Annotated in this window: 187 protein-coding genes, 5 tRNA genes, 3 rRNA genes and 4 pseudogenes; 109 read left to right on the top strand and 90 right to left on the bottom strand. The window is 42.9% G+C overall.

What is annotated here, in order from left to right; translation table 11 throughout:
* Positions 1-371 precede the first annotated feature (371 nt).
* From DP114_RS32400 to DP114_RS32370, 7 genes are all read left to right on the top strand, one after another.
* Positions 372-1,538, top strand: a complete 1,167-nt coding sequence (locus DP114_RS32400; RefSeq protein WP_169263728.1) for an HhoA/HhoB/HtrA family serine endopeptidase — start codon at positions 372-374, stop codon at positions 1,536-1,538.
* A 357-nt stretch (positions 1,539-1,895) separates the two neighbouring features.
* Complete coding sequence (gene def / locus DP114_RS32395) at positions 1,896-2,429, top strand: peptide deformylase (RefSeq protein ID WP_171978072.1); 534 nt, start codon at positions 1,896-1,898, stop codon at positions 2,427-2,429.
* 94 nt (positions 2,430-2,523) lie between these two features.
* The gene (locus tag DP114_RS32390; protein ID WP_246162947.1) at positions 2,524-3,822 is read left to right on the top strand and encodes an HMA2 domain-containing protein; all 1,299 of its coding nucleotides are present in this window, start codon (positions 2,524-2,526) and stop codon (positions 3,820-3,822) included.
* Positions 3,782-4,909 (top strand): HMA2 domain-containing protein, encoded by a 1,128-nt coding sequence (locus tag DP114_RS32385; protein WP_172195371.1) that lies wholly within the window; start codon positions 3,782-3,784, stop codon positions 4,907-4,909. The genes DP114_RS32390 and DP114_RS32385 overlap by 41 nt, the downstream gene beginning before the upstream one ends.
* 131 nt (positions 4,910-5,040) lie before the next feature.
* Positions 5,041-7,314: a heavy metal translocating P-type ATPase gene (locus DP114_RS32380; protein WP_171978070.1), complete on the top strand. Its 2,274-nt coding sequence runs from the start codon at positions 5,041-5,043 to the stop codon at positions 7,312-7,314.
* Positions 7,315-7,381: 67 nt separating this feature from the next.
* Positions 7,382-7,690 carry a DUF5132 domain-containing protein gene (locus tag DP114_RS32375; RefSeq protein WP_169263666.1) on the top strand — a complete coding sequence of 103 codons (309 nt, stop codon included), beginning with the start codon at positions 7,382-7,384 and terminating at the stop codon, positions 7,688-7,690.
* A 118-nt stretch (positions 7,691-7,808) separates the two neighbouring features.
* The gene (locus DP114_RS32370; protein ID WP_246162945.1) at positions 7,809-8,387 is read left to right on the top strand and encodes an HMA2 domain-containing protein; all 579 of its coding nucleotides are present in this window, start codon (positions 7,809-7,811) and stop codon (positions 8,385-8,387) included.
* A 225-nt stretch (positions 8,388-8,612) separates the two neighbouring features.
* Here the strand turns inward: DP114_RS32370 and DP114_RS32365 are convergent, their stop codons facing one another.
* The 3 genes from DP114_RS32365 to DP114_RS32355 form a co-directional block, all read right to left on the bottom strand.
* A complete protein-coding gene (locus DP114_RS32365) occupies positions 8,613-11,534 on the bottom strand; it encodes a two-partner secretion domain-containing protein (protein ID WP_171978069.1) in 2,922 nt (973 codons plus the stop codon).
* Positions 11,535-11,892: 358 nt separating this feature from the next.
* Positions 11,893-12,672: a hypothetical protein gene (locus DP114_RS32360; RefSeq protein WP_171978068.1), complete on the bottom strand. Its 780-nt coding sequence runs from the start codon at positions 12,670-12,672 to the stop codon at positions 11,893-11,895.
* Between the two features lie 48 nt (positions 12,673-12,720).
* Positions 12,721-12,969, bottom strand: a complete 249-nt coding sequence (locus tag DP114_RS32355; RefSeq protein WP_169264779.1) for a hypothetical protein — start codon at positions 12,967-12,969, stop codon at positions 12,721-12,723.
* Positions 12,970-13,308: 339 nt separating this feature from the next.
* Between DP114_RS32355 and DP114_RS32350 the strand changes: the two genes are divergently transcribed.
* A complete protein-coding gene (locus DP114_RS32350) occupies positions 13,309-13,794 on the top strand; it encodes a hypothetical protein (protein ID WP_171978067.1) in 486 nt (161 codons plus the stop codon).
* 453 nt (positions 13,795-14,247) lie between these two features.
* Here the strand turns inward: DP114_RS32350 and DP114_RS32345 are convergent, their stop codons facing one another.
* Entirely contained in the window at positions 14,248-15,066 is an 819-nt protein-coding gene (locus DP114_RS32345; RefSeq protein ID WP_171978066.1) for an SDR family NAD(P)-dependent oxidoreductase, read from the bottom strand.
* Positions 15,067-15,723: 657 nt separating this feature from the next.
* On the opposite strand from DP114_RS32345, the gene dhaK reads away from it, so the two are divergent.
* From dhaK to DP114_RS32325, 4 genes are all read left to right on the top strand, one after another.
* Complete coding sequence (gene dhaK, locus DP114_RS32340; RefSeq protein ID WP_171978065.1) at positions 15,724-16,797, top strand: dihydroxyacetone kinase subunit DhaK; 1,074 nt, start codon at positions 15,724-15,726, stop codon at positions 16,795-16,797.
* Positions 16,798-16,800: 3 nt separating this feature from the next.
* Positions 16,801-17,439, top strand: a complete 639-nt coding sequence (dhaL, locus tag DP114_RS32335; protein WP_171978064.1) for a dihydroxyacetone kinase subunit DhaL — start codon at positions 16,801-16,803, stop codon at positions 17,437-17,439.
* A gap of 325 nt (positions 17,440-17,764) precedes the next feature.
* Positions 17,765-18,727: an exosortase-dependent surface protein XDP2 gene (locus DP114_RS32330; protein WP_246162943.1), complete on the top strand. Its 963-nt coding sequence runs from the start codon at positions 17,765-17,767 to the stop codon at positions 18,725-18,727.
* A gap of 231 nt (positions 18,728-18,958) precedes the next feature.
* Positions 18,959-20,542, top strand: coding sequence for an FAD-binding domain-containing protein (locus tag DP114_RS32325; protein ID WP_171978063.1), 1,584 nt, complete (start codon positions 18,959-18,961; stop codon positions 20,540-20,542).
* A 270-nt stretch (positions 20,543-20,812) separates the two neighbouring features.
* On the opposite strand, the gene DP114_RS32320 is transcribed toward DP114_RS32325, so the two are convergent.
* Positions 20,813-21,079, bottom strand: coding sequence for a hypothetical protein (locus DP114_RS32320; RefSeq protein ID WP_169264774.1), 267 nt, complete (start codon positions 21,077-21,079; stop codon positions 20,813-20,815).
* Between the two features lie 276 nt (positions 21,080-21,355).
* On the opposite strand from DP114_RS32320, the gene DP114_RS32315 reads away from it, so the two are divergent.
* Together DP114_RS32315 and DP114_RS32310 are read left to right on the top strand one after the other, a co-directional pair.
* Positions 21,356-21,601: an AbrB/MazE/SpoVT family DNA-binding domain-containing protein gene (locus DP114_RS32315; protein ID WP_171978062.1), complete on the top strand. Its 246-nt coding sequence runs from the start codon at positions 21,356-21,358 to the stop codon at positions 21,599-21,601.
* On the top strand, positions 21,598-21,999 hold the full coding sequence (locus tag DP114_RS32310; RefSeq protein ID WP_169264772.1) for a PIN domain-containing protein: 402 nt from the start codon (positions 21,598-21,600) through the stop codon (positions 21,997-21,999). Before DP114_RS32315 ends, DP114_RS32310 begins: the two co-directional genes overlap by 4 nt.
* A gap of 76 nt (positions 22,000-22,075) precedes the next feature.
* On the opposite strand, the gene DP114_RS32305 is transcribed toward DP114_RS32310, so the two are convergent.
* Positions 22,076-22,438 (bottom strand): type II toxin-antitoxin system PemK/MazF family toxin, encoded by a 363-nt coding sequence (locus DP114_RS32305; RefSeq protein ID WP_169264771.1) that lies wholly within the window; start codon positions 22,436-22,438, stop codon positions 22,076-22,078.
* Positions 22,435-22,710 carry a ribbon-helix-helix domain-containing protein gene (locus tag DP114_RS32300; protein WP_169264770.1) on the bottom strand — a complete coding sequence of 92 codons (276 nt, stop codon included), beginning with the start codon at positions 22,708-22,710 and terminating at the stop codon, positions 22,435-22,437. Before DP114_RS32300 ends, DP114_RS32305 begins: the two co-directional genes overlap by 4 nt.
* Positions 22,711-22,884: 174 nt before the next feature.
* Between DP114_RS32300 and DP114_RS32295 the strand changes: the two are divergent.
* The 5 genes and pseudogenes from DP114_RS32295 to vapC form a co-directional block, all read left to right on the top strand.
* Positions 22,885-25,094, top strand: a pseudogene (locus DP114_RS32295) (NACHT domain-containing protein); the annotation flags it as partial.
* A 550-nt stretch (positions 25,095-25,644) separates the two neighbouring features.
* Positions 25,645-27,156: a group II intron reverse transcriptase/maturase gene (locus DP114_RS32290; protein ID WP_171978061.1), complete on the top strand. Its 1,512-nt coding sequence runs from the start codon at positions 25,645-25,647 to the stop codon at positions 27,154-27,156.
* Positions 27,157-27,285: 129 nt separating this feature from the next.
* Complete coding sequence (locus tag DP114_RS32285) at positions 27,286-29,541, top strand: WD40 repeat domain-containing protein (RefSeq protein WP_171978060.1); 2,256 nt, start codon at positions 27,286-27,288, stop codon at positions 29,539-29,541.
* Between the two features lie 45 nt (positions 29,542-29,586).
* On the top strand, positions 29,587-29,850 hold the full coding sequence (locus DP114_RS35525) for an AbrB/MazE/SpoVT family DNA-binding domain-containing protein (RefSeq protein ID WP_246162941.1): 264 nt from the start codon (positions 29,587-29,589) through the stop codon (positions 29,848-29,850).
* Positions 29,847-30,248, top strand: a complete 402-nt coding sequence (vapC, locus tag DP114_RS32275) for a type II toxin-antitoxin system tRNA(fMet)-specific endonuclease VapC (RefSeq protein WP_169264768.1) — start codon at positions 29,847-29,849, stop codon at positions 30,246-30,248. The genes DP114_RS35525 and vapC overlap by 4 nt, the downstream gene beginning before the upstream one ends.
* Positions 30,249-30,390: 142 nt before the next feature.
* Here vapC and argS read toward each other — a convergent pair whose 3' ends face one another.
* Both argS and nadC read right to left on the bottom strand, forming a co-directional pair.
* Positions 30,391-32,151, bottom strand: a complete 1,761-nt coding sequence (argS, locus tag DP114_RS32270; protein ID WP_171978059.1) for an arginine--tRNA ligase — start codon at positions 32,149-32,151, stop codon at positions 30,391-30,393.
* 295 nt (positions 32,152-32,446) lie between these two features.
* On the bottom strand, positions 32,447-33,304 hold the full coding sequence (gene nadC / locus DP114_RS32265) for a carboxylating nicotinate-nucleotide diphosphorylase (protein ID WP_171978058.1): 858 nt from the start codon (positions 33,302-33,304) through the stop codon (positions 32,447-32,449).
* Positions 33,305-33,635: 331 nt separating this feature from the next.
* Between nadC and DP114_RS32260 the strand changes: the two genes are divergently transcribed.
* The 5 genes from DP114_RS32260 to rrf all read left to right on the top strand — a co-directional run bounded on the left by DP114_RS32260 (position 33,636) and on the right by rrf (position 38,889).
* Positions 33,636-35,126: ribosomal RNA gene (locus DP114_RS32260) — 16S ribosomal RNA — on the top strand.
* A gap of 158 nt (positions 35,127-35,284) precedes the next feature.
* A tRNA-Ile gene (locus DP114_RS32255) sits at positions 35,285-35,358 on the top strand.
* 84 nt (positions 35,359-35,442) lie between these two features.
* A tRNA-Ala gene (locus tag DP114_RS32250) sits at positions 35,443-35,515 on the top strand.
* Positions 35,516-35,789: 274 nt separating this feature from the next.
* Positions 35,790-38,676, top strand: a 23S ribosomal RNA gene (locus tag DP114_RS32245).
* A 95-nt stretch (positions 38,677-38,771) separates the two neighbouring features.
* Positions 38,772-38,889: ribosomal RNA gene (gene rrf / locus DP114_RS32240) — 5S ribosomal RNA — on the top strand.
* Together the 16S, 23S and 5S rRNA genes with 2 tRNA genes alongside form the textbook arrangement of a ribosomal RNA operon.
* A gap of 196 nt (positions 38,890-39,085) precedes the next feature.
* Here the strand turns inward: rrf and nadA are convergent.
* A complete protein-coding gene (nadA, locus tag DP114_RS32235) occupies positions 39,086-40,060 on the bottom strand; it encodes a quinolinate synthase NadA (RefSeq protein ID WP_169264765.1) in 975 nt (324 codons plus the stop codon).
* A gap of 493 nt (positions 40,061-40,553) precedes the next feature.
* On the opposite strand from nadA, the gene DP114_RS32230 reads away from it, so the two are divergent.
* From DP114_RS32230 to DP114_RS32220, 3 genes are all read left to right on the top strand, one after another.
* Positions 40,554-41,513: a TIGR04168 family protein gene (locus tag DP114_RS32230; protein WP_246162937.1), complete on the top strand. Its 960-nt coding sequence runs from the start codon at positions 40,554-40,556 to the stop codon at positions 41,511-41,513.
* A 76-nt stretch (positions 41,514-41,589) separates the two neighbouring features.
* Positions 41,590-41,674, top strand: a tRNA-Ser gene (locus DP114_RS32225).
* A gap of 122 nt (positions 41,675-41,796) precedes the next feature.
* A complete protein-coding gene (locus DP114_RS32220; RefSeq protein WP_171978057.1) occupies positions 41,797-42,792 on the top strand; it encodes a DNA cytosine methyltransferase in 996 nt (331 codons plus the stop codon).
* 9 nt (positions 42,793-42,801) lie between these two features.
* On the opposite strand, the gene DP114_RS32215 is transcribed toward DP114_RS32220, so the two are convergent.
* Positions 42,802-42,939 carry a hypothetical protein gene (locus DP114_RS32215; RefSeq protein WP_211178408.1) on the bottom strand — a complete coding sequence of 46 codons (138 nt, stop codon included), beginning with the start codon at positions 42,937-42,939 and terminating at the stop codon, positions 42,802-42,804.
* 248 nt (positions 42,940-43,187) lie between these two features.
* Between DP114_RS32215 and DP114_RS32210 the strand changes: the two genes are divergently transcribed.
* From DP114_RS32210 to DP114_RS32200, 3 genes are read left to right on the top strand one after another with little or no spacing between them, the layout of a single operon-like run.
* Positions 43,188-45,374: a DEAD/DEAH box helicase gene (locus DP114_RS32210; protein WP_169264763.1), complete on the top strand. Its 2,187-nt coding sequence runs from the start codon at positions 43,188-43,190 to the stop codon at positions 45,372-45,374.
* Between the two features lie 34 nt (positions 45,375-45,408).
* Entirely contained in the window at positions 45,409-45,657 is a 249-nt protein-coding gene (locus DP114_RS32205; RefSeq protein ID WP_172195369.1) for a hypothetical protein, read from the top strand.
* Between the two features lie 44 nt (positions 45,658-45,701).
* Positions 45,702-47,132 (top strand): serine hydrolase, encoded by a 1,431-nt coding sequence (locus DP114_RS32200; protein ID WP_171978056.1) that lies wholly within the window; start codon positions 45,702-45,704, stop codon positions 47,130-47,132.
* 250 nt (positions 47,133-47,382) lie between these two features.
* Here the strand turns inward: DP114_RS32200 and DP114_RS32195 are convergent, their stop codons facing one another.
* The gene (locus DP114_RS32195; protein WP_169264761.1) at positions 47,383-48,285 is read right to left on the bottom strand and encodes a S1 RNA-binding domain-containing protein; all 903 of its coding nucleotides are present in this window, start codon (positions 48,283-48,285) and stop codon (positions 47,383-47,385) included.
* 171 nt (positions 48,286-48,456) lie between these two features.
* A complete protein-coding gene (locus tag DP114_RS32190; RefSeq protein WP_169264760.1) occupies positions 48,457-49,194 on the bottom strand; it encodes a dienelactone hydrolase family protein in 738 nt (245 codons plus the stop codon).
* A 357-nt stretch (positions 49,195-49,551) separates the two neighbouring features.
* Between DP114_RS32190 and DP114_RS34575 the strand changes: the two genes are divergently transcribed.
* Both DP114_RS34575 and DP114_RS32185 read left to right on the top strand, forming a co-directional pair.
* Positions 49,552-49,716 (top strand): hypothetical protein, encoded by a 165-nt coding sequence (locus DP114_RS34575; RefSeq protein WP_216669953.1) that lies wholly within the window; start codon positions 49,552-49,554, stop codon positions 49,714-49,716.
* Between the two features lie 28 nt (positions 49,717-49,744).
* Positions 49,745-50,731: a GntR family transcriptional regulator gene (locus tag DP114_RS32185; RefSeq protein ID WP_171978055.1), complete on the top strand. Its 987-nt coding sequence runs from the start codon at positions 49,745-49,747 to the stop codon at positions 50,729-50,731.
* A gap of 35 nt (positions 50,732-50,766) precedes the next feature.
* On the opposite strand, the gene DP114_RS32180 is transcribed toward DP114_RS32185, so the two are convergent.
* The 4 genes from DP114_RS32180 to tig all read right to left on the bottom strand — a co-directional run bounded on the left by DP114_RS32180 (position 50,767) and on the right by tig (position 55,508).
* Entirely contained in the window at positions 50,767-51,669 is a 903-nt protein-coding gene (locus tag DP114_RS32180; protein ID WP_169264758.1) for an alpha/beta fold hydrolase, read from the bottom strand.
* 62 nt (positions 51,670-51,731) lie between these two features.
* On the bottom strand, positions 51,732-53,072 hold the full coding sequence (gene clpX / locus DP114_RS32175) for an ATP-dependent protease ATP-binding subunit ClpX (protein ID WP_169264757.1): 1,341 nt from the start codon (positions 53,070-53,072) through the stop codon (positions 51,732-51,734).
* A 9-nt stretch (positions 53,073-53,081) separates the two neighbouring features.
* Entirely contained in the window at positions 53,082-53,777 is a 696-nt protein-coding gene (gene clpP, locus DP114_RS32170) for an ATP-dependent Clp endopeptidase proteolytic subunit ClpP (RefSeq protein ID WP_171978054.1), read from the bottom strand.
* 270 nt (positions 53,778-54,047) lie between these two features.
* The gene (gene tig, locus DP114_RS32165; RefSeq protein WP_169264755.1) at positions 54,048-55,508 is read right to left on the bottom strand and encodes a trigger factor; all 1,461 of its coding nucleotides are present in this window, start codon (positions 55,506-55,508) and stop codon (positions 54,048-54,050) included.
* A gap of 722 nt (positions 55,509-56,230) precedes the next feature.
* Here tig and DP114_RS32160 point away from each other — a divergent pair.
* The 4 genes from DP114_RS32160 (at position 56,231) to DP114_RS32145 (ending at position 60,793) form a co-directional block, all read left to right on the top strand.
* Complete coding sequence (locus DP114_RS32160) at positions 56,231-57,271, top strand: aspartate-semialdehyde dehydrogenase (protein WP_169264754.1); 1,041 nt, start codon at positions 56,231-56,233, stop codon at positions 57,269-57,271.
* Positions 57,272-57,521: 250 nt separating this feature from the next.
* Positions 57,522-58,406, top strand: coding sequence for a 4-hydroxy-tetrahydrodipicolinate synthase (gene dapA, locus DP114_RS32155; RefSeq protein WP_171978053.1), 885 nt, complete (start codon positions 57,522-57,524; stop codon positions 58,404-58,406).
* A gap of 294 nt (positions 58,407-58,700) precedes the next feature.
* Positions 58,701-60,473, top strand: a complete 1,773-nt coding sequence (locus DP114_RS32150) for a ribonuclease J (RefSeq protein WP_169264752.1) — start codon at positions 58,701-58,703, stop codon at positions 60,471-60,473.
* Between the two features lie 95 nt (positions 60,474-60,568).
* Positions 60,569-60,793 carry a hypothetical protein gene (locus tag DP114_RS32145; RefSeq protein WP_169264751.1) on the top strand — a complete coding sequence of 75 codons (225 nt, stop codon included), beginning with the start codon at positions 60,569-60,571 and terminating at the stop codon, positions 60,791-60,793.
* Between the two features lie 28 nt (positions 60,794-60,821).
* Here DP114_RS32145 and DP114_RS32140 read toward each other — a convergent pair whose 3' ends face one another.
* Complete coding sequence (locus DP114_RS32140) at positions 60,822-62,018, bottom strand: anion transporter (RefSeq protein WP_169264782.1); 1,197 nt, start codon at positions 62,016-62,018, stop codon at positions 60,822-60,824.
* A 513-nt stretch (positions 62,019-62,531) separates the two neighbouring features.
* Between DP114_RS32140 and DP114_RS35915 the strand changes: the two genes are divergently transcribed.
* Together DP114_RS35915 and DP114_RS32135 are read left to right on the top strand one after the other, a co-directional pair.
* Positions 62,532-62,666, top strand: a complete 135-nt coding sequence (locus DP114_RS35915; RefSeq protein WP_256379305.1) for a hypothetical protein — start codon at positions 62,532-62,534, stop codon at positions 62,664-62,666.
* A gap of 11 nt (positions 62,667-62,677) precedes the next feature.
* Entirely contained in the window at positions 62,678-63,052 is a 375-nt protein-coding gene (locus DP114_RS32135; protein WP_169264750.1) for a Mo-dependent nitrogenase C-terminal domain-containing protein, read from the top strand.
* A 95-nt stretch (positions 63,053-63,147) separates the two neighbouring features.
* Here the strand turns inward: DP114_RS32135 and DP114_RS32130 are convergent, their stop codons facing one another.
* A complete protein-coding gene (locus DP114_RS32130; protein WP_171978052.1) occupies positions 63,148-64,884 on the bottom strand; it encodes a caspase family protein in 1,737 nt (578 codons plus the stop codon).
* Between the two features lie 302 nt (positions 64,885-65,186).
* Between DP114_RS32130 and rpmF the strand changes: the two genes are divergently transcribed.
* Positions 65,187-65,363, top strand: coding sequence for a 50S ribosomal protein L32 (rpmF, locus tag DP114_RS32125; protein ID WP_169264748.1), 177 nt, complete (start codon positions 65,187-65,189; stop codon positions 65,361-65,363).
* 162 nt (positions 65,364-65,525) lie between these two features.
* Complete coding sequence (locus tag DP114_RS32120; RefSeq protein WP_169264747.1) at positions 65,526-66,119, top strand: sulfite oxidase-like oxidoreductase; 594 nt, start codon at positions 65,526-65,528, stop codon at positions 66,117-66,119.
* 354 nt (positions 66,120-66,473) lie between these two features.
* Here the strand turns inward: DP114_RS32120 and DP114_RS32115 are convergent, their stop codons facing one another.
* The 4 genes from DP114_RS32115 to DP114_RS32100 form a co-directional block, all read right to left on the bottom strand.
* Positions 66,474-67,175 carry a 2'-5' RNA ligase family protein gene (locus tag DP114_RS32115; protein ID WP_171978051.1) on the bottom strand — a complete coding sequence of 234 codons (702 nt, stop codon included), beginning with the start codon at positions 67,173-67,175 and terminating at the stop codon, positions 66,474-66,476.
* 79 nt (positions 67,176-67,254) lie between these two features.
* Entirely contained in the window at positions 67,255-68,634 is a 1,380-nt protein-coding gene (locus DP114_RS32110) for an aldehyde dehydrogenase (protein ID WP_171978050.1), read from the bottom strand.
* Positions 68,635-68,852: 218 nt separating this feature from the next.
* Complete coding sequence (locus DP114_RS32105) at positions 68,853-69,950, bottom strand: ATP-binding response regulator (RefSeq protein ID WP_171978049.1); 1,098 nt, start codon at positions 69,948-69,950, stop codon at positions 68,853-68,855.
* 87 nt (positions 69,951-70,037) lie between these two features.
* Positions 70,038-70,244 (bottom strand): hypothetical protein, encoded by a 207-nt coding sequence (locus DP114_RS32100; protein ID WP_169264042.1) that lies wholly within the window; start codon positions 70,242-70,244, stop codon positions 70,038-70,040.
* A 288-nt stretch (positions 70,245-70,532) separates the two neighbouring features.
* Here DP114_RS32100 and DP114_RS32095 point away from each other — a divergent pair, with 288 nt between their 5' ends.
* A complete protein-coding gene (locus DP114_RS32095; RefSeq protein WP_171978048.1) occupies positions 70,533-72,137 on the top strand; it encodes an NACHT domain-containing protein in 1,605 nt (534 codons plus the stop codon).
* Here the strand turns inward: DP114_RS32095 and DP114_RS32090 are convergent.
* From DP114_RS32090 to DP114_RS32070, 6 genes are all read right to left on the bottom strand, one after another.
* Complete coding sequence (locus tag DP114_RS32090) at positions 72,118-73,626, bottom strand: ABC transporter permease subunit (RefSeq protein WP_171978047.1); 1,509 nt, start codon at positions 73,624-73,626, stop codon at positions 72,118-72,120. The two genes, DP114_RS32095 and DP114_RS32090, sit on opposite strands and share 20 nt — an antisense overlap.
* A gap of 156 nt (positions 73,627-73,782) precedes the next feature.
* On the bottom strand, positions 73,783-74,526 hold the full coding sequence (locus tag DP114_RS32085; RefSeq protein ID WP_171978046.1) for a class I SAM-dependent methyltransferase: 744 nt from the start codon (positions 74,524-74,526) through the stop codon (positions 73,783-73,785).
* Between the two features lie 89 nt (positions 74,527-74,615).
* Positions 74,616-74,741 (bottom strand): hypothetical protein, encoded by a 126-nt coding sequence (locus tag DP114_RS35910; RefSeq protein WP_256379304.1) that lies wholly within the window; start codon positions 74,739-74,741, stop codon positions 74,616-74,618.
* Between the two features lie 859 nt (positions 74,742-75,600).
* Entirely contained in the window at positions 75,601-76,302 is a 702-nt protein-coding gene (locus DP114_RS32080; RefSeq protein WP_171978045.1) for a class I SAM-dependent methyltransferase, read from the bottom strand.
* Positions 76,303-76,309: 7 nt separating this feature from the next.
* Positions 76,310-77,698 carry a DUF3370 domain-containing protein gene (locus tag DP114_RS32075; protein ID WP_171978044.1) on the bottom strand — a complete coding sequence of 463 codons (1,389 nt, stop codon included), beginning with the start codon at positions 77,696-77,698 and terminating at the stop codon, positions 76,310-76,312.
* Positions 77,699-77,738: 40 nt separating this feature from the next.
* Positions 77,739-78,251 carry a C15 family peptidase gene (locus DP114_RS32070; protein ID WP_169264048.1) on the bottom strand — a complete coding sequence of 171 codons (513 nt, stop codon included), beginning with the start codon at positions 78,249-78,251 and terminating at the stop codon, positions 77,739-77,741.
* A gap of 59 nt (positions 78,252-78,310) precedes the next feature.
* Between DP114_RS32070 and hisH the strand changes: the two genes are divergently transcribed.
* Positions 78,311-78,946, top strand: a complete 636-nt coding sequence (gene hisH / locus DP114_RS32065) for an imidazole glycerol phosphate synthase subunit HisH (RefSeq protein ID WP_171978043.1) — start codon at positions 78,311-78,313, stop codon at positions 78,944-78,946.
* Positions 78,947-79,138: 192 nt separating this feature from the next.
* Complete coding sequence (gene rsmD / locus DP114_RS32060; protein ID WP_171978042.1) at positions 79,139-79,684, top strand: 16S rRNA (guanine(966)-N(2))-methyltransferase RsmD; 546 nt, start codon at positions 79,139-79,141, stop codon at positions 79,682-79,684.
* 134 nt (positions 79,685-79,818) lie between these two features.
* On the opposite strand, the gene petG is transcribed toward rsmD, so the two are convergent.
* Positions 79,819-79,932 (bottom strand): cytochrome b6-f complex subunit V, encoded by a 114-nt coding sequence (petG, locus tag DP114_RS32055; RefSeq protein WP_048871568.1) that lies wholly within the window; start codon positions 79,930-79,932, stop codon positions 79,819-79,821.
* Positions 79,933-80,283: 351 nt separating this feature from the next.
* Between petG and DP114_RS32050 the strand changes: the two genes are divergently transcribed.
* Complete coding sequence (locus DP114_RS32050; protein ID WP_169264052.1) at positions 80,284-80,658, top strand: c-type cytochrome; 375 nt, start codon at positions 80,284-80,286, stop codon at positions 80,656-80,658.
* 736 nt (positions 80,659-81,394) lie between these two features.
* Positions 81,395-82,873, top strand: coding sequence for a CoA-acylating methylmalonate-semialdehyde dehydrogenase (locus DP114_RS32045; RefSeq protein WP_171978041.1), 1,479 nt, complete (start codon positions 81,395-81,397; stop codon positions 82,871-82,873).
* Here the strand turns inward: DP114_RS32045 and DP114_RS32040 are convergent.
* Positions 82,864-83,145 carry a DUF2087 domain-containing protein gene (locus tag DP114_RS32040; protein WP_169264054.1) on the bottom strand — a complete coding sequence of 94 codons (282 nt, stop codon included), beginning with the start codon at positions 83,143-83,145 and terminating at the stop codon, positions 82,864-82,866. The two genes, DP114_RS32045 and DP114_RS32040, sit on opposite strands and share 10 nt — an antisense overlap.
* 269 nt (positions 83,146-83,414) lie before the next feature.
* Between DP114_RS32040 and DP114_RS32035 the strand changes: the two genes are divergently transcribed.
* The 6 genes from DP114_RS32035 to DP114_RS32010 all read left to right on the top strand — a co-directional run bounded on the left by DP114_RS32035 (position 83,415) and on the right by DP114_RS32010 (position 92,245).
* Positions 83,415-83,846, top strand: a complete 432-nt coding sequence (locus DP114_RS32035; protein WP_211178342.1) for a hypothetical protein — start codon at positions 83,415-83,417, stop codon at positions 83,844-83,846.
* 644 nt (positions 83,847-84,490) lie between these two features.
* Positions 84,491-86,884, top strand: coding sequence for a WD40 repeat domain-containing protein (locus DP114_RS32030; RefSeq protein ID WP_171978040.1), 2,394 nt, complete (start codon positions 84,491-84,493; stop codon positions 86,882-86,884).
* 134 nt (positions 86,885-87,018) lie between these two features.
* Entirely contained in the window at positions 87,019-87,996 is a 978-nt protein-coding gene (locus DP114_RS32025) for a helix-turn-helix transcriptional regulator (protein WP_318284301.1), read from the top strand.
* A 123-nt stretch (positions 87,997-88,119) separates the two neighbouring features.
* Positions 88,120-90,801, top strand: a complete 2,682-nt coding sequence (locus DP114_RS32020) for a TonB-dependent siderophore receptor (protein ID WP_246162934.1) — start codon at positions 88,120-88,122, stop codon at positions 90,799-90,801.
* Between the two features lie 165 nt (positions 90,802-90,966).
* Positions 90,967-91,674 carry an O-methyltransferase gene (locus DP114_RS32015; protein WP_171978038.1) on the top strand — a complete coding sequence of 236 codons (708 nt, stop codon included), beginning with the start codon at positions 90,967-90,969 and terminating at the stop codon, positions 91,672-91,674.
* Positions 91,661-92,245, top strand: coding sequence for a PepSY domain-containing protein (locus DP114_RS32010; RefSeq protein ID WP_246162932.1), 585 nt, complete (start codon positions 91,661-91,663; stop codon positions 92,243-92,245). Before DP114_RS32015 ends, DP114_RS32010 begins: the two co-directional genes overlap by 14 nt.
* A 150-nt stretch (positions 92,246-92,395) precedes the next feature.
* Here DP114_RS32010 and DP114_RS32005 read toward each other — a convergent pair whose 3' ends face one another.
* Positions 92,396-94,081 carry an NAD(P)H-quinone oxidoreductase subunit 4 gene (locus DP114_RS32005; protein ID WP_171978037.1) on the bottom strand — a complete coding sequence of 562 codons (1,686 nt, stop codon included), beginning with the start codon at positions 94,079-94,081 and terminating at the stop codon, positions 92,396-92,398.
* Between the two features lie 224 nt (positions 94,082-94,305).
* Between DP114_RS32005 and DP114_RS36465 the strand changes: the two genes are divergently transcribed.
* Complete coding sequence (locus tag DP114_RS36465; RefSeq protein WP_169264089.1) at positions 94,306-94,389, top strand: VENN motif pre-toxin domain-containing protein; 84 nt, start codon at positions 94,306-94,308, stop codon at positions 94,387-94,389.
* 22 nt (positions 94,390-94,411) lie between these two features.
* Here DP114_RS36465 and ptsP read toward each other — a convergent pair whose 3' ends face one another.
* The gene (ptsP, locus tag DP114_RS31995; RefSeq protein WP_171978036.1) at positions 94,412-96,982 is read right to left on the bottom strand and encodes a phosphoenolpyruvate--protein phosphotransferase; all 2,571 of its coding nucleotides are present in this window, start codon (positions 96,980-96,982) and stop codon (positions 94,412-94,414) included.
* Positions 96,983-97,107: 125 nt separating this feature from the next.
* Positions 97,108-98,652: a FecR domain-containing protein gene (locus DP114_RS31990; protein ID WP_172195367.1), complete on the bottom strand. Its 1,545-nt coding sequence runs from the start codon at positions 98,650-98,652 to the stop codon at positions 97,108-97,110.
* Between the two features lie 900 nt (positions 98,653-99,552).
* Between DP114_RS31990 and DP114_RS34570 the strand changes: the two genes are divergently transcribed.
* Positions 99,553-100,809: a hypothetical protein gene (locus DP114_RS34570; RefSeq protein WP_211178343.1), complete on the top strand. Its 1,257-nt coding sequence runs from the start codon at positions 99,553-99,555 to the stop codon at positions 100,807-100,809.
* Positions 100,810-100,951: 142 nt separating this feature from the next.
* Here the strand turns inward: DP114_RS34570 and DP114_RS31980 are convergent, their stop codons facing one another.
* Positions 100,952-101,770 carry a sulfurtransferase gene (locus DP114_RS31980; RefSeq protein ID WP_171978366.1) on the bottom strand — a complete coding sequence of 273 codons (819 nt, stop codon included), beginning with the start codon at positions 101,768-101,770 and terminating at the stop codon, positions 100,952-100,954.
* Between the two features lie 97 nt (positions 101,771-101,867).
* Between DP114_RS31980 and DP114_RS31975 the strand changes: the two genes are divergently transcribed.
* The 3 genes from DP114_RS31975 to glmU all read left to right on the top strand — a co-directional run bounded on the left by DP114_RS31975 (position 101,868) and on the right by glmU (position 106,033).
* Positions 101,868-102,803 (top strand): tRNA (5-methylaminomethyl-2-thiouridine)(34)-methyltransferase MnmD, encoded by a 936-nt coding sequence (locus tag DP114_RS31975; RefSeq protein WP_169264090.1) that lies wholly within the window; start codon positions 101,868-101,870, stop codon positions 102,801-102,803.
* A 611-nt stretch (positions 102,804-103,414) separates the two neighbouring features.
* Positions 103,415-104,473, top strand: a complete 1,059-nt coding sequence (locus DP114_RS31970) for a response regulator (protein WP_246162930.1) — start codon at positions 103,415-103,417, stop codon at positions 104,471-104,473.
* A 186-nt stretch (positions 104,474-104,659) separates the two neighbouring features.
* Positions 104,660-106,033: a bifunctional UDP-N-acetylglucosamine diphosphorylase/glucosamine-1-phosphate N-acetyltransferase GlmU gene (gene glmU / locus DP114_RS31965; protein WP_169264061.1), complete on the top strand. Its 1,374-nt coding sequence runs from the start codon at positions 104,660-104,662 to the stop codon at positions 106,031-106,033.
* 20 nt (positions 106,034-106,053) lie between these two features.
* On the opposite strand, the gene DP114_RS31960 is transcribed toward glmU, so the two are convergent.
* On the bottom strand, positions 106,054-107,022 hold the full coding sequence (locus tag DP114_RS31960) for an isoaspartyl peptidase/L-asparaginase (RefSeq protein WP_169264062.1): 969 nt from the start codon (positions 107,020-107,022) through the stop codon (positions 106,054-106,056).
* Positions 107,023-107,052: 30 nt separating this feature from the next.
* Positions 107,053-107,220 carry a DUF2256 domain-containing protein gene (locus tag DP114_RS31955; protein ID WP_169264063.1) on the bottom strand — a complete coding sequence of 56 codons (168 nt, stop codon included), beginning with the start codon at positions 107,218-107,220 and terminating at the stop codon, positions 107,053-107,055.
* Positions 107,221-107,468: 248 nt separating this feature from the next.
* Between DP114_RS31955 and DP114_RS31950 the strand changes: the two genes are divergently transcribed.
* A complete protein-coding gene (locus tag DP114_RS31950) occupies positions 107,469-108,611 on the top strand; it encodes a quinone-dependent dihydroorotate dehydrogenase (protein ID WP_169264064.1) in 1,143 nt (380 codons plus the stop codon).
* 189 nt (positions 108,612-108,800) lie between these two features.
* Here DP114_RS31950 and DP114_RS31945 read toward each other — a convergent pair whose 3' ends face one another.
* Complete coding sequence (locus DP114_RS31945) at positions 108,801-109,535, bottom strand: hypothetical protein (RefSeq protein ID WP_169264065.1); 735 nt, start codon at positions 109,533-109,535, stop codon at positions 108,801-108,803.
* A gap of 590 nt (positions 109,536-110,125) precedes the next feature.
* On the opposite strand from DP114_RS31945, the gene DP114_RS31940 reads away from it, so the two are divergent.
* From DP114_RS31940 to DP114_RS31920, 5 genes are all read left to right on the top strand, one after another.
* Positions 110,126-110,247, top strand: a tRNA-OTHER gene (locus tag DP114_RS31940).
* 37 nt (positions 110,248-110,284) lie between these two features.
* Positions 110,285-111,886: a TROVE domain-containing protein gene (locus DP114_RS31935; RefSeq protein WP_171978034.1), complete on the top strand. Its 1,602-nt coding sequence runs from the start codon at positions 110,285-110,287 to the stop codon at positions 111,884-111,886.
* A 139-nt stretch (positions 111,887-112,025) separates the two neighbouring features.
* Positions 112,026-112,445: a XisH family protein gene (locus tag DP114_RS31930; protein ID WP_169264067.1), complete on the top strand. Its 420-nt coding sequence runs from the start codon at positions 112,026-112,028 to the stop codon at positions 112,443-112,445.
* Positions 112,433-112,768: a XisI protein gene (locus DP114_RS31925; RefSeq protein ID WP_169264068.1), complete on the top strand. Its 336-nt coding sequence runs from the start codon at positions 112,433-112,435 to the stop codon at positions 112,766-112,768. Before DP114_RS31930 ends, DP114_RS31925 begins: the two co-directional genes overlap by 13 nt.
* Before the next feature lie 260 nt (positions 112,769-113,028).
* Positions 113,029-113,634: a methyltransferase domain-containing protein gene (locus DP114_RS31920; protein WP_171978033.1), complete on the top strand. Its 606-nt coding sequence runs from the start codon at positions 113,029-113,031 to the stop codon at positions 113,632-113,634.
* 48 nt (positions 113,635-113,682) lie between these two features.
* On the opposite strand, the gene DP114_RS31915 is transcribed toward DP114_RS31920, so the two are convergent.
* Positions 113,683-114,201, bottom strand: a complete 519-nt coding sequence (locus tag DP114_RS31915; protein WP_171978032.1) for a GNAT family N-acetyltransferase — start codon at positions 114,199-114,201, stop codon at positions 113,683-113,685.
* Between the two features lie 147 nt (positions 114,202-114,348).
* Here DP114_RS31915 and DP114_RS31910 point away from each other — a divergent pair, with 147 nt between their 5' ends.
* The 5 genes and pseudogenes from DP114_RS31910 to DP114_RS31890 form a co-directional block, all read left to right on the top strand.
* Positions 114,349-116,454, top strand: coding sequence for a cation:proton antiporter domain-containing protein (locus DP114_RS31910; RefSeq protein WP_171978031.1), 2,106 nt, complete (start codon positions 114,349-114,351; stop codon positions 116,452-116,454).
* A 119-nt stretch (positions 116,455-116,573) separates the two neighbouring features.
* On the top strand, positions 116,574-117,923 hold the full coding sequence (gene gorA, locus DP114_RS31905; RefSeq protein WP_171978365.1) for a glutathione-disulfide reductase: 1,350 nt from the start codon (positions 116,574-116,576) through the stop codon (positions 117,921-117,923).
* A gap of 255 nt (positions 117,924-118,178) precedes the next feature.
* Positions 118,179-119,558, top strand: a complete 1,380-nt coding sequence (gene gor / locus DP114_RS31900) for a glutathione-disulfide reductase (RefSeq protein ID WP_171978030.1) — start codon at positions 118,179-118,181, stop codon at positions 119,556-119,558.
* Positions 119,559-119,601: 43 nt separating this feature from the next.
* Positions 119,602-120,243, top strand: a complete 642-nt coding sequence (locus tag DP114_RS31895) for a YqiA/YcfP family alpha/beta fold hydrolase (protein WP_171978364.1) — start codon at positions 119,602-119,604, stop codon at positions 120,241-120,243.
* Between the two features lie 67 nt (positions 120,244-120,310).
* Positions 120,311-120,592, top strand: a pseudogene (locus DP114_RS31890) (hypothetical protein); the annotation flags it as partial.
* A 590-nt stretch (positions 120,593-121,182) separates the two neighbouring features.
* Here the strand turns inward: DP114_RS31890 and DP114_RS31885 are convergent.
* Together DP114_RS31885 and DP114_RS31880 are read right to left on the bottom strand one after the other, a co-directional pair.
* Entirely contained in the window at positions 121,183-121,737 is a 555-nt protein-coding gene (locus tag DP114_RS31885; RefSeq protein WP_169264075.1) for a hypothetical protein, read from the bottom strand.
* Positions 121,738-122,875: 1,138 nt separating this feature from the next.
* Positions 122,876-123,511, bottom strand: a complete 636-nt coding sequence (locus DP114_RS31880; RefSeq protein ID WP_246162928.1) for a GNAT family N-acetyltransferase — start codon at positions 123,509-123,511, stop codon at positions 122,876-122,878.
* A 394-nt stretch (positions 123,512-123,905) separates the two neighbouring features.
* On the opposite strand from DP114_RS31880, the gene DP114_RS31875 reads away from it, so the two are divergent.
* Entirely contained in the window at positions 123,906-125,207 is a 1,302-nt protein-coding gene (locus DP114_RS31875; protein WP_171978029.1) for a hypothetical protein, read from the top strand.
* A 54-nt stretch (positions 125,208-125,261) separates the two neighbouring features.
* Positions 125,262-125,332: transfer RNA gene (locus DP114_RS31870), tRNA-Gly, on the top strand.
* A gap of 90 nt (positions 125,333-125,422) precedes the next feature.
* On the opposite strand, the gene pstB is transcribed toward DP114_RS31870, so the two are convergent.
* The 4 genes from pstB to pstS form a co-directional block, all read right to left on the bottom strand.
* Entirely contained in the window at positions 125,423-126,229 is an 807-nt protein-coding gene (pstB, locus tag DP114_RS31865) for a phosphate ABC transporter ATP-binding protein PstB (protein ID WP_169264077.1), read from the bottom strand.
* A 50-nt stretch (positions 126,230-126,279) separates the two neighbouring features.
* Complete coding sequence (pstA, locus tag DP114_RS31860) at positions 126,280-127,173, bottom strand: phosphate ABC transporter permease PstA (protein WP_169264078.1); 894 nt, start codon at positions 127,171-127,173, stop codon at positions 126,280-126,282.
* Between the two features lie 19 nt (positions 127,174-127,192).
* On the bottom strand, positions 127,193-128,137 hold the full coding sequence (pstC, locus tag DP114_RS31855; RefSeq protein WP_169264079.1) for a phosphate ABC transporter permease subunit PstC: 945 nt from the start codon (positions 128,135-128,137) through the stop codon (positions 127,193-127,195).
* Positions 128,138-128,314: 177 nt separating this feature from the next.
* Positions 128,315-129,499, bottom strand: a complete 1,185-nt coding sequence (gene pstS / locus DP114_RS31850) for a phosphate ABC transporter substrate-binding protein PstS (RefSeq protein WP_169264080.1) — start codon at positions 129,497-129,499, stop codon at positions 128,315-128,317.
* 420 nt (positions 129,500-129,919) lie between these two features.
* Here pstS and DP114_RS31845 point away from each other — a divergent pair, with 420 nt between their 5' ends.
* A complete protein-coding gene (locus tag DP114_RS31845) occupies positions 129,920-130,507 on the top strand; it encodes a biotin transporter BioY (RefSeq protein WP_169264081.1) in 588 nt (195 codons plus the stop codon).
* Positions 130,508-130,704: 197 nt separating this feature from the next.
* Positions 130,705-131,172, top strand: coding sequence for a signal peptidase II (lspA, locus tag DP114_RS31840; protein WP_169264092.1), 468 nt, complete (start codon positions 130,705-130,707; stop codon positions 131,170-131,172).
* A 151-nt stretch (positions 131,173-131,323) separates the two neighbouring features.
* Here lspA and DP114_RS31835 read toward each other — a convergent pair whose 3' ends face one another.
* Positions 131,324-131,977, bottom strand: a complete 654-nt coding sequence (locus DP114_RS31835) for a hypothetical protein (protein WP_171978028.1) — start codon at positions 131,975-131,977, stop codon at positions 131,324-131,326.
* Positions 131,978-132,426: 449 nt separating this feature from the next.
* On the opposite strand from DP114_RS31835, the gene DP114_RS31830 reads away from it, so the two are divergent.
* Positions 132,427-134,697: a transglycosylase domain-containing protein gene (locus DP114_RS31830; RefSeq protein ID WP_169264083.1), complete on the top strand. Its 2,271-nt coding sequence runs from the start codon at positions 132,427-132,429 to the stop codon at positions 134,695-134,697.
* 52 nt (positions 134,698-134,749) lie between these two features.
* On the opposite strand, the gene DP114_RS31825 is transcribed toward DP114_RS31830, so the two are convergent.
* Positions 134,750-136,243, bottom strand: coding sequence for a DUF4335 domain-containing protein (locus tag DP114_RS31825; protein WP_171978027.1), 1,494 nt, complete (start codon positions 136,241-136,243; stop codon positions 134,750-134,752).
* The gene (locus DP114_RS31820; protein ID WP_169264085.1) at positions 136,240-136,866 is read right to left on the bottom strand and encodes a DUF3038 domain-containing protein; all 627 of its coding nucleotides are present in this window, start codon (positions 136,864-136,866) and stop codon (positions 136,240-136,242) included. The genes DP114_RS31825 and DP114_RS31820 overlap by 4 nt, the downstream gene beginning before the upstream one ends.
* 386 nt (positions 136,867-137,252) lie before the next feature.
* Here DP114_RS31820 and DP114_RS31815 point away from each other — a divergent pair, with 386 nt between their 5' ends.
* From DP114_RS31815 to DP114_RS31805, 3 genes are all read left to right on the top strand, one after another.
* Positions 137,253-137,771, top strand: coding sequence for an adenine phosphoribosyltransferase (locus tag DP114_RS31815; RefSeq protein ID WP_169264086.1), 519 nt, complete (start codon positions 137,253-137,255; stop codon positions 137,769-137,771).
* A gap of 458 nt (positions 137,772-138,229) precedes the next feature.
* Complete coding sequence (locus DP114_RS31810; protein WP_169266440.1) at positions 138,230-139,276, top strand: ABC transporter permease; 1,047 nt, start codon at positions 138,230-138,232, stop codon at positions 139,274-139,276.
* A 96-nt stretch (positions 139,277-139,372) separates the two neighbouring features.
* Positions 139,373-139,654 carry a hypothetical protein gene (locus DP114_RS31805; RefSeq protein ID WP_169266439.1) on the top strand — a complete coding sequence of 94 codons (282 nt, stop codon included), beginning with the start codon at positions 139,373-139,375 and terminating at the stop codon, positions 139,652-139,654.
* Between the two features lie 120 nt (positions 139,655-139,774).
* On the opposite strand, the gene DP114_RS31800 is transcribed toward DP114_RS31805, so the two are convergent.
* From DP114_RS31800 to DP114_RS31785, 4 genes are all read right to left on the bottom strand, one after another.
* Positions 139,775-141,409, bottom strand: coding sequence for a tetratricopeptide repeat protein (locus tag DP114_RS31800; RefSeq protein WP_171978026.1), 1,635 nt, complete (start codon positions 141,407-141,409; stop codon positions 139,775-139,777).
* Positions 141,410-141,628: 219 nt separating this feature from the next.
* Positions 141,629-143,125, bottom strand: a complete 1,497-nt coding sequence (gene purF, locus DP114_RS31795; protein WP_169266437.1) for an amidophosphoribosyltransferase — start codon at positions 143,123-143,125, stop codon at positions 141,629-141,631.
* A gap of 147 nt (positions 143,126-143,272) precedes the next feature.
* Positions 143,273-145,639, bottom strand: a complete 2,367-nt coding sequence (purL, locus tag DP114_RS31790; protein WP_171978025.1) for a phosphoribosylformylglycinamidine synthase subunit PurL — start codon at positions 145,637-145,639, stop codon at positions 143,273-143,275.
* Between the two features lie 1,591 nt (positions 145,640-147,230).
* Positions 147,231-147,716: an allophycocyanin subunit alpha-B gene (locus DP114_RS31785; protein WP_169266435.1), complete on the bottom strand. Its 486-nt coding sequence runs from the start codon at positions 147,714-147,716 to the stop codon at positions 147,231-147,233.
* Between the two features lie 217 nt (positions 147,717-147,933).
* Between DP114_RS31785 and rlmD the strand changes: the two genes are divergently transcribed.
* Together rlmD and DP114_RS31775 are read left to right on the top strand one after the other, a co-directional pair.
* Complete coding sequence (gene rlmD / locus DP114_RS31780) at positions 147,934-149,331, top strand: 23S rRNA (uracil(1939)-C(5))-methyltransferase RlmD (RefSeq protein ID WP_169266434.1); 1,398 nt, start codon at positions 147,934-147,936, stop codon at positions 149,329-149,331.
* A gap of 395 nt (positions 149,332-149,726) precedes the next feature.
* A complete protein-coding gene (locus tag DP114_RS31775; protein WP_171978024.1) occupies positions 149,727-150,182 on the top strand; it encodes an ATP-binding protein in 456 nt (151 codons plus the stop codon).
* 337 nt (positions 150,183-150,519) lie between these two features.
* Here DP114_RS31775 and DP114_RS31770 read toward each other — a convergent pair whose 3' ends face one another.
* Positions 150,520-150,804: a DUF6439 family protein gene (locus DP114_RS31770; RefSeq protein ID WP_169266444.1), complete on the bottom strand. Its 285-nt coding sequence runs from the start codon at positions 150,802-150,804 to the stop codon at positions 150,520-150,522.
* Between the two features lie 310 nt (positions 150,805-151,114).
* Here DP114_RS31770 and DP114_RS31765 point away from each other — a divergent pair, with 310 nt between their 5' ends.
* Both DP114_RS31765 and asnS read left to right on the top strand, forming a co-directional pair.
* On the top strand, positions 151,115-151,480 hold the full coding sequence (locus DP114_RS31765; protein WP_169266432.1) for a sll0565 family protein: 366 nt from the start codon (positions 151,115-151,117) through the stop codon (positions 151,478-151,480).
* Position 151,481: 1 nt separating this feature from the next.
* Positions 151,482-152,873 (top strand): asparagine--tRNA ligase, encoded by a 1,392-nt coding sequence (gene asnS / locus DP114_RS31760; RefSeq protein ID WP_171978023.1) that lies wholly within the window; start codon positions 151,482-151,484, stop codon positions 152,871-152,873.
* Positions 152,874-153,082: 209 nt separating this feature from the next.
* Here the strand turns inward: asnS and DP114_RS31755 are convergent, their stop codons facing one another.
* The 3 genes from DP114_RS31755 to DP114_RS31745 form a co-directional block, all read right to left on the bottom strand.
* Positions 153,083-153,931, bottom strand: coding sequence for a class I SAM-dependent methyltransferase (locus tag DP114_RS31755; protein ID WP_171978022.1), 849 nt, complete (start codon positions 153,929-153,931; stop codon positions 153,083-153,085).
* Positions 153,932-154,085: 154 nt separating this feature from the next.
* Positions 154,086-154,574, bottom strand: a complete 489-nt coding sequence (locus DP114_RS31750) for a GNAT family N-acetyltransferase (protein WP_171978021.1) — start codon at positions 154,572-154,574, stop codon at positions 154,086-154,088.
* A gap of 28 nt (positions 154,575-154,602) precedes the next feature.
* Positions 154,603-155,934: a Na+/H+ antiporter NhaC family protein gene (locus DP114_RS31745; RefSeq protein WP_169266428.1), complete on the bottom strand. Its 1,332-nt coding sequence runs from the start codon at positions 155,932-155,934 to the stop codon at positions 154,603-154,605.
* A 137-nt stretch (positions 155,935-156,071) separates the two neighbouring features.
* Between DP114_RS31745 and DP114_RS31740 the strand changes: the two genes are divergently transcribed.
* Positions 156,072-156,977, top strand: a complete 906-nt coding sequence (locus DP114_RS31740) for a LysR family transcriptional regulator (RefSeq protein ID WP_246162925.1) — start codon at positions 156,072-156,074, stop codon at positions 156,975-156,977.
* 116 nt (positions 156,978-157,093) lie between these two features.
* Here DP114_RS31740 and DP114_RS31735 read toward each other — a convergent pair whose 3' ends face one another.
* The gene (locus DP114_RS31735; protein ID WP_171978020.1) at positions 157,094-158,116 is read right to left on the bottom strand and encodes a cation diffusion facilitator family transporter; all 1,023 of its coding nucleotides are present in this window, start codon (positions 158,114-158,116) and stop codon (positions 157,094-157,096) included.
* 43 nt (positions 158,117-158,159) lie between these two features.
* Between DP114_RS31735 and DP114_RS31730 the strand changes: the two genes are divergently transcribed.
* Positions 158,160-158,318 (top strand): hypothetical protein, encoded by a 159-nt coding sequence (locus tag DP114_RS31730; RefSeq protein ID WP_171978019.1) that lies wholly within the window; start codon positions 158,160-158,162, stop codon positions 158,316-158,318.
* A gap of 85 nt (positions 158,319-158,403) precedes the next feature.
* Here the strand turns inward: DP114_RS31730 and DP114_RS31725 are convergent, their stop codons facing one another.
* Together DP114_RS31725 and DP114_RS31720 are read right to left on the bottom strand one after the other, a co-directional pair.
* Complete coding sequence (locus tag DP114_RS31725; protein WP_171978018.1) at positions 158,404-160,401, bottom strand: alkaline phosphatase; 1,998 nt, start codon at positions 160,399-160,401, stop codon at positions 158,404-158,406.
* An 80-nt stretch (positions 160,402-160,481) separates the two neighbouring features.
* A complete protein-coding gene (locus DP114_RS31720) occupies positions 160,482-160,706 on the bottom strand; it encodes a hypothetical protein (protein ID WP_169266425.1) in 225 nt (74 codons plus the stop codon).
* 1,237 nt (positions 160,707-161,943) lie between these two features.
* Between DP114_RS31720 and DP114_RS31715 the strand changes: the two genes are divergently transcribed.
* Complete coding sequence (locus tag DP114_RS31715) at positions 161,944-162,252, top strand: NIL domain-containing protein (protein ID WP_169266424.1); 309 nt, start codon at positions 161,944-161,946, stop codon at positions 162,250-162,252.
* Between the two features lie 463 nt (positions 162,253-162,715).
* On the opposite strand, the gene DP114_RS31710 is transcribed toward DP114_RS31715, so the two are convergent.
* Positions 162,716-163,363 carry a response regulator transcription factor gene (locus DP114_RS31710; RefSeq protein ID WP_169266442.1) on the bottom strand — a complete coding sequence of 216 codons (648 nt, stop codon included), beginning with the start codon at positions 163,361-163,363 and terminating at the stop codon, positions 162,716-162,718.
* A gap of 1,077 nt (positions 163,364-164,440) precedes the next feature.
* Here DP114_RS31710 and groES point away from each other — a divergent pair.
* Together groES and groL are read left to right on the top strand one after the other, a co-directional pair.
* On the top strand, positions 164,441-164,752 hold the full coding sequence (groES, locus tag DP114_RS31705) for a co-chaperone GroES (protein WP_169266423.1): 312 nt from the start codon (positions 164,441-164,443) through the stop codon (positions 164,750-164,752).
* A gap of 103 nt (positions 164,753-164,855) precedes the next feature.
* The gene (gene groL / locus DP114_RS31700) at positions 164,856-166,496 is read left to right on the top strand and encodes a chaperonin GroEL (RefSeq protein ID WP_169266422.1); all 1,641 of its coding nucleotides are present in this window, start codon (positions 164,856-164,858) and stop codon (positions 166,494-166,496) included.
* Positions 166,497-166,873: 377 nt separating this feature from the next.
* Here the strand turns inward: groL and DP114_RS31695 are convergent, their stop codons facing one another.
* The 6 genes from DP114_RS31695 to DP114_RS31670 all read right to left on the bottom strand — a co-directional run bounded on the left by DP114_RS31695 (position 166,874) and on the right by DP114_RS31670 (position 169,140).
* A complete protein-coding gene (locus DP114_RS31695; RefSeq protein ID WP_169266421.1) occupies positions 166,874-166,993 on the bottom strand; it encodes a photosystem II reaction center protein J in 120 nt (39 codons plus the stop codon).
* 75 nt (positions 166,994-167,068) lie between these two features.
* A complete protein-coding gene (locus DP114_RS31690; RefSeq protein ID WP_211178552.1) occupies positions 167,069-167,188 on the bottom strand; it encodes a photosystem II reaction center protein L in 120 nt (39 codons plus the stop codon).
* Positions 167,189-167,197: 9 nt separating this feature from the next.
* Positions 167,198-167,335: a cytochrome b559 subunit beta gene (gene psbF / locus DP114_RS31685; RefSeq protein ID WP_169266420.1), complete on the bottom strand. Its 138-nt coding sequence runs from the start codon at positions 167,333-167,335 to the stop codon at positions 167,198-167,200.
* A 9-nt stretch (positions 167,336-167,344) separates the two neighbouring features.
* Complete coding sequence (psbE, locus tag DP114_RS31680) at positions 167,345-167,596, bottom strand: cytochrome b559 subunit alpha (protein ID WP_169266419.1); 252 nt, start codon at positions 167,594-167,596, stop codon at positions 167,345-167,347.
* A gap of 96 nt (positions 167,597-167,692) precedes the next feature.
* Complete coding sequence (locus tag DP114_RS31675) at positions 167,693-168,715, bottom strand: photosynthesis system II assembly factor Ycf48 (protein WP_171978017.1); 1,023 nt, start codon at positions 168,713-168,715, stop codon at positions 167,693-167,695.
* Between the two features lie 89 nt (positions 168,716-168,804).
* Complete coding sequence (locus DP114_RS31670; RefSeq protein ID WP_169266417.1) at positions 168,805-169,140, bottom strand: rubredoxin; 336 nt, start codon at positions 169,138-169,140, stop codon at positions 168,805-168,807.
* 171 nt (positions 169,141-169,311) lie between these two features.
* Here DP114_RS31670 and DP114_RS35905 point away from each other — a divergent pair, with 171 nt between their 5' ends.
* The 5 genes and pseudogenes from DP114_RS35905 to DP114_RS31650 all read left to right on the top strand — a co-directional run bounded on the left by DP114_RS35905 (position 169,312) and on the right by DP114_RS31650 (position 172,439).
* Entirely contained in the window at positions 169,312-169,443 is a 132-nt protein-coding gene (locus DP114_RS35905) for a hypothetical protein (RefSeq protein ID WP_256379301.1), read from the top strand.
* 124 nt (positions 169,444-169,567) lie between these two features.
* Positions 169,568-169,930: a photosynthetic/respiratory NAD(P)H-quinone oxidoreductase subunit C gene (gene ndhC, locus DP114_RS31665; protein ID WP_169266416.1), complete on the top strand. Its 363-nt coding sequence runs from the start codon at positions 169,568-169,570 to the stop codon at positions 169,928-169,930.
* Entirely contained in the window at positions 169,921-170,655 is a 735-nt protein-coding gene (locus DP114_RS31660; protein WP_171978016.1) for an NADH dehydrogenase subunit K, read from the top strand. Before ndhC ends, DP114_RS31660 begins: the two co-directional genes overlap by 10 nt.
* 142 nt (positions 170,656-170,797) lie before the next feature.
* Positions 170,798-171,316 (top strand): annotated as a pseudogene (locus tag DP114_RS31655) (NAD(P)H-quinone oxidoreductase subunit J); the annotation flags it as partial.
* Between the two features lie 295 nt (positions 171,317-171,611).
* Complete coding sequence (locus tag DP114_RS31650) at positions 171,612-172,439, top strand: Rpn family recombination-promoting nuclease/putative transposase (protein ID WP_171978015.1); 828 nt, start codon at positions 171,612-171,614, stop codon at positions 172,437-172,439.
* Between the two features lie 101 nt (positions 172,440-172,540).
* Here DP114_RS31650 and DP114_RS31645 read toward each other — a convergent pair whose 3' ends face one another.
* The 4 genes from DP114_RS31645 to DP114_RS31630 form a co-directional block, all read right to left on the bottom strand.
* Positions 172,541-172,753 (bottom strand): hypothetical protein, encoded by a 213-nt coding sequence (locus DP114_RS31645; protein ID WP_169266412.1) that lies wholly within the window; start codon positions 172,751-172,753, stop codon positions 172,541-172,543.
* A gap of 18 nt (positions 172,754-172,771) precedes the next feature.
* On the bottom strand, positions 172,772-173,017 hold the full coding sequence (locus DP114_RS31640) for a hypothetical protein (protein WP_171978014.1): 246 nt from the start codon (positions 173,015-173,017) through the stop codon (positions 172,772-172,774).
* Positions 173,018-173,237: 220 nt separating this feature from the next.
* Complete coding sequence (locus tag DP114_RS31635) at positions 173,238-173,405, bottom strand: hypothetical protein (RefSeq protein ID WP_171978013.1); 168 nt, start codon at positions 173,403-173,405, stop codon at positions 173,238-173,240.
* Positions 173,406-173,718: 313 nt separating this feature from the next.
* Positions 173,719-174,663, bottom strand: a complete 945-nt coding sequence (locus DP114_RS31630; protein WP_171978012.1) for a tetratricopeptide repeat protein — start codon at positions 174,661-174,663, stop codon at positions 173,719-173,721.
* Positions 174,664-174,940: 277 nt separating this feature from the next.
* Between DP114_RS31630 and DP114_RS31625 the strand changes: the two genes are divergently transcribed.
* From DP114_RS31625 to DP114_RS31615, 3 genes are all read left to right on the top strand, one after another.
* A complete protein-coding gene (locus tag DP114_RS31625; RefSeq protein ID WP_171978011.1) occupies positions 174,941-176,974 on the top strand; it encodes an elongation factor G in 2,034 nt (677 codons plus the stop codon).
* 575 nt (positions 176,975-177,549) lie between these two features.
* Positions 177,550-178,623, top strand: a complete 1,074-nt coding sequence (locus tag DP114_RS31620) for a CHAT domain-containing protein (RefSeq protein WP_171978010.1) — start codon at positions 177,550-177,552, stop codon at positions 178,621-178,623.
* A gap of 30 nt (positions 178,624-178,653) precedes the next feature.
* Complete coding sequence (locus DP114_RS31615) at positions 178,654-181,599, top strand: NACHT and WD repeat domain-containing protein (protein WP_172195365.1); 2,946 nt, start codon at positions 178,654-178,656, stop codon at positions 181,597-181,599.
* A 476-nt stretch (positions 181,600-182,075) separates the two neighbouring features.
* On the opposite strand, the gene DP114_RS31610 is transcribed toward DP114_RS31615, so the two are convergent.
* Complete coding sequence (locus DP114_RS31610; RefSeq protein WP_171978008.1) at positions 182,076-184,418, bottom strand: glycoside hydrolase family 31 protein; 2,343 nt, start codon at positions 184,416-184,418, stop codon at positions 182,076-182,078.
* Positions 184,419-184,530: 112 nt separating this feature from the next.
* On the opposite strand from DP114_RS31610, the gene DP114_RS31605 reads away from it, so the two are divergent.
* Positions 184,531-184,719, top strand: a complete 189-nt coding sequence (locus DP114_RS31605; RefSeq protein WP_171978007.1) for a DDE transposase family protein — start codon at positions 184,531-184,533, stop codon at positions 184,717-184,719.
* Positions 184,720-184,733: 14 nt separating this feature from the next.
* Here DP114_RS31605 and ctpC read toward each other — a convergent pair whose 3' ends face one another.
* Positions 184,734-186,035, bottom strand: a complete 1,302-nt coding sequence (ctpC, locus tag DP114_RS31600) for a carboxyl-terminal processing protease CtpC (RefSeq protein WP_171978006.1) — start codon at positions 186,033-186,035, stop codon at positions 184,734-184,736.
* 162 nt (positions 186,036-186,197) lie between these two features.
* Positions 186,198-187,424: a (E)-4-hydroxy-3-methylbut-2-enyl-diphosphate synthase gene (gene ispG, locus DP114_RS31595; RefSeq protein ID WP_169268613.1), complete on the bottom strand. Its 1,227-nt coding sequence runs from the start codon at positions 187,422-187,424 to the stop codon at positions 186,198-186,200.
* Positions 187,425-187,596: 172 nt separating this feature from the next.
* On the opposite strand from ispG, the gene DP114_RS34565 reads away from it, so the two are divergent.
* Together DP114_RS34565 and DP114_RS31590 are read left to right on the top strand one after the other, a co-directional pair.
* Complete coding sequence (locus DP114_RS34565) at positions 187,597-187,878, top strand: hypothetical protein (RefSeq protein WP_216669952.1); 282 nt, start codon at positions 187,597-187,599, stop codon at positions 187,876-187,878.
* 84 nt (positions 187,879-187,962) lie between these two features.
* The gene (locus DP114_RS31590; protein ID WP_216669951.1) at positions 187,963-188,649 is read left to right on the top strand and encodes a phosphotransferase enzyme family protein; all 687 of its coding nucleotides are present in this window, start codon (positions 187,963-187,965) and stop codon (positions 188,647-188,649) included.
* Between the two features lie 712 nt (positions 188,650-189,361).
* Here the strand turns inward: DP114_RS31590 and DP114_RS31585 are convergent.
* Positions 189,362-191,113 (bottom strand): serine hydrolase, encoded by a 1,752-nt coding sequence (locus DP114_RS31585; protein WP_171978005.1) that lies wholly within the window; start codon positions 191,111-191,113, stop codon positions 189,362-189,364.
* A 114-nt stretch (positions 191,114-191,227) separates the two neighbouring features.
* Here DP114_RS31585 and DP114_RS31580 point away from each other — a divergent pair, with 114 nt between their 5' ends.
* The 3 genes from DP114_RS31580 (at position 191,228) to DP114_RS31570 (ending at position 194,959) form a co-directional block, all read left to right on the top strand.
* Positions 191,228-191,551, top strand: a complete 324-nt coding sequence (locus DP114_RS31580; RefSeq protein WP_169268291.1) for an isochorismatase family protein — start codon at positions 191,228-191,230, stop codon at positions 191,549-191,551.
* Between the two features lie 841 nt (positions 191,552-192,392).
* Positions 192,393-193,835, top strand: a complete 1,443-nt coding sequence (locus DP114_RS31575; protein ID WP_169268292.1) for a hypothetical protein — start codon at positions 192,393-192,395, stop codon at positions 193,833-193,835.
* Positions 193,836-193,918: 83 nt separating this feature from the next.
* Entirely contained in the window at positions 193,919-194,959 is a 1,041-nt protein-coding gene (locus DP114_RS31570) for a cysteine hydrolase family protein (RefSeq protein ID WP_171978004.1), read from the top strand.
* An 85-nt stretch (positions 194,960-195,044) separates the two neighbouring features.
* Here DP114_RS31570 and DP114_RS31565 read toward each other — a convergent pair whose 3' ends face one another.
* Positions 195,045-196,058 (bottom strand): serine/threonine-protein kinase, encoded by a 1,014-nt coding sequence (locus tag DP114_RS31565; RefSeq protein ID WP_169268294.1) that lies wholly within the window; start codon positions 196,056-196,058, stop codon positions 195,045-195,047.
* 358 nt (positions 196,059-196,416) lie between these two features.
* Between DP114_RS31565 and DP114_RS31560 the strand changes: the two genes are divergently transcribed.
* Both DP114_RS31560 and DP114_RS31555 read left to right on the top strand, forming a co-directional pair.
* Positions 196,417-196,860, top strand: coding sequence for a COP23 domain-containing protein (locus tag DP114_RS31560; RefSeq protein WP_169268295.1), 444 nt, complete (start codon positions 196,417-196,419; stop codon positions 196,858-196,860).
* A 12-nt stretch (positions 196,861-196,872) separates the two neighbouring features.
* Entirely contained in the window at positions 196,873-198,420 is a 1,548-nt protein-coding gene (locus DP114_RS31555; RefSeq protein WP_169268296.1) for a GUN4 domain-containing protein, read from the top strand.
* Positions 198,421-198,542: 122 nt separating this feature from the next.
* On the opposite strand, the gene DP114_RS31550 is transcribed toward DP114_RS31555, so the two are convergent.
* Positions 198,543-199,427: a peptidoglycan DD-metalloendopeptidase family protein gene (locus tag DP114_RS31550; RefSeq protein WP_171978002.1), complete on the bottom strand. Its 885-nt coding sequence runs from the start codon at positions 199,425-199,427 to the stop codon at positions 198,543-198,545.
* Positions 199,428-199,927: 500 nt separating this feature from the next.
* On the opposite strand from DP114_RS31550, the gene DP114_RS31545 reads away from it, so the two are divergent.
* Positions 199,928-201,145: an HhoA/HhoB/HtrA family serine endopeptidase gene (locus tag DP114_RS31545; RefSeq protein WP_171978001.1), complete on the top strand. Its 1,218-nt coding sequence runs from the start codon at positions 199,928-199,930 to the stop codon at positions 201,143-201,145.
* Positions 201,146-201,204: 59 nt separating this feature from the next.
* On the opposite strand, the gene DP114_RS31540 is transcribed toward DP114_RS31545, so the two are convergent.
* The 3 genes from DP114_RS31540 to ispD all read right to left on the bottom strand — a co-directional run bounded on the left by DP114_RS31540 (position 201,205) and on the right by ispD (position 203,196).
* The gene (locus tag DP114_RS31540; RefSeq protein ID WP_169268299.1) at positions 201,205-201,552 is read right to left on the bottom strand and encodes a DUF760 domain-containing protein; all 348 of its coding nucleotides are present in this window, start codon (positions 201,550-201,552) and stop codon (positions 201,205-201,207) included.
* An 83-nt stretch (positions 201,553-201,635) separates the two neighbouring features.
* Positions 201,636-202,190: an SMC-Scp complex subunit ScpB gene (scpB, locus tag DP114_RS31535; protein ID WP_169268301.1), complete on the bottom strand. Its 555-nt coding sequence runs from the start codon at positions 202,188-202,190 to the stop codon at positions 201,636-201,638.
* Between the two features lie 316 nt (positions 202,191-202,506).
* The gene (ispD, locus tag DP114_RS31530) at positions 202,507-203,196 is read right to left on the bottom strand and encodes a 2-C-methyl-D-erythritol 4-phosphate cytidylyltransferase (protein WP_169268300.1); all 690 of its coding nucleotides are present in this window, start codon (positions 203,194-203,196) and stop codon (positions 202,507-202,509) included.
* Between the two features lie 638 nt (positions 203,197-203,834).
* On the opposite strand from ispD, the gene DP114_RS31525 reads away from it, so the two are divergent.
* The 3 genes from DP114_RS31525 (at position 203,835) to DP114_RS31515 (ending at position 206,780) form a co-directional block, all read left to right on the top strand.
* Positions 203,835-204,794, top strand: coding sequence for a glycosyltransferase family 9 protein (locus DP114_RS31525; RefSeq protein WP_169268334.1), 960 nt, complete (start codon positions 203,835-203,837; stop codon positions 204,792-204,794).
* Positions 204,787-205,368 carry a D-glycero-alpha-D-manno-heptose-1,7-bisphosphate 7-phosphatase gene (locus DP114_RS31520; protein WP_169268335.1) on the top strand — a complete coding sequence of 194 codons (582 nt, stop codon included), beginning with the start codon at positions 204,787-204,789 and terminating at the stop codon, positions 205,366-205,368. The genes DP114_RS31525 and DP114_RS31520 overlap by 8 nt, the downstream gene beginning before the upstream one ends.
* A 644-nt stretch (positions 205,369-206,012) precedes the next feature.
* Positions 206,013-206,780, top strand: a complete 768-nt coding sequence (locus DP114_RS31515; protein WP_169268336.1) for a hypothetical protein — start codon at positions 206,013-206,015, stop codon at positions 206,778-206,780.
* A 552-nt stretch (positions 206,781-207,332) separates the two neighbouring features.
* On the opposite strand, the gene DP114_RS31510 is transcribed toward DP114_RS31515, so the two are convergent.
* On the bottom strand, positions 207,333-207,896 hold the full coding sequence (locus tag DP114_RS31510; RefSeq protein WP_171978361.1) for a CRR6 family NdhI maturation factor: 564 nt from the start codon (positions 207,894-207,896) through the stop codon (positions 207,333-207,335).
* A gap of 653 nt (positions 207,897-208,549) precedes the next feature.
* Between DP114_RS31510 and DP114_RS31505 the strand changes: the two genes are divergently transcribed.
* Positions 208,550-208,999 carry a Fur family transcriptional regulator gene (locus DP114_RS31505; RefSeq protein WP_169268337.1) on the top strand — a complete coding sequence of 150 codons (450 nt, stop codon included), beginning with the start codon at positions 208,550-208,552 and terminating at the stop codon, positions 208,997-208,999.
* A gap of 218 nt (positions 209,000-209,217) precedes the next feature.
* A complete protein-coding gene (locus DP114_RS31500; RefSeq protein WP_171978360.1) occupies positions 209,218-211,017 on the top strand; it encodes a DUF3685 domain-containing protein in 1,800 nt (599 codons plus the stop codon).
* Between the two features lie 121 nt (positions 211,018-211,138).
* Here DP114_RS31500 and DP114_RS31495 read toward each other — a convergent pair whose 3' ends face one another.
* The 8 genes and pseudogenes from DP114_RS31495 to hpsA all read right to left on the bottom strand — a co-directional run bounded on the left by DP114_RS31495 (position 211,139) and on the right by hpsA (position 220,469).
* The gene (locus tag DP114_RS31495) at positions 211,139-212,020 is read right to left on the bottom strand and encodes a glycosyltransferase family 2 protein (RefSeq protein WP_171978000.1); all 882 of its coding nucleotides are present in this window, start codon (positions 212,018-212,020) and stop codon (positions 211,139-211,141) included.
* 159 nt (positions 212,021-212,179) lie between these two features.
* Positions 212,180-213,013, bottom strand: a complete 834-nt coding sequence (gene hpsJ-B / locus DP114_RS31490; protein ID WP_171977999.1) for a hormogonium polysaccharide biosynthesis protein HpsJ — start codon at positions 213,011-213,013, stop codon at positions 212,180-212,182.
* A 325-nt stretch (positions 213,014-213,338) separates the two neighbouring features.
* Positions 213,339-213,980: a TIGR04282 family arsenosugar biosynthesis glycosyltransferase gene (locus DP114_RS31485; protein ID WP_171977998.1), complete on the bottom strand. Its 642-nt coding sequence runs from the start codon at positions 213,978-213,980 to the stop codon at positions 213,339-213,341.
* A 156-nt stretch (positions 213,981-214,136) separates the two neighbouring features.
* Positions 214,137-214,685 carry a GspH/FimT family pseudopilin gene (locus DP114_RS31480; RefSeq protein WP_169268342.1) on the bottom strand — a complete coding sequence of 183 codons (549 nt, stop codon included), beginning with the start codon at positions 214,683-214,685 and terminating at the stop codon, positions 214,137-214,139.
* Positions 214,663-215,601 carry a hormogonium polysaccharide secretion pseudopilin HpsC gene (gene hpsC / locus DP114_RS31475; RefSeq protein ID WP_169268343.1) on the bottom strand — a complete coding sequence of 313 codons (939 nt, stop codon included), beginning with the start codon at positions 215,599-215,601 and terminating at the stop codon, positions 214,663-214,665. The genes DP114_RS31480 and hpsC overlap by 23 nt, the downstream gene beginning before the upstream one ends.
* Before the next feature lie 32 nt (positions 215,602-215,633).
* Complete coding sequence (hpsB, locus tag DP114_RS31470) at positions 215,634-216,341, bottom strand: hormogonium polysaccharide secretion pseudopilin HpsB (protein WP_171977997.1); 708 nt, start codon at positions 216,339-216,341, stop codon at positions 215,634-215,636.
* 101 nt (positions 216,342-216,442) lie between these two features.
* Positions 216,443-216,726 (bottom strand): annotated as a pseudogene (locus DP114_RS31465) (four helix bundle protein).
* 149 nt (positions 216,727-216,875) lie between these two features.
* Positions 216,876-220,469 carry a hormogonium polysaccharide biosynthesis protein HpsA gene (gene hpsA / locus DP114_RS31460; RefSeq protein ID WP_216669950.1) on the bottom strand — a complete coding sequence of 1,198 codons (3,594 nt, stop codon included), beginning with the start codon at positions 220,467-220,469 and terminating at the stop codon, positions 216,876-216,878.
* A gap of 1,075 nt (positions 220,470-221,544) precedes the next feature.
* On the opposite strand from hpsA, the gene DP114_RS31455 reads away from it, so the two are divergent.
* From DP114_RS31455 to DP114_RS31445, 3 genes are all read left to right on the top strand, one after another.
* On the top strand, positions 221,545-222,069 hold the full coding sequence (locus DP114_RS31455) for a hypothetical protein (protein WP_172195363.1): 525 nt from the start codon (positions 221,545-221,547) through the stop codon (positions 222,067-222,069).
* A 45-nt stretch (positions 222,070-222,114) separates the two neighbouring features.
* Positions 222,115-222,423 carry a hypothetical protein gene (locus tag DP114_RS31450; RefSeq protein WP_172195361.1) on the top strand — a complete coding sequence of 103 codons (309 nt, stop codon included), beginning with the start codon at positions 222,115-222,117 and terminating at the stop codon, positions 222,421-222,423.
* 479 nt (positions 222,424-222,902) lie between these two features.
* The gene (locus DP114_RS31445) at positions 222,903-223,457 is read left to right on the top strand and encodes a hypothetical protein (RefSeq protein WP_172195359.1); all 555 of its coding nucleotides are present in this window, start codon (positions 222,903-222,905) and stop codon (positions 223,455-223,457) included.
* 147 nt (positions 223,458-223,604) lie between these two features.
* On the opposite strand, the gene rpmB is transcribed toward DP114_RS31445, so the two are convergent.
* Together rpmB and htpG are read right to left on the bottom strand one after the other, a co-directional pair.
* Positions 223,605-223,841 (bottom strand): 50S ribosomal protein L28, encoded by a 237-nt coding sequence (gene rpmB, locus DP114_RS31440; protein ID WP_172195357.1) that lies wholly within the window; start codon positions 223,839-223,841, stop codon positions 223,605-223,607.
* 848 nt (positions 223,842-224,689) lie between these two features.
* Positions 224,690-226,663 carry a molecular chaperone HtpG gene (gene htpG, locus DP114_RS31435; RefSeq protein WP_172195355.1) on the bottom strand — a complete coding sequence of 658 codons (1,974 nt, stop codon included), beginning with the start codon at positions 226,661-226,663 and terminating at the stop codon, positions 224,690-224,692.
* Positions 226,664-227,018 lie beyond the last annotated feature (355 nt).

The following is a 227,018-nucleotide window of genomic DNA, read 5'->3' as shown; positions in this document are numbered from 1 at the left end:
ATTTACCACCAATGCTCGGCAATGGTCACAATAATAATGAAGATATAAGCAAGTACAAGGAAGTGCAAACAACATTCTAGATCTGAACACTTGCCGTTGAGTTGTCATCATTCTTGCTCTACCCCCTGTAGCCAAGATTTTATCACCCATAGATTCATACGGAGAAGCAAAGACAAATGAAGACCACAGACTATGACTTTCAGCCGCAAACAGAACAAGGAAAACACAGCCGCAGGGGAGAAGCTCTCTCCTCATCCTTCTCCCTCCCTGGCTCTGTGACTCCCTCCCTCCCTCACTCACCCCATCTCCCCGTTTCCGTGTTCCCAAAAACGCGTTTGTCCCAAAGGTGGTCAAGAAATGGTATTTTGCTCATGCTGCTTGGTTGTGGGACAGTGATCTCTATTGGGGGTTGTTCTATCCCTGTAAGTACGCTTAATGCTACAAAAACAGATGCTCAGGCTCAAACATCAGTCCAAAAGACAACAGATAACCCCTCCCCAAGTATTTTACCTGTTGTCTCTTCGTCCAATAATCCTAACTTCGTTGTTGGAGTCGTACAAAAAGTAGGACCCGCAGTTGTTCGTATTGATGCTGCAAGGACTGTTGTTGCTCAAGTTCCCGAGGAATTTGACGATCCAGTTATTAGGCGATTTTTTGGCTCAAAACCGCCAAGACAAAGAATCGAAAAGGGTAGCGGTTCTGGGTTCATTATTAACGCTGGCGGTCAAATCTTGACCAATTCCCATGTGGTTAACGGTGCTCAAAGCGTCACAGTAAAACTGAAAGATGGTCGCTCTTTTAAGGGACGCGTACTGGGTGAAGATCCGGTAACTGATGTTGCTGTGATTAAAATAGAAGCAAATAACCTGCCAACTGTTTCTATAGGTAACTCTGAGTCATTACAACCAGGAGAAGCGGTGATTGCGATCGGTAATCCTTTGGGTTTGGACTATACAGTTACATCTGGGATTATCAGCGCTACAGGTCGTTCTAGCAGTGACATTGGTGTTACTGATAAACGTGTTGATTACATTCAAACTGATGCTGCTATTAACCCTGGTAACTCTGGTGGACCTCTGTTAAATGCTCGCGGAGATGTGATTGCGATGAATACAGCGATCATTCGCGGCGCTCAAGGGTTAGGATTTGCCATTCCGATCAATACCGCACAGGGGATTGCTCAGCAATTAATCGCAAAAGGTAAGGTTGAACATCCTTATTTAGGTATTACAATGGCGACTTTGACTCCAGATATTAAAGAACAAGTGAATTCAAAATTCGGTATTAACTTGACAACAGATAAGGGAGTTTTATTAATTGATGTTGTACCCCGTTCTCCCGCAGCTTCTGCTGGACTAAAAACAGGAGATGTGATTCAAAGCATTAGTAACCAGCCAGTCACTAAAATAGAAGAAGTGCAAAAGATAGTGGAAAAGAGTAAAATTGGTTCTTCTTTAGAATTGGAAGTTATACGTAATGGGCAAACAACACAAATAGCTATTCAACCCGCACCTTTACCAGCTCGACGTGGAAGCTAATACCGCTAATACCGTTTCACTTTAAGCTTGATACAAATAGAGAGCACGCGAGCACAGGGAGCAGGGAGAAAGAATTAAAGACCAATCATTTTTATCAGGTCCGATTGTGAAATGGTATGAAAGGTATAAAAGCTGAATTCGCTCATTGGCTCATTCCAAACATGTCCTAGAGGGACGCACTTCACAAGAAGCTGACCTTATAAGCTTTTCGCACTCATTTGAATGGTATGTTTATTTATGCGCCCGCAGTAGCAGAATAAAAATGATAAAGTATGAATTATGAATTAAACAAATATTCCTGATTCATATTTTCTCTTTCATAAATTTTCTCGATGAGAGCTATTATTAAAAGTTATTATGGGTAAATTATTATCAATTCTTCAACTAGGCGAGCCGATACTACGTCAAAAAGGATCCTTCGTTGAAAACATCAATGATGAGCAGATTCAAAAACTAATTGACGATCTAGTAACAACAGTTGCTCAAGCTAATGGTGTCGGTATTGCTGCACCTCAAGTGGCTCAATCTTCTCGTTTATTTATTGTTGCCTCTCGCCCCAATCCCAGATATCCCAACGCTCCAGAAATGGAACCAACTGCGATGATTAATCCTAAAATCATTGCCCATTCGACCGAGATAGTCAAAGGCTGGGAGGGTTGTTTGTGTGTTCCAGGGATTAGGGGGCTAGTTCCCAGATACCAAGAAATTGAAGTGGAATACACAGACCGACATGGGAAAACGCAAAAGCAGGAATTTACTGATTTTGTCGCTCGTATTTTTCAACATGAACATGACCACCTTGATGGTATCATCTTTCTGGATAGGCTGGAAAGTACTTTGGATATAATCACAGAACAGCAATATCAAAAACAACTTGTTAACAATACTTAACTATAAATCATTCTGAAGAATGAAAATTCACCTAAGAAATTAAGGTACACTTAACCTATTGTTAACCATCAGGCTTGACGCAGTAATCGGGTAAATGGCCAAAACTCTCAGTAGTAGCGAGAGAGTAAGTCCTCAGGAAAAAGAGCCTGTGGATTTATTCTCGTCTCAGCAATTAAGCGATGAATCAAGTGAAACTATTAACAAATCTGGTGCAGAGTCACTGATGCAGCCACCCATAGTTGAATTGCAAGTTGTTCATGCAACAACAGGACGCGTTAGAATCCGCGCTACTGACGGTAGTCATAACTCGATATTTGAAACAATCTCTCAACAGTTACGAAAGCAAGACGGCGTGAGGGAAGTCTTTGTCAATGAGCAAACAGGCAGTTTAGTTGTTAACTTTGATGAGAAGAAACTGCCCTTACCTCAAATGTTGGAACGACTCCAGCAATTGAACATACATCCGTTGCAAGCTTCGCCTCAGACAGGAAGTTTAAAAGACCCTTTCGCTGCATGGAAATCTCCTAATTTTTGGAAAGAGCAAGGCATTTCGTTTATTCCCTTATTTACGGGATTGGCAGTCACTGGAGGACTCGGAATCAGCGGTTTGGCATCGATTCCAGTTTACTATGTGACAGCAAATGCGACTCGTCGGGTTATAGACGAACTTCAATCAAAATCACAAACAAGTGCAGTCCCTTCTTCGCGAAAAGCAGAGAATAATAAATCTTCGACAAAACCCAATACAACTGACCAACCTTCATTATCGAAAGTGGAGCATAAATCTATTGAAGTAGCAGCACAGCCTGCAGAAATTGCTTACAGCGTAGTTCATGCGATTCCAGGACGTATCCGGTTGAATGTGCCTCGAATTGGACGCGATCGCGCCTATGCACGACGACTCGAAAGGTTACTCAAAACAGAACCCCAAGTGACAAACGTACGCGTCAGCCCGGATGCTGCATCTATTGCTATTACCTATAAATCAGAGATTCCAGTATCTCATTGGGTTGGTTTGATGCTATTGGCAGACAAAACAATTGCGCCAACAAACCCCATAAAGATAGAAGACCAAGCCCTGACACAACCAGTTGATCAGCCTAGCGAAGAACCTGCCAAATTAACTGCGCAAACTAACGCCAGAAAGAGAAAAACAAACCAAGCCCTGACACAACCAGTTGATCAGCCTAGCGAAGAACCTCCAAAATCAACAACGCTAAAACAGCAACCCATAGTAGAAACACCTGGTCTGTGGTCTGATTTTAAATCTCCAGCTTTGAATACAGCTCTATCCTTTATGGCGAACTTTCCATTAGACCCTGTTCCAGACCAAGGAATACTGGAGGACATAAATGGCTGGTTTAACAACGCAATTAGCATCCCACTCATCTAGAGAATCTCAGGTCGTAGAACAACAGACTAGTTATCCAACAGCAAAGGTATATTGTGCGATCGCTTACAGTATTATCTATGCAACTTCTGCTAGCGTAGGCTTTTGTGTGCCTGATATATCTGTAAATCCCACATATGTGCAGCGCTTGCTGACTTTGCTTGCTTGTGATCCTCGGGTTATAAGTCACAAAGTTAACCAGAACGCAGGATCTATTGTCATAGATTACCAACCTGGAGTGCCAGATGTGCAGATGCGTCTGTGTTTGGCTAGTATCATTGAGTTTGCAGGCAAACCAGAAGAAAAGCCAGTGAGTTCATCCTCCGTACCTCAAGCAGCTGCTCGTCCGAGTGTTGCACAAGAAAAAGAGAATGCTTATGAACCTGTGGGGGCAAACGTCTTATCTAGTCCTGAACTTGTCAGCAAAGAAAAAGATAACGGTTATGAACCTGTGGGGGCAAACGTCTTATCTAGTCCTGAACTTGTCAGGATGGAAAAAGAGAATGCTTATGAACCTGTGGGGGCAAACGTCTTATCTAGTCCTGAACTTGTCAAGAAAGAAAAAGAGAATTGTTATGAACCTGTGGGGGCAAACGTCTTATCTGATCCCGAACTTGTCAGCATGGAAACATCTTTGGACTCTAAATTAGAGACAGCCCAAGTATCCCCAAGCTCCCAATTGAAAGGAGCAGACAAGATACCTACCTTATCAAAACAGTCCAATCATACTCCTGATAAGACTTATCACAAAGCAAAGCAACCAGCAAAAGTAGCATATAGCATTGCTCATGCCATTCCAGGACGAGTACGTTTTCGTATACCTCGAATAGCCAAAGATTCAAAATACGTCCAACGCTTGGAAGCGTTGCTTAAAGGAGATCCTCTAGTTACTGGCAAACGCGTTAATAGCGCCGCAGCCTCAATTGTCATTACCTACAAGTCTGGAATAATGCCCAATTCCAAAAAACCTTCTTTAAACCTTTTGGAACAGGTCATATCATATTTATCCACTCTGATTCAATCTGCTGCTAGCGATACTGTAGTTTCCATCAGTGAACTAGAAGAGAGTCTTGCCCACTTTTGCAATTAGGGCAGTCAAATTCAAGCCCCACCAAGTCTCAAGGCAGTTGTCTTTGAACTGCCTGAAGTACCCTGTCTTAATCTCAAAGCAGCAGATTTTTAAAACTCCAATTTGAACAAACTTTGTATTAGAGAGAAGAAATGGCAAAACTCAGTGTACAACTACCAACTTCCAGAGGTCATGCATCCCAAGTAGCTGTAGCAGCAAAAAATGGGATTTCTAGAGTTGAGAGTAATGGACACTCAAATGGACACCCAGAGGTTAAGTCTTCCGAAGTTTCATATAGTATTGTGCATAGGCTCCCGGAAAGAGTGAGGTTGCGAGTACCTCGTTTGCTTTCTGATGCAGATTATGCACAGCGCCTACAAGTGTTATTAGAAGCTGACACCCTTGTGACAAGTGTTCGTGTTAAACGTGCAGCCGCGTCACTAACAGTGACTTATAAATCCAGCAAAGTTTCAGATACTAAGATACGTTCGCATCTGGATCATTTAATTCAAGCAGCTAGTGAAGTTGTCGTTCTTAAACCCTCCCAGCCTAAACCTGCATCGGATGCAGAACAAAAATCTTGGCCAGGAATGCAACTTTCGGGTTTGGCTACGGCTTTGGCTGTGTTGGGTGGACCGATAGGATGGTCTATTCCGCCTGTGATGGTTGCAGGAACTATCGCCCTTGCCACATTACCTGTTTTCAAACGAGCTTGGGAGGGGATCAGGGATGAGCAAAAACTGAATATTGACTTTCTAGATTTTATTGCTATTGCTATTACCACAGTCCAGGGTCAATTTCTCACACCTGCGCTGATGCTGAGTTTGATTGAAATTGGCGAGAATATACGCGATCGCACGGCTCGTTCTTCAGCTCAACAAACTTTGGATCTACTCAGTTCTCTCGGACAGTTTGTCTGGGTGGAACGCGATGGCGAAAAGGTGCAAATTCCGATCCAAGATGTACACCGAGGCGATACAGTCATAGTTTATCCGGGTGAACAAGTTCCAGTTGATGGTACTATCCTACGAGGTAAAGCGTTACTGGATGAGCAAAAACTCACTGGTGAGTCTATGCCCGTGTTGAAGAAAAAGGGACAAACCGTTTACGCCTCAACTCTCATGCGCGAGGGACGAATTTATATTTCGGCGGAACGAGTCGGTAATGATACTTGTGCTGGACAGAGCATTCGGTTAATGCAAGAAGCTCCTGTTCACGATACCCGTATGGAAAACCAGGCTCTGAATATTGCTCAAAAAGCAGTCGTACCAACATTGCTACTTGGCGGGGCAGTATTTGCCCTTACTCGTAACCCAGCACGAGCAGCCAGCATCTTCACTCTCGATTTATGCACTGGAATTCGTGTCTCAATACCAACAACTGTATTAGCCGCGCTAACATACTCAGCACGGCACGGTGTTCTGATTCGTAGCGGACGAGCACTAGAAAAACTTGCAGAAGTTGACACCATTGTGTTTGATAAAACAGGCACATTGACTAAAGGTGAAGTGGCTGTTGTTGGTGTCGAAAGTCGAAATCCTGCAACATCAACAACACGAGTCCTGGAGCTTGCTGCAGCGGCTGAGCAGCGTCTGACTCACCCAGTGGCGGAGGCGATCGTCCGCTATGCTCAAGAACAAGGAGTACAAACGCTTTCCCGTACTAAGTGGGACTACCAACTTGGTCTAGGTGTTCGTGCAGACATTGACGGGGAAACTGTTTACGTGGGTAGTGAGCGCTATCTGCGTCAAGAAGGCGTTGAGATGGATCTCAATGGACATCAAAAGCAGGCAACTTCAGTCATTTATGTTGCTAGCAATGGTCAACTTCAAGGTATGATAGAGTATAGTGACGTACTCCGTTCAGAAAGCCGAGAAGTTATCACAGCGCTCTTGACAGCCGAAGGTGTGGAGGTCCACATGCTGACTGGGGATAATAAACGAACTGCTAGCGCTGTAGCCTCTCAATTGGGAATTCCTCCAACGCACACCCACGCAGAAGCTTTTCCTGAGCAGAAAGCAACTGTTGTCCGTGAGCTGCACGAACAAGGTAAGACAGTTGCATTTGTTGGTGATGGAATCAATGACTCACCAGCATTAGCCTATGCTGATGTTTCTGTTTCCTTTGCCAATGGTTCTGAAATCGCTCGCGAGACAGCAGACGTAGTGCTAATGGAGAATGACTTGCATGGTTTGTTGGAGGCGATTGAAATTGCCCGCAATGCTAGGCAAATAATTCAGCAAAACACGACTCTGATCGCTGTTCCTAACGTAGCAGCATTAGCGATCGCAGTTTTGTTTGGTCTTAACCCCTTAGCAGCAACTGTCGTTAATAATGGCTCAACAGTTGTTGCGGGAGTTAATGGTTTGCGCCCAATTCTCAAAAACCGCAAACAAAAAGTTCTACCATCAGCTATTCGGAGATAGCTATCTTAACGATAGTACACTGAACAACTTTGTAAAAACTTTTCCCGTTCACAGGAGGAAAATAATCATGGCACCTAAAATCACCGATTTTGTTGAAGACGCTGGCGCACCTGGTATTATAGCTGGTATTGGAGCAGTACTCCTCGCACCTGTCGTCATTCCGATTGTCACAGGTATTGGTAAACCCATAGCCAAATCAATCATCAAAGGCGGACTTGTTCTTTTTGAAAAAAGCAAGGGAGCCGTTGCAGAAGTTGGCGAAAGTTGGGAGGACATGGTAGCCGAAGCAAGAGCAGAACTTGCTGAAGGAAGACAGCTACCAGCAGTTGATGTTGTGGGTTCCCCTGTTGACAATACGCTCGATAATGGTGCATAGCTTTCGATTAATTTCGTGTTCCTTGGCTGAGCCAGGGAACACCAAGGAAATTCGTAGTTCGCAATCATTTTTCTGCTCAATTGCGAATTACGAATTTCTGAATTAGGAGGATAATTACGTGTCAAAAAATGGTTATATTAATCTCACTGATATGCCAAAAGTGATTGAAGAAAGATCTATAAAAAAAGTTTTTCAACCAATATCTACGCGGGTTGTCAGTTCTACTCCAGGAAGACTGCGTTTGAGAGTTGCACACCCCCATCGTCAATCTGGGGACATGCAACGGATTGCTAATGCGCTGCAAGCAAATCCTAATATTAACCAAGTACGGACTAATATTCAAAATGGCAGTATCGTCATCAATCACGATGGTGACGATGTAAGTCGAGAGAATGTTTACGCGACATTATGTGATTTAGGAATTATTTTTGGTGATGTCACATTAGGAAAATCTGAAGCCGCAGCAGAAGTATCAAATGCAGTTGTTGACTTGAATAAGCGAGTTAGACAAGCGACGAATAATGCTGTTGATTTGCGCTTGCTTTTTCCTTTGGGACTGGGTCTGTTTTCTATTCGGCAGTTACTTACTAAGGGATTGCAATTGGAAACTATTCCTTGGTATGTGTTAGGTTGGTACGCTTTTGATAGTTTTCTTAAGTTGCACGCTACGAGCCAAGCACAGGCAAGTAAAGAGTAAAAGGTGAGGAGTCTTAAAAAAACAAGATCCCTGACTTCTTTAGGACTTACGCAAAAATAGCCAAAAAGCTTAATTTATCGAACCGCCAAGACGAGCCAGCACTGCAGGAGGGTTTCCCTCCGTAGGTGACTGGCGTCGCCAAGAGCGCCAAGAATTCGTAGAGTGTGCGTAAGTCCTATTCTTTAAGAAATCGGGGATCTGTGACAGAGTGCCCACCCTACGTATCTATCTCACAGCAGCACAATTACTAGCAGGTGCTGGCTGCTCACGTTGTACACCAGTCTTGGTTGGATCATAACCTACCAGCACCACCTGACCTTTTTCGTTATATATCCATCCCCGCGCTGGTATTATCTGTTTAACAGTTGGACTTTTTGATGGCTGCTTTTGTGTTGTACTTGTTGAACTTACCGTACTGGCGACAGGTTTAATTAAATCAACACGCACATTGTTACTACTAAGAATTTTATTTGGATCTGTTGGAAGTCCGCCGCGTCCGGTGATGGTAAAGCTGTTACCAAAACCTTTGACACATGGATTTTGAGCAATCTGCTGTGCAGGGTCAATGACAGTTTCTGTTAATTCAAATAGCCCACGGGTGGGGTCAATTTCTGGAGTGATAATGTTGATAGTCCCACTTAAGGATGGGTTTTGTTGCGAAAATGCGGTGATGTCACTTTCAGGCGTTAATTGAGAGCGAGGCTGGATTCCAAATAGACCTTGAGTTCTAATTGTGATGTTCCCACCGTTACCGCTGAAAGCATTGGCAGTAATGTCACTATTTTCTAGACCAACCAGGTTATCAGTGGTAATAGTAATGTTACCCCCATTAGCCGTACCTGTGGCATTAGCAGTGATGTTGCTACCACGACGCAATATCAAATCTTTAGAGCGTATCGTAACAGTTGCTTGCTGTTTATTGGGATCAGTGCTGTTGCTGCGAGTGTTAGCTCTCAGAGTGCCGTTGTTGTCCAAACGGATAGCGCGAGCATTTACTGTCAGGTTGCCTGCAGTCCCTGTTCCCAGACTTTGCACAGACACTCCTGCCCGATCCCGCACGAGTAATTCACGGGTGTTAATTGTTAGGTCTCCCGCATTTCCTGTTGTATTAAAGTCAGTTTGAGCAAATAAGCCGCTGGAAAACTTACCATCGGTGGTAGTACCAATCAGTTTTACTTTGTCAGATGTGACTATCAAATTCCCTCCATTACCTGCACCAAAAGTGCTAGCACTGACCTGGGCTCCACTCTGCATGAGTAACTCACGGGTATTAATTGTTAAGTTTCCCGAATTCCCTGCACCAAAAGTGCTAGCACTGACCCGTGCTCCATCCCGGACCAGTAACTCACGGGTGTTAATTGTTAGGTCTCCTCCATTCCCTGTTGCACCTGAGGTATTCTGTTGAGCAAACAAGCCGCTAGAAAATTCACCATCGGTGGTAGTACCAATCAGTTCTACTTTGTCAGCTATAACTATCAAATTCCCTCCATTGCCTGCACCAAAAGTGCTAGCACTGACCTGTGCTCCATTCTGCACGAGTAACTCACGGGTATTAATTGTTAAGTTTCCCGCATTCGCTGTTGCATCTTGGGTATTTTGTTGAGCAAACAAGCCGCCAGAAAACTCACCATCAGCCGTGGTACCAATCAGCTCTACTCTATCAGCGGTGACTGTCAAATTACCTCCATCGCCTCCACCAAAAGTGCTAGCAGTGACCCTTGCTCCATCCCGTACTAGCAGAGTACCAGCCTTAATCGTCACCTTGCCAGCATTTCCTGAACTTTCTGTATTCGCATCCACTGTCGCACCATCTGTGATGCTCAAACGCCCGGTTTCTATGCTCAAGTCCCCACCATTTCCACTACTGCCACTACCAGTGCTAGTATAAAAACCGCTGCTATACAGACCTCTCCCTATCAGTTCTATAGACTCGGAAGCTTGTAAAGTAAGATTACCCCCATTACCGGAAGATACAATATAAGTCTGTGCATAAGCGCCATCTTTCGCAATGAACTTACCCGTAGTAATCCTCAAGTCCCCAGAGGAACCACTACCTTGAGATTCTGTAGATAAGCTGCTGGCATACTGATTATTTGTTGATTGTCCAATCAGTTCCACAGACTCAGTAGCGTTGACACTAAAAGTTCCTCCTGGCTTTGACCCAGAGGAGATGGATAAAATCGATGCACCATCACGTAGCGACAGTCGCCTACTCTGTACCTGAATTTCGCCTCCTCCCTCACCACTAGCATCTGCTGAAGCTCTTTGAGATAGTTGGATGTCCCCGAAATTCTGCACGCCTGAATATCCTAAAGCAAAGCCAAAATCTGTTTGACGAAGGTTGACCAAACTTGGTGAAGCAATACTCCCCAATTCAATCCGTCCCGACTCAGCCCTAAGATTTCCACCCTCTAGCAATACATTACCACCTACAAGTGCCAAGGTTTTCCCTGGCTGCACTTGCAGCCCTGGACTATCAGTGCGAATAGTTGCGTCTGTATCTGTTGCATAACTAAATTTATGACCTTCTCCCTGCACCGTAATCGTTCCAGGATTATCCCGAAATCCTAAGCCAATCGGAACATTTATAGTTAACAACGGCGGTGCTTGCGGATTAGTCGCACTAAACTCAAACCCATTGTCAAACAGCAAACTATTCGCCGTACTCCCCAAAAAAGAACCACCAATTTGCAAGCTGGCATTTGATCCAAAAATAATCCCTGCTGGATTGAGTAAAAATAAGTTTGCGTTACCTAGTGCTCTAATCGCACCTTCAATATTAGAAACAGAACCACCCGTTACCCGACCGATGATGTTTTGCACATCAAGTGCATTCTTAAAATTAGCCGAACCACCTGTAGGAACAGAAAAATCTTTGAAGCTGTGAAAAAGGTTTCCTCCCCTTGTTGTTCCATCATTGATATCAAAATTCCTGCCATCAGGAGTAGTGACGGTAGTAGATACAGTTCCATCAGAACTGACTTGTGCTTTGACTGTACTTATAGAAGTTAAACTTCCTACAATGTATAAGGGTAAGGTGAATAGAAAGAGCGAATGCGCTTTGCGCACGCTATGCGATGCTAAGGAACTGCCCCACAGAAGCGATGCTGCAAGGCAGGCGCTACGCGAACGCCAATCATGTTTCATAAATTTAAAATTTAAAATGTTTGTTTCTCTTCTCAAAAAAGATTCTAATTGAAAAGCTGTTTTTTAAAAAATCAAAGTTAATGAATTAATACAATTAGCAGGTATGAGGATGATTGGAGGTTGGTGCTGACACAGGAGACTCGTTTTAGCTTTATCCCACGATTTGACCCCACCCCTTGTTAAGGCTACCTTGTACACACATCTGGCTCAAAACCTCACCCTCACTTTTAGCGTAGCTAAAACCTTTCCCTCTCCTTAATAAGGAGAGGGATGCCCGACAGGGCAGGGTGAGGTGAGAGCTGCGGAAGGGGAGCCACGAAGCGCTAGAAAAAACCTCAGTGTGAGGTTGCTCTAGCGTTTACCGGCTACTCTTCAAAACTGTTGTGCCAACAGAATTTTCTAATTCTATACCGTCCAAAAACATTTCGTTGATAGTTTTTTGGCGGTCAATCATCATCTGTCGCACCCAAGAATAATTACCTTGGTTCATGTACTTACCAATACAGTAGCCAGAATACTCAATGTGTTTTGTTTCGTCGTAAATCAACAAATCAGACATCCGAGTTACCTTTGGTAAATCCTCAGGTGTGGCATAGGCTTGGAGTACAGGGCGCAGCAAAAGTTGCAAGATTAATGCCCGTATTTCCAAGAGATTAATCTGGATAATTTCATCCATCACCAGGAATTCATCCATTGTCTTCTCAGGAGAAGGCGTTTCTATGGGTGGATGTTTGTGGTGATAGTATTTAGGCGATGAGGCTTGCAATTCGGCTCGCAAATCCGCCTCCATTTCTGTAGGAAACAGAATATTGAGTAGCGCTACAAACATGAGGGAATGGCGCGACTCATCAATGGAGTGATTGCGAACCAATTCAGCAAATTCCTGATTTTCGATGCCCTGCGAGAATTGCCAAACTTCTTTTGAGCCAGTTCCTTCTTCAACCGCATTCACCATTAGGGAATTAGTGAACCATTCAGCATTACGGGCGAACTGACGATATAAATTACCGTACCATGCCATGCCGTGTGGTGGTGGATGAATTTCACATGCCTCAATCAGAATAGTTTTATAATCCTCAGAAATTTGGCAGTCATAACGTTGAAGATAATTTAACGCTAACTCACTGACAATGTTCATAACTTTCTTTAAGCAATGCCAACAGCAAATCGTCTCCTTTATGAGTTACTAGCTTCCCGCTTCATTCAACGCTATAGGATCTATTGGGGCTGCTTTTATTTGAATTATGAAGACGCGAATGGGGAAAGGGGTAATGCGAATCGGATAACGGACAATCCGAATTGGAAAGACGGTTTTAGCCTGGTCATTGGTACTGTTAAGCGTAGTAGTACCACCTTTGATTGAGTTTAAGTCTTCTTGACTTAAATCAAAACTAATTGGCTCGTTATCTAAATCTGCTATTTTGATACTTTCCATTGATTCTACCTGGGTTAAATCTATATCTATCTAAAATAATTTATAGATACGCAAGTCTTTTTTATGAATTCAATGAGCTGAAAAATGCTTCTCTATTATTAGTAAGCACTCATTAAAGACTTCGTTGTCTGATGTTTATTGAAGATAGACTATGTTGTGGAATCATAGCACCAAAAGGATACAGTTTTATGATTTTTACATAATGTAAAAAAGGTAGAATAATTTTATTCTCGACAGAATATTAATAACACCTAAACCACAAGCACAAAAAGGCAAATAAAAAGGTTAAAGAAGGTGGAAATTTGAAAGAGAATCATTCTTTTTCTTGTTCTGATGATCATGGAAATGCCCATACAAGAAGTTGTGCCTTCCAAGAGTTATATTGAAGCAGAGCCTCAAGTGATCCATTTAGGACTTACGCACGAGTTACGAAAAAACAAGATTGTGAGATTGCTTCCTTACGTCGCAGAATCATCCAAAATTCTGGAAAACCTCACCCTGCCCTATGGGACATCCCTCACGCCAGGTGCTACAACGGGGGGAACCCCAACGCCAGATACCTACGGAGGGAAACCCTCCTGCAGTACTGGCTCCGCAACGCACTGGCTCTCCTTATTAAGGAGAGGGAGGGGTTTTGGCCTCAGCATCAAGACGACTATACACACAAGTCATCAAATCATCCAAAATTCTGGAAAAACCTCACCCTGCCCTGTGGGGCATCCCTCACGCCAGGTGCTACAACGGGGGGAACCCCAACGCCAGATACCTACGGAGGGAAACCCTCCTGCAGTACTGGCTCCGCAACGCACTGGCTCTCCTTATTAAGGAGAGGGAGGGGTTTTGGCCTCAGCATCAAGACGACTATACACACAAGTCATCAAATCATCCAAAATTCTGGAAAAACCTCACCCTGCCCTGTGGGGCATCCCTCACGCCAGGTGCTACAACGGGGGGAACCCCAACGCCAGATACCTACGGAGGGAAACCCTCCTGCAGTACTGGCTCCGCAACGCACTGGCTCTCCTTATTAAGGAGAGGGAGGGGTTTTGGCCTCAGCATCAAGACGACTATACACACAAGTCATCAAATCATCCAAAATTCTGGAAAAACCTCACCCTGCCCTGTGGGGCATCCCTCACGCCAGGTGCTACAACGGGGGGAACCCCAACGCCAGATACCTACGGAGGGAAACCCTCCTGCAGTACTGGCTCCGCAACGCACTGGCTCTCCTTGATAAGGAGAGGGAGGGGTTTTGGCGTAAAAAACGCTAGAAAAACCTCAGCGTAAGGTTGCTCTAGCGCCTGTGAATCTTTGATAACGTGGTTGTCTGTGTTGGGGGGCAGCCATCTGTAAAACCTTTTCCAATAGCCAAGGAGCAATGCGGTTACACCATACGGCTAAATGAGTTTGCCATCCTACTAAGATTTCTGGTGAATCTCTTTGTAGTCCGCTAACAAGTGCCTGAGCCACTTTCTGGGGAGTTATGGGTACTACCCAACGAAACCACTCTAACTCTCGCACCATATCAGTATCGGTTAGGGATGGTAACAAGGCTACAACTCGGATGTTGTGTTTAGCTAGCTCGCCGCGCAAGGCTTGAGTGAACCCTATAATTGCAAACTTGGTGGCTGAATAAGTTGCCATTGTTGGTGCAGCCACTTTACCCATCAAGCTAGATACGTTAACGATTGTGCCTGAGCCTTGTGCTACCATGCGTCGGGCAACTAGACGAGTCATGGTGTACATTCCGATTAAATTCACGTTTATCTCTACCTGCACATTTGGTAGTCGAGACTCTAAAAAGGGTGTTTGGTGGGCAACTCCAGCACAGTTAACAAGTAGATCAATTGGTCCATAATCTCGCCAAGCTTGAGCGATCGCAATATTCACTTCCACCACTTCAGACAAATCCAAAGGCAAGATCACAGCTTCCACACCAAGCATCTCTATCTCAGAGGCTACTTCAGCTAAACAACCACTATCTCGTGCAACCAACAACAAGCGTTTTATTCCTTGCCTTGCTAATTCAAAGGCGATCGCTCGCCCAATACCACGTGAAGCCCCAGTAACAAGAGCTGTCTTTCCTTGAATATTCATAACTAAAACCTCCTGAGTTAAGTCAGTGAACAGTGAACAGTGAACAGTTATCAAAATTTCAAATGACAACAACTACTGATAACTGGTAACCCTTCGGCTTCGCAGTCGCCTAGGTCGGGAGACCCTCCAAAGAGCGCTGGCTCACTGATAGCTGATAACTGGTAACTGGTTGAACCAAATCGTTCGCAGTAAGAAAGCTTCTCTTACCGCATTCTTCGAGAAAAACTTTGGGTATGTATTTAATCAGATTTCAGTAAACTTTGAGTTGGACTGGCAATATGTAACAATCAAGCAAATCAACAACTGTCTCAAGTCGTCTTTAGTGTAGCCAAACGAGCAACAGAGATATTTCTTAGCTGTCTTACCGGAAAATTGGTGTAAACCAGTTAGAGAAATACCTTTTGGACAATACTACAATCAGTGAATCAGTGAAAAGCCAAGATTAACGTGTAGCATCGATGGCACCTCTTTTAGATATAAGTGTCTACCAGAACCAACTGTCTTTGCATACGCTAGCAAGGGGATCAAGTACTTGCAACATTTATTAATAAAATTCATTAGGTTTTACTTAACTTTACAAAGCTCTCAGAAATGACGAAGGAGCAACAGTGCTTTATTCTTGGTTCTAGTAACTTCTAAATGAAGAGTGACAAGACTATGAAGAAGCTTATTAATAAACCGGAAGACTTTATACGTGAAAATCTAGAGGGTATGGCTGCGGCTCACCCCGATTTGATTAAAGTAAATTATGAGCCTGCTTTTGTCTATCGAGCCGATGCACCAGCACAAGGCAAAGTAGCAATTATTTCAGGCGGTGGAAGCGGTCACGAGCCAATGCACGCTGGATTTGTGGGGATGGGAATGCTGGATGCTGCCTGTCCGGGGGAGGTTTTCACTTCTCCTACCCCAGACCAAATGTTGGAGGCTGCAAAGAGAGTAGATGGTGGGGCTGGTATCGTTTATATCGTTAAGAATTACAGCGGTGATGTGATGAATTTTGAGATGGCAACGGAGTTAGCCCGTAGCGAAGGTATCCAGGTATTAAGTATTCTGATTGATGATGATGTGGCAGTCAAGGACAGCCTCTATACTCAGGGACGGCGTGGTGTAGGCACAACAGTGCTAGCAGAAAAAATTTGTGGTGCGGCGGCACAGCATGGGTATGATTTGCACAAGATCGCAGATTTGTGTCGTCGTGTGAATAAAAATGGTCGAAGTATGGGGATGGCGCTGACTTCCTGCACGGTACCCGCGCTGATGACGCCTACCTTTGAATTGGGCGATCGCGAAATCGAAATGGGCATCGGTATCCACGGTGAACCAGGACGCAAACGCATGAACCTGAAATCAGCCGATGAAATAACTCAGATGCTGGCGCTATCAATTATCGAGGATGCACCTTACACCCGGACAGTGCGGGAGTGGGATGAAGAAAAAGGCGAGTGGATGGATGTGGAACTGATTGATCCGGTTTTTCAGCAAGGTGATAAAGTACTAGCTTTCGTCAATAGTATGGGGGGTACTCCGATTTCTGAACTTTATATCATCTACCGCAAACTGGCTGAAATCTGCGAAAAGAAGGGACTACGGATTGTGCGAAACCTGATTGGTCCTTACATCACTTCTTTGGATATGCAAGGTTGTTCGATAACACTGCTAAAGTTGGATGATGAGATGATTCGGTTATGGGATGCACCTGTAAAAACACCAAGTCTGCGCTGGGGAGTTTGATGTATGGTGACAAAAGAGCAGATTTTACGATGGTTGCAAACATTTGCAACGCAGATAGAGCAAAATAAAGATTATTTGACAGAATTAGATGCGGCGATAGGAGATGCTGATCACGGGATCAATATGGATCGGGGTTTCAAAAAGGCGATCGCTCAGTTACCGACTGTTGCAGATAAAGACATCGGTAGCATTTTGAAAACAGTGAGCATGACCTTAATTTCCTCAATTGGGGGTGCTAGTGGTCCTCTTTATGGGACTTTCTTTCTACGAGCAAGTACAGCCGTAGCTGGTAAACAAGAACTGACTGCTGAGGATGTACTTGAAATGCTCAAAGCAGGATTAGATGGTGTGCTTGGGCGTGGGAAAGCACAACTTGGCGACAAAACGATGATAGATGTCCTAACTCCGGCAGTTATCGCTTTTCAAGAAGCTGTGAGTCAGGGGCAGGATACATTGGAAGCAATGCAACGCGCTGTAGCAGCAGCAGAACAGGGAGTGAAAGATACTGCGCCGATGATTGCCAAAAAAGGACGAGCGAGTTATTTGGGAGAACGCAGCATAGGACATCAAGATCCAGGGGCGACTTCTTGTTATTGGATGCTCAAGAGTTTGTTGACAGTGCTGGAAAGTTCTGGTATATGAAGCAAAAGAGTTCACCCTGATTTCTATTTTTCCTCTGCCTAGAGTGATAAAAGAGAGTTATTGACATAGATAAAAAGCTGTGGGATATTTCTATAAATTACGGTAAAACAGTGTATTTACAGTATTTAAAAGAAAGTTCTTTATTTAAAGGCTTTCAGAAACTGAGAAGCTAATTTACCAAAGATGTGGAGAAGTTTAAAACTTCGCTTGTTGCAACAGCAGGCGCGAAGCTGTACATGTTTAAGACTGTGCAGCTGGTTTTGTTCTGCTTAGTTGATTTAGTCAAGCAAATTTATTTTTGGTGTCTATTTAAGGTGAAATGCTCTTGAAAACTATCTTTGCAAACGCGATCGCGTACCCTAAGGGAGCGCTAAGCGCGATGGCGATACGCGCAGCGTCAAGCCTCCGGCTTATCGCAACAACGGCTGCCTCTATATCAATGGCTTCCCTAGTGGTCACACTGCCTGCTATGGCAGCATCATTCACTCAGTTTTCGTTTAAAACTAATGTCACGGCTAGTCCGATTAACGACCCTACAGGTAATCTATTAAATGACCCCACAAGAGATATCCGCCTGGACTCAGTAGTGTTTAATGGAAACACGATTAGCAACTTTGAGGTTGTCAAACAGGCAAAGATTCTCCAGAACGATACCTACAGGCTCGACGATGGAAGTGTCCTGGGCGTACTCCATTCAGGACGAGGTCCCAATACCCCCGGCGACAACCTGCTTGGAGAAGGTCCCTCAAAACCCAACCCAACTAATCAAGACATTGTTAACAGTTTGGGCAATTTAAATCTGAATAGCATCCTGGTTACGCGTGAAAATGCAAATAAAGCAAGTATCGAAGTCTCTTTCGAGAATCCCGTGAATACCTTCTTGTTCTGGGAGCGTGGTGGAACACCGGGTGGAGCAGTTGCAGGCGATAGCGATTTATTGGTTGAAGCGCTGGACGATAATAATGCGGTTGTAGCAAGTTACAAAATATTGAGGCAAAACTACACGAAAGCTGACTACAACATCAGTACTGAGGTCATTCCAGTTCTTAACAATGGACCTTTCAATATTGGGTCTCAAGGCATTAGGCTGGATGGAATTACCACGAAAACACTGCGATTAACTAGCTCTAACAATAATGGGCTACTTGCTGGTGTTCCTAACGACAACGGACCTGATTTCAAAATTGTGGCAGCAAAAACAGTGGGCGAACCCACCACTATTGTGGGTGCGCTGGTAGTCGGCAGTTTGGGAGCCGTCCTAAAGCGTAAGAGAACAGTTGCAGGCTGATCTAGCAAGCATCTTTGATCTGTGAGAATTCTTTGCTGGGAAAGAATCCTCACAGTTATTTATAGCTTTAAGTACATATCCTTATTGAAGGAAGTCGGAAATTCTGAAATTATAGTAAGCCTCTGTTTGACTTGTCTACTAATTAATCTCACCAATGCTAACTATTTTTAACACGACGTTTATTATGGCAGGTAAGCTTAGCTAAAGATAAAATTATAGTACAATTGAACCATGCGAATTATATGGTTTCGACGAGATTTACGATTAACTGATAATGAATGCGTAGCAGAAGCATCAGCCAATGATGCCCCCGTATTGCCCTGTTTTATAATCGACCCGTGGTTTTATCAAAAATGGACAGACGTGGGTAAAGCACGGGTAAGATTTTTGTTTGAATCTTTAGAGAACCTTGACCAAAATTTACGCTCTTTGGGTAGTCATCTGTACTTATTTGAAGGGGACTCCGTAAATATTGTGCAAGAAATGACTCAACAATTGATGCAGCAAGGACACAAACCGAAACTTTACTTCAACCGTGATGTACAGGTTGAATACGGGATTGAACGCGATAGCGAAGCGCTGCTGCTTTCAGCAGATCGCACTATCGTTAATTTCTACCAACAACTTAACCTTGACTACCACATTGGTCTAAACAACTTTGTGCAAATCGACGATGATCACCGCGACCAATGGTTTAACGAGTACTATACCTACGTTAGACAAACATCTCACCCGACTCCTATTCACATTAACACCCCACAGATATCTTTCAACCTACCCCAACTTAGTTTTACTGAACTCAAACACAAGTACCACGCTTTTTACGAAACGAAGAAAGTGTACTTCAAAGGTGGAGAAACGCAAGCGCAAAAAACTTTAGACTCATTTCTTACCAAAAGATTTTATGGGTATCATTGGAAACTCTCCCGCCCGTGGGCAGCACAACAGAAGGCAACGTCCCATCTTTCCCCTCATTTAACATTTGGTACAATCTCTGTGAGAAATGTGTACCAGCGTACAAAGGCACGGGCAGCAGAACTTGCGGATACACCCAAAGCAGAATTTTCCTTAAAAGCATTTCGCGATCGCCTGCGTTGGCACGATAGTTTTACGCAGCGGTTATATTTTCATCCAGAAATAGCACATACTAACTTTTATCCGGAGTTTGATGAGTATTACCAACCAGATGAACTGACTCCACAGCAGCAAGAATTATTTCATGCTTGGCAAGAGGGTATAACTGGTTTCCCAATGCTTGATGCGAGTATGCGTCAACTCAAAACAATGGGTTGGATGAATTTCCGCATGCGAGCGATGTGTGCTACTTTCCTGACTATTAATTGCGGTATCTCTTGGCATCATGGAGCAAAACATTACATGAACTGCTTGGTAGATGGCGATTTAGCTATTAACAATTGGCAATGGCAGATGCAGGCTGGTATTACTAATCCCCTTAGTGATACTTTCCGCATATACAATCCCAATAAGAATATTGAAGAAAAAGACTCAGATTTGCGCTTTATTTACCATTGGATACCAAAGTTACTCGGTTATAGTTTATCTGAAATTCTTGAAGGCAAGTATATAGAGCATGGTTTATACCCATCACCAATTTTAGATTGGGCGCAGACCAGGCTAGTTAATGGCAAGATTGTTTCAGATATTCGTAAGCGTGTCAAACAACGACTACTGATTGAAGGTGGCAAGGAGTGCGAAAACGCTTTAGCAACTAAAACAGCAGTAAATAAATACGTTGAATCCAAAGATAAACAGTACCAACAATTTAAGAAATTGGAATCACAATTGGGGCAGTAAGGCATAAGTTAATTTTTCTGCACCTAATTTAAAGCAGGTGAGTACATCACTACCCACCCCTAACCATCAGGTTTTTTAATTCCTCTCGTCTTCTATGCCCCTCGCCTTTGGTGGTGAGGGATTTTATTTGAGTTTATAAAGCAAGCATCCCGAACACCAAGAGAATGCTTGCTATGTAGCGGTTACGCCTGTTTTTCTAGGATTAACTGACTACCGCAAAAGCTAGATTTTTGGTACATCGGGATATTGCACAAAAAACTCTACCATCCTCTAAAGCCCATCGTTTTGGTGCGTTTGTTCCTCCCAAAGGGAAGAACCTTTGGTTCCTTTATGCTGCTTGTCTTTTTTCTTTAATTCCATGTAAACATTAATCTCGTTAACTTCTATATCATGCTCAATTCTGGTTACTATCCAGTTATCCTTTTTTAGGTAAATTTCCTCTCCTATTCTGGGAATAAACTGTAAATCGTAGAACTTTTTGAGAAAATCTTTTTGGTTTTCTTCCCATAAGATTACTTTGACTGCTTCTTTGCTCATTGATTCAGTAGTTTAAGGAAATACGGGAGCAAGTTTATCTTAAGTAATTAATTTCTGAATTACTGCTTATCTCAAACCAACTTTTGTCTTATTCATGTAATACGGTAACTGACTTTAGATAGCAATCAATTTTAGAGTGACGCGTTACGCTTTCAGCCGTCTGGGGTACGCGCGATACCCTTTGCGCCAAGCCTCTGGCTTATCGCCTTTGGTTGACTGTCAACTCGTTAACTCCTTACAATAAAGTAAGAATTTTTATAAAAGTAAGGAAATCTCATGTCCATTGCTACAATTACTAGTAAAGGTCAGACAACTATCCCAAAGGAAATTCGGGAGAAACTAAACTTGCGTCCAGGCGATCGCATTAATTTCATTATTGAACCAGACGGCAAAGTCTACATTCAGCCGGTGAATATTCAAGTTGAGGAATTGTCTGGTATCCTCCATAAAGCAGAAAGGAAAGCAGTCTCTATCGAGGAAATGAATGAAGCAATTGAGCAATGTGCTGGTAACTTGTCATGAATGGACTAGATACTAACGTTCTAGTTCGTTATCTAGTTCAAGATGACATCGAACAAGGTAGACTTGCGGCGGAGTACATCAAGCAAGTTAAGGCAAGTGGTGAAACCTGTTTCATCAACAACATCGTTCTTTGTGAACTCGTTTGGGTACTCAAAAGTTCCTATAAACTCAGCAGAAGTGAAATTATCGACGTTCTTGAAAAAATACTGAGAACGGATGCGTTTGACTTTGAAAATAGAGAAACGGCTTGGTTGTCGGTACAGGACATGAAAAAGGGAAAAGCTGATTTCTCGGACTATTTCATTGTGAAGTTAAACAAGCAAGCAAGCTGTACTGAAACTGCTACATTTGACACAAAGTTGCAAGAATTTGAAGGAATTCGGCTACTTTCTACTTAACCCTCTTTTATCACTTTCGGAAGAGAATCACTTAAAATGCCTACAGCATAAGACTTTCAAGAAATTATCGGTCAACTCATTCAGTCATTATCTCTTGCCCTGGTAAATCTAAAGCTATCAACAACGCCTGAGCCAACTTTGCCATTACATCATCAGAAAGCGCCCCTCGTAAACGCAACAAGCGGGTTTTTGACAACACTCGCACCTGATCTGCCATTGCTACAGAGTCTTGGGTAAGTCCGCCATCTGATGCTTGAATCAACACTTGAGTGGGGTAAACACGCTTTCCCGATTGATAAGTGGTACAGGGAACTGCCAACACAACTGGACTGTATGAATTAATCACATCACGACTGACAATGATCACAGGACGAGTTCCCCCTTGTTCAGAACCCTCAGTTGGCTCTAAACGAGCATCATAGACTTCACCGCGTTTCATTCTGGAGATTCACCTAACTGCAAAGCCTCCCACTGCGCCGAAGCAAACTCCGCTTCCATCTTTAAGACTTCTGCCTGATACTCAGGATCATTTGCCATTTCTGCCAAAGCAGCATCAACTTCTGCTCGTTTCAGCGCTGCTAATTCTCGACGTAACGCTTGCGCCACAAACTCATTACGACTCTTGGCTTTTCCTTCCTGCACTACCTTATCTGTTGCTTCCAACAGTTCGCTTGGTAGTGTTAATGTTGTACGAACAGTTTGGTTATTCATTATTTGATGACTTTTTTGATGTCATAAATGATGTCTATAATGATATCAGATGAATCAAAATGTAAGTTTTTTTTAGGCTATCGCCCATACCACTCCGAAATCAAAAGAACAAATGAACTAGAGTTTCACCCAATCAGTGAAATTAGCAAGCGCTAACATAAGTATAAGCAACATATAAATTGTCCCTTTTATACAAAAGCGCCCCTGTGACATTAATTAATCTTCACTCCCTCATCAGCGCAATTACTGGTATTGCCAACCCAATCATTAAAGAAAAGCTTCTGCGTAACGAAATAGTCATAAAATTATTAAAGCAATTTAACCTTGATCCTGAACATCCTCCCGCTGATTTCAGTGGTGTTTACGCCTATGCCTTGGTAGAATACGGCGTTGGTAAACCCAAGCCATTCCTGGAACTTTTCCGCGAAGAAAAAATCAAACAAGCTTTCCGTAAAGCACTAGATCACAACAACCCCTCAATTCTTCTGTCTGAAGTTGATGTTTTTCTCGATACCTATGTCTTGGGTGATGAAATCAAAACCTTGGGAATTAACATCAGGCGAGAAGTCGCCGCCTTTGCCACGGTTTTTATTGAAGTTGCTAAGCGCAGCCGGACACCTGCTGATGTTTTGATGAACCAGCAGATAGGTTCGTTACATAAAAGGATAGGGAGTATCCAAGAACAGTTGGAAAGACTGCCGACACTGGAAGGAATGAGAACAGAGATGGCGCGGTTGGCAGCACAAAGTGTTGAGACGTCCTATCGAACGTCTCTAAATGAAAAGAAATGTAAAGCCATAGCCTTAGCCCAGCAGATGCAAGGCTGGTTTGAAACCTTGGGCTACCGTTTTGAAAAGTATGAAGTTTGGGAAGACAATTATTTTGAGTGGATTATTGACATCCCCGCACGACGTAATCGATATGACCGGATTCTCGTACGTGGAATTGAAGGTGAGGCGGGACTGAGTGATGTGATGGCTTTGCGTCAGTCGGTGGAGGCGCAAAGAACTGATGAAGGTTGGTTAGTAACAGCAAGACGAATTTCACGGGCGGCGCGTGATGAAGTGGAGAAACCAGAAAATCGCCAGTTTGATTGTTATACTTTTGACGAACTGATAGATCAGGATGCTGATTTTAGTGATTATCTCGACTGGCTAGAAGCGGAAGTGAAACGACGAGAAATCGACAAAAAATATGTGCCGTTGGCTTGTACTAAAGAAGAATTTGACTCACTTAGCAAGCGCAGGATAGGAGTCAGTCGTTACGATGAACGCGACGGCTGGATTGATGGTTATCTTGATTTGTGGTTAGATGACCCTGCTAAGGAGCATATCTCTATTTTAGGGGAATTTGGCACTGGAAAAACTTGGTTTGCTTTTCATTATGCTTGGATTGCACTACAACGTTATCGAGATGCTCAAAGACGTGGCGTTGAACGTCCTCGCCTTCCTCTGATAATTACGCTGCGCGACTATGCCAAAGCACTGAATGTTGAGAATGTTCTGGCAGGTTTCTTTTTTACGCAACATAATATTCGCTTAAATAGCGAGGTGTTTGACCAGCTTAACAGCATGGGTAAGCTGCTGCTGATTTTCGATGGCTTTGATGAAATGGCGGCGAAGTGCGATCGCCAACAAATGATCAACAACTTTTGGGAGTTAGCGAAAGTCGTCGTTCCCGGTGCTAAAGTTATTCTGACTTGTCGCACCGAACATTTTCCAGAAGCAAAAGAAGGACGTGCTTTACTCAACGCGGAATTGCAAGCGTCTACCGCCAACCTGACAGGCGAAACGCCCCAGTTTGAAGTGCTGGAACTAGAAAAATTCAACGACGAGCAAATCCGGCAGGTGTTGTCATTCCAAGCTGAATCTACCACAGTTGACCATGTGATGCACAATCCACAACTGTTGGACTTGGCACGTCGTCCGGTGATGACAGAGTTAATTTTGGAAGCATTGCCAGATATTGAAGCTGGTAAGCCTGTGGATATGTCGCGAGTTTACCTGTATGCAGTGCGGCGGAAGATGGAACGAGACATCAAAGCAGAACGTACTTTTACTTCTTTGGCAGATAAGCTCTACTTTTTATCTGAACTTTCCTGGGAAATGCTGTCTACTGACCAGATGAGTTTAAATTATCGCCTTTTTCCCGACAGAATTCGTCGCTTGTTTGGTGATGTTGTTCAGGAGGAGAAAGATTTAGACCACTGGCATTATGACATGATGGGGCAGACGATGCTGATTCGTAATGCCGATGGTGATTATACTCCAGCGCATCGTTCGCTGTTAGAGTTTTTTGTGGCTTATAAGTTTGCGGCTGAGTTGGGGGCGTTGGCTGATGATTTTATTGAATTGGCGCAGGCGCAGTCACATATAAATAATGATGGTGCGATTCGTTGCTAGTAGAATCACGGTAATTAGTCCGTACATATACTAGCCAATCTCCAAGGAGATTGAACTTTGGATAGGATGAAGGTGAAAGCCCTTCCCCTCAAACTCAGAGGTGACTCCTAACCTACCCGCAGTGACTAGACTCGGAATTCTAGAGACTGAAGCCGGGAACAGGGCGCAATCAGACGGCTGTTATGGGCTGACACTGGCGCAAAAGGGGAGTGTACAAGATGAAACAGAACCTAAAAAAGCAACCTAGTTTAAGGCAGGGCATAACACAAAACCCCTGACCTCGTTAGAGAAAAAGAAATCCCGCCGATAATTCGTCTTGTAAGCGGTAAGAGTAAGGGATTCTAACGGTTGAAGTGGTTCCATCTGACGGCACACAACAATCTCATCCGAGGAACGAATAAAAACGAATTAAAGGTCTTGGGGAAGGTCGAAAACCCAGGTAAGCCAGACGAGCGGCAGAATCCCTTTAATTCGGGTAGGACAGACCGTAATTGGTCTGAGGTGTTCAGAAAACAGCCACTAGGAGTAGAGTATGATTGGGCACAGTAACAATACTAGTGAATCTTGGAGCAAGTTACCCTGGAAGAAATTCCGACGTAATCTGTTTCGCCTACAAGTTAGGTTGTTCAAAGCAGTTAAAGCAGGAGACATGCGGAAAGCGCGGTCACTCCAAAAACTGATTCTGAAATCTAAGGCTGCACGGCTACTGGCTATACGTCAAGTAACACAGCTAAATGCTGGGAAAAAGACAGCGGGAATAGATGGAACATCGTCCCTTAACTTTGAGGAGCGTTTTGAACTCGGAGGGGTGCTCGCGAAGCATGTACACGAGTGGCATCACAGCAAACTCAGGGAAATCCCAATACCTAAGAAAGACGGTACCTTCAGAACCCTAAAAGTCCCCACCATTGCGGATAGAGCGTGGCAATGTCTCGCAAAATACGCACTAGAACCAGCACACGAAGCAACTTTCCACGCTAGGAGTTACGGATTCAGAACAGGACGCTCTGCGCATGATGCACAGAAATATATCTTTCAGAATCTACGCTCAAATAGCCACGGAATAGGAAAGCAAATAATAGAACTCGATATCGAGAAATGCTTCGACAGGATAAGCCACACAACTATCATGGATAATTTGATAGCACCAAAAGGACTAAAAATTGGTATCTTCCGATGCCTCAAAGCAGGAATACACCCCAACTTTCCAGAACAAGGAACCCCTCAAGGTGGTGTGGTAAGCCCACTATTAGCTAATATTGCGCTCAATGGAATCGAGGAAATACATCCATCCGTCAGATATGCCGACGACATGGTATTTTTCCTAAAACCCAAAGATGATGCAACAAAGGTACTTGGAAAAATAAACCAGTTCCTTGCAGACAGAGGAATGAATATCAGTAAAAAGAAAACCAAGATAACCGCATCGACAGACGGTTTCGACTTCCTAGGCTGGCACTTCAAGGTGCAGGGCAACGGAAAATTTAGAAGCACCCCCTCAGTGGAAAACTTCAAAGCATTCCGTAAGAAAGTAAAAGCCATCGTTAACTGCTCTAACTATGGTTCCGAGGTAAAAGCTGAGAAATTAGCCCCCTTGGTTAGAGGATGGAGAAACTACCACAAATTCTGTAAGATGGATGGGTCACGAAATTCCTTATATCATATCCAACACAGAACATACAAGGTATTTAACGAGGAAGCAAAGAATAACCGATACTCCAGTAAGAAATTACTAGATAAGGCATTCCCGGCAATCTCTCACTCCGAAAACAAATTTGTCAACGTCCAAGGCGAGAAGTCACCATTTGATGGAGACATCCCCTACTGGAGCGAGCGCAACAGCAAACTCTACGAAGGACAAATCTCTAAAGCCCTAAAACGGCAAAACCACGCATGTGGATATTGCAGCATGAAGGCACTACCAGGTGAAGAATTCCACCTACATCATGTAGATGGCAACCATCAAAACTGGAAAACAAAGAACTTTCTAGCTGTGCACGAAAGTTGCCACGACTATATCCACATGAGCAAGGGGAAACCCTAGAACATCGGGAGCCGGATGCACGGAAACGGGCACGTCCGGATCTAACAGAGAGGGACGGCGGATAATACCGCCTCTCGACTCTACCCAGTACCAGTTGATTACACTTGGTCATCTTATTTTCGGCGACAAGTGGATGAGGCGGGGAAGATTGTACCAAGTGCGCCGCTGAGGAGATTTGCAAGTGAGTCGTTGGAGAAGTTGAGGGAGACGGTTGGGCGATCGCCCCTCACAAAAGCGGTGATGGATTTGCTTTTGCCGATGATTGATGTTGATACCTCCATCACATCACCCTATCACCCAATGATCAAAATTCTTGAAGCGACACGCGGCAAAACAGAAGCTGAAGTGGGTTATGTTGGTGGGAATGCGGCGACGCTGTTGGTGAAGGTTGATAAGGCGGCATTGGAAGGTAAAGACTTTAGCCATACTGTGATTAAAGGCGCAGACCTTACTAAGGCTAGCCTGCGCCGTGTCAATTTTGCTCAGGCCAATCTAGTTAAATCTGTTTTTCCCAAAGTTTTCGGTGCGGTTTTTTCAGTGGCCTTTAGTCCAGATGGCAAGCTGTTTGCTACAGGTGATGCTAATTGTGAGATTAGCTTGTGGCAAATTATTGATCACAAACAAATTTTAAGACTTCAAGGGCATAGCGACTGGGTACGCTCAGTAGTTTTCAGTCCTGATGGTAATACTATAGTTAGTGCTAGTTATGACCAAACAGTTAAGCTCTGGGATACTCGTACAGGAGAATGTCTGAAAACTTTGTATGGTCATACCAGTAGGATAAATTCAGTGGCGATGCATTCCAATTGTCAAACTATAGCTACTAGCAGTGATGATAAAACTGTGAAGCTATGGAATATTCATACAGGAGAATGCCTAAAAACTTTACTGGGACATACCAGTAAAGTTAATTCAGCAGTGTTCAGTCCTAACGGTGTCACTTTAGTCAGTAGTAGTAGTGACAAAACAGTGAAGTTATGGAATATTCAAACGGGAGAATGCTTGAAAACTTTACAAGGACATATGGATTCAGTAGGATCTGTGGTTATTAGTCCTGATGGTATGAGCCTTGCCAGTTGCAGCAGTAAGGACAAAACAGTGAAGCTATGGGATATCTCCACAGGAGAATGTCTGAAAACTTTTCAGGAGCATACCGATTGGGTACGCTCATTAGCAATTAGTCCTGATGGTATAACTCTTGCCACTTGCAGCAGGGACACAACAGTGAAGTTATGGAATATTCGTACAAGACAATGCCTAAAAACCTTACAGGGACATACCGACTGGGTAAAGTCTGCGGCTTTTAGTCCTGACGGTAACATTTTAATAAGTGGGAGTGATGACCAAACGGTTAGGCAATGGGATATCCTGAGTGGAAAATGTGTAAATATTTTGCAGGGTTATATTAGTGTCGTACGGTCACTGGCAATCAGTGCTGACGGTGCAATGTTTGCTAGTAGTAGCGAAGATCAAACAGTGAAGTTATGGGATATCCATAGTGGTGAATGCCTGAAAACTTTGGAGGGACATACCGGCAGGATTAATTCAATAGCAATTAGCCCTAATAGTACAATTCTAGCCAGTTGTAGTTATGACCAAACAGTGAAGCTATGGAATGTTCGTACTGGAAAATGCCTCAAAACGTTGCATGGGCATAACGGTGGTGTCAATTCAGTAGTAATCAGTCCTGATGGTAAAACCCTAGCCAGTGGTTGTGGTGATCGAACGATAAAGCTATGGGATATCCATACTGGAGAATCTCTGAAAACTTTGCAAGGACATACCGACTGGTTATGGTCAGTTGCATTCAGTCCTAACGGTAAACTTTTAGCTAGTGGAAGTTATGACAAAACAGTGAAACTATGGGACATCAGCACAGGAGAATGTCTGAAAACTTTACAAGGATATACCGGTAGGAATAATTCTGTGGCAATCAGCCTTGATGGTAGGATCCTAGCCAGTGCTGGTGAAGACCAAACGATAAAGCTATGGGATATTTACAGTGGTGAATGCCTAATTACCTTGCAAGGACATACCAGTTGGGTACTCTCCGTTGTTTTTAGTCCTGATGGTAAGACTTTTGCCAGTGCAAGTAATGATAAAACAGTCAGGATATGGGATATTCACAGTGGAAAATGCGTGAAAATTTTGCAGGGACACACTCATTGGGTAAATTCAGTTATTTTCACCACGGACGGTCGAACTCTTATTAGTGGGAGTTGGGATGAAACAATAAAACTTTGGGATGTTAACACGGGTGAGTGCTTAAAAACTCTGATAGATAGACCCTATGAGCATATGAATATCACAGGTGTTAAAGGCTTAACAGATGCCGAAATCACCACTCTTAAAGCACTAGGCGCAGTGGAAGAAGGGGAAATGTAAAATGAAAATATTCACACAATCTGAAAACGCAACTAGCCAAAAACAATGACAACGAAAGAAAGTCTCAAACAAGAAATAGACAAGCTTAGTGAAGAACAATTTCAACTTGTAGCTGATTTTATTGAATTTATCAAATTCCGTACTCAAAAAAATGATACAAATCCCAAAAAAAGACTTAGCGAATTTTACGGTGCATTAAAAACAACTCAACCCTGGCAAACTTTGTTTAACGCGACCGAACTCTTTTCTGAAGATTTCATGGAAACCAGAGAACAGCCTAATTTAGAGATTAGAGAGGGTTTTGAATGAGATTTTTGCTGGATACCAACATGTGTATCTACATTATTAAAAGGAAGCCACCTAAAGTCTTCGAGAAATTTCAGACACTAGACATATTTGATGTCGCTATTTCCTCTATTACTGTTGCAGAACTTGAGTATGGAGTTTATAAAAGCCAACGTCGAGAGCAAAATCAGGCAGCACTTACTCAGTTTTTAATTCCTCTGGAAATTATTCCCTTTGACGCTAGTACGACACAAACCTATGGAAGAATTCGAGCAGACTTGGAGCGACAAGGTATAGTTGTTGGTTCAATGGATATGCTAATAGCATCCCAGGCAATCAGTCTTGGGCTAATTTTAGTGACTAATAATGTCAGAGAACTTTCTCGGATTCCAGGTTTAGTTTTGGAAAATTGGGTGGATTAGTCAATATGCACTTCAGAAGCTGATGTTATGGATATAACCGAAGCTGAGAAAGCTAGACTCAAAGCATTAGGCGTAGTCGAGTTATAAAAATGTGGAAGGGGAAAAAGCAGGGGGAGAAAAAGAGCGATCGCACTAAGTCCACCTACATTCTTTCCACAACCCTAATTCCCAGCAACGAAAGTCCCAACTTCAGAGTTCTAGCCGTTAAATCACACAGTATTAGGCGCGATGTCCGCACTGGTTCTTCGGCTTTGAGAACAGGGCAATTTTCGTAGAACTTATTAAACTTATCACTCAGTTGATACAAATACTCGCACAAACGATTTGGTAGTAAATCTTTTTCGACTTCACTAATAATTTCATCAAGTTGTAACAAGTGCTTCGCCAGAGTTAACTCTGTTTCTTGCCGCAAAACAATTGGAGCATCTGCTCCCAGTTTTTCAAAGTCAATATTACCTTCACGACTAATGCCCTGAGTTCTAACATAAGCATAAACCATATATGGTGCAGTATTGCCTTTAAGCGCTAGCATTTTGTCGTAGCTAAAAATGTAGTTGCTGGTACGATTTTGGCTTAAGTCGGCGTATTTAACCGCACTAACGCCAATCACCTGTGCAAGATTGCTGACAAACTCTTCAGTTTCTTCACGCGCTTCTTCTTTTATTCTGTTTTCTATATCTGCACGGGCGTGGGCGATCGCACCATCTAATAAATCTCGCAACCGCACAGCTTCCCCAGAACGAGTTTTCAATTTTTGACCATTTTCCCCTAGCACCAACCCAAATGGGGCATGCACAAATTCTACATCGTCTGTAATCCAGCCTGCCTTTCTTCCCACTTGAAAAATCTGAGCGAAGTGATTTATTTGTTCTATACCAACTGGGTAAATCACCCGCTGCACTTTATCTACTTGTACTCGATAGCGAATTGTCGCTAAATCTGTAGCAGCGTAGTTATATCCTCCATCTGATTTTTGCACAATCAAGGGTAAAGGCTCACCTTCCCTGTTAGTAAAGCCTTCCAAAAAAACGCACTTTGCACCCTGATTTTCCACTAGCAGATCTTTTTTATCTAATTCCTCTACGACTTCAGGCAGTAAAGCATTATAAAACGATTCACCTCGTTCAACAAAAGGAGCAATTTCCAATAAATCGTAAATAACTTGGTACGCTCGACTGGAGAGTTGACAAACTATTTTCCATGCGAGTAGTGTCTTTTGATCTCCTGCCTGTAGTTTTACCACAGCCTGACGTGCTGCTTGTTGGAAATTTGCATCTGCATCAAATCGCGCCTTTGCTTGACGGTAAAATGAAGACAAGTCACCCAAATTTAAAGTTTCAGTAGTGGTTAAAGCTTCTGGGTACGCTTCTTCTAAATAAGCGATAAGCATTCCAAATGGCGTTCCCCAATCTCCGACATGGCTAATCCGCTCGACTTTATGACCAACAAATTCTACAATTCGAGACAGACAATCTCCAATCACTGCTGGACGTAAATGTCCTACGTGCATTTCTTTGGCGATGTTTGGGCTGGGGTAATCTACAATCACTCGCTTGGGATTGTTAGTTTGTGGGACTCCTAACCTTGGATCTCCTTGAATTGCCTTGAGTTGTGCTTCTAGGTATTCTGTTTTTAGCTTCAAATTGATAAAGCCAGGACCAGCAACTTCTGGTGGCTTGCAAATATCAGATACGTCAAGTTTATCAACAATTTGTTGTGCGATCGCCCTTGGTTGCTGTCCCAATTGCTTTGCTAGCCCTAAAGCTACGTTTGCTTGATAATCACCAAATTTAGGATTGCTCGCAGCAACCAAAACTGGATCTACCTTACTGTAATCACTGCCAAAAGCTGCATCCAAAGCTTCCTGTAACGTAAGTTTTAGCTGTTCTTGTGTATCCTTCATGTTTATTTTTTAGTTATGATAACCTGTCAGAAATTTTTATTTATCAACAAAGATACAAATTCTTCCATAATCAAACCACTATCTCTAATGATTCCTCGTAGAGTTTCTATAATTAATTTTTAATTATTTGGAACGACAACTTGAGCTAATGGTTGATCTGTACGAATAATAATCTACCTGCTTTCTGGTGCGCTTGTGCGAAAAACTAACCTTGCTGAGTGCTCTTGCTAGAGAATGACTTGCCTGGTGATTCTGGTTTTTGCTGAAACTGCAATGCTTTGAGCCAACCGGATAATCATTCAATCCTCATACTTAAATCTAACCAAGAGGATTTCGTAATTGGTGCACTGCTAGAAATATAATCCACTCCTGTCTCGGCAACAGCACGAATAGTATCTAAAGTAATGTTGCCAGAAGCTTCAATTTTAACGTGACTATCGTGTTGACGAATTATGTCCACAGCCTGACGCATCAAATCAACAGGCATATTGTCCAACATGATAATGTCAGATCTATGCTGCAAAGCTTCTTGTACCTGCTCTAAACTTTCCGTTTCTACTTCTATAGTTAAGGGATAAGGAATTGAGGAGCGAATTTGAACAATAGCCTTCCCAATTCCCCCAGCAGCTGCGATGTGATTATCCTTAATCATAACTGCATCATCTAATCCCATTCGGTGATTGACTGCCCCTCCTACTGTAGTTGCGTACTTTTCCAACAACCTTAACCCAGGAGTGGTTTTGCGCGTGTCCACCAGTTTTGCAGGTAAATCAGCAATTTGATCTACATAGTTTTGGGTGAGCTTGGCGACGCCACTGAGTCGCATCACTATATTAAGAGCAACGCGTTCTCCCATCAGGAGGGCATCTAGCGGACCATCGATTTGGGCCACCACTTTTCCCGCCTCACAAGAACTACCCTCAGCTACAACAGGAATAAAGCTAACTTTTTCATCTAAAAGTTGAAATACTCTTGCCGCGATTGGTAAACCTGCTATAACTCCAGATGCTTTCGCCATCCACTTAGCTTGTCGTACTTCCTTAGTTATCAGGGCTTGGGTTGTGCGATCGCCGCGACCGATATCCTCTAACAACCAATCGTGTAACAACCTATCTAAAACAAGCCTGGGTGGCAAAACACCAAAATGACTCATAGCTTTATTGTTCCCCTTCTCAACTTCCAGAATTACTATAGCCTAGAGTGCTTGCTATATATACCTTTTAGAAGATAAGAAAAAAATCTCAAAAAAAGTTTCGGAAAATAGTTGACAGGCAAGAGTAGGTTCGCTATATTGAATAAGTGCCTGAAGCGCGGACACAAAAACAAGTCACCGCCGAGGGCGACGAACCTTGAAAATCCTATAGTTTGAAAGCTAGTATACACTAAAAGCCTTGCGATAGTAAAGAATAAACCGAGGCTGACGGTAAAATCAGCTAAAAGAGCAAGTAGATGAGTGATTAGTTCACTTATCTACAGACAGAATCAAAACGGAGAGTTTGATCCTGGCTCAGGATGAACGCTGGCGGTATGCTTAACACATGCAAGTCGAACGGAGTTCTTCGGAACTTAGTGGCGGACGGGTGAGTAACGCGTGAGAATCTGGCTTCAGGTTCGGGACAACAGTCGGAAACGATTGCTAATACCGGATGTGCCTAACGGTGAAAGATTTATCACCTGAAGATGAGCTCGCGTCTGATTAGCTAGTTGGTGTGGTAAGAGCGCACCAAGGCACCGATCAGTAGCTGGTCTGAGAGGATGACCAGCCACACTGGGACTGAGACACGGCCCAGACTCCTACGGGAGGCAGCAGTGGGGAATTTTCCGCAATGGGCGAAAGCCTGACGGAGCAATACCGCGTGAGGGAGGAAGGCTCTTGGGTTGTAAACCTCTTTTCTCAGGGAATAAGTACTGAAGGTACCTGAGGAATCAGCATCGGCTAACTCCGTGCCAGCAGCCGCGGTAATACGGAGGATGCAAGCGTTATCCGGAATGATTGGGCGTAAAGCGTCCGCAGGTGGTTATTCAAGTCTGCTGTCAAAGAATCTGGCTCAACCAGATAAAGGCAGTGGAAACTGAGTGACTAGAGTATGGTAGGGGTAGAGGGAATTCCTGGTGTAGCGGTGAAATGCGTAGAGATCAGGAAGAACACCGGTGGCGAAAGCGCTCTGCTGGACCATAACTGACACTGAGGGACGAAAGCTAGGGGAGCGAATGGGATTAGATACCCCAGTAGTCCTAGCCGTAAACGATGGATACTAGGCGTTGCCCGTATCGACCCGGGCAGTGTCGTAGCCAACGCGTTAAGTATCCCGCCTGGGGAGTACGCACGCAAGTGTGAAACTCAAAGGAATTGACGGGGGCCCGCACAAGCGGTGGAGTATGTGGTTTAATTCGATGCAACGCGAAGAACCTTACCAGGGCTTGACATGTCCGGAATCTTCTGGAAACGGAAGAGTGCCTACGGGAGCCGGAACACAGGTGGTGCATGGCTGTCGTCAGCTCGTGTCGTGAGATGTTGGGTTAAGTCCCGCAACGAGCGCAACCCTCGTTCTTAGTTGCCAGCAATTCGGTTGGGCACTCTAGGGAGACTGCCGGTGACAAACCGGAGGAAGGTGGGGATGACGTCAAGTCAGCATGCCCCTTACGTCCTGGGCTACACACGTACTACAATGCTGTGGACAAAGGGCAGCAAGCTAGCAATAGCAAGCAAATCCCATAAACCACGGCTCAGTTCAGATCGCAGGCTGCAACTCGCCTGCGTGAAGGAGGAATCGCTAGTAATTGCAGGTCAGCATACTGCAGTGAATTCGTTCCCGGGACTTGTACACACCGCCCGTCACACCATGGAAGCTGGTCACGCCCGAAGTCGTTACCCTAACCTTTCGAGGAGGGGGACGCCGAAGGTAGGACTGGTGACTGGGGTGAAGTCGTAACAAGGTAGCCGTACCGGAAGGTGTGGCTGGATCACCTCCTTTTTAGGGAGACCCGACTCAATTCAAAAGTAAAAATTCAAAGTTCAAAAACAAGAAAGAGTTTTTGGAAATTTAGAATTATAAAACTTTGAATTGGTTTTATCCCGAGGTCGGTCGTAAGGTAAGTGTAAGCTTTCAAACTATAAGTTAGGTTCGGATATGGGCTATTAGCTCAGGTGGTTAGAGCGCACCCCTGATAAGGGTGAGGTCCCTGGTTCGAGTCCAGGATGGCCCACCTGAAAACAGTGAACAGTGTGCAGTAAACAGTGGTCACGAAAAAATGATAACTGTGAACTGATAACTGTGAACTGAAATTTAGGGGGGTATAGCTCAGTTGGTAGAGCGCCTGCTTTGCAAGCAGGATGTCAGGAGTTCGAGTCTCCTTACCTCCACCTGCGCCCTAAGTAATTAACTTTTGTGATTCCATCTTTGTTGAGTGTACTCAAATAGCAGCAAAGGCTAGAGTGCAGGCAAGTGAGAAAAGCAAAAGCAAAATTATCATCCGATAATTAATTGGATAAGATTCAGCATCTTGTGATTGAAAGCAAGAATGCTGGGGCATTTCCAGCAAAAGAACCTTGAAAACTGCATAGAAACGCGAAAAATGTCAGGTAGTTAACTGTTATTAACAGTTAAAACTCCAAGCAAAAAGCAATGATTGTTTGTAGTCAAGCAATGAAAGGCGAATGGTGGATACCTAGGCACACAGAGGCGAAGAAGGACGTGGTGACCGACGAAACGCTCCGGGGAGCTGGAAGCAAGCATAGATCCGGAGATGTCCGAATGGGGCAACCCCAAGAACTGCCTGTTGAATATATAGACAGGAAAGAGCCAACCCAGCGAATTGAAACATCTTAGTAGCTGGAGGAAGAGAAATCAAAAGAGATTCCCTAAGTAGTGGTGAGCGAAAGGGGAAAAGCCTAAACCAAAAAGCTTGCTTTTTGGGGTAGTGGGACAGCAACAAGGAATCCTTATGTTAGACGAAGCAGCGAAAAACTGTACCAGAGAAGGTGAGAGTCCTGTAGTCAAAAACAAAAAGATACTAGCTGTATCCCGAGTAGCATGGGGCACGTGAAATCCCATGTGAATCAGCGAGGACCATCTCGTAAGGCTAAATACTACTGTGTGACCGATAGCGAAACAGTACCGCGAGGGAAAGGTGAAAAGAACCCCAATGAGGGGAGTGAAATAGAACATGAAACCATTCGCCCACAAGCAGTGGAAGTCCGATTCAACGGATGACCGCGTGCCTGTTGAAGAATGAGCCGGCGAGTTAAAGGCACTGGTAGGTTAAGGTGAAAAACTGTAGCCAAAGCGAAAGCGAGTCTGAAGAGGGCGCGAATCAGTGTTTTTAGACCCGAACCCGGGTGATCTAACCATGTCCAGGATGAAGCTTGGGTAACACCAAGTGGAGGTCCGAACCGACCGATGTTGAAAAATCGGCGGATGAGGTGTGGTTAGGGGTGAAATGCCAATCGAACCCGGAGCTAGCTGGTTCTCCCCGAAATGTGTTGAGGCGCAGCGGTTGTGATTATAGTCTGGGGGTAAAGCACTGTTTCGGTGCGGGCGGCGAAAGCTGTACCAAATCGAGACAAACTCAGAATACCAGATGTACACACAACCAGTGAGACGGTGGGGGATAAGCTTCATCGTCAAGAGGGAAACAGCCCAGACCACCAGCTAAGGTCCCCAAATCATCGCTAAGTGGCAAAGGAGGTGGGAGTGCACAGACAACCAGGAGGTTTGCCTAGAAGCAGCCACCCTTAAAAGAGTGCGTAATAGCTCACTGGTCAAGCGCTCCTGCGCCGAAAATGAACGGGACTAAGCGATGTACCGAAGCTGTGGATTTTAGTAAAAAGTTATCAGTTATCAGTTATGAATGAACCAAAAGTTTGTAATAACTGTTAACTGGTAACTGAGAACTGAACTGGTAGGGGAGCGTTCCGTATTAGGAAGAAGCACTAGCGGCGAGCAGGTGTGGACGAAACGGAAGTGAGAATGTCGGCTTGAGTAGCGAAAATATTGGTGAGAATCCAATACCCCGAAACCCCAAGGGTTCCAGAGCCAGGTTCGTCCACTCTGGGTTAGTCGGGACCTAAGGCGAGGCGGAAACGCGTAGTCGATGGACACAGGGTCAACAATCCCTGACTATTGAGTGGGAGCATTTGCAGTGCGCATGAAAGTAAGCTACGCCCTGACTGGATTGGGAGACTTCTACGGAGGTCGTGTAGTTATGTTAGTGCCAAGAAAAGCTGTGAATGTGATGAAAGCTCAGTACCCGTACCCGAAACCGACACAGGTGGGGGAGTAGAGAATACTAAGGGGAGCGAGATAACTCTCTCTAAGGAACTCGGCAAAATAGCCCCGTAACTTCGGAAGAAGGGGTGCCCACGTGAGTGGGTTGCAGTGAAGAGGCCCAGGCGACTGTTTACCAAAAACACAGGTCTCCGCCAACTCGTAAGAGGAAGTATGGGGGCTGACGCCTGCCCAGTGCCGGAAGGTTAAGGAAGCTGGTCAGCCGAAAGGTAAAGCTGGCGACCGAAGCCCCGGTGAACGGCGGCCGTAACTATAACGGTCCTAAGGTAGCGAAATTCCTTGTCGGGTAAGTTCCGACCCGCACGAAAGGCGTAACGATCTGGGCACTGTCTCGGAGAGAGACTCGGCGAAATAGGAGTGTCTGTGAAGATACGGACTACCTGCACCTGGACAGAAAGACCCTATGAAGCTTTACTGTAGCCTGGAATTGGGTCCGGGCTTGGCTTGCGCAGGATAGGTGGGAGGCATTGAAGCATTCCTTGTGGGGAGTGTGGAGCCAACAGTGAGATACCACTCTGGCGAAGCTAGGATTCTAACCCGTTTCCGTGATCCGGAAAGGAGACAATTTCAGGTGGGCAGTTTGACTGGGGCGGTCGCCTCCTAAAAGGTAACGGAGGCGCACAAAGGTTCCCTCAGCACGGTTGGAAATCGTGCTTTGAGTGTAAAGGCAATAAGGGAGCTTGACTGCAAGAGCAACAACTCGAGCAGGGTGGAAACACGGTCTTAGTGATCCGACGGCACAGAATGGAATGGCCGTCGCTCAACGGATAAAAGTTACTCTAGGGATAACAGGCTGATCTCCCCCAAGAGTCCACATCGACGGGGAGGTTTGGCACCTCGATGTCGGCTCATCGCAACCTGGGGCGGAAGTACGTCCCAAGGGTTGGGCTGTTCGCCCATTAAAGCGGTACGTGAGCTGGGTTCAGAACGTCGTGAGACAGTTCGGTCCATATCCGGTGCAGGCGTAAGAGTATTGAGAGGAGCCCTCCTTAGTACGAGAGGACCGGGAGGGACGCACCGCTGGTGTACCAGTTATCGTGCCAACGGTAAACGCTGGGTAGCCATGTGCGGAGCGGATAACCGCTGAAAGCATCTAAGTGGGAAGCCCACCTCAAGATGAGTACTCTCATGGCATTAGCCAGTAAGGTCACAGGCAGAACACCTGTTAATAGGTGGGAGGTGTACACGCAGTAATGTGTTCAGCCGACCCATGCTAATAGACCGAGGGCTTGACTTCAACAACAATTGCTAATCGCGTTTCTGTGCAGTCTTCAGGGTTTGAAAAAATTCAAAATCAACTAGATTTGAATTTTGAATTTCCCCCAAGGTTTTCCTGGTGTCAATGGCGCGGTGGAACCACTCTGATTCTATCCCGAACTCAGGTGTGAAACGCTGCAGCGGCGACGATAGTAGGTGGGTAGCTGTCTGCGACAATAGCTCGATGCCAGGATTTGATTTCAACTAACAACAAAAGGGTGTTGCGCTATATCGCAACACCCTTTTGTTCGTTGACATCCAAACCTCTATCCACAAAACTGAAGAATCCAGTAACTCACTGAGTAAACGCGCAGTTGAGCGGAAAAGTTTCCTTCAAACTGACACCAACCGTCTCTACTAGCTCCTCAGTAGTTATTTTCATAAGAGTTTTATACACTCATCTCTAGCATTCGTTGAATTGGTCGCAATGCTGCCATGCGAATATTCTCTGGCAACGTGATTTCGGGAGAGCGATTTTTCATCGCACTGTAGAGTTTTTCTAAGGTATTTAACCGCATAAAAGGACACTCGTTACACGCGCAGTTATTCAATGGTGGTGCGGGTATAAAGTGCTTGTAAGGCGCTTGTTTTTGCATTTGGTGAATGATTCCAGGTTCTGTAGCAACGATAAATTCTTGGGAAGGGCTTTGTTCACAATATTTTAGTAAAGCAGCTGTAGAGCCGATGAAATTTGCATGGCGCAAGACACTAGTTTCACATTCTGGATGAGCGATCGCCTCTGCTTCTGGGTGTGCAATTTTTAACTGCACAATTTTTTTCTCAGAAAAAGTTTCATGGACAACGCAACTCCCTTCCCACAGGACTAAATCTCGCCCAGTTTTTTCGATAACATACCGTCCTAAATTCCGGTCTGGGGCAAAAATAATTGGCTGATCTATAGGAATCTGCTGCACAATTTTGACGGCGTTGGAACTGGTGCAGATTATATCACTCATTGCCTTAATATCAGCAGAGCAGTTGATGTAAGAAACCACCAAATGGTTTGGGTGTGCTGCTTTAAAAGCTGCAAACGCCTCTGTTGGACAACTATCGGCTAAAGAACAACCAGCATTTAAATCTGGTAAAAGAACCATCTTGTCCGGATTAAGAATCTTTGCAGTTTCTGCCATGAAATGGACACCAGCAAAGACAATGACATCTGCATTTGTATCAGCTGCAGCTTTGGCAAGCTGTAACGAATCTCCAATAAAATCTGCAATATCTTGAATGTCCGGTTCTTGATAGTAATGTGCCAGGATAACCGCATTGAGTTCTTGTTTAAGAGCCTCAATTGCTGCAAATAAGTCTAGTGGTAGATCACCCTGTTCGGTTTTTTCTCGTTGAGCAAGTGCAGTCGTAAACACAGTTAAACGTTGCTGAATGTTACAAGTTTTGTCTGGTGGATTTAATTATAGTAGTTTTTACCAAAAATGTTTGAGGGGTGATGCTCCTCTGTTAAATTGTGTGAAGAATAATTCAGAACGCATCAACTCAGCTTGGGCACTTGTTATGAGCAATTGGTAACCCGCGACTCAGGATGTTGACCACATGCATCAAAGATTTGCTGAAAGCTTGTACCTTCCTACATCGCACTTACTAGGGAGATCCAACAAAAAAAATATCCAACAAGAATGCCTATGGCTGACGCCACGGCTATCGCTGAACAACAACGAGACTACGACTAATTAACGAGTTTAGGCTGTTTCCAGCCCATAGGGCTGGAAACAAGGTTGGATATTTTTTTCGCATGGTTTGTGCCTTACGCACAGAACTCATGCAGCAATCGGTGATATCTAAACTTCTTTTATTTTTGTGAGTTGGTGCGTTCTGTCTTGGTCAAAATCCTCTAATTTTCCTATGCTGGAAACAGATGGCAAGGAAAGTGGCATGACCAGTCAGAAAACAAACTCAAAAAATTTGAAAATTGCTGTAGTAGGAGATGTTCACGACCAATGGGAAGAAGAAGACGGTATTGCACTCAAGCATCTGGGTATTGACTTAGTACTGTTTGTTGGAGATTTTGGCAATGAGTCGGTGGAAGTGGTAAGAGCGATCGCATGCCTTGACATTCCCAAAGCAGCAGTCATGGGGAACCACGATGCCTGGTACACTGCCACAGAATGGGGACGCAAGAAGTGTCCTTACGACCGCACCAAGGAAGACTGGGTACAGCAGCAACTAGATTTATTGGGTGAAAGCCAAATCGGTTACGGTAAGCTAGATTTTCCAGATCTAAATTTAACGGTTGTTGGAGGTCGTCCGTTTAGTTGGGGTGGACCAGAGTGGAAATATAGTGATTTCTACCAACAGTGGTATGGTGTGACTAGTTTTGAAGAGTCCACAACGCGAATCGTGTCAGCAGTTAAAAGTGCAGCTTACCAAACAATAATTTTTATAGGTCACAACGGTCCTACAGGGTTGGGCGATCGCCCAGAAGACCCCTGCGGCAAAGATTGGCACCCCATAGGGGGTGACTTTGGCGATCCAGATTTAGCAGAGGCGATATCTCAAACTATCACAACTGGTAAAATTATTCCCCTGGTCACATTTGGTCATATGCACCACAGCCTGCGACATACAAAGAAAGAGCCGCGAAAGCGCATTTTTAGAAGTCCAGAGGGGATAGTTTACTTGAACGCGGCAAGTGTACCCAGGATTGTAGAACATGGTAGCCATAAGCAGCGTAACTTTTCCATTGTCCTGCTGGAAGATGGTGTGGTCTCCCAAGTCTCCCTCGTCTGGGTTGGAAAGGATTTCAGCATTGTATATGAGGAAATTCTTTATCAAAAACCCACTCTGGTAGTGCAAAATGCATAGAGAATGAGATATAATTCATATCTGGTTGGCTTTGTTTTTGGCTGACCGCTGACAGCTAAAAGCTGACAGCTTTACTGGAGAGGTGGCAGAGTGGTCGATTGCGTCCGACTTGAAATCGGATGAACCGAAAGGTTCCGGGAGTTCGAATCTCCCCTTCTCCGTTGAAAGATTTGTGATGACTTGATTCAGCGTAACAGCACAAATTAGGCATTTGATCAGCTGTAATAATATTTAGGCGAGATTTAAGTTGTTTCCCTTAAAACTTTATAGCTTCCTGTCACGAATGGTTCTTGAACCTATCACAACCACAAAAACCGTCATTGAGTTATTTGCTGGGGCTGGTGGTTTAGCACTTGGTTTAGAAAAGGCAGGACTGGTAGCCAAAGCACTAATTGAAATTGACAAAGACGCAGCAGCAACACTTCAGCATAACCGTCCAAAATGGAATGTCATTCAGGCTGATGTGTCTAAAGTTTCTTATGCAGGAATGAGTGCAGACGTTGTAACTGGAGGTTTTCCTTGCCAACCTTTCAGCTTGGCAGGTAAAGGTTTAGGGTTTGAGGATACCCGTGGAACCTTATTTTATGAATTTGCCCGTTGTGTTAAAGAGGTACAGCCTAAACTATTTCTGGCTGAAAATGTTAGAGGTTTAATAAGTCATCAGAAAGGAAAAACGCTCGATACAGTTCTATCTGTTCTGGAATCTCTTGGTTATAACGTCCAGTATCGTTTACTAAATGCAGTTAACTATGATGTTCCTCAAAAGCGAGAAAGAGTCATCATTGTCGGAACTCGTCCAGATATTCGCTTTCAGTACCCTAGTCGTTCTTCTAAAATTCTGACTTTGAGAGATGCCTTGAAAGATGTTCCACCTTCTGAAGGAATGAAATATAGCCCTAAGAGAGCTAAAGTTTTAGAATTAGTTCCACCAGGCGGATGCTGGCGAGATTTACCTGAAGATATTCAAAAAAGCTACATGATGAAAAGCTACTATCTTACAGGTGGGCGTACTGGTATGGCACGTAGAATTTCTTGGGATGAGCCAAGTCTAACTCTGACTACTTCTCCCTCACAAAAACAAACGGAACGCTGTCATCCGGAAGAAACTAGACCTTTTACAGTAAGGGAGTATGCCCGAATTCAAACTTTTCCCGATGATTGGGAATTTATCGGTGGTGTACGCTCCAAATATAAACAGATTGGTAATGCAGTTCCTGTAAATTTTGCTTATCACTTAGGAAGAGCTATAGTTAATGTGCTAACAAGTGCATCTCATTGATTTATTACCTCAGTAAGCTTTATCAAATAAGGTTTTATAGCTTGCTCGCTGTTGTTCAGTGAGCCTATCAAGTCCAGAAACTTCACCGATCACGTCTGGTAATACATTAAAAAGCATACTTAATGCCCCTGGCACGCCAGTTGCCATATCGTATTAATCAACGCCCAAGTCATGACTCCATTACGAAATGCTTTATCTGCAACCTCACTGCTGAGCACTTGATGAAAAAATTATTACAATAATTTAAACTAACACCGCATATCTGCTGAACTCAACCAGCTACGTAGTTCCGTGTATTCGCAATGGCAAGTATCAGATTGCCAGTGCTAGCCTGACAGCATTACTCAAAATACTTTTCTTGTATAAGAAATTGAACTAGTACAGGTAGGGACTACATGATTGTTGGGCATGAGGAACAAAGCAGCAAATTTATCACGACTGAACCATTAAAAGTTACCACTGAAGCAGGTGAGCAGAAAGTTTGGGATGCTGTAAAGAGTGCTTTTTCTGATAGAAACTGCATTGGCTACTGGCGCTATCCAATTTTCTCGAAGGTCGGAGAAATTCGTAAGGAACCTGATATTCTGATTGCTGATAGAGAATTTGGTTTAGTGGTCATTGAAGTACTGCCAGTTGTAATTGACCAAATTGTTACTATTCATGATGGCATTTGGCAGTTGCAAAACTATCACACTGCAGAAGCTAACCCTGATCAAAGAGCCGAACATCAACTGCGAGCATTAATTGCATACACAGACCGTGAACCTGCTATCTGGCGTAGGGTTACCGGACGAGCGATCGCTGCATTACCTCTGATTACCCAAGAACAATGGCAACAAAAAGGCTTTGACCAATTACCCAACTGTCCTCCTCTAATTTTCCAAGATCAGCTAGGTAAAGTTGGTTTTACCGAACGCATTCAACAAACTGATCATGTAGTTCCAGGGGAAAACCTGGAAGATAAAGACTGGGAATTGCTACTGTCAGTTATGAGTGGGACACCCGTGTTTCGTAAACCTCCTCGTGCGACAGTTTCGACGACAGGCAAAACCCGCGCCAGTATTATGGACTGTTTGCGTCAAAGACTATACGAAATAGATTTACAGCAAGAACATATAGGAAAAGAAATTCCTCCAGGTCCTCAGCGGATTCGGGGTATTGCAGGTTCAGGCAAAACTGTGCTGCTATGCCAAAAAGCGGCGATGATGCACCTCAAGCATCCAGACTGGGATATTGCCTTGGTGTTTTTCACGCGATCGCTCTACGATTTGATGATTGGGTTGCTAGATCAGTGGATACGCCGTTTCAGTGGTGGTGAGTTGCAGTATGATCCGAAAACTAATCTCAAGCTGCGAGTGCTTCATGCGTGGGGAGCAAAAGAACATCCAGGTTTGTACAGTATCATCTGCGACTACCACGGCAAAAGACGCGGAACGGTTGTAGACACAAAACAAAGACAACCTAACCGGGGTTTAGCAGACTTATGTAAACGGCTACAAGAAGAGATAAAAATTGAGCCGATTTTCGATGCCATCTTGATTGATGAAGGTCAAGATTTAGTAGCCGAAGATGATTTGAAATATGAAGATAAACAAGCAATTTATTGGTTGGCTTATCAAGCTTTACAACCTGTCAGTCAGGAAAAACCAGAGGAACGCCGCTTAATTTGGGCTTACGATGAAGCACAAAGTCTCGATAGTATCGTAGTACCAAAAGCCAAAGAGGTATTTGGCGAAAATTTGAGCAATCTTTTGAGTAAGCAACCCCAATATCATGGTGGTATTAAACGTTCTGAAGTGATGCGCCGCTGTTACCGCACTCCTGGAACAATTCTCACAGCGGCGCATGCAATTGGTATGGGTTTGCTACGTCCAGAGGGGATGCTTGCAGGTATCACTAATAAAGATGATTGGAACAAAATTGGTTACGAAGTTAAGGGAGACTTCCGGCGTATTGGTAAGCCGATAACTGTACATCGACCGTCTCAATATTCACCCAACCCTATTGCTGAACTTTGGGGCAACCCTATATTAGAATATCAAACTTACGGTTCTCGCCAAGAAGAAATGACAGTTCTGGCCCAGAACATTATGCATAATATTGTTCATGATAGTCTTAATCCCAGCCGTGATATCTTAGTCGTCATTTTAGGTTCTACTTCCGAAGCAATAGAGTTAGAAACTGAAGTTGCGGGTTTCTTAATGGACCAAAAAATTGATGTCTATATCCCCACTGCTTTGACTTTAAATGATTTAGTTCCCCAATGGCCCAACAACGACCCAGATAAATTTTGGCATGAAGGTGGCGTTACAGTGTCCCGCATCAATCGCGCTAAAGGACATGAAGCTGATATGGTCTATGTGGTTGGCTTTGATAATGTCGCTCGCAATGAAAGTGATGTCAATTGCCGTAACCAATTGTTTGTCGCTTTAACTAGGGCGCGGGGTTGGGCAAGTCTGAGTGGTGTCGGTCATTATCCGATGTATGATGAAATGCGGCAAGTGATTGCTAGTGGTGATACTTTCACATTTACCTACAAGCGTCCACCGAAACGCGATATTGGTGATGGGGAAGCAGTTTAGCAACGGATGTAGTAGAACTTTTTGCCAATGAATATTGGCAAGTTCTCTTAGAACCTGCGTTGTGCAATATTTACTACGGAAAGGGGAAGTGGCGACGACTCGCGAAAACTTCCCCTTGGGCGATAGCGTTTGCGTAGCGCCCCCTATGCCTGCGGCACGGCTACGCCTATCGGGGCTAGCGCTGCTGCTTTCAGCAGATCGCTCCATTACCAGAACAGGAGGATTATATTTTTCAGGATTGTACCGCAACTCGTTAAATAACTTAAACTTAAAAGTCGTTTGACTGAATTGAAGATGCTTTTTTATTGGGAGGTGTGAACAGTCACCATGCAAGGTCTGAGTGAATTTATCAATGAGGCGATGCAAGAGTGGAAAGTACCTGGGCTGGCTATCGCCATCGTTAAAGATAGCCAAATCATTTTTTCTGAAGGCTTTGGCAAGCGAGACGTAGAAAAAAATTTAATTGTTACACCACAAACTCTCTTCGCAATTGGTTCTTGTACAAAACCCTTTACCACAATGGCGATGAGTATCTTGGTAGAAAGGGGCAAATTAGACTGGGATAAACCTGTCAGAAATTATCTGCCCACTTTTAAACTTTATGACTCTTATGCAACTGAACATATCACGCCCCGTGACCTCGTGACTCATCGGTCTGGCTTACCCCGTCATGATGCTATGTGGTCTCAAAGTCCCTTCACGCGTCAAGAAATAATCGAGCGCTTACAATATCTCGAACCTACTCACGAATTGCGTACTGTTTTTCAGTATCAAAATTTGATGTACATGAGTGCTGGCTACTTGGTTGGTGAAATTGCAGGGAGTAGCTGGGAAGAATTTGTGCAACAGGAAATTTTTAATCCTTTGGAAATGAGAGACAGTAATTTCTCTGTAGAAAAATCCCAAAAAGCTGCTGATTTTGCACTTCCTTATGCAGAAAAAGACGACAAAGTTGAGAAAATCCCCTTTTGTAATGTCGATGTTATTGGTCCAGCAGGTTCGATAAATTCCAATGTTGTTGATATGGCTAAGTGGCTTTTACTCCATCTTAATCAGGGTAAGTATGGCGAGAAAGAAATTATCTCACAAAGTCATCTGCAACAGATGCACTCTCCACAAATCGTGATCACTCAAACGCTGGAATATAATGAACTTTTTTATTATTTTTATGGTTTGGGATGGTTTATTAGCGCTTACAGAGGTCATAATTTAATTCAGCATGGCGGTAATATTAATGGATTTTCTGCGCGGACAACTTTGCTGCCTCAAGACAATATTGGTATAGTAGTTCTGACTAATATGGATGATAATCCAGTCATACATACTGTGACTTATTATGTATGTGACCGTTTGCTCGGTTTAGACGAAGCTTCTTGGAATGAACGAATGAAGGAAAAATATGCTCAAGCTAAAGAAGCTACTGCAAAAGCTAGGGAGCAAATCGCTTCAGATCGTAAAACTCCAACCCAGCCTTCTCATCCTCTAGAAGATTACACAGGTAATTTTGAGCATCCAGCATACGGAATCTTATCAGTTAAAATTAATGATAATCGTTTAATAGCAACTCATAATTCAAATATTTATAAATTAGAACACTATCACTATGACATTTTTGTTGAATATGAGTTGTTTGATGAACCAAAACTAATGTCTTTCTTAACTGATACCAAAGGCAATATTAGTAGCCTGACGGTTCCCCTAGAACCGACTGTGAAAGAGATTTTATTTACCCGCATACCTGAAAGCAGCTCTGTTTAATCCAGGTAGCAGCGTAGAGGCACACCCCGATACGTCGTCACCAAGGCAACTATCTGTTAGCTACTATGAAAGACTACATGCTGAGTTCCCAATCTAGGAGCTATCTGTCCGTATACGCCCAGCCAATCGGAGATTGGCTCCCTGAACGGAGTTCAGGGGAGGCACTTCGTGCCTCGGACGTAGAACCGGCGAAGCCATCGCCCCAAAGAGCGAATCGCACCGCCTTAAATCTTCAAAGACTAACAAATACCTATTCTGAAACCTTGTTCCTTGCTCGTTCTGCACGCGCCTGGGCTGATGCCATCACCTCGTCCATATTTTCTAGCATCTCACCAGGGAAATTTTCCAGAACTCTAGTGGAAAGAGCAACCCGACCTTTGCCTTGATCTAAATCTATAATGACAGCTTTTATTGGTTGACTGAGCTGAAACACTTTTTCCAAATTGTCAATAAATTTCTGGCTCACCTGCTTAATATGCAGCAAAGCGCTTGTGCCATCTAAATCTACAAACACGCCAAAGGGTTTGATACCAGTTACTTTTCCGGACACTAGCTGACCAATTTCTAACATACTGAAGCTAGCAGATTGGGTTGCGATGCGCTGGGAAAGAATAAGCTTGTTGTTAGTACGGTTAACTTCTAAAAAGCCAGTAGTGAGAGATTGACCTTTGAGTGCTTCTAAATTATCTCGCTCAACCAAGTGCGATCGCGGAATAAATCCTCGTAAACCCTGCACATCAACAGTCACTCCACCCTTATTTAAATTTATTACCCGCACTTGTATCGTTTGGGAATTCTCTTGCATTTGCGCCAGTCGTTCCCAAATCTGCTTGATTTCTAATTGCCGTCGCGAAAGGGTGACTTGACCTTCTGCATCCTGATCTCTGATGATTAAGAATTCTAAACTCTCATTTAGTGGCAGCACCTCCGATAAATTGGTTACTGCTCTCAAAGAAGCCTCATCGCGGGGAATAAACGCTGACGATTTGCCACCAATATCGACATATGCCCCATCTGAATCAAGTTGGAATACTCTGCCATGCACCACTTGTCCCTTTTGAAACTGATAATCGTGTGTTTCGAGTGCTTTGGCAAAGTCGTCCATTGTAAATGACGAATCGGCTTTTTGAGAAAACTTGGCTTCGGAATCCATGACTCTTAAAGATAAATTGCTATTCTAGCTAACGCCACTGAAGTTTGATTCAACACCAAACAACACTATTCGAGTGACTATGATTGCTTATAAAAACTGTCCTTAGTCATTGGTTATGACTCATGACTAGGGACTAGCTTAAAGCAAAGCGGACGTAAATCAATTGAATAGTTATAGTTGTTTAAACAGTTGTTTTACCTGCTCCCAAGCATCGGCTGCGGCTATAGAATTATAACTGGGACGTTGGTCGCAGAAAAATCCGTGGTCAGCTCCATCGTAGCGAAAGAGACGATGAGGAATGTTGTATTTTTCTAACTCTGCCTCAATTTGGTCTACCTGTTCCTGTGGGATACTAGCATCTTCTATGCCAAAAAAGGTGTAAAGCGTGCCTTTAACATCTGGGGTAAGCGTGATAGTGGGATTCCCACCTCCTGGTGTGCGAGTCGTGATACCAGCACCGTAGAAGGAAGCGGTGGCTTTGATTTCTGGTAAAGTAGAAGCAAGATAAGCAACATGACCACCAAAACAAAAGCCGATGCAACCAAAGCCGTTTTGCTTTACATTCGGTAAAGTTTTCAGATAGTCAATGGCTTTTTGAATGTCGCTTAATAGTTCTGAAGCTTTTGTGTGCTGTGCGTATTGTCTACCCACTTCTATATCTTCTGCAGTGTAGCCAGTTTCAAATCCAGGGGCAACTCTTTGGAAAAGTGCGGGTGCAATTGCCAGATAACCTTCTTTGGCGATACGTTCTGTTACATCGCGAATGTGGGAGTTGACTCCAAAAATCTCTTGTAAAACTACAACTCCTGCGTAAGAACCTTCTTCAGAAGGCTGTGCCAGATATGCCTGTATTTGCAAATGATCTTGCGAAAGATTAACTGTTGTGGTATGTATTGCTAGCTCTGCCATAATAGTTTTTACCAGTTCTCTGTGACTATATAGATATGTTGATCGCTCAAGCTAATGTCCAATCAAATTATCAACTACAAGTAACAATCGCACCAGAATTTTTCAATAGAGAAATTCAATATATGAGTAAAATATTTGACGGAAGAAAGAACTCAGAACTCAGAACTCAGTAGTCAGAATAGGAATAAGGAATCATGTTGCTAGCACCATTATTCATTTATTGAAAAAAGAAAAAGAATTGTTTTAAGGCACGTCGTTCGTTCGCCTTTGGCGTGCCTGCAGGGCTTAAAAACAAAGCGTCCTTATTTAAATCCCAGAACGCCACACAAGGCTTACGCGGCGCAGCGCGATTTATTTATGGGGAGGCAACGCGGACGCCACATGCCTACGGAGGGAAACCCTCCTGCAGCAGTGGCTCGTCTTGGAGGTTTCCTCCTTAGAGCGCTTGCCGTGATGTATTCTGAGTTCTGCGTTCTGACAACTGAGTTCTTTTTAAGCTTAGCAGTCACAGCTGGTCAATAAGAGCCATTATCACGCAGGAGATTCGGTAATGATTCAGTTTCGTATTCAGCCAGACAGTGAAATCCCCGCATCAACCCAGCTGTTTAATCAAATCCAATTTGCGATCGCCTCTGGACAGTATCCTCCGGCTTACAAACTGCCCAGTACGCGGGCATTGGCAATGCAGACTGGGTTGCACCGCAATACTATCAGCAAGGTTTATCGTCAATTAGAGGAGGAAGGATTTGTAGAAAGTCTTGCTGGCTCAGGAATCTACGTTCGCGCTCAAGGTCATGAGGGTGGTGGTAAGCTACAATCGCCAATTCTCAAACAATATCCTCAAGCATACAAAGTTGTCCAGCAAGCAGTTGACGAACTGCTCTCCCAAGGCTGCTCGCTTAATCAATCGCGTGAGATATTCTTAGCTGAAATTGATTGGCGTTTGCGTTGTAGCGCGAGGGTGCTGGTAACAGCTCCGACTCAAGACATCGGTGCTGGAGAATTGATGGTGCATGAATTGGAAGAATCCCTCAAAATACCAGTACAGTTGGTAGCTATGGAAGAATTAGCTGCTGTGCTAAATCAAACTTCCTCAGCTACAGTAGTCACACATCGGTATTTTATTGGGGAAGTGGAAGCGATCGCAGCGCCGAAAGCTGTGCGCGTCATTCCCCTTGACATACAAGACTATGCCAAAGAGTACAACCAATTTAAAAATCTACCAAAAGACAGCTGTCTTGCGATCGTCAGCCTCAGTCCTGGCTGGCTTCGAGCTGCAGAAGTTATCATCCACGGTTTACGAGGTGATGAAATACTCGTGATGACTTCGCAACCAAAAGATGCCTACAAACTTCAGGCGATGGTGAAGCGGGCACAGGTGATTTTTTGCACCGATAAACCCAGTTTTGCTGCGGTGCAAGCAGCTATACAAGTCGTTCATGAAGACATTATTCGTCCACCCAAGCTGATGTGTGGTGACAATTTTATCGGTAGTAACTCGATTAACTTGCTCAAACGGGAGTTAGGGTTGGGGTAATAAATAATAGTTAACAGTTAACAGTTAACTGTTGACTATTGCAAAAACTCTTGCACCCGTTTGAGGTAAGTAGGTGCATCTTCCAACATTGGGAAATGAGCCGTATTTGGAATCATGACAAACTCAACTTTATCGTTAAGTGCAGCTGCCTGACGACCCATCTGGGCTGGAATAATTTTGTCATACTCACCCGCCACCAGTAGCGTAGACACGCTCAGTTGAGCAAACTCCTGTGGCATCAATTCAGCTGCGGCTTTACTCACAGATGTAAAAATTGTGCCTAAAGCAGCATCATAGTCTGCTTTGAGAAAATCTTGTAAGAAAGCCCGACGTTCTGCCGCTGGTATGGAACGATGCAGAAATCGTGCCATAAACATCCGGTCAACAAACGGTATTTTATCCAGCCACTTTGGACGAAATTTGACCACGTAGCCACCGAACTTATGAAAAGTTGTAAATGCTTTTTCGTCGTACTCAAAAATACCACTACAGGTCAAAATCGCTTTTTTCACTCGTTGTGGGTAACGGTTAAGAAACAAAGTAGCAATGGATGCGCCCATCGAATGAGCAGCAATATATACGCGTTGAATGTGCAACTTATCTAGCAAAGCTGCTAAGTCGTCTGTGTATTCCTCTAACTCATAAGTTAACTTTTGAATTGCTACAGATTCTGCCTGCGGTGACTCCAACTCAATAGACTCAACGACAGATTCACTCGCTTTGGCTACGCTTGGTTGCCCATAGGAACGCCCAAATCCCCGCAAATCATAAAGTAAGCAATCAAATTGTTCTGATAAAGCATGAGCAGTACCCTGCCAATACCCACAAGAGCCAGCCCAGCCGTGGATAAAAACCATCACAGGTTTGTCCTCACTATCTGATGGCTTCTTTATCCACTCGTAGTAATGCTCAGTACCACGAACATTTGTGTAGGACATTTTTCAAAAGTCAAAAGTCAAGAGTTAACAGTATTTTACTCATGACTGATGACTAATAACAATTAAGCTGATTCTGGCTTAGGTAGTGTGGAAGGGTGCATCAGTAGTTCGGCAGTAGAACGCTTCTCTACCATTTCCCGCGTGACTGTGCAACGAGTGAGATCTTTACGCGAAGGCAACTCGTACATCACATCCAGCATCAATTCTTCCACAATGCCCCGCAGCGCTCTCGCGCCGGTTTTGCGGCGGTATGCTTCTTGAGCAATAGCTCGCAGAGCCTCTGGTTTAAACTCTAACTGGACGTTATCCATCTTCAGGAGCTTTTGGTACTGCTTGACCAAGGCACTACGCGGTTGGGTCAAAATTGCCATCAGCGCCTCTTCATCCAGCGGTTCTACCACCGCTACCATTGGCACCCGTCCAATAAATTCCGGAATCATCCCAAACTTCACGAGGTCATCCGGTTCTAAATAGCGCAGAGTGTCAGCTGTACGCTTGTCCTTGGACTGACCTTCTCCTGGTTGTACAAAGCCTATCGACTTTTTGCCAGTTCTCTGCTCTACAACTTTTTCTAAGCCAACGAAAGCACCGCCGCAGACAAACAAGATATTACTCGTATCAATTTGTATGCAGTCTTGATAGGGGTGCTTGCGTCCTCCTTGGGGTGGTACATTGGCAACTGTCCCCTCTAACATTTTCAGTAAAGCTTGCTGTACGCCTTCACCAGAGACATCTCGGGTAATTGAGGGGTTCTCACTCTTGCGAGCAATCTTATCTATTTCGTCGATGTAGATAATTCCGCGCTGCGCTTCTTCGACATCCAAGTCTGCAACTTGCAACAATCGCAGCAAGATATTTTCTACATCTTCTCCCACGTAGCCTGCCTCTGTTAGAGTTGTGGCATCAGCAACAGCAAAAGGCACATCAAGAATTTTTGCCAGAGTTTGCGCTAGTAAAGTTTTGCCACAGCCTGTGGGACCAATAAGCAGAATATTAGATTTTTGCAGTTCTACCGCATCATCCAAACCTTTGCCACTGCCTTTAGACTGAACCAGTGATAGCCGCTTGTAATGGTTGTAAACTGCGACTGAAAGCACTTTCTTAGCTTCGTCTTGACCGATGACATGTTCATCTAGGTACTTTTTAATCTCTCGTGGCTTAGGTATTTGATTCAATGAGAGATTAGAGGAGCGGGCACGGCGTTTTGGTGGTGGTTCTGACTTGGGTGCTGGCTGCGATGATGCAGCCGCATTTGTGTCGAGTAACTCCTCATCCAGAATTTCATTACACAAGTCAACGCATTCATCGCAGATGTAGACTCCCGGTCCGGCGATTAATTTACGTACCTGCTCCTGAGACTTTCCGCAAAACGAACATTTTAAATGGGAGTCGTACTTAGACATACCAGCCTCTTATTTCAGAATGGTGACGTTTTCCCCTGGTGAGGGAAGATTTTGCCTGGAGATGACTTGATCAATCAACCCGTAGTTTTTTGCCTCTTGGGCCGACATAAAGAAATCGCGCTCAGTATCGGCTTCAACTCTTTCTAACGGTTGACCAGTGTGCTGAGCGAGTAACTGGTTCAACTTAGACTTATGATAAAGAATTTCTCTGGCTTGTATCTCGATGTCAACGGCTTGCCCTTGTGCACCGCCTAGTGGTTGGTGAATCATAATCCGGGAATCAGGAAGAGACATCCGTTTACCAGCGGTTCCTGCGGTTAACAAGAACGCCCCCATGCTTGCGGCTAATCCAAAACATATGGTGACCACATCAGGACGAATCTGCTGAATGGTATCGTAGATTGCCATACCTGCTGTCACGGAGCCACCAGGAGAATTAATGTACAGTTGAATGTCCTTTTCTGAATCTTCAGCGTCTAGAAACAACAACTGGGCAATAATTGAGTTGGCAACGTTATCGTCTATTGGCGTTCCTAAAAAGATAATCCGTTCCCGTAGCAAGCGAGAGTAGATGTCAAAGGCACGTTCTCCCACACCCGATTGTTCGACCACCATCGGGACGATGTTGCTAGGACTGTTTAGGGAGTAGAGTTTAAAGTCACTCAAACTGTTAGGTTGGTAGTTTCCCGACTGTGATACAAGCATAAAAGAACGTTTTACACTAAGTGTAACAATAATTTTGACAGCAAGTGCGGCCTTTTTGATGAGCCTGATTTTTGATGTGGCTATGTGTTAACCATTATGCCTTATATAAATTCCTATCGTGTAAAACAGTATCAAACCAAGACGGTGATGTGTACTGGTACTCAAATAAAGTTTCTTAAACTTCTACCTTCGGACAGGCAGATGGGGGAGAATCAGGGAGTGAGGGAGGGAAACTTCTCACTCTGTTTATCCTTATCCCCTTATCATCTATTATCCCTGTGTTGACTCTGTGTCAACAGACGCAGTTTCAGTAGTAGCCAGAAGAGGTTGTTCTACAGTTTCAGTTGCTGCAACTGGTTCATCTACCGTGATTTCTTCAGTCTCAGTTTCTACTGTACTCAAAGAACCTTCAGGTACCAACTCAATTGTTGAGCGTTCTAGAAGCCAATCGATGATTTTTTCGGTCAACAATTCGTTTTCTACAACCTCAAACATTCTTTTCTCATCAACATCTTTTTCAGAGTACTGCTCCATCAATTCTTTGACTCTGGCTTCGATTTGATCTGCGCTCACTTCGATGGACTCGCGTTTAGCAACTTCCATAAGCGCTAGAGAACGTTTAATGCGCTCAACCGCTTCACCGCGAGAACGCTCCCGCAACTGAGGAATCACATCTTGAGTAAATAACTTTTTGACATCAAGCCCTTGCTGAGAAAGCCGCATAGCTGTTTGCGTCAGCATCTCATTGACTTCTTGTTGAATCATCGTTTCAGGCAAGTCAACTTCCACATGCTTGAGCAGTTCAGCTAACAAGGCTTCTTGCTGATGCGATTTTGTTTTCTGTTGGGCTTCTTTTTGAAAGCGCTCTTCCAAAGAATTGCGCAATTCGTCCAAAGTATCATAATCGCCGACTTCTTGGGCAAAGTCATCATTCAATTCAGGCAGTTCTTTTTCCTTGAGTTCTTTAAGGGTGACAGTGAAAACTGCGGGTTTTCCTGCTAGATCTTCGTTAACATAAGGATCTGGAAACTGAGCAGAGATTTCTCTGGTTTCTCCAGGATTCATCCCCACTATCCCTGTGACAAAGCCGGGAATGAATTTGTCTTCTTGCATCTCCAATTGGAAATCAGTTGCTTCTCCCCCCGGTATTGGCTGGGGTTCAGCAGTTTCGTCTTCACCAACAGAAGCAGCAATAACTCCTTTGAAATCTACCACAGCCACATCATTTATTTGCGCTGATCGCCCTTCCACAGGAATTAATGTTCCCATTTGTTGGCGTTCGTCTTCTAAGGCTTTGTCTACCTGCTGTGGATCGTACTTCACTTCCTCAGCTTTGAATTGCAAGCCCGTATATTCACCCAAATTTGGTTCTGGTTCCACATCTACAAATGCAGAAATTATCAGCGCTTTTCCTGGTTCATAATTACTAATCAATTCCTCAAAAGAAGAGCGTAGCTGTGGTTGACCGAGCACCTGGATTTTTTCTTGTGAGAGTGCTTGCTCAATGCCATATTGAATGACTTCTTCTAGCGCAGCTGCCTTGATTCTAGTTGTGCCAAGGCGCTGCAGAAGTATCTGCCGAGGTACCTTGCCTTTGCGAAACCCAGGAATATTTGCAGTACTTGCTAAGTTCTTAACAACTTTTTCGTAAGTTTCCTTGGTCTTTTCTGGCGTAATCTCTATTTCCAGACCAATTTGACTGGCGGGAAGTTTTTCCTGGGTGACTTTCATGCTTCGTCTCTATTATTTGTATTTCTTTTTACTTGTTGTCTACTGACGCCAAAATTTGCGTCTTTAAGTTAAAGTTTCTTGACTTGGATTCAAGGTGGCTACATGGCTTGATTATATCCAAGTGCACCAGGGTCTGCTTATAACACTTATTTAGTTTACTTTTGTTGTCAAAAAACTTGACATTTGAGCGCAAACTAGTTTCCTGTTCTCAACTCCAAATTGTTTTTTCCCAAAGGGCTAACACCGTGATATCCTGGTTCTCAACTAGCACTGTTGCACGCTAAGGTTGTCGCATTGGGGCTGGCTGCTATGTCGAACTGAGCGCTGATGATTGCCTAGCTCCTGTGTTGTGAGAATAGGTTATTATTGCAATGCTCTTCTTAGTCCATTGAATCATAGTACACCAATCATCTTGACAACGCATCTATTGAAGGATAAAACCAGTTTTGAGTTATGCAAAAGTTTAGCTCATCCAGATGTTGAAAGATGATCTACTCTATAATAGAAGTCTTAATTTTCAAAAAAAAGTTTCGTCATCAAGTATTGTAAATTGCCATACGAATCAGCATGAGTAACAAAAGAAATGTATTAGATTAAGAATTACAACCATTTTTTCAATAAAGAAAACTATTAAAAAGTTTATTTAATGTCTGCTATTGCCATTTAAGCTTTGAATTTCTAGAAGAAATTGCACAGAACATCTCGTAAAGGAGGAAGTCAATTTGTCTAAATCCTACAGGGTAGCTATTTTGGGAGCAACTGGTGCGGTTGGTCAAGAGTTGCTGGAATTATTGGAGAACCGTAATTTCCCTGTTTCTGATTTAAGGTTATTGGCATCAGAACGCAGTGCAGGGCGAACACTGCCTTTTCAAGGGGAAAATTTGCCAGTAGAAGCAGTGAGTGAAAAAGCCTTTGAGAATGCGGATCTGGTGCTTGCGAGTGCAGGTGGTTCCATCTCAAAAACTTGGGCACCAAAAGCGGTCGCGGCGGGTGCTGTGGTGATTGATAACTCCAGTGCGTTTCGCATGAATCCGGAAGTTCCTTTGGTGGTTCCAGAAGTCAATCCAGAAGCAGCAGCGAACCACAAAGGTATCATTGCTAATCCCAACTGTACAACGATTTTGATGACTGTGGCAGTGTGGCCCCTACATAAAGTATCACCAGTACAGCGCCTTGTGGCTGCAACTTACCAATCAGCCAGTGGTGCTGGTGCTAAGGCAATGGAAGAAGTGAAAATTCAAGCAAGTGCTATTTTAGAAGGTAAGCAACCTGTAGCTGAAGTATTTCCCTATCCATTAGCATTTAATGTCTTCCCGCACAACACCCCTTTGAACGAGTTTGGGTATTGTGAGGAAGAAATGAAAATGGTTAACGAGACTCGCAAAATCTTTGGGAGTCAGGATATCAGAATCACTGCAACTTGTGTACGGGTTCCCGTACTACGTAGCCATTCGGAAGCGATTAACCTAGAATTTGAGGTACCATTTAGCCCAGAGAAAGCGAGAGAAGTTCTCAGTCAGGCACCGGGTGTGAAATTGGTAGAAGATTGGAAGGCAAACCATTTCCCAATGCCGATTGAAGCCACAGGTCGAGATGAAGTTTTGGTAGGGAGAATTCGTCAGGATATTTCTAACTCGTGTGGCTTGGAACTGTGGCTGTGCGGGGATCAAGTCCGCAAAGGCGCAGCCTTGAATGCAATACAAATTGCTGAGTTATTAGTAGCAAAAAATCTACTCAAAGGGGCGGTAGCGGTTAGTCATTAAGTGAGACAATCTGCTACTTTGAGGGTATCGAGCTGGGTATGGCTCTGCTGTTGGGTCTTAGTCATAACTGATTTGGTTATGAATGCCAAAAAAAGGACAAAGACAAACGAGAGAATGTGTAAATTACGCTTGAAAGTCAGAGTCAAATAGGTTATCACAATATAACACCACCAAGATCCACAAAAAGCGAAGAACAAACAACAACAAAGAAGAAACAAAGAAAAGAAGAATATTTAGGAGTGAAAAGAGGGTGGTAGATTTTGGCAGAGTTCTAACCGCTATGATTACGCCGTTTAAGGAAGACGGCAGTGTGAATTATGATGTAGCTGCAGCACTAGCAGCACATCTAGCGGACCATGGTACAGATACAATGGTGGTATGTGGAACTACGGGAGAATCTCCTACCCTGAGTTGGGAGGAAGAATACCAGTTGTTTTCTGTGGTATTGCAGGCCGTGGCGGGAAAAGCTTTTGTGATCGCAGGGTGTGGCTCTAATTCAACAAAAGAAGCAATTGCCGCTACCCAAAAGGCAGTTAAAATAGGAGTACATGGCGTACTACAGGTTGTTCCTTACTACAACAAACCCCCCCAAGCAGGGCTTTATCAGCACTTTGCTGCGATCGCTCAGGCGACGCCTGACTTACCGTTGCTGTTGTACAATGTCCCTGGTCGTACAGGTCAAAATCTCCAACCGGAAACTGTTGCTCGGTTAGCTGAAATTGACAATATTATTGGAATTAAGGAATCGACAGGCAATATAGATCAAGCAAGTGAAATTCGTCGCTTGACGCCAAAAGAATTCCAGATTTATTCTGGTGATGATTACATGACTTTGTCTCTGTTGGCAATAGGGGCAAAAGGTGTCGTCAGTGTGGCTTCTCATCTGGTAGGAAACGAACTACAAAAGATGATTCAAGCCTTTGATTCAGGTAAAATTCAAGTAGCTAGGGAAATACATCTCCAACTCTTTCCTCTGTTTAAAGCTTTATTTGCAACGACAAGCCCCATCCCAGTCAAGAAAGCATTAAATCTTTTAGGTTGGGAGGTTGGTTCAACTCGTCTCCCATTGTGCGAACCTGACTCAGAAATCAGTCAAAAGTTAAAACTCGTTCTCAAAGAACTTGATTTAATTTAATAGGAATATAATGAAGGCAGACGGGCTAATTTGCGAAAGATTTTTATAATAAAAGTGCTTTATTTTACCAAGAGATGGGTAAAACTCCTGTGCTAAGACTGGATAAATATATTATGAATTTTGAGCTTTTAAAGCCGAATTAATTAAGCAACAATTGAACATCTGATAAAGAATCAGCTGTTTTCAGACTGATTTCATAGCCTATTTGTCTTGTCAGTTTTACAACAATTGATTGACAAAGAACAATCTTTAAATTTCACATTTTTATCAACAAAGAACACGAGTAAGGAGAATATGGCTAAAAACGAAACTTTAGCCGCCCTAAAAATCATTCCGTTGGGCGGTTTGCATGAAATTGGTAAAAATACCTGTGTTTTTGAGTATGACGATGAAATTATCCTGCTAGATGCAGGATTGGCTTTTCCCACAGACGGGATGCATGGAGTCAATATAGTACTCCCAGACATGACTTATATACGGGAAAATCGCCACAAAATTAAAGGTATGATTGTTACCCACGGTCATGAAGACCATATCGGTGGGATAGCCTTTCACCTAAAGCAATTTGAAATTCCTGCGATTTATGGTCCGAGACTAGCACTGGCAATGCTGGAGGGGAAATTGGAAGAAGCGGGAGTGCGCGATCGCACTGAGTTAAAAACTGTCCTCCCCCGCGATGTGGTGAGAATTGGCAAACATTTCTTTGTAGAATATATTCGCAATACACACTCCATCGCTGATAGCTTTACTGTAGCGATTCATACACCAGTTGGAATACTTATCCATACAGGGGATTTTAAAATTGACCATACGCCCGTAGATGGTGAGCATTTTGACTTGCAAAGACTAGCCGAACACGGGGAGAAAGGCGTACTGTGCTTGATGAGTGATTCAACAAACTCAGAAGTACCGGGATTTACGCCTTCAGAACGTTCTGTGTATCCAAATCTGGACAGAGTCTTCAGTCAAGCCACTGGGCGATTATTTGTGACAACCTTTGCCTCCAGCGTGCATCGGATTAACATGGTTTTGCAACTGGCGCAAAAGTATAAGCGTGTCGTGGGCGTGGTAGGTCGTTCCATGCTGAATTTGATTGCCCATGCCCGTAATCTAGGATACATCAAGTGTGATGAGAATCTCCTTCAGCCGTTGCAAGCAGTCCGTAATATACCTGAGGAAAAGGTCTTAATTTTGACGACTGGTTCTCAAGGTGAACCGATGTCAGCAATGACTCGGATTGCCAATCAAGAACATCCCCATATTAGAATTCGCCAAGGAGATACGGTCGTCTTCTCAGCCAACCCCATTCCTGGAAATACAATTGCTGTAGTCACCGTCATCGATAAATTGATGATGCAGGGAGCAAATGTCATCTATGGTCGGGATAAAGGAATTCACGTCTCTGGTCATGGATGTCAGGAAGACCAAAAGCTGATGATTGCTCTGACTAAACCCAAGTTCTTCCTACCAGTTCACGGAGAACATCGGATGCTCGTCAAGCATTCCCAAACAGCTCAGAGTATGGGCATTCCTGCTGAAAACATGGTGATTATTCAGAATGGAAATATCGTCGAACTCACAGAGGAATCAATGCGTGTTGCTGGTAAAGTAGCATCTGGTCTGGAACTGGTAGATACTTCCGGTAGTGGCATGGTTAGTGCCAAAGTGCTCCAAGAACGGCAACGTATGGCAGAAGAAGGTATTGTCACAATTGCGATGGCGCTAGATTGGAATGGCAAGTTGATGGCAAAGCCAGAAATTCATCTGCGAGGTGTTGTCACGAGCATCGAGCGCCCCTTGCTGCAAAAGTGGGTACAACAGCGGATTGAAGAAATCCTCAGCGTTCGCTGGTCAGAATTTGCCCCCTCTTTTGATGGTGAAAATCAACAGGTGGATTGGGGTGGATTGCAAGGGCTTTTGGAGAGGGAACTCGCACGCTCTTTGCGCAAGGAACTACATTGTCAACCGTCCGTAACTTTATTGATGCAAATTCCTGACGAACCACCAGTAAAAGTTTCTGATGGAAGAAGACGTCGTACTCGTACTGCAGCTCAGGTAGCATCGTAGTAAAGTTATAGAGTGTAGAGTTTTAAGTTTGTTGGTTAACTAACCAAAAATGAAACTGCACAAGGGTGGAATAGCGTTGCTATCCACCCTAATTTATGATCAAACTGCACCAGTTTTCATTGTATGGTGTATTCCTATTGGTTGAAATTCAAGCATTCTTTCTGGATAGCGGACATCTTTTGGATGGGATATTCCAAAATGCTCAAGTTGAAATTGATGCCAAATCAGATGTTCAGATAGCCTTGCCTAAAACTACTCAATTTGAACAAGCTGATTTAGGCGATGGTAAAGCTGCTGAAATCAATAAAATTGAGCGGTAAATTTCAGTGGAAGCGTCATCAAAGATATTCAATGAATCAACACATACACTAGAAGTAAAGTTAACACTGTCAGCGGTACCCCAAAGCGCAGATGTTCCCAAAAAGTTAACTTGTACCCCAACTCACCAGCTGCTTCTGCGAGGATTAAGTTAGCGACTGAACCAAACAAAGTTAAATTTCCAGCTAGGGTTGAACTAGCTGCAAGTAATAGCCAAGACTGGGTATTATCTTTAGGAATTAAGGGTTGCAGCAGGAGTACAGCAGGAACGTTAGAAATTAGATTAGATAAAACAGCTGTTACGCTTAAAAGACCAACACCAGAGTTAACTACATAAGTAAATGGCTGCAACAAGTTCAACTTTTGTGTCACTTTTGTTAGGATGAACAGTCCAGAAAACATCATTAGCAAATTCCAGTCCACCTCTTTGAGAATTCGCTGTGGTTTAATCCTTCGAGTGATGAGCAAAAGGCTAGCAGCTACCAAAGCAGATACTGCTAAAGGTAAACCCACAGCAAAGGCGATAAGCAACCCAGTGGTGATGATAATGGTTTTTTGATAAAGAGGTTTGAAAATGCGTCCCTTCTTAAGGAGTAATTGCTCGCTGGGTTGAGTTGAGCGCACCTCAGGGTAAAGTAGCCACAATAATCCTATCTCAATTACCAACCCTATCAAAGCGACGGGAGCTAATGCCCGCAGAAAATCTATGTAGTGAATACCAGAGAAAGAGCCAATAAGAATGTTTTGGGGATTACCGCTCAAAGTGGCTACTGAACCAATGTTAGTTGCTCCTGCGAGTGCAAGTAGATAGGGAATTGGATTCAAGTTCAGCGCTTGTGTCAGACTCAAAGTCAATGGTGTCAAAATCAGTGCCAAGGTGTCATTGAGAAAAAAGGCGGAGAGGACACCACTCACACAAGTTAAGGCGATTAACAAACCAAAAGGACTGCGGGTGAAACTCAACAGCACTGCTAGTGCCCGCTGAAAAAAACCAGCAAAGGATAGATTAGCATTGACAACCATCATGCTTAACAAAAACACGATGGTAGTGGCATCAATGGCATCCCATGCTTCTTGCAAATTGAGAGCACCCAAACCAATGAGAAATGCAGAACCTACCAGAGCAATTGTCGCACGGTTCATCCGTAGACCTGGAAGATAGCCCAGTGCTAATCCCAGGTAAGTTAGCCCTAATACGCCATAGATTGCAAGTTGTCGAAGGAGAATCACAAATTTATGATGCTGTTATCAGCAGCTCTATAGCTATCAGCAAAATTACTCATATTCCAATGTCATATTACCACTTTCCAACTAAGGGTGAAAATGTGGGTAAAATCGCGGAAAAATGGGTTTTAAAAAATCGAAATTCTTGATTTTTAATTAATTTTCTTCCTTGTATTCTTTTTCTCTCCTACTTAGCCTCTCTTATCTATAAGTATTTTTTTGGGGAAGGTTGTAATATTTAAAAGTCACTACCAGCGTCGAATTTACACAGTTTTGCTTTTAGCTAATGACTACCTGAATGCAAAATTGTAGTATTTCTACTTACGCAATCAACAGTGACGTCAAATGTATTTTATTTTGTGAGAAAGTTTTAGTAAACGTTACACCTTTATCTACCCAAAGGTAGATTTCTTTACTAAAAATTTAATTACGTCAAGTGAAAAAGAAGATATCTCTATTGCACCTGTGATCAAAAGGAAATTGCGCTTAACTTGACGTAATATAGAACAGGCTCTGATGCCAGTAGCTACTCAATCATCAGATCAGACAAATCATCAGATTGTATCTCAGTCAGGACAAGGTTCTTCCGGAACAAGTCGTGGCAAAGTTGTAAATGTTCATCGGGTAGTTCAAGAGCCTCAGTCGAAATAGAGGAGTGAACCATGAAGGTATATCATAATACCACAAAAAAAATCTTTTTGGCAAGCTGGGTGCCGCTAAATCAAGCACAACAAGACGCCCCAGCAGCCGAGATGCATCGTCCTTCGCCTAAGCCTGAATTTGGTATTCTCCAATCCATACGGCGATGGTTAGACAATGTTCCAGTTCGCGATCGCCAACTAGCTCATCGCTTGTGCAAGTTCATTCCTTCCCAGTGTCCTTTTGAGCGCGATGTGAAATTATTTGGGAAAACCCTGTTTCATATTCCGCCAATGTGCAAGCTTAACCCTGTCTATGAAGAGTTGGTTGGCTTACGTTTTCGAGCGCTATGCTATCTAGCTGATGAATGCGGCGAAGATGTCACACAGTACTGCTAATAAATCAGTACCGTTTAGTTAAGGATTGTTTTCGGAGATTTCACACGTGTAGAGACGTTGCACGCAACGTCTCTATCATGACCAAAAACTAGTAACTATTGACTGTTTTTTTGCCATTGTGCAATTGCATTCTGCGCTTGTTTGTATGCAGCTGTTTCCTCTGGAACTAAAGTAGCGGTTTCAATCGCAGCTTTGAATTCTTTTCGGTTTGCTCGTTGTTTGGCAAGACGCAAAATATTTTCACTCCATGAGTTGATAGATTTTTGAGCAACATCAAAACCTGGTTCATCTCGTGGAACTTTTTTAGCAACTTCTATAGCGCGATTGTAGGTAGAAGCCTGTCCATCGCGAATTAAGCCAACAGCAGCATCAACAAGGGTTGTATTAGTCACATACTGCTTTGCTTGTAATCGCCACTGCTTAATAGACGTTTGTGCTTTTGAGTATACAGCTTGGTCTTTGGGAACTAACTGTGCAGCGGAAATAGCATTTGCATACTGTTTTTGCTTAACACGAGTTTGTGCTAAATCTAAAATCATGCGGCTCCAAATCTTGATGTTTTCCTGAGCTTTTTCATACTTAGGATCATCAGGCGGAATTTTACCAGCCGTATCAATTGCTTGTCTCAAATCACTCGCTTGAGTTTGACTCAGAGACATTTTCTCTAGTTCCAATAGCGCTTGCTTAGATTGTTTGGATTCGTCACGAATGGGAGTGACTTGTGAACTAGAAGTGACTTCGGGGATTAATTGGGTTTCTGGTTGGGTGAGTATGGTTGGTGATGGTGAGGTTTCGGGTTGTGGTGGATCAACAATCTTTCTGGTATTAGTCGCACTTTTGAAAGATGGTGGTACTATTTGCCCTAACTTGACTCCTACGCGATCGCGCAACAAAAAAACCGCAATTAAGCATAGAACAAGCATTGTAGCTATGCTCCACAGTAGAACCAGCGGCAAAAAATGGTTGTTTGACGACTTTTTTTGAGGATGAGGAGATGACACAGATGAGGGAGATGAGGAAGATGAGGGAGTATTTTTTCCTGCAACTTCTGCGACTTCCTTTGCGACTTCCTTAACTTTCGCTTCACGTTTATCCTCCAATGGTGGAGAAATAACTTGCGCCTGTCGCTTCGGTACTAAAATAATGACAGGATTTTGTGTGGGACGCCAGTAATGTTGACACAGTTCCGGTGTGCGAACACTCAAGTATTTTTCTAAATGCGTCAAATGATTGCCATTACCGTAACGTAAAGCTTCTAACAGGGCGGCTGTAAAGAATCCATGCCCTAGTTCGCGACTTTCGTGAGAAAATTGCTCTGGTTGACAAGAAAGAATAGTGGAAATTTGTAGTTCTTTAGCTAGTTCTATTGTTTCTTTTCCAACGTAAGCATCTGTGTAAGTTCCGAAAGCACGGTTGATATCAAGCAATAACAATACATCGAGATTCGCTACTTGCAGACTCTGCATGAGCGATCGCACTTCTATACCCGTCTGTTCAACGCGATTGGGATCGCCGAACACGGGCATTAAATAATCTTGTCCTTTATAATTGACGCCATAACCACTGAAGAAAAACCATAATCGGTCTTGGGGCTGCCAGGAAGTAGCAGCAAAATCTTCAAGCAGTAGTAAAATATTTTCTTTAGTGGGATAGGTAGATCTATCTTCAAACGGTGGCGAAGTCTCTGTTATTACCAGACACTGTTGCGGTAAAAAACCACCATTCGTCACCAAAAAATCTTTGACTGCTTCAGCATCAGCTTGAGCGCAGTCTAAAGGCTGAAAGAACTGATATTGATTGATACCAATTGCGATTGCCCAGTTATTTGCCATCGCGATTTTTCTTACTCGTTGTTTAATTGCTTAGGAAAGTGATTGACTTTGTAAGGAACAAGGCTAACCTATGTCTACTAACCTTGTCTAATAGTCTACGTGATTCTGATTCGAGCGTTATAGGATCTGCCGTCTGCTCAAAATCTAAGACAAGAGTGAAAGTTCAGGAGTTGCAGTATTAGGTTGCTTCAAACAGAAAAACCGACGCAAATCACAACATAGCGATTTCTAGTCAACACTCACTACATTTGTTTGTATGCCTTAGAATAAAAAGGTTGTCTACATTTAGAGTACCCGTTACTATGGCAGTTCCTAAGAAGAAAACATCGAAGTCCAAACGAGACAAACGTCGAGCAACATGGAGGCACAAAGCCGTAGTTGAAGCTCAAAAAGCTCTTTCTCTGGGCAAGTCTATTTTGACTGGACGTTCTACTTTTGTGTATCCAAATGCTGAAGAAGAGGAAGAAGAGGAATCATAAGAGGACTATTCGGTAATTGGTAACTGGTTACTTGTCGGATGTTAGTTGTTAGTTATTATCTCACTAACCACTAACCGCCTACCATTACCCATTACCTATGACTGATTCTTAATTTTCATATAAAAATTAAAGTATTTTCAGAAAAGTTATTTTTCTGCAACTATGGTGGGAAAGTTTTTTCGGAAGCCTACAGAACAAGATGGAGAACGGGTTCCTCCCGGTCAGCACTTGACCAAGGGATTTCCTGTATTAACCTACGGTGCGACTCCTCAAGTTAGCACAGACGAATGGGAGTTTCGGGTATGGGGTTTGGCAAAACCTGTAACCTTTACCTGGTCAGATTTTCTGGCGCTTCCACAGCATGAATTTACAGCGGATTTCCATTGTGTGACGCGCTGGTCAAAACTTGATGTCAAGTGGACTGGTATCAAGGTTACAGATTTTATGAAACTCATTGAGGTAGACGCCAAAGCAGATTATGTTATGGAACACTGCTACGGTGGCTACACAACTAATATCTCAATGAAAGACTTTGTGCTGGAAGAAAACTTCTTTGCCTTTCAAGTCTTTGGAGAACCCTTACCAGCAGAACATGGGGGTCCATTAAGACTCGTTGTTCCTCACCTCTACGCTTGGAAAAGTGCCAAGTGGATTAATGGTTTAGAGTTCTTGGAACGCGAAGAGTTGGGTTTTTGGGAACGCAATGGCTATCACCGACGTGGTGAACCTTGGGCTGAAGAACGCTACAGCAATTAAAAGGTTAGTAGGGGCTACCGTGTACACATCGGATCGCTCAAAACCTGACCCTTGCTTTTTGCTATGCAAAACTCTTTCCCTCTCCGAGCTTTGGAGAGCCAGTGCGTTGCGGAGCCAGTGCTGCCAAGAGTTGTGCCTTGCGGAGCCAGTACTTGATGAGGGTTTCCCGACAGAGGTATCTGGCGTCGGGTTAAGCGCGCTGGCTCGACTTCGCAGCTTTTGGGGGGAAGCGGAGGAACATAACGTGCCGCCCCGTTGTAGCACCTGGCGTGAGGGATGTCCGTAAGGACAGGGTGAGGTTTTCCTAGAATTTTGGGTAATTTTATCACTGATCGTGGGCAAATATTACCCAGCTTACTGACTTAACTTATAAGTACCTATAACTTTTTTTGTTTTGGGATGACAAACGGCGTTGCATATGACGAGGCTAATTTCAGTCACCCGCATTTCTCCAATATAAAGATTTTGCAGTTCTTTGACTTTATTTTGAAATGATGCGCTAGGCTCATCTGTAAATCTACATAAGGTCATATTTCCAAAAAAAACTGTATCAGAGATATATTTTTTATTATCTGGTACACCTATTTCTCTTAAGCCCACATCTAACGCTTGAACTAACTTTTTTAGCGTCTCATTGCAATACCCTGTTAAAGAAACACTCGTTGGAAATAAAATTAAACCCTCCAAACGAAAAGTGAAAGATTGGAAATTTGGAACGATTTGAGTAAATAATTCATGAACTTTCACGACATCTTCGTTTTTAAAAAGCGGAGGATTGTGTACAGTTCGGACATTTTTAATAGTTATATGCAGTAATTCTTCACTTGAATAATAGAAATGCCGAGAATCTAAGCTTTGTAACGGAGTAATGATTTCTTTTGATATTGTTTGGGCAATGTCTTTTGACGGAAAAGTTAATGATGCCAGACAAATTGCATCATCGTTCTCATAATCATTTCGCATCTCAACAATGCTCAATTTACTTTGCCGTTGGTGAATACTATCTTTTACCTGTCGGATAATTTGTTTTTGCTGTGTGATGTAGTTATTACTCATTATGAAGTACTTGTTCTCTTACAAAGAAACGCCCATCGCTGGACGTTAAAATACAATCCTACTTTAACAGCAAAAATAGCTAACCAATAAGTCGCTTCAGTGTAGATAACTTGTCTTTGTAGGGAGCATATCGCCATTTTAAATCCAGCCAGAAGGGATTGTGCAAGACACTTTTGTAATGGGAAAAGGTGTCAAAACTAGATTTCCCGTGGTACTTGCCAATTCCACTATCACCTACACCGCCAAATGGTAAAGATGAAACTGCAACCTGTATGACTGTGTCGTTAATACAAACTCCACCGGATGAGGTTTGCTGCAAGACTTGTTGTTGCAGATTTTTGTTATTAGAAAATAAATATAAAGCCAAGGGTTTTGATTTAGAATTAATTAAGTCAATCGCTTCTGTTATGTCCGTGTATTCTATCACTGGAAGAATCGGGCCAAAAATTTCTTCTTCCATGACGGAGTCTGTTAAGGAGACATCCTCAAGCACTGTTGGGGCAATATAAAGTTCTGAAGGGTTGGTTTCTCCGCCAATGCGAACTTTGCCCTCTTTCAGGAAATGAGCCAATCTCTCAAAATGTTTTTTACTGACAATCCTTCCATAATCAGAACTCCTTGCAGGATTGTCTCCATAAAATTCTTGCAAGCATTTCTGAAGTTCATTTAAGAAATTTTCTTTGATGCTTTTATTCACTAAAAGATAGTCTGGTGCAATACAAGTTTGTCCGCAGTTGAGAAACTTGCCCCAAGTAATGCGTCTTGCAGTGTGTTCAATATTAATGTCAGAACCTACGATACAAGGACTCTTTCCACCCAATTCTAAGGTGACAGGTGTCAGGTTTTTAGCGGCTGCTTCCATAACTATTTTCCCGACAGCTGTACCACCAGTGAAAAAGATATGGTCAAATTTTTCTGCTAGTAGTTGTTGACTTGTTTGCACACCTCCTTCGACCACTGTAATATAAGCTGGATCGAAATATTGTTTGATCATCTCATTGAGAAGACGAGACGTGTTTGGTGTGAGTTCTGAAGGTTTAAGAATTGCACAATTTCCTGCTGCAATAGCGCCAACTAATGGTGAGATGATTAAAGAAAATGGATAGTTCCAAGGACTAATAATTAAAACCACTCCTAGCGGTTCTGGATAAATGCGTGCGGATGCAGGAAAAAATTGTGGAGAAACTGGTGCTTTCTGAGGTTTAGCCCAAGTTTTGATATGCTTGATAGCATAGCTAATTTCTTGGATGACTCCAATTTCTGTTGCATAACTCTCAAATTCTGGTTTGTTTAAGTCTGCTTTTAGTGCATTGATAATTGCGTCTTTTTGCTGAGTGACTGCTTGTTTTAAAGTTTTTAGTTGTTCAAGTCGAAAATTAATGTCTTTTGTCTTACCAGTATTGAAATAGGCACGTTGTTTGTTGATGATATCGGCAATTGACACTTCTTGAGAAATCATTGTTTTTGTGCTCGTTAGCTAAGTTGAATAAATCGTTCAGCGGTTCCAAGTCATAAGCTTTTTCTATTTTAAAGTAAGACTAAATTCTTGATACGCGCGTTGCATTCATACGTCTCACCTCACCCCGCCCTATGCCTAACGGCACGCTACGCTATCGGGCACCCCTCTCCTTATAAAGGAGAGGGGATAAAGGTTAAAATAACTCATACTTTCTATGATTATTGTTTAATGGGCAAACGTACCGTGAATACACTCCCTTTGCCGACTTCTGAATTCACGAGAATCGTGCCTTGATGTGCTTCGACAATTCGGCGAGAAAGGTACAGTCCTAAGCCACTACCAGAATGATTATGACTTCCTTGGCGAAATCGTTCAAATAAAGTGAGTTGTTCTTCAGAAGAAATACCTCTACCTGTATCTGCGATTTCAACTGTTATGCCATTATCTGAAGGAGTCGCTGGAGTGATACGGATGGTTATTTCGCCGGTGTCAGTAAATTTGATAGCGTTACCTATTAGGTTGGTGAATAGTCTGTGGAGTTCTAGGCGATCGCCCATCACCATACTAGTCCCTGAGTCCTCACCAAAATCTAAATTGACTGCAAGGTGCTTTTGATTGGCTAAAGAACTCAATTCTTGTGAAACTTCTTGTAGTAACTGGCTGAGATTCACTTGTTGAAACGCCAGAGTTTTGCGACCTGCTTCAAAACGATAAACTTCCAGTAAGGTGTTTACCATAGCGAGCAAATTGCTGTTACTGCGAGCCATGATCTCTATCACTTCGTGCATTTGCGGTGACAGTTGTCCCAAAGCGCCCTCAGCAAACAGCAACAGCATTCGATCTGCTGCTACCAAGGGTGTGCGTAAGTCGTGGGTGAGGCGAGAGGCCAAATCTTGACGTAGACGGGCAATTTCATCGCGTTCATCTATACTGTGTTTGAGACGAAGGAGCGATCGCACCCGTGCCAATAATTCATCCACAGTCACAGGCTTGCGGATAAAATCATCTGCACCCAAATCTAGTCCATGAGCAACATTAGGTGAGTCATGTGCGGTAATCAGCAAAATTGGGATAAATGGCAATGTCATATTTTGCCGAATACGCTTAGTGACTTCATAACCATCCATTCCCGGCATCATAAGATCCAGCAACACTAAATCACAAGTCGATATTTCAAGTTGTGCCAATGCTGAAGCACCATTCACAGCCGTGCTAACCGTGTAGCCTTCTTCCTGCAAAATGGTTTTCACCAAAAATACATTGTCAGCAGAATCATCTACAACCAAAATCTTGTCAGACTTAGAAGATTTAGACATACAGCACAGAAGAAACGCTCATTCCACAAGAAAGAAAAATAACTTCAGCCTTTGCTATTTTCCCCTTTACCAATACTACTCACTTATTTAGATATCATGTTGTTGTGGTTGCTTAGGTAAAGATTCTTGCGGTGTTTTGAGTAAAAGCCAATGCAGGTAGAGTAAGAGAATCTGCTTTTTCAGCAAGTGGTTAAGGAGTTTGAGGTTGCGCTCATTTAGCAGCCATTCCCCAAACTTTTCTAGTAACAGACCAAAAAGAATTTCAACAGATTTGTTAATAATTATTTCCAGCATTGCGGTAGCCTCAGTTGCTTGACTGAGTTCACTGTCGCAATTTTCATTCGTAGTTATTTACTTGACTTGCGGTGACTTAGGTTGACTTGTCCGGATATATCCTGATTTGCAAGAAATTTCCAGATGCTACTTAGCATGTTACATCCTGTGTAGGGTGGGCAGTGCCACCACTGAGGTCTTGTTTCTAAAGGGTTCACAGAGCACTGCCCACCCTACTTGCTTGATTTGCAAAAAAATTTTCAGAAAACTTTGGCTAAACTGAACTTTAAGTGATTTCAGGCAAGGTATATGTCGTTACCAGAAGGCTTCCTGACACAATTGGAGCAATATAGTGAACTGTCGCAACGAGAAAAGGAAGTTTTTCTGGAAATATTTGCTCGTGGTAAAAGTCGAGTCCAAGTCACTCAAGCGCTTAACATCTCCGATAGCAATCTCGGTAGCTGCTTAACAGGAATATACAAGAAGTTTAGCATTAGTGGTAGTGGTCCTATTAAAGAAAACCGCCTGCGGGAGTACTTGAGCAAAAGATACGCGCAGCAGCAACCCTCTGGTCGCTTAGCTACTGATGTTTCAGACAATGATAATGATATTGATACCCTAGTTCAACAAATCCGCAAACAAGTAAAACCCAACGTCAAAGAACGCTGTGGAACCATGCGCGTGCTGGACATGACTCAACCTATCAAGTTGACTGGAGAACGGGGTATTTACACCAGCGTCAACATTTTGGAGAAAATCACGGGACGCAGGCGACAAGAAATTGCAGAACTGCTGCAAAATTGTGACGTGGAAAACTTTGACCGTTTTGGACTCAATCCCGTGACTGAGAAGCGAGTACCAGGACTGGAAGCGGTACAACGTTACAGCAAACTAATGGTGTTGGGGAAACCAGGGGCAGGAAAAACCACGTTTTTGAAGTATTTGGCGATGCAGTGCATTCAGGGACAGTTTCAGGCAAATCGAGTTCCGTTGTTTATCACCCTCAAGGATTTTGCAGAAGCATCCAAACAGCCAGATGTTCTGGAATATATTGCTCAACAGTTGTCGGTTTGCGGGGTGAGTGACACCAACCTGAAAACAGAGAAACTTTTGAGACAAGGTAAAGCATTGATATTGCTAGATGGCTTGGATGAAGTCCGGGAAGAAGATACAAAGCGAGTATTAAAGCAAATTTTAGAGATTTCCGATCAGTTTCACACCAATCAGTTTGTCATCACCTGTCGTATTGCTTCCAAAGAATATACTTTTGAACGGTTCACCGAAGTGGAAGTAGCAGATTTTGATGAGGAACAAATCGCTACCTTTGCTCAAAACTGGTTTCGGTTGAGTGATCAAGTCAAAGGTAAAAGCTTGATTCAGAAACTCAAGGAGAATAAACCAATTCAAGAACTAGCAACTAATCCCTTGCTGCTGACTCTTCTTTGTTTGGTTTTTGGCGAAGCTGGAAATTTTCCGGTAAATCGTTCAGAACTTTATAAGGAAGGGTTGGATGTGTTGCTGAAAAAATGGGATGCCAAACCCAACATTGAGCGGGATCAGGTTTATAAAAACCTGTCTTTACACCGCAAGGAAGACTTGCTGAGTCAAATTGCCCTGACTACATTTGAGCAGAAGGACTATTTTTTTAAGCAAAAAACTGTTGAGGCATACATTGCTGATTTTATTCGCAACTTACGCGATGCTCGTACTGAGCCAAAGGAACTAGAACTAGACAGCGAAGCTGTTTTGAAGTCGATTGAAGGACAGCATGGGCTACTGGTGGAACGGGCAAAGGGGATTTATTCCTTTTCACATCTGACGTTTCAAGAGTATTTTACTGCTAGGGAAATTGTGGCTAATTCTGCTGGCAATAGCATTATCCAGTCAAGAAGCATTAATTTCTTTTTTTCTTAACGGGATTAAGCGATCGCTCCCAGCGACTAAATGCTTGGGAAGAAAGCAGCGTTAGGAATAAATAAACCAGGGCGACAGTGGCGTAAATCTCAAACGAGCGATAGTTTTCCGCTACAATCAGCTGCCCCTTGCGGAACAACTCTTCAAACCCGATGACAGCGACTAAACTGGTGTCTTTTAGCAGGCTAATGAACTGATTGCCCAGAGGTGGCAAGATCCGCCTTTGGGCTTGAGGAAAGATCACATAGCGCATCGTTTGCACTGAACTCAAGCCCAGTGATTGGGCGGCTTCTGCTTGCCCCGGCTCAATTGATTGGATGCCTGCGCGGACAATTTCAGCAATGTAGGCAGCGCTATTGAGACTCAATGCGATCACTGCTGCCGCCAGACGATTTAAGTTGAAGGTGAAACCAAAATTCTGAGCTACAGCAGGCAACCCAAAGTAAATCATAAAAATCTGCACCAGCAACGGCGTCCCCCGGAAAAAATCTACATACGCCCTAGCAATCCAGCGCAAAGGAACAGATGCTTGTAGGCGAACAATCCCAATTAGTGAACCCCCGATCATACCCAGCAATACAGAGAGTGCTGTGAGTTCAAGTGTCACCAAAGCCCCACGCAGCAGAACGGGTAGTGACTTCAAGATAATGCTTAGTGAGGTAAATAGCTGGGATACGCCTTTTTCGCTAGTCTGGTTTTCAATGGGTGATTTTTCTGGTAGTTGTGGCGGCTGAGTACCAAACCACTTTTGGTAAATTTTAGTATAACTGCCATTTTTCAGCACCGTTGCCAAACCTTGGTTAATCAGGTCTAGGTTGGGCGATCCTTTAGGTGTAGGAATGCCATAGAATTCTTCTGTAAGCAGACTGCCGACCACTTTGAGTCCCTTAAGGTTGCCGCTTTTTATACCATATAAAATAACGACGCGATCATTAAGAACGGCATCGACACTGCCATTGAGTAATGCCTGAAGGGTTAAGGGTGAATCATTAAAAGTGCGAACTTCAGATCCAGGAAGACTTTTAGCCTTGAGTGCGCCAGTCGTCCCGATTTGTACGCCAATAATCTTGTTCTTAAGACTGTCTAAATTGGTAATGTTTTGATTGTCTGTGCGGGTGGCGATCGCGACACCCGATTTGAAGTAAGGGCGCGAGAAGGAAATTGTCTTGACTCGTTGGGCAGTAATTGCCATCGCCGCAACTGCCGCATCTACAGTTTGCACCTGCAACGCTGGAATCATACCATCAAAAGGTATATTTTTATATTTAACTTTAAATCCAGCAGATTGCGCGATCGCATTCATCAAGTCAATGTCAAAACCCTGCAACTCACCAGTTGCAGATTGAAACTCGAAAGGCGGAAACGTTGGTTCTGTTGCAACAGTAAGTGTTTTACCAGCAGTGGAACCGTTCGTGAAACTACAACCGCAAAGCAGAAATAGACACGAATAGCCAAGAACTAGCCAACGGATAACAGTCAACCTTTGCATATTTTTTAGACTTTTCTGATCTCTGGAGTTTCATTTCAAGGATTATTGCTCATTCCTTCAGGCGATAAATTTCCAGAGAACAAGTTGTATACAAAAAACCTGGTTAAGCAAAGCGAGTTTTTGACTAGTTAACCATAATTTCTGCGAGCAATTTTCTTAACCTGTCACACATGCGGGAGAGGCTATAAATGTCCAACTTGCCCAATATGTTCCAACGAACTTACTTGAATAGTCAGTAGAGGCATCCTGAACAAACCACTCAGGAATAACTTTTTGCTGTGCAATTTTTTTTTCCAAGCCGATCTGTAGGCACAGATTCTCGTAAACAATGTTTGCCTTTGCAGTTTCCAGCATTTGTTCTACTAACTTTTGTAGCCATTCCGCTCGAACAAACAGACTATGATTTGGATGGTTGCCATAATTAAGTCCTATAATTATGATCAGATATCCTTTGTCGCTTATTATATTGTCCAGACAAAATTGAATGATTTCCTGCTCATTTTTGCGTTGTTGGTTTTCCTTATCAACTGTATGATATATCATTCCGCATAGTACCACTGCATCAAACTTTTTATTTTCTGTAGCAAGTTTACGCAGAAATACCCATAAATCTTCGCACACAAAAGTTCGGTTGGGGTATAGGTTTGAACAGTATTGAATGGCATATTCACTGTGATCTACCCCAACGTAGTCGCATTGAGAAGGCAGATATTTGAGCAAAGCTCCATTCCCACACCCCAGATCCAACAAAGAGAACGACCTTTCTTTAAAAGCATCCTCTAGAAAATGAATTGGTAGTGTATAGCGAGTAGCATTTTCCGGCTGTTCCAAATAGGAATAACTGTCTGATTGAAAACGTTCTTCTTCAGACATTTTACGCTGAGGGTTATTATCTTCCATATTGTCAGGATGTCAAATGAATGGTGTGAAGAGCGGAAACTTGTAAACTACCTTCTTGGTAAGGTTCTAGTGGCGGGTAAATTTATCGCCTACTTGACTATTTTACAAGTAATGCTACCCACAGTGCCAAAAATACGTACGTTGTATGCTCCATATTTAGCAGCACTTCGGAGGATTTCTTCTCGTTTTGCTTGCAAAATCTCGTAAATATTCATGGTTTAACTCCCGTCTTACGAAACAGTTTAGCCAAATCAACAGCCATGTTTGACCATAAGAACGTTCTATCAAAGGAGTAATGCTTACGCACTTTCACCTCAAGTAGGAGCGATACGCCCTTGGCGTCTGCGCGCAGCGCAATCGCTCATTTGCCTAGGGCGATCGCGTAGCGGCTCCCTTTGCTTACATCTTGCACCTGGGAAAACAAATGTCAAACTTATTACATGTTATTTGACTCCGTTCTCATCCGCCTAGGACTTTAAGTCCCAGGCTCATAAACCAAGTCCATTAAAATGGACTAAAAGCTGAAGTCATTATTTTGAACTTAGTAGCGATCAGTATTAACTTTTATTGGCATTTTGGCTACTTTTCTAAAGCATGAAAAGATAGATTAGGGCAATAAGCCGTCATGCACATCGTGGTTGAAACACCGTCCCCCAGGTCATAAACCTGGGGTTTTATTTTATTTAGTATGACCTAATTCATTTGGCAATTTGGCAACTAATCAAGTTGAAACAAGCTTATCTTATTAATTAATGCGGTCTTGCACAAAAGACTCAAAGTACACGACAAAACCCCTTTTTCCCCGGTTAACTACCGGGGTTCCTTACTAATTGTGGTCAAGGTTAATGTTTTAGTCAAAGTCAACTCCACATTTGGATTAGTGGTAAAGGTCTATGTCAAAGTGAATGATGATGTTGTTGTCAAGGTCCGAGTTGTAGTAAACGAAAGGTCAGACTGATAATCCCACGCTTAGAAAGCGTAGGATTTTTTCTTCACGAGTAAAGCTGACTTGAAAATAGAACTCAGAACTCAGAACTCAGAACTAAAAGAGAAATTTTCAAGTCGGGGCGAGTTTTAGAGTTCCTTCACTAAATGAATATCTTGTAAAAGCCATAATCCTAAACTCTTATCTCGAAAAATACCACCTCCCTCACTACATTGCTCGTTGATCAGCTGTAGTGGTGTCGGAAAAGAAAAAGGGGGTTTTTCTAAATTTAGTAAACGCCAGTCACCTGTGGTAATATCTTCATTCTCCTCACAATTAGGGAAAGTAGTCGTCAGTAGGTAAGTAATCTGGCTCCTTTTCATGTTATTGAGAGCAGAGAAAATGTCTCCAAACGAAAGATGCACAAAGCAGTCTCGGCATAACAAGAGATCTGCTGTTGGTAGAGGTTCGCTTAGAAAATCCAGTGTCAGAAACTGATGATTTTGGCTTCCGTACCGCTTCTGATTCTCTAGGATAAGTTCGGACACAATATCTGCGCCGATATAACGTGAAACAGGTAAGTCAATCAACTGCATCCAACTGAAGTCTCCGCACGGTAGATCGAGGAGTACATCTACCTGTAATGTCTTAAGTAGTGCTGGAAGTTTAGCTTCTATCTGTTGTGTTTGGGTGCTACTCGCGCCTTCCCCTGAAACTGAATCGGATCCACGCCAATGATTAGTTTGGTAGATGTGGCGGAACGTGTTGCTGAGTGAAAAGGTCACATCTAGGGATGCTTGTTTCTCGAAGTAGTAAGGATCAAAGGGGACATTATCTCGCCGTTTGTTCATAACTTTACTATTTCACAGAGCTCGTTGAACTAGCGTTATTCAAAGTTTGCACTGTCAGAACCTGTGGCGGGGTGGCGTCTGGCGGATAGAGGAAATCTACTTCTACAAGTCTTTTTTCGCCTGGTTTCATGTTGAGTACTACTAATGGTTCTCCTTGTTGTCCTCGTTTTTGCACTAAATGCAAGTACTGGGTTTGGGGTAAACCCTGATCATCTTTGTAACGTACTCTGACAGAACCCCGGAAAAATACTTGCTGTGCTGGTGGATTTAAAAAGCGCAATCCGGATTTGGTTAACTGGTCTTCTTTTATTGGTGTCTGCATTGACACAATAACTGTTTGCAAGTTTTGTGTATTGTTATACAATGGTAGCGTTAAACTGTATTGTAAAGTGTAGTTTCCATGAGCACGATATGCTGTGTCAGGATAGCGCACCATCATCGGTGCACTTTGTATTTGACTCGTTCCTAAGGTACCGCGATCTAGGGCACCCAGAGGGTAGGAAAAGGCTTGTCCGGAAGTGGGTATGGTTAAATGCTGAGCTTTTGGATCATCTATGAGTAAGGCTTTCCATTCAGACCCCTGTGTGACTCCGGCAACGCGACCATATATGATTGGTTTGTTAGTCTGTTCGAGAGGGGTTGGTGTTTTATCGCGTGGTCCGGATAAATCACCATTATTGAGCAAATTTTGCCAGTCTTCTAAAGTAGGCGCACGCTCAGTATCATCAGGATTTTTTGGTGCAAACATTGCTAGACTGGCTGTATACACTGTGTCATTACTCCACAGTCGCATGAGTGTAGACCGACCATTTAAAGGTGGTGTCAGTCCACTGACAGGAATCGGTGCATTCAACAACATCCGGCTTTCACCTGGTGGAATGATAACTTGAGGAGGAAACGTATCTTGTCGTTGTCCTCGCAGAATATCATTAACCACGCGATCGCCTGGTCCTGCAAAAATTGTACCTAAAATATTCTCACTCCGAGATGGCAACTCTGCAAACGGTGCATCTGGTTGACTTAAATAACTCGCCGCCTGCAAGATATTCACTGTCACTGGTTGTTTTCCTGGGTTATGCAGGATTATCCCCAGATAAAGCGTCCGCAAGTCTTCTGGTGTGGGTGCTTGGGCAACATGGTGAGCAAAAATATCAAATCGTCCTTTAAAAGGAAAATTCAAGTGTGCGGTTGGGACTTTTTTGCCTGAGGCTGGAAAGGTGGAAAGCAAAATCCCTTCCTTGAGAACTTTTTCAGGACTATTGCTGTTAAACACTGGGATGCTATCCACAGTCCCAAGTAAAGGGCGTACTTGTTGCTGTTGGACAATTTCTTCAGGCGGCGGTGGTGCAGAAGGAGTGATTTGAGCGAGCGGAAAAATTAGTAAGAATGGAAACATCTGTGTACATATTTTTCTGTTCAAACAGACGCAAGTAAATTTACCAAAGTGCCAGCCTGTGAATAATCAATAAAAAATCATCAAGAATTAAGGGGAGATTTTCTTCAGTCAAAATAGGAACGTGGACAAAAATGCAAGGGGTTGTGAGTTGGCGTTGGCGCAGTTCATCTAAAACAGAATAGTAAAGTCCTTCACAAACAAATTTACCGCAGTCGTGACTAATCTCAACTGCCTTTGCCCCCGCGACTAACTTTTCTAAATCAACTGTTGTCTGCAACACAATTTCCCCACAACTAGCACCAACTTCCACACTTAATAATGTTCGTTTTCGAGCCATCCCACAGCAAATGATGGCGTCTGGTTGCAGTTGGTGGATTTTTTCTATAACCCGAAAACTGGCAAGCTGCACATCCACCCTCAACTGTCGCAAGAAGGTTAAATCATAAGGTAACGAGTTAAGTCGGGAAACTTCTACCAATAAATCATCAGAAGAATTTGATTTTTGCTCGCTTAGCCAAGTGTCAAAAGATGTTAATAGAATGCTTTTCTTCATAAGAAATATTATTTAAAATAGAGATACTCTCCATAATAAAGTTAACAGGGAGCGAGTAAATGACGTTGATTGCAGTTGTAGATTACGACATGGGAAATTTGCACTCTGTCTGTAAAGGACTAGAAAAAGCTGGGGCAACTCCCAAGATTACTGATTCTCCAAAAGAATTAGAAAAGGCTGATGCGATAGTTTTGCCAGGAGTTGGTGCGTTCGATCCAGCAGTGCAACAGCTGCGATCGCGTGGTTTAGAAAAACCAATAAAAGAAGCTATCGCATCCGGTAAACCCTTTTTAGGAATTTGTTTAGGAATGCAAGTTCTTTTTGAATCAAGCACAGAAGGGACAGAATCAGGACTCGGAATTATTAAAGGAAGAGTCAGGCGATTTCGTCCAGAACCAGGAATTGCGATTCCTCATATGGGTTGGAATCAACTCGAACTGACTCAACCAAAAAGTCATTTGTGGGAGTATCTACCCTCTTTACCTTGGGTATATTTTGTTCATTCCTATTTTGTTGAACCACAAGAGCCGCAAGTCTGTGCAGCAACAATCACCCACGGACATCAAACGGTAACAGCTGCGATCGCCCGCGATAACTTAATGGCTGTTCAGTTTCACCCGGAAAAATCTTCCAATATTGGGCTGCAAATTCTGTCTAATTTTGTCTCCCAAGTTTGGACACAAGTTGCTGCCTAAATACAATTGTGGTTGAGTTTATAGTCCATTGTTTCTTGTTCGTAGTCAAAAGGTTTGTTAAGAATTGATTGTTAAAATTTGTAACTTGAATACACGATGGGCATTGCCTACCGCGATAAGTGACTGGTGGGTAATGCTTACCCTATAAAAAAGGTTGCTAACTAATGACTAATGACTAATGACTAATAACTAATGAGTTTAAGAATTTACGGAAACCGACCATTAAAAACTTTACCAGGAAAAGAAACCAGACCCACCAGTGCGCGGGTACGCGAAGCCGTTTTTAATATTTGGCAGGGAACAATAGAAGGTTGTCGTTGGCTGGATGTGTGTGCTGGAACTGGTTCAATGGGCGCGGAGGCTTTGTGTAGAGGAGCCAGCCGAGTTGTAGGAATTGATAAATCCCATCGTGCTTGTGCTATAATCCAACAGAATTGGCAAGACTTAGCGAGTGCTGAACAGAAATTTCAGGTAATGCGGGGAGACGTTGTACAGCTTTTGCCAAAATTATCAGGACAGCAATTTGACAGAATTTACTTCGATCCGCCGTATGCAAGTGAGTTATACCAGCCAGTGATAGAGGCGATCGCTCAGTCTGGGCTTCTAGATGCTAATGGTGAAATAGCGATCGAACATAATCCTCAAGATTGGAATCCTTTAGTCATTCCGAATTGGGAAATTTGCCGTGAAAAAGTTTACGGAAATACGGCTTTGACCTTTTACAGGGTAGTGGATTGAGGGGACAAGGAGATAACAATTCAAAATTCAAAATTCAAAATTCAAAATTCAAAATTAAGAATTCAGAATTTCTTATGATCTCCCCTACCTCCAACAGAAGGTGCTATATCCCTGTGTCCTCGGTTCCGATGACTTTACAGACCGAGTTGATTGCCACGCTTGTATTGCTCGTAAGCTTTGTAAAACAACCCAGCCAAGGTTACAAAGATTAGACCCAGTACAATGCCGTCAAGCAAGGGTTCAACCACGTTAAATCTCCTTTTGTGCTACTGTTCAATATTTTCTTCCCATCATTGATTCTACCAAATTTGGCAGAATTGCTTCTTCCAAAGAAGAACTCAGGCGTGGTGCACACGTCAACTTAAGCCAAAACCCTTTTCAAATATCGTTTCCAGGTAGAACTGGAAATGCCGTCAAAGCAGCTTTGCCACAACTCACCGAAGGCAGCAAATAGCCGCTTGTTTTCTCCTTCCTTCCCTCGTTCATCCCCCTGCTGAGTTAGCAAAAAAACATTTGTGCTTGCAGACACCATCAAGAACTTTTAAGCTATGTGTATGAAATGAAAACTTTTTGTACACTTTGACTTAAAAAGTAAACATTTGGATAACCAGATTACCAAAACTGAAACTTTGATTTGGCGAATCATATTAACGGCGCTGGCGATTCTGCTAGTAGTCCTTGTGAGCATTTTTGCCGTTCGGATTATGAGAACTGCCGATCCATACGTCAAAAGCGTTCTATCGCTCAAAGGGGACCTAGCACTTGGACACGCCATCTTTCAAATCAACTGTGCTGGCTGTCATGGCTGGGAAGCAGATGGGCGCGTAGGTCCTAGTTTACAAGGAGTCTCAAACCGCAAATCCCCATATGGTTTGATTCATCAAGTCACTAGTGGTGAAACCCCACCCATGCCGAAATTTCAACCCAAGCCTCAAGAAATGGCAGATTTGTTGAGTTATTTAGAAACGCTTTAACTTGAGCGCCAATTCCGCCAATTTCCAAGTATAATGCGTCTGGTGGCGATTTTAAATGGGAGACACCACAGTTCCAAACAAAATTATCTTGTAAGTTTACCTCCGGCTAGAAGCCGGAAGCTTTCGCCACAAACTTCTAGAACGTAGATTTGTAGTGCGCTCACGAAACTAGCGGTTGGTTCCTGTTCAGGTTTACAACACTAGTCCTTGAACCTCAAGGACGACTTCGCTCAATATCAAAGCTTCGGCTCCCTATGCCCTGCGGGCACGCTACGCGAACGGCTACGCTCAGGGCAAGCCGCTCAGCTTTGACCGTTCGATATTGCTTCTACTTCCCTTGACAATTCCCGGACGCCCCTATTAACCCGCTCGCGTAGTCGAAGGGTTAACCACGGTTTGCGTATCAATCTCCAATACTTGCCTACTGCGAGACTTTTTCTGCGTGGTTACCGAGCGTGCCTTTCGCGATTTCGGCATATAATGTGTATACCACATTGGTCTACAAAATGCCAGAAAAACAATTACACATTAGAATTTCTGAGGAAGAGTATGAAAAATTTCTCAGATATTGCAAGAAGAAAAAGCGTACCCAGTCAGACGTTGTTAGAGAGTTTATTCGTTCATTAATTGATAGCGAATAAATTCGCCGTGTCGTATTTCATCCCTGAACTAAAGTTACAAGGCGTACTATGGGTGAAGTGCAAGATTTGAACTGTGCAGATTTAATAATTAACTGATGGAAAAAGTGATGACATTACCCAACTACATTAATGGTCAGTGGTGTACATCTAGTACTATGGAATACTTGGATGTCCTCAACCCAGCAACAGCAGAGATACTGGTTAAAGTGCCTTTGTCACCTGCTTGTGAGGTAAACGAAGCGGTAGAAGCAGCAGCAGAGGCTTTTGTGAGTTGGCGACGCACTCCACCCACGGAACGAGTGCAGTACTTATTTAAACTTAAGAATCTGCTAGAAGAGAATTTAGAAGACTTGGCTCGTACAATTACATTAGAATGCGGTAAAACGTTGGCAGAGTCCCAAGGCGAGATGCAGCGTGCTATTGAAAATGTAGAAGTTGCTTGTGGTATCCCTATGATGATGCAGGGTACGAACCTAGAAGACATTGCCAGAGGTATCGATGAAATGATGATTCGCCAACCTTTGGGAGTTGCTGCAGTCATTGCCCCATTTAATTTTCCGGGGATGATTCCCTTTTGGTTCATGCCTTATGCCCTAGCCTGCGGTAACACCTACATTGTCAAGCCGTCGGAGAAGGTACCGCTAACAATGCAAAAAATCTTCCAGTTGTTAGAAAAAACAGGATTGCCCAAGGGTATCGTCAACTTGGTAAATGGTGCCAAAGAAGCTGTAGATGCAATTTTGGATCATCCTAAAATTCGAGCAATAAGCTTTGTTGGTTCTACACCTGTCGCTAAATATATATATAGTAGGGCGGCGGCAAATGGCAAACGTGTCCAATGCCAAGGTGGTGCAAAAAATCCCCTGATTGTTTTACCAGATGCAGATTTAGAGATGACAACACGCATTGCTGCTGACAGTGCTTTTGGTTGTGCAGGACAACGTTGTCTTGCTGCTTCAATAGCAGTGACTGTGGGACAAACGCGTCACACGTTTACAGAAGCAATAGCCGAGACTGCTAAAAAACGAGTTGTCGGTAATGGTTTAGAATCAGGCGTAGAAATGGGACCAGTGATTACAACCCAAAGTAAGACACGAATTGAGGATTTGATTCAAAAGGGGGCAAATGAAGGGGCGACGGTGTTAGTGGATGGACGAGATCCGAATATATCTGGTTATGAAAATGGTAATTTTATACGTCCCACGATTCTGCAAAACGTTGACCCAGCAGGTGAAATAGCCCGGACGGAAATTTTTGGTCCGGTGCTGAGTTTGATACATTTGGAGACTATTGAACAGGCGATCGCCCTGATCAACAGCGGTCAATATGGCAACATGGCTTGTCTTTTCACCACCAGTGGCGCAGCTGCCCGTAAGTTCCGTTATGAAGCAGAAGCTGGTAATATTGGTATTAACATAGGAGTTGCCGCACCAATGGCGTTTTTCCCGTTCAGTGGTTGGAAAGAAAGCTTTTTTGGTGATTTACACGGTCAAAGCAATCATGCTGTAGAATTTTTTACTCAAACCAAAGTCGTCGTGGAACGTTGGCCTAAGGATTGGTCGCGTCAATTTTGAAGATTGCGCCAGTAAGCGGAACCATCCCGCTTTCTGTCAATTAACCCGCTTTCAAATAACTCTCGTCTCAACATCGCGGGGTCGCCAAAGGTGTGGTGCCCATTAAGCAGTGCATTCACCTCTTTTTCTGTATAAACAATACCAACCTCAAATTTTGACGCTAAATACTCCAACACCAACTTTTGAAACTTTCCCTTATTGCGCTTGGAGGGCCACTCTTTGATACGTCCCTGTTCATCAAGATAGCTTTTGAGTTCTTCTGTGTAATTCATAAATCATTTTGGTGCTGTGTTACAAAGAAAGAAACATTAAGACCAATCACGATTTCGTATCAATTTTTTGGAAAATCGACTCAACCCAGTGCTAAAGTGGGCACTTAAGTAAGGGTCATTTCGTCACCATCAGTTATACTAGACAAACTTTAATTAACAGTAGTAAGCACCAGACAAGTCAACTGCTGCAGATGTTCATTGGGAATTTAGCAGCAGTCAAGTTTGTTGCAATTAGTCTATGGTACAGAGTTTTTCTCAGTAGTTTTTCTATGAAAAAGATTACATTGTCACAGGTCGTGAAGGAGTGGAACGTGAAAAAAGCGTTAATGACAAAAACACTGTTCGCATCACTCAGTTTGTTAACTTTATTTGCCCCACAAAGTGCTCATGCTCAAATCGTACCGCAACCTTGGGTATCAGTTGGTAGCCAAGATGGTGATGTTACCTATTCTGTAGGCGCAAGGGCTTTGAATTTGGGAGCAGAGTTAGGATTTGGTCCTGACGGTTCTACAGGTGTAGATATATTAAAATTTATCAGCTTGCCTGTGATTTCACCTTATGTAGGGCTGGGATACTATTCAGCAGATAAGGGTGTTGCTTTTTCGGGTGGGGTTCAGGTAAGCGCTACCGATAAAGTTTTCGTTGGTGTTGGTTACAACTCTGTTCGAGGAATCAACGGTCAACTCGGAATCAGGTTTTAATTTTTGTCTCTATACGTCTTTTTCCAAGGTATGTGAAATATAGGGTTCCACGTACCTTACCTCAACATTTTTCTAATCAGCAAGATAGATGATTAATCTCCTTTTTTAAAGCTAATTGATGTTTTTTCTACTTCTCACGTGATTGATCTCTCAAATGAACTACTAAGATGTAAAAAACACAATTTATGAGAGATGAAGCCAAAAGCATTATCTGACAACTCATTTAAAATTGTTATATAGCAATCCGTGCAGGAGTTGTGAAATTACTCGTTGAGGTAGGGAACGCTTAACGCTTAACGCTTAACAGGGAAGAAGAATGTACAAATGTACTTTTTTTTCTCACAAATGAAATAGGACTGCTATATAATAATTGAGTAAACAGAAAAGCCATTGATTAGGTTGTAATATCAATTTTTATAATTATCAGCTATTTATAATTCTTCTCCGTAAACGAAATATTTGTGGAACTTGTTTTTTGATTATTTATGGCATATTATTTCTTTTTGAATAAAGAATCAAACGCCAGTTAGTAGTAGGATATGCTATATCTATCTTTCGGTGTAGATAGCAGGAATTAACGCAAAATATGGCTATTATCAAGCATTAAACAGTATTAACTGTATTGATCTGGCAGATATATTTTTATGGATATAGGAGTAAGATTACTGTTTCAAATAGTATTAGAGTTGACACCTGTCATTGCAGCTTTAATACAAAAAAGAAATGAAGAACGTCCGACACTCGCAAAATACTTAGCTTCCCAAGAGATTAAAGAATTTATTCAATCTGTTAGCAGTGTTAGTCAGAGTATCACTCATTCGGGAAAACTGGAGCAAGAAAAAATTCAGCAACAGCAATTAGCATTTGATGTTCAAAAAACACAACTAAAGATAGCAACACAACAGCAAGAAACAGCGCTCAAATTACCAGAAGCACAGAAAATTTTTGAAAATTGGCCTTTACGATTATTGCCTTCACAAATTTTAGAGTCTCATACCAAGAATCAACGCACTCCACTAAAAATTTTTCTTGCTCCTCCTAAAATAAAGTTTGATAAATTTGATAATCGAGGAGAAGATATTTCAGATATCGAGTTCATGTTAGCTGAAGGTTTACGAGAATTTCTTAATCAGCATTATTCTCTACACAATCCAGTTAGACCGACAGAGTTTTTAGCAGGGGCTTGGGATAGTAAGCGTTTTCATAGTGAATCAAGTATTAAGGCTCTGTTTGGAACATTAAAAACAGAGCCTGTTTTAATTTTAGAGTCAGAAGCTGATGGAGATTATCTAAATTTTCGTATTGGTTATTGGGGAATTGGACAAGAGAATTTTTATTATTATAAAACGATTTCTCGCTTACCATACAAGGAAATTGTTGATGAGTCAGCAATAAGTCGTGCTAAGAAGTGGAAAATAATAAGAGATGAACTGATTGCACTGGGAGAAAGCTTAGAGGAAATTAATCAGATTGGCGGAGAAAATGTGAGCAACTTGGCAACTTTGGAAAAAGCAGAAAAATGGAAAGAAAAAGGAATTGATATTAGTCAATTGGGCTTACAATACCAAGTGAATCGCCAAGATATTGAAAAACTCTGCCAGGTTTTGATTACGTGTCATACCCTTGCTGCAAGTTGGGTAGCAGATGCATATCACTTGGTTCATAATGATGTTCCTCCACTACTACCTGAATTACTACCTAGTTTTCTGACAAACACTATTAATTCAAAATTGCTGCAAGCGATGTCTGACGACAACCCACTTTACATGTACGCTGCTGGATATAAACAACTTTACCAAGCCTTGGAAGTAGAGCGACATCACTGGATTCCTGATTTAGCATTGAAATTGGCGCAGACTTTATCGCATTTACTTGATGAGGTATGGGCAAAGGAACAGGTGGATTACTCAGTTAACACATGGTTGCAACTACGCCAAGTTTCACAACACAGAGAAATCCATCCTTTACGAGCAATGCAATCAGCTATAAAGATAGAAGATGAAGGATATATTGAAAAATTAAAAGAATATTTTACAGCAGTTGGTGATAGTCAAAGTGTCACCTATGCTGAGGAATTATTGAATGCTATTGCTCAAGAGAAAGACAAACGTCAACACGAATCTGTTTATCTTAGTCACACCCTGATTGGACACTCTGATAAAGTCACATCTGTAGCCATAAGCCCAGATGGACAAATTTTAGTCAGTGGGTGTGCAGATAAAACCGTAAAAATTTGGAATCTTAGTACAGGAAAAGTTGTCCGCACTTTAACTGAAAAAATTGGAGAAGTTTCATCAGTGGCTATTAGTCCTGATGGAAATTTGCTAGTTGTTGGTAGCTGCGAACACCCTAGAAATAATGTTAAAGTATGGCATCTTGCAACTGGTAAATTATTGCATACTCTTTTAGGGCATCAAAAACCTATTAACTGTGTAGTAATTAGTCCAGATGGACTAATTCTTGCCAGCGCTAGTAACAAAATTAAAATTTGGAACTTGCATACAGGCGATCCTCCAGCTCTTAGCCGCCCTTTGGGCGAACGCATTTCCACTCTTTGGCATTCATCCGCAGTTTATGCTGCTGCGATTAGTCCAGATAGTGCAATTCTTGCCAGTGGTAGCAGTGATCATAAGATTAGACTATGGAATCCAATCACAGGAGAACTATTAAGTACTCTTAGCGGGCATTCAGGTGAGGTGAAAGCAATAGCTATTTCTCCTGATGGTCAATTCTTGCTCAGCGGTAGTACAGATAAAACTATCAAAATTTGGCATCTTTGTACTGGTAAAGTATTACATACGCTGACTGGACATTCAGATGAAGTGACATCAATAGCTGTTAGTCCTGATGGAAAAACTCTTTATAGCGGTAGTGCTGATAAAACCATCAAGATGTGGCATTCGCAGACGGGAGAATTGCTGCAAACCCTTATAGGACATTCACAGGTGATAAACTCTGTTGCTATTAGTTCAGATGGTCGTTTTATTGCTAGTGGTAGTTCTGACAAAACAATCAAAATTTGGCGTGTAGGCTTTTGACTGCATTGAGCTAGCGTCCAACAGGAGTTCTGATCAGGTCAAAAGTGGTTGATAGATTGCGGTAAGATTATTGAGAATAAATATTATCAATTATAACTATCTACCCGTCGCCACCTATGACCATCACTCTGACAATGAAAGAGCACAGCGAACTTTGGAATGAAGCTTTTGAGAATACTACCAAAAACTTATCCTCAGAGCCTTATGAAATATTTGGTGAAATACCCAAGCAATTAGGCAAAGGATCTATGGAAGTAATCGAACTATATCCCACTCTCAAGCTGGCGATTTTTGACTATGAGTACCTCGATGACGTAGTAACTAAAATTCCTGATTACGAGCACCCTCTGCAATTTCGTGTTCATCTGTCAGGAAAAATCATAGATGAACACGGCAGACAGGTTGGCGAGGGATATACACTCATTTCTGGTAGTGGTATTCAACGAAAAATGACTATTCGAGAATTCCAGCGAGTTGTAGGTGTTGACATTGAGATGTCCTCTGATTTGTTGAGAACTTTTTTCCCTACAAATGATGGAAAAATTCTTCCAGAGTTGGATTTATTAGTGAAGGATAATGACTGGCAAACATTACTCTACCCAAGAACTACGATCGCCATCGAAGAAGTAGCACGGCAAATTGTCAACTGTCCTTACCAAGGAGTAATGAAGCGGATGTATTTACAGGCGAAGGTGGTGGAGTTGATGTCGTTGCAATTGACTCCTCTGTTAGCGGGTGAGGGTGGAGTGCAAAAATCGCCGCGACTTAAGAAAAGAACGATCGCCCGTATTCATCATGCCAGAGAAATTTTGCTCTCTCGTCTAGAGAATCCACCCTCATTAGTAGAATTGGGACAACAGGTGGGGGTAAGTGATCGCACTCTCCGTTATGGATTTCGGGAATTATTTGGTACAACAGTGTTTACCTATCTTACCGATAAACGCATGGAGCAAGCAGAGCAACTTCTACGCGAAGGGAAACTAACTGTTGCCGAGGTTGCCAACTTGGTTGGTTATTGCCATTTAGGACACTTTGCTGCAGCCTTCAAGCGCAAATTTGGGATCACACCCAGCGATTGTTTGTGGGGTGGAAAATCCCTTTGTGGATCGTAATGCCGTTTCGGGACTAATAACACCGTTTCCGGATAGACTTCATCACTGGTGTTTCTCTAGACTGAACTCAATTGCAATTAATAAAGATATGCAATAAGTTTTGTAGCTGGAGTGTGAGAAGCAGTGAAACGTTGGATATCTCTGCCCAAAATGCATTTGTGGCTAGTAGTCTGTTTGATAGGATACATTTTTAATTGTGTAGTCATTCAATCTGCTTTGGCAGAGGTTGAAACCGAGCATGGAAAGTCAACAACTACAACAACTAATAAGATTCGGCGATTAAGCGAGATTGAGCTCCCCGTCACTAATGCTAGTGGGTTGCTTTCTCAATCGTCAACACCACAACCAGCGCCCTCCTCAGAAATTTTGCAAGTGGTGCAAGTGACAGCAGTCAAGGCAAATTCCACAGGTAAAGGTGTGGAAATAATATTACAGACTACCAAGGGGCAACAATTACAACTCACCAATCGCAGTGCTGGTAACAATTTTATTGTCGATATTCCAAATGCTCAACTACGCCTACCCAGTGGCGAGGCATTCATATTCCGCTCGGAAAAACCAATAGCGGGTATTACTGAGATAAAAGTAACAAATCAAGATGCAAAGACAATTCGAGTCACGGTGACGGGTGAGGCGAAGTTACCACTTGTTGAGTTATTTGATGGTAATGAAGGTCTGATCTTTGCTGTTGCATCTTCTGTGCAGCAAGGGCAGCAGCCTCAAACACAACAGCCTACTAGTGAAACTCAGTCCCAAAAACCGCCCGACTCCCAAAGTGATGAGCCAATTGAGTTAGTGGTGACGGGTCAGCAAAACCAGTATACAGCACCTAATGCTTCCACTGCCACCGGCACCGAGACCCCGATTATTCAGACTCCCTTTGCAATTCAGGTAGTTCCTCAAGAGATAATTCGGGATCAGCAAGTCACACGCACAGAAGAAGCGCTGCGCAATATCAGTGGTGTCACTTACCAAGGAAGTTCAAACAACAGGAGTGGTGCGGATTTCAGCATTCGAGGGTTTACTGATGCCCCGATTCTGCGCGATGGATTTAGGCGGTATGGGGTTGTTCAAGCGCCTTTAGAAGTAGCCAATTTAGAGCGGATTGAAGTACTCAAGGGTCCGGCATCCATTTTGTATGGTGCGATTGAACCCGGAGGATTGATTAACGCGGTGTCCAAGCAGCCCTTGTCCGAGCCGTTTTACGAAACAGAATTACAAGTGGGAAGCCGGGGTTTGGTTCGACCCCGCTTTGACTTTTCGGGTCCCTTAAGCGCTGATGGTAAAGTACTCTACCGTCTGAATGGGTTGTACCAGAGATTGGACAGCTTTCGCAACCTTGACCAAGAAGATTCGCATATCTTTATTGCCCCGACACTTACCTGGAAAATAGGCGATCGCACCGATTTAGGAATTTCGCTGGAATATCTCGACAATAATCGCCCTGCTGATTTTGGTATCCCAGCTATTGGCAAAAAAATTGCTGATGTTCCACGGGATCACATTGACTCCGAACCTACTGACGCGGTGACAAATCAATATCTAAATGTTGGTTATAACTTGGAGCATCGGTTTAGTCGGAATTGGAAATTACGCAATGCCTTTCGCTATTCCTCCTATGACTACGATTTCAATGTTGTTGCGCTTCCCCTTTCTTTTGACGAAGCAACGGGTACAGTCAGTCGCTTTTTTGCCTCCCAAGAAGGACACGATGAGAATTATAGTTTGCAAGCTAACGTCGTGGGTGAGTTTGCTACGGGTCCTATCAATCACACTCTTTTATTCGGTGCAGACTACATTCATAGTGCAACAAACTTTTTCACAGTGTTTGATTTTACTACTCCTCTACCGTTGAATCTTTTCAATCCGGTTTACGGGGTGGCTAAACCCAGTGAGAATACATTACCGCCTTATGGCGGCACTGATGGAACATCCAATCGCTGGGGATTCTATCTGCAAGATCAGATTTCATTATTCCAGAATCTGAAGCTGTTAGCAGGTATCCGCTACGACACCATAGAATCAAAAACAGTCAACGTGCCGGGGCAGGTGACACAACCGGGTGAGACTACTCAAAATGATGATGCTTTTACTCCGCGTGTGGGGATTCTTTACCAACCGAGCAAAGCTGTATCTTTGTACGCCAGTTACTCAGAATCCTTCACTCCCAATACGACAAATACAGCAACGGGTGAACCTTTGGAACCGCAACGGGGCAAAGGTTATGAGTTTGGCGTCAAAACGGAGTTGCTAAATGGTAAACTGTTTGCCACGTTGGCATATTTTGATATTACCAAACAAAATGTGGCGGTTACCGATCCCAACTTCCCCCTTGCATCCATCGCATCTGGAGAACAGCGCAGTCGTGGGGTTGAGTTCGATGTCGCGGGAGAAATATTGCCGGGATGGAAGATCATCGCTTCCTACGCTTACATCAATGGTGAAGTCAGCGCTGATACCAATCCCGAATTGGTTGGCAATAGGTTATATGGTGTTCCCGAACATAGTGCCAGTTTATGGACAACTTATGAAATTCAGCGCGGTAATTTGCAGGGTTTAGGGGTGGGAGTTGGATTTAATTATGTTGGTGAAAGACAGGGGGATTTAGCTAACAGCTATCAGGCAGATGGTTATTTCATCACCAATGCAGCAGTTTTTTATCGGCGCAATAATTGGCGATTTGGGCTTAACTTCAAAAATATTGGTGATGTCAAATACATCGAAAGTGTATCGAATCTGCGAGGTGGAGGTAACATTTTTGGCGAACCATTGACCGTGATTGGCTCGGTTTCGCTGCAGTTTTAACCCCACCCTAACCCTCGCTGATGGCTTAGGGAGGAAAGCAGACAGATTCCTTCCTACCTTTCTAAGAAGGAATTGAGGAGGGTAGTTAAAAGAAGTTTCAAGATAGTCCACCATCCGCTAAAACTACTTTCTTCAGTGAAATAGCCTGATCAATTATTGATAACCATGAGCAAACTTTCTAAACCAAGCGCACTCAACGACGCGAAAGTTAAAACTGTTTTAAATCGACTGCACGCAGAAGCTGATAGGCAATTACCTAGATTAATTCTCCACTACTTGCCAAAGCTTCCTGGCTTATTTTTGGGTAAGGGCATTAAGTGGGATCAGACAAAAACTGAATATTATAACGATAAATACATTCCCATTGAACCAGACCAAGGAGAATTCCTGTATTTAATAGCCCGTGCTATTAATGCCAAAACTATTATTGAGTTTGGCACTTCTTTTGGAATTTCTACAATTTATTTAGCGACTGCCGTGAGAGACAATGGTGGCGGCATTGTTATTGGCACCGAAATTTTACATGAGAAAGTCGTGCAAGCCAGAAAAAATATTGCTGAAGCAGGACTAGAAACCTATGTGGATATTCGAGAAGGTGATGGTTTAAAAACACTAACAACTTTAAATAAAACAGTTGATTTAGTATTGATTGATGGCTGGCCAGAATTAGCTTTGGATGTATTAAAAATTATAGACCCATTTATCCGACCAGGCGGAATTGTTGTCTCTGATAATGTCAATACCTTTAAGGAGCCGCTCAAAGATTATGTTGATTTTTTGCAAAACCCTGCTAATGGTTATCGGTCATCAACTTTAAATTTAAAGGACGGAACAGAATTTTCAGTTAAAGTCAGGAGGCATGATGAAAATTAAACAGTTTCTATCAAGATGGTCAAGAACAATTCACCGATGGGTTGGGCTTTACTTTGCTGTGGTCATTGCAATTTACCTAATAGAAATAATTGCCCTTCCATCTGCTTTCAGTTCTGGCTTACCTACAGTTGACGGCAAACCACCCACTCAAACTGTTGCAGAAAATACCAGGTCTTTACTTTCTCTGGAACAGGCAACACATGCATTAATCTCTCTGCAGCCAGAGGGAATTAATACTTTAGAGGACATTGATGAAATTGCCTATCTACCAACTTTAGGCGTTTATCGATTTGAAAATAAAAAACGTCTGTTTGAGTGGTATCTTGATGCTCATAACGGCAAGTTGTTGAAATATGGTTTCAATGCTACCGATTTTTTGGAGTATCGAGGATTGCTAGGATGGTTTGCTCCCTGGATTCACAATCTGATTGAAATGTCCTTTTTGTTTTTTATGTCAACACTGGCAGTCAGCGGTGTTTATCTGTTCATTTATCCGTTTCTAGTAAAGAAAAATTCAGAGATGAAGTCAAGCGTAGTAGTACCAGGAGAAAGTCCATGCGACTCACAGTAAAACCCAAAATGTAGAAGCGATCAGGAGCATCTTAATTTTGCAAGACGCTAGTGGGAGAAAGATGCTCCCAGCTTTAACGTGAATTCGACCGTTTATGCGGTGGGGCGCGGGTTTAACACGTTCGTGCAGCGTGTCGGAAGGTTGCCAAGGTTACTTGATAATTCCCAAAACGGTTGGAACTTCAGATTCTGCGATTTTAGGAGCCAAGAAACCCTTGGCATATATATGAGGATTCGTTTGCGCGATTTGAGTATATGATTGGCGGACTTGAGTGTTCACCGCGACAGTCTTTACATCGTACATCTGCGTAGCTATCTTGGGATAAAATCCGATGCCGATAATCGGTAAGAGAAAACAGGCAGCGATGAACAACTCACGCGGTCTGGCATCTTCATAGACTGCTTGGTTAGGCAGGAGGCAGTCAGTACCGAAGCAAACTGCGCCTTCATCATCCTGATTCTCCGAGTCAGCATTGCCAATTTCGCATGAGAGTGCTGCACCAGAACCGTAAAATACTTGTCGCAGCATTGAGAGCAAATAGATCGGCGTGAGGATAACTCCCACTGCTGCTAAGAAGACTGTCACTGTGCAGAAAGTTGAACTGTAGATGTCGCTGGTCGTTACGCCAACGAAGACTGAAAGCTCACTGGCAAAGCCGCTCATACCAGGGAGAGCCAGCGACGCCATTGCACCAACCGTAAACAGGGCAAACACTTTGGGCATTGGCTGACCCATACCACCCATCTTTTCCATTACCATTGTATGAGTGCGATCGTAGGTCACGCCTGACAGGAAGAACAGCACAGCTGCTATTAAACCGTGTGAGATCATCTGCAACATCGCACCGCTGACTCCCAAGTCGGTAAAGGACGCAATACCCAGCAATACGAACCCCATGTGGGAAACCGACGAATACGCTAGGCGACGCTTCATATTGGACTGGGCAAAGGAGTTCAACGCGCCATAAATAATGTTGACGACGCCCAAAATGGCTATAATCGGTGCAAAGTAAATGTGTGCATCAGATAGAAGCTCCAAATTTAGGCGAATCAGTCCGTATCCACCCATTTTCAGGAGTACACCCGCCAAAATCATTGACACGGGAGCAGAAGCTTCACCATGTGCGTCAGGTAGCCAAGTGTGCAATGGGAAAACAGCCAATTTGACACCAAATGCAATCAGCAATCCTGCGTAAAGGGGCAGTTCTAGCGTCAGCGGGTAATTCTTCATGGCAAGCTCTACTATATCAAAGGTCATATTATCGTCGTAGAGTGCCATTGCCAGCGCCGCTACCAGAATGAAGATAGAAGCTGCTGCGGTATACAGTAAGAATTTCATTGCTGCGTAGCGACGCTTTTGTCCACCCCAAATCGAGACGAGTAGGTAGACGGGAACCAGTTCCAGTTCCCACATAATGAAAAACAGCAGCAAGTCTTGCGCGACGAATACCCCTATCTGTGCGGAATACAGTACCAGCATCAGAAAATAGAACAAGCGAGGCTTAATATTAACTTGCCACGCTGCAAATATCGAAAGTGTCGTCACCAGTCCTGCCAGAAGCACAAGCGGTACAGATAGTCCATCGACCGAAACTGCCCAGCTAAAACCTAATTGAGGCACCCAGGCATATTTTTCCGCGAGTTGAAAAGTCGCGCTGGTTGCATCGTAATGGGTCAAAAAGGCGTAGCACATCAAGACAAAGTCCGCAAATCCTATACCTAGGGCATACCATCGCACAACCTTGCCGTCTTTATCAGGCAATAAGGGAATGATTAGGGAAGCAATGAAGGGGAGGAGGATAATCGCGGTCAGCCAGGGAAATCGATCCGCTATCATAATTCAAATGAGCAAAAATACTTATCTGTTAATAATGTCATTCTACTAAACTTTGTAAAGATTGAAAAATTCATCTTTTCCTCAGATAAGCATATAGAAAAGTCTATCTTGCCAACAATTCTAAATTTGGATCTTTAGGACTTCACGACTTTGTTGCTGGAATTTAGCTTCTTCGCCGTAAGCCCCACGCTATAGTGGTACTCCACTTAGCGCTCTTGTTATAAGTGAAAGATTTAACCGAAGCACAAAAAGCCACACTCAAATTTCTCAGCACAATTGCCGGAGGCGCAGCTAGCTTAACGCCATAAAATAGTTTATGCCAGTTTGATTTTAGTGATTGTTAAGTTGACGGTTTAGAAAGGCTGAGACGACTTCTCTGACGTCAGTTGCAGAGTTTTGCTGCATGGCTGATGCAGCGATCGCCTCTGATTCCGCCATTGTCAACTGGGCGATCGCCTGCTTAAATGCTGGGATACCTTGCGGATTCAAACTCACTTCATCCAATCCCAACCCTAGTAAAATCGGCGCTGCTAGAGGATTGGCTGCGAGTTCTCCACATAACCCCACCCAAAGGCCTGCTTTATGTGCAGCTTGGACAGTTTGCTGAATCATCCGCAACACAGCTGGATGCATTGCATCAACCAAACTTGCAACTAAGGGATGCGTGCGATCTGCCGCCATGACATACTGGCTAAGGTCATTCGTTCCGATACTAAAAAAGTCCACTTCAGCCGCTAACTGTTCAGCAAGAATAACTGCCGAAGGTATCTCCACCATTATCCCCACTTCCATCTTTTCATCAAAAAGCACACCTGCTTGACGTAGTTCTGCTCGTACTTGGGCTAATATTGCCTTGGCTGCTTGTATTTCTTGCACAGTAGCAATCATCGGAAACATAATCTTAATTTGATGTCCGAGACTCGCTTTTAAAATTGCCCGCAACTGGGTTTTCAAAATATCAGGATGATCCAGACAAAAACGAATTCCGCGCCAACCCAAAAAAGGATTACTTTCTTGTGGTAAATCCAGGTAAGGAATTGGCTTGTCGCCTCCCACATCAAGTGTACGAATAATCAACGGACGATGATCAAGAAGTTGGGCGATTCTTTGATAAACTGCTATTTGTTCTTCTTCTGTTGGCGGTGTTGTTCTTTCCAAATAAAGAAACTCAGTGCGGAATAGTCCCACGCCTTCTGCACCCAAGCTCAAACCTTCTTCAGTATCAGAGATACCCCCAATATTAGCGTATACTTTGATTTCCCTCGTCTTGTCACGAGTCACTGCTGGATTCGCCGCCGTTGTGATTGCTTGCTGATGAGCAAGTTCCTGTAGATTTCGCTTTGTTTCAAGTGCAGTTTGGATATCTGGTTCTGGTTCTATCCAAACTCTGCCAATCTCTCCATCCAGTGCTACTATAGTATTATTTGCGACTTGCATAATTTCTGGTGGTAAACCAAAAATAGCAGGAATACCTAATCTCCTAGCTATTATGGCACTGTGTGAAATCGCACTGCCAGATGTTGTACAGATTCCCAGGATTTTAGTTGGATCTAGCCTAGCTGCATCAGAAGGACTTATATCAGTTGCAATTAAAATAACTGGCTCAGATAGATTCAAATGAGTAAGTTTGTCCTCAGAATTTCTCAAATGGGATTCAAATCTACTTAGCAGTCGTAAGACTCGCTGTCCCACGTCTACAATATCAGCAACTCGCTCTTGTAAATAAGAGTCCTCAATTCTACGATAGTCATTTGCCAACTCATTGACCACTGCTTGCCAAGCTGCTTCCGCATTTAAGTGTTGTTCAAAAATACGTTGCTGGACTGCCTCAAGTACCACAGGATCTTCTAGAAAGAGCAGATGAGCATCAAAAATGGCAGCTTCTGCGTCTCCAATTTGGATAGATGCTTGTGAGAATATAGCTTGAATTTCTTCGTGAGCCGCTTGTACGGCAACTTGTAAACGTTGCCACTCTTCTTCTCTATTTTCTACGTGGTATTGCTGAATAAGAATCGGAGTGGGGTGATAGAGAAAAACGGGTGCGATCGCCACTCCATTAGAAGCAGGAATACCTTGGATAAAGTCATCAACAGACGAAACAATGTGGTTTGCTGGACTAGTAGTAAGAGGAGCTAAAGTGGCATCTTCTTCGCCAAAGTTATTTTCGACTAATGTTTGCAATGCTGCCAGCGCCTCATCCGCATCAGAACCAGTAGCAGTAATAAGCAATTCGTGTCCTTGACGTACACCCAAAATAGAGACTTGGTTGATACTGTCAGCGCGTACTGCTTCAGTACCCTTAGTAATATTCTGTACTTTTATTTGAGATTGGAAACGGGCTGCTGTTGCCACAAATTTCGCCGCAGGACGAGCGTGTAATCCCAAGGGGTTACGGACTGTAAGACGTATTTGTTTTGTAATTTGTCCTTCAACGACAAATGACGAGGTAGATACCTCTGTGCTTTCCCCAAGGATATGGCTCACGTTTACACCCAATTGAGTGGCTTTAGCAACTAATGCTCCCCTTGCTTGGGCCATCACTTGTTGAATGTTGCAACCAGAAGCTGCAGCAACAGCAGCTGCAATTGCACCTTCAACAAGTGGTGCTTCACACAGATGGACTTTTTCGCGTTGTTCTTGGGAGAGAAACTCAAGTGCCATTTCTGCACTCATCAAAGCGCTGCCTAAATCCATTAAGACAAGGACACCTTGATCATTGTAAATTGAGGCGATCGCCTCATAAACTTGTATAGCATCTGTACCTAGAGGGTTTTTTGGGTCGTCAATTCCTGCTGCAACAGCCAGGAAGACTTTGCCCTGAACCATTTGCACTGCCAGTTCCCGAACTCCTTCTGCTAGCTGGCGACTGTGAGAAACTATGACAATTCCAACCGCTGCCACATCATCAATTCCTTGAGAAGCGTGTACCTATCCACTTACTTTATGCTGAGCGTGGCTTAGAGGCTAGAATGCGTAACGAAGTGTAACGCACCTTCTTTCATTCCATAGCGATGACCAAATAGATTTTATGTACTTGGTCTTACCGGAGTTGTTGAAGGTACTGTTGGAGTCGTTGGTGTTGGTACTGAAGATGGGCTTGCCGGTTGTGGTACTGTTGGAGTCGTTGGTGTTGGTACTGAAGATGGGCTTGCTGGTTGTGGTACTGTTTGTGTCGGTTGTGTTACTGGTACAGAAGGTTGAGTGACTGGTGTTACTACTGGTATAGAAGGTTGAGTTACTGGTGTTACTACTGGTACTGTAGGTTGAGTTACTGGTGTTACTACTGGTATAGAAGGTTGAGCGACTGGTGTGACTACTGGTACTGTAGGTTGAGTTACTGGTGTGACTACTGGTATAGAAGGTTGAGTGACTGGTGTTACTACTGGTATAGAAGGTTGAGTTACTGGTGTGACTACTGGTATAGAAGGCTGAGCGACTGGTGTGACTACTGGTACTGTAGGTTGAGTTACTGGTGTGACTACTGGTATAGAAGGCTGAGTTACTGGTGTGACTACTGGTATAGAAGGCTGAGCGACTGGTGTGACTACTGGTACTGTAGGTTGAGTTACTGGTATTACTGTTGTCGGTTGTGTTACTGGTACTGGAGGTTGAGTGACCGTTACAGGAGGTGTAACTATTGGTGATGTGGTAGTAGTGGGTGGGTTGGTTGGCTGCGTCACCGGATCGGTAGGTGTAGACCTACTAGGCTTGGGTGTGGGAGATGAAACGGCATTTGTCACAACTTCTCCTGTTTCTATAATGTTGTTAGCTGGAGAATTATTTTTAGTAATGTTGTTACTGGGTAAATCGGGGGGAGTCGTTGGCTTTATAAAAGGTGGGTTTACAACAACATCCTGACCAGTAAGGGGCGATTGTGCAGCAACAGCAGCAGCAGTCTCAGCTTGAACGCTGGCGATCGCCAGATCTGAACTTGGTATACCATTTTTTAAAGTCAGATTTAAATCCCGAACCAGGGTACTCGTTTGATAAAAAGTTCTTAGATCGAAATCGTATAAACCTTTCAATTCCCCTTTAACTAAAACTATCAGTTGTCCTGCTTTTAGCTCTTGTTTTCGAGAAGCGTCTTTATTAGAAACTTGAATACCACTGTTTGTCAGTGCACCAACAATCGTGGTTTCCGTTTGCGGATCATAACGTACAAATAATGCTGAACCGCGAATTGCTGCTGCGGCATTTGGCGTGCTTATACGTGTTTGTCCCCTACCTGGTGGAATCAGCAGTACCACTGTCCCATCGTCCAGCCTGAAGTTTCTTCTTTGTGGCAAGAATTGAAAAACTGCCTGTTCTCCGATCCTAGCCAAAGAACCGTCGTTAAAACGTAAGTCTGCCAAGGCAGATCGCCCTGTGGACAGCCTATCTCCCGGAGTCATAGGATCCGATTTGCGTGCCGGACGCTTAGAATTCTTGTACGGTATGAGTTGCACCAAATTGCGGAGGTCTTGAATGACCGCAGCAGTCAAAGGAGTTGTAGCATCTGCTTGTTTTGTTACAGGGAGGACAACAACTCCCCAGAAACTAATTATTATGAGTAAAAAAAACTTACGAAACATAGTTTGGAGCCTCAAATAATTTTATTGATACCAAATCAGTTGAAGACAGGTTCTGATGTTCACAGTTTAAGCCTACTTATTTGTTCTGGCATTACTTACGTAAAATTGCTTGTTTTTTATTGATGATTTTATTTTATTTAATGCAGGATTATACTGTTAACTGGTTATTGGAGTTTCTTTTTTTGAAAAACTATGGTGTAAGCTTCATACAGACCTCGTAACCATTTAAACAGCTAAACACTGGTTTAACTTGAATTAAGAAGTAGACATTACCTCTGTTTTCAAGTCCCGACCCTTCAAGGCGGAGTCAGTAACAGTTTATTTGCGTTTTTGATATAAAAATGGGTACATTTACCAAATACTGTCGCTAAAGTCCCTTGAAATAGTAATTTTTTCTCATGGAACCTTTAGCACAGTGAGTAAGTCTACTGTTGCCAAAATGAAAAATTAAATATGCAACCCAAGGGCTGGATAAATTTGTTCTTTTGGATTGTATTAGCTTATAGTAGTGCAATCTTGTTTTACATCAAGAAGGTAGATGCGGCGCACGCTGCCAATATAGACCTATCAATGACTGAAGATGATCTAATACAAAGAATAACATCTTTAGGGGTCGCATGGATACCCGCTCAATTGAGCCAAGAGTGTAGGCAAATATCTTGTAAAGAAGTAAAAAAAATAAATTTTGGTAAAAAAGTTGGGTGTGGGTTAAAACGTGAACAAAAGTGGACAACCCGTGCAAAAACGAGCGGGATCACTGAGACTGACAACGAATTATTGAGAATAAACCCCGTTCGTTTTTGCCACTTCACGAATAATCGTGACGCGAACACGACTAACCAAAAGGGTTGTCCACTCTTGTCGGGTTCAGATGAAACGGGATGTCAGGATAAAGTTGGCATGTCTTTCAATTCTTTTGACTTTACAAGCCAACCTACAGCAAATACTTATGATGGAGTCTCAAATTTCTATTCCCAGACACCACCAGATCAGACACCCCCACCCCCACCAGCATCTCAAGGAAATCAAACACCACCACCAGCAGCACCACCAGCAGCACCACCAGCAGCACCCACTCCAGCACCCACTCCAGCACCCACTCCAGCACCACCAGCAGCACCCACTCCAGCACCCACTCCACCACCACGTCCTGCATCCTCTACACCGGAGAAGCCTCCACAGCTAGAAAGTCAACCCGCTGATCTTCCTCAACCTTCCTCACCAGCTATAGAACAACGGTTGCAATCACCTGAAATTGATTACGCACAAAGATTGCAGAAGCTAAGGCAATTGTTACAGGAGAAAAAGCAAGCGTCTACCCAAGTTCGCGATCCTGAACTAGGAATATTAAAGGTACAACCAATAATAAAACCATCACAACCGCAACAACCCCCAAAGCGTCCTCAGGCTCAGCCGAGATCTATAGGCTATTTACAGGCTCACGTTGGCTATTTCCAAACAGATAACATTTTTTCCTCAAAAGTAAATCCCATAGAAGATGGCTTGATTTACTCTGGATTAACACTAGCTTCTATGCCTATACCCTTAGGAAACAAAACCTTTTTGAATGGATCAATTGATGGCAGTTTAATGCGTTACATTGATCAATCAAAATACAATTACAACCAGGTGAGATTCAACGTTAGTATTTTCCAGCAGTTATCGCCCCAAATGTATGGGGAAATTGGGTGGAACAATCAAAAGTTGTTTTATGCAAGAAATGGTACTAATTTTGCGGCTGGCGATCTCTTTTTGAATGAAGATTCTTTCCACCTGTCTTTAGGACGGCGAGACTCCCTCACATCTAAATTGATGTTAGATAGCTTTTACGAATTGCGTTTCAGCTTGACTGATCCTCCCAGTAAACAAGACAACCGCGATCGAATCATTCATACCGTGTGGGTTTCTTTGAACTACTACTTAGAACGATCTCTCCAAATTGGTCTTGATTACCAATTTGGTTTGTCAGATTTTACCCAACGCGATAGAGAGGACGTATACCATCGGTTATACGGTCATTTAACTTACGGAATATCCAACTACACAAATCTAAGTTTACAAGGAGGTTTGACCCTAGGTGGTTCAACTGATAGATATATAAATGTTGATGGCTGGTTTTTCAGTATTAATTACAATCTGGAATTAGGTCGTTTTTGAGTGTTGTCTTTTATCTTGACTTGTCATAAGTGAGAAATATCTGTAGGACTCATTTTCGATTTTTGCTCAGCTAGATACATTTGATATTAAGTGTTCCTTGTTAAGAGTCTTCACGAGTAAATTCATAAATCAAACCTGATTCCTAATAACTAATCCAATCACTCCAGCTGCCGGGATAAAGTTTAGCTGTAGGAATTCCAGCCAGTTCCAGGGAGAGTAAATTCACACAAGCAGTAACGCCAGAACCGCAATAGACAAAAATGTCCTTTGCATCTTCCAATTCTAACCAGCGTTGACGTTGCTCTTGTTGCGGAAGTAAAAAACCTGCAGAGTCAGTTACTTCCTGCCAAAAATAGTTAACCGCACCAGAAATATGACCCGCAATTTTATCAGTTGGTTCTCTAATACCGAGAAAACGATCTTGTTCTCGTGAATCAACTAACACCACCTCTTGTGAATCTTTGCGGTTTTTCACTCCCAAAAAATCCACAACCATCTGTGGCTGTAGATTAGGGACAAAAGTCGCTATTCGAGGTTCAGGAATCACATCTGTAACAGGATATCCAGCTTTTTCCCAAGCAGAAAACCCTCCATTCAGTACTGCCACTCGCTCATGTCCAAAATAGCGCAACAGCCACCACAAACGAGATGCAAAGGCAAGGCGAGAGTCATCATACGCGACTACAAAAGTTTTTTGAGAATTGATTCCTATAGCTGATAATTTTTGAGCTAATTCAATAGAGTTAGGTAAAGGATGTCTTCCTCCGTGTTCTCCCACTGGACTGGAAAGATCCTGATTCAAGTCGAGGTAATATGCTCCAGGGATGTGACTTTCTTGGTATTGCTGTCTTCCCAGTTGTGGCTGGGCCAGAGAAAAGCGACAATCCACGATAACAACTTGGGAATCATCAAGATGTTGAAGTAGCCATTCACAAGAAACAACGCAAGGGTTATCGATCATAAATTCAGGTTTGTCGGTCAATTGTTTATTATTAATTGTTAGTTGTGCTGTTCTTTACGAACCACTGATTACTAACAACTAACCACTACTTATGACTATGTCAGACTCAGACAATTTTACACCCAAACTCACAGCAGATGGCTCGTTCACTTTTTTTTCTGATGAGTTTAGCGAGTCGTTTCACAGCCATTACGGAGCGCGTCAGGAGAGTTTTTTTAAGTTTGTCGCCCCAACTCAACTATCACTGAAAGCACACAAACCAACAGTGCGGTTGCTTGATGTTTGTTATGGTCTAGGATACAACAGTGCAGCTGCTATAGAAACGATTTGGGCAGTCAATCCCAACTGTTATATAGAAGTCATTGCTTTAGAACTCAATAGCGCTGTACCACAAGCTGCGATCGCCCATCACTTATTCGATAACTGGGAATATAAATATACCCAAATTTTGACTCAGTTAGCCTTTGAGCATCAAGTACTGCAAAATCGTCTCAAAGCGACTTTACTCATTGGTGATGCCAGAAATTCAATCAAACTTGTCAACCAGTCGGGTTTTCAAGCTGATGCAATTTTTCTCGATCCGTTTTCACCACCTCATTGTCCTCAGTTATGGACTGTTGAATTTATCAAACAACTATCTGTTTGTTTAGACATAGATGGCTTACTCGCGACTTATTCCTGCGCGGCTGCTGTACGAACGGCACTTTTGGCAGCTGGACTACAAATAAGTTCTACCTCACCAGTCGGAAGAAAGACACCTGGTACAGTAGCCGGACATCAACAAGTAACTAGCCATCATGAACTACAAACCACCACCGTTCTATCGTCCTCATCCTTCTTTCTCCCACTTTCTCTAGCAGAACAAGAACATTTACTCACTCGTGCTGCTATTCCTTATCGCGATCCACAGCTGTGCGATGCTGCTGATGTGATTTTGAGACGACGGCAACAAGAACAACAAACTTCCTCTCTAGAGTCTACCTCTGGTTGGCGTAAAAGATGGTTCTCAAAAAATCTACTTAATGATATGTAATATTTATAGCTTTACTGCTCTGACAATCTTATACAGGCATTTTTGTGATCAAAATCACCAATGTAAAAAGTAAGGCATCACTGACACGCAGATGTAATTATAATTATATAATTGACATTGAAAAAACAGCAATAATACGCAAGCCAGTATCTTAAAACCACAACTTTAAACCCAATAGACCTTGTTTTGATAGAGGTTGCATCCGTTAATCATCTTATTTGAAGATTAGATGAAGAAAAATCAGTGAAAACCCGAATTTATATATTTTTCTAAATTGCTTATACTGAAAAAATAGAAATAAAAAGAATCAAGTCAAAATCTCAATTATACAAGTAGATAATAATCTTCTACTGTCGAATAAAAAATCAAAGTTTATATTTGCTGAAAGCTTCTTATATTAAGTTTTTTTGCAAAATAAAACACCAAAAAATCTATAAAAATGAGTGTTAATTTTTTATAAGCTGGAGTTACCTTATAGTTGAAAAAAAAACTAGAAAAGACAGGATAATAAAAAAAATGATTATAAAATACCTTTGGATGCAAGAAAGCAGAAAAAAAGCTTTGCTTGAGTCAAGGTAAATGATGTAAAAAAATAAAAAAAGCCTTGATTAATGAACATTATTGTTACTGATACTCATGATTTATTCGTCTCCCAGACGATACAAACTCAAAAATCAACAGTGAATACCTTTGATTCAGATGCGCCGAGAATTTTAGTAGTAGATGATCATCCTATGAATCGGATGACTGCTGCTGCCCTATTGGGAATAGAAGGTTATGAAGTTATAGAAGCAGACAGTGGTTTTACGGCGCTCAAACTGGTAATGCAGAAACAACCAGACTTGATTCTGTTGGATGTGATGATGCCAGAAATGGATGGATTTCAGGTGTGCGAGTTGCTTAAGCAAAATGAACATACCAGACTCATTCCAATCATTTTCATTACTGCTTTGAATGACAGGCGAGCGCGCATTCGAGGAATTGAAACTGGGGGAGATGATTTCATCACCAAACCCTTTGATCATGTAGAGTTAGTGGCGCGAGTAAAATCGCTGATCAGACAAAAGCGTTTGAATGAAGACTTAGAACACGCCGAACAGGTGCTGTTTTCCATTGCAAGGGCAGTTGAAAGTCGTGATCCTAATACTGGTGATCACTGCGAACGTCTGACGCATATGGGAAAAAATTTTGGAGAACATCTCAATCTCACACGCAACCAAATTCGGGATTTAATGTGGGGAGGATATCTTCATGACATCGGTAAAGTGGGCATTCCCGACGCAGTGCTGCTCAAAAAAGGCAAATTGACTGCCGAAGAGTGGGATATTATGAAGCAACACGTTTTAATTGGGGAAAAAATTTGCCAGCCATTACGCAGTATGGGGGGTGTAATTCCCATTATCCGCAGTCACCACGAACGTTGGGATGGCTCAGGCTATCCTGATGGACTTGTAGCAGATGACATTCCAAATCTCGCCCAAGTATTTCAGGTAATAGATATTTTTGATGCTCTGACTAGTGAAAGACCATATAAAAAAGCTTTCACATTAGAAGAAGCCCTTGCTATTATGGCGGAGGAAACAGCAAAGGGATGGCGTAATCCAAAACTCATACAGCAGTTTACAGAGTTTATTTGTTCTTTCAAAGATTGGCAGTTATGTGCTAGCTAGGTTTTAAACTATTACAGTACATCAGTGGAATGATTGGTTAGTTTGACACTATCTTGACTTCTAGTCAAGATATTCTTGGCTCTAGTAGGAGTCTAGTTAACTTAGACGACCTTGCGGTTTTCTTGTAAATTGAGCCTAAACTCAAATTAACACACGCATTCAAAGCAATTCACTGATAGCTAAATTATGGTAGTTGTAGCAATTCTGGCGGCGGGACGTGGAACACGCATGAAATCAAACCTGCCCAAAGTTTTACATTCTTTGGGTGGGCGATCGCTCATCGAACGAGTTATCGACAGTGTCAAACCGCTTTCGCCCAGTCAGCAGATGGTGATTGTTGGGTATCAAGCGGCTGAAGTCAAAGCAGCTATCCAGTCAACACCAGATCTGGAGTTTGTTGAACAGAGTGTGCAACTGGGAACAGGTCATGCCATCCAGCAATTACTTCCCCATCTGGAAGGCTACAGAGGCGATTTGCTCGTGTTGTCTGGTGATGTCCCTTTGCTTCGCACAGAAACTCTCAAAAATCTGTTGCAAACTCACCAAGAAAACCAAAACGCTGCCACCATCCTCACAGCATACTTGGATAATCCCAAAGGCTACGGACGCGTTTTTTGTAATGGTGAAAATATTGTCCAACAAATCGTTGAAGACCGAGATTGCACACCGAATCAAAAACAAAATAACCGTATTAATGCTGGTATTTACTGCTTCCGTTGGCAGGATTTAGCAAAAGTTCTGCCTCATTTACAAACGAACAATTCTCAAAAAGAATACTATCTGACGGATGCTGTCAGCTTGCTCAAACCAGTTATGGCAGTAGATTTGGAAGATGAGCAGGAAATTCTGGGCATTAACGACCGCTTACAACTGGCAACAGCATACGAGATTTTGCAAAAGCGAGTCAAGGAAAAATGGATGAGCGCAGGTGTTACCCTTATTGACCCTGCCAGTATTACAATTGACGACACCGTAGAAATAGAGCCAGATGTGATTATCGAACCCCAAACTCATCTGCGAGGTTATACAGTTATTCAGACAGGAAGTCGCATTGGACCCGGAAGCTTAATTGAAAATAGCCAGATAGGCGAAAATGTCACGGTGCTGTATTCAGTGGTGATAAATAGTATTATACAAACAAAAACCTGTGTAGGACCGTATACCCATTTTCGTGGTCAAGTACAAGTGGGCGCTGGTTGTCGGGTAGGAAATTTCGTGGAATTGAAAAATACCAAGTTGGGCGATCGCACTAACGTTGCCCACTTGTCGTATTTGGGTGACACCACCGCCGGTACCAAGGTCAATATTGGCGCAGGAACAATTACCGCCAATTATGACGGTGTGAAAAAACATCCTACCAATATAGGCGATCGCACCAAAACTGGTGCCAACAGCGTTTTAGTTGCTCCTGTGACGCTAGGAAATGACGTCTACATAGCTGCTGGTTCCACTGTTACAGAAGATGTCCCTGATGATTCTTTGGTAATTGCTCGTGCCCGTCAAGTTGTCAAACCAGGGTGGCGCAACAAGAGTACAGAGCCTCTTAAGAGTCCTGAGTGAAAATACTCAAAACTTGTCACTTAGCCGTCAGAACTGAATATACAGCCAACTTCTGTCCCAACGGGTAGTTCTAAGGTATCGCCGATTTTCTCTCCGTTGTGGTAAGCCGCAAGGAGAGCATCGCTAGTTTTACCCCAAGCGATCGCCCCATTAGCATCTAGGGCGATCGCTCCAAAATTTCTTTTGTGTTCTTGTGCTTCTGCAAATGAGCGCTGCATTGCTTCTTTGAGGGACAGACCATCAGTGACACGTACCACTACTCGTGCTGCTAAACACTCATCCATTATGTCTTCCCCAATACCAGTACAACTAACTGCTGCATATTTTGTCGCATAATTCCCTGCTGGCATTGCAGAATCGCTCACGCGTCCAATTCGCTCAAATCCCTTACCACCAGTAGAAGTACCTACAGATATCTTTCCTTGAGTATCTAATGCAACAACGCCAATCGTACCGCGTCGGGCATTGCTGGCTTCCACCAGTTCTGCGTCTGCTACGACCCCAGCCATCGTTCTTTGAAAATTGTCCTGACGCTCCCGTATCCACTCTTGCAAGCGTAACTCGGTTAAGCCATTGTAGCTGGGTATTTGCAACTCCCTCGCCAGTTCTGCTGCACCGTAATCTGAGAGTACGCGGTCAGGAGAGGTTTGTAAAGCGATCGCCAAGTCAATAGGATTTTTGACTCGCGAGACATTAATCACCCCACTAAAGCTTTGGGATGTTCCATCCATCAAAGAAGCACTCATGCGGATTTGACCATCCGATTGCAGCACAGAACCTGTACCAGCATTAAAACGGGGGTCGTCTTCCAACATTTGACAACCGCGCACAACAGCCTCATTTGCAGATGCTCCCGACTCTAGAAGAGAATAGACTTCCTCTATAATTTGGTAGAGAGAACGGCGTACCGCCTCAATTCCTCCTTTTGCCTTTAGAGAAGTACCAGCGCCTCCATGAATAATTAACTTAGGTTGTACCTTGATCTCCATCTGTTTGTTTATTTACCCGTACCTTTACGGTCATTGATTTGCTTCATTTGTAGCTTGAGAACGGTGACGACGGCAACGTTCGGAGCAATATTTTACGTCATCCCAGCAATCTGCCCATTTTTTGCGCCAAGTAAAAGGGCGCTGACATACCGGACAAATTTTTGTGGGCAAGTCAGATTTAGAACGAGCACGTCCCATATTATTAATCAGCAGCTTAGAGCTAGATTTCTGAGATTTGGAAATTAATTATAGCTACTTTCGTACAACACAATAGTAAATTTTGTGACTTATTGTCGGGTATTGATTGTCATGCATCTTCAGAGAGAAATCAAGGACTGTCGCAAGAGTGAAGAGCTTTTTCCACTCCTGATGATCACTCAACGTAAATTGCTACTATATGAGACGCTAACAACAGTACCCAGACGCAGCGATTTAAATTTTGGATTGTGGATATTTATAAAAATGCACTTCGTCCCCTCTTGTTCACTCTGCTCAAAGCAGATCCAGAGTGGATGCACTCCTCAACGATTCGCAGTTTAAGCTGGTTGGGAAAAACTGACCACCAAGCACCTGCGAGTTGGATCAACCAACGTCTGGTACAGTCGTTTTGTTTGTCAGATGCACGCCTAGAACAAAATCTCTTTGGGCTGCACTTTCCTAACCCTTTAGGTTTAGCAGCTGGATTTGATAAGGATGGCGTTGCAGTTCCTATATGGTCAAAACTTGGTTTTGGCTTTGCAGAAGTGGGAACTGTGACTTTTCATGCACAGCCAGGAAATCCCCGTCCTCGCTTGTTTCGCTTACCCTTAGACAAAGCCGCCCTCAACCGTATGGGCTTTAACAATCAAGGTGCTGCAGCAATGCTGGCGCGGTTAGCACAACGTAAGCAAGAGTTAAATCTATCTGTACCTATAGGTATTAATCTGGGAAAATCTAAGATAACTCCTCTAGAAGAAGCCGCGAAGGATTATCTCGATAGTTTTCGCTTACTGAAGAATTTTGGAGACTATTTTGTCGTCAATGTCTCTTCACCCAATACGCCGGGGTTGCGATCGCTCCAAGATGCCCCGATGCTTAGTTCTATCTTGGATGCTTTACAACATGAAAATAATGCATATAAGCCGATTTTTGTCAAGATAGCTCCGGATTTGGAATGGGAGGCGATCGCCGATATTATTTCCTTAGCAAAAACCTATCAATTAGCTGGAATTATTGCCACCAACACCACTATCCGTAGGGATGGACTAAAAACAAAGGTGATTGACCAAACTGGCAAATCACCTCAAGAAGAAGCTGGTGGTATCAGCGGTGCTCCAGTAAAAGAACGTTCCACCGAAGTTATTCGTTTTATTTGGCAGCAAACAGCAGGTCAATTACCGATTATTGGTGTTGGCGGTATATTTACTCCAGAAGATGCTTGGGAGAAAATCACAGCTGGTGCTTGCCTTATTCAGGTTTACACAGGCTGGATTTACGAAGGACCAGCCATGATACGCCACGTTCTCCAAGGGTTGCTATATAAGCTAGAACAAAGCGGATTGAATAGCATCTGCGAAGCTGTCGGTTTACAAGGAAAAATGGAAAAGTAAAAAGAAGTTTCTTCTATCAGTGAATAGTTACTAGTACAGCGCGACAGAAATAACCAGACAGTTATAAACAGGGTAAAACCTAGTTTATGTATGTATTTTTTCTCCTGACTTCTGACGACTGACGTCACGAGTCCTTGTACTAGTACAGTGAATAACTGGTAACTGGTAACTGGTAACAGAATAACTTTTTTAACTTTTGCCTTCGTCAGCCGGGAAAAACTCTTTCGTTTTTCGGGAGTATTTCCAAGCAACTCCATCTGGATCCTTGGTGCGACTCCACTCTGGAAAATCGGGATCGTCCCGCCGCTTATAAACTGTGCTGGAATAAACATTGAGACGCTTGGCAAGTTCAGATTGAATCAAAGAACCAAACATCAATTGTTTTTCCAGCGGTTTTTTTGCTTCCTCTTGGATTGGTTGAGGTAGTGGTTCGGTTTCTAGTTCTTGTAAAACTGGCTGGGGCGTTGGTGGTACTAGAAACGGTAGCGCTTGCTGGGTAACAACTGGTTGACTTTCAAGTTGTTTGGGTGGTTCGCTACTGTCAAGTATGCTGCCTAGAGTACTCGCGGTGATAAATTGATAGACTTTGCTTCCATCTTCGGAGTTAACCGTGCTAGCAGCAAATTCCGATGCTTTCGTATCTAGGTAGCGTTTTGCTCTTTCCCCAGGAAAATTGCCCTTGATTGCCAAATCCATTGGCGTAATCTTGCCTTGGTTTTCCCGAATCAGTTGATGGAAAATCGGATTTACCTTCTGGCACCACTTTTGCCATGTGTAAAGTTGCCAGACATTAAAAGCCAACACAAGTAGGATTAGTGCCAGCCAAATTCGCCAAGTAGCAACTACGAAAATAATTAAAAACGAGATGGGCAAAAGTAGAACTAGAAAACCCTTGCCGTCACTTTCTATAGTTTTTTCACTCATGCCGATAACTGCCAAGTGACTGTGTGTGGAAATAATAATATATCTTGGCAAAAATTGGGAACATTATTTGTGTTATTCGTCAGTTTGCCAAAAAAGATTTCGGCAAAACCGAATAGAAGCTATAAAGCAATACGGTTTAGTTAATGGTGTTTAGTTTTATTAAGATCCCCCAACGCCCGTTAAAAAGTTTGCTCAGTTCCCTCCGTTGTAGCGACTGGCGTGGGCTAGGGAGGATGAATCCTTAACCCAAGCGTATTGAGCTATAAAGTCCTCCTCGCCAAGCGCTTTGTTTGATGTGTGGAGAGATAAAAGTTATGAGAAAATTTTTTACCCCAGCCCTTGACATAGTATATTACATATACTACATTCAAAGGACAAGCACATGCTTTGAAAAAATTCAATTTTCAGCCCTGGAGAATGCGTTACAAAAAATTAAAAACGTTTCTTCTTATTTTGAACTTTGTATGCGCAAAGCGCACGCTAAGAGCGAACGCGCAGCGTCTGGGCAGGAGATACGCGTAGTGTGCCCGCAGGGCATACTTTGAACTTTGAACTTTGAATTTTGAATTTTGAATTTTGAATTTTACTTGTGGCGGGTAGCTCAGTTGGTAGAGCGCCAATATCCTTATTCAACTCTTGCCTGAAAAGGACGAAGAATGAGGGTTATCGTTTGAGGAACGGGAGGTCGCAGGTTCAAGTCCTGCCCCGCCACCTTCCATTTTTGCATGCATTGGCTGGGAGAGAAAGCCGTGAATTACAAATTCTTTACTCAAAAAAAGACAGGAACACCGCAGACTCAGCCTATTCCTGGACAAGAAGCCCAGATGATCCAAGGACGTTCTGGTGGTTGGATGTTCGATGCAGGTCTTTGGAATATGCTGCAGCGTTGTTTGCTGATTGGCACGGCAGAAAGCACTTATTATGCGGGCAAAAATGAATTGACAGAAGATTTTGTTGAGGTGATAAGACAGGCGATCGCCGAAGATCCTGGGCGAGTCGCACAAGAAATTCTTTATGCCAGCGATGGACGCGCCATTAACAACAGTGCGCCTATTCTTGCGCTGGTTTTACTGTCGATGGGTGAGTCGCCAGAAGCCAAAAAAGCATTTGGTGAAATCTTCCCGCAAGTTGTCCGCACGGGGAGTCATTTTTATGAATGGCTGAACTACACTAAGTCTTTGCGGGGATTTGGTAAGGTTGTACGCGAAGCTGGAAAAAATTGGTTCTTACGGGAAGATGTTAAGGGTTTGGCTTACCAGTTGCTGAAGTACCAGCAACGTTATGACTTCTCCAACCGAGATGCTTTGCGGCTGTTCCATGTCAAACCACCTACACAAGACCATCAACAACTATTTGAGTGGGTAGTCAAAGGATGGGAAGTTTTGCCAACAGAAATCCCATCTGGGGCGTTAGCACAGATTTGGTGGTATGAGTGGCTCAAGCGCAATCCAGATCAGACTCACGAAGCTATTGTCCAAGGACACCTAACCCATGAAATGGCTGCACCCGTGGGCAAGATGGATAAATCTGCTTGGCAGTTGCTGTTTAACGAAATGCCAATTGGTGCATTGTTGCGTAACTTAGGTTCACTCACTGAAATAGGAGTTTTAACATCTGATGAATCTGTCAACTTGCAGCGAGTTGAAGCGGTTCTCAACAACAAAGAACATTTACGTAAAGGTCGCATTCATCCAATTGATGTTTTAAAAGCACTCAAAACATATGAGTCTGGTGGGAAATTGGGACGCAGCAAAAAGACTTGGAACCCAGTTCACAAAATTGTGGACATTTTAGAAAAAGCAGTGGAACTATCTTTTGATGTCGTGCAACCCACAGGCAAAGTGTTCATGCACGCTGTTGACGTGTCTGGTTCTATGGGTTTTCCAATTGCGGATATGGGACTAACTTGTTGTGAAGTCGCCGCAACAATGGCACTAGTCACAGCAAAAGCAGAGAAAAGCTATATGATTCGTGGTTTTTCTAGTCAATTTTACGGCTTGGGTATCACCGCCAAAGATACTTTTCGTTCAGCGGTGGACAAAGCGAGTGACAAAAACTTTGGTGGAACAGATGCATCTGTTGCTTACGAATGGATGATTAGGAAAAAGTATAAGGCAGATGTCATCTGCTTTTGGACAGATAATGAATCGTGGGCAGGTGACAAGCATCCAAGTCAAGCATTGGCTGAGTACCGCAACAAGGTAAATCCCAATATCAAAGCAGTGTACATCACACTTGCACCTTACCAGATTACTTTGGTAGATCCGAATGATCCCCTGTCTTGGGATTTGGGCGGCTTCGATCCAGGAACGCCTCGTATTATTCAGATGCTGGCTACGGGTGAATTGTGATAGAGATATCTGTCCATTTATTGCCTCCACAACATGGGGGCTTTTGTTTTTTTGGGGTAAAGTGCGATATCTGAAGACAAGCTACTATGAGTCTACACACCATTGTTAAAATATCCACAGAACCTGCAAGTGGCAAGATATGTCAGCCAAGGATAGATTTCACGATACAGTAAAAATAGCGCTTCAGAAAGATGGGTGGTTGATTACAGATGATCCACTACGTATTCGTATCAGTTCTACAACAAAACTGTACATCGACTTGGGCGCAGAGAAAATTATTGCAGCTGACCGCGATGGACAAAAAATTGCCGTTGAAATCAAAAGTTTTTTGGCTGCTTCTACAATGGCAGAATTCCATACAGCAATTGGACAATATATCAACTACCGCTACGCTTTAGTGGATTTTGGTTATAAGCACACTCTATATTTAGCAATACCCTTAATTACCTATAATGATTTTTTTACACAGCCATTTGTTCAGTCAGTGATTCAACGTAGTCAAGTAAATTTACTCGTTTACGATGACGAAAAAGAGGAGGTTGTGCAATGGCAAAGCTAGAAAAATACCAAGAGTATATTCAGCAATTACTCAGAAAATATGCAGAGCGTGATTCTGGTGAAGATGGTGTAGAAGCACAGATAATTTTTGACACAAAGCACGATCATTATCAGCTGATATATGTAGGTTGGCACAATCGGCGGCGGATTTATGGACCTGTGATGCATTTGGATATCAAGGATGGCAAGATTTGGATTCAGTGGAATGGTACAGAAGATGACATTGCTGCTGAATTAGTGGAGATGGGTGTGCCAAAGCAGGATATTGTCTTGGGCTTCCACACGCCTCATATGCGACAGTTTACGGATTTTGCTGTTGGGTAATAGCCATTGCAACCCGTCACTAATGAAAGAAACACTTCACTCCCTCCCCAAAAGTATTTATTTTAATTAACCCAATATTAACTTGATTTTTACACCATCTTTAAGATCGTCCTATTTAATACATTTGTAGTACGGCTGCGCAGAAGTCTAAAATTCAAAGATTTATACCACAAAACTTGTGGTTTGTTTTCTGCGAGCTTTATTTCCGCAACGCTGTAGTCGTTAAAAATTACAAGAATCACGAAGTTTGGAGAGTACATATGAATATATTAAGTAACGTGAGTAACCCGAAAATGATTTTGAGAGGTTTCAAAGTAGTTACTTATACAATGATGGGGTGGGAAATGCCGCTTCAATATCATGATCGCTATATACTTGAACAAACAATAATTCCTTTTTTTATTGATAAAAAGGAATTTGCTAAAGTCTTATTTGTCGGATGTGGCTCTTATACAAAGCACTACGAAAAATGGTTTGAAAAAAAAGAATACTGGACAATTGATATTAACCCAATGAAAAAGATTTATGGTGCCAATAAGCATATTACTGGCTCTATGAGTGATTTAAATCTTTATTTTAAAGATAACTCTTTAGATTTAATTCTTTGTAATGGTGTTTTCGGCTGGGGATTGAATGAGAGGAAAGATGTGGAAGATGCATTTTTGGGATGCTACCAATCTTTACGTCAGGGTGGTGTCCTTGTTGTAGGGTGGGATGACGTTCCAGAAAAGAAACCTTTTCCCTTAGAAAGTTGTGAAAGCTTAAATCGTTTTCAATCCTACTTTTTCCCTCCTCTATCAACTTCACAATATAGAAATGTGGCAGATGAATCAGAAAAACATGTCTTTAATTTTTATCTCAAGTAAGAAGAATTAAAGAGAGCAATTATTTTCTGGTTATGCATTTATATTCTTTTAAGTATAAATTGTTTCGATATAAGTTTCCTGCTCAAAGGGTTTAAATCCCCGCTTAAGATAATTGCTAAGTGCCGCTGGATGGTCTAACGTGCAGGTGTGTACCCAAATGCGATGAGTTGCCTTTTTCCAGGCCTGCTCAATTGCTATTGTCAACAGATACTTACCTAATCCACGTCCTGTATACTCCTTGAGTAGTCCAAAGTAGGCAATTTCAACTGAGCCATCTTCGTATTGCTCTAACTCAAAGTAACCGCTAGGTGCTCCGGTGTAATAAAGCACCCACAATGAAATGCTTGGTTGACTCAGGTGTGTTTGAATCTGCTCATCTGTCCAATTGCGACGATACACCCAATGATACTCATGTCCAACTTCACAATATAGGTAACGGTAAAAGGATGCAGGACAATCAAAAACCTGAGTAACTTGTGCGCGATGATCGCCTACGATTTTTACTGGCTTATGCTCATCGGGCGATCGCATTTGGAGGTGAGTTCTTGTAACTTCGATGCTTTTCATACTTAAAACTTTACAGAGAAACAAGGAAAATATCTACTTTTGTAAACGTTTTAATACAGTCCCAGGACAGAAGATAAAAATTTTTAACTTTGATGATAATAATTACTTAACTGAGCAATCAACCGCAGCTCATTTGAGGAGTTATTAATGCATCTAGAACCAATTGTTTCTTTCGCTATTCTGCTGACGGTTATCTTAATAGTCCCTTTATTGTTTGAACGATTCAAGCTGCCAGGATTGATAGGTTTACTCATCGCAGGCGTAGCTTTGGGACCGCATGGATTGCATCTCCTCAATACCGAGTCGGAAACCCTCAAGCTACTTTCTGACATTGGGCTGGTGTACCTGATGTTTGTGGCTGGGCTGGAAATTGATATGGAACAGTTTGAGCAAACCAAGCATCGTTCCATTGGCTTTGGTACCTTTACTTTCCTTGTGCCCTTAATTACAGGAACAATTGTGGGGCGGATGTTTGGTTTTGGTTGGAATGCTTCCGTTTTGATTGGCTCTTTGTTTGCTTCCCACACTCTGCTGGCATACCCAATTATCAGTCGATTGGGAGTCATCAAAAATGAAGCTGTAACTGTTACCATAGGCGCTACCATCTTTACAGATATCGGCTCACTGCTGGTCTTAGCGGTGTGTGTCGCTATCCATCAAGGAGCATTCTCTACATTTAGCTTAATGAAGCTACTGCTCGGGCTGGTTATCTACTCTGCTGTTATCTTATTTGGCTTCAAGTGGTTGGGACATGAGTTTTTTCGACGAACCAGAGACGAACAAGGAAACCAATTTTTATTTATCCTCATGGTTGTTTTTATCTCGGCGCTGGGAGCAGAAGTGATTGGGGTAGAAAAAATTGTTGGGGCATTTCTGGCAGGGTTAGCAGTCAATGAGGTTATCGGTTCTGGACCTGTAAAAGAAAAGGTAGTCTTTGTTGGTAATGTCCTGTTCATCCCAATTTTCTTTGTTGACCTAGGCTTGTTGATTGATATTCCGGGATTTATAAAAAGCATTAGTTCTGTATGGCTGACTCTGGCAATTTTAGTGGGTTTAATTGGCAGTAAGGGAGCAGCAGCACTCCTGGCAAAAGTTGTTTACCGCTACAACTGGCAAGAAATGATTACGATGTGGTCCTTGTCTCTGCCTCAAGTAGCAGCTACACTAGCGGCAACTTTGGTGGGTTATCGGGCAGGCTTATTAACAGAAGGTGTACTCAATGGTGTGATTGTTCTGATGATGGTGACGGCTACATTAGGACCACTTATTACTGCCCGAAGTGCTCCTGGGTTAATTACAACGGATACAACTTCCGAAGCTTCTGAATCAACACTTGTCTGGAAAAATGACCCATCTCAAGCGTTGACAGTGGTTGTACCTGTTCGCAACCCGGAAACAGAGAGAAATTTGATTGAAATGGCGGCACTATTAATCCGTCGGGAATCTGGTAGAGTCGTCCCCCTAGCGGTTACACCTGCTCACATTCACATGGACTCACCAGAGTTGGAGAACGACATACAGCAAAGTAAGATTCTTCTGTCTAAAGCAGTAGAACTTGGTCGGGAATTTGGGGTAGAAGTGGAACCACTGGTACGTATTGACCAGGGAATAGTTCATGGCATTAACCATGCCAGCCGCGAGCAAGATGCTAACTTGATTGTCATGGGCTGGGGTAGTACGACTGGAATACGTGCCCGCCTGTTTGGTAATGTAATTGATAGTGTGCTTTGGGCATCTCACTGTCCCGTGGCTGTTACTCGCCTGCTAGATTCACCGAGCAATATCCGCAGCATTTTGGTACCTATTGAAAATCTGACCCAAGAAGCAGTGCGAGTTGTGCGATTTGTGGAGATTTTTGCACAAGCGAATCAGGCAGAAGTCACGCTGTTGCATGTGTGCGCTCGCCGTACTTCCCCCGCCCGCGTTGCCTGGATGGAGTCGCAATTGAATCTCCTGGTTTCCAAATACTTCCCCCAAAGCCATACGAATATCAAAGTTCTTGCGTCTGATAATTTAGTCAATGCTATTCTCAAGGCGTCGAAATCCTGTGATTTGGTGGTATTGCGATCGCGCCGTCGCCGGCTCAACATTGGTGAAGTTGCTCTCAGTGATGTGACGACTGAAATCGTACGGCAGATTCAGTGTTCTGTTGTACTACTAGGTGAACCACAAGGTTATCAAGACAATTTAAGTAAAGCTAGAGAGGTTGTCAAAAAATCATCCCCAGAAAACTTGACAAAACAAGAGATTTAATTATTTTAATTGCAGACAGCAGAATCCAAAATCAAAGTCAAGATAGATGCAGCTGTAACTAAAATTAGTTGAAAATAGAAGCAAAAATCAGTACTTTGCTTTTGATTCTCCCGAAAGTCATGACATTCGATTACGACCTGTTTGTGATTGGTGCTGGTCCAGGAGGACTGGCAGCAGCTAAGGCAGCAGCAAGCTATGGCATCCGTGCCGCTATTGCCGAACAAGGAGCCGTCGGTGGTACTTGTGTTAATCGCGGCTGCGTACCGAAAAAATTGATTGTCTACGCTGCTGATTTCGCCTTGCAAAACCAGATAGCACATAGCTACGGTTGGAGTGACAGCCAAAGCCGCTTTGACTGGACACAATTCATCAAGTCTGTATACCAGCAGATCGAAAGCATTCACCATTCGTATTTTGAACAGTTGCAACAAGCTGGCATTGAATTGATTCGAGGTCATGCGACTTTCGTCGATTCTCACACTGTCGAAATTAACGAACGCAAATATACGGCTGATAAGATTTTAATTGCTGTAGGTGGGGGCGCTAATAAGCCAAACATTCCAGGCATTGAATACGCTATTACTTCCCGCCAGATATTTGATTTACCCTACTTACCCAAACGCTTAGCAATTATTGGCGGCGGCTATATTGGTGTGGAATTTTCCAGCATGATGAACGCTTTTGGGTGCGATGTCACGCTGATTGAGCATGATGAGATGATTTTATCAGGATTTGATGAGGACATTCGCTTGGGTGTTCAACAAGGTTTGAACAAAAGGGGAATTCGCTTTATTGGCAACAGCAGCGTCAAACAAATCAAATACTCAGAAGAAAAATTGGTGTTAACCATAACTGGCGACTCCCGAAAAACAATTGCGGCGGATACTATATTGATTGCCACAGGTCGTACTCCAAATACCAAAAATCTCGGTTTGGAAAACGCTGGAGTAGAACTTGAGGAAAAAGGCGCAATCAAAGTCGATGACTACAACCGCACAACTGTAGAAAACATTTTTGCCGTGGGTGATTGCACTAATCGCCTGCAATTAAGCCCAGTTGCCAAAGCAGAAGGTCGTGCTTTTGCCAATACAGTTTTTGGCAAAAAACCCCAAAAAGTTGATTATGAACAAGCCCCCTCTGCTGTTTTTGCCCGTCCAGAAGCCGCAGCTATTGGTATGACCGAAGCAAAAGCACGGGAAAAATTTGGTGAAGTTGTAAAATGTTACAGCGTTCACTTTCAACCAATGCTATTTCAAATGACAGAAAAGGACGAACAAGCTACGATAAAAATAGTAGTGAATGGTGAATCTGAACGCGTTTTGGGCGCTCACATGGTTGGTGAACATGCCGCAGAGATCATTCAAAGTCTTGCTGTTGCTATTCGCAAGGGTATTACCAAGCAAGACATAGATGAGACAATTGGCATTCATCCCACAACAGGTGAGGAGTTTCTTTTTCATTCCCTGTAAGGAAATCACTCAATGGTGTCAACAAAACATACCTGAACTTTGCCAGAATAAAATTGTAGAGCAAAGAATGGGAATTTATGGCACAACGAATTGAGTGAGGGTTATCTGAGTGCCATTAGGAAATCATTTCGTTGTGCCTCAAAACTTTTCTTAAAAAGATACCATCTCACCTACAGGATATTAACTTTCATTGGTGGAGTGGTATCAAGTTTTTTTAATGATTCTTAAGGACTTAATTAACGGAAGCTAAAAACTATGACATATGATTACGACCTATTTGTCATTGGCGCTGGTTCTGGGGGTTTGGCTGCTTCCAAACGCGCCGCAAGCTACGGGGCAAAAGTAGCCATTGCCGAAAATGACTTAGTGGGTGGAACCTGTGTGATTCGTGGCTGTGTTCCCAAAAAACTGATGGTGTACGCATCCCACTTTCCCGCTTTGTTTCATGATGCGGCTGGTTATGGCTGGAAGGTGGGTGAAGCACAACTAGACTGGGAACGTTTTATCACAACAATAGATAAGGAAGTTCGCCGACTCTCACAACTGCACATTAACTTTTTAGACAAAGCAGGAGTCCAACTTTTACAAGGTCGTGCTAGCCTGATAGACCCGCACACAGTAGAAGTGGACGGACGTAAAGTTACAGCAGACAAAATTTTGATTGCTGTGGGAGGACGTCCGATCAAACCTGATGTATCAGGAATGGAACATGCCATAACTTCCAACGAAATCTTTCACCTCAAAGAACAACCAAAACATATCGTCATTATTGGTTCAGGCTATATCGGCTCAGAATTCGCCTCTATCATGCGCGGATTAGGCTCCCAGGTAACGCAAATTATCCGCAAAGATTTGATTTTGAGAGGTTTTGATCAAGACATCCAGCTTGAAATACAAGAAGGAATGATCAATCACGGAATAAAAATCATCAAGAATACTGTAGTAAAAGCTGTAGAACAAGTCCCAGAAGGTTTAAAACTGACGTTATCAGGAGAACATACTGAACCACTGACTGCTGATGTGTTTTTAGTAGCAACAGGTCGCTCACCTAATGTAGAAGGATTAGGTTTAGAAAATGTTGGAGTTGATATTGTTGCAACTTCTGACGAAGGACCAGCATATAACACCATGAACGCGATCGCTGTCAACGAATACAGTCAAACTTCTCAACAGAATATATTTGCTGTAGGTGATGTTACCGACAGAATCAATCTCACTCCTGTAGCGATAGGCGAAGGTCGTGCTTTTGCAGACAGTGAATACGGTGGTAACCGCCGCGTGTTCAGTCACGAAGATGTCGCCACAGCCGTATTTACCACACCAGAAGCTGCTACAGTTGGTATGACCGAAGCTGATGCACGTTCTAAATTCGGTGACGACGGAGTGAAAATTTATCGCACTCGCTTCCGTCCGTTATTCCACAGTTTGACAGGCTCATCAGAAAAGACAATGATGAAGTTGATAGTGGATGCTAACACAGATAAAGTGTTAGGCGCTCATATGGTGGGTGAAAGCGCAGGTGAAATTATTCAAGGTGTGGCGATCGCCGTGAAAATGGGCGCAACCAAAAAAGACTTTGATGCTACTGTTGGTATCCATCCCACATCAGCAGAAGAATTCGTCACCATGCGCTGAACAAGTCAGCTACACCCGCCCCTTTGGGGCTTGGTCAAACTTCATGTCTGGTGAATTTATTTATCTTCACGGCTTTGCATCCAGTCCTGATTCTGCAAAAGCAAAGTACATACGTACTTGCTTTGCACAAGCCAATATCAAGTTAAAAATCCCTGATTTGAATGCTGACGATTTTTCTCACCTGACAATCACTCGCCAGCTTTCTCAAATTGCGTCCGAATTCAATCATGATTCTACACCAGTCACGCTTATTGGTTCCAGTTTGGGTGGTTTGAGCGCCGCCCATCTGGGACAGCAACATCCACAAGTGCAACGCCTCGTCCTTTTAGCGCCTGCTTTTGGGTTTTTATGCCATTGGTTACCCAAGTTAGGAGATGAGGCGATACAGCGCTGGCAAAAAGAAAGATATCTGATGGTTTACCACTATGGCGAACAGAAGCAACTTCCTCTAAGTTACGATTTCGTGACAGACGCTAGTCAATACAAAGAGGAAACGTTACAACGTCCTATCCCCACCCTTATCCTGCACGGACGAGATGATGAAGTGATTCCTATTCAAGCCAGTCATGATTTTGCCCAAAAACGTCCTTGGGTGGAGTTGATAGAACTTGACAGCGATCACGGTTTAGGTAATGTCATGGCAGAAATTTGGCAGACAATCCGGCTCTTTTGTCAGTTTCCATAAAGTTGTATAATCAACGATCCTTAGTCATTAATTATTTTTTGCTAATGACTAAGACCCATAACTAGTTATGTTCCCATTCATCAGGTTAGACTTAGTGCAATTTACCGCTTACAAACCTCGCCCCAGTAGCGATACTGCTCAAAACGTCCAAGCATCTATCCAAATTGACCTCTCGGCTCCGCGAGGGGTCAAGGCTGAGCGAAGTCGAAGCCTTGACCCCCTAGACACGAATGAAAGTCCCTACGATCTGCCACCAGACTTAAAAGAAAAACTAGCTTGGACATATCAGCAACTCATTGAGACGAACCGTTACGCTGATGGCGGACATGAAACACTTCATGGTGCGATCTGCCGAACGCGAATGCGTGCGCTTTGCGCGCGAGGCAAGCGAAGCTATCGCCCTTCTTTGCCCAGAGGGGTTTCTTGAAGCAAACCCCTCTCCCCAAATCGGAGATTTGGGGCAACCAAGCTGAGTCCTCCGGACACGCGCAAGGGACGCGATGCCGAGTATGTCAATGAATCTGCTCACTTTCGGCTATCTATCTTCACACCTTCCCACATTTCGGTTGGGTGAGGTTCAGATGAACAGATTCAAGCTTTCTCTCAACATTCGGCATTACAAGTTTGGCAAAGCCCGACAGACATTATTTATTTACGCCTAAAACCAAATAATTCTCACTCACAAGACACTGCTGTCAAAAATATTCGCGCCTTGTGCGAGAAATCAACGGAGGATTGCGAATTACTGTAGGAACTCCAGAAGAAAATGCAAAGGACACGAAATCGACTACAAGCTGCTTTACTTTGTTTAAATAAATGAATTTCATTTTGAGGTGACATTAACACAAAAGCACATTCTTTCAATTCATAATTGTTGAAATAGGATGTAAGACTCACTTCTACTCAAATTGTGTCTGATAAAAGCAAAACAGCTAAAACTCAGTCATCAAAATTGCTTTCTTCTTCGCTACTCATGCGGCGTAATATTGCCACAGTTTGTGGTATTACACCCACTAAAAGGGCAAAAGCCTCATCTGGCAATTGAGCAACCATTTCTGCTGGAAAGTATTGTTCAAATTGGTCTAGTATCTTCTGAATTCGCTGTCCTGGTACTTGGTTTTCTGTAATTTGTTTGATTAACCGAATCCACTGTCGCCTAATTAAGTAGGCTTTTTGGCGTTCTTCATGAGATTCCGTATTTAACAACGACAGGTTACCTATAGGCAATGCACCTCGACAATCACGATCATAATCACCACCCACGGCTGCTCCTGGACCCGCAAACTCAGCATGGTAACGTTTAAACAGTATTAAACCATTTCGTCTACGACTGTTGACGATGAAAACTTTTCCACTCAGCAGCATCGTTAGGAGGTCCGAGCTATAAGATTGCTCAGTTCCATCTGGCATGACAAGATAGTCGAGGAAACTGGTGTCAGGGTAATAAGTAGATACCATAGTAGTCTGATAGCGCTGGTAGTTTTCGCTATCCATCTTTTCTCGAAATTTGAATGAACTTGGTTGTTTTTTGCACTATCAGTAGATGAATATATTTATAGTACAATCACAGCTTCAAACTTTCTTTACTATTAACAGTTGGCTTCTTTATTTATCTTAAAGAATAAAGAGAGCGTATCAGTAATTGGGTATTCACATTTTACGAAATTTAACGGAAGTTGTCTTCTACAAAAGAAGCCTTTTATTAAAGTTTATATAAAGAAAGATATCTAGAATACAAAGTTATCGTGATGAATTAAATTGTTTTTAGCGTTATTTCTCTAATGTCATAAGAAGAATCTATTTGAAAGAGTAAGCATTAAATATTTACGCTCTTGTTTCAATCGTCAATTGTTTCTTAACAAATCTGCCAATTTAATACAGAAATTTTTTTAAACTTTTCTTTGTTCGTATGCTAATAAAATTGTTCGCATATATTTTGGCTCAACACTTGAAGTTATTTCAAATTAAGTAAGATTTACAAACAGAAATCTTTTCTTTTGTCTTTTCATAAATTTTTGTAAATAAATACTGTAATCAAAATGATGATAGTGTTGCAATCCTATTTGATTCCTGTGAAAGTGCCTGCGCGTAGCGCATAAATTGAGAGACACAGATCCCTGACAACTTTCACGAAGTCGGGGATCTTGTTTTTCACAAATGATTTAGGACTGCTACATTTATTTATTGTAACTAGTCAAGTCTATTTAGTTAGGATTCTCTAACATTTTCAAAAAATCTTTTTAATGATAACTTTTCTCTTCTAGTAAAAAGTCAGTCAAGAAGCCGTCATGCTCTCGTTTGTTAAATATCTTGAATTTGCTTATGTAAATTTAGGATAACGTTAATTAGGAAAAATCCGCATCTTATGATTAGTAGAAACTCAATATCAAATCACAAACAGAACACAGATTTCCAGATCATCGAAATCAACTCTCAAGCAGACACAATGTCCGAGTATCATATCAAGTAGTATTAACTTGAAATGTCTGTATTAGGTATTTACGGGAGAGACAGAGGCTGTCTAGTGGTGCACCGGAGGCGAATAGCACGACTGTTTTGATCTGTTAATCCTACAAGTGGTGTTGCGATATACCATACGCCAGAAAACTCATTGAGCAGAGAATTCAGACAATTAAGTCGCATTTAGGCGCTTACGCAAGAGAATCTGGCGTGAGCGTCTCAAAAAGAATATATTCAAATGGGATTCAACTTTTTGCTCCTGATATCCCAACTTGAAATAGAGCTGCCGTGCCTGATAGTTATTTTCCAAAACATGGAGGTATAAATCTTGAAACCCCCAAGAGAGGCAAACCTTTTCACAAGCTGTCAGTAACCCAGAAGCAGCACCTTGCCTACGGTATTTTGGATCTATAGCTAAATTAGACAAGTACGGAAAACTCTTACCTGCTTGCATCCAAGAATCGCTAAAACGCACACCCAATTCTACAGTCCCAACGATGTTGCTTGCAGTATCGGCAGTCATGTCAATAGCAACCAAACACAGATGATGAGGTGCAGGAGATGCGAAACGATGCCTTAAGTCTTCGTATATACCCAAACGCAATAATGGAAAAACCCACTTTAATACACCACTTTGGCTATGAAAGCTTTCGGCAATTATTTGGGCAACACCAATCAAATCAGCAGGTGTAGCCGCACGCATTTTAAATTGGCAAGAAGCTGGAAACGCTGCGGCTAAGACTGGTTCTTGAGGAAATGAGTGAAAAAACAAGGGTTTCAAAGCTAGTTCAATTTTGATTTTATCCAATATAAATATTCTCAAATCTCGTAAAACATCATCAAACTTATAGGAAAACTTTGTGAACCCTCAACACGATAAGCCGTTTACTGTGAGCAAGTAATTCAGCATAGCTTTGTGATGATCCCGATTCCTAAATTGGAGGTATGTATTTGTTGAATAGTATACTTTGCTATTTAATCTTAATTGTTGCCATATCGCAAACTTTACCATGATTGCCACCAAAAACAACTTAGTTGCTAATCTTAAAGCGAGTGCGATGCTCGCTTCGGGAGCCGTCCTTTAGGCAAACGCAAAAAAACTTAACATGCTGAGTGAGAGTAAACAAACTCTTATTGAACAAATCGCAACAAGTAATAACGCAGTGTTAGACTGGCTCAGGATTAAGAACACATAAGTTGATATGACACAATCGGTTACTGACAAAACTCCTATTCCAGAAAAATCATGGAGGCGACACAGCGATCCACCTGGTTTGTGGATTGCTGTAGCCACTATTTCTTTTACCCTCCACTTGTTGCTGTTTTGGCTACTGCGCTCGTATTCGTATAATCTCTTATCGCAACGAAATTCGTCAAATCCTATCCCAGTAGAATTTGTAGAGATTTCTTCACAGCCAAAAGCGTCATCAAACGCAAAACCAGTTTTGTCTACAAAACCCTCGACAACTCAAAAGTCGTCTGTAACAAGCTCACCAAAGTTATCTACTCAAGGAAATTTAACACCAAAATCCACCTCTACTATAGAAGATAGCAATGCCATCACACTCGCAAACCCCATAAGCCCAAAAACTTCTCAACCTCAAGTAAAGGATAAAACTCAGCAACCCTTAAAAAAACCGGTTATCAAGCAAGAACAACCAAATCCTGAACCGATCGCAACATCTCAACCAACTCCCCAACCGGAACCATTCATCGCAAAGACTCCAGAACCTCCGCTACAGCCGACTCCAGAAGATACCCCACAAGCACAACAACCCCAGCCAACTCCAAAACAAACACCAGAACCTCCGCTACAGCCGACTCCAGAAGCACAACAACCCCAGCCAACTCCAGAACCAACAACTTTAGCGGATAATTCAGACACACAGAATCAACCATTACAAAATCAAACTCCAAATCCGCAGAATAACACCACAGATTCAACTCGTCCTGATTCTTCACCCGAAACAGGTGAGCAAGCAAAGCAACCTAACGAGTCTACAGAATCACCTGGTACTCTTCCTAAACAACCTGATGAACAGGTTATTGTTGGAAAAGAAACACCGCTACCAGATCTTGCTCCACCTGTCAAACCAGAGCAGTCGCCACTGGATGAGCCAAAAGTGGGAGGATTTGAAGCGCTCTGGTATCCAGAAGCGGATAAATTAAAGAAGGATATACCAGAAAACCTAGCTCAACAGCAAGACAACAGCAGGCGAAAAGAATTAAACATCGTTTTACCTGACTCAGGACGCGATTTTCAGCCTGTAGATTTTTTAGTGTGGCTAACCATTGATCAAGAAGGCAAATTGCAGTTCATCAAAGTAGATCAAGAAATACCCCTACCACAAAGAAGTGAATACCAGAAATATGCGAATGAAATTTTCCAAGATCAAAAATTTGTCCCCGCAAGCGATAAAGATCCTGCAACTGGCAAGACAAACCCACGATGGAGCAGTCTGCCTGTACGTGTAAAAATCCAGCGCAAATCTCCGGAATCATGATCAAATACTTGGCATCTGAGTAAGATTGTGTTATGTTATAGAGGTTGCAAATTTGCGGGCGTAGTTTAGTGGTAAAACTATAGCCTTCCAAGCTATTAATGCGGGTTCGATTCCCGCCGCCCGCTTATCTAAAAATGAAAAAAGTTTTCAGGGTTAGCCTGAAAACTTGAAGCGTCTTGCTATGAATCATTATTGCGACAAAGAATATGTGATCTTTAACCGAACTTACCGCTGACGTATTCCTTGGTGGCTTCCTGTTTAGGATCTTGGAAAATGACCTCTGTGCGGTCATATTCTACAAGATAGCCGGTACGACCTCCTTTGTCGGAAGTTTGAACGTTAAAAAAGGCTGTCTTATCTGAAACCCGCGAAGCTTGTTGCATATTGTGAGTCACGATCAGAATGGTGTACTGCTCCTTAAGTTCATGCAGCAAGTCTTCAACCCGGAGGGTGGAAATGGGGTCAAGTGCAGAACAGGGTTCATCCATTAAAATAACTTCAGGTTGAACTGCGATCGCCCGAGCAATACACAAACGCTGTTGTTGTCCACCAGATAAAGATAAACCACTTTGCCGCAGTTTGTCTTTGACTTCATCCCATAAAGCCGCTTGTCTGAGCGATCGCTCTACCAGTTCATCCATATCACCTTTGAAGCCGTTGAGTCTTGGACCAAAGGCGATGTTGTCATAAATTGACTTTGGAAACGGGTTTGGTCTTTGAAACACCATCCCAATCCGACGACGCACTTCTACAGGATCAATGTGAGATGCATACAAATCTTCACCCTGGTAAAAAACTTTTCCCTCTGCTCGAAAACTTTCAATTAGATCGTTAAGGCGATTGTAGCAGCGCAGCAAGGTACTTTTACCACATCCAGAAGGACCAATAAAGGCTATTACGTTATTTCTTGGGACATCCAGCCAAATATCGCGTACTGCTAAAAAATTTCCGTAAAATACATTGAGTCCCTCTGTACGAAAAACCGTATCTGTTTGATTCCCGGTTCTAGTGTTGGTAGTCATAAATAGTGGTGCTTTTTTCTGATTTTTGTTAACTGTTCGAGCTTGCTTTTCTATTTAAGTGTGCGACTAGTTGCCCACCGGGCAATGATATTTGTCAGCAGAACCAACAACACCAAAATCAAAGCCGCCGCCCAAGCTAGTGACTGCAAATTTGCATATGGCGAAGTACCAAAGTTGTAAACAAAAACAGCAAGAGAAGCTGTACGGTCAAATAAGCCACTAGGCCAATACTGAGAGGCTTGAGCGGTAAACAGTAAAGGTGCAGTTTCTCCAGACGCACGAGCGATCGCCAGAGTCACCCCAGTGACAATTGCTGGTATAGCTGCTGGTAGCACCACTTGGGAGACTGTTTGAAACTTAGTTGCTCCTAATCCCGTTGCGGCTTGGCGCAAATCTTGCGATACTAATTGCAAGGATTCGTCAGTAGTTCGCACTATAATGGGCAACATCAAAATTCCCAGAGCGACTCCTCCAGCTACCGCTGAGAATGTCTTAGTGGTTATAACCACAACTCCATAAGCAAACACCCCCGCAATAATCGAGGGAACTCCGCTCAAAACATTAGTCGCAAACCGAACCCAGCGAGATATTTTACCAGAGCTAAACTCTGTCAAATAAATTGCTGCCATAACTCCAAAGGGAATGCTAAATAGTGCAGCAAGTGCTACTACTATTATTGTTCCGACAATGGCATGACCAAAGCCTCCTCCTGGTACGAAAGGTGGCGGTGGTAATTGGGTAAATGCGTTCAAATTTAAACTGCTGAAGCCTCGAAAGAGGACGTAAATCAGCACTGCCAGCAAGGGCAAAAGAGACAATATCCCGCACACAAATGCTAAAACCGTCATCACGGTGTTAAACAATGTCCGGGGAGATGACCGAGAGTAAGCCAAATTGGTGCGGCCTGCTCCACCAGAGGACTGCGGTGAAAAACTAGAAGTCATATTTCAAGATACCCCAATGTTACACTCGCTTCACTCGCAGTACTATTAACTCTGCCAAAATGTTGACAATAAAAGTTAAAACAAACAGAATTAACGCTGCGTACATTAAAGCTGAAACTTGCAGTCCGCCGGCTTCTGCGAATTGACTTGCCAGCAGAGAAGAAATCGTATTGCCTGGTGCAAATAATGAGGCGCTAACGTTATTGGCGTTTCCAATCAATATGGTTACAGCCATTGTTTCTCCCATCGCCCGCCCGAGTCCCAGCATCACAGCACTCACAATACCAGAAAAGGCAGATGGAATGAGAACCTTTAAAATCGTTTCCCAACGGGTTGCTCCTAATCCCAAAGCTGCTTGACGCAAACTGGGCGGTAAAGAAATCAGCGCATCGCGAGAGATGGCTGTGATGATCGGCAAAGTCATAATCGCTAGGATGACTCCAGCGACTAACATATTAGGTCCTGCAGGAACAGTGCTAAAAATTGGCAAAAAGCCCAAGGTAGAATTAAGAAATTTTCCCAGGCTTGTTAACGGGGGAACTAAAACAAAAAATCCCCAAATTCCATACACAATACTAGGAATGGCTGCTAGCAGTTCTACCAAGAAGACCAGTACTAGCCGTAATTTTGATGGTAAGAAATTTTCGCTCAGCAAGACAGCGGTGCCAACACCAATTGGTACAGCTATCAGCAAAGCAATAAAAGCGCTTACTAAAGTTCCGTAAATTTGCGGTAATGCACCGTACTCATTTGTAACGGGGTTCCAAGTGCTGTTAACAATAAAGTTAGCACCATACTTCTGAATAGCAGGCAATGCCTGAATCAGAACCTGAAGGGCTATCCATACTAGGATGGCAGCAACCCCCAATGCAAAAAGCCGAGTCAGCCAAATAAAGCCACGATCCAGTGACTTTTCTGCTTGAGAGGGTGGTTTAACTATTGGAATTTGGGCTTGTGTAGTCATGACGAGACCCATTAATGGCAAAAGAAGTGGGAGCGAACCACACAGAACAATTCAAAATTCAAAATTCAAAATTCACACATTGGATAAGCTAGCTAAAGGCTAGTATCAATGAAACGCATAACTGCTAGGTGATGGCTCATCAGTCATTAATTTTGAATGCGTGACTTTTACAAAGTGCTATTTACTAGCGCTGGCACCAGTAGCACTGCCACCCCCAGAAATTTTATAATCTGAGCTGATGACATCGGCAGCAGCTGTCACTTTTTTCACCACGCTTTCGGGGAGAGGGATATAGCCTAGTTGTATAGCCATTTTCTGACCTTCGGTCAAGCCGTACTCAATCATGGCTTCCACTGCTTTGGCTTTTACGGCATCTGGATATTTTTTGTAAACTAACACCCAAGTGTAGGTAACGAGGGGATAGGACTCGTTACCCTCTGGATCTGTAATGAAGGCGCGGAGATTTTCTGGTAAAGTTACTGATTCCAGAGTTTTAGCTGCCGATTGATCGGTAGGTGCAACAAATTGCTTAGCTTTGTTTTCCAAAGCAGCAAAATTGAGTTTGCTATTTTTGGCGTAAGCGAACTCGACGTAACCAATTGAGCCTTGAGTTTGTTGTATTTGGGCAGTTACACCATCATTGCCCTTAGCAGCAAGTCCCACTGGCCAGCTTACAGTTTTACCACTGCCTACTTTAGACTTCCATTCTGGATTAATTGCACTCAGGTGTTGCGTAAACACACCTGTGGTGCCACTACCTTCAGAACGATGGACAACTGTGATTGGTGTGTTGGGAAGTTTTGCACCAGGGTTAGCAGCAGCAATTTTCGGGTCGTTCCAAGACTTGATAGTGCCTAAGAAAATACCGGTATAAACATCCCGTGTCAGCTTGACTCCCTCTACACCGGGCAAGTTGTAAGCCAGCACAATGCTACCAGCGGTCATAGGTAGCAAAAGTACGCCATTTTGGACTTTCTTGATTTCTTCATCCGTCATCGCGACGTCGCTGGCACCAAAGTCTACAAGACCTTTGGTAAATTGCTCAATTCCAGCACCGCTACCAACTGGTTGATAGTTGACTTGGAGATTGGGATTTTTCTGGTTTAAAGCCTGGAACCAAGTTTGGTACAGCGGTGCAGGGAAGGTGGCACCAGCCCCATTCAAGCTCACCTTTCCACCTAGGTCTAGTTTTCCAGGAGCACTAGCAGTAGCATCCTTTGCTGCACCACCAGGAGCTTCGCTAGTGGTATTACCGTTTTGTGCTTCCGGTCCACCACAAGCAGCTAAGCTGAGGCTCAGTGCTAATACTGAAACTGTTCTTGTTAAGCAAGAAAGATTAGTTACAGAGTTACGAGAAAGCATGGATATGTTTTTTTGGTGATTTTCCAGCTAAGCGATCGTACTATACAGTACGAAAGTAAAGAGAAGGTTAAGATTATCCAAATGACTACTTTTTCTCACCCCGATATCGCAAAATATAATATTCTTTACTCGATTCAATTTTTTCAGTGCAATTCGGAAATTCGGAAAATAAATTATACAATAGTACTTTTGTTTTAGTATAAGCTCAACAAAAACACGTTATACAACAATAGTCGTTGAAAAAGTCTATCCAATTCAGGGGTCATAAAGTTCTATGAAACAGCTAAACGTCTTAAAATAAAAGTTTTGAAATTGTTAAAATACAGAGATAAAAAAATAAGCTCATACACAAATTAAAGAAACAAATACTTAATTGATTGACATATTTGTACGAGAGTCCTTTGCATGAGTACTTTATAAATGCTAGCTGCATCCAATCAATTACTATGGTCTATGATTGGCTTATTGCTAACGATGGGTGGTACCTTTTTAGAAGGTTATGTCGCCACCTCACCGTTGAGTTGGAGTCAATATGGAATTCATGCACTTTCTCTAGGTGTCACCTATCAAATTGGTGGGGTGCTGCTAGCTGGTTGTTTGGGAGGCAAGAATGCTGGTGCGCTCTCGCAAATTGCGTATCTAGTAATGGGGTTAACATTATTACCAGTATTTGCTGATGGTGGTGGCATTGGTTATGTTAAAGTATCCCAGTTTGGTTATTTGCTCGGTTTTATCCCTGGAGCGTGGATTTGTGGGTTTTTTGCTTTTAAAGCTAGACCTCGATTAGAAACTCTTGCCTTTAGTTGCTTTTGTGGCTTGTTAATTGTCCACTTCTGCGGTATTACTTATTTGATACTCAGCTATGTTTTGCAATGGCAAGGAACAGAAACTCTGTCTTTGATGCAAGCTATGCTTAGATACTCCTGGTTTGCACTCCCTGGACAACTAGCTGTAGCTTGTGCTGTCGTCGTAATAGCATACGTGCTCCGCCACCTGATGTTTTACTAGTCATGAGTCCAGAGTCAACAGTTAATAGTTCGCCAGCGCGGACGCCACATGCCTCTGTCCGGAAACCCTCCTGCATAGCGCTGGACTCACCGTAAGGCGTGGCGTTAGCCATAGGGCGAACCCGTAAGGGTCTAGAGTTGTTTGACTAATGACTGTTGACAAATGACAAATGACAAATGACAAATGACAAATTCACCATGAGTGTAAAAAATCTCCTCTTTTGGATTGCTGCCTTTTTAGCTTTTGTCTTAGACCAACTGACAAAATACTGGGTGGTGCAAACCTTTAACTCAGGACAGACACAAGCCCTGTTACCAGGGATATTTCACCTCACCTACGTTACCAACACTGGTGCAGCCTTTAGTTTGTTAACAGGGAAAGTAGAGTGGTTACGCTGGCTATCTTTAGGAGTGAGTTTAGCATTGATAGCACTGGCATGGTTTGCAGTGTTGAATTTTTGGGATCAACTAGGCTATGGTTTTATTTTAGGCGGAGCGATCGGTAACGGCATTGACCGATTTGTTCATGGCTACGTAGTTGATTTTCTGGATTTTCGACTCATTAACTTTCCAGTTTTTAACTTGGCAGATGTCTTTATTAATATCGGTATTATTTGCTTACTGATTGCTACCTTTCAAAAAACACCCGCTTCACATCGTAGATGACGATAAAAAGTCAAATAAAAAATAAAAAGTCCGTATGACGGACTTTTTATTTTTTGACCCCAGACTTTTACCTGAGGGCATAGATTTTTTCACAAACAACAGTTAGGCAAACCTAAGACTGCTTCTTGACTCCATCTGTGCTGGGCTATTTTTACCTACTTGAACCTGGAGAGCCAGGGGAAGTTGGAGCGCTGGGATCAGTGGTGCTACCAGGGTTAGCAGGGTTACCAGTAGGAGGCGGGGCAATTTCAGTCGTACCATTGGGATTACCTGTAGTGCCTGGGTCAGCAGGTCCAGTACCTGGTACAGCTGTGCCACCAGGGGTGTTGCTGTCAGGAGCACCTGTTGTTCCACCAGGAGGAGTCGCTGGCATGTCGCCTGTACCACCAGGAGGAGTCGTTTTAGTATCTCCACTGGGGAGGCTAGGATTACCAGCAGGAGGCGGCGCAGCTTCAGTGCTGCCGCTGGGATTGCCTCTGGTGCCAGGATCAGAAGGTGCAGTACCTGGTGTTCCTGTACCACCAGGGTTGCCGCTGTCAGAAGGTTTCTTTCGTGTTTCAGTACTGCCATCCGAAGGGCTTGATGTAGATGCTGAGCTTCCTTGACACCGGGAATTAAGAGGGTAATTCTCACAAAACTTTTTCTTATCTACCCTTGGTGAAAGTTTGAGTTCCCCCGATGATCTAGAGGATGGATCTCCGCTAGATTGACCTATTAGGTATTTGGCTGACTGGGCAACAGCAACATTGCTGGTTAACGCTAGAGCTAGTGCTGCACCGATAAAGGTCAAAAATTTTCCGTTCATATTACTTCACCTCAACACCTCAACGGAGTACTTCCGCTCATTAAACCAAAAGATGAGCTTTTAAGAAATCATCCTAAAAGAAGATATGTATTGTTGCTTTTAAAATTCTTATATGTTAACAATGTAGGGTTTATCTGTTTACTTTCATAAAGTAGTCAGGGAAAAAATACCGCATTGGAAGTCTCAACTTCACAAAATGTTAAGAAAGTAAAGGTAGACAAAACAAGCATTGACTTAGTAATAAGAAAAATCATGACAAGATATGATGTGGCAAAATTAACAAGATAAGTCTAATTATTATTTATATATATTTTTGAAGTGTCAAATTGAGTCGGGAACAATTCCATACCACCAACGTCTTCGTAGGCTTATGATTACAATGGTGGAATACTAGCATCGAGGTTGCAATGCGCCCGATTCCTTACCAATAAATGTGGTGTAAATAGCCGATGAGTTCCCCCCAACCGCCTCAAAAGCCACAAACTTTGCTTGGTCAAATAACTCAAGCAGTACAAACAATTCAAGCCAGAGTCGATTTCTCGAAACTAGCACTCAAACCAAACGCCAAGGTACCAGAACTTTTGGTGCAGGATTCAGGGGCGGATAAGGCGGAGGTGTATCCGTTGTTGGGCGATCGCTACATGCTAGGTCGCAGTTCCAAATCCTGCGATATTGTTGTCCGTAACCCAGTTGTCAGCCAAATTCACCTGTCTCTTTCACGGGATTCTGCCCAAAGAGAATCTGTTTTTGTTATTAAAGATGAAAACTCCACAAATGGCATTTATCGGGGTAAACGTCGCGTCAATTCTTTAGAGTTACGTCACGGCGATGTTCTCACCCTCGGACCTCCAGAACTCGCCGCCTCAGTCAGAGTGCAATACGTTGATCCACCCCCTTGGTATGTCAGAGCAGCAACTTGGGCAGCTTATGGAGTGGGTGGAGCCACCGCCCTCATGGCTCTGGTTATTGGCGTTGAATCGCTGAAATTTTCTGTAAAACCTTTACCTGGAGCAACGCGAGCACCAGTGGTTGTTTACGCTCGTGATGGAGTCACCAAGTTACGCGAGCCTCGGACGACTTCTCATATAGATATGAAGCGGTTGCAGGACTTTGGTCCTTACTTACCCACCGCAGTCGTTGCTTCTGAAGATACCCGTTATTATTGGCATTTTGGAGTTGATCCGCTAGGAATTTTGCGAGCCGTATTCATAAATAGCCAGAGTGGTGATATCCAGCAAGGAGCTAGTACAGTCACCCAACAAGTTGCGAGGAGTTTGTTCCGCGATTATGTTGGCAGGCAAGATTCTCTTGGTCGTAAATTTAGAGAAGCGGTTGTCGCTCTGAAACTAGAAACATATTACAGTAAAGATTTCATCTTACTTACTTATTTAAATCGGGTTTTCTTAGGAGCAGATACCTCCGGTTTCGAGGATGCTTCTCGCTATTACTTTGACAAGTCAGCAAAAGAGTTAACCCTCTCAGAGGCGGCGACTTTGGTGGCAATTTTACCTGGTCCCAACGCATTTAATTTTTGTGGAGCAGATAGCCCGAATAAGTTCAGAACCATCGAGTACCGCAATCGAGTCCTCAAGCGGATGCTAGAGATAGGCAAAATTAAACCAGATGAGTATAACCGAGCTAGGCGATCGCCCATTGAAATCAGCCCTAAAGTCTGCGAACGGCAGGCAAAAACAACTGCTCCTTATTTTTATAGTTATGTCTTTCAAGAACTAGAAACCATTCTAGGAAAAGAACTGGCAACAGAAGGAAATTTTATTATTGAAACTCGGCTCGATCCAGCAATTCAAAAACAAGCAGAAGAAGCACTGAGTAAACATATTAGCAACGCAGGGCCCTCTTTTGGTTTTTCTCAAGGAGCAATGCTGACCCTTGATTCCAGCGATGGAAGTATCCTGGCAATGATTGGAGGCAAGGATTATAAATCAAGCCAGTTCAATCGTGCGGTTCAAGCAAAAAGACAACCAGGTTCCACCTTCAAAATCTTTACTTACACAACTGCTATTGAGCAAGGCATTTCACCGGGAAATTCATATTCGTGCTCCCCTTTTCGTTGGAAAGGCTTTACTTACAAACCATGTCGTACAAGCGCAGGTAGCTTGGATCTCGCTACAGGGCTAGCATTATCTGAAAATCCAATTGCGTTGAGGATTGCCAGAGATGTAGGGCTAGATAATATCGTGAAAACGGCGCAACGATTAGGGGTGAAGTCAGACCTAGATCCAGTTCCTGGCTTAGTATTAGGTCAAAGTGTCGTGAATGTCATGGAAATGACAGGTGCATTTGGCGCTATTGGTAATGGGGGTGTGTGGAATCGCCCTCATGCAATTAGCCGGATTCTAGATAGCAGTGATTGCCGCGATCCAAAGGATCTGAAAACTTGCCGTGTGATGTACTCCTATGACCAAAATCCGGACGCCAACAAACGAGTGCTACAACCTAACATTGCCGATACAATGATTCGTCTTCTGCGCGGTGTAATCACAAATGGTACTGGTCGCAGTGCACAACTAGGACTGGGAGAAGCAGGTAAAACTGGTACAACAGATAAAAACGTTGACTTGTGGTTTATTGGCTTTATTCCTAGTCGGCGGCTGGTGACTGGTATTTGGTTGGGAAACGACAACAATGCCCCCACATCTGGCAGTAGCGCTCAAGCTGCTGAATTATGGGGAAAATACATGGGCAAAATTACCAAGTAAAAGGAGTCAGAACAGAGAATTCACTAATTTTTGGAGCCTGACTCCTAACAATCTACCGATATCCTCGCCAGGGAAGAACCTCCAGGCTACCGTTAGGCTTAAACAGCACTTGGTAGTGTGCAAGAGGTTCTTTCTTGTTTGGAGGAGCCAAGTTTGAGCCGTAGACATCTTGAAACATCTTAGGAAGGGGTGTTGCCCGATAAGAGTCAACGGCTGGTTGGTTGAGTGGTTCGTAGTCAGCAATAACGCCATCTTTATTAACTGCTACCCGATATCTCAAATCTTTTGCAAAAGTGGAAGAAGTATTCCAATTTTGGCGGATAGTGTTAGAAAGCTTTTGGTTCAAATCCTTAATTGTGTTGGGATCTGTAATTTTTGTACCAACAACATCTGGTGTTTTGGTGTATCCCCGCCAAGGGCTAACCTGTAGCACACCTGTTGTCGTAAACACCACTCTATATTGGGCGATCGCTTCATTTGTAGCAGAAGTGCGATTTGCCGGATTGTTAAGTAAGCTTGCTAAAGGAGTTTTCTCTACAGCATCATTTGCTTGCTTATTGACTGCTTTATATCCAACAATTGCACCATCTGCACCCACTCCCACACGATAGACCAAATCCTGACCTAGTCCTGAGCGTTTGTCCCAACTTGGATTAATTTTGTTATATAATTCACGGTTCAAAACACGCAGTTGAGATGCATCTGTGATTTCTCCAGATGTATTTAAAAGTACTTCTAAATCCTTGGTAACAGGTGGTGCACCTGGTGTGGGAGTTGCTGCAGTAGGATTTAGCACTACAGAGGAAGAAGCTGTTGTGGGCGTGAATGTAGGATTTGCGGCTATCTGTTCATTGGAAGTCGGTGTAGGAGTAACAGACGCCGTTGTAGGACTATTGAGATTAGTAGTTTGATTGAAAATTTGCTGTGTGTTCGCTTGGGGCGCACGAACTTCGGGGGCTGGAATCATCGTAAAAGCAACAGCGGCTGCTGCCAAACTCGTCACTCCCACACTCGCAGGCACTGCCTGCTTGATCACAGCTTGACTGACACCGCCATGACGTCTGGCAACTGGTTGTAATTGTAATGTTAATTCTGGTAAAGTTTGACTGTCTGCGAAAAACTGGTCTATCGCTTCGACTAAATCGAAGAACTGCACCGTGTTCAAATCGACTTGTATTCGCTGGTTTCCATTGTTGGAGTAAGACTCTATTCCATCTGCTGCTGCATCAGAATGCACAATTAATCTATGTTGGTTATTGCCCATTTTCTGGAACTGCACTAACTCTGACTCAGTGTTATGCGCTTCGGTATGTGGCACACTACTCAAAAATTCTTGAGCATATGCACTGACTCCCCTAAGCAAACTTTCAAAAAATTCTCGCCCTCCACTCAGTGGTCTAGTGTAGCCAGATATATAGCATTCTGCATTTACCAATATAGATAATTCTGGCCGCAGTTCCTGAAAATGCGCTGCCCTTGAGGCATCACTTAAACCCTCCAGCAGTAGTGTGCAATTCGGTAAACTATACTTACGTTGAATATTCATTCCACCTCACCGTCAAAAAGACTAATCCAGAACCGCTGCATTCCAGCTGTACCAGTACAAAATAATAATTGTTCCAACAAAGTTATAGCTAGCTCATTTAATTTTTCCTCGGAATGTAACGCTAAAACACCAGAACGTCGAGAATTCATTCGGCTCTTAAAGTGGCTTCTAAAGCGCTCTAGGTAGTTAGATAGACGTAAATTCTGTTCCAGTGGAAGCTGTTTTTCAACCATTTGTTGATGTATCGCCAGCAACTGGCGAATAACAACAGTTAAGCGTCGCGCAATGTAGCAACCAATAACCACTAAAGCTTTTGCTTCCATGATAGACAGAGGACGGCGGATATGTGCTCGTCGCATGGGGTTGGTACTACGCATTTGCCATAAATTGACCCGGTTTTTAACAATTCCTTTAAGATCCAACTCTTCAGCAAATGCCAAGATAGCTTCAGAGCCACCAAGCTCTAGCGCTTCAATTGCCAGTAGTATAAGATCTATTTGCAACCTAGCTCTACGGGGACATCCTTGTCCTTCAACTACTGGTTGGGGTAAAGAGTCCAGAATCATCGGCACAGACTGGGGAGTTGGACTGTTAATTGGTGTGATACTAGCAGAAATATTCATTATAGATACCATTAACGGTTGCAACAAACTGAGTAAAACTAATTTAAAATAGATTACCAGTCAATAAATCAGACTGATAGCATTATTGGCAAGTTTGCCTTATACATACATTACTTACTGTTTTGACACAAAGGTTTCCGCATTGCTTTTCATTAAAGTTTAAAAATTTTAAGTTCTCTTAGCTCACTGGTTATATCCTTATATCCCTAGCTTGGTGTAGATTCCAATAATCGTCAATGGATAGACTTTTTTGAGGTCTCATACCAAGCCTATGACATTTTAGTGTACGATTTTTCCGGTATATACCTCCTGTTGAACCGAGAGCTTGCAATCGGGCGATAGTGGTTGTAGCTTGTACTGCTGGAACTAAAACTTTTCTCTATTTTATGAATTTAAAGTCTCTGATTCGTGACATTCCAGATTTTCCTAAACCGGGAATTTTATTTCGCGATATTACTACGCTGCTGCGCGATCCAGAGGGATTGCGCTACACGGTTGACCTGTTTGTACAAAAAATAAAAGATGCTGGATTGACGGCAGAATACATAGTGGGAATAGAGTCACGGGGCTTTATTGTTGGCGCACCGCTTGCTTATCAGTTAGGAATTGGTTTTATTCCTGTTCGTAAACGTGGTAAATTACCAGCAGCAGTCCACTCAATAGAGTACGCACTGGAGTACGGTACTGATTGTTTGGAAGTCCACCAAGACGCTTTGCACGCAGGAAGCCGAGTTTTGATTATAGACGACTTGCTCGCAACGGGTGGAACAGCAAGTGCAACGGCAAAATTAGTCCAAAAAATTGGCTGCAAACTTGAAGGTTTTGGGTTTATCATCGAGCTACATGATTTACAAGGACGAAAACATCTGCCAGATGTGCCCATCCTCACCCTTGTAGAATACTAGTACAATTCGGCAGGAGGCTCAATTGGGAGCTATACAGTGAACAGTGAACAGTGAACAGTGAACAGTGAGTCCAGTGCTTGATGAGGGTTTCCCGACAGAGGCATCTGGCGTAAGCGCAAAGCGCACGCTGCGCGTTCGCTCTTAGCGTGCGCTTGCGCTTACGCCCTCAGGCGTGGGCTTTGCGCATACCCGATAGCCGTAAGGCGTGGCGTTAGCCATAGGGTGAACAGTGAACAAGGGGGGCACGACACTGATAACTGCTAACTGTTAACTGGTAACTGATAAAGTTTTTGTGTCCTTCTAACGAGCAGATGACTCCCGCCTTAATGTACTGCTAAGTTAATAGTCTAGATTCCAAAATTTTTTTGACTCTTGACTAATGAACGCCAGTCGCCTCTGTCGGGAAACCCTCATCAAGCGCTCGCTCCTCTTGACTAATGACTCTTGACTATTGACTAATGACTACTACACGAATTTCCTTGGATGCAAGCCGTGACTGGCTTTTAAGGTTAGTCACGAGCGAAAGTTTTATTTATGTCACCAAGCGACTATTGCAGGCGCTGTTGACTTTGTTCTTAGCGTCGGCGTTGTCGTTTATCATTATTCAACTTGCTCCAGGAGACTATGTAGATACGCTACGGCAAAACCCAAAGATTTCTCCAGAAAGAATTGAGGAACTTAGACGACAGTTTGGTCTGGATAAATCTTGGCCAGAGCAATTTGGACTTTGGGTGTGGCGAATCATAACACAGGGAGATTTTGGCACAAGCTTTGTTTACCAGCGCTCAGTGGGGTCGCTGTTGTGGGAACGGGTACCTGCCACTTTGTTGTTGGCAGTGGCTTCTTTGATTGTAACCTGGGCGATCGCCATCCCCTTGGGTATAGTCGCGGCTGTGAAACAAAATCAGTTGGTTGACCGCATTTTGCAGATAATTAGCTATGCAGGACAAGGGTTTCCCAGTTTCATCACCGCTTTATTATTGCTGATTTTAGCCCAAAACCTCTCACCCATTTTTCCAGTGGGTGACATGACTAGCATTAATCACAATGAACTCAATTGGTTTGGTCAAATCCTAGATATTGGCTGGCACATGATTTTACCCACGATTGCTTTGAGTGTCACCAGCTTTGCTGGCTTACAGCGTATTACTCGTGGTGAATTATTGGATGTGCTACGTCAAGATTATATTCAAACGGCTCGTGCCAAAGGATTGCCAGAAAACCGCGTTGTTTATGTTCATGCTTTGCGCAATGCAATCAACCCTTTGATTACTTTGTTAGGTTTCGAGTTAGCAGGTTTATTGGGTGGTGCATTTATTGCAGAATTTTTCTTCAATTGGCCTGGTTTAGGAAGATTGACTTTACAAGCGGTGCAGGCTCAAGATTTATATTTGGTGATGGCAAGTTTGGTTATGAGCGCTGTATTGCTCAGTGTTGGTAATTTGATCGCGGATTTGTTACTGAAGGTGAGTGATCCTCGCATTCGTTTAGAAAATCTCAATTAAATCATTTTAAATCAAAGGAATGGTACACTCATATTGAGCGTCCTTCGTCATTAGTTATTGGTATGACTAATGACTAGTGACTAATGACTGATAACTATGTTTTCTGAAGTTTATTATCTGGTACGGTCGAAAGCTAACGGTGATTATCTTACCGCTCGTTCCGACCGTAAAGCTAATGGTTATTTACTGTTGTTTCGGGAAAATTTTGATGCCCTCAGCTACCTCAACACTCATGCTGGGGAACTGGCAAACCGCTTTGCTGTAGAATCTGTTGCTGGCTCTCAAATAGGACCTTTGCTCAAACGCTGGGGTTTTAGTGGCGTGGGTATTGTTTCTGATCCATTATTACCAAAAATTGAATTTTTATCACACTCATGACTCACAGTTCCTTCGTGCATGATGTGAGTTTTGAAAATTGACACCCACAGGTAACGGCATAATCAGGGTTTGTGTCTGCCTTAAGAACTTTGAACCCGATAAGTTGCAGTTGGAACTTATTCATTGTGGCGAACGTTTTGGTGCCATTGACTCAGCAACTTGAAGCGCTTGATCTAGAATTTCAGAGGCTTTGTCTTTATTTGAGGAAGCGAATAGAGAATTGAAGCGATTGCTCAGTTCGGAAAAGATGTTTCCGAGAAATCCTTTGTTCTCTCGTTCTCTTACCAGATATTCTTGTGCGATTGCCGTCAAGGCTTGAGCTTTGTAACTTTTGTCTGTAATAACTTGAGCAACCTGAAGCCCTTGGTCAAATTTTCCTTGTTTTGCAAACCCACCAGCGATCAGGCTTAATCTCCAGTCCTTATGTTGTACAACAGCATAAGGCGGAGATTCGATGGACTTAGCGATTTCCAGCGCACGTTCAGGTTGATCTGCCTCAAGGTAACCTAATGCCACCTCTGGCAGCATTTTCAGATTCCACTGTTGAACTATCTTAAACGCTTGGTCGCATTTTCCGGTCTTTAGATAGTGGCTGACAATGTTTGTTAAGGTGACTTTGGGGTTTCTAATTGATTTTGCCAGTTGAAGCGCTTGCTCAGCGTATCCAGCTTTGGCATAGGCGATCGCAATTCCACGGAACGCCTGTTCCCTCTCATTGACATTCTTGATTGATTGGGCTATTTGCTGTGCCTGGTCAAAGTTTCCTATTTCTGCGTAACCTCCAACTACCCGATTTAATGCATAACCTTTGGTTTGAGATTCACCCATTGCCTGCGCCACTGTTCGGGCTTTGGCTAGAGTATCGAGAGCCTTATTTTTCTGCTGCAGTGCTCCATACTGGATTGCTGCTTCAACCAGTTTGCTGGGTTTCTCAACAGGAAAGGGCTTGTCTGGAAGCGTTGATATCAAGGGCAAGGATTGATCTAAAAGCTTGAGCGCTTGACTAACTTGTCCAACTTGTGCAAATTGTTTAGCAATTCTTAGCATCTGATCGACTTTCATTGGGGCATCTTTGCCTGATTGTGCCTCAAGCGCACGCTCTAGCACTTGCGGCACTTGTTCCTTTTGTCCAGCTTGAGTTAGATGTTCAGCAATTGCAATCAGGGTTATATTTTTATAAAAGGCATCGTTATTGCGTTGGGCAATCGCGATCGCTTGGTTTAGTACTTTCGTTGCCTGCTGAGCCTCTGAGGCTTTTGCATAATAACCCGCAAGATCTGCCAGCGCTATAGGAGTGAATACAGGATTGTTTACTGCTGTAATGATCTGGTGAGCAAAGTCGTAGTACCCAGCCTCTGCGTATTCCTTTGCTCGGTTTAGCACAGATTCCTCTGGAGAAGTTCCGCTACCGCTACAGCCTGTTGCCGTTTGGGTGGCGGCAATCTGGATGGCTTGTGCCAGAAGTTGCTTCCCCTTAGCTTCCTGTCCAACTAAGATATAGCCAAGAGCCACTTTCACTAAGGGGTTGGCTTTGAAGCACTGATTGGGGTTCGCTTGTGCCAAAGGCAGAACTTGGTTTAAAATCTTGACAGCTTGCTGAGATTTTCCTAGCGCTGCGTACTGAAATGCAATGTTAGCCAATATGCCATGTTTTTCGGAGTAGGTTTCTACTGCGAGAACTCCACCTCCGGGAAAGAACGTAGCAATTAGTGCAGTAAGAGCTAAAATATATAACTGGATTATTCTTCGAGCCATGCTTTTCCCACCTCAACTTTTTTTGGGGCGACTACCCATGAGTGGTTAGCCTTGAACCTCTAAAGTCAAAGACAGAAATGTTTGGTAGTTTGTGGTTATTTTGTTACAAAAATTGATTTAGCTACCCGTAGTGTTGAAAAACTCAGAGCTATTAGAATCCCCGACCAAATCAAAAATTATGGTAGGGGAGTATGTCAATCAATCCAAAATCTAAAATCTCTAAACAGATACTTTCTCCAACATCAATTTAGAACGCTTCACTTGTTCGGGAACAGAAACTGGGTAGTCTCCAGTGAAGCAAGCACAACAAAAGCTTTCTGGATCTTCTCGTGTTGACCAGAGCATTCCTTGCCTGGTGAGATAGGCCAGACTATCAACTTCTAGTAGCTTAGCAATATCTTCTACTGAGGTAGTAGCAGCAATGAGTTGGTCTTGGGTATCAGTATCAATACCATAAAAGCAGGGGTGAGTCACTGGTGGAGAGGAAATTCGCATATGCACTTCTAACGCACCTGCTTCTCGTAAAGCTTTGACCAACTTACGGCTAGTAGTTCCCCGCACAATGGAATCATCTACAATGATGACTCGTTTACCAAATAACACATCTTTGAGGGGGTTGAGTTTCATGCGGATACCCGATTCTCGCATACTCTGTGTCGGCTGAATAAAGGTACGCCCGACGTAACGATTCTTAATCAATCCTTCCGCATAAGGAATGCCAGAAGCTTGAGAATAGCCTATAGCAGCGGGAATTCCAGAATCAGGGACACCAATCACCAAATCAGCATTAGCCGGAGATTCTTTAGCCAGTCGCCGTCCTATACGCATCCGATAGGTGTACAAACTCTCGTTGTGCATCACGCTATCAGGACGAGCAAAGTAAATCATCTCAAAAATGCACAGCTTTGTCTTGGATTTTTGACTCCATTGAAAGGAAGTTAAACCAACTTCCGTAATCCAAACCATTTCACCTGGTTGGACATCTCGCAAGTATTGCGCACCAATGATGTCTAAACCACAAGTTTCAGAGGACAGAACATAGCGAACTGGATTCTCACCCAAGGTACCAATCACAAGGGGACGAATGCCATTGGGGTCGCGAACGCCCATTATACCTTGTGATGTACCAATCACTAAGCTAAAAGCTCCTTGACAGCGGTGAAAAGCGCGCATGCAGCCCTCTTGCCAATCAGCACCAGCGTTGATTTCTTCAGCAATAGCAAAAGCAATCATTTCTGAGTCAGTGCTGCTAACTAAGTTGCAGTTGTTGTTCAACAACTCCTCCCGTAGCGGCACAGTATTGACTAAATTCCCATTATGTGCAAGCGCTACAGAACCCAAGCGAGTTTCCACAACAGCAGGTTGAGCGTTCACTTTGCGGCTAGAACCCGTGGTTGAATAACGAGTGTGACCAACAGCGATAGTTCCAGATAAATTTTGCAGGGTAGATTCATTAAAGACTTGGGACACCAACCCCATGTCTTTGTGTAACTTGACTTGTTCACCCTCAAATGTGGCAATACCAGCCGATTCTTGACCCCGGTGCTGGAGGGCGTACAATCCAAAGTATGTTAGTTTGGCAACGTCTTCTCCTGGTGCGTAGATACCAAAAACACCGCAAGCTTCTTCTGGCTTATCTGGACGATTTTCATGGTCATTGACTGAGTTATAAGGCAATTGAGAGTCATCCAAAGAGTCGGGTTGGTGAGGAATCATGGCAGCTGTGCTCCTGATGAGGATGTCAAGTCACAAACAATATTTATAAGGATAGTTGCAGAAAATTTTAATAATTCTTAACCATCCATTAACACAGTACCGCAATTATGCCTATCAACGCCAGTGTATTGAGTAAGGAAATGCTATCTATGAACTAGAAGTCGTGTTATGAATGGTCAAACGGGTTTGAATTGCGTTTAGATAGCGATCGCTCATTTCTTCTATTGTAACTTTTATTAAAGTGTTATTTTCAATTGTTAAGATTCGCAAACCTATGTCATAATTTTCAACTTTACCAAGTTTTTGCCAATGATGACCTAGTTGTTCTGTTAAAAAACTCTCCCAAGTTTGTTGTTGTTCTATTCCAATAGAAACTAGAATTCGTGCGCCACCTTCACCAAAAAGAATTTCATCCCAACGTTGGTTGTTCTGTGCTGGTAACTCTAATTGGATCTGGGCACCAAATTTGCCAGTTATACAACATTCTGCCAGAGCAACAGCGACTCCACCTTCAGCACAATCATGAGCCGAACGTACCCAACCTTTGCGAATTCCCTCGCGACAGACTTGTTGTACTTGGCGTTCCAATTCAAAATCAACTCGTGGCGGTTTTCCAGCAACAGTGTTGTGGATAGTGGCTAAATATTCCGAACCCCCCAGCGTAGAGTGGCAAGAAAGTTCACCCAACAAATAAATCAGATCACCATTCACTTGCCAAGCTTGACCACAAATCTTGGTCAAATCAGGGATTAAGCCTACCATACCCACAACAGGGGTAGGATAGATTGGTTGTGGCTTACCTTGAGAATCGAGAGTTTCGTTGTAAAGAGAAACATTTCCCCCAGTTACTGGAGTTGTCATTTCTCGACAACCTTCAGCCAAACCGCGACAAGCTTCTGCTAATTGCCAGTAACCAATAGGTTTTTCTGGACTACCAAAATTCAGGTTATCAGTAACCGCTAAAGGTTCTGCACCCACACAGCTGAGATTGCGTGCGGCTTCTGCGACAACTGCCTTAGCTCCCTCATAGGGATCAAGATAAACATAACGGGGATTGCAATCAACCGTAGCCGCCACAGCGCTTTTGACACTGGAGACTATTTCCTCATCCTCGCCCAACTGTGGACGCAAGCGAATCACAGAAGCATCTGCACCACCTGGCAACATAACAGTGTTATTCTGCACCTGATGGTCATATTGACGATATACCCAACGTTTTGACGCAATGCTAGGAGTATCCAGCAAAGTCAACAGGATGTCATTCCAACTTTGCAAGCGTCCTTGAATTTCTATACCAGCAGATGTACTCTTAGGCAGAGAATCAGGAGTCCATTCCCAAGCTTTTTGTGCATATTCCGGTGGTTGGGCCAACAATTCCCGGTGATATAGGGGCGTATTTTCTGCCAACGCCGTTGCAGGAATTTCTGCAGCAACTTCACCTTGGAATAAAATCCGGACAATCGGTTCAGCAATAACAGAACCTGCAACAACTGCATGCAGTCCCCATCGATGGAAAATGTCAATTAACTCTTGTTCGCGTCCCTTGTGTGCAACAAACAACATCCGTTCTTGAGATTCCGAAAGCAAATATTCGTAGGGAACCATTCCTGCTTCCCGTACAGGAATTTTATCTAAATCGAATTCGATGCCCACATCGCCTTTTGCAGCCATTTCTGAAGTAGAACAGGTAATACCAGCAGCCCCCATATCCTGTGCGGCGACGACTGCACCTGTTTTAAACGCTTCCAAACAAGCTTCAATTAACGACTTCTCCAAAAAGGGATCGCCCACTTGTACCGCTGGACGATCATCCATAGACTGATCGCTGAGTTCTGCACTGGCAAAACTTGCACCTCCCATACCATCACGTCCGGTTGTAGAACCAACATAAAGCACGGGGTTACCTATACCAGACGCCCCAGATTTAACAATTTCTGGCGTTTCCATCAATCCCAGCGCCATCACATTCACCAAAGGGTTGTCAGAATAAGCGGGATCAAAGTAAACTTCACCGCCGACAGTGGGGACACCTACGCAATTTCCGTAATGGGAGATACCAGCTACAACGCCACTAAAAAGCCTTTGGGTTTTCGCATCGTCCAGAGAACCAAAGCGCAGAGAATTTAATACCGCAATGGGACGCGCACCCATTGTAAAAATATCTCTTAAGATACCTCCTACTCCTGTCGCAGCTCCTTGAAAAGGTTCAACCGCTGATGGATGGTTGTGTGACTCAATCTTAAACGCAAGTCGCAGACCATCGCCCAAATCTACAACACCAGCATTTTCGCCAGGTCCAACAAGAATGCGGGGTCCTGTCGTAGGAAACTGTTTGAGTAACGGACGGGAATTTTTGTAACAGCAGTGTTCTGACCACATCACCCCAAACATTCCCAGTTCCGCTTTGTTGGGATGACGCCCCAGACGCCTGACAATTTCTTCATATTCTTCTAGCTTCAAACCAACAGCTGCGATTTCTTCAGGAGAAAAAGGAGCATCGGAAATGGGGATCATGGTAATAATGCAGCAAGGGGACAGAGCATTATTTTAGCGATTTAAGTGCCCTGTAGGTATTCACGCAAATGGTTTTCTATTTTTTCAAGTAAGATGCTGCGTGCTTTGTTCTGGTGCAATCGTTATTCTTGCTGAAGTTGATTGCAACAGGTGACAAATTAATATTGCTACTAATGGGGAAGACTAAAAAAACGAGCCAAATGTTGTCTTGTTTTGCACCCAGAAGGCGCTTGACGACCTTCACACATACATTTGGGCGTAGTCTAGTTATTTCGGCAAGGCTTGTTTTTTCTGTCTAAATGTTTACGTTTAGCTGCTCGCTATTCATGATATAGATTTTAGGTCAACTGTATAAACACGCAAATTTTCATAAGCACTTTAAGTTTCCAAAAAATCAAATAAGTGTTTTCACTATTTGAAGAAGAGAGATCCTTTCATACGATTAATATTAACTAAGTCAAGTGTGATAAATGAGTTTGCCATATACAATACGCGTATCTCAAATGATGATCAAACAAGTTCGAAATTGTTAAAATCATCAGTTTTTTCATGGGCAATCATACTTGTATTAGTTAACAAAGTTTGATTTGTGTAGTGTCATAACTACTACTCAACACAATTGTTCCACGTACCCAATTGATTGAATTTGTGGCTTAGTCTGTTCTTTTCACAAAAGGAATTGTAAAAAAATGTTAGGGGAATCTTTCTCTGTTGAAGGTTCCTCTAATAAAATTTACCAATAGACGGAAAATCCATTTCTTAGCATGGCTAACTCCCCAATCTACTAGTGTACGTTAAACGTGGAAACAGAGCTACTATTTTAAATCAGTAAAAATTTAACAAGAGAAATATTCTTTATTTTCATTTTTTCGTTATTGTACTAGTGCAAAAAAGCACCTATCCTGTCAGGCAAAGCTAGATGAGGTAAGGCTGTAATCCTTATTTCATCTAGCTTTTATCTTTTCCTCACTATCGCGCTGTACTAACTTGGCTTCCTATCTGAAGCACAAGTTACACATTTGGAATGCTTCGGAAATATCTACTATGTGTATCAAATAATTTCTTTATCCAAATCTTGTTTCTGATTCTTCAGAAACTGGCTCCTTCTTAGGTAAAAGGCTATGCTGGTTATAGCTGAATTTTTTAGTTATAAAAAGATGAAAATTGGCGTATTTATCTTTCAATGCAGTTTATTAGAAATAATTTTGTGATGAAAATCACTGATGCTGATGATTGAGATCCTATTTTTTATATAAATGAATAGACATAATACTAATAACTGAACTCTAGCCGAGTCATTAATAGGGAACACACTAAACGCCGACAGCTTTCACAAAAAGACTGCCGGCTTTTTGTATATCAGGGAAAATAGGGAAATAGGGAAATAAAAAATAGTAACAAATGAGTCTTGACTATCAAATAAAATTTCCCCACAACCTGTTAGTAACTTGACACAAGTTGTGCCGTAGCCACTATCTAGTGTGGGGAGGGTATGATCAGTATATGGGTATTATTGACATTGAGGGGTAGTTGACTGCATTCTAAATTTGTAGTCCGCAAATCCACTCAAAGAAGTCTCACTAACTTTGTCTTAAGACATCGCTTGAATGATGTAGTCAAAGTAGGGGGCTGCTTCAGCCGCGTCTTCTGTATTCAGTAAGTTAAGGGAGGCTTTTTTCAGACAGCTAATTGCTTCTACCATTCCAGGTACGGGAACGCCCAGGGAATTGTACATTTCCCTGACACCAATTAAACCAATATCTTCAATTGGTTGTTTGTCACCAGCTAGTATACCGTAAGTGATTAGGCGCAAGTACCAACCGTAGTCACGTACACATAAAGCACGTTGTTTTTGTCCGTATGCATTGCCCCCAGGTGCGATAAAGTCGGGACGCTTCTGCCAAAGTTGTTTAGTAGCTTCTTGAACTATCTTTTTTTCATTTTCGGCTAAGGTTGAGACAATTCGTATCCGTTGCTCGCCGGTTTGCAAATAGTCTTTGATATTGTTGAGCTCACCACTGCTAGGATAACGCAGTTGGTCGTCGGCTTGGAGAATAACTTGGCTTACTACAGTCATGATTATTGCAATGACATGAATTAATTATTATTTGCTAGTTTAACGAGTCTTGAGGACACAAGTGAAGAGAGGACAACGAAAACAATGTGATCCCAAACCAGCGGAAGACACTTAGGTACCAAGAGTTGTTGCGGACTTGCTTGCCAAGTGGAAACTATGCCCCAAGGTGGTTTCACTTGGCAAGCAGTGGTGGCTATTGATCAATAACGAATGACTAATGACTAAAAAAACTTGGAAACAAGGTGAATTAATTGACGTTGAGATAGTGGATTTGAATGATGCAGGTGATGGTGTAGGGCGTTGGGAAGAAAGGATCGTATTTGTAAGCGACACTGTACCAGGCGATCGCGCTGTTGTCTTGTTGGTACACGTTAAACCCAACTACGCTCACGCTAAACTCAAGCAACTTCTCAAATCATCGCCCTACCGCATCCGACCTAGCTGTATCGTGGCTGATAAATGTGGTGGTTGTCAATGGCAGCATATTGATTATCCGTACCAGTTGCTAGCAAAGCAAAATCAAGTTATCCAGGCTTTGGAACGTATTGGCGGTTTTGTCCAACCACCAGTAGATCCAGTTCTTTCGACTGCTGAATGTTTGGGCTACCGTAACAAAGCGACTTATCCTGTGGGATTATCTGCCAATCTTACGGTTCAAGCTGGTTACTACCAAAAAGGTAGTCACCAATTGATTAACTTGAACCAATGTCCTGTACAAGATCCCAGATTAAATCCTTTGCTGTTGGAAGTTAAACAGGACATCCAAAAGCGAGGTTGGCAAGCTTACAACGAACAGCGCCACACAGGTGTTGTACGTCATCTTAGTTTACGCATTGGTCGCCGCACAGGGGAAATATTACTAACTTTGGTGGTTAAGGACTCGAATTTAGACAGAATTCAAGACCAAGCCCTGGAATGGTTAAAGCGTTATCCCCAGTTAGTGGGGGTTTGTTTGAACCGCAACCCAAATCGTACTAATGCCATTTTTGGACGGGAAACTCATTGCATTGCTGGGCGTTCTTACTTAAGAGAAAAATTTGCCGGACTAGAATTCCAAGTACGACCAGATACTTTTTTCCAAGTAAATACGGAGACAGCAGAAGCATTGTTGCAGGTCATTCAATCAGAACTCAATTTACAAGGTTCTGAGGTGTTACTTGATACTTATTGTGGGATTGGGACGTTGACATTGCCACTTGCCAAACAAGTTAAGAAAGCAATCGGGTTAGAATTGCAACCTGAGGCAGTAGAACAAGCAATTTTAAATGCAAAGCATAATGATATTTCAAATGTCATTTTTCAGACTGGGGCTGTGGAGAAATTACTTCCTGAGATAGAAATTTTGCCAGACATTGTTCTGCTTGATCCACCACGTAAGGGATGCGATCGCACTGTAATTGAAACTTTACTCAAATCTAAACCGCAACGTATTGTTTACGTCAGTTGTAAAGTCGCTACCCTTGCTCGTGACCTCAAATTACTTTGTCAAAACGGGGTATATAGTCTCACACGGGTACAACCGGCTGATTTTTTTGGGCAAACCGCTCATGTGGAAGCTGCTGCATTTCTTGTTCTATCACAATTGGACAAAGGTACTAACTCATTTACAACTTAAGTGAAATAAAAATTTGTCGCCCAACGCATCGTAAGAATGCTATAATACTATTAAGATAAATATATAATTCCTTTTGTGTAAAGAGATTGACGTTGCAAAAACTCTCCGAAAATATGAAACTAGCTGTCTAAAATGCGAATTGGCGTAAAAGAGTATTAACGTACTCTTTTCACTAAAAAACATATCAGTTGCTTACTGTTTAAACAGTTGCAAACAAGCCGCTTTTTCTGTAAGTGACTCTATGTCAAAAAGGAGAGTTAATGCTCCCTAGCATTTTCAAAATTTAGTTGTGAAGACGAAAGTTTGAAGGCAACATAACCACCTCAAATTCTATCAGGGTGCCTGTGACAGCAAACTGATGTCTAGCTAACTCTGAAAGCTACGGGGTTTCTATTGTGATCACTATCTCGCTTCGTCCTACAGGGCGTAATTGGGGCACAATTACTTTTGCCTCAACTTTGTACCTCTGTCCGATTTTAGATTTGCTTTTGGCAGATATTCCGGGCAAATTACAAGCAGAATTGCGCCTAGGACTTCAAGAAGCTCTGGTAAACGCAGCCAAACATGGTAACAATCTAGATCCGGGGAAAAGGGTTATCGTTCGCTTTTCCTTAATTGATAATCAGTATTGGTGGGTCATCTCAGACCAAGGTAGCGGTTTTACACCATGTTGTACTAGCAACGTTGATATCGATCCCACAGAATATTTACCACCCGATGAGTCAGAAAATGGTCGTGGTATGTCTATTCTTCATCAAATCTTCGACCAGGTTCAATGGAACAGTAAAGGTACAGAGTTGAGGCTTTGTAAACAAATAGAAAATCGAAACCGGCTTGCTTTGCGACGGTGAAGACGGATAAGCCAGAGGAGGAAGTGAACTTTCAAAATCTGGCTCATCCTCGTCACTGGCTCGGCTAACAAATTCAAAATTATCAATTCAAGATTCACGCATTATAGGACTTACGCACGAGTTACGAATGAACTTGACTGTGAGATTGCGCACTTTTCGTCGCAATGACACAACTACGTTTCCCTTGCGTAAGTCCTGAATTAAAGACAAGGCAATTAGTGGGATGTAGAATTGCGCCACTAATTAAAGACCACCACTAAGGGGATGACCTAAGCCGTATGCCCACAGCACGGCTAGTCCTCCCTTAAATTTTGAATTCAAAAAAGGTCACCTGATCCTATTTCTTTTGCTCGCCGTGACTTGGACAAGGTGGAGCAGAAATAGAACGATCCAACCAACCAGTTGCTTGCTGGAGTCTGAGTAAAGCTTCTTGTGGTTGATCTTTAAGCAGAAACACAACAGCTGCTGCTACTTGTTCACTTGCGCGAACATTGCGGTTAGACTTGAGACGATGCCAATCGTTAGGAGAGATGCTCAGCTTCTCCATCAGGGCTTGGGCTAGTTCCAAGCTGCTAAACTCATTCAGTTGACTAGCTTTAGGTAGCTGGGTTGATTTCGACATGATATCAGACATAATTGCTGAATACTGAAGTTGTGCATAAGAGTCTGGGGCTATTTCATTCTATGCACAACCACCCGGAAATAAATGTACAGTCAAAATAGCCGAAGTCCGTTAAAACTGAGATCGCGGGATCACTTTCTATTAGCCCATTTTGACTGCCTCAGAATTAATTACAAAGCTCATAACCGTTCCCTGTGTTTCTTAAAAGCGCCCCACTGACGGCACACCGCCCGTTATAAATGGAAGAAACACTTCCCAAAGTCACTCCCTCCCTCCCTCAAGAGTGTTTCGTAAAAGTACTAATTTGTACATGAAGCCGCCTAAACATTCATCTGAGCCACCTTTTGGTAAAGAAAATCAAGATCAAGAATTTGAACAAGAACTTCTGAAAGTGGAGCGTGCGCTTGTTGCTTTAAAGGAACGGTACAATCAAGTGCAAGCAGACAAAGCCAGCCAAAGAGAATTGCAACAACGTCTCCAACGATCGCGCCACAGTAAATTACCAAATGTAAAAGCCGAGTTAAAGCAAATTCAACAACAGTTGGAAGAACTTGAACTTAACTTAGAAAGTCAATTATTTTCCTGGGATAGCCTCAAAGAACCTTTTTGGCAAGCCATCCGCTTTGGTGGTTTGGGCGTTATCATAGGCTGGTTATTAAAGTCTGTTGTTGGATGATATGGAAAATCGACGGATTGCAGAAATATTGCGAAGTGGTGAACCTGATGAATTTGTAGCAGTTCAAGGCTGGGTTCGCACAAAACGAGAGTTAAAAGGATTTTCTTTTCTAGAAGTAAATGATGGCTCATGTTTGGCGAGTTTGCAAGTGGTACTCAATGAGGATTTGCCAGACTACGATGATATTTTAAAAAAGCTCAATACAGGTGCTTCTGTGGAAGTAGCTGGAGTGTTGGTGGGATCACTTGGGAAAGGACAGCGGATCGAGTTGAAAACAGACAAGATAAAAGTTTTTGGGGAAGCTGATCCCGAAACATATCCGCTGCAAAAGAAACGCCATTCCTTTGAGTTTTTGCGAACTATAGGACATTTGCGATCGCGCACCAATTCCTTTGGTGCAGTTTTCCGAGTTAGAAACGCCTGCGCTACCGCCATTCATCAATTCTTCCAAGAACGCGGGTTTTTGTGGGTACACACTCCCATCATCACCGCTAACGACTGCGAAGGTGCTGGTGAACTTTTCAGTGTAACTAGTTTGGATCTCAAAAATGTTCCCCGCACACAAACCCAAGCTATAGATTATAGTAAAGACTTTTTTAGTAAACCGACATATTTAACAGTCAGCGGTCAACTTGAAGCCGAAGTTATGGCGATGGCGTTTACGAACGTCTATACTTTTGGTCCTACCTTCCGTGCAGAAAACTCTAACACCTCCCGCCACTTAGCTGAATTTTGGATGGTAGAACCAGAGATGGCTTTTTGCGATCTCAAGGGAGATATGGATTTAGCCGAGGCGTTTCTCAAACATATTTTCAAATATGTACTAGAAACTTGCCAGGAAGACATGGAATTTTTCAATCAGCGTATTGATAATACTGTATTGGCAACGGCAGACAACATTATTAATAATAAATTTGAGCGCATAACTTACACAGAAGCCGTCAAACTGTTAGAGAAAGCTGATGTTCAGTTTGAATATCCTGTCAACTGGGGCTTGGATTTACAGTCAGAACACGAACGTTATCTTTGCGAACAACTGTTCAAAAAGCCAGTTATCGTTAGCAATTACCCAGCACAAATCAAAGCCTTTTATATGCGCTTAGATGAGGATGAAAAAACCGTTTCTGCGATGGATATTCTGGCTCCAAAAATAGGTGAAATTATCGGCGGTTCTCAAAGAGAAGAACGATTAGATGTCCTAGAACGTCGCATACAAGCTCAAGGAATGAAACCAGAAGATTTGTGGTGGTATCTGGATTTGCGTCGCTTTGGAACTGTCCCCCATGCTGGTTTTGGGTTGGGTTTTGAACGACTTGTGCAATTTATGACGGGGATGGGAAACATTAGAGATGTGATTCCGTTTCCAAGGACTCCGGAAAGTGCTGAGTTTTAGATATTTAGAAACCCGATTTATGATTAAATTGGGTTTCTTTTTAGTTGGGGATCACTGGTGAGGAATATTGTTATCTCGCTACCAATCAGCATAGAAGTGTTGTGTTAAGTAGGTCAACATAAAAAAATATAAAATACGATTCTTGCGATTGCTTCTCTCCACTACGTTCCGCTCGCAATGACATTTTACGTTTAATTAGGTTGAGCTACTTAGACCGCATTTTTGCGGGCAACAGTCATAATGTGAGCGCTCATCCCCAACGTAGAGGGTTCGCTTTCTAGCCAACGAACAGCTTCTAGAAGGCGTTCACGACGACCTAGTTCATTCCAGTGTTCCGAGAAGTTTTGTAGTAACCAGCCCGGTCCTTCGATCGCTAACGTTCTTTCATAATGTAAACCCGCTTCTTCAACCTCTGCTTTAAGTTCTTCAGGATGATGAAAGAAGGCTGTTGTAAAGTAACCAGGATGGTTGTTTGGGTTGCGGTGTTGACCATCAGCCAGAACCCGTTGAACAATCCCCACAAACTCTGGATCATCCAAATATCCCTGAAGTAATCCATCTAAGGTTGAAGCAAAGCGAGAAATTCCAACCGCGAAGACAAGACCTCCAGTTTTTAAAATACGATAAGCTTCACGCAAAGCAGCCAAACGCTGTGTGCGCTCAGTCAAGTGATATAAAGGTCCAAGTAAAAGAACAGCATCAACGCTATCATCCGCCCGATTAAGTTGACGAGCATCACCAACAGCCAAACTAGCCAGAGGATAACCGGTTGAGCTTGAGAAAAACGCTCTTGCTTGTTCTATATGCAAAGGAACCGCATCAATGAGATGAACTTCATAGCCCTGTTGAGCAAGCCAATAAGAATAGATACCAGAACCGCCGCCAACATCGAAAATCACAGCGGGTGGAGGAGGTAGGTAGCGGCTCAGAAGTTCTTGGGTTCGGGCTAACTCAAGCAGACCAGTACCTCTTGATAACCGTTCTTGTTCTTGACCACTGGCGTAATAAGTTAACGCCTCATCTGAAAGCAGGTTGTGTAACTCAGATAAATCCGACATCGTGTTTGCTGATTACAAAAGCTGTTTCATTATTTATTAAACTGCCTATAGCGGTTGAGCGATCGCTCCTTAGGACGTTAGAACGCTGCTTTTCCTCGCGTACACGTAGCGTCAAGCGTTCGACTGACTTGTGCTGAGCCGGTCGTTGTAGCGCTCACGCCGAAGTCCTCTGGCTTATCGCCTCCCTATCCAAACGACATAATCTTACTCGTTGAATAATTTGTGCGCCCATTTTTTCATAAAACTGAATCGCGAGAGTATTATTTACTGCAACAGTCCAATCGATTCTTCCACCTCCAATTTTCTGAGTTATTTGACATAAACGTTTTATCAACGCTTCACCAACTCCAAGCCTGCGATATTCAGCTTTGATATATAAATCATCTAGCCAAATTCCTGGTTGAGCAAGAAAGGTGGAGTAAATCTGGTGATAGCTTGCAAATCCAATTGGATTCTTATCAAGTTCAGCCAATAAAACAAAGGCAAGTGGCTTTTCAGAAAATAATGTCTCTTCTAACTTTTGAGGTGTAGCCTTTAGAAAATCAGGACAGCCATCAAATTTAGCCTTCAGCTTAAGGAGTTCCATGATAGTAGAAATGTCACTGACGTTGGCATCTCGGATTAAGAACTGTTGGTTGTGCATAAAATCAATTATTGAGACAAAAGTAAAGTTATTCAAACTCATCTTGCATTTTAGATTCTGCTAACTTATATCGAACCCAATTCCAAATTGGAATGAGATATAAATAAACGGCATAGGGGATAAATCCTGAATCAGTCATCAATAAAGTTGCTGGTACTAATCCAGCAATATTCCAAGGAATGAGAGGTGATAGTACAACAGCAGTATTTTCGATATCAGTTGCTAATTCATAATTATCTAGGCGCTCTTGCTCATACTTTTCTTTTACAAGCTGGTGAGTCAGGAGAATTGCCAGCGTTTGAGTGCAACCAAAAGCGGCTGATGCTAACCCAACTGTAGTAGTTCCGAAAAATAAACGACTTCTGGAAGAAGCTCTTTTGAGAAGATTTTCTACACTTGCGAATGTGTTTGTTCCGATGAGAATTCCTGATAGAGAAGTCGATAGAATGACGACTAGTGAAACTCTAAGCATCGAAAAGATGCCTCCTCCTGTCAGAACTTCACTCAAGTCCATTTTTTGTTCTAAGTTGAAGCCAACCCAAGCAAAATTTATCATTTTAAACAAAGAATCACCTTGGTAAAATATCCCTAAAAAGAATCCAATTCCAAGACTGGCGAGCAATGTTACGTTCACTTCTACGTTCAAAAGACAAAGCACTGTAACCGCAAAAGCTGGAAGTAAGACGAGTGGGTTAATATTAAATAATTTAGTAATTTCGGAAATTAAATCACTATTTCTAATTTCAACAGGATTGCTGATTGAAAGGATGAAATAAATCAAGCTAGAAGCCATTAAAGGCAACCAAGCAGTTGATATCATAGCTCTTAGGTTTCTATGTAGCTTGGTTTTGGTAAGGCTCGCCACAAGATGCGCACTAGAAGACATAGGAGAACACCTATCTCCAAAATAGGCTCCTGCAATAATTGCTCCAGCAACTAAATGAGGGTTAATGTCTCCTTCTTTTGCCATAATCATCAGGGCAACTCCTACAGTACTAACTGTGCCAAATGAGGTGCCCAATAGTACAGAAATAAAACTGCAGAGGACAAAGGCTGAAAGTATAAAATATTGAGGATTTATTAATTGAGTTCCATAGTAAACTAAAGCAGGAATGGTTCCTGCTGCCATCCACACGGCTGTCACTGCTCCAATTAATAAGAGAATTTTGATGACTGGAAAAGCTTTTTGACTACTAGTGAAAGCCATTTTGATTAAAGATTTGACTGCAAAGCCTTGGTAAGAGAATTTAACAAGGAGTATGACGAGAGAAAGTAAAAGTGGATAGGCAACAAAGTAACCTTTGATAACGCTATACAGCAAGATAACAAAGCAAAAAACTAAAGTAAATAATGAATTCATCTTCTTGATAATTCAATTCTCTTTTCTCCAACACTAAACAGTTTAGTCATTACAAAATTACAAAACAAAGTATTTATTAGATACCTTGTATCGATAAAATCGATGGATGAAGGGTAAAGACTTTTGCATTTATCAAAATGTGGCTTGACTTGATGAATGAAGTCAAAGACAGTATGCTAAAAATCTCTCAGTTGCGGGCTTTTGTGGCTGTTGCTGACCACGCTAACTTCAGCTTGGCTGCTTTACATATGGGGTTATCTCAATCAACTGTCAGTCATGCGATCGCCACACTTGAAGAAGAGCTAGGAGTTATTCTCTTCTTTCGGAGTCGCCACGGTGCAACTTTAACACCAGTTGGAGAGCAGGTGATTCAGGAGGCGCGTCAAATTTTACATTTGTTAGAGGTGATTCAAGAAAAAGCCAACCTGGAAAAAGGATTACAGGCTGGTTCGGTTCGGGTTGCTTGTGTTCGCAGCATTGCAACTCACGTACTACCAGAGGTCATTGCTCGTTTTCGCGAGAAGTTTCCAAAAATTAGTGTGGTGATAACCGAATATGATCGCTATGCAGAAGTAGAACAAGCACTGCGAGAAAATCACGCGGACGTTGGCTTCACCTTGTTACCGACGACAACAGAGTTTGACACACGGGAGTTATTCCGAGATGAGTTTGTTGCGCTGCTACCTCCCAAGTCAATAGCTCCTAATGAGTCGCTTAGTTGGGAACAGTTAGCAGGGTATCCGATGATTGTGAATATCCGCAGTCCTCAGCACAACAAGACAGTCAGCGCTCATCTTTTAAAATTTGGTCAAACTCTCAAAGTTGACTACGAGGTGAGAGAAGATTCGACGATTCTCAGTATGGTTAAGCAAGGATTGGGAGCAACTGTTATGCCTCGACTAGCAGCTGAACCTATACCAGAACTCATAGAAGCGAGGAGTTTGCCAGTACCGTTAGAGAGAATTATTGGAGTTGCTATCCTTGAAAATGCTTTATTGCCCAGAGGTGTCTTTGCTTTTCTGGACGTTCTCAAAGTTGGTTGACGTATTTGGCACAAATAATCCAAGTCATTTTCATCCTTGGGCTGTTCACGTCAACCTACTACTTTGTTAACAGCAACCGTATTGTTTTAGGGAGTCAAGACTCAAAGACCTAGAGTTTATGAGGTGATTTTAGTCGATTGCTTATGAATATATGAAACTAAGCTCCGGTTGAGTAACGGATGCAAAGGAACTAAGTTTGTCACACTTTGGCTAGATAATTGCAACGTCGATTCGTGAATCCCAAACGCTTCGACCAAATGAGTTTGTAACTCCCATTGCAAGTGATCCCGCTTTTGGGCATCCAATGGATCGATACATAAGTGGGCGCACAAAGCAATCTGACCGGATCTAATTTCCCAAATCCGCAGCATTTCAACCCGATGCACTGCAGCAAACCGTTGCAATGCTGCTTCAACATGAGTAGGGTTAATGGAGCGGGGGGCATACTCTAGGAAAATTTCCAAGCTACTCCAGATCAAGGGAATAGCGCTTAGACCAGCAAAACAGGCAATCAATAAGCTGATGATTGGATCGATCCACCACCATTTCAGCCAGTAAATCACCACTGCTGCGACTAGAATTCCCACCGAACTGAATGCATCGGCAACGATATGCAGAAACGCCGCCCGGAGATTTAAATCATTAAGGCTGTGTTTGTGCAGCAGTGTTAAATTCAAGCTGTTGACAATTAACCCCAGTCCTGCTCCTAGTAATAAGGGCAGACTCAAGACAGGTTCTGGATGCTGAAATCGCTCGAATGTTTCCCAGGCAATAAACCCGGCGATCGCCACCAATCCAACACCATTTATCAACGCCGCCAGAATTTCAACTCGCCCATGTCCAAAGGTCGCCCGACTTGCAGCAGGACGCCCAGCAAGCCAGCTTGCCAATAGAGTTAGCCCCAATGCACCAATATCCGAGATCAGGTGTCCAGCATCTGCTTGCAGCGACAAACTATGACTCCATAACCCAATACCAATTTCTGCTGGCAGAACACTAATCAGCAACGCCAGTACCAGCCATAATCGCCAAATTTTTTTCTGAGGCTGGTTTGTTTCCCCAATATCTAACTTACAACAAGTGCAGGAGCGAGCAAAGCCAATTTCAAACCAATTCAAGTGCTGCTTAACCGAAAGCATATGGCAATATCTGATGCTTATTTGACAAATTGTAGGGGTTGGGATGAACCCGGACAAAAACGGACAACCTTCTACAAAATCCTCACTAAAAACGACGATCTTGGAGCATTTTGAGGCGGTTATTGACGATATTCTCAACAATCAAACAGATCAACCGCCTCAAAATGCTAAGGTTGTCCGTTTTTGTCGAGGAAAAATGTAGCGACGTTGCTTCACGCAATGTCCCTACAACGAATTAACAGGTTAAAAGGTGTAAGATATAAAGTTAAATTTGCGATCACCCCTTTCTATGAAGCATCCTGAGGTTCTTCACCCGTGATTGCCTCATACATTGCCTTGTGAATGTGAACCTGATCTACTCCACCTGGAATGCCAGGAACATCATATCCGTAGGCTTTATATCCCTTACCGATGTACTTGTCCAGCTTGAACGGTCTGCCCTGATAATAAACTGGTACTGGACGACGGGTGTGGTTTCCCCACCCGTATTTGTCCTCAGGAATTGACCCAAAGCTATGACCTACGGAAGCTGAATCAGTTTCGGTGCCATAAGTGAGCGCTTTAGCACCCTTGGTTCTCAGCAGTTGAGGGAAGTTAGGATACAAAGTCAGGTAATGGTCGTGATCAGCTGTAACAATCAAGACGTTCTTTTGCCAACCACCGTTACGCTGAATCCAGTTGATGACAGTGCCTACAGCCTTGTCGAAATCGAGCACTGTACCAATGATGTTATCGATGTTGTTGTCATGAATTCCCCAATCGACATCTCCGCCTTCGACCATCAGCCAAAAACCGTCCTTGTCTTTGCCTAGGACATTTAGTGCTGCTTGGGTCATGTCGGCTAAGGTAGGATTTTCGTTCACTTCACGCGCAATGAAAGCGTCATTGGTTTCACCTGGCTGGAGTGGGCGATCGCTATCATTAACTGGTAAATCGCCTCGCTTGTAAGCATCGTTGGTACGATAGTACAAAGAAGACTGACGGGCAAAGTTGGCAAGACCAGTGATGCTGTAATCACCATCAGCACCAGCTACTGGAATGTTGCCTTCCTGTCCTCGGGCACCGTAGAGTCCCAGCAGGCGTTCACCTTTGTTAGGATCAATTTCTCTGGAAGTCTTGAGGAGAAGCTTTGCCGCATTTGGACCACGTTCTAAGAAACGATAGCCGTAGCGGTTGTTGGGATTCGATGCAGCAGTGGCTTTGCACGCTTGTGTATCACTTAAAGAAGTCTTACCGCTCAATTCCTTATAAGTGGATGCCCTGATGTAGACGTAGTTGCAAGTACCTGGTTCTTTGTAACCGGGTTGACCTGGTGTATTAACTGTATTGTCATGATCCAGGGGATGACCACCGCCCAACAGCACTGTGGGTAAGAAAATGTCCTGTAGGTCAGGTCGGTCTGGGTTTTCACCAAAATCCGGTCGAATAGACTGCTGCACAATATTATCCAAAGTTGGATAGTCAGCATCATACTTGGAACGGCGATTGACAGCTGCTTCAGCTGAACCAGGCGTTGCGTGGCTGATGGGAACAGAGGTCAACAGACCTGTTGATTTACCTTGCTTTCTCGCCGTTTGCAGAATCGTTTCCACAGGCTTTTCAAAGATGTCTACCATCGCGTTATTGTAGCTCTTCACTCCTGTATAAAGTGTGAAGGCTGTGTTGGCGGAATCTGGTACACTCAGCTTGATGTATTCTGCTTGACAGTTGAACCGACTTGGAATATTATTTATAGATTTTCCGACTGGTACTGTAATGTCACAAGGCGGTGGTGTCCCAGGTGTCCAAGGATTGGAACCACCTTTTTCTACCTCCCAACCTGTAAGATTACCTAACGAGGGGTCTGTAGCGCCACCCGATCCACTTGCTGTCAAGTCGGTACCGGTATTAAACGGTAGAGGCTTAAAGGAAAACCCAGGACGAAGATTACTTTGACCTGTGACATTGTTGCTTCCATCCAATGCCGAGTTACCGGTAGAAAACTTGCCGGTTTTCTCATCCAAGATGGTCGTACCGTAGGTCGTTGCATAAGTATAGCCTTTGAGCTTCTGTAAATTCAGACCACGACCTTCTCCACGGGTGTAAAACGGACCATTATTAGCAACGGCAGCGGCACGTACAGGTTCCCAACCCATTCCATCGCCAATCATGATAATGACGTTCACACCATTGCCAGTGACCTGTTGAGCAAAGGCAGGCTGTTGCATCAAGAACGTCGTGAAAAAGAGCAAACAGCTTGCGATCGATGCGATCGCTCGTACACGCTTTTCAAACCAGGAAATCATCGGGGTTCCCTTGAAAATGTATTTAGAATCGTCAAAAATTGAAATCGTAATCTATAGGAAGCACTAAAACCTGGAACTCATTACAAATCTGGTAAATGGTTTGAATCCCTAGTTATCCCAGATGACCAATACGGTGTTCCCTTCGGGTTTTTTGGGGTGTATGCATGTGAAGAATTCTGATGATTGGGGTTGGTTGCCGTTGCTAACTGAATAAACGGCAATCCTAGCGCCAACAAAAGCACACAAACCAAGCCAACTGTAAACCAGATCAATATTCGTAAATGACCTCTGAGGAATTGAATCATAAATACCACCTTTAACGCGGATTAAAAAAGGTTCCGAATCTTCTCCAAGAGTGAGGAAAATTTGAGGCAATGTTAAGATGGTAAGCACCGAAGGTAGGTGTTAACACTTAACTTTGGAAACCAGCATACTAGGCGCTTTGCGCTTACCATTTCATGGGGAAGTATTGCTAATCTCCCGATGCTATTTGTCATAACTGCTAGTATCAAAAAGCCGTTAAAGTTCAAAAGTTGCTTGATTTATTACAGTTCACACGAACCCATGTGCCAACAGCTTTATCACTAAAATAGATTCATTAACAAGCAGATGTTTAGCAATAGCCTCTGAAGATAAATATCTCTAACAGCCGATGCCAGTTGTGCTATGTAACGAGCTAGTCGCAGTGCGAAATTTACCACAGTCGATAACCTTTGTTACACTGCAATGCCTAAGCTACATAGATAAATAGATGACAACATTAGTAGATAGATAAATAGAAATTCACTCAAAAAGTACTGTTGTCTAGACAGTGTATGTTTATTGCAAAACAACATAAAAAATCCTGAAACCTCACTTTCAGTCAACACTTCAAGCTATTTATTTATTTATTGAAACCATAATGCAAACTATGTGAAGTCTTTGGCGATTTGGAACGTGATTTTGCAACAACTTTGTGTATGTATTTCTTTACGCCGCTATAGCTTCTAAAAAGAATATCAACTGTTCAATTCATTACACAGTAACGTTTGGTTAATTTAAGGTAAAATATTGAATTTTAAAGTGTAAATATTTATGAATTCATATCTAGTGGTACGAAATGTTACCAACTTTACGCTGTTTTATCACTTCCATTAAAAAATACAGAACTCTTGGAAACTTTTTGCCGAAGTATATTGAAGCAATAACGTGATAATGATATTCAATATTATATTATTCTCAAAGTTAAATTCCAAATCTAAATAGATACGGAAGTTTAAGCGTACAGCGAAGTCGCGTGAAACGCCGTCTATGGTCACAAGTTGCGGGAGTTCAGCGATTGAACAAGTTGTAACTACCATTAATACGTTTTGAAATTTGCTTATGTAAAATTTTATTAAACTTCCTTATTTCGAGGGAGTAGTAGGCAATTAGGATGAACCTGGAATTTAAGACCATAACAGGATATCCATTTAATAAAAAGTAGTGTCAAGATTTTTTTATTCAGAGAAAAGTTCGTTGTAACATAAAACCCGCATCTAAAAATTACAAAGGAAAGCTATTATGGCCATTCCAAATCAACAGGGTAAATCTACTATCGATTTTCGAGACAACCGACGCACTACAACTCACATTACTGTTCATATTCCCAAGGAGTTGCACAAACAACCGGTAATTTCACGCCTGATATCTTATTGCGGCATCACAGTCAATATTGCAGCAGCCCAACTGAATGGTCATATGCCGCAACGAGGCTGCTTTGATTTAGAGCTACGAGGAACAGTTTTCCAGATTGCTAGTGCCTTAACGTATCTTAATGAACTGAATTTAGAAATTTCCCACCCATTTCTTACTGAAGAACAAGGTTGGTAAGTAGAGTTTCTACCAATAAGCAACGAGTGCTGGGCGCTTGTAGCTACTCAGCACTCGCTAAAACTAGTCGTTACCCTTATGGAAGCGCTCTTTGCGCGTCTACAAGTCGCTTAACTATACGCGGCAGTCGTCTGCACAGATTGATACACTAGTTGAACTCAACGGGGAGGAGAAACCCCAACCCAAATGCCAGTTACCACCCTCACGGAAAGCAGTTGCGGGTCTACAACGAACGAAACTTCCGTAGGCGGAATTTTTTTTCTGTGTAAACATTGAGCTTGCCGGTTTTCCTGGATACCCCAAAGCCTGCTGGGGGAAGCAACCCAAACCAGCGACCTTTGACCGTTGAGGCAACTGTGTGCTGATCCCTTCCGGCACGGCTGCGCCCAAGGGAGACGCTACGCGAACCGAGGGTTCCCTTGAGTGTACGATCTGCCGCTTTGTGGCGTCTACAGCATTGTGCTTACGCCATTTGATTTTCAATTGCCCACCGCGCTAGTTCAGTGCGATTGTGGAGATTGGTTTTGCCCAACATATTGGACACATGGCTTTCTACCGTGCGTTGGCTGACATTTAATTCTTCAGCTATTTCGCGGTTAGCTAAGCCCCTAGCCACAAATTGCACTACTTTGAGTTCTGTTGGGGTTAACTGTACATCGAAGGGAACTTGGATGCGTGAACCGTTATCTCCTCCTTTTGCTTGGTGTTCTTTCCAGCGAATGGTCTGCTTCAGAGAAGATTCTACTTGTGCGACCAATTCTTCCGGCTCAAAAGGCTTGACCATGTACACATCAGCACCTTTATTCAGACCTTTTACTCGGTCTGAGCTTTGTCCCTTAGCTGAAAGGAATAAAACGGGAATCCAACTGGTGCGTTCAGTTTGCCGGACTTGTTCTACAAAAGTATAACCGTCCATTTCTGGCATCATCACATCGCAAATGATCATGTCTGGAATATCCTGCTCTAAAATGTCCAGTGCTTCTCGACCATTTTCGGCGGTGCTGACATCATAACCCCGGAATTCCAAGTAATCCTTCACCAGCAAGATGAGGTTAGGATCATCATCAATAAGTAGAAGTCGTTTGTGATCTTTCATGCTGGGTTCTTTCATAGCAGTGGCACTTATGGCGCTTGATCCATCAAGGTCTTGAATCAATATCCTCTTTGGTGGATTAAGGAGGTGTTGTGCTTTTTCCTACTTAACTTGCGTTTGCTTTCTAAAGTCCTAAAAGTGGGTCTCACTCTCAAGAAATTCTCTACAAACAGCAAAAGTCCAGTAAGGATACGTAGAGCAGTAGTATTTATAATGCGTTATTATATATCGCTTTGAAAGCTGCGGGTTAAAAAACACTGATTAAATAATAATTATTCAGGTTAACAAGTAAGTGTTGGACTCAAGATGCTCCCAAATTACAATTAACCCACACTTTCATCTGTTTACTACTGTGCCATATCCTTGTTGGATGTTAAGCTTCTATAAGTTGTTCACGACAACCTAGGGAACTTTTTGGCAAAGGATGGGAAAACACAATGCATATTCTTCTACCACCTTGTTGCCTAAGAAGTGCTCTTGTATAATCCGCTCAATGGCTTCCGGGATTGTTGGGCGATACCGCACAGCATCCGGGTAATCCTTTATTATCAGTCTAGAACAGCAAACTGGCAAGCAATTGATTTTATTTCCAAATATGCAACTAAAATTGCCATCTTGCCTTTTGTGAAGACTTAATTGTTTGAGTCGTTTTTTTAAGCCTTCCCAAAATGGTAAACGAGCTTGTTCGCAGAAGCAGTTAGAAACTATTGGGACAAAACTAGTTAAAAGGTCCCTCGGAATTTTCGACAGTTCTAAAGCTTCTATAGAAATACTTAGGGCTTTATTCGCTGGTGTAAGCGTGGTTTTTCGTAGCTGAAGGCAGGACTGGATCACTGTAGTGTTACTCAAATGGCGGCTCCCTGATAACTGTTCTATATCAATTTCCCAGCTTTGCAAACAAAGTTGCCCATATATCCATATTCGTCATTTACGGAGTAAAACCTGAAAGCTCAGAAAAGTAGAGTATATGTACTTACGTGGGTTTGGGCAAGCAAAGTTCGGGAACCCGTACAAAAGAAAATGTTGCCATTGCACTTCGCCTTTAGGTACATTAGCACTCAGGAGTTGAGAGTGCTAACGAGGTGAGAATTTGGTATGGCAGCTGTAACTTTAAGCGTTTCTACAGTTAAACCCCTAGGCGATCGCGTATTCGTCAAAGTGAACGCGGCTGAAGAAAAGACCGCAGGTGGTCTGTATTTACCCGACAACGCAAAAGAAAAGCCCCAAGTAGGCGAAGTTGTTGCCGTCGGTGAAGGCAAGATCAAAGATGACGGTGCTCGTCAAGCGTTGGACGTGAAGGTTGGAGATAAAGTTCTCTACTCCAAATACGCTGGTACCGACATTAAACTTGGAACTGACGAATACGTCCTGCTCTCTGAAAAGGACATTCTGGCAGTCGTTTCATAATCTTTTAGTCATTTGTCATCAGTCATTTGTCATGAGTTGTTGGCAAAGGACAAAAAACAAATAGTATTCTTTGTAGTTTTCTGCTAAACATTCTTTGACAATTATGGCAAAGCGCATCATTTACAACGAAAACGCACGTCGTGCCCTAGAAAAAGGCATGGACATCTTGACTGAAGCGGTAGCTGTTACCCTCGGTCCCAAAGGTCGTAACGTAGTCCTAGAGAAAAAGTTTGGCGCACCACAAATCATTAATGACGGTGTGACCATTGCTAAAGAAATTGAATTGGAAGACCACGTAGAAAATACTGGCGTTGCTCTGATCCGTCAAGCGGCTTCCAAGACGAACGATGCTGCTGGTGATGGCACCACAACTGCGACCGTTTTGGCTCATGCAGTAGTCAAAGAAGGCTTACGCAACGTCGCAGCTGGTGCAAATGCTATTTCGCTAAAACGTGGTATTGATAAGGCTACCAACTTCTTGGTAGACAAAATCAAAGAACACGCTCGTCCCGTAGAAGATTCCAAAGCAATTGCCCAGGTTGGTTCAATCTCTGCTGGTAACGACGAAGAAGTCGGTCAGATGATTGCCGAAGCAATGGATAAGGTGGGTAAAGAAGGTGTGATTTCCTTGGAAGAAGGAAAGTCCATGACCACGGAATTGGAAATCACCGAAGGGATGCGCTTTGAGAAAGGCTACATCTCTCCCTACTTTGCAACCGATCCTGAGCGGATGGAAGCAGTTTTCGATGAGCCTTTCATCCTGCTAACCGATAAGAAAATCGCCCTGGTGCAAGACCTCGTACCCGTATTAGAGCAAGTAGCTCGTGCTGGTCGTCCTTTGGTGATTATCGCTGAAGATATCGAGAAAGAAGCTTTGGCAACTTTGGTCGTTAACCGCCTGCGTGGTGTGCTGAACGTAGCTGCTGTGAAGGCTCCTGGGTTTGGCGATCGCCGCAAATCAATGCTAGAAGACATCGGTATCCTCACCGGTGGTCAAGTTGTCACAGAAGATGCTGGCTTGAAACTAGATAGCACCAAGTTAGATTCTCTAGGTAAGGCTCGCCGCATCACAATCACCAAAGACAACACCACCATTGTTGCCGAAGGTAACGAAGCTGCAGTTAAAGCTCGGATTGACCAAATTCGCCGTCAAATCGAAGAAACCGAATCTTCCTACGACAAAGAAAAGCTACAAGAGCGTCTTGCTAAGCTAGCTGGTGGTGTCGCCGTCGTTAAGGTAGGCGCTGCGACCGAAACCGAAATGAAGGACAAGAAGCTGCGTTTAGAAGACGCTATCAACGCTACCAAAGCTGCTGTGGAAGAAGGTATCGTTCCTGGTGGTGGTACAACACTGGCTCATTTGTCTCCTGCACTCGAAGAATGGGCAAACGGCAACCTCAAAGCTGAAGAGTTGACTGGTGCGTTAATTGTAGCTCGCGCCTTGGCTGCTCCTCTCAAGAGAATTGCTGAAAACGCTGGTCAGAACGGTGCTGTCATCGCCGAGCGCGTTAAGGAAAAAGACTTCAACATCGGCTACGATGCTGCTAAGAACGAGTTCGTTGATCTGTTTGAAGCTGGTATCGTTGATCCTGCCAAAGTTACCCGTTCTGCTCTGCAAAACGCTGCATCCATTGCTGGTATGGTGTTAACCACTGAATGTATTGTGGTTGACAAGCCTGAGCCAAAGGATAACGCTCCTGCTGGTGCTGGCGCTGGTATGGGCGGCGGCGACTTCGATTACTAAGATTCTTTTGACATCCCCCTAGCTTGTGCTGCGTGGGGGATTCCCAGAATCACTACTGAGGTTTTCTGGTTGTACGAAAAACCTCATCGAAAGACGGGGCTTACCGTGAACTAGAGGTGATTTAAATATTGTTATAAAAATTTACCGCCTATCTTGTTAAGATAGGCGGGTTTTTTGTGCTAATGATTTGTCACACTACTATGCTGCCTGACGGCTGAGTGTAAGCTTCTAGCAGATTTTATTTTTCTATAACTTCCCTCTACAACGTTTCATAGTAAGGAATATGCCCCGCCTTACTTAATCTTTACAAAAATAAAGACACTTTTACTTGCGTTGAATATTTTACACACAAGAGGCAGGGACGGGGTTTTACAAGATCACGTTGGAGCACCAAGTCCGGCGTAGGACCCATAAAAGAAAATACCTACAACGGTGATGACGCCTAAACCTGCGATTGTCGCAACAACCCATAGAGGTATTCTGCCACTTCCAGACACTGCTTTCTCTCCTTTCTTTGCTAAAAAGATTAATGACAAAAGTTAAAAAACATGACTCAATAGCCGTCATTCCAATTAGTTAAAGAAGTAACTGGAAAACAAAATACCAAGAACGAAAATCATTAACAGTCCGAGGTAAAGCGAAGTTCGGTTCAGTTCAACCGGCTGCTTATTAGGATTGGGGCTTCTTTCCATGATTTTTTCCTAACGTTGAATAAACTGCATTGAGGCGATCGCGCCTAAAAAGAAGATAGTTGGCACAGCTAGAGTGTGAACTGCTAGCCATCTGACTGTAAAAATTGGATAGGTAACTGGTTGATTGACGTTATTTCCGCTAGTCATGATTTCAAACTACTTTGTGTTACTAAACTGTTCTACTTGTTGTTTTGCATCAAAACGGTTATTCACAATTGGCAATTCCTGCCGTGCTCCTGGGTAATATTCATTAGGGCGAGGTGTACCAAACGCATCGTATGCCAAGCCAGTGCTGACAAACAACCAACCCGCAATAAACAGTGCAGGAATGGTGATGCTGTGGATCACCCAGTAACGAACGCTCGTAATAATGTCCGAAAATGGACGCTCTCCAGTAGTTCCTGACATTTATATCCCTACCTTCACAAAAATTGTTATTGAGATCATTATCCTACAAAGTTAAGAAAGAGTTACACCTGGTAACTTCTTTCTCACAAATCAGCTTTAAGCAGCCTCTGATTTGGTAGCAGCTGCGATACTAGGATTATATTTGAGTAAAACACCGCGATCGCCAATCACAAATCCCTTGTCTGGACTCAGAAAAACAATTTTGTAGAAATTGGCGGGAACTTCTTCAACGTCACGGTCTTTTTCCCAAGTTTTGCCACCATCAGGACTGCGCAGCAAATTACCGCTACCACCACTAACCCAAACTTCATCTGGTGTACGATAAGCCAGATCTAGTAACCCCCAACTAGTAGAAAGCTCTGGATTTTGAGCTTTCTGCCATTCCTCTGGGTGAGCTGGGTCGGTAAACTGTACCTGACCACCTCGTGCTAACATCCATACTTGACCATTTTCGGCAAATCCCATATTTTCTACCCGTCGGGAACTATTCCGCTTGTGGGGTTCCCAAGCATTTAACCCTGGTTCCCAAGTTGAGTAGAAGTTACCTTTTGCAGAAACAGCCACATATTTGCCATCAGGAGAACGTTCGATGTTGCGAACCACACCAACAGCTTGTTCTACCTGTGCTTTCCAGTTTTTACCGCCATCTGTGGTTTTGTATATCGCTCCAACATCTGTCGCGATCTCAACTGTGTTTTTTCCTAAAGCAACAGTACTAACAGGATTACCTGGTAGATTTTCACTCAGTTGAATGCGGGACCAAGAACGACCTTCATCGGTGGTGTGTAATAACAAAGCCGGTTCTCCAGCTATCCATCCCTCTTTTCCTGCAAAACTGACCGTATTAAAACGATACCTTTGGTCATCTAATTCTAATTCTAAAGGTTGCCAAGTTGTACCACCATCTTTTGTTTCCAAAAGAGTAGCATTGCTGCCTACTAGAAAACCATGCTGGGGGTTATCTGTAAAAGCAATATCCAGTAGTTTTGCTTGTGTTGGGATAGAAATAACTTCCCAAGGGTTGAAGGTGGTTGAGGCGACATTACTACAACCAACACACATAAGGATGACCACGAACAAAGCGAGTATTCGTTGGCAATTTTTCACAATTGGAAGCATCTGTTATCTGTTTGTTTTTTTGTGAATTTGTGAATTTGTGTATGGGTTTTGTGTTATTCAGGTATTACCCACCCCGTAAAGAGCGTGTTTTATCGTAAGCCATAGAGACTGAGAAAAAACAAAAAGCCAACAGCCAAAGCTCCGAAAATGAGAAGATTTTTCTGGCCTGGTGTCAGAGTATTCACACCCAAACCAAATTTCAGATTTTCGTCAAAGCCAGATGCTTTGCCAGCAGGACCAATGTTTGCAAAAGCACTCTTTTTTGCACCGCAAACTGGACAGCGCCAAGTAGAAGATATTTCCGCAAAGCCTGTCCCAGGGGCGATGTCACGCTTGTCGTCCCCCTTCTCGGGTTCGTAAACGTAACCGCAAGAACGGCACTCGTAGCGGTCTGACGCAGTTGTTTCAATAGCTTGTTCGCTCATGGCTCTTGGCCTCAGTGAGAAGCAAATATTAAATATACGTTAAAAATTATGACATTAAGTGTTAGGTTTTTCTATGTTGACCAAAAACGAATCAAATCATCTACAGCTCAGGTTGTTGAGATTCAAGAAAGTCAAATAGATATAATGTAAAAGAAGTTTACACTTCATCGGATGCCTATCGCTTGCCCCTTGAGCGATCTGCCGCTATCTGGAGCGCGAAGCGATGCTCCTTTAGGAGCCGCCAAAGGCGATCGCCCACTCAGCGCAGCTTCTTCAAAAGAAGGCACGGCATCCCTCAACTGAACGCCCTTCGGGTTCGCCCAAGGGGAAAACCCAAGCCCAGAGCTAGTTGCCGTGAGAGCGAGAAACCCTTTCCCAGCACTGCTCTGGTCAAAGTTATTAGCACCAAAAGCGGTAGAAACTGATTGTGTTTGTCCTTAGCGGTTACGAGTATCTTCTTGGCTTCTTAATTATCTGTAGCCTAGTGCCTGCCTTGGCTCTGTCAGCGTCCAAGCTCCTGCGACCCAGCGGTCGCAACCCAGAACGGCGCACCACATATGAATCTGGCATGGAACCCATTGGTGGAGCTTGGATTCAATTCAACATTCGCTACTACATGTTCGCGCTGGTCTTCGTCATCTTTGATGTTGAGACTGTATTTTTGTATCCTTGGGCGGTTGCTTTCCACCGTCTTGGGCTATTGGCATTTATTGAAGCGCTGGTTTTTATTGCAATTCTTGTCGTTGCCCTAGCGTACGCATGGCGTAAAGGAGCTTTGGAATGGTCTTAGATACTAACATAGAACAGCAAAAAGAGCGCATTCTCAACCCGATTTCGCGGACTACAGTAACCCAAGATTTGTCAGAAAACGTTATTCTGACGACGGTTGATGACCTCTACAACTGGGTGCGCCTCTCTAGCCTTTGGCCAATGCTGTTTGGCACCGCTTGCTGCTTTATTGAGTTTGCAGCTTTGATTGGTTCCCGATTTGACTTTGACCGCTTTGGTTTGATTCCCCGTTCTAGCCCTCGTCAAGCTGACTTAATTATTACTGCAGGCACAATTACCATGAAGATGGCACCTCAGCTTGTGCGTCTTTATGAGCAAATGCCAGAACCCAAGTACGTAATTGCTATGGGTGCTTGCACGATTACTGGCGGTATGTTCAGCGTAGATTCTCCTTCAGCGGTACGCGGTGTCGATAAATTGATTCCAGTGGATGTTTACTTACCCGGTTGTCCCCCACGTCCAGAAGCAATTATTGACGCAATTATCAAGCTGCGGAAGAAGATAGCAAATGATTCGATGCAGGAACGCGATCGAATTAAGCAAACCCACCGCTACTACAGCACAACTCACAACCTCAAACCCGCAGAGCAAATCCACACTGGTCACTATTTGCGGACTGAGTCTCGCTTCGCACCACCGAAGGAGTTGACTGAGGCGATCGGTTTACCCGTCCCACCTGCTCTTTTGACTCAAAAGGTACAAAAGGAGGAAACTAAGCGTGGCTGAAGAATCGAAAGAAGAATCCAAAGCTGAAGAATCTAAAGCTGAAGAACCGAAAGCTGAAAAATCCAAAGCTGAAGAACCGAAAGCTGAAAAATCCAAAGCTAAAAAACCTAAAGCTGAAGAATCCGAAGCTGAAGAATCAGAAGAAGAATCCGAAGCAGCACCAGCAGAGGAAAAGTCAATAGTCAAAGCAGGCGCGGTTTCGGTGTGGTTAACTGAAAATGGCTTTGATCATGAATCTCTACAAGCAGATCATAGCGGTATAGAGATTATTAAAGTTGAGGCAGATTTTCTGCTTCCACTTTGCACTGCACTGTATGCTTATGGGTTTAATTCTCTCCAGTGTCAAGCTGGGATTGATTTGGGGCCAGGACAGCAGTTGGTTAGTGTCTATAACTTGATTAAAATCAGTGATAATGCTGACCGTCCTGAGGAAGTGCGCCTCAAAGTGTTCCTCCCACGGGAAAATCCTAGAGTTCCCTCAGTTTACTGGATTTGGAAGACAGCAGACTGGCAAGAACGCGAGTCCTACGATATGTATGGCATTGTCTACGAAGGACACCCAGATCTGAAGCGGATTTTGATGCCAGAAGATTGGGTAGGTTGGCCCTTACGTAAGGATTACGTGTCGCCTGACTTCTATGAGTTGCAGGACGCTTATTAAAGCAAGCGTATCTTATTTTTAGCCCCTCTTTGCGATTTGTCGTCGAAGAGGGGTTTGTTTTTTGTTTCGCAACAGAAGCGAGCCAGCACTGCGGACGGTTTAGTAAATGCCAACGCGCTTATTACTGGAGTTTAGACTACGGCAAGAGGTTACCAGTTGCCCCAACGATGAAAACAAACTACATATTTTGGAGGTTCTATCTGTAGCCAGCTTTTAGAGAATTGTTATAATTTCAGTTACTTTGCGTTCCCTTGTATCGCTTTTAGTCAAAACTTCGGTAATACAGTTTAACAACGTGCGGACTGACAAAATATTCTACAGTTTGTTTCAAGCTTTTCCCAGCATTTTTTTTGACATAATTGGCGACACAACCATCAATCCCAATACTTATGAATTCGTTTCCGTTGAACTCAAAGAAACTGCCTTTCGGATTGATGGTGTATTTGTCCCAGCAACTGAAACCACAAAGGAGCCAGTTTACTTTGTCGAAGTTCAGTTTCAACTAGACTCAAATTTTTATAGGCGCTTTTTTGCAGAAATCTTTCTCTATCTGCGTCAAAATACATCCGTTAAGTTTTGGCGTGCAGTTGTAATCTATCCCAACCAAAGTTTAGATCCAGACGATCAACAGCCATATCAGTTGTTGCTGGAGAGTCCACAAGTCCAGCGGATTTATTTAGATGAATTAGGCACAGCAGCAGAAAACTCGCTTCAACTTGCGGTTGTGCAGCTAATTATAGAGCGGCAAGAGACAGCCGTTGATCGAGGTAGAGAATTAATTTTGCGCGCAAGACAACAACTGGCAGATGAAGCAACCAGGAAGCAAATTGTAGAATTGATAGAAACCATCCTGTTGTACAAGTTTACTCAATTAAGCCGAGAGGAGTTGGCAGCAATGTTGGGCATAGATGACGAATTCAAAAACACAAGGATGTATCAATCCATTAAAGAGGAAGGTAAGGAAGAAGGTAAGGAGGAAGGTTTAGAAGAAGGTAAGCTGCAAGCAAAGTTAGAAGCAGTACCCCGATTGTTAACTTTAGGTTTGAGTGTCGAACAAGTAGCAAGGACTTTGGATTTGACGCTGGAGCAAGTACAGCAAGCAGCCCAAAACCAATCTAGCTGATAGCTAGTGCATGAGGTGTTTGATGGCTACAAAACCGAGCGGTGCGGAAACCGCCACCTTTGGCGATCTCAGATCTTGCACCTAACCGTATAAGCCCGGACTTAGTTAAAAGCAGTGCAAGAAAGTGACACGGTTTTTCTTGTTTTTTTGGTAAGAATAAGGGCTTGAGGCAACGCAGGTGAGTGTGAAAATTCAATCAACTTTTCTTGGTGCAAGATGTGAGCGATCGCCCCTATTTTCAAAGATATTGAAGGAGCGATACGGAAGCCGCCACCTCCGGTGAACGCACTTTCGATCGCTCCCTTCGCGAGCATCACACTTTATTCACAACGTTACATTTTACCTTTTTGCATAACTTCCTGAAGGTGATGGCGGATTTCCTTTGCGTGCTCGATATCAGATTGCCGCAACTTCTGGAACAGTTCTACACAAGGCTGAGAACCTGCTTGCTGTGCATCGTTGATGTAAGTATCATAAGCTTTGATTGCTTCAGCTTTGTTATGCAACACGGTGAGGAAGTCATATTCCAGGTTGCTGATCGGATTTTGAGTTTGAGTGTTTCCTGTAGTTTGAACCATAAATTTACCCTCCTTTGGGTTTCTTATTTACTTCTACTCGCTCGAAAACAGGTATTCATCTTCCCAAAAGAGTATGCCAGGATACGCTATTAGTTGTAGCGGCGATCACCCTAAGGAAGTTACATTCTCAATACGGTTCGGTAGTCTCGGTTATCTGAGCACAGAATAATCACAATTAAGTCTTGGAAAGCCTCCATCTTACGAACAATCCAATGCCGATCTAGCTAGCGATCGCCCGTATATGCCCAGAGGGGTTTTTCCAAAACCCCTCTCCCCAAATCTCCGATTTGGGGCAACCAAACGGAGTTTGGTTGGGGCATAGGGCGCGCCAAGGGCGATCGCTAAATAAAAATTGACTCTTGAGGCGCTTTTTCATCAACCTGTCCATGATTATCGAGACAACTTCATTGCACACCAGCCATTTCAGTTCATAATTTCATTGTCTCTTAACTCAGCCTTCTTTTAACAGCTAAGTAAATGGAAAAAAGTTCTGTGTGTCATTGCGTTTATTTATTTCCACCCACTTATCAGTAAAAACTGATAACCCTTCGGGTATCTCCTGCGGAGACGCTACGCGTAAGTCCCAAAGGGACACGCTTACGCGAACGCCCTTGGCGTGCGCTTTGCGCTTATGCAGTCGCCTCTGTCGGGAAACCCTCCTGCAGCGCTGGCTCACTGTTTACTGATAACTGTTCACTGATTTAACGAGGTGGATAATTTACGTTTGATATTTGTTGCCACAAATTTTGTGCATTTTTCGCCCACTGGAAATTCTTCTGAGCTTTGTATAGATCTCTGGCATATTGCAACACTTCTGCTGCCTGTGGATATTGCTTTAACTCTATAAAAACTAACCCAGCGCTATAATAAGCATTGGCATTATTTGTGTTTGCTTGTGCTGATTTTCTAAAAGCTTCTAATGCATCTTTTAATTTTCTTTGATTTAACAAAATTGCACCGAGTTCGTAATGAGCTTCGGAATATTTGGGATTTCTTTTAACTGCTTTGCGAAAGGCATCTTTTGCTTTATCAGTTTGCCCCTGTTGTAAATAACAGATGCCCATATGATAAGCAGGTTCTGGTGCGTTTTTGGTCAGTTCAATTGCTTTTTTAAAGGATGCGATCGCTTGCTCACAATCTCGTTGTTGCTCGCGCAGCAACCCTAAATTATAGTGAGCCGTTCCTAATTTAGGATCAAGTTGTATTGCTCGTTGCAAATAATCGTTCGCTTGCTGCCAATTACTCCCTTCTAAAAGCGAGCCACCGAGATCAGCATATGCCTGGGCAAACTGGGGATCAGATTGTGTCGCTTTGTAAAATGCATCAGCCGCAGGTTGTAATTGTCCTGCTTGTCGCAGTGCTAATCCTAAGTTGTAGTGAGCTGCGGCTAAGTTGGGATCAAGTTCTGTGGCTTTACGAAATAAGGCGATCGCATCTTTGACTCTCCCCACCTGAATGGCTTCTAACCCTTGTGTTAAGTAATCTTGAGCGCTGCTATCAATGTATTGCGCCAGTTTGAGAAGGTGATGAGATAAAGGAGCAGCCGGAGGTGGAGAAGCTGAGGATGATGGGCACACAAGGCTTTGGATCACTAATATCAAACCCACTAAAGTAGGAAGGCGATTTTTATAAAGAGGAACCTGCATTGTTTTCTGGTGTTGGAACAGTTTAAGTTACGTTTACTTTACAAAGTTTTTGTTACATATGCTCACATTCATATAAGTTTAATTTTATATAGCAAATTTTGTAATAGTTAAATTTTCTTGAGTTAAATATTACGAGAAAATACAATTTTTCACTACCTATATTAAAAGAGAGATAATCTCAAGTTAAGGAGACAATAATCTTTGGGATCATCAAATTTTGAACTATCAATAACATAAGATAACGCGGCTAGATATGTCTAGCTGCAAGGGAGGTTGTATGAACGAAAAAGTGAAATCGGGTTCGCGAAATGTGGCAATTGTTGGTCCATATTTAAGTGGAAAAACCACATTCCTGGAAAGTTTATTATTCGTTACAGGTGCAATAACTCGCAAAGGCAGCGTTAAGGATGGTAACACAGTAGGAGATAGTGCTGCTGAATCGCGCGAGCGCCATATGAGTGTAGAAGTGAGTGCTGCTAGCACTGAATATAATGACACTCGCTTCACATTTATTGATTGTCCTGGAAGTGTGGAATTTGCCCAAGAAACGTACAACGCCTTAATGGGCGTGGATGCAGCAATTGTCGTTTGCGAACCCATCACAGATCGAGTTCTCACTCTTGCCCCTTTATTTAAATTCCTGGACGACTGGGAAATTCCTCACCTCGTCTTTGTGAATAAAATGGATCGGGCTAATATCAATGTCTTAGACACGCTACACGCTCTCAAAGCCGTTTCCAGTCGTCCCTTGGTAGCGCATCAATACCCCATTATGCAAGGGGAACAGCTCATGGGCTTTATCGACTTGGTGAGCGAACAAGCATACAAATACCATGCAGGTGCACCTGCTGATCCTATACCTTTCCCTGAAGAACTTAAAGAAGAAGAACACATAGCACGGGCAGAAATGCTCGAAGCTTTGGCAGATTTTGACGACCATTTACTAGAAGAACTTTTAGAAGACATCGAACCTCCCCAAGAAGAAATCCTCAAAGACCTGAAAATGGAATTAGGGGCAGATTTGGTTGTCCCTGTTTTCTTTGGAGTTGCTGAGCAAGATTACGGTGTACGCCCACTTCTAGAAGCTTTACTCAGAGAAGCGCCTGAACCAGAAACCACAGCAGAACGTCGCTTAAAAGTTAAAAAAGGCGATTCCCCTGTGGCGCAAGTGCTGAAAACTTACTACACTCCCCAAGGTGGCAAATTATCTCTGGTACGAGTTTGGCGGGGTAAGTTAACTGATGGCATTGTTCTCAACGGCGTTCGTGCTGGTGGTTTGTACCGCCTCATGGGACAACAGCAGCAGTCAATTAATCAAGCTTGTGTTGGTGAAATCGTTGCTATTAGTCGTTTAGAGGGTATTAAGACCGGGGATACTCTTTCTTGTGAACAGATAACGACGGCATTACCCAAAGCTGCACAGTTAGAACCAGTTTACGCCCTGGCGATTACTCCCGAAAAGCGCAACGATGAAGTAAAACTCAGCAGTGCGATTACTAAGCTGTTGGAAGAAGACCCCTCTCTTGCTTGGGAACAACACGGCGATACTCACGAAGTTATCCTTTGGGGTCAAGGTGAGATTCATTTGCAAGTTGCACTAGACCGACTGCGCCGCAAATATAATCTACCGATGACCACGCACTTACCGCAAGTGCCTTACAAAGAAACCATTCGCAAACCAGCGTCATCAATTCACGGACGCTACAAACATCAAAGCGGTGGTCATGGACAGTTTGGCGATGTTTACCTGGACATTCAGCCATTATCACGCGGCGAAGGCTTTAATTTCAAAGAAACTATTGTAGGTGGTGTTGTTCCTAGGCAATACATTCCTGGTGTGGAAGTAGGCGTGCGAGAGTTTTTGTCACATGGTCCATTGGGCTTTCCAGTTGTAGATGTCAAGGTAACTCTCACAAATGGTTCTTACCACACTGTTGATAGTTCTGAGCAAGCATTTAAGCAAGCTGCCCGTGTTGCCATGCAAACAGGAATGCCAAAGTGTGAACCTACTCTACTAGAACCTATCCTCCGTGTGCAAGTCTCCACTCCAAACGAATTTACTGCCAAAGTACTGCAACTTGTGACTGGTAGACGGGGGCAGATTTTGGGTTATGAAGGTGTACATGACTGGCAAGGATGGGACTGTGTGATTGCTTATTTACCACAAGCAGAGATGCAGAACTTTATTGTGGAGTTGCGATCGCTCACTCTTGGCGTTGGTTCCTTCCATTGGGAATACGACCATCTTCAAGAAGTTCCTGATAGAATTGCCGATCGCATTCTTACCTCTGGTAATGGCAATGGTAAATGATTCTTGATTTTGGATGACTAAAATTCTCTGATTTTCCACAGTTGCTGATTTTTGGTAATCATATGAGGACACCTGTATTCGGTGTCCTTTTATTTTCCAAAGATTGTTTTTTTGCAGTAGTTGTGAAAAAAAGTACTTGTGAACTACCTACGCCTATCTGAGTATAGATAAGGTGTAGGTAGTTCACCTGCATAAGTCAACTCGAAGTTTATCTATAAAAAGAAGTAAAAACTTAGTCGAAGCTCACATTTTATCTGTCATCTGAGATCTTGCACCTCCGGTTGAGTACGCCTTGAACTAAAGTACCCTGCGGGAAGCCCTCCGGGTTCGGGGGTTCGCAATCGACGGGAACCGCCAAGACTGCGACCCCCTCACCGCCTCCGGCGTCTACAAGGCTAATAACCCAAGTCCGTTCAAACGGACTGAAAAATTTACTCAGTCCGTTTGAACGGACTTGGACTTTGAGCCAAGAAATTTATTTCTTGGCGGACGAAAAGTATGGTGCAAGATCTAAGTAATGATATTTTATAACTCCTGTCAAAGTGTAAACCCTAACCCCTGCTCTAAACTCTTTCATGAGTCATAACACGTATGTCAAAACAATTCTGATTCTGGCTGCCAATCCGACAAATACCTCTCGGTTACGACTGGATGAAGAAGTACGGGAAATAACTGCGGCGCTAAAACGTGCCAAAAATCGCTATGAGTATCAAATCGTTACTAGGTGGGCGACACGAGTGGAAGACCTGCATCGTGCGCTGTTAGAATACCAACCGACTATCGTTCACTTTTGTGGGCATGGTGATGGTAGCAATGGCTTAGCTTTGGAAAATAATTTTGGACAAGTACAACTGCTCAGTACACAAGCCTTGGCTAGGTTATTCGGGTTGTTTCAAGACACGACAGAATGTGTTTTACTTAATACTTGCTATTCAAAAGACCAAGCAGAGGCAATCCACCAACACATTGATTATGTTGTGGGTATGAATCGGGCGATAGGGGATGTCGCCGCGATTAAATTTGCTACTGGATTTTATGATGCGTTGGGTGCTGGCAGACTCATAGAGGAATGTTTTGCAATTGGTTGTACTTTCCTTGATTTACAAGAAATTCCAGAGGATTTAACACCTGTCCTCAAAGCAAGACGACGTCGAAACCAAACAGAAATCACAACAAATTCAGAGAACGTAATACCCGGAAAATCTTTTAAGGATGATTCTAGGAGTGATGATAACAAGGTGACACAAAATCGCTCAGTTTCTATCGGGGGTAATGTCACTGGTAGTGCGGTTCAAACAGGCGATCGCAACGTTGCCAATATACAATTTCAACCTGTGAGTTTACCTGCACCTGAAAGTGTTGATATTCGGGCGGAACTGAAGGCACTGCAAGAGGCGATCGCATTGCTGGAAAGTCCGGATCGTCGCAAAATTGAGAATGCCTTTGCTGATGCCGAGGACGAGGTAAACAAGCCCAACCCAGATAAAAATGAGGTAGGTAAGGCATTGGATCGAGCGTTCGATTATGCTAAGAGGGCTGAGGGATTTGCATCTGTGGTTGAAAAACTTAAACCTCACTTAACCAAAACAACGGCTTGGTTAGGAGAGAACTGGCATAAGCTACTAAGTATCGTTGGTTTGGGAATTTGACAGGAGTGGATTGATTTTGAGGCAGAATCGATGAGCGATAGCGGGTTAAGGGATGAAAATCGCAGTATTAGGATTGAAAAAGATGCTATCAGCAGTGCAATTATTTCTGGAGATGGTAATAGAGTTGTTATCTATCAGTACCAACTTGAGCGTCAACTAAAAGAAGAAAAAGTTTCTACCACAGGAGAAATAGGTTCCAATCCTTACAAAGGACTACTTGCATTTCATGAAGTTGATGGCGATCGCTATTTTGGGCGGGAAAAACAAATCGAAAAACTTTGGAACCTGTTTCGCACTCTTCACGAAAACACAACTCAACTAGAAGCGCCATTACGTTTATTGCCAATTTTGGGACCATCCGGTTCTGGTAAATCTTCCCTGGCGCGTGCTGGTCTAATTCCAGAATTAGCCCGTCGTCCTTTACCGGGTAAGAGTCAAGCGCGAGTGGCGGTGCTTGTCCCTGGTACCCATCCAATTCAAGCTTTAGCAACAGTGTTGGCAAGGGTTGCGACTAATGACCAAACTCCTGTAACTAAAACCCGCGAGTTTGCAGAAGAATTAAAACAAACTAGCAGTAACACTACTGATACTATTATTTATGATGGCTTAAGACGCATTGCCAACGTCTTACCAGAGATTGCCGTATCGCCGTTAGTGGTGTTAATAGACCAGTTTGAAGAAGTTTACTCGCTTTGCAATGACCCGAATGAGCGCCAAATATTTATTGAGAATTTAATTCATGCCGCAGGCGATCGCTCTGGTTGTGTATCAGTTATTATAACTTTGCGTAGTGACTTTCTTGGAGAAACACAACGACACCCAGCGCTTAATCAAGTCATTGCCGAGCTTGGCGTATTTGTACCTGCCATGAGTACAGAGGAATTGCGGCAAGCAATTACCAAACCAGCATCAAATGCAGGTCATCCATTAGATAATGCTGTAGTTAGTTTGTTACTAAAGGACACACAAGGGCGGGAAGGAGCATTACCCCTACTCCAGTTTGCATTAACCCGCATCTGGGACGGGCTAAAAATTGGTGTTGAACCTGTCAAGACGCTTGAACAAATTGGTGGAGTTGGTGGAGCATTAGCAGATGAAGCTCAGCGCATTTATCAAAGCCTCAACAAACAAGAAAAGAAAATTGCTCAACGAGTCTTTCTGGGGTTAGTGCAGCTTGGGGAAGGAACAAGCGACACCCGTCGCCGTGCCAATATTGATAGCTTGCTTTCTTATAAAGATGAACGTGAGTATGTTAAAAAAGTGATTGATAGATTCGCTAGCCCCGGTGTGCGGTTAGTTACTCTTTTTAGCATTAATGGAACACAAACAGCAGAAGTTACTCACGAAGCCTTATTTGCTAACTGGGGACAGATGAAAGAATGGCTAGATAGTAGCCGCAGCGATATTCGCTTTGGGCGTCGCTTAGATGAGGCAGCAAGGGTTTGGGATGAAAACAATCGTCCAGAGGGAAGTCTTTGGCGTTCTCCAGATTTGGATTTTTTAAAGAATTATTATGAGCGAGCCAGCGATGATATGACACTGCTACAAGTGGAATTTTTTGAAGCTTCCCAACAAGCAGAGATTAAGAGAAAGCGTTTACAACGGCTTGCAATTGGAGGACTAGTTACAGGTCTTGTCACAACAACAACAATCGCAGGCTTTGCAGCTTATCAATGGCAAAACGCAGAAATCGAGCGAATAAAACAAACTGCCATATCAGTAAAAAGTTTGTTACCGATTGTTCCTTTACAAAACTTAGTCACCGCAATTAGTCTTGTAGGACAAAGCCGCTCACCTTTGTTTAGTTTCCCCAATCAATCATTACCCCCATCAGTACAAGACAGCTTATTCAGTGCAGTCCAAAATAGTAGGGAAAAAAATATTTTTAAAGGTGATCAGGATTACGTCAATTCAGTAGCAATAAGCACAGATGGTCAGACAATTGTCAGTGGTGGTGATGATGGCGCAGTGCGGTTGTGGGATAGCAAGGGCAACCAACTCCCTACCTTAACAGGTCATCAGGGTGCCGTCAATTCAGTAGCAATAAGCATAGATAGTCAGACAATTGTCAGTGGTGGTAATGATGGCACAGTGCGGTTATGGGATAGCAAGGGCAAACTACTCTATACCTTAACAGGTCATCAGGGTGCTGTTAATTCAGTAGCAATAAGCACAGATGGTCAGACAATTGTCAGTGGTGGTAATGATGGCGCAGTGCGGTTGTGGGATAGCAAGGGCAACCAACTCCCTACCTTAACAGGTCATCAGGGTGCCGTCAATTCAGTAGCAATAAGCATAGATAGTCAGACAATTGTCAGTGGTGGTGAAGATGGCACAGTACGGTTGTGGGATAGCAAGGGCAAACCACTCTATACCTTAACAGGTCATCAGGGTTTGGTCAATTCAGTAGCAATAAGCACAGATGGTCAGACAATTGTCAGTGGTGGTGAAGATGGCACAGTGCGGTTGTGGGATAGCAGGGGCAATGAACTCGCTACCTTAACAAGTCATCAGAAGTCTGTCAATTCAGTAGCAATAAGCACAGATGGTCAGACAATTGTCAGTGGTGGTGAAGATGGCACAGTGCGGTTATGGGATAGCAAGGGCAAACTACTCTATACCTTAACAGGTCATCAGGGTGCTGTTAATTCAGTAGCAATAAGCACAGATGGTCAGACAATTGTCAGTGGTGGTAATGATGGCGCAGTGCGGTTGTGGGATAGCAAGGGCAACCAACTCGCTACCTTAACAGGTCATCAGGGTTCCGTAAAATCAGTAGCAATAAGCACAAAAAATAAAACAATTGTCAGTGGTGGTTCAGATGGCACAGTGCAGTTGTGGGATATTAAATTTGAGTCTTGGTTGAAAGCTGGTTGTGAGCGATTACAGGATCATCCTGTTTTCCAAAATCCTCAAACTTCTGATGAGAAAGGAGCTAAGGCAACGTGTGAGCCATATTTGCGTTCATCTCGTTAAATAGCAATGTGATATGTCCGCCGCGAGTGGAACGGAGTGGAGCGTAGACCCCTCCCCTCCGGGGAATTCAAAGTTCAAAATTCAAAGTTCAAAAAAAAGAATTCTTAATTTTGAATTTTGAATTTTGAATTTTGAATTTGAGCGTTCGCGCAGCGTGCGCCTCTGGCGCTCAGCGAGTTTCGCAGCGGCAACAAAAGACCCCATAACCACGTCGGATTATGGGGACTTAAAACTACTATGAACAAGATGTGCTAGGATACCCCGCCCAAGGATAGCGGGGTGCGTGCCATCATTATTTAGTTAGGGATGGGTGAAGTGATTTATGCATTTTCGTCGTGGGGCGATACGCATGATTGTGTCTGCGCTTTGCGCGATAAGCCTCTGGCTTTAGCTTGTGCGTATCGCGCTAACAACAAAATCCCCTGCAATCCGTGTGGTTGTGGGGGATGGATGGGAGGGTGGCTGACGAAAGACCCCTAAATTTCAAACGTCAACTGACGTGCAGCACCATCATCGACAAAACTCTGTTCGCCAACACCAACTAGTTCCACAATAACTTCACGCGTTGCGGGTGAAAAGTTACCCTCTCGTCCTCCAATCTCAACAATGGTTTGTTGCCCTTGTGAACAAACGTGGTAAGTTGTTGTGCAAAAGGCTCCTGTTTTGTACTCAAAGGTATGACCGTCATCCTCATAAAGTGTAAACTCACCTGTCCCCATCCAGATCCGAAGCCTCATCTGGTCTAAGGGACGTTCATCTACGTATTGCATCACTGGTGCCATCGGAATAATCGAGCCAGCACGAACATATAATGGCATTCGCTCAAGCGGTGCGTGTGCCAGAATGTGAATTGGTCCTTGAAAAGTCTCGCCACTCCACCAGTCGTACCAGGAACCTTCAGGCAAGTACACGGCACGGTGTTCAACACCTGGACGGTAAATTGGTGCTGCTAATAATGAGGACCCAAGCATAACTTGGTCAGCGAGGGTGAAGGTTTTCGGGTCATTGGGAAAATCATACAGCAGGGGGCGCAGAATTGGTGAGCCAGTGTTTGCGGCTTTCCAGAAGAGAGTGTAAATGTAGGGCAGCAGTTGGTAACGCAGTTCGATGTACTCGCGGCAAATTTTTTCAACGCGATCGCCAAACACCCAAGGTTCATGCTGTGCTGTCGTTAATGCAGAGTGTCCCCGCATCAAGGGGTAAAGCATTCCTACCTGCATCCAACGAGCAAATAGTTCAGCCGTCGCGTTACCCGCAAACCCCCCAATATCACTACCCACAAACGCAACGCCCGATAAACCCAGGTTACACATCATCGGTAAGGACATTTCCAGGTGTTCCCACAGGGATTGATTATCTCCCGTCCATACTGCAGACCAGCGCTGAATCCCAGCGTATCCAGATCGTGTCAGAAAAAACGAGCGTTCTGTCGGACGAGATTTTTCAAGTCCCTGATAAGATGCCTGTGCCATCATTTGTCCATACAGGTTGTGGGTTTCAGTGTGGGTAGTTCTCTCGTCAGTTGGTCCTTGGGCAGCATCAAGGGGAAACGCAATCTTCTTACCAGGATCTCCGAATGGACGGTCATCAAGTGTCGGTTCATTCATGTCATTCCAGATTCCAGCAACACCCACGTCAGTGAGACTGTTTAGCAAACTTCCCCACCAATCTCTAACTTCAGGGCGCAGGAAATCAGCAAAGACGGCTTTATCGGGCCAGACATAGCCGTGAAATAGCTGACCATTCGTTTTCCGAATAAAATAGTCGTTGTTTAATCCCTCATCAAAAACTTTGTAATCTGCTTCTGGCTCGTACTTGACCCCTGGGTCAACAATTGTCGTTACCTTGAAACCATCTTGCTTGAGATTGTCTATTAATTCTTTGGGGTTAGCAAATCGCTTCTGACTCCAAGTAAAAACCCGGTAGCCACTCATATAGTCAATATCGAGATGGATAACATCACAGGGAATGCGGCGCTGACGAAATTCATTCGCCAGTTTGCTTACTATATCTTGTGACTCGTAACTCCAGCGACACTGGTGGTAACCGAGTGACCATTTGGGCGGTAACGGCATCCGTCCGGTTAGCTGGGTGTAAGTCTCAAGAATTTTTGCAGGTTCTGGTCCATAAATAATATAGTAATCCAGTTCACCCCCGTGAGTTTCCATCCGCCAAACTCCCGGTTGTTCTGCCCCCAAATCAAAGCGACTCCAAAAAGTCGTATTGAAGAAAAGCCCGTACCCCAATCCAGGACGTAACGCGATGAAAAAGGGAATCGCCTGGTACATACTGTCTGTCAGGACATCGTAGTCAATCGCATCAGATGTCCAGTTGGTTTTGACTTTTGAACGCTGATCGAGTAAGCCAGTGGGTTCACCGAAACCATAAAAATGTTCATCAGCTTCAATCCGTTTCCAGCCAGCAATGGTACCAGTCCGCCACCCCATCCCTGGATCGGCATCGTGAGCAAAGGGCTGTCCGGACTTGTCGAAGCACTGGATACGACAAGGATTGCGGGACACAACAACGCGCAGCTGTTCAGTTTCAATTTCTATAGTTTCTGCTTTTTCTCGCACCTCAAACGGCACAGTGGGCCATTCTTCATCCGCCTGTGCGACTGCCCATGATCGCCGAGGTAAGAATTCGCTCGTTGGCGTCATTCGTACCCGAATGAGGTTCGGGGCTAGTACGCTAATGCTTAAACATGGATCGCCACATTTGAAGAGGATATGGCGATCGCTCTGTTGTATTGTTTGCACTCCCTCAAGAATTGACCAAGCCGGTTCGGTTGTGTGCAGTTGTCCAAAGTATTGCGGCATAATCCTGATTCAAAGACAATGACTTCGCCTCATTGAGGTTCACACGACCTACTGCCAAAAAGCTTGTATCATTAGGCATATATAGACTACACTGGCTATCTTCACATCAACCATGACTGATACACAAACTTGGTATATTGTCAAGCATGCGGCTGGTCATTGCGAAATAATCCCCAGTGACGAAGCAACCGAGGAAAAAAATCCAGAAATTATTGAGCAATGGGGGCCGTTTAGTTCCCAAGGAGAAGCCATTGCCCGCCGCGTAGGACTGATTAGATCGCTCAAGTGCCAACCAGTCTGAAGTCAAAAGACTTTTTAATTTTTTTCTGCCCTGCTGTTTCCTTTCTGTGCAATTTCTTTGCCGATCACTTCAACTGCTTTGGCAAACTGCGGATCTTGTAGGGTGGCAATTTTGTCGCGCTGTTTGAGCCATAGCTGCTCTCGCTGAGCAGTCGTCAACTCCACTTTGACATCTGGGTCGATTCCATGCTTATTGATATCGCGATTATTAGGAGTGTAGTATTTCGCAATTGTCACCGCCATTCCGGAACCATCGTCGAGAGGACGCACTGATTGGACTAAGCCTTTGCCAAAGGTCTGACTACCGACTATAACAGCACGCTTGTTATCCTGCAAAGCTCCAGAGAGGATTTCACTAGCACTTGCTGAACCTTTATCCACTAATACCACGAGCGGTTTGTTTGTCAAAGCACGTGCATTTGCCACTTCTCGTTGTTCTTCTGCGAAGCGCCCGTTAGTCAAGCGGCCCTTAGTGGAGACTATTGTGCCGTTACTGATCCACATTCGGGCAATTTCGACGCTAGAGAAAAGTAAGCCACCAGGATTATTACGTAAATCCAGGACATAACCAGCGACTTGCTTATTCTCTAAATTTGTGATTGCTTGTTGCATTTCTTTACCAGCGTTGGCGCTAAACTGCTTCAAGCGAATATAACCAAGATTGCCTGCTGGAGTTTGTTTTTGAGAGTACTCGACTGGATGAATTTCAATCTTAGCTCTTGTAATGTTGAATTGTTTTTCCTGAGCATTGCGCAAAATTGTCAAATTGACCGCTGTTCCTGCTGTACCTCGGATTAAGGATACTGCTTGATTGGTATCCATACCTTCGGTACTTTTTCCGTTGATTTTGGTGATGACATCTTTTGCCAAAATACCAGCTTTTGCAGCAGGTGTATCCTCAATCGGCGCAATTACAGTCAGCTTTTTCGTTTTCTCATCTAAACCAATTTGGATACCAATACCTGTCAGTTCTCCAGAGGTATCCACTTGCAGATTTTTGAACTCCTCTGGATCCATAAACCGAGTGTAAGGATCACCCAGCTTTTTGAGCATTTCGCGGATGGACTTGTAAGCCTGCTGCTTGTCGCTGTAAGACTTGTTCAGGTACTCACGACGAACAGCCGGCCAATCTAATTTATTAAAAGTACCATCTACATATTGGCGGTTAATAACTTGCCAAACTTCATCTATTAATTCCTTAGGACTTTCTTTAAATAAAGCCTGTCCTTGTGAGTGAATACCCAGGCCAGTGACTGCTATTGTTGTCAGTGTCACCGCTGTAGCACCCAAAACAAGTCCACTTCTTGTAATCACCATAATGACAGCTGTGCAAGACGCAAAATTTTCTAATCAGTATGCTCAATCTAACACAGGGTTTTGCACTAAAGACTGAGCATATTTTTTTATTTCATAAAAATGCTTTGTTATCCGGCGACAACCGATGTCGGCGGTACAAAATTTGTCGAAATTTTCAAAATTTTATGGATCTATCCAACGTCCATCTATCTTAATTAAGTTGATCAATTCTTCCACTCCTTTATCTTCTGGAACTTTTTTAATTTCTTCTCTTCCACGGTAAAGAGAAATGTATCCAGGCGTTTTGCCAACATAACCGTAATCAGCATCAGCCATTTCCCCAGGTCCATTAACAATACACCCCATGACTGCCACATCGAGTCCGGTGAGATGTTTAGTCGCTTCGCGGACTTTGTGCAGAACTTCTTCTAGGTTAAACAATGTCCGTCCACAAGAAGGACAAGCAACGTACTCCACCATTGTTTTGCGCAATCCCAAAGCTTGCAAAATACTGTAGCAGACAGGGATTTCTTTCTCTGGTGATTCCGTTAGTGACACGCGAATTGTATCGCCAATACCATCAGCTAAGAGAGTGGCAATACCAGCGGTTGATTTAATCCGTCCATACTCGCCATCACCTGCTTCGGTGACACCCAAGTGCAGAGGATAATCCATACCCAGTTCATCCATCCGCAGTGCCATGAGACGATAGGCAGCTAACATAACTGGCACTCGTGAAGCTTTCATAGAAATCACCAAGTTGTGGAAATCTAAAGATTCACAAATGCGAATAAACTCTATTGCTGATTCCACCATGCCTTCTGGGGTATCGCCGTAGGTGAACAGCATTCTTTCACCAAGAGAACCGTGATTTACCCCAATTCGCATAGCTTTGCCTTGATCACGTAAGGAAATCACCAATGGAGCCAAAGTTTCACGAATTTTTTCGCCAATATCGTTAAACTCAGCCTTAGTGTATTCGGTTCTGTTGGGGTTTGGCTTTTCAAATACATACAACCCTGGATTAATCCGCACTTTTTCTATGTGTTTGGCGACTTCCAAGGCGATTTTCATACCATTATGATGCACATCCGCCACAATTGGCACATCCTGGTAGGTTTTGATTAATTTTTGTTTAATCTCTGCCAACGCTTTGGCATGAGCCATACTGGGTACAGTAACGCGAACAATTTCGCAGCCAATTTCATGAAGACGGCGAATTGCTGCGACTGAACCATTTATGTCTAGGGTATCTTCGTTAATCATTGACTGCACTACCACAGGGTAGCCACCCCCAATGATGACATCGCCTACTTTGACTGGACGGGTTTTGCGCCGTTTGATCGTGGTGTCAAAGGTGGGTTGAAGATTTGCAGTGTTGGAAGTTGTTAGCGTAGGCAGGGTTTGCATATCCTGTTAAGTAAAATTTTGGTAGCAAAGATATCCAGTTGGAAAACATTCTGTTTCCCAGATTGCCACATGAAGGGGTAGTTTGAGTAATGAAGTTGAAAAAAAAAGCCGGAAAAAAGTGAAAAAATGAGTGGGGGAGGAGAGGGAGTGGAGAAACAGGTAGAAATGACTATTGAATCATCCAAAATCCAAAATTCAAAATCTCAACTTCCTCTCAACGATAGATGTTATCAACAGCAGCTATGATTTTATGAGCCAATTATTAATTTCTGTCATTCATTCTATTCTTGACAGTGAGGCTTTAATTGACACTGTACTGCGCCATTACCCCATCAGCGATATCCGTAACTGCAAACTATACAAGCGAGGTCTTAACGATACGTATTTGGTGGAAACTGATCAACAAAGATATATTCTACGAGTTTATCGGCGTGGGTGGATAAATAACCAATAAATTGATTTTAAACTGGAACTGTTAGCGTTTCTACACGAGCAGAAACAGTCGGTTGCATACTCCATTGCCAGAAAAGATGGCGTTTTGACAACAGAAATTGCTGCACCAGAAGGAACACGTTACGTGGCTGTGTTTTCCTATGCAGCAGGACATGCAGTCAATGAAAAGCTAGATGAGATACAAAGCTATCGGCTGGGAGAAGCACTGGCAAAAATTCACCAGACACTAGACAAGTTCAAAAGTAGTTTTACTCGCCCTGCTTTGAAAAGTGAATACTTGCTAGATTGGTCATTGGAAGCAATTGCACCTCTGTACCAACACAGAGAAAGCGATATGAACTATCTGCAAAAACAGGTAGACAAAATAAAAAAGCAGTTAGAAGAATTTAAACTACCTTTGTTAGCACCAGCTTATGGAATTTGTGTTGGCGATGTTCATTCAGGAAATGCCCATTTCACGGAACATAATGAGCCAACTTTATTTGACTTTGACCAGTGTGGTTACGGGTGGCGTGCTTTTGATATTGCAAAATTTTTGCACGTAGCAATTAGGATGAAAATAGATGTTTCAGTTAGAAATAGTTTTCTCGAAGGTTATCAGTCAATTCGTAAACTGAGTGAGAATGAACTATCATCAATTCCTATGTTCATTAAAGCTGCCCATATCTGGGTTATGGGAATTAACACAAATGCAGTTGGCGATGTTTTGCCGTATGGCTGGTTCACTGAGGAGTGGATGGATGAGCGTTTAGCAATGTTAAAAAGTTTGTAATACAATGAATTTTCAATCATAACAAATACTTGTTTTGTAGTTTTCAAAAATCAGTAATGGTAAAAGTTCCTTTTCAAGAACTTAAAAACATAATATTAGCAGGTTATATTTGTTTCCCTGCTTAGTATGGAAACGAGTAAAAGCTAGATCAAATGATGGAAAAAATGTTAAAAAATGCGGCACTGTGCCTAAAATTACTATTGAACTAACGGAAGAACTTTCTTACCAATTGGAGATAGTAGGCGATCTGCCGTTCGCGTAGCGTGCGCTTTGCGCTTAGGCAGCAGCGAAGCTATCGCCTTGTTTGAACTTCTCGCTCTAAGTTTGCAACAACCACACGCGCTCCACCAGATCTGGCACGAGGGTTTCCCTCGTGCTTGGCAATAAGTCATGCACAGAGCCATTCAGTTTAGATACCTTATAATAAGAATTATAACTACATCTGACGCATTATGGCAGGTTCACGCTCCCTTCCTGATCAGCAGACCATTCAACGAATGGCAAGTCGCTACCCAGAAATCGATATTCCCTCGATCAATGACTAATGACTGCCAAAACTCGTTAACTTTATTTGTACCGACCTACTTATCAAGATAAAGATATACACACGCGAGTGGACAGGCGCGGGCATCGCCACAGCTTAGTGCCCCGCACCCGCCCACACACGTGCTTTTAAACAAATATTTAATTTGACGATATTTAGGTCAGGATACTAATATAATATACGTAAATATACGTATTCACCTGATGGTTCTCTCGACTTTAGAGCCTTCACCTGACCGTTGTCCATGACAAACTCAAACATATTGTCAGAGAACTTTTCGTTTTGGAACGTAAGGTTTTTGTAGGGAATCAGCTTTGATTCCGTCTCTCCTGGGAATACTAGATAGAGAAAATTATCATCTTTGAGAACGACCTGTAACTTCCCTTCAGTTGGTGTTTTGTATGTTCCTGCAAGCTGTGTTAAAAGTTGCGAGTCTAGAATTTCTGCCTGACGGGTAAACGTTGCTTCTGCTTCGTCGATCGACATTACTACTTTGTTCACGTCGCCTTGGGGATTGGTAAGGAAGTTCACCGATTCCTTGCCGTAAAGCTCGTCATCGGGTGTATCAAAACGGTCATAGTGAAAATGAGTCAGAGGCAGCTGAATCCTTCCCAAGTTGAATTGAAGTTCGCTATTCTTTATTTCGATCTTAAGAATGCCGTAGACTGGGTGCGCGTATTCGCCCACGTAGTCAGCTAGGGAATGTGAGGGGGTGGTATTAGAAACCCGATCCGTGGCTGCTTTTGACCGCGCCTCTTTGTCTGCTTGTTTAGCCTTAAGTCTGACATTCAGCCAGCGATCGCTCCAAGGTGTTTGAGTCAGACCCAAAAGACGTTCGTAAACGTTGTAAGTGATTATATCTGTTAAGAGAGAACAATGATCGCCAATTGTGAAGACAATCACACCGAGTTTATTTTGAGGAAGAAAAGACATCTGGGAATGAAATCCATCAATAGCTCCCCCGTGATAGGTTAACAGATGTCCTCGATAAGATGCAGTCTTGCGACCCATTCCATAAACAGGGTTAAGCAATTCCCACCAGCCCCTTGTTTCGCCTAACACGTTTGGCAGTACCATTCCCGGTTCTATGGTTGCCTTAAGTATGTTCTCAGGAATCACCTGCTTACCGATATAAGTGCCATCGTTCATCAATGCCGCGAGCCAGTGGGACATTTCTTCGATGTTGGAGATGATCGCCCCACAGGGAGCTATGGCATCTGTTTCCTCGTAGTACGGAATCTTGTAAATCTCATTGCTTTCTCGTTTTTCGGTAAATGGTACGCCGTAGTCAGACTGCTTCAACATCTCGGCAATGCTATAAATAGTGCTGTGCATGGACAGGGGTTGGAAAATTCTCTTGCAGACAAACTCTTCCCAGGTTTTTCCCGACAGCAACTCAATAATGTACCCAACAGCAGTATACATATTGTTGTTATAGATATAAGCTTCTCGCAGTGATACCTCTGGTTTCATGTACTGAATCCTATCAAAGACATCTTTGCGAGTAAGAGAGTCCTGTTTATACCACATACTGTCGTGACGAGTTATGCCCGTGCGGTGAGCCAGCATATCCCGCAAGGTAACGGTGTTATTTAACTCATTGTTGTAGAAGCGGATTGTCGGAACAGCATCACGGATCGGTTTATCCCACGTTAGTTTACCTTCTTCTACCAGCATTCCCGCAGCTATAGCAGTAAAGAGCTTAGTATTAGAAGCTATTGGGAAGAGCGTTTTAGAAGTGAAAGGCAGCTTCTCCTCATAGTCCCGGTAGCCATAACCTTGGGCAAAGACGAGTTTATCCTGTTCTACGATTCCTACACCAAATCCAGGTGCGTTCCAGTCTTTCAGGAGCTTCTCCATCTCAATGTCAAAGTCTTGAAGCAAAAGAGCGATGTCCGTCTGTTGTGTCGTAAGTTGCATTGTGCTTTTCCTTTTAAGTTAATTTTAATAGTTGGCAGTGAAACCAGCTTATGCAGTGAATAAAGGGAACGGGTAACTCTTAACTCTAGCCTTGTCAACGTGGCTATACTTTTTATGGACGAGAAAATACGTACAGCTTTGTCTTCAACCGGACGCAAAACTCTGATCGTTGCCGGTTTTGCGACAGAAGTGGTGGTACTCCATGCGGTACCGGAAGCGATGCTCCAGCAGGGAGCCGCCCAAGGGGCGATCGCTGCTGGCTATCAGGTGTATGTTCCCGTAGACGCATGTGGCGGGATGTCGGATCGAACCGAAGAGGCAGCCTTCCGAGAGATCGAGGCTGCAGATGGAGTTACCACTTCTGTGGTGACTTTAGCCACAGGAATGGCTCCTGACTTTACGACTGAGTTAGGCAAACAGATGTTTGCTATTAGCTGAATTTGTGCTTTCATTTAGTAGTTTTAAAAAGTTTATAAACACCCTATTCTTTTCGTTTATATCTCATTTTATACTTTCGATATATTGTAGATCTTATAAAGAATCCTATAATTCTTAGTATGAATTAGAAAAAGATTAAACAATTCTGTTGTGTCTAATAAGCAGGCTTTTAAAAAGCCAAAATTAGTCGAATTTAAAAATTGCGTGGATAGCGTTTATGCAGCGTTGCTTTTACCAATACTCAACTGCCTTAATTCTGTGTAGAACTGGCATGATTGAGAAAAACAGAGGTAATTATAGTTAATCCTGAAACGAGAATTGATTGCGTGGCTTATGTGATAGCGATCGCAAGGGAGCGCAGCAGCGTTTGCGCAGCGCCAAAGTCTGCCGGGGGGATACTCCCCCCGGCGTTAGCGCAGCGGGACGTAGTCCGCTTTGCCCCTTAGGGGCTAGCTATCGCCCTAACTTCCATGCTAAGTAAACTGCTCAAAGTTGCAAATCAATCAGGAAACTAGCGAGACAACCATCGTTTTCCCAATTTTGTAATTATTACGATTTCAAAAAATTGATATTCAGACATTTCATGACTCATTGAGATGTCTGAAGAAGCTTTTAGGTTCTCTTGTTGGACGATTGAATAAAGCAATAGGGTTGAGATAAGACCAAAACCTTTACCACAAAGACAATGTAGAGACGTAGCAGGCACTTTCACTACACATCAGCAAATCTCACAAAAAATCCTTAACTGAACCGTATTGCCTAATCAAAGGGGATTCTTACATCAAAAAAATCCCTGTTTTTGCTTTCTACTTTGGAACATTTTGAGACAATTAAACGGATTATGAAACCGAAAGAAACAATCTTTGTTATTCCGACTTATCGACTAAGAGATGTAGCAGAAACTATTGAAAAGTACGATGATAATTTCTGGGTGAACGGACATGCTCCAAAAATCATTATTTTTGATGATTCAAGTGTTGCTAACTACGAAAAATACTATCAACTCCTAGAGCAAACTAAAACCGTCAACGACGTATTTTATGTCGGCCCTCGTGAGAAAGAACAGTTTATCAATTTCTTAAACCAGAGACTTCGCGATAAGAAGCTTGAGTCACTCGTCAGAAACCTGTTTCGACCCAGTTATGGCGGGAATCGGAATTTTACGCTAATGTACACACTTGGACATTTAATGGTGAGTTCAGATGATGACATGAGACCGGATGCTTTAATAGAAAATAGCCCCGAATCTTTATTAGCAGATGAAATCTGTCGAGGCAAACTATTCAAGTCCAACCAGGATGGTTTCGTCCATCGTTCCTATGATTTACTCACCTGTTTTGAGGATGTTCTCGGTCAGAAAGTCAATATGATACCGGAGAACTTCGAGAAAGGGGAACTAGTTGTAGATACAGCTATGGAATTAGAAACCAACACAACAAAAGGTTTTTTCAAAGAAAACTCTCTCTTACTGCAACGAAGCAAAGTCTCTAATAGTGCTGTTGTCAAAATTGCCCAGACTTTTAGGACAGGAACTCACGATATTGATACGCTTGATTTTATTCACATGTATCTGAATGATGAAAACCAAATTAGTCTAGACGAACTCAATGATATTTATGTTCTCGTAAATTTTAGACCAGTCGTTACCAACAAAAATTGGAGGATGGATTGTGGGGTCGCGGGGTATGATAATCAGTTTGGTTTGCCACCCTTTTTCCCGACTCGACTGAGGTTTGAGGATTACATCTATCGGCTTTGGATACAGCAAGAAGGGATAGTAGCTGCACACGTAGATGCTGCACAGAACCATATTCGGAATAACTATATGCGTAATCCGATTGCAAGTGAAATTTTCAATGAGGAGATATGTAATTTACTCAAAAAGAAGATCAAGAACGGTATTTATGAACTTGAAGATCTTACGATCAAGTTTGACTATTCCGGCGAAGTAACTTCAGAAGACTCTGAAGAAATCTTGGAAAGAGTCGGCGACATCTATAATCAAGTGGTCAAAGCTTCAATAACCACTCAGAATGAAGAACGTAGACAATCTCTCCAGTTCTTTGCTGACAACCTATCGCGCGTATTTTATGGGTTTGAACCCGATTTCTTTCAGCAAAATGTCTCTCGGATTGTTGATGACGTTATCAGTCAATTTCAGGCATCTTTAGAAATATGGCCCACTCTGGTCGAAATCTGCTACTTTCAGAAGGATAAGAAAGATTTACCGCAAACCAGAGTCAGGAATAAGAAATTAAAGTCTAGAAATGGCAATCGACTTTAACAACGACAAAATCCGTTACTAAAATAGAGTCATCCACCCAGACATGGCAAGCTTTGGATTGCGGTTAAGATAGAGGTTGCAATATGAACGACATGACAAAAACCCAACTACCTATTCCCCCGCATTTCAACCCCGAAGAAGTCGGCTATGTCTGGCGCGTACCTTACCAACAACGTGCAGAACAAGCGAGAGAATGGGCAAATAAATATAATATTAAACCATCTTCAGAAGATATAACACGCATTTGTTTACTTCTAATTGATGTACAAAACACATTTTGCATTCCGGAGTTTGAATTATTTGTAGGTGGTAAATCTGGAACAGGTGCGGTAGATGATAACGTCCGCTTGTGTGAGTTTGTCTATGGCAATTTCGGAGTCATTACTAAAATTATCCCGACTATGGATACTCATACAGCAATGCAAATTTTTCATCCCATTTTTTGGGTAAATGCTGCAGGTGAACACCCAACTCCTTCTGCTACCAATATTACACCAGCAGATATTGAAAAAGGAGTTTGGAAAGTGAACTTAGGAGTAGCCGCGAGTCTTGGATACAACTATGAATTTTTAGAAAAACACGCTTATCACTACGTTAAGCAGCTGAGTCAAGATGGCAAATATCCTTTAACTGTGTGGCCTTATCATTCTATGCTAGGTGGTATCGGTCATGCATTAGTTTCTGCTGTAGAAGAAGCAGTATTTTTCCACAGCATTGCTCGTCAGACTCAGACACAATTTGAAATCAAAGGTAATCACCCTTTAACAGAAAATTATTCTGTATTACGTCCAGAAGTTTTGCAAAGTTTTGATCAACGTCATATTGGACAAAAGAATACGCACTTAATTCAACAATTATTAGATTTTGATTGTGTGATAATCGCAGGACAAGCAAAAAGTCACTGTGTTGCTTGGACAGTGGATGATTTACTAACAGAAATTCAACAGATAGATTCTAATTTAGCGAAAAAAGTTTATTTGCTGGAAGATTGTACTTCCCCTGTTGTTGTTCCTGGTGTTGTGGATTATTCGGAAGCTGCAGATGCTGCATTTGAGAGATTTGCAGCTTCTGGGATGCATCTGGTTCAATCCACTCAGTCTATTTTGAGTTGGTTTGAAGAATGATATTTAGTGTTAGATATAGCCATATTCCGCTAAAAAACGCAAGTTATAGCCGTGGAGAGTATAGTTACAAACCTTTAAACATTCTTTACCATGTCACAGTAGGTGTAGGCGAATCTGGATTTTTTTCTAATTGTATTTGTACAAGTGGAAAGATAAATAAAATGCCTACAACAGTAGCTAAAAATCCCACAGTTAAAAAACCTACCAAAAGATGAAATCTCAAATTTTTAAGCTTTCCTGCATTAGTGGCATTATTTAATGGAGAACTGACGGGAATTGTAGCAGAGAGAACTTTCAATACTTCATCTGCTGACTGATAACGATCATGAAAATTTTGGCGAACCATTTTATCTAGAATAGCAGCTAACTCAGGACTAACTGAGGCTTTTTCTCGCCAAATTATTTCTGAACTATTGGAATCTCGTGGTAAATTTTTGGCAGCTAATCCTGTCAAGGCTTTTATTCCTATAATGCCCAAGGCATAGATATCACTACAAAATTGTGGATTTCCTGCTAATTGTTCGCTGGGCGTATAACCAAGAGTTCCAAGAGGAATTGTTGTTATTCCTTGTCCTTGAGTATTTGTAGTCTGGGAACTGACTTGTTTGATCGCACCAAAATCAATCATGATAATCTTGCCATCTGAAGCACGTCGCATTAAATTTGAGGGTTTAATGTCTCGATGGATTACTCCTTGTTGGTGGATTACTCTCAAAATTTTCAGAACTTCCCGCAATAATTCGATGACTTCAGACTCGCTCAATTGCTTCCCAGAGTAAATTTCGTTGCTTAAATCCGAACCGTCAATATACTCTTGAACCAGAAAAAAATCTTGGTCTTCTTGAAAGTGAGCAAACAGTTGAGGAATTTGTTCGTGATTCCCTAACTTATAGAGAGTTTGCGCTTCAGTATCAAACAGACGTTGTGCTATTACCAACTGATCGGGATCTGAAAACTGAGGTTGGAGTCTTTTAACAACTCGCAAAGGCTTATCAGGGAGATGGGTATCTTTTGCGACATAAGTTTCGCCAAAACCTCCTTTGCCTAAGCAATAGAGAACTTGATAGTGTCCTCCTAGAGTATTCCCTATAATATTCATGTTACATAAGTGGTGAAAGCCAGATATTGACAATATTTTTGCATAAGTAAGTCGGCACGATAAAACCAATATATGTTGAGTTTTGTAAAAACTGTGGAATGAGCCATTTCTACGTTGTTTTCTAATTTTACATTTTGTTATATAAGTTAATTTTTGAACGCCGACTTACTTAATTTATTAAAGAATTGATATCATTTTTTTTATTATGACTTACCAATTCCCCTATAGTGCGACTATGAATCTCAGAAAATATCAACTTATGGCTCAAATTCTAGCCACAATTTTCATGCTATCTGGTACAAGCGCTTGTTCTTCTAAGCTGTCAGCCTCTCAAAATGAACCGACTGTTTTTAATTGTGTGGAACAAAAAGGTAGATGGGTAACTATTGCTAAAAGAGGAGAAGCTACTTCCAGTAAACCTATTTTTAGCTGGCAAACAAAAGAATTTGATGAGTGGACTCCAGAGAGACGCTGCTATCACGTTTCAGGAAAACTGACAACAATAGTGGCAAAGAATGGAGGCAGATTAAATGGTTTAAATTTAACTTTTGGTAAAGTAGATTCTGGTGAGACTGTCATTTGTGTTATTAATGCAGCTCAGAAAGACTGCGATCGCCAAAATCTTATTTTGACTCTGAATAAGGTAAATGCGAAAAACCCCAGTTTGGTCTTAGCGCAAATAACTAATTTTGCTCAAGGAAAGAGATCTGACAATACTGTCAATGAGAAAGGAAGAGTGACACAATTCGTTTCTTTAGAAGCCTTGGTTAATCGCTATTTTGATAAAAACAATGGTTTTTAACAAAATGTAATAATGATTAATAAAATAAAATTCTTTGTTATTCTGACTATCTCTATCCTCTGCGTCCTACTACCCCAGATTGCTAATGCTATCAATTACGAGCAAATCAGTGAAATAGCCAAAAAAATAACAGTTTTAATTGATGGCTGTAACTCTGGTTCTGGGGTAATTTATCAGCGTCAGGGCAATACTTACTACGTTCTCACAGCTAAACACATTTTTGATAATTCTGCTGTCGGATGTTTGGCGATCGCACCAGATGGAACGCGATATGAGATTAATAGCAATGACGTACTTGTTCCTATTGCAAATGTGGATTTAGCAGTAGTCAGCTTTAACAGCAACCAAGATTACAATCTAGCCACTATTGGCAATTCTCAACAAGCTACTTCTGGTAAAAATGTCTATGTCGTTGGTGCGCCAGAACCTAGTATAGCCATTCCCAAACGCACTACACTAGTAGTCTCTGGCAATATTGTTGGTAGGCAATCTTCTCAAGAAGGTTATGAATTAATTTACAATAACGCCACCAGTCGAGGTATGAGTGGTGGTGCGGTATTAGACGCGCAAGGACAATTGATTGGTATTCACGGACAAGGTGATCGAGTTGACAAAGAAAAGACAGGTTTAAATTTAGCAATTCCGATTGAGACTTTTTTAAAAGCTGAAATTGCCAATATTCCTAAGCCTATATCTGCTTCTACTCCTTTATCTTCCCCAGAACCACAAGTAGAAGTAAATTACAGTACCTTAGAAAACCAGTTAAAAACATTAGCTTGGAAAGAAGCTAACGATACTACAGTGAAGTTAATGCTTCAATTGGTAAATCGAGAATCTGAAGGTTGGTTTACTAAAGAAAGTCTTGCACAATTACCTTGTGAAGATTTAAAAGTTATAGATAGTCTTTGGCAGAAATATTCTAGATATAAGCCGGTTTTTGGAGAGGAACAGAGTAAGTTTGGTTTTAGTGTTCAAAAAACTATTTTTGAGGAAATTGTACGTCAACAAGGTGTTCGTAATGCCAACGCTTTTAATTTATTTGCTCAAGCACTTGAGTGGAGTGGTGGGTGGGGAGAAAAAAACTACGAATCTATTTCTTACAAATTAGATGCCCGAGCAGGACATCTTCCCGCTCTACCTGGGGTTTTACCTTTAGCACAAAAATCTGATCAGTCTATTGAGTCTTTACGTACTCAAGCAGGTGAGTATGCTACAAGGGGAATTATTATTTTGTTTGTTGGTTTACCTGGTGGGATTATGATAATTGTCCCTGTTTTGAGTTATTTCATTATTTCTATCATTCGTCCTAAATCTGATTACGATAAATGGGATGATGATAACGAGAAAATCGTAATTATTGTTGTATTAGTTTTAGTTAGTAGCATTGTATTATGTTTCTCATTACTGATGTGTTTTCATAGTAATCGTCTACAAAATGAAGCTACACAAAAACACAATACCCTACAAAAAAGTATTCCAACTGCTGGTTCTAAAGTTTTAGCGGGAATAGAACCTCTTATTTCTAGTTTAGAACGCTGCGAATTCTCAAAATTCAAGTAAGTTTATACTGAGCTTCCCGTTGAGCTTTGCGTGGAATTAAACAAGCAGACGACAGAAAAACAATTATCTACGCAAGAGTTAGTAGTAGAGGTCAAAAAGACGACCTCGATTTACAATCTTACTCACTGCTGTAAATATTTTCTAGGATCTTGAGCCGCCCAACCTAGGGATGAGCTAGAACGCACTTCAAAATGGAGATGCGGTTGGTTTGTGGTAGGTGTTCCAGTTGTACCCACAGTTGCGACGATGTCTCCTTTATTCACTTGTTGACCAAGGTCGACTTTGATATTTTCAAGATGGGCGTAGCGGCTTTGCAATCCCCCACTGTGATTGATAATGACTAAATTACCATAAGTCCCTTGCTCACTGGCAAAAGCGACTGTCCCATCAGCGATCGCTTGCACAGGCGTTCCTTTTGCTGCTAACAAATCCACACCACTATGAAAAAAAACTTTACCGTTGGTAGGATTAGTCTGCCAGCCATAAGGTAAAGCCACGGTTACGACTTCCGCTAATGGATACCCAGCTAATTTACTCGGAGTAGAAGTTGGTGTGACAGACTCAGTTATGGGACGATTGGGTGAGCGTTTTACCTCTGGAACAAACACAAATCTGGAATTTTTCTGACACCCATTCACCTCAAATAAGACATCAGGACGGATTTTATATTTTGCTGCGATTTGTCGCCAGTTTTGACCAGGAGGGACTTCAACAACAATCCCATTGTAGGGAGGTATTTGAATTTCGCGACCAATAGCAATTTTATTGTTTCTTAAGGTCGGATTCATGGCGATAATAGTAGCTGGTGTAAGATTATAACGCTGGGCTATACTCTCCACAGTTTCTCCTGGTGCAATTTTGTGTCGCCCGAAGCGTTCAAGGGCTGAACTCTGACAACCAGTGATAGTCTGTTGTGCAAGTGCAGAGTATGGGCTAGTATGTATAAGCCCAAGGGTGCTGGTGACTATGCTAATACAGAGAAAGAGCAAACGATAGCAAACAGTCATGTATACAAACGAGGCACTCAATTACTCTAGATTTTAAATCGCAACAGCAGGCGACCAGAGGTCGTGAGTCCTTAAGCAGTGCTTATTTGTAACGAAAACTTACTGATCAGCAATGAATCTTTGAGAAGAATTCAGAATGCAGAACACAAAACCCAGTTGGAACTCTAAAGGATGAATCAGCTACCACTTATCAGTTACCAGTGAGCCAGCGCTGCAGGAGGTGAGACCAGTGCTGCGGGAGGGTTTCCCTCCGCAGGCATCTGGCGAACCCGAAGGGGTCTCCCGACCTAGGCGACTGCGAACCCGAAGGGTTACCAGTTATCAGTTATCAGGTAGGAAACGGACTCGTCCACCCCTTGTTTACTGTTCACTGTTCACTGACTCCGCTGTTTACTGTCCGTGAGTTCTGACTCTACCAGTTCCGGGTTCTTGCTTAGTCAACTATCCCCTAACTTGACTACACTTAGAAGTTAGCATCTGCATTGCTGTCCTTAAATATAATGATTATGAAATTATCTTTATCTTTAAAGCAACTGGTTATTTATCTATCTTTATTGACTATCGGCGGCGGTGCAGGCTTGTTTGGTAGTCGCTACTTTATACCACAAAATACTTGGTTTAAAGAGTTAAGAAATGTAACAGCGTCTTCATCCTCGGAAACCCCAGTTTCAAATCCTGTTCAAAGTCAAGTTGGGGCTACTATTGGCGATAACATGAATTTTATTGCTAGTGCTGTTCAAAAAACTGGACCAGCAGTCGTCCGAATTAATGCAACCCGCAAAGTGGCGAATCCTATTTCTGATGCTTTAAAGAATCCTCTGTTGCGGCGGTTTTTTGGAGAAGAAGAGCAACCATTCCCCCGAGAACGAATAGAGCGTGGTACCGGTTCTGGGTTTCTTTTGAGTGAAAATGGACAAATACTAACTAATGCTCATGTGGTTGCAGATACTGACACAGTATTAGTAACCCTCAAAGATGGTCGGACTTTTGACGGTACGGTAGTGGGAGTTGATTCTATAACAGATGTTGCTGTTGTCAAAATTTCGGCTTCTGATCTGCCAACTGTAAGAATCGGTAATTCACAAAACTTAATACCCGGTCAATGGGCGATCGCCATTGGTAATCCTTTGGGCTTGGACAATACTGTGACAATCGGTATTATCAGCGCTACAGATCGCACGAGCGCTCAAGTTGGTGTTCCAGAAAAGCGAGTCGGTTTTATTCAGACAGATGCAGCTATTAACCCTGGGAACTCAGGGGGACCATTGTTAAACGCTCAAGGCGATGTTATTGGCGTAAACACTGCTATCCGCGCCGATGCTCAAGGGCTTGGTTTTGCCATCCCAATTGAAACAGCAGCCCGTATTGCTAACGAGCTTTTCACTAAAGGGCGTGTACAACATCCTTTCTTGGGGATTGAAATGTCAGATCTTTCTCCTGCCAAAAAACAACAGATTAATCAAGACAAAAATCTCAAGATTAAGGAGAATGTTGGTGTCGCAATTACAGGAGTTTTAGAAAAGTCTCCAGCACAACGAGCCGGACTCCTTCCTGAGGACATGATTCAAAAAGTCAACGGTAAGCCGGTGAAAACGTCTGCTCAAGTACAGAAACTAGTAGAGTCCAGTAGTGTAGGCAAGATTCTGGAAATTGAGGTCAACCGCAACGGGGAATTCAAAACATTTCAAGTACAGTTAGGAACCTATCCCCAGAAGTAGTCCATAGTCAAGGAGTCTAATAATCTTTGACACTTGACACTTGAGCGTTGAGTGTTGACTTACGGATTGTTATTCAAATGATCTAACTGCATCCGTTGTTCCATTTGGCGAAGAAAATAACCCGTCATCATAGCCGAGGCTAAAAGACCCGCCAGATTGTCTCGATCTGTTGTAATTTGCACGTTAAAATTTTCAGCGGGTAACATACCGACTAGCCCTTGGACATTTTGGGAAATGATTTGTTTAATTTCGGGGCTGACGGACTGAGCGACGCGGGCTAGAACCTCAGGAGACTGGTGCTGTAGATACTTGAGTAAGTGGTTGGGGTGTTCCTCAAAGCTATCAGAGATAAGCTGATTGGGATGTTCCTCAGGGTAGTCATTCAAAAAGTTAGGATCAAACACCATTGGCTGTTTTTGTAGCTGAGTTTCTTATTCTACTCTAAACCATACTAGAAGGGTCAGGCATCTGGGCACCTCTTTCTGAGGTACTAGGATTGTTTGACAGTAGCAGAACTGCTGTTGGATTCTGCTGCTGTGAGTTCTAGCTCTAGTTGTTTTTGCTCCTGTCCGTTGGACAATAATGGCGGAAGTTGCTCGATTTGGAAATACTGGTGAAATTTAGAGGTGATTTGTAAAGAATACGAGCGAGATTCACTGTCTCGGCGTTTTCTGACAAAACCAAGTTCGACGAGTTCTTGAACGTGTTGATATGCACCAGAACCGCGCAGGTTAATCAAATCGCTTTGGAGTATTGGACTGTTTAAAGCAATTCCTGCTAAAGTCCGCAATGCTCCCACGCCCAATTCTACTGGAATCAGAGTTTGCACTAGGTCATGAAAATCTGAGCGCAGTTGCAAACTATAACCATTTGGAGTTTCAACAACTTCTAGAGCACTATCTCGGCGGGCATACTCATCAATGAGTTCTATGATGCCTTCCTCTGCTGTCGCGCGATCGCAAGCGGCATACTCAGTAATTTCACTGATAGACAGGGGCTTACCCTTCAAATAGAGAATTGCTTCTATCTTGGTCGCTGCATTTATCACGGCATTAGTCATTGGTCATTAGGCCTTAAGTATTAGGCATTAGGCATTAGTTACTGGTATAGCTCTTAACAGGGAATAGGGAAGGCTTAACGCTTAACGCTTAACAGGTCTGAAAGTCTCGTGGTGTCCGTATTTCCTCATTAGTTCATGTCCTCATTTACCTGGCAACTGCTATACAAAGAAAAAATGACAAATCACAAAAGAAAATCACAGGTGTTTGGAAAGGTATCATGTTTAATGACATAAGTCAAGGTGATCATTGAGATCACCAAAGACGAACCTTGGGCAATACCCAAAATTGTAATAATTGACTTTACTCTTCACCCAGCCTGGTTTTTAGAATAAATTCAGCGATCGCCAAATCTTGTGGAGTTGTTAGCTTCAAATTCGTCTCCTCTCCTTCGATAACTCGCACAGGAAAGCCGCACTTTTCAAACAAAGCAGCATCATCTGTCACTTCCCACCCTTGACGGACACCTTCGGCGTGACACTGCTTGAGCAACTTAACATCAAATCCTTGGGGAGTTTGGGCTGCCCATAATTGCCGTCGGTCAGGCGTGCTTTGAATAATGCCATTTTCATCTACGACTTTAATCGTGTCTTTAACCGGGACAGCAGCAATCAAACCAGGACAGTCTCGAATTGCTTGAGCACAAGAGTTGAACAAATCTGGTGTGGCGAGGCATCTAGCTCCATCATGAATCAAGACTTCCTTAGCGGAGTGCGATAACGCCTGTAGTCCATTGTAAACCGATTCTTGACGCGTAGAACCTCCTTGAATCAATTCTACTGGCTTAGAGAGCTTTAATTGAGTAAGAATCGTCTGAAAATCTTGCCAATCATAAGGTTGGGAGATAATGCCTATCCAACTGATAAGACTAGCCGCTTCAGCAGCCAGAAGGGTCCACGCGATAATAGGCTTAGAGCCCACCACAAGTAGGAGTTTATTGCGGTCACTTCCCATTCTTCTTCCGGTTCCAGCGGCTGGAATTAATAAATGCACAGAATCCCTCAGTTTCACTATAGGGGATAGGTTATACCAATTCAAAATTCAAAATTCAAAATTCGTCTTAAAAAGTTTTGCGCCGGGAAACCCCTTCGGGTATCTCCTGCACAGACGCTACTTTGTAAGTCCCAAAGGGACACGCTTACGCGTATCTCCTACGGAGACGCTGCGCGAACGCTCGATTCGTGCGCTTGCGCTTACGCCCAAGCCGCGTGCGCTTGCGCTTGCGCAGTCGCCTAGGGAGGAGCCAGTACTGCGGGAGGGTTTCCCGACAGCCAGGTATCTGGCGTTCGAGACCCGTCATTCGCGCTGTCTCACCGGACGCGCAAACTTTTCGCAAAATTAAGAAAGCCTAACAAGGGTTTGGGAGTGTGTATCTGTCGCATTCTTTTTTCAAAGGGGTTCCCGAGGACAGTTCTCACAGGAGGAAAACCCTCCTTTGAGAACTGTCCGTCCCGTTAAAGGATGTGGCGTCCGTGGGGATATTCGCCAATCGTGAAGCGCGTTAGCCCATTCTGTCTTCTAACTTCTTCTGATAACCCAAAACTGACCAGTTCTAATCCTTAATTTCTAATTCCTAATTACTAAGCCAAATCTCCCCTAAAATAATTAGCGAGTAAGCGTCAATATATATTATGCGAATAGTAGCCCTTGTCCCTGGCGGAATTGGCGACCAAATTCTGTTTTTCCCGACCTTAGATGACCTGAAGCACTATTACCCCAATGCTCAGGTAGATGTTGTTGTGGAACCCCGCTCAAAGACTGCTTACCGGGTGAGTAAGTCAGTCCATGATGTACTGGCGTTTGACTACAAAGACCGTAACAGTATGGCAGATTGGGGCAACTTGATAGGCACGATTCGCGATCGCGAGTACGATGTTGCCATAGCTTTAGGGCAAAGCGCTTTAGTGGGCGTTTTCCTGTGGCTGACTGGAATCCCCACGCGAATTGGCTACAAGAGCAAAGGATCTATTTTTCTCACCAATTCAGTTCCTTTGAAAACAGAACAGTATGCTGCTTGCATGTATCATGACTTGCTGCAAGGGTTAGGTATTAACTCCCCAACTCCCGAGTTAGCAGTTAATGTACCAGTACCAGATATTGACTGGGCAACTAAGGAGCAACAGCGCCTGGGGATTAAGGAAACTGGCTACGTTTTAATTCACGGTGGTTCTAGCGCACTTGCCAAAACCAAAGGTCTGGATAAAGTTTACCCTGTGGCAAATTGGCGGCAGATTATTCAAGACTTCCAACAAAAGCAGCCAGAAATGCCCATAGTAGTCATCCAAGGACCAGAGGATGGAGAATTTGTCAGCAGTCTCAAACAATCCGTACCCAATATCAAAATCAGTAGTCCTGATGATATTGGCAAATTGACAGCGATGATTGCTGGAGCAAATTTAATGCTGTGTACCGACAGCGCCCCGATGCACTTGAGTGTGGCGGTACAAACTTATACCATTGCCTTGTTTGGTCCGACAAACCCAGCAAAGTTGTTACCCACGAGTGATAAATTCCTCGCCATTAAATCTTCTACAGGTAAAATGGCAGATATCTCGCCTCAACTCGTGTTGGAGAAAATTTGGGGTGGGTAAACCTGCTGTATTCCTAGACCGCGATGGAGTATTAAATGTTGAGGCTGGCTACATTCACCAACTTGAAGATTTACATTTAATTCCTGGGGTTGCCAAGTCCCTGCGCCAGCTCAATGACCAAGGTATTTTTTGCTGTCTAGTTTCAAATCAATCCGGACCTGCCAGAGGTTATTATCCAGATAGTCACGTACAAGCGTTACATCAGCGACTTTGCCGACTCTTGGCACAGGAGGCTGGAGCAAAATTAGACGCTTTGTATTATTGTCCCTACCTCAGCCCACCAGAAGGAGGACTTGATCCAGCGTACACCCGCTGGTCTACCTGGCGCAAACCCAATACAGGCATGTTGGTTGCTGCAGCCTGGGAACACGATTTGGATCTGAGGCACAGTTTTATGGTGGGGGACAAAGCAACTGATGTGGATATGGCACACAATGCTGGCTGTGTGGGTATTTTGGTGCAAACAGGTTTTGGCGATCGCGTTTTGGTGGGTGATTACCAGCACCACACAAAACCAGATTACATCGCCAAAGATTTAGCTGTAGCTGTTGAATGGATTTTACAGCAGTTATAGATTAAAAAAAATACAAAAATACAAGTGCTACCGAGCTTCACTTCGGCACAGCTTGTCTCAAAAACTTTTGTTACTATCTAAAATCCGCCTTTTAAAGGCGGATTTTAGCTTATTGACTTTCCTAATGAGTCAATACCATTATTAGACGCATAATAGCTTGATATTTTATTCTTTTGCAAAATTTTTTGCAAAAGGCTAGTAGAAATAAGATATTTTCGGTAGATTTTTGATAGAGCAAATTTTTTAGGTAATCTACTACACATTTATCGTGTTTTGTCATTATTGGGCATAAGTTGGAAGTTTAGCTTGGGTATAGCTTCTAGCCTAATTTATGAAGATAACATTGAGTTATCTTATTAAAAACCTTGAAATGACAAAGAAAATTAAAGAAGTAACGAGTTTTTTATCTTGTTACGAAACTAATTCACGAGAACCAAAAATTTACGCTAGAACAAAGAATAGTAACCTTAGTGCAGCAAGCTCAGGATTCTCGGCTGCATGGCAATAAATACTTGCCATTCTTATCAGGTGTGGATAGCTTACCGATAGATCTAACGCGCCATGTTATGTGTTCCTTAACTTCCCTCTTGCTGTCAGGCTGGTGCATCTAACAAGAATGTGACGAAAAATACAAGGAAAAACAGATGGCGATTCGAGTACATGGCTTCATGAGCAGCGGAAAACGTTACATCCAAGTAGAAAACCAACCTCACCACATCACTGGGATTTTCAAAACGCTCATGCACTTTTCAGAAAATATGCATCACTGCACGCTAAAAGATGCGGAAAATGCCTATTTTAAATATGAGGAAGATGGAACAATTACTTTCTATCAACGTGAAAACTCTGAAATGTGTGATTCAGTAGGAATTTGGACATATCTTGTCTATGAATGTCCAGAGGCTGAAGAAAAAGTTTTCCCTGACTTATCTATTGATACAAGTGCAAATTCTTTGAAGCAATTGTTTGCTGGTTACAAAATTGTTCAAGTAACTGTAGACATAAAGGATTATCTCAAGTATCAATATATTCAAGATGAATATCTAGATGTTCAACTACCCTGTGATTGGAATACATCAGTTGGTAGAAAAATTGCCAACCTTCTTTTAGAAGAATTTGAGGCCTTTAAATCATCTACTATTTTTACAGAACGTGCTGGTCAAGAATACGGAAAAACTGTTTTAGACGGTTTTATCAAAGCTGCACAAGAAGTTTTGGAAAACGGTGGAACTCTTAGAGACTTTGAATCTGCTCAATACGATGTGCTAAAGAAAATTAGAATTGATGACATGGCAAATTTAATTCTTGAGTATAACGATTATCGGATCTGGCAAGCGGCATTACCGAGTAAATCGAAAGCAGTTGAATATGCTTTTAGTACAGCATTAAGACTGATATGCCGTATTAAGTAAGTTAGTGGACAAAAGTGTTTCATGTTCGTTGCGAGCGTTCTTTGTAGCGTGCCGTTTGGTGCTAGCCGTGGCGTCAGTCATAGTCAGACTGAAGCAATCGCAGGGGTTTGCTATTGCTTTAGTCTGCTGGAAGAACCGTATGGACAAAGGGTAGCCTCACAGAACTAACAAAGCAGATACGGGTTTCCCCTTAGGATCTGCGCTTTGCGATCGCCGTACGTTCCGTATGCTCGTAGCATGGTACACAAACGCAATTACCTTGATTACGATTATTTATGTCCACTGACTTAGTCTTGATTTAAAGCACTTACAAGTAATAGAATACCCAGCCGTCGTGGTTCACCAATCCTCAAAGAACTGCTCAAAAATCATCGGTTTTACTAAGATACATATCAAACGGCTGGGCATTTTCTTTTTTGGAGTTCCCTAAGGACTAGAGAAAATTAGTCATAGTTACTAGTGATTTTAAGATTCCCGACAACTTTGGCGAAGTCGGGAATCTTGTGATTCACGGTCATGGGTAGCATGCCCGTAGGGCTTATGATTTAATGATTAAAACATTTCAAAGAAGGCATCATCTAACTCATAACCTAGGAGTTGTGCCATCGACTGGAGGCGAGATTTACTAGGAATACCCTGCTGTTGTAACCAATCGTTTAAAGCAAACAGCTTGTGCATTAAAAAGATTTCTAAAGCTTCAGGATTATACTGAATTCCTTCTTTGGTACTGAACTGGTGCGGGACAAGCATTGCTGCATAACGGGCAAATTCGCCAGTTTTCCAATCAAGTAAAAATGGTAACCAAGGATAGCGAGTATCTAAACGGATAAACCAGAGCCGCACCTCTGGAATTTCTGAAAGTTCCCGTGGATCGCCTGGTTCCAGAGTATAGTCGATATCAAAATGCAGTTGCTGCTCGTAGGATGCGATCGCGCCTTGCGCGGCTCCCTGCTGGAGCATCGCGCCTTGCGCGGCTCCCTGCTGGAGCATCGCGCCTTGCGCGGCTCCCTGCTGGAGCATCGCCCCCTCTTGCAGCAATTTTTCAATCTCTGTGACTACGGGGGACAGATCCAAGGAGTTAATGCAGTCGGTGTTGAGTGGGATAGTGATTGTCATTGAAAGAGCAGCTAGGGGGTTATGCTCAAGAGTATGATCGAGAATCCACAGTAGCAGCTTTCGACTATTCACGCTACATATACTGTCAGATTCTCAACTAAAACGCCAATCACTGCAAAAATTCTCGCTTCATATCCTCAAGTGACAGTTTTTGCCTGCTTTAAACTCTTGCCTTGCCTTCTAAATTATTGCCAAAAACTCTGGATTCATGTTTAGGGATAATGACTGTTATGGGAATCTATAGTGAATTGCATCTGCAAAAAATACAGCCCTCGCTAACCCTCCACTTGGTAAAGGACACAACAGAAGACAATTGACTGAAGAACTATTACAACAAGACAAAAATAAAAAGATGTGATTTTACTTATTTGGTGATGGTAGCTTTATTTGCTGCGCCCGACGTACTAGCGTTAAAGTAGACGTTTGCAGCCATTTTAAGCTAAAGTTGTAATGAGTTCATTTTATATTGAAAGGGTGAAAAACCATTACTCAACCAGCACAAAAACTCTTCACCCCCCTAGTGATGTCCGCACTCATCAACAGCAAAAACACTGCTAAAGCGGAGCTAACAGGGTGCAAAATGTTGGATATATAAAATAACAAATAAACACTTCCCAGGGAAAATTAACCCATCAGTTAATAAACTTTAAGATATGCAAAAGCAAACGATATCAACAAAACCTATTCGTTCATTGGAAGATGCTCTTGAGCAGTGTCAGGTACTGGGTATGCGCGTTAGCCGTCAGCGTCGCTTTATCCTAGAACTACTTTGGGAAGCAAGAGAGCATCTTTCTGCCAGAGAAATTTATGATCGCCTGAATCACGAAGGTAAAGAGATTGGGCATACCTCTGTTTATCAAAATTTAGAAGCGTTATCCAGCCAAGGCATTATTGAATGTATTGAACGCTGTGATGGACGTTTATACGGCAATATTAGTGATTCTCACAGTCATGTTAACTGTTTGGATACAAATCAAATATTGGATGTTCATGTAGAACTACCAGAAGAATTTATCCGTCAAATTGAAGAACAAACAGGAGTGCGGATTACTGAGTATAGTATTAACTTTTATGGTTACCGTAATTCGCAAGAGAGCAAATGAGGGTTGATAGTGAGTTGCGCCCAAGTGCAACCACTACCAGTTACCAATTACCAGATTCACTTTAGTTATCGTCATCGCCTACAACCGTTTCGCTATCTGCATTTTCAATGACTCCAGAAGGGAGTGGATTGTAAAATAGTTCCAACCAAAGAAACTACGCTCATTTGTCTAGCTTATTTACGACTAAAGTAAAAAAAGCTTGCGTTTTTAAGCAGATTATGAGCGATCGCCCTTTAAGATTATTGTTAATAGACCAAGACCCCATCTTCCGATTAGGGCTAAAAGTAGCTTTGGAAGAATTCTCCAACTCACAGGTGGTATCGGAGGCAGACACAGACACTGCTGCATTGCAGATTTTAGCCAAACTTGCACAAGAAAATCCAAACCAAGTCAATTTAGCCGTTTTGGAATTGGGGAATAGTCGCTTTGTTTCTAGCCAGCAACTGGGTTTACAACTCTGTCGCCATTTAAAAACCCAGTACCCCAATCTGCCATTATTACTTTTAAGTTCTGTTCAAGAACAAGGACTACTTCTAGCAGCAAAAGCTGCTGGGGTTGATGGTTACTGTCCTAAAGGAACTCCTATTTCTGAATTAGTCACCATTATGCACGATGTGGTGGCAGGTGGTTCATCCTGGAATTGGGAGATGGGAAAACAGAACATGAGGATTTACAGAAGCGAGGATGCAGGATATGCTCTTGAAAACCTCACGTCTTCTGAACTTCCTTTTGCTCTGTTACGGAAGCGTGTACGGTTATCAGGGATTGGGTACATCAACGTCACTTTGACACAAGTGACAGCACAATTACAAGTTCCCGGATTAGCATTATTAGATCGGGCAGTGTTAGCTGGGCAAAGACGAGAATTGCTAGCAGCGCGTTGGCTGCTGAATCGATTATTAGCTTCATCACTGGAAAGGCGACAGGAGGTACAGTCGCATTCACGTAATGTTTCTGCAAGCAATAATTTCGCATCTGCACAGTTGCAGTCTGCGATAAATTCTCTGCCAAGTACTTCTGTTTCCAAATCTGACTCACCAGCTTCTGTGCTGAGTCCTAGATCATTACAAGCGGCATTATTTGCATCCTGTCTTACCAAACTTCAGCTTCCTTTACAAAATGTGACAGCTACTCCTTTAGAAATTGATATTTTACGTGAAGACAAAAAACGTGATTTACTTTATCTTATTTTACAAAAAATTGCTGACGCACTAGATGAAATGCGTGCTTCTGTGGTAGAGATAAGCCAATTATATGAATTAAAAAGTACTGTGTTGCTGGATGTATGGCAATCAGCAACTACGAGTTTTTTTGGCAAATTTTCTCGGGTGCGAGTAGACAATAATAATTTAGAAATAGTTACTTTTCTTCTGCAAGATGCGGCTGTAGTGCGTTCAGAAATTCTCAATCAAATTCCTCTGGTTGAGGAGTTATTTTCCTATCTCCTATTTCAAAGAAATTTGCAAATTGATAATACTTCCTATCCTGCAGGTAGCTTTGAAGCAAAGGAGTATGCAGAAATGATTCTGGAGAATCTCTTGATTCAGGTAGGCAATGGTGTTATGCAACCGTTGCTCAACTCTTTAGCAGATGTAGAAGAAGTGAAGCAAAATTTTTATGATCGTCAATTAATTTCCATACGAGAAATTGAACGATTTAGAAATAATTTGTCGTGGAGATATCGGCTCAGGAATTATGTGAATGAGCCGAAAGCAATTTTTGAAAGCCGCTATGAGCTATTTGTCTTTGCACCTCGCGGTATTGCCACAACTTCCATTTATGCACCGCGCGGACAAGAGTTAACGCAACTTTCTGGTATTCCGCTAGTTGTCACGTTAGCAATAGAATTTCGTGATGCGATCGCTCCTCGTATACAATCTATTTTATCCTTGTTTGGAAGCGGTGTTGTCTTTGTTCTCACGCAAGTTATTGGGCGTGGTATCGGTTTGATTGGTCGTGGTATTCTTCAAGGAATTGGCAGTGTTTCTTTAAGGGAAAAAAAGAATAAAAAGTTATGATTTGGCAATACTTGAGAAAGACACACAACACAGAACTTTAAGGCAGAATGAAGCACTGGACAATTCCGCCTTAGAGTTCTTAGTACTGAGTTTTACCCAGTTTTTCACTTTTCACAAATGCCTAATCAACGGAAGTTGATACTAACTGCGTAGCTTGATTCTTAGACACTTGTGCATCCAACTTGGGTGTTGGTATATGCTTCATTTCCCAAACTTTTAGCAGAATTAGGTATTCGTAGAAAGCTTGCAATGTACACCAAGTAAACCCAGCGCGTCCGTCTAAGCAGCCACCTAAGATAAAATACATATACAAAAAACGTATGATTGGTCTAGCTGGTAAGCGCAAGGACAAATTTTTTAAGGCGTGGCGTCGTTCGACTTCTGACTTGCCAAAAAATAGATCTTGCCAGCTAACTGTTCCGTTCTCTAACTGATAAACAGTTTCTCTGGCTTCATCTGTGGAGTAACGGTTGTGTTTATCAATCCAGCGGCTGAACCCCTTGCCAGAAGTATAATGAGGGTATGTTTCTTTCAAAAAGCCTGTTGGACCGTCACAAACTTCTCGTTCTGTATGACCATAATCTGTAAACCAGACTTTACCGTGGCGGAAAAGGCGCAGTTGGTAACGAGGATATTGGGTACTGCGGCGAATCCAAGAATTCATGAACATGACGCGTTCAGCGGCATAGTAGCCGATGTAATCTGGATTACGACTCGCTTTTTGGCATTCCGCGAACAGTTCTGGCGTCATGCGTTCGTCAGCTTCTAGAATATAAACCCATTCATGCTTGGGAGATATATTTTCTAGCATCCAAGTACGTTGACGACCGTGGCTTTCAAAAGCGTGCTGAACTACACGAACTGGATAGCGGTTGGCTATTTCGACGGTGCGATCGCTACTGCATGAGTCTACAACAATAATGTCATCTGATAGCATCGCCGATTCAATACAAGCGGCGATGTCTATTTCTTCGTTATAAGTCAATATGTAAATTGAAAACATTCGCAATCTTAATTGATATGACTTGTCTTGTGCGGAATTTTACTTTGTTCTGGTAAATATATGCAAGTCAACTAAGATCATCTTCATCAGGAATTAATAAAAGTGGCAGTATGAGCTTATGAGAATGTAAGTAAGTCGTACTGCCTTCAAAATAATGGACTAGCGTGCAGGCATTTTGCGTTTACCACCTAGAGCATTCATACCTTTTAATCCTGACCAGCCGATAATAATGTAAGCAATAGACAACAGCAAACTGCCTATAACAATTCTCAAACCGGGCTTCCAATTGTCTTCAGCTTGTTTTATCAGTTCATCCCGACGAGCGCGAATTTGCCCTAATCTTTGAGTTGCAAGTTGCTGTGGATCACTTTGTTGGGCTATGAATTTGTCAAGTTCTTGAGGATTGGCTTTGAACTTCTTGAGCAAATCTTTTGTAGCTGGGGGAATATTGGGGTTATTCAGTGCTTGCTGATAACGCTGATTATCTTGAAGAAGTTCAGTATATTGTGCTTTGACTTGGGCTTTCTGCTTCTCTACAGATGCTTTGACTTGATCGTTACCCAATTGAGCTTTGACTTGGTTAAGCTGAGTTTCCAATTGCTTTTCTGCTATTTGTGCATCCTTGGTGATTTGCTCTACTGCTTGAGTTCTTTGATAAATGATATTCCCAGCATGGACAGGAGCAATAATCAAAAAGAGTAATCCCAAGATACTTGATATTACAAGAGCTGGCATTCTCAAGTCTATAGACTGGGGTTGAGTACCATCATCAAAACTGTCAATCCAATAGCCAGTAAACAGCATACCCAATCCTACCAATGGCACGACTCCTCGATCAACCAAACTTCCTGCCCATCTGAGTTGCAACAGCTTATCGGTTGGGCTGAAGTCAAGGCTTATAATCAAAAAATCAATCAAAAAGGACAATATTAAAATTATCCCAATCACTTTGAGTGTGCGGGCTGCGATCACAGCACCGAAACGGTTATTCATAGTTTTTTGTCCGTAGTTCTAACAAGTGAAGATTCTATATAAAGGTACTGGAATATTGTTCCTATCAGGCTACCTATTGTTTATGATTCCGAGATTCTTTTTTGGGTGATATATTTTCTACTCTTTGATGTCAGTCACACCACGGTAGCATCTCGATTATAGGTTGTCTTCAGAAAATTTTTGTGTAAAAAAACACCGCCAAGCTGTGATACTGTTGATACCTGTAGTAAATATTCCATTAGCAGGCTTAGGATACATTTTTATGGTGTGATGGGTGGAGTGTAGGGCAAAAAATCACTACAGACTCTCGTCACAACAAATCAGTTTAGTGCTTAAGTTTGAGAATCTCTTCCCAAATTGGCAAATCCTCTGGGCGATCAATATCAGCCAAGTGAGGTAAGTCAGCGACTGATAAATTCAACGTCTGAGCAATACTTATAGTCTGATGGAAGACTTGAGAGGTTCCCCAGTCTATATTGATAAATAATTCTGGCACAGGATGCTGCAAACCAATTAAATAATACCCACCATCAACTGCTGGACCAAGGACAAGCTCGGATTGTTGGAGTCGTGCAAAAGCTTCTGCTAAAATCTGGTTATTGACACCAGGGCAGTCGGTACCGATAGTTATGACTTTTTCTGCACCTGATTGAAAGGCATTCAAGAAAGATTGTGCCATCCGCAAACCCAAATCTCCCTCACCTTGAGGTTGGTAAATTAAGTCATATCCTAGCCACTCTTGCATAAGTTGCAAATCACCACCTACGAACCGCACTTCAAAAGATATGGCGGAAGTCTTTTGCAACTGTTTAACCTGAGATAGTGTGTGTTCTGTCATTTGACGCTGAAGATTTGCTGCACCTTCAGTTCCCAAAGCAGGTATCAGTCGAGTTTTTGTCTTGCCTGGTTCTGGATAGCGAGTGAAAATGATGAGATGCTGTTTTGTGGTTTTTGGTAGATTTAGCACGAGATGTCTTCTTGAAATCAATTAAAAATATATAGCAATTCTAAATGAGTTGTTAACTTATTAGTTAAGGGAGGGAACGCTTAACAGGGAACACAACGACCACGCTCAGTGCATCGCAGGGAACAGATTTTTCACAAATGATTTAAAACTGCTATATTAATAGCAATACTTACCATCTTTGTCGGGTTTATCGTTTTCTTTTGCCGTTCTCATTGCACCTAAGATTGTAGAAATATAGACGCAACGCTTAGCTTTCCCACCAGACTTACTAGATAAAGTTATTCGTCTGAACGGCGGAATAAAATGACCTCTCTCATCAAATTGAATTTGTTTCACACCATTGGACTTATCTGAAGTTGTTTCCGCGTCTAGACGTACATTGGAATCTAAGTTATTCCAGATAGTGTTAGCTGGGTTTTTTGGAGGATAAACTGCCCATTGCACAATATCGTTTTGTTCGCGAAAACTAACTTGCCAAGTTAATTTGTTTTTGATAGCTTGGCTTTGAGCTTGGCGTATAGCAAGATAAACTTCGTTTTGGGCAGTGTTGAGGCGCTGAGTATCGACAAAAGCTAGCCAACTTGGAACTGATATGGCAGCTAAGATACTAATTATGACAACACTTACTAAAAGTTCTAGTAGCGTGAAGCCATTGCTAGAACAATTCTGCTTATTTTTGAACTTATTTAGCAGATAAGAATCCATTGCCTTGGACTCGTATACTTGCCTGAGGAAAATATGTTTTATTATTCTCATTAAAATCTATATTATTGTTTTGAAGACGAGCGAGGGCATTACCACGTAAATAAATTTCTGCTACGGTATTTTCTGAGTCTACGCAAACGTAAAAGCCACGTGTTCTAACATTTTTAGTGGCAACAGCATCTCCACTCCCAGAAAATTGTGGCAACTGTTGACCTATAGTGCAACTTGGAGGTGCTGGATTGGTAGTATCATTTATCGTAGTTTGCTCAATGTAATCAACTAAAGCTACAATATCTTGTGTGTAAGCTTCGTCTTTCTTTTTTGTCCATTGATTCATCTTACTTTTCAGATTGCCTGAAGCTTGGATATTAAACATCTGAAAGCCTTTATCTCGCTGAAGTTTTTCATTCTTTTTTTCAGTAGAATCATAGCCATCTCTTATTTGAAATCTACCAATTCGAGCAGCTTTAGACCATGTAGAGTCATTATCTTTAATCAAATAATAGGCAACTAAAGAGTAGAAAAATATATCTTTTTCCATTTTAGAAGATTCTTTTGAGATGATTTGCCGTTTCCAGAATACAAGAACGGGAAAAAATTTATTTTTATCATTATCCTTGTTCTTTGGTAGTTGCTGCCTAATTTTATTAATGCCATCAGCATCATATATATAGACTGACTGCTGCAAGTCTCGCGCAATATAATCAAGTGCTGCTTTGATTTCTTGCTCGGTATCTGCCTTTGCTTGCTCTTGTCGTTCAGTTGTCATAATGTTAATCATGAATCCTAGCAAAGGTGTGATCACAAGGGTAGCGATGACGATGCCTACTAGCAACTCAATCAAGGTAAAGCCATCACATTTGTTTGTCACACGAAAAAGTTTTAGCCGCTTAATGAAAAGCCATAAGAAATTCATAATATTGATTGACTCGGAATAGTTACCGAGATTTAGCAATGAGACTTAGGATTAGGATTGTTAGCAGGAGGTTTCAGGCGCTGACAGAAATCACTAAATGTTGTTACTTTACTTGATATTTCTGTTGTCATTTCTACTAAAGGTGCTTGGATGGATATTAAACCTGTCCCTTTAGTGAAAGTTTCTGCTTGTTTAATTCCTGGGTCTTTCGATGCCTTCAATGTGATGCTAGGCTTATTGAAAGCGTCTCTTCTGTACACTCGCAACCCCAATCTATAGCCATCTTCGGGTTTATCGGAAGTTGGATTATACCCAAATCCCTGAACAATCATGTCTTTGAAGTTATCACTTGTACAACCTCCCGTATCTCCATCTACGCAATATAACTGAGATGATGGAGTTGCAGGAGAGATTTCGCATAAGCCAGTTCCAGTTGTAGGACAAGTCAGGGTTCCGGAAGGTGCATCTGGCGAAGGTGGATCGGTAGTGTATGCTGTGCTTTTTGTTACGATGGGTGGTGGTGGAATTGTGCTAGATCTAATCCCATCAATATAAGTTTGAGCAGCGTTAGTTGCTAACTCAATACGTCTTGCTTGTAACCGTGTTGCGACAGAGAAGATAATGACAGGTGCGATCGCCACTAGTAAAATGCCAACAACAACGACTGCTATTAATGACTCAATGATGGTAAAACCTGACTGACTAGATGAAGATGCTTGTTGCTGTTTTTGGTGAATCATAACATTAACAGTTATCAGTTACCAGTTATCAGTTATCAGTTATCAGAGATTCTAGTTTTCTTGAGGATTGAGAAAAGGATTTTTGCTATCTCTTCAGCATTTTAATGGATACTGTTAAATGCTTTGTCATCAATATACCCTGTGTCTTTTAAAAGGGACAACCAATACTTACTTTCAAGACATTCTTTGTAAGCAATAGAATTTTTTGCAGAAAATTCTGCTGGTGATATAGCTCCGCTTCCGCAATATTGGCTCCAATTGATGTTCCACTTCTAATTAATTGTTTTGATAAAATAAATTCTTTTTTGTCTTGAGTCAAATATTTATAAGCATTTACAATCCTGATAGCAAACTTATACGCTTTCTCATATACCAAACTGTTCATAGCTTATTGATAACTGTTTACTGTTCACCCTTCGGGTTCGCCCTTCGGGTTCGCAGTCGCCTACGGAGGGAGACCCTCCTGCAGCGCTGTCTCACCAGATGCCTACGGAGGGAAACCCTCCTGCAGCACTGGACTCACTGTTCACTGATTTAAGAACATGTACCGCGTTGATCTTGGCTAATGGTGTAGTTACCATTAGGATCTTGAGCACACAACAAAGTTTTTATCCAAGCATCATCTCGTCCGACTTCTCTGTAAAACTCATTCGGCTTGTTTGTTACGGGTGTTGTAAAGTGTAGAGAGAATAAGTCAGGTGGCTGATTCAGCAAGGCTGTATCATAACTCCAGAAACGATTGGGTGGAGTAAAAAAGGGTGTACGACTTAGATTTTGATTGGAAGGATTGCTTCCATTAATAACTGTTTGCCAAGGAGCAGTGGCATAATTACTGTGTTTAAATTGGATAAAAGAACCAGCTACTGTGTGGCTTACGCCTTTCCAGTTTTCTAAGTAACGTACAAAGTTTTCCAAACCACCATTGCTTTCTGTTGGGCGTCCCGGCGTGTTACCTTGAGCGAATATGAGATTTGTTTCTGTGTTTGTGGCGGTTTGCATCTTGTAGTCCTCCTTTCTCTCTTCGCGAAAACCGAAGCGGAAATTATCAGATAAAACTGTAATTGCATCAGCAACAACTACTGCTGAACGCCAAGTCTCACCAGTGTTGCAACCAGGAAACTGACTTGGGCGACAGCCGAAGTTAGAATTAAGTGATTGACGCGCGTAGAATTTATTACTCCAGTCTTTTTCTCCTTTTAAGGAGTTGTCTGTGAACTCTTCTTGGGTGTGAACATTGAAATTCCCTTTGATGTAAACTGGCAGGTTAGAGACTAAAATGAGTCCTTTTTCTTCTGCCTTGTAGGTAGCGTTACGGCTTAAGTTACTCCCATTAATCAGCATAATGGCATTTGGTCGGCGAGTTGAATCTAATTTGAAGTCAGTAGCACTAACATCTAAATTGTTGGGTTCACTATCGTCGGGGAGTGCATCATCACGAGTGGTGTAAATAATTCCACTGTTTGGAAATAAAAATTCTCCACCATTTTTCGATGTTCTGCGTAAAAAATCCAAATCCAAAATAGTGGCGCGAATTTCTAACGGTTCACGCGGTTCAACTGTTTTAATCTCTCTTGCATCAATAAAAGCAGTTTCCATAATAGCGCCATGAGGAATCACAGCATCTGTGGGATTACCAATAGTACGATCAAGAATTTTCAAGGCGCATATAGCAGAATCAACTGCTGATTGTTCTGCAAGCGTAAGAGGCTTACTAGCTGAAATGTTGTTCAAAGCATCCTGTAGTGGTTTATTCACCCAGCGTCCGTTTCGGTATTTTAGCTTTGCTTGGTAATTCAGCACATTCTCGTAACCTGTGGTTGAGAGAGATGAAGCTGAGTAGACAACACCGTTGTTCGAGTCACCTGGATTATTACTAACATTCGGTAGCCCAGTTAAGTCTCTATTTGTATTTCTTAAGCTAACGTCTGGTAAATCTTTCTGGTTTCTGGCTGTTGTGCTATTTGTAGGATTGTAATAGCTGCTGACACAAGCAATAGGTTTTTGATAGTCGGTTGGAATCTTTGGATTGTAGGAATCATCTTGGTAGTGATAAACTGCTGTAGCTCGCATTCGTAGATAAGGTGTCTTCTCATCGGGCATAGTATCTGGTGGATCTGCTATGGTATCTGGTTTTGGATCTGCGATCGCACTAGCAAATTGAGCACTACCGCCACCAGAAGTGTAACGACTAGGTAAGTAAATTCCTGCACCTGTGACAACTCGCAAACCCCCGACGACATCCAGAGAACTTTGGGGTTTTTGTGCTGCTGACTTTTCCCAAAATTCATCTCGATTTGTAGCTCCCAAATCCTCTAACTGGTATGCTTGAGAGAAGCGCTTGCGAGTTACAGCGCTATTCTTTCCCTTGCTATCAACATCCCATTCTTTACCAGTAATAGTCTGTCCTTCGTCTGGTGAACTGAGAAATTTGCCTTTGGTTGTGTCATACCAGAATTGAGGTAAATTATTGCCAACTAAAATGCGATCGCCTATTTTTTGCTCTTTATCTGCTTTTGCTTGTTCTACTGGTTCTGTTGCAGGTAAATAAAGTTTACTACCGTTATCTTTAATTCCTATCTCGGCATAATTCGTAGCCGTTTTTCCATCAGCCGGATTGAAGGGAAACACCCATTCATCCACTGGTCTTAAAGAGTTTCTATTTCCTTGAAGAGGACTATTTATTTCATAGTCGTAAAATCGATATTTTAGTGGATTACTACCTTGTGGTATTTCGGCGTATGGAACACGACGTGTCCTTTTTTTAAAGTAAAAATTTAATCTTTTATCACGAACTTTAACAGCATCTAAAGTGTAGTCCTCTACTAAATCTCGTTTTATTTCCTGTTGCACTTCATCAGGAAGTTCTGCGTTATTTGGATATGCACTATTTGTTGCTTGCACTAACCGGTCAATTCGTTTTGCATAAGCCTCATCATTATAAGCTGCCGTGTTTCCGTAAACAGATGTAGGTACAGTTTTATTTGTGTTGTTTATAACCTGACTTTCAATTGTGCTGTTAGGTACATAAGATTGGTCAAACAAATCTACTTGCACATCACCATGACTGGAATTGTCTGTTACTCTACTATCTATTACATTTCCAGCGACAATAATTTTGCTATTTACCTCTTTGAAATAGCATGATTTCGGACTACTAACTAGATATAACTTGATAGGCTGAGCCAGTCTTGTTGTTAGCAAATTACCATTTGTGAAGACACGTCCATTTAGACTGATACCTTCTTGCGAAGCAATTTCTAAATCATCTTCATAGACAACCGCATTGTTAGTGAGGGGTATTCTTTCTTGCTCTCGGTCTTGCTGATATTCTAGAGCGACAAAGCCTTTATTACCTCTAAATATTTCATATTTATTAGTATTTAATATTGTTAAATCTGTGATAGGCACAGTCGTACTATAAACAAAAATACTTTTTTTTAGCTTTTCACCGAGTTTATACCAACCATTGGCACTTACTAAGTTCGCGCTAGTGGTAGCTAAATTTTGACATTCGTTACCAACAGTACCTGTGTCCATCGGTTGTGTTCTTGCTTTTAATAAATTTCCGGGTTGATTACTAGTTGGAGTCCGAAAGTAAATACCATAGAGAGTGTAACTATCAAACTTACCGTTATTGTCCGTATCTACAGGATATTTCCAAACAGTTTGTAGAGTATCGTCGCCTTGAACAAGTTTTAACTGTGTCTCATCACCAAAAGTAAATTCGTTAAGGTTATTATTGATAAGTTGTTCAAGTGAAAAATCTGAAGGAATTGAGGACTCTAACCTCGAATCTCCAAATAACTGTTCTATTTTTGCTTTTGCTCTTTCAATAGCAGGGTTAGCTGCATTCAGGACAGCCTCATTCACTCGGACATTACTAGCATTTTTTGCCCTTTCAAAAGACCGAAATAAAATAGCAGTTGTCATCAACACAACCACCAATGCTACCATTGCGACAGTTGGTAACACAAAACCAGCATTTACACTTGAGGGTTGTTTTTTCTTATTGACTAGTATTGCCCGTAATAGCCGAAGAATTTGTTTTTTAATTGTAGATACAAATATTTTACTAATTTGTCTATAAAACCTCTTGATTTTCTTTAATCTCCAACGATAGTGAAACATAAGTAGTTGACTGCTAAAATTTCTCATAAAAAAACCGCAGATGCACGAACTTTGCACACAGATAATTTATCTGCATACTCTGCGGAAACTCGCCCAGAGGGCGTCTACATCTGCGGTTCTAAATACCTCTAAACCAGTATTTCAACTTCAGGTAACTTTGTAAAAATACTATGAAAGCAAGCTTATATTACCCACTTTTAGAGAAAACATACCAATCTCGCAAAAATGATTACTTATACGATTTCTCAGGAAGCTTGCAATTGAGACAAATCCCCGGTAACTGAGATTTTGCACCATGCTCAAGAACCCAACCTCGTCCGCCTCGGAATCAATTCCGAGGCTCACAGTCCAAGTCTACTAAAGTAGACTCAAAGGCTTATGCAGTCGTCTTTAGACGACTTTTACTATCAGACTGGGGTTTAAACCCTAGGCGGTTGTTGGCAGGAGTGCAAGATATGAGCGCCCAAGGGGCGCGATTACACGCCCGCAATGAATAAAAGAAACACCTTTTTCCCTATTCCCGTTCGGACGTTCGGCGAAGCTATCTCCTGAGCCCTGAGTCCCAAAGGGACACGCTGCGCGTTCGCCCTCTGGGCGTGCGCTTTGCGCATACGGGCACGGCTTGAGGCCGAACGGAGACGCTACGCGAACGACGCCGCTCAGCTTCCGCTCAGTCGAGCCGCTGACGCTCACCTTGGCGTTGCCTGTTGCCTGGTAAGATAACAAAAATTAGAAAAACACTGGAGTATCCCTGATCTCCAGTGCTTAAAGGCAACAACTCTTACTCAAAATTAGAATACCCAGGAAAATATAATTAGAATTGGAGAAAAAAAAGCACTGGGTACGGATAAACCCCAGTGCTCAAGGACGACTTACACGATTTACTATCAATCCAGAATTAGAATACCCATACAAGTGCACGGGTTAAATCAACACCGAATCAAGGCTTGAACGTGTTGACACGTTAGGGCTAGCCTTTGCCCCTACCGCAGGCGTGTATTTTATGCAAGTCAGAAGCGCTATGCTCAGCTTATGTTTTGGCTAAAATAACTAAATAAGCTTGCTACCACACTGTATGGACTCTTTAAACGACGATTCCAAGTCAAGATTCCTAGAAGATTTACAGTCAGCTGTGAATAATAGCGAAAATGACAACATTCTGGGTCTGAGCGTATTATCCGATACTATAGAACTTATAGAAAAAATTGTCACCCGAATCAGTCAATCTGCTCAGATAGGTGAGCAAAGCGAAAATACTAAACACAAAGATAGTCTGATAAAAACATCCCTTGAGCTTAACTATAATGAAAGACCAGAAATGGAAGAGACAGTAGAGCTATTGTGCGAGCAAGTAGAAACTTTCAAGCAACTGCTGTACCACAAACACTTAGAACAGCAAGAGATACAGCAAGAGTTGGATCAAACAAACGAGGATTTGTTAATTGCACTTAATTCACCGTGCCTAACACTTAATTCGGCGATAGTATTAGTTAAAGAAATTTTGGTCAGTAAAAAGCCGATAATTGCTGAAACTTTCGCAACACTCCTTAGTGCTATCTATAATTCGACTGTCGAACCACAAGAGTTAGAGCATAAATAAAAATCAAATTATCCAAAACTTTTGATAAGCGCTCCAGACAATTGTATGTTAATTAATAATCAGGCATATCAAATTCAAAGCGCAGCGGTGATAAAGCAAGCTCGTGAAATTCGGGCGAAATCTCAAATCCTGAGAAAGCAATCGAGTGAAATTCGCGCGAAATCTAGAGAGTTGAAAGCTCAGTTCATGGAACTGGGAACTAAATTTATTGGTTCTCAAGCTTCATTCAAGCTCCGTGAGCAGAATTTTAGCCACACACAAAAGCCGAAAGCAATTGAGCTGGCGGACGTTAGTCCGCCAGCTCAATTGTTCGATTTTGGAGATAGTTCTTGTGAGTGTACTTTTGTGTGGTAACTAGGGTGACGCGCGCACTGAGCGATCGCTTCTTTCTACCATACCGGCGATAGCTAGCCCCTAAGGGGCAAAGCTCGCCGGGGGGAGTATCCCCCCGGCAGACTTTGGCGCTGCGCAAACGCTGCTGCCAAGGGCAGATCGCCCGAAGGGGGGTGCGCTCAAATCAACCTGGAATAAAGACTTGAACGTTAATTAAAATCCCGGTACTGCCACTACCTGAGTTACCAATCAGGGAATTCTAAATCTGAACGGTAATTTGTAGAGATTATCCGTGAACATGAAATAACAGAATAAAGAATCAATCACTACTTTTATAGTGCTTTTGTACTGTTAGCACATATATTTATTAGGACTTACGCACTACTAAAAACAATGGGTTGCGTTCGCTTTCCAAAGGTCGCTGCGGACTATGGTTACGTTGTTCGTGCGTAAGCCCTGTTAATGTAAAATTTCCCATGCTTAGGAGTTAGAAAATATTTATGTTTCTCATAGTCGAAAAAGAGATATATCAGATAGAAAATCACGAACAGGCGGTTATGAATTTAGAAAATATGCACGAAACACTTAATGAACTAGAAGCCCAGAAAAGCCAAATTGAAAGGACTATAGCAAGTATACGACTGGATATCAGTGAAAGAAAAGAAAAACTCCGCAAAGTCGAATATGATATATTTGGTGATATCGATGAACGCGCCAGAAAGTGTCTGGAACTTGAAAAATCTATATCACTACTCAATTTCAATTTATCGAAATATCAAGCAATGCTTGTAGATGTAGAAATAAAGATACCTCCGCTACAAAAGCGGATACAAGATTTAAATCAGCATCTGCAATTACTACAAAATACCAATGAGATAAGACAGGCTTTAGAGCCATTTATCGAACTTGAACAGCAGTACCTAGAAAAGCGCGATGAAATTGACCAAATGCTTAGAAGCAAAGGTCATTATTTAGGACTTAAAGCGCTCCCTGCGACGCAGAGACTCATTAGGAAAGGGACTGAATACGAGCTACGAAGCACATTGCACGGTTAATATAAAATCGGTCATTTTCTTAACCAATGGTATGCACAAAACCCCACCTACGGCGTGTGTAGGTGGATTTTTATCATCTTCTGATGAGAAGTCTGCTGTTGTCAGCCCCTTTCCTAGTAAGAAAGAGGTTTCGGTGATGTCACACTCTTAATAATGATTCAAGTTAATACCAGCTTCTTTCGCCATTGCTTCCAACCCTTTAACTTCTAGGGTTTTGATTGCTTTGGTAGATAAGCGCATTCTGATCCAACGTTTTCCGCCTTCCCACCAAATACGCTTGTTTTGCAGGTTAACTTGCTGAAGGCGCTTGGTACGACGGTGGGAGTGGGAGACAGCAAAGGCGTTATTTGCCTTTTTACCTGTTAATTCACAGCGACGAGACATTGTCAGAAACTCCTATTTTTTCTTTAGCACAATGTCCCATTATATGTCTTCTTCTCGTTGTCACGCTTAGCCTCGTTGTCAGGCTCAGCCTGATAATATCAAGTTCGTTTGATTACTTACAATAAAGAAGACCTCACTCCCCGCCCCTCACGCCAGGTGCTAAGAAAGCGGGAAGCCCTTCGGGTTCGCAGTCGCCTACGGAGGGAAACCCTCCTGCAGCGCTGTCTCACCGCCTCCGGCGTCTACAAGTCGGGAAACCCGAACGCCCTAGTGGGAACGGCCACGCCTTACGGCTATCGGGTATCTCCTGCGGAGACGCTACTTTGTAAGTCCCAAAGGGACACGCTTACGCGTATCTCCGTAGGAGACGCTGCGCGAACGCTCGATTCGTGCGCTTGCGCTTACGCCCAAGCCGCGTGCGCTTGCGCTTACGCAGTCGCCTAGGTCGGGAGACCCCTTCGGGTTCGCCAGATGCCTGGCTGTCGGGAGACCCCTTCGGGTTCGCCAGATGCCTGGCTGTCGGGAGACCCTCCCGCAGCACTGGTCTCACCTCCTGCAGCGCTGTCTCACCAGATACCTAGGTCGGGAAACCCTCATCAAGTACTGGCTCAACGGACAGGTGCGCGACTGTCGGGAAACCCGCCCACAGCACTGTCCTCCCCAACGCACTGGCTCTCCTTATTAAGGAGAGGGGGGAAGTTCTTCGTTTTTTATAAGTGTTCATCCGAACATGATATAACGCATTATTAGGTGGCTCTGGCTCCTGTTATGATGAGGCAGAGCCTCACTGTATACATTCCCCGGCAAAGCCAGGGAACGAGAGACACCAGAGATAAGCTGCTGTCAAACTACTTTGTGGCTTCTTGCGTTAGCTTGGTAAGCACCTCATTGGAACGCTCAACGAAAGATTTCATTCCTTCAGCGTCAAAACCTTTTTGAGACATCAGTGCCAAATCATATACATGTTGGCAAACTAAGTTCACTAGCTGTCCGTTAGGTGAGTGAACATCATCTTGAATAATACTACCTTGACTCAGATTCGCTAAATTTTGAATCAATGGGTGAGCAGTATTGACTAAGAACACGTGATCTTCGGGAAAATCTGCTGCTTGCTGCTGCATTAAAGCGCTCATTTCCCGCATGCGGCGCAAAAATTCTGGCAAAAGCACCATTGCTGGTGGCGTTCCTTGTGGATCGTCTGCTTTTAAAGCTTCGGTACGAATATTCAGCTTGGGTTTGTTGAGCGCTTTCTCAAACAGCTCTTTGATCACCTCACTTTTGGTTTTATTCGTCTTGGGATCAACAATTTCCCCAGCTTTGTCTTGATCCAGCAGGGTGCTATCTAAATCGGAGTCTACCCGTGTAAATTTAACATCCTGATATTCCCTCTCCAAGAAGTTAATGAAGTGGGTGTCGATAAAGGAGTCCATAAACAGAACTTCCAAACCTTGATTTTTGTGCAGTTCTATGTATGGGGTTTGGACTGCTTCATCGGTGGCGTAGAAGACGCGGTTTTCGTGACGTTCTTTGTTGCGTTCTAGGTATTCTTTGAGAGTTGTGTACGGCAATTTTGGAGTGTCTGCAGAAGCAACATCTTGCCAAACATCTCCCTCTTGAGATTGTACCTCAACTGCTGGGGTAGCCGTTGACGGCTGAGTGGTTGGTTGATAGGTGCTGCGAAAGACGATGATATCTTCGACTTGTTTTTTGAATTTCTCGTCGTTGAGAACGCCAAATTTTACGAAAGTACCTAAGTCTTTCCAAGTATTGATGTATTGTTCGCGGTTGTCGCGGTAAAGTTCTTTGAGGCGATCGCCCACTTTCTTGGCAATGTAATCACCAATTTTGCGCACAGTGCGATCAGTTTGCAAAGCACTCCGCGACACGTTCAGCGGAATATCCGCGCTATCAATCACACCCCGCATGGGTAGAAGAAATTGTGGGATAATTTCTTCACAATGATCGCTGACATAAACTTGGTTGCAGAAAAGTTTGATTTGCCCTTTGGTAACATCAACATCCGGCTTCATTTTGGGGAAATACAGAATCCCGTTGATGATGAACGGGTAGTCAGTATTCAGATGCACCCAAAGCAACGGCTCTTCTTGGAAAGGATACTGGTAGCGGTAAAATTCTAAATAATCCTCTTGACTCAGGCTACTAGGAGTTTCCCGCCAGACAGCCCTTTGCTTATTTAATACTTCGCCATCCATCTTAATGGCGACTGGCATGAAATCGCAGTATGTTTTAATCAGCGTCTTTATGCGTGCGGATTCTGAATACTCCTGTTCTTCCTCTTGCAAAGTCAGAGTAATCGTCGTACCGATAGTTGTACGAGCTGAATCTTCCAGAATGAAAGATGGGGAACCGTCACAACTCCAGTGAACAGCTTGCGCTCCTTCTTTGTAAGACAAGGTATCGATTTCTACCTTTTGTGCGACCATGAAGGAGGAGTAGAAACCAAGACCAAAGTGACCAATAATTGGTTGTTCTGAACCGCCTTGGTACTTGTTTATAAATTCCTCTGCACTAGAGAAGGCGACTTGGTTGATGTATTTTTTTACCTCCTCTGCAGTCATTCCGATACCATTATCGGTAATCGAGAGAGTCTTTTTGTCTTTATCTATGGCGATTTGAATTTCCGGTTCACCGATTTCACCAGAATACTCCCCAGCGCGAGATACCATCTTCAACTTTTGGATAGCATCTACAGCGTTGGAAATGAGTTCCCGTAAGAAGATTTCATGATCGGAGTAAAGGGACTTCTTGATAATCGGGAATATATTCTCAGTATGAATACTGATTGTACCTTGTTCTAGCATAACTCGTAATTTTCAATGCAAGTATCTGAATAATAACTGAGGCAAAACCCCTCAGCACACCTGTGTACTACCCAAAGCCTAATCTAGGTAGTTAGCTATCCTCATTTTGAAGGAAGGATATGGGATTTTACCAATTGGATTGTATTGTGTTTGTGGGGGCGATCGCTCGTGGTTTGCAGCATTGATTACCCGATAGCAGGGATTCGGATTTCCCTACCAGTTAGCTGAAAGTGGCTATTTGCACAGGATTTGTCTAAATTTTATCGTAAAGCTCTTCGTGAGTTGTTGACTAACCGCCATTTCTGCTTTACTTGTAATCAGCTTTAACAACAGCAATAGTGGTGGAAAATCACCG

The organism is Brasilonema sennae CENA114 (assembly GCF_006968745.1).
GTDB lineage: Bacteria > Cyanobacteriota > Cyanobacteriia > Cyanobacteriales > Nostocaceae > Brasilonema > Brasilonema sennae.
Note: the sequence above shows the minus strand (reverse complement) of the source record. Positions and strands in the feature narration are given on the sequence as shown.

What these genes read in the sequence shown, in the direction of transcription:
- DP114_RS31815 (WP_169264086.1), top strand. Translation starts at nt 137,253, where the DNA reads ATGAATTTAAAGTCTCTGATTCGTGACATTCCAGATTTTCCTAAACCG.
- DP114_RS31755 (WP_171978022.1), bottom strand. Translation starts at nt 153,931, where the DNA reads ATGTCGGATTTATCTGAGTTACACAACCTGCTTTCAGATGAGGCGTTA.
- DP114_RS32045 (WP_171978041.1), top strand. Translation starts at nt 81,395, where the DNA reads ATGGAAAAAGTGATGACATTACCCAACTACATTAATGGTCAGTGGTGT.
- DP114_RS32385 (WP_172195371.1), top strand. Translation starts at nt 3,782, where the DNA reads ATGGCTGGTTTAACAACGCAATTAGCATCCCACTCATCTAGAGAATCT.
- DP114_RS31540 (WP_169268299.1), bottom strand. Translation starts at nt 201,552, where the DNA reads ATGGTGTTTGATCCTAACTTTTTGAATGACTACCCTGAGGAACATCCC.
- DP114_RS31445 (WP_172195359.1), top strand. Translation starts at nt 222,903, where the DNA reads ATGTTTCTCATAGTCGAAAAAGAGATATATCAGATAGAAAATCACGAA.
- DP114_RS32190 (WP_169264760.1), bottom strand. Translation starts at nt 49,194, where the DNA reads ATGGCAGAGCTAGCAATACATACCACAACAGTTAATCTTTCGCAAGAT.
- lspA (WP_169264092.1), top strand. Translation starts at nt 130,705, where the DNA reads ATGAGTGTAAAAAATCTCCTCTTTTGGATTGCTGCCTTTTTAGCTTTT.
- asnS (WP_171978023.1), top strand. Translation starts at nt 151,482, where the DNA reads ATGGAAAATCGACGGATTGCAGAAATATTGCGAAGTGGTGAACCTGAT.
- gorA (WP_171978365.1), top strand. Translation starts at nt 116,574, where the DNA reads ATGACATTCGATTACGACCTGTTTGTGATTGGTGCTGGTCCAGGAGGA.
- DP114_RS31570 (WP_171978004.1), top strand. Translation starts at nt 193,919, where the DNA reads ATGAACGACATGACAAAAACCCAACTACCTATTCCCCCGCATTTCAAC.
- DP114_RS32220 (WP_171978057.1), top strand. Translation starts at nt 41,797, where the DNA reads ATGGTTCTTGAACCTATCACAACCACAAAAACCGTCATTGAGTTATTT.
- DP114_RS31915 (WP_171978032.1), bottom strand. Translation starts at nt 114,201, where the DNA reads ATGAAAAGCATCGAAGTTACAAGAACTCACCTCCAAATGCGATCGCCC.
- DP114_RS31990 (WP_172195367.1), bottom strand. Translation starts at nt 98,652, where the DNA reads ATGTTTCGTAAGTTTTTTTTACTCATAATAATTAGTTTCTGGGGAGTT.
- DP114_RS31510 (WP_171978361.1), bottom strand. Translation starts at nt 207,896, where the DNA reads ATGACAATCACTATCCCACTCAACACCGACTGCATTAACTCCTTGGAT.
- dhaK (WP_171978065.1), top strand. Translation starts at nt 15,724, where the DNA reads ATGAAGAAGCTTATTAATAAACCGGAAGACTTTATACGTGAAAATCTA.
- DP114_RS32115 (WP_171978051.1), bottom strand. Translation starts at nt 67,175, where the DNA reads ATGAGTAATAACTACATCACACAGCAAAAACAAATTATCCGACAGGTA.
- DP114_RS32100 (WP_169264042.1), bottom strand. Translation starts at nt 70,244, where the DNA reads ATGCTGGAAATAATTATTAACAAATCTGTTGAAATTCTTTTTGGTCTG.
- DP114_RS31825 (WP_171978027.1), bottom strand. Translation starts at nt 136,243, where the DNA reads ATGAATATTCAACGTAAGTATAGTTTACCGAATTGCACACTACTGCTG.
- DP114_RS34575 (WP_216669953.1), top strand. Translation starts at nt 49,552, where the DNA reads ATGGGGAGGCAACGCGGACGCCACATGCCTACGGAGGGAAACCCTCCT.
- htpG (WP_172195355.1), bottom strand. Translation starts at nt 226,663, where the DNA reads ATGCTAGAACAAGGTACAATCAGTATTCATACTGAGAATATATTCCCG.
- rsmD (WP_171978042.1), top strand. Translation starts at nt 79,139, where the DNA reads ATGAGTTTAAGAATTTACGGAAACCGACCATTAAAAACTTTACCAGGA.
- DP114_RS32350 (WP_171978067.1), top strand. Translation starts at nt 13,309, where the DNA reads ATGGAAATGCCCATACAAGAAGTTGTGCCTTCCAAGAGTTATATTGAA.
- DP114_RS32145 (WP_169264751.1), top strand. Translation starts at nt 60,569, where the DNA reads ATGATCAAACTGCACCAGTTTTCATTGTATGGTGTATTCCTATTGGTT.
- DP114_RS32195 (WP_169264761.1), bottom strand. Translation starts at nt 48,285, where the DNA reads ATGGATTCCGAAGCCAAGTTTTCTCAAAAAGCCGATTCGTCATTTACA.
- DP114_RS31550 (WP_171978002.1), bottom strand. Translation starts at nt 199,427, where the DNA reads ATGACTGTTTGCTATCGTTTGCTCTTTCTCTGTATTAGCATAGTCACC.
- DP114_RS31845 (WP_169264081.1), top strand. Translation starts at nt 129,920, where the DNA reads ATGCTAGCTGCATCCAATCAATTACTATGGTCTATGATTGGCTTATTG.
- DP114_RS31635 (WP_171978013.1), bottom strand. Translation starts at nt 173,405, where the DNA reads ATGGACAGGTTGATGAAAAAGCGCCTCAAGAGTCAATTTTTATTTAGC.
- DP114_RS31630 (WP_171978012.1), bottom strand. Translation starts at nt 174,663, where the DNA reads ATGCAGGTTCCTCTTTATAAAAATCGCCTTCCTACTTTAGTGGGTTTG.
- pstB (WP_169264077.1), bottom strand. Translation starts at nt 126,229, where the DNA reads ATGACTACCAACACTAGAACCGGGAATCAAACAGATACGGTTTTTCGT.
- DP114_RS31615 (WP_172195365.1), top strand. Translation starts at nt 178,654, where the DNA reads ATGAGCGATAGCGGGTTAAGGGATGAAAATCGCAGTATTAGGATTGAA.
- DP114_RS31930 (WP_169264067.1), top strand. Translation starts at nt 112,026, where the DNA reads ATGTCAGCCAAGGATAGATTTCACGATACAGTAAAAATAGCGCTTCAG.
- hisH (WP_171978043.1), top strand. Translation starts at nt 78,311, where the DNA reads ATGACGTTGATTGCAGTTGTAGATTACGACATGGGAAATTTGCACTCT.
- DP114_RS32185 (WP_171978055.1), top strand. Translation starts at nt 49,745, where the DNA reads ATGATTCAGTTTCGTATTCAGCCAGACAGTGAAATCCCCGCATCAACC.
- DP114_RS32290 (WP_171978061.1), top strand. Translation starts at nt 25,645, where the DNA reads ATGATTGGGCACAGTAACAATACTAGTGAATCTTGGAGCAAGTTACCC.
- tig (WP_169264755.1), bottom strand. Translation starts at nt 55,508, where the DNA reads ATGAAAGTCACCCAGGAAAAACTTCCCGCCAGTCAAATTGGTCTGGAA.
- DP114_RS31610 (WP_171978008.1), bottom strand. Translation starts at nt 184,418, where the DNA reads ATGCCGCAATACTTTGGACAACTGCACACAACCGAACCGGCTTGGTCA.
- DP114_RS31765 (WP_169266432.1), top strand. Translation starts at nt 151,115, where the DNA reads ATGAAGCCGCCTAAACATTCATCTGAGCCACCTTTTGGTAAAGAAAAT.
- DP114_RS32030 (WP_171978040.1), top strand. Translation starts at nt 84,491, where the DNA reads ATGGATATAGGAGTAAGATTACTGTTTCAAATAGTATTAGAGTTGACA.
- DP114_RS32135 (WP_169264750.1), top strand. Translation starts at nt 62,678, where the DNA reads ATGAAGGTATATCATAATACCACAAAAAAAATCTTTTTGGCAAGCTGG.
- DP114_RS31500 (WP_171978360.1), top strand. Translation starts at nt 209,218, where the DNA reads ATGAGCGATCGCCCTTTAAGATTATTGTTAATAGACCAAGACCCCATC.
- psbF (WP_169266420.1), bottom strand. Translation starts at nt 167,335, where the DNA reads ATGACTAGCGGAAATAACGTCAATCAACCAGTTACCTATCCAATTTTT.
- purL (WP_171978025.1), bottom strand. Translation starts at nt 145,639, where the DNA reads ATGATCCCCATTTCCGATGCTCCTTTTTCTCCTGAAGAAATCGCAGCT.
- DP114_RS31895 (WP_171978364.1), top strand. Translation starts at nt 119,602, where the DNA reads ATGTCTGGTGAATTTATTTATCTTCACGGCTTTGCATCCAGTCCTGAT.
- DP114_RS35905 (WP_256379301.1), top strand. Translation starts at nt 169,312, where the DNA reads ATGCCTATCGCTTGCCCCTTGAGCGATCTGCCGCTATCTGGAGCGCGA.
- DP114_RS31505 (WP_169268337.1), top strand. Translation starts at nt 208,550, where the DNA reads ATGCAAAAGCAAACGATATCAACAAAACCTATTCGTTCATTGGAAGAT.
- DP114_RS32110 (WP_171978050.1), bottom strand. Translation starts at nt 68,634, where the DNA reads ATGATTTCTCAAGAAGTGTCAATTGCCGATATCATCAACAAACAACGT.
- DP114_RS31455 (WP_172195363.1), top strand. Translation starts at nt 221,545, where the DNA reads ATGGACTCTTTAAACGACGATTCCAAGTCAAGATTCCTAGAAGATTTA.
- DP114_RS31810 (WP_169266440.1), top strand. Translation starts at nt 138,230, where the DNA reads ATGACTACTACACGAATTTCCTTGGATGCAAGCCGTGACTGGCTTTTA.
- DP114_RS31750 (WP_171978021.1), bottom strand. Translation starts at nt 154,574, where the DNA reads ATGCACAACCAACAGTTCTTAATCCGAGATGCCAACGTCAGTGACATT.
- DP114_RS31820 (WP_169264085.1), bottom strand. Translation starts at nt 136,866, where the DNA reads ATGAATATTTCTGCTAGTATCACACCAATTAACAGTCCAACTCCCCAG.
- vapC (WP_169264768.1), top strand. Translation starts at nt 29,847, where the DNA reads ATGAGATTTTTGCTGGATACCAACATGTGTATCTACATTATTAAAAGG.
- DP114_RS31920 (WP_171978033.1), top strand. Translation starts at nt 113,029, where the DNA reads ATGAATATATTAAGTAACGTGAGTAACCCGAAAATGATTTTGAGAGGT.
- DP114_RS31640 (WP_171978014.1), bottom strand. Translation starts at nt 173,017, where the DNA reads ATGGTTCAAACTACAGGAAACACTCAAACTCAAAATCCGATCAGCAAC.
- DP114_RS31605 (WP_171978007.1), top strand. Translation starts at nt 184,531, where the DNA reads ATGACTGATACACAAACTTGGTATATTGTCAAGCATGCGGCTGGTCAT.
- DP114_RS31720 (WP_169266425.1), bottom strand. Translation starts at nt 160,706, where the DNA reads ATGATTCAATTCCTCAGAGGTCATTTACGAATATTGATCTGGTTTACA.
- DP114_RS35915 (WP_256379305.1), top strand. Translation starts at nt 62,532, where the DNA reads ATGCCAGTAGCTACTCAATCATCAGATCAGACAAATCATCAGATTGTA.
- DP114_RS32345 (WP_171978066.1), bottom strand. Translation starts at nt 15,066, where the DNA reads ATGAATATTCAAGGAAAGACAGCTCTTGTTACTGGGGCTTCACGTGGT.
- DP114_RS32390 (WP_246162947.1), top strand. Translation starts at nt 2,524, where the DNA reads ATGGCCAAAACTCTCAGTAGTAGCGAGAGAGTAAGTCCTCAGGAAAAA.
- def (WP_171978072.1), top strand. Translation starts at nt 1,896, where the DNA reads ATGGGTAAATTATTATCAATTCTTCAACTAGGCGAGCCGATACTACGT.
- rlmD (WP_169266434.1), top strand. Translation starts at nt 147,934, where the DNA reads ATGACTAAAAAAACTTGGAAACAAGGTGAATTAATTGACGTTGAGATA.
- DP114_RS31515 (WP_169268336.1), top strand. Translation starts at nt 206,013, where the DNA reads ATGGCGATTCGAGTACATGGCTTCATGAGCAGCGGAAAACGTTACATC.
- DP114_RS31725 (WP_171978018.1), bottom strand. Translation starts at nt 160,401, where the DNA reads ATGATTTCCTGGTTTGAAAAGCGTGTACGAGCGATCGCATCGATCGCA.
- DP114_RS32310 (WP_169264772.1), top strand. Translation starts at nt 21,598, where the DNA reads ATGAATGGACTAGATACTAACGTTCTAGTTCGTTATCTAGTTCAAGAT.
- DP114_RS32315 (WP_171978062.1), top strand. Translation starts at nt 21,356, where the DNA reads ATGTCCATTGCTACAATTACTAGTAAAGGTCAGACAACTATCCCAAAG.
- DP114_RS32400 (WP_169263728.1), top strand. Translation starts at nt 372, where the DNA reads ATGCTGCTTGGTTGTGGGACAGTGATCTCTATTGGGGGTTGTTCTATC.
- DP114_RS34570 (WP_211178343.1), top strand. Translation starts at nt 99,553, where the DNA reads ATGTCTTTCAATTCTTTTGACTTTACAAGCCAACCTACAGCAAATACT.
- DP114_RS32355 (WP_169264779.1), bottom strand. Translation starts at nt 12,969, where the DNA reads ATGGAAAGTATCAAAATAGCAGATTTAGATAACGAGCCAATTAGTTTT.
- DP114_RS32095 (WP_171978048.1), top strand. Translation starts at nt 70,533, where the DNA reads ATGTCGTTACCAGAAGGCTTCCTGACACAATTGGAGCAATATAGTGAA.
- DP114_RS32210 (WP_169264763.1), top strand. Translation starts at nt 43,188, where the DNA reads ATGATTGTTGGGCATGAGGAACAAAGCAGCAAATTTATCACGACTGAA.
- DP114_RS31745 (WP_169266428.1), bottom strand. Translation starts at nt 155,934, where the DNA reads ATGAATTCATTATTTACTTTAGTTTTTTGCTTTGTTATCTTGCTGTAT.
- DP114_RS31575 (WP_169268292.1), top strand. Translation starts at nt 192,393, where the DNA reads ATGAAACCGAAAGAAACAATCTTTGTTATTCCGACTTATCGACTAAGA.
- DP114_RS31660 (WP_171978016.1), top strand. Translation starts at nt 169,921, where the DNA reads ATGGTCTTAGATACTAACATAGAACAGCAAAAAGAGCGCATTCTCAAC.
- DP114_RS32130 (WP_171978052.1), bottom strand. Translation starts at nt 64,884, where the DNA reads ATGGCAAATAACTGGGCAATCGCAATTGGTATCAATCAATATCAGTTC.
- DP114_RS31620 (WP_171978010.1), top strand. Translation starts at nt 177,550, where the DNA reads ATGAGTCATAACACGTATGTCAAAACAATTCTGATTCTGGCTGCCAAT.
- DP114_RS31875 (WP_171978029.1), top strand. Translation starts at nt 123,906, where the DNA reads ATGACACAATCGGTTACTGACAAAACTCCTATTCCAGAAAAATCATGG.
- DP114_RS32305 (WP_169264771.1), bottom strand. Translation starts at nt 22,438, where the DNA reads ATGAAACGCGGTGAAGTCTATGATGCTCGTTTAGAGCCAACTGAGGGT.
- DP114_RS32230 (WP_246162937.1), top strand. Translation starts at nt 40,554, where the DNA reads ATGCTGGAAACAGATGGCAAGGAAAGTGGCATGACCAGTCAGAAAACA.
- DP114_RS32010 (WP_246162932.1), top strand. Translation starts at nt 91,661, where the DNA reads ATGATGAAAATTAAACAGTTTCTATCAAGATGGTCAAGAACAATTCAC.
- DP114_RS31925 (WP_169264068.1), top strand. Translation starts at nt 112,433, where the DNA reads ATGGCAAAGCTAGAAAAATACCAAGAGTATATTCAGCAATTACTCAGA.
- pstC (WP_169264079.1), bottom strand. Translation starts at nt 128,137, where the DNA reads ATGACTACACAAGCCCAAATTCCAATAGTTAAACCACCCTCTCAAGCA.
- DP114_RS31835 (WP_171978028.1), bottom strand. Translation starts at nt 131,977, where the DNA reads ATGAACGGAAAATTTTTGACCTTTATCGGTGCAGCACTAGCTCTAGCG.
- DP114_RS31710 (WP_169266442.1), bottom strand. Translation starts at nt 163,363, where the DNA reads ATGAAAGAACCCAGCATGAAAGATCACAAACGACTTCTACTTATTGAT.
- DP114_RS31910 (WP_171978031.1), top strand. Translation starts at nt 114,349, where the DNA reads ATGCATCTAGAACCAATTGTTTCTTTCGCTATTCTGCTGACGGTTATC.
- DP114_RS31885 (WP_169264075.1), bottom strand. Translation starts at nt 121,737, where the DNA reads ATGGATAGCGAAAACTACCAGCGCTATCAGACTACTATGGTATCTACT.
- DP114_RS31970 (WP_246162930.1), top strand. Translation starts at nt 103,415, where the DNA reads ATGAACATTATTGTTACTGATACTCATGATTTATTCGTCTCCCAGACG.
- DP114_RS31565 (WP_169268294.1), bottom strand. Translation starts at nt 196,058, where the DNA reads ATGAATATTATAGGGAATACTCTAGGAGGACACTATCAAGTTCTCTAT.
- DP114_RS31690 (WP_211178552.1), bottom strand. Translation starts at nt 167,188, where the DNA reads ATGGAAAGAAGCCCCAATCCTAATAAGCAGCCGGTTGAACTGAACCGA.
- purF (WP_169266437.1), bottom strand. Translation starts at nt 143,125, where the DNA reads ATGATTCCTCACCAACCCGACTCTTTGGATGACTCTCAATTGCCTTAT.
- DP114_RS31480 (WP_169268342.1), bottom strand. Translation starts at nt 214,685, where the DNA reads ATGGATTCTTATCTGCTAAATAAGTTCAAAAATAAGCAGAATTGTTCT.
- DP114_RS32080 (WP_171978045.1), bottom strand. Translation starts at nt 76,302, where the DNA reads ATGAACAAACGGCGAGATAATGTCCCCTTTGATCCTTACTACTTCGAG.
- hpsJ-B (WP_171977999.1), bottom strand. Translation starts at nt 213,013, where the DNA reads ATGAATAACCGTTTCGGTGCTGTGATCGCAGCCCGCACACTCAAAGTG.
- DP114_RS32085 (WP_171978046.1), bottom strand. Translation starts at nt 74,526, where the DNA reads ATGGAAGATAATAACCCTCAGCGTAAAATGTCTGAAGAAGAACGTTTT.
- DP114_RS31785 (WP_169266435.1), bottom strand. Translation starts at nt 147,716, where the DNA reads ATGACTGTAGTAAGCCAAGTTATTCTCCAAGCCGACGACCAACTGCGT.
- DP114_RS31800 (WP_171978026.1), bottom strand. Translation starts at nt 141,409, where the DNA reads ATGGCTCGAAGAATAATCCAGTTATATATTTTAGCTCTTACTGCACTA.
- ctpC (WP_171978006.1), bottom strand. Translation starts at nt 186,035, where the DNA reads ATGGTGATTACAAGAAGTGGACTTGTTTTGGGTGCTACAGCGGTGACA.
- glmU (WP_169264061.1), top strand. Translation starts at nt 104,660, where the DNA reads ATGGTAGTTGTAGCAATTCTGGCGGCGGGACGTGGAACACGCATGAAA.
- dhaL (WP_171978064.1), top strand. Translation starts at nt 16,801, where the DNA reads ATGGTGACAAAAGAGCAGATTTTACGATGGTTGCAAACATTTGCAACG.
- DP114_RS35910 (WP_256379304.1), bottom strand. Translation starts at nt 74,741, where the DNA reads ATGAATATTTACGAGATTTTGCAAGCAAAACGAGAAGAAATCCTCCGA.
- DP114_RS31495 (WP_171978000.1), bottom strand. Translation starts at nt 212,020, where the DNA reads ATGTTTTCAATTTACATATTGACTTATAACGAAGAAATAGACATCGCC.
- DP114_RS32005 (WP_171978037.1), bottom strand. Translation starts at nt 94,081, where the DNA reads ATGATAGCGGATCGATTTCCCTGGCTGACCGCGATTATCCTCCTCCCC.
- DP114_RS32325 (WP_171978063.1), top strand. Translation starts at nt 18,959, where the DNA reads ATGCGAATTATATGGTTTCGACGAGATTTACGATTAACTGATAATGAA.
- DP114_RS32105 (WP_171978049.1), bottom strand. Translation starts at nt 69,950, where the DNA reads ATGTCTAAATCTTCTAAGTCTGACAAGATTTTGGTTGTAGATGATTCT.
- hpsA (WP_216669950.1), bottom strand. Translation starts at nt 220,469, where the DNA reads ATGTTTCACTATCGTTGGAGATTAAAGAAAATCAAGAGGTTTTATAGA.
- DP114_RS32090 (WP_171978047.1), bottom strand. Translation starts at nt 73,626, where the DNA reads ATGCAAAGGTTGACTGTTATCCGTTGGCTAGTTCTTGGCTATTCGTGT.
- pstA (WP_169264078.1), bottom strand. Translation starts at nt 127,173, where the DNA reads ATGACTTCTAGTTTTTCACCGCAGTCCTCTGGTGGAGCAGGCCGCACC.
- DP114_RS32180 (WP_169264758.1), bottom strand. Translation starts at nt 51,669, where the DNA reads ATGTCCTACACAAATGTTCGTGGTACTGAGCATTACTACGAGTGGATA.
- DP114_RS31740 (WP_246162925.1), top strand. Translation starts at nt 156,072, where the DNA reads ATGTGGCTTGACTTGATGAATGAAGTCAAAGACAGTATGCTAAAAATC.
- DP114_RS32365 (WP_171978069.1), bottom strand. Translation starts at nt 11,534, where the DNA reads ATGAAACATGATTGGCGTTCGCGTAGCGCCTGCCTTGCAGCATCGCTT.
- DP114_RS31980 (WP_171978366.1), bottom strand. Translation starts at nt 101,770, where the DNA reads ATGATCGATAACCCTTGCGTTGTTTCTTGTGAATGGCTACTTCAACAT.
- DP114_RS32360 (WP_171978068.1), bottom strand. Translation starts at nt 12,672, where the DNA reads ATGAACATTGTCAGTGAGTTAGCGTTAAATTATCTTCAACGTTATGAC.
- DP114_RS32035 (WP_211178342.1), top strand. Translation starts at nt 83,415, where the DNA reads ATGAAAAAGATTACATTGTCACAGGTCGTGAAGGAGTGGAACGTGAAA.
- DP114_RS31545 (WP_171978001.1), top strand. Translation starts at nt 199,928, where the DNA reads ATGATTATGAAATTATCTTTATCTTTAAAGCAACTGGTTATTTATCTA.
- DP114_RS31805 (WP_169266439.1), top strand. Translation starts at nt 139,373, where the DNA reads ATGTTTTCTGAAGTTTATTATCTGGTACGGTCGAAAGCTAACGGTGAT.
- DP114_RS31585 (WP_171978005.1), bottom strand. Translation starts at nt 191,113, where the DNA reads ATGCAACTTACGACACAACAGACGGACATCGCTCTTTTGCTTCAAGAC.
- ispG (WP_169268613.1), bottom strand. Translation starts at nt 187,424, where the DNA reads ATGCAAACCCTGCCTACGCTAACAACTTCCAACACTGCAAATCTTCAA.
- psbE (WP_169266419.1), bottom strand. Translation starts at nt 167,596, where the DNA reads ATGTCAGGAACTACTGGAGAGCGTCCATTTTCGGACATTATTACGAGC.
- groL (WP_169266422.1), top strand. Translation starts at nt 164,856, where the DNA reads ATGGCAAAGCGCATCATTTACAACGAAAACGCACGTCGTGCCCTAGAA.
- DP114_RS31625 (WP_171978011.1), top strand. Translation starts at nt 174,941, where the DNA reads ATGAACGAAAAAGTGAAATCGGGTTCGCGAAATGTGGCAATTGTTGGT.
- DP114_RS32200 (WP_171978056.1), top strand. Translation starts at nt 45,702, where the DNA reads ATGCAAGGTCTGAGTGAATTTATCAATGAGGCGATGCAAGAGTGGAAA.
- DP114_RS32375 (WP_169263666.1), top strand. Translation starts at nt 7,382, where the DNA reads ATGGCACCTAAAATCACCGATTTTGTTGAAGACGCTGGCGCACCTGGT.
- DP114_RS31945 (WP_169264065.1), bottom strand. Translation starts at nt 109,535, where the DNA reads ATGAGTGAAAAAACTATAGAAAGTGACGGCAAGGGTTTTCTAGTTCTA.
- rpmB (WP_172195357.1), bottom strand. Translation starts at nt 223,841, where the DNA reads ATGTCTCGTCGCTGTGAATTAACAGGTAAAAAGGCAAATAACGCCTTT.
- DP114_RS31675 (WP_171978017.1), bottom strand. Translation starts at nt 168,715, where the DNA reads ATGCTTCCAATTGTGAAAAATTGCCAACGAATACTCGCTTTGTTCGTG.
- DP114_RS32120 (WP_169264747.1), top strand. Translation starts at nt 65,526, where the DNA reads ATGGTGGGAAAGTTTTTTCGGAAGCCTACAGAACAAGATGGAGAACGG.
- hpsB (WP_171977997.1), bottom strand. Translation starts at nt 216,341, where the DNA reads ATGATTCACCAAAAACAGCAACAAGCATCTTCATCTAGTCAGTCAGGT.
- clpX (WP_169264757.1), bottom strand. Translation starts at nt 53,072, where the DNA reads ATGTCTAAGTACGACTCCCATTTAAAATGTTCGTTTTGCGGAAAGTCT.
- DP114_RS31645 (WP_169266412.1), bottom strand. Translation starts at nt 172,753, where the DNA reads ATGCTCGCGAAGGGAGCGATCGAAAGTGCGTTCACCGGAGGTGGCGGC.
- DP114_RS31730 (WP_171978019.1), top strand. Translation starts at nt 158,160, where the DNA reads ATGAACCCGGACAAAAACGGACAACCTTCTACAAAATCCTCACTAAAA.
- pstS (WP_169264080.1), bottom strand. Translation starts at nt 129,499, where the DNA reads ATGCTTTCTCGTAACTCTGTAACTAATCTTTCTTGCTTAACAAGAACA.
- argS (WP_171978059.1), bottom strand. Translation starts at nt 32,151, where the DNA reads ATGAAGGATACACAAGAACAGCTAAAACTTACGTTACAGGAAGCTTTG.
- groES (WP_169266423.1), top strand. Translation starts at nt 164,441, where the DNA reads ATGGCAGCTGTAACTTTAAGCGTTTCTACAGTTAAACCCCTAGGCGAT.
- DP114_RS31580 (WP_169268291.1), top strand. Translation starts at nt 191,228, where the DNA reads ATGGACGAGAAAATACGTACAGCTTTGTCTTCAACCGGACGCAAAACT.
- DP114_RS32070 (WP_169264048.1), bottom strand. Translation starts at nt 78,251, where the DNA reads ATGAAGAAAAGCATTCTATTAACATCTTTTGACACTTGGCTAAGCGAG.
- DP114_RS31450 (WP_172195361.1), top strand. Translation starts at nt 222,115, where the DNA reads ATGTTAATTAATAATCAGGCATATCAAATTCAAAGCGCAGCGGTGATA.
- DP114_RS31955 (WP_169264063.1), bottom strand. Translation starts at nt 107,220, where the DNA reads ATGGGACGTGCTCGTTCTAAATCTGACTTGCCCACAAAAATTTGTCCG.
- DP114_RS31960 (WP_169264062.1), bottom strand. Translation starts at nt 107,022, where the DNA reads ATGGAGATCAAGGTACAACCTAAGTTAATTATTCATGGAGGCGCTGGT.
- DP114_RS31770 (WP_169266444.1), bottom strand. Translation starts at nt 150,804, where the DNA reads ATGTCGAAATCAACCCAGCTACCTAAAGCTAGTCAACTGAATGAGTTT.
- DP114_RS32025 (WP_318284301.1), top strand. Translation starts at nt 87,019, where the DNA reads ATGAAAGAGCACAGCGAACTTTGGAATGAAGCTTTTGAGAATACTACC.
- nadC (WP_171978058.1), bottom strand. Translation starts at nt 33,304, where the DNA reads ATGAGTCATTTTGGTGTTTTGCCACCCAGGCTTGTTTTAGATAGGTTG.
- DP114_RS32300 (WP_169264770.1), bottom strand. Translation starts at nt 22,710, where the DNA reads ATGAATAACCAAACTGTTCGTACAACATTAACACTACCAAGCGAACTG.
- DP114_RS31975 (WP_169264090.1), top strand. Translation starts at nt 101,868, where the DNA reads ATGTCAGACTCAGACAATTTTACACCCAAACTCACAGCAGATGGCTCG.
- gor (WP_171978030.1), top strand. Translation starts at nt 118,179, where the DNA reads ATGACATATGATTACGACCTATTTGTCATTGGCGCTGGTTCTGGGGGT.
- DP114_RS32015 (WP_171978038.1), top strand. Translation starts at nt 90,967, where the DNA reads ATGAGCAAACTTTCTAAACCAAGCGCACTCAACGACGCGAAAGTTAAA.
- DP114_RS31830 (WP_169264083.1), top strand. Translation starts at nt 132,427, where the DNA reads ATGAGTTCCCCCCAACCGCCTCAAAAGCCACAAACTTTGCTTGGTCAA.
- DP114_RS31670 (WP_169266417.1), bottom strand. Translation starts at nt 169,140, where the DNA reads ATGAGCGAACAAGCTATTGAAACAACTGCGTCAGACCGCTACGAGTGC.
- DP114_RS32150 (WP_169264752.1), top strand. Translation starts at nt 58,701, where the DNA reads ATGGCTAAAAACGAAACTTTAGCCGCCCTAAAAATCATTCCGTTGGGC.
- hpsC (WP_169268343.1), bottom strand. Translation starts at nt 215,601, where the DNA reads ATGAATTTCTTATGGCTTTTCATTAAGCGGCTAAAACTTTTTCGTGTG.
- DP114_RS31735 (WP_171978020.1), bottom strand. Translation starts at nt 158,116, where the DNA reads ATGCTTTCGGTTAAGCAGCACTTGAATTGGTTTGAAATTGGCTTTGCT.
- rpmF (WP_169264748.1), top strand. Translation starts at nt 65,187, where the DNA reads ATGGCAGTTCCTAAGAAGAAAACATCGAAGTCCAAACGAGACAAACGT.
- DP114_RS32320 (WP_169264774.1), bottom strand. Translation starts at nt 21,079, where the DNA reads ATGAGCAAAGAAGCAGTCAAAGTAATCTTATGGGAAGAAAACCAAAAA.
- DP114_RS32075 (WP_171978044.1), bottom strand. Translation starts at nt 77,698, where the DNA reads ATGTTTCCATTCTTACTAATTTTTCCGCTCGCTCAAATCACTCCTTCT.
- DP114_RS31715 (WP_169266424.1), top strand. Translation starts at nt 161,944, where the DNA reads ATGGCCATTCCAAATCAACAGGGTAAATCTACTATCGATTTTCGAGAC.
- DP114_RS32215 (WP_211178408.1), bottom strand. Translation starts at nt 42,939, where the DNA reads ATGGCAACTGGCGTGCCAGGGGCATTAAGTATGCTTTTTAATGTATTA.
- DP114_RS31525 (WP_169268334.1), top strand. Translation starts at nt 203,835, where the DNA reads ATGCGAATAGTAGCCCTTGTCCCTGGCGGAATTGGCGACCAAATTCTG.
- DP114_RS32380 (WP_171978070.1), top strand. Translation starts at nt 5,041, where the DNA reads ATGGCAAAACTCAGTGTACAACTACCAACTTCCAGAGGTCATGCATCC.
- DP114_RS32040 (WP_169264054.1), bottom strand. Translation starts at nt 83,145, where the DNA reads ATGAATTACACAGAAGAACTCAAAAGCTATCTTGATGAACAGGGACGT.
- DP114_RS35525 (WP_246162941.1), top strand. Translation starts at nt 29,587, where the DNA reads ATGACAACGAAAGAAAGTCTCAAACAAGAAATAGACAAGCTTAGTGAA.
- clpP (WP_171978054.1), bottom strand. Translation starts at nt 53,777, where the DNA reads ATGCTTGTATCACAGTCGGGAAACTACCAACCTAACAGTTTGAGTGAC.
- DP114_RS31555 (WP_169268296.1), top strand. Translation starts at nt 196,873, where the DNA reads ATGATTAATAAAATAAAATTCTTTGTTATTCTGACTATCTCTATCCTC.